Consider the following 230,686-nt stretch of genomic DNA (forward strand, 5'->3'; position numbering starts at 1 on the left):
CGTTGCCCGGCCAGTCGTGGCTCATCAGGTTCGAAACGGTCTGGTTGTCCAGTTCCGGCGCGATGCGATCGAAGCGCAGGGACGACTGCTGCAAAAAGTGTTCGAACAGTTGCAGGATGTCCTCGCGGCGCTCGCGCAGCGGCGGCAGTTCCAGAGTCACCACGTTGAGTCGGTAATACAGGTCGCTGCGGAATTCGCCGGCCTTGCTCGACTCGACGAGGTCGGATTTGGTCGCCGCGATGACGCGGCAATCCACCGCCACGCTCTGGTTCGAACCGAGGCGTTCGAGGGTGCGTTCCTGCAACACCCGCAGTAGCTTGATCTGCAAGGGCAGGGGCATGCTTTCCACTTCGTCGAGGAACAGCGTGCCGCCGTCGGCGTGTTCGATCTTGCCGATCCGCCGTTTACCCGCGCCGGTAAAGGCGTTGGCTTCGTGGCCGAAGATTTCGCTTTCGAAGAGGTTCTCCGGCAGGCCGCCGCAGTTCAAGGCGACGAACTGCCTGGTGTGCCGCCGACTGAAATCATGCAGGCAGCGCGCGACCAATTCCTTGCCGGTGCCGGTCTCGCCTTCGATCAGCACGTTGGCCGAGGTATCGGCGACGTTGGCGATCAGTTCCCGCAGGTTCTGCATGGCCGGCGAGCGTCCGATGATCCGCCCTTCCAGGGAGTCGCGCTCGGCCAGTTGCCGACGCAGCGACGACACCTCCCGCGCCAGGCTGCGTTGCTCCAGGGCGCGGCGGGCGACGTCCACCAGGCGCTCGGGGGAGAACGGCTTTTCCATGAAGTCGTAGGCGCCTTTCTGCATCGCGCCGACGGCCATGGATATGTCGCCGTGCCCGGTGATCAGCACCACCGGCAGGCTGCGGTCGCGGGCCTTGAGCCGGGTCAGCAGTTCCAGGCCATCGATGCCCGGCAGGCGAATGTCACTGACGACGATGCCGGCGAAGTTGTCGCCGACCCGTTCCAGGGCTTCTTCGGCGCTGCCCACGCCAATGCAGGGAATGTCTTCCAGGGTCAGCGCCTGTTGGCAGCCGAGCAGCACATGGGGGTCGTCTTCGACGATCAATACACTTAGGTCGTTGTTCATATTGGCTCGGCGGGAGTGGGGCTTACCAACGGTAAACTGAGGACGAATGCGGTGCCACCGCTGGACGGGTGCTCGACACCCAGGTGACCGCCGGTGGCGGCGGCCAGGCTGGCGGAAAGGGTCAGGCCAAGGCCCAGGCCCTGTTCGCCGGGTTTGGTGGTGAAGAAGGGTTCGAACAGGTGCTTGCGCGCTTCGGCGTCGATGCCATGGCCGTTGTCACGCACGCGCAACCGGTACTTGCCTTCGGACACATCGCCTTCGAGCCACAACTCCGGCAGCGGCTGCGCTTGCATCGCATCCAGGGCGTTGCCGATAAGGTTGACCAGAATCTGCTCCAGGCGGGTCTGGTCGATTTGCACCTGCGCATTGCTGAAGTCGCGATGCAATTGCAGCTGGATGTTTTCCACCCGGCCGCCGTGCAATTGCAAGGCCGCGTCCACCGCTTTGCCGAGGCAGGCCTGGCCCTTGTCGTCCCCACGCCGGGCAAACGAGCGCAGGCTGGCGGTGATCCGGCCCATGCGGTCGATCAGTTCGTTGATGGTCTTGAGGTTGGTGCTGGCCACGTCGAGCTGGCCGCGTTCGAGGAAACGCACGGTATTGCCGGACAGGGTGCGCAGCGCCGCCAGCGGCTGGTTCAGTTCGTGGGCGATGCTGGTGGACATCTGGCCGATGGCCGCGAGTTTTCCGGCCTGTACCAGTTCATCCTGGGCGCGGCGCAAAGTCTCTTCGGCGAGCCGGCGCTCTCTGATCTGCCCCTTGAGCCGTTCGTTGCTGGCGCGCAGGTCGGTGGTGCGTTCGGTAATCCGACGTTCCAGCTGATTATTGGCTTCCTGCAAGGCTTCCCGGGCCGCGAGGCGGGTGGCGATCACCTTGCGCCGCTCGTTCCAGGCGATCAGCAGGAATGCCAGAAGGGCAAATGCCACAGCCACCAGAATCCCCTGGTTGATCGCTTCGCGGCGCAAGTCCTGGAGCGGCGTGAGCAGGGTGAAGTTCCACGGGGTATCGCTCAAATTGCGGGTTTGCGCCAGATAGCTGATGTTTTCTTCGTCGGAAGCCAGTTCGCTGTTGGCCGGGAAGGTCAGTTTTTCCACGCCTTCGGACAGGGTTTCCCGGGCCAGCGGTTGCAGTTCGTTGAGCGGGAACCAGTAGTACTGAAGGCTGCGGGCGAGTTTTTCCTTGGTTTCTTCGCTCAGCGGCACCACCGATTTCAAGCGTCGAGCCGGATCGCTGGACAGAATGATGATGCCGTTCTCGTCGCTGACGAAGGCTTCCAGGCGCGCCCGCTGCCAGCGTTCTTCCATGGCTTCCAGCCGTACCTTGACTACCGCGACACCGATGATCTTGCCGTGTTCTTCCAGGCCATGGGCCAGGTAGTAACCGGGTTCGCCGTTGGTACTGCCGATGCCGTAGAAACGCCCTGGCTGACCGCGCACGGCGTTCTGGAAATAGGCGCGAAAGGACAGGTCTTCACCCAGGTAACTGTCGAAATCGCGCCAGTTGCTGGTGGCCATGACGCGGCCGGTGGTGTCCATCACGTAGATGGCCCGACTGCGGCTGCGCCGGTTCAGGCCTTCGAGGTAATCGTTGACCGTTTGCCGGTGTTCCGGGGTCGGGTCGGCCAGCAACTGCGAAACGCTGGTTTCGAGCTCCAGCAGGCTGGGCAGGTAGGTGTATTTGCTGATTTCGCTTTCAACGGCACGGGCGTGCAGTTCCAGCTGGCGCTGGCCGCTTTCGCCGAGGCTGCGGATGCCGTAGTGCTCACTGATCCAGAAGCCGATATAGCCCAGGCCGATCATCATTGCGATGATCAGTGGCGGCAGGAACAGATGACGAACCAGACGGGGTTTCACGGCGAGTGATGGCGACGCTGCGCGATAAAGATTGGGGTCGCATTTCATCACAGTTGCCTTGGGTCAACCAGCGCTGCCCGCCTCTCTGTAGGAGCGAGCTTGCTCGCGATGGTCGTCAACGATGACGCGTTCATTCTGAATGTACGCGGTGTCTTTGAGTTCATCGCGAGCAAGCTCGCTCCTACAGGGGAGGAGGCGTACAGCTTTTAGTGCTGCAGAATCTTGTTGAGGAAGTGCTGCGTACGCTCCGCACGGGCGTTGATGTCGCCGAAGAACTCCTCTTTCGGGCAGTCTTCGATGATTTTGCCGGCGTCCATGAAGATCACGCGGTCGGCCACTTTACGGGCGAAGCCCATTTCGTGGGTCACGCACATCATGGTCATGCCTTCGTGGGCCAGTTGCACCATCACGTCGAGCACTTCGTTGACCATTTCCGGGTCCAGCGCCGAGGTCGGTTCGTCGAACAGCATGACGATCGGGTCCATCGCCAGCGCACGGGCAATTGCCACACGCTGTTGCTGACCACCGGACAGTTGGCCAGGATGCTTGTGCGCATGGGCCGATAGGCCGACACGTTCGAGCAGTTGCAGGCCTTTCTTGGTGGCTTCTTCCTTGCTGCGGCCCAGCACCTTGATCTGCGCGATGGTCAGGTTTTCGGTGATGGTCAGGTGCGGGAACAGTTCGAAGTGCTGGAACACCATGCCCACGCGCGAACGCAGTTTCGGCAGGTTGGTCTTCGGGTCGGCGATGGAGGTGCCGTCGACCACGATGTCGCCTTTCTGGAACGGTTCCAGTGCGTTGACGCACTTGATCAGGGTCGATTTGCCGGAACCGGATGGCCCGCACACCACGATCACTTCGCCTTTTTTGACATCGGTGCTGCAATCAGTCAGTACCTGGAAGTCCCCATACCACTTGTTGATGCTTTTGATAGAGATCATACGGCGAACCTTTTTTGCAGACGCTTGACCAGCTGCGAGGCGGCAAAGCTGATGATGAAGTACACGAGACCGGCGAAAACCAGGAACTCATTGGAGCGGCCAATGATGTCGCCACTGGCGCGCGAAGCATTGAGGAAGTCCACCAGGCCGACGGCGTAGACCAGCGAGGTGTCCTGGAACAGGATGATGCTCTGTTGCAACAACAGCGGAGTCATCTTGCGAAACGCCTGGGGCAGGATGATCAGGCGCATCATCTGGCCGTAAGTCATGCCCAGTGCCTGGGCAGCGCCCATCTGGCCCTTGGGAATCGACTGCACGCCGGCGCGGACGATTTCGCAGAAGTACGCCGCTTCGAACATCATGAACGCCACGATGCACGAGGCGAACGCACCGATCGGGGTGTCTTCGCCGGTGATCCAGCGCAGCACGAAGGGCACCGCCAGGTAGAACCAGGTGATGACCAGCAGCAACGGGATCGAACGGAAGTAGTTGACGTAGGCGCCGGCGATGTTCGACAGCAGTTTGTTGTGGGACAGGCGCATCAGCGCCAGGATCGTGCCGAGGATGATGCCGCCGACCACGCCCATGGCCATCAGCTTGAGGGTCATGATCATGCCGTTCCAAAGGCCCGGCAGGGACGGGATGATGCCCGAGAAGTCGAATTCCATCATTTACCCCCTACGGAGATCAGGCCCGGTACGGCAACTTTCTTCTCGACCAGGCGCATCAGCAACATCAGGCTCATGTTCAGGGTGAAGTAGATCAGCGTTGCCAGGGTAAAGGCTTCGAACAGGTTCGCGGAGAACTCGGCGGTCTGCTTGGTCTGCGCGAGCAGTTCCATCAGGCCGATCAGCGAAGCCACGGAGGAGTTCTTGAAGACGTTCAGGAATTCCGAGGTGAGCGGCGGAATGATGATCCGGTAGGCCTGGGGCAGCAGCACGTTCCAGTAGATCTGCGGCAGCTTGAAGCCCATGGCGCGGGCCGCGGACTCCTGGCCTTTGGGCAGCGCCTGGATACCGGTGCGTACCTGTTCGCAAACCCGGGCGGTGGTGAACAGGCCCAGGCACACGACGACGCTGATGAAGGCCGAAGTCGTCGGGTTCAGGTCCTGCTTGAACCATTCCTGCAGGTTTTCAGGCAGCAGGTCGGGTACCAGGAAGTACCAGATGAACAGCTGAACCAGCAGCGGTACGTTACGGAAGAGTTCGACGTAGCAGGTGGCGATGCCCGATACGATGCGGTTCGGCACCGTGCGCATGACGCCCAGAATCGAGCCCAGTGTCAGGGCGATGATCCACGCCATGACGGCGATGGCGATGGTCCAGCCCAGGCCGGAAATGAACCAGTCGAGATAGGTCTCGCTGCCCACGCCGGTGGACTTGAAGAACACGCCCCAGTCCCAGTTGTAATTCATTAGGGTCTCCCCTCGGATTCGATCGATGTACAAATGCCCGTTTGGGGGAAGCTCCGTTCCCGCCCGATCTTGAAGATCGGGCACACGCGAACGGCTCGACAGCCACCGGTTCGAGTGCTTCCAGAAAATGCCAGCAGGGAATGCAATCTCCTGAAAGGGCTGGGCCCTGTCAGGAGATAAGGTTAGTCAGAAATCAGGATTTCTTGTCGTCAGCCGCTTTATCGGTGGGATTGGCGATCAGGGCCTTGAGTTCGTCGCTCATCGGGAAGTTCAGGTTCAGGCCTTTTGGCGGGATTGGCTGCATGAACCATTTTTCGTAGATCTTGTTGATCTCGCCCGACGCGTAGGTGGCCTTGATGGCGTCATCCACAGCCTTTTTGAATGGCTCATCGCCTTTGCGCACCATGCAGCCGTAGATTTCGAAGGACTGTGGAGTGCCGGTCACGGCCCAGTCATCGGCCTTCTTGGCCTTGGCGGCTTCACCCGCCAGCAGTGCGTCGTCCATCATGAACGCAACGGCACGACCCGATTCCAGCATCTGGAAGGACTCGCCGTGGTCTTTGGCGGAGATGACGTTCATGCCCATCTGCTTGTCGGCGTTCATCGACTTGAGGATGCGCTCGGACGTGGTACCGGCGGTGGTCACGACGTTCTTGCCCTTCAGGTCATCGAAATCCTTGTAGGCCGAGTCCTTCTTGGACAACAGGCGAGTACCGATTTCGAAGATGCCGACGGAGAAGTCAACTTGCTGCTGACGCTCGACGTTGTTGGTGGTGGAACCGCACTCAAGGTCCACGGTGCCGTTCTGCACCAGCGGGATGCGGGTTTGCGAGGTCACCAGGTTGTATTTGACCTGGAGATTCGGCATGTCGAGATCTTTTTTCAGCGCTTCAACGACTTTCAGCTGAATGTCGTGGGAGTAGCCGACCGGTTTGCCGGAAGCGTCCGCGATGTAGGAGAACGGAATGGAAGCGTCGCGATGGCCCAGGGTGATGACACCGGACTCTTTGATCTTCTTCAGGGTGCCGGTCAGTTCGGCGGCGAAAACTGGCGTGCTGATCAGAGCGGCAGCAATGGCTGCGCCCAGGATGTGGGGAACGATGCGCATCAAATTTTCCTCGACATTGTTTTTTTTATGGAGCCAGTTCATCGGCCCTTTTGTGCTGCAAAACACCTGAGCGCTACGATGAGTGGGCGCAAAGGACATTCGTCGAAGAAGTGTAGAGCATGACTCGTGCCAGACCAGTCTGAATTAGTCAAAGTATTGATTTATAAGGAAATTAAATATTTTATGCGCTGAAATTTCAGTGAGGTGATCCGGTTAACCGAACCGACCGTCAGGTCGCGTTCGGAAAACCGAATGCAGGTTGGGCGCAGCCCGGCGATCAGGGGTATTTGCGCTTGTCCGGGGCGGGCGGGAAGTACTGGTACAACCAGGTCTCACTCAGCGTGCGGTCGTTGGTGCGGATGAACAGGCGCAGCTCGACAGGCTCCACGCTGTCATTGGTCGGGTACCAGTCAAACAGGATGCGGTAGCCCTTGATGTCCTCCAGCTTGAGTACGCTGAAATCCTTGACCTCGCCGTTCGAGCAAGTAACCACCGGCTCGATGCCCGCGCCCTCTGGCAAGCGGTCCAGACCACCGCCGGTGAAGTCCACGGCGAAACGACGGGCCCAGACTGGCGGGTAATGCTCGCCCGGCGCCCAGCCTTCGGTGAAGCCGCCCATCCCGGAACGGGTGGCGTGGACCCGCGCCAGCGGCGTGCCGACCGGTGGCAGCGCGCTCCAGTAGAGCTTGTAGCCATAGTTCAGCGAATCGCCGGCGGCCACCGGTTTCTTCGGGGTCCAGAAGGCGACGATGTTGTCCATGGTTTCGCCGGTGGTGGGAATTTCCAGCAGGTCGACCGAGCCTTCGCCCCATGCGGTGGTCGGTTCGACCCACAGGCTCGGGCGGCGGCTGTACCAGTCGACGGTGTCCTGATAGCTGGCGAACTCGTGGTCGGTCTGTACCAGGCCGAAACCTTTCGGGTCCTTGTCGGCGAAAGCATTGAATTGCAGGGTCGCCGGGTTATTCAGCGGGCGGCAGATCCACTCGCCGTTGCCACGCCACATGGCCAGGCGATCGGAGTCGTGGATTTGCGGGTGAATGGTGTCGCACATCCGGCGTTCGTGGGTACCGCAGCTGAACATGCTGGTCATCGGCGCGATGCCCAATTGGTCGATGGCGGTGCGGGCGTTGATGTGGGCGTCGACCTCCATCACCACGCGCTCGGCCTGGCAGTCGATATCGAAGCGGTAGGCACCGGTGGCGCTCGGCGAGTCGAGCAGGGCATAGACCACGAAGCGGGTGCTGTCCTTGTCCGGCGTCTCGAACCAGAACTTGGTGAAATCGGGGAATTCTTCACGTTTTTTGGCGTAGGTATCGATGGCCAGGCCGCGGGCCGACAAGCCGTACTGGCCGGTGGCGTCCACTGCACGGAAGTAACTGGCGCCAAGGAAAGACACGACATCGTGCTTGTCCAGTTCCGGGGCCTTGAACAACTTGAAGCCGGAAAAACCCAGGTCGCCCTTGAGCTGTGCGGTGTCGACCGTGGTGTTTTCATAGTTGAACAGTGATGGGCGGAAATGCACTTCACGCGCCTGGCGAGTCCTGGGGTCGACGCTGTACATGCGCACCGGTTGCTTGAACCCCATGCCAACATGGAAAAACTGCACATCCAGCTGACCGTTCAGGTCATTCCACAAGGAGTGGTTGGCGTCGTAGCGGATCGCATTGAAGTTCTGCGGCGTCATGGTCGCCAGGGTCGGCGGCAACTGTTGCTTGGTGTCCTGGTAGCGATTGCTGGCGAGCTGTCTGGCCTGGACTTTCAGCGCTTCGAAGTCGAACGCGGTGGCCTCGCCATCAGCGGTGCCGGCGTTGGCGGCCCAAGCCTGGGCGGCCAGCAGGCCCGTGGCGGACAAGCCGGTATAGGCCGCAATGGCCATGGAGGCTTTGAGCAAGTTCCTGCGGTGCATAAATACAACCTGTCGTGAACAATCCCGCGCCGTTCCTGGCACGTGCTGGATCAGAAATATCGGTTCGGACATGCCTTCGGCCAAACGCAACGGACTTTGAAACAGATGCCGGATAGCTTAAACCGTTCGATTGCAGAGCAGAATTGATTGATGGCAATGCGCTGGCCCGGCAATGAAACAAGACATGTCGGGAAACAATTCCGACAGGGGTTTCTGATTCAGAGGGTATTTCTGCTTTTTTCGACTAATTGCTCTGAAAGCCGCTTTTCAGCGTCCGGATTATTTCTATTCTGTGTGCATGACCAGTCTATGCCCGAAAGGCCGATGCGCTTCAGTCGGCACGATGCAGCTGCTGAAAAGGGGGAGGGCGATGAGGTATCTGGTGGACGCAATGAGGTGTGTTTCGAGGTTTTGAACAATGGAGCACCCGCCATGACTGGATGTCCTCATCTACCAGTCCTGAGAACGCTCGGATCGCTGATGCAGTAAGCGCAGAATTTGTACCTGGCCTTGGGAAAATCGGTAAGGGGCGATAAAGGGATAACGGCCAAGCACCAACTCTCGGACATCGGGCATGCCTGAAGGTCTGCCCGAGCCGGGAAACTGTTCCAATCGTTCAAAGGATTGCAAGATCGTGGAAATGATTTCGAGAGCGGCTTGTGCGCCAACGACCTTTCGGTAGTGTTCGTGGATGGTATCGAGATCGCTATCGGCTTTTTCGGTCAGTACTACGCTCGGCACGTTTTGCCCACTTAGCCTTCACGGCATCCAGATCGGTGAGTTTCCCCGCGTCGGCATCGGCGATGCCTTCACTGATGGCTTGCAGATGCCAGGACTCGGCTTCCACATATCGAACCAATGCACGCTTGAGATGGTACTGACGATCTCTGTCGGTCGCCGCAGCCAGTAAATCCAGCTGCTGTGCCAATTGTTCTTCGACGCGAAAAGACAAAACGGGTGAGGCCATGATGGCTCTCCTAAAGTGTATACGCCGTATACGACGTAAACACCCTAGGCTTTCCCGTCAGATTCGTCAACCGATGCAGCGTGCATTCGTGACGAAACTCTAGCTGGAGATACTGGCGCGAGACGGGAGGAAAATGTTGCGAAATGATTGGATTGCCCTGATTGCCCCGGCACTCTTCAGTACCGGGGCAAACGCGGTCAGCGACTGACCTTCCACGCATCCCCCGCAGGCGCCGTGCCGTGGTCATACGGCTTGGCGATCCACATGTAGAGCAGCCCCAGACCAATCACAATGGCGGTACTGAGCACCATCGCGTAGTTGATGTACCACGCGGCATCCGGCGTACGTGGCCAGGCCATGTTGATGATGGCTCCGACACCGTAGACCAGCGCGCCGATGTTCACTGCCCAGCCCCAGGCACCGAGGCTGAATTTGCCGCTCGGTTTCCAGCCTTTCATGCGGGCGTACAGGGCCGCGAGCACGATCATCTGGAACGCCAGGTAGATGCCGATGGCCGCGAAACTGACGATGGTGGCCACCGCGTCTTGCAGGAAGAAGCCGAGGATGATGATCAGTGCCGGCAGGACGCCGGACACGAACAGCGCGGCAACTGGAACCTGAGTCGTAGGGGAAATCTTCTTCAGCAGTCGGCTGCCGATGACCATTTCATCACGGGCGTAGGAATACAGCAGACGGCTGGCCGCTGCTTGCAGGCTGATCACGCAGGAGATGAAGGAAATCATCACCACACCCATCACCACTTTCGAACCGACGGGGCCAAAAGCGTTGTTGAGGATGGTGGTGACCGGGTCCTTGTCGGTGCCGTTGATCACTGCTTGCATGTCCGGCACGGCCAGGATCAGCGCCAGGCAGGCGAACATTGCCGCGATACCACCGATGTAGATGGTCATGCGCATGGCCACCGGGATCTGCTTGCTCGGGTTCGGGGTTTCTTCGGCCACATCGCCGCAGGCCTCGAAGCCGTAGTACAGGAACATCCCCGCCAGCGAAGCGGTGAGGAACGCCGGCAGGTACGAGCCGTCGACGCTGATGTCGAAGGTGTTGAACAGCACGCTGATCGGTTGATGACGCTCGAAAATCAGCAGGTAAACGCCCACGATCACGGCACCGACCAGTTCACACAGGAAGCCGAACATGGCGATCCGCGCCAGCGCCTTGGTGCCGCTGAGGTTGACCAGGGTGGCGAACAGTGTCAGGAACAGGGCGATGATGATGTTGGTGTTGTTGCTCGGTTCAAAGCCCATCATGGCGGCGAGGTACGGACCGGCACCCACGGCAACCGCCGCGATGGTGACGCACAGGGCGATGGAGTAGATCCAGCCAACCATCCACGCCCAGCGCTTGCCCACCAGGCGGCGGGCCCATGGGTACACGCCGCCGGAAATCGGGAACTGCGAAACCACTTCGCCGAAGATCAGGCACACCAGCAACTGGCCGCAACCGACCAGCAAGTAAGCCCAGAACATCGGTGGCCCGCCCGCGGCCAGGCACAGGCCGAACAGGGTATAAACCCCGACGACCGGGGACAGGTAGGTGAAGCCCAGGGCGAAGTTTTCCCACAGGCTCATGCTGCGATTGAAGTTGGAGGTATAGCCCAGTTTGCGTAGCTGCTCGGCATCGCTGTCGGCAACGGCTGCTGAGAGATCGGGTGATGCACTCATGTGTATTTGCTCCGGAAAATCGGCAGATTTCGGATGTCCGAAACCGTGACGGGGCCTTGAGGGCACCGCCCGGATCGGTGGTTATTGTTTTGACTTCTTTGGGGTGGAGCCTGGTGGTGCGTATTGCCGGTTTCTGCCTTGAAACCGAGGTGAAGCAGGGCACGGTCCTGTAGGGGCGAGCCTGCTCGCGAGGGGCCTGAGAGCACCGCGGGGCGTCAGGTTTCCCGCGTCATCGTTGACCTCCATCGCGAGCAAGCTTGCTCCTGCTAGTGCTTGAACATCACATGGCGTACGACGCTGTAGTCCTCCAGTCCGTACATGGACATGTCCTTGCCATAACCGGACAGCTTCTGACCGCCGTGAGGCATTTCGCTGACCAGCATGAAGTGCGTGTTGACCCAGGTGCAGCCGTAATGCAAACGGGCCGACAGGCGATGGGCGCGGCCGACATCGGCGGTCCATATGGAAGAGGCCAGGCCGTAGTCCGAATCGTTGGCCCAGCCCAGCACCTGTGCTTCATCGGTGAATTTGGTGACCGACACCACTGGCCCGAACACTTCGCGACGGACGATTTCGTCATCCTGCTGCGCATCGGCCAGCACGGTGGGTTCGAAGAAGAAGCCATCGCCTTCCACCGCTTTACCTCCGGTAATCAGACGAATGTGCGGCTGGGCCACGGCGCGTTCGACGAAACTGGCGACACGGTCACGATGTTGCGCGGTGATCAACGGGCCGAGTTCGGTCGACGGATCATCCTGCAAGCCGTACTTGATGCTGCTGACGGCGGCGCCTAGTTTCTCGACGAACTTCTCGTAGATGCCTTCCTGGGCATAGATGCGGCAGGCAGCGGTGCAGTCCTGCCCTGCATTGTAGAAGCCGAAGGTGCGGATGCCCTCGACGGCGGCATCGATGTCGGCGTCGTCGAAGATGATCACCGGGGCTTTGCCGCCCAGCTCCATGTGCATGCGTTTGACGGTGTCGGCGGTGCTGGAAATGATGTTCGAACCGGTGGCAATCGAACCGGTCAGCGACACCATGCGCACTTTCGGGTGAGTGACTAATGGGTTGCCGACGGTAGGACCACGGCCGAACACCAGGTTGAGTACGCCGGCCGGGAAGATATCCGACGCCAGTTCGGCCAGGCGCAGGGCCGTCAGGGGAGTCTGTTCCGACGGTTTGAGCACCACGGTGTTACCGGCGGCCAGGGCCGGGGCGATTTTCCAGGCGACCATCATCAATGGGTAGTTCCACGGCGCGATGGAGGCGATCACGCCCACCGGATCGCGGCGGATCATCGAGGTGTGCCCCGGCAGGTACTCGCCACCGGCCGAACCGCTCATGCAGCGGCTGGCGCCGGCGAAGAAACGGAACACGTCGGCAATTGCCGGGATCTCGTCGTTCAGCGCAGCGCTGTAAGGCTTGCCGCAGTTGTCCGACTCCAGTTTGGCCAGCTCTTCGCCATGGGCTTCGATGGCATCGGCGAGCTTGAGCAACAGCAGCGAACGCTCTTTCGGCGTGGTCTGCGACCAGCTGTCGAACGCGGCGTCGGCGGCGCGTACGGCGGTATCGACCTGGGCTTCGCTGGCTTCGTTGATTTCCACCAGCACACGACCCAGCGCCGGGTTGAACACAGGTTGGGCGGGGCCTTCGCCGTCGAGCAGTTGGCCGTTGATCAAGAGCTTGGTTTGCATGGCATTTGTCCTCTTCAAAGCAGATCTTGTTTTGAAACCGGCCCCTGTGGGAGCGGGCTTGCCCGCGATAGCGGCCTTACAGTCGACACATGTGTTAAATGTCAGTCAGTCATCGCGGGCAAGCCCGCTCCCACAGGGGATGTGGTTGTCTGTTCCTGATTTATTTCCCGCCACTCCCCGCAACGCTCTCGCCGCCACGGGTCAGGTAATAGGCGCCGAGGATCGGCAGCATGGTCACCAGCATCACCAGCATCGCCACGACGTTGGTCACCGGCACGTCCCGTGGGCGGCTGAGCTGGTTGAGCAGCCACAGCGGCAGGGTGCGTTCATGTCCGGCGGTGAAGGTGGTGACGATGATTTCGTCGAACGACAGCGCAAACGCGAGCATGCCGCCGGCCAGCAACGCCGAGCCGAGGTTCGGCAGGATGATGTAGCGGAAGGTCTGCCAGCCGTCGGCGCCGAGGTCCATCGAGGCTTCGATCAGGCTGTGGGAGGTACGGCGCAAGCGGGCGATGACGTTGTTGTAGACGATCACCACACAGAAGGTCGCGTGACCGACGATGATGGTAAACATCCCCGGTTCGATTCCCAGCGTCTTGAACGTCGCCAGCAACGCGATCCCGGTGATGATCCCCGGCAAGGCGATCGGCAGGATCAGCATCAGCGAGATGCCCTGCTTGCCGAAGAAGTCCCGGCGGTACAGTGCGGCCGAGGCCAGCGTGCCGAGGATCATGGCGATCAGGGTGGCAATCGAGGCGATCTGCAACGACAGCTTGATGGCTTCGAGCACGTCCGGCCGCGAGAACGCCACGCTGAACCACTTCAGGGTGAAGCCCTTGGGTGGAAAGCTGAACGCCGCGTCTTCGGTGTTGAAGGCGTACAGAAAGATGATCAGGATCGGGAAGTGCAGGAACAGCAACCCGCCCCAGGCTGCGATGCGCAGGCCTATGGAAGCTTTCTCAGAGTGCATCGAAGGCCCCCAGTCGTTTGACGATGGACAGGTAGATGGCGATCAGCACGATCGGCACCAGGGTGAAGGCGGCGGCCATTGGCATGTTGCCGATGGCCCCTTGCTGGGCGTACACCATGCTGCCGACGAAGTAGCCGGGCGGGCCGACCAGTTGCGGCACGATGAAGTCACCCAGGGTCAGCGAGAAGGTGAAGATGGAGCCAGCGGCAATGCCCGGCACCGACAGCGGCAGAATCACTTGCATGAAGGTCTGGCCAGGCTTGGCACCGAGGTCGGCGGAGGCTTGCAGCAGCGAGGGCGGCAGACGCTCCAGCGAGGCCTGGATCGGCAGGATCATGAACGGCAGCCAGATGTAGACGAACACCATGAAGCGGCCCAGGTGCGAGGTCGACAAGGTGCTGCCGCCAAAGCCTGGAATGCCCATCACCAATTGCAGGAGCGGTTCCAGCCCCAGGTGCTGCACGAACCACTGCGCCACGCCGCCCTTGGCCAGCAGCAGCGTCCAGGCGTACGCCTTGACGATGTAACTGGCCCACATCGGCATCATCACCGCAATGTAGAAAAACGCCTTGGTCTTGCCCGTGGTGTAGCGCGCCATGTAGTAGGCAATCGGGAACGCGACGATGGCGCTGGCAATCGACACGACAATCGCCATGCCCAGGGTGCGCAGGATGATGTCGAAGTTCGACGGCTGGAACAGCGCGGTGAAGTTAGCCAGGGTCAGGTCAGGGGTGACCGCCATGGTGAAGTCGTCGAAGGTGTAGAAACCTTGCCACAGCAGAACCAGCAATGAACCCAGGTAGATCGCGCCGAACCACAGCAGCGGCGGTACCAGCAGTAACGACAGGTAAAAATTCGGCCGGCGATACAGCAGGTTGGAAAACCTGCGCAGCAGTGAGCCGCTGGCCGCAGATTGAGGGATGGCCACGGTGTTCATCTCACACCCCGCCTGCAACGGTATCGTGCAACGGAATCATTGCCTCGCGTGCCCAGCGTGCGCTGATGCGTTGTCCGGTCTGGTGCTGTGCACTGGTGTCCAGCCACTGGTTGTTGGCCTTGCTGATGTTCAGGGTCTGGCCGTTTTCCAGTTTCAGCTCATAGCGGGTTGCACTGCCTTGGTACTGGATGTCATGTAGCAAACCGCTGACTTCAATCTCGTGGCTGGCCAGCGGGCCGTCGGCGAATCGCACGTGTTCCGGGCGAATCGAGAACGGTTGCGGGTTGCCGCTCAACTGCCGGGCCAGGTCGCCGCGAATCACGTTGGAAGTGCCGACGAACTCCGCCACGAAGGTGGTGGCCGGTTTCATGTACAGGTTGCGCGGGCTATCGACCTGTTCGATGCGCCCCTTGTTGAACACCGCCACACGGTCGGACATCGACAGCGCTTCGGTCTGGTCGTGGGTGACGAAGATGAAAGTGATGCCGAGCTGGCGTTGCAGCTTTTTCAGTTCGCCCTGCATTTGCTCACGCAGTTTCAGGTCGAGTGCACCCAGGGGTTCGTCGAGCAGCAGCACCCGTGGGCGGTTGACCAGGGCGCGGGCCAGGGCCACACGCTGGCGCTGACCGCCGGACAGTTGCACAGGCTTGCGGTCGCCGTAGCCACCGAGGGCGACCATGTCGAGGGCTTCTTCGGCGCGCTTCTGGCGTTCGACTTTGCCGACGCCTTTGACTTTCAGTCCGTAGGCGACGTTGTCGCGAACGTTCATGTGCGGGAACAGCGCGTAATCCTGGAACACGGTGTTCACGTCACGCTGGTAGGGCGGCAGCCCGGCGGCTTCGACACCATGAATACGGATGGAACCTGCGCTCGGTTGTTCAAAACCGGCGATCAGGCGCAAACAGGTGGTTTTGCCCGAACCGGAAGGTCCCAGCATGGAGAAGAACTCGCCGTCCTGGATGTCGATGGAAACCCGGTCAACAGCTTTCACTTCGCCGAATTGACGGGAAACGTTGGTGAACTGGACTGCAAGTGTCATGGCGCGGTGCTCCAAAAAGGCGAAGGCCGTCGCAGCGGCCCTGCCTGGACTTCTGAAAAGTCTGAATCGAATACGCTGTGCTGGCTGTGGAGAGCCCCTGTGGGAGCGGGCTTGCCCGCGAAGAGGCCATCACAGTCAGCATTGATGCCGGCTGATACACCGCTTTCGCGAGCAAGCCCGCTCCCACAGGGACGGTGTCATCTCACAAACTATCTACCGCCCATGATTGCGATGTAGTCCTGGGTCCAGCGGCTGTACGGCACGAACTTGCCGCCTTCAGCCTGCGGGGTTTTCCAGAAGGCGATCTTGTCGAAATTGTCGAAACCGTTGGTCTTGCAGCCCTCGGCGCCGAGCAGTTCGCTACCGGTGCATGCTGCCGGAACTGCCGGCAACGAGCCGAACCACGCCGCAACATCACCCTGGACTTTCGGTTGCAGCGACCAGTCCATCCACTTGTAGGCGCAGTTCGGGTGCTTGGCCTCGGCGTGCATCATGGTGGTGTCAGCCCAACCGGTGGCGCCTTCTTTCGGAATGGTCGAAGCGATTGGCTGTTTCTCGTTCATCAGGCCGTTGACCTGATACGGCCACGCGCCGGAGGCGACCACGCCTTCATTCTTGAAGTCGCTCATCTGTACCGTGGTGTCGTGCCAGTAGCGGTGGATCAACGGCTGCTGGGCGCGCAGCAGATCGAGCACGGCCTTGTACTGGGCTTCGGTCAGTTCGTAGGGGTTCTTGATGCCCAGTTCCGGCTTGGCGGACTTCAGGTACAGCGCCGCGTCGGCGATGTAGATCGGGCCGTCATAGGCCTGCACGCGGCCCTTGTTCGGTTTGCCGTCCGGCAGGTTTTCCGCATTGAACAGCACGCCCCAGGTGGTGGGCGCAGTCTTGAATACGTTGGTGTTGTACATCAACACGTTCGGGCCCCACTGATACGGGGTGCCATAGGTTTGCTTGTTGACCACGTACCACGGTCCATCCTTGAGGCGCGGGTCGAGGTTTTTCCAGTTCGGGATCAACGCGGTGTTGATCGGCTGCACACGCTTGCCGACGATCAGGCGCAGGGAGGCGTCGCCCGACGCCGTCACCAGGTCGTAGCCGCCCTTGGCCATCAGACTGACCATTTCATCGGAAGTGGCTGCGGTCTTGACGTTGACCTTGCAGCCGGTTTCCTTCTCGAAACCGGTCACCCAGTCGTAGGCCTTGTCGCTCTCGCCACGTTCGATGTAGCCAGGCCAGGCCACAATATCCAGTTGGCCCTCGCCCGCCCCGACAGCTTTGAGCGGCTCGGCGGCCTGGACGCTGGCACTGGCCAGCAGCGCGGTGGTGATTGCACAGAGCAGTGCGGTCTTGTGCACGAACATGGGAATTCCCTCTTCTTTAATTATGGTCGGGGCAGTGTCTTGAACGTGGTGAAGCAGGCCGTTGGTGCCTTGTTATCAGCTTAGTCAGAGATGCTCGCCGTGGCGGGCCATGATGTGTCGCACCACGCTGTAGTCCTGAAGCGAATCGCTGGACAGGTCTTTGCCGTAGCCCGAACGCTTCAGGCCACCATGGGGCATTTCGCTGACCAGCATGAAATGGCTGTTGATCCAGGTGCAGCCGTACTGCAGGCGCGCCGCGACCTGCATGGCTTTGTCGAGGTTCTGGGTCCAGACCGACGAGGCCAGGCCGTATTCCGAATCGTTGGCCCAGTCCACCGCTTGTTCCAGTTCATCGAAACGGGTCACGGTGACCACCGGACCAAACACTTCGCGCTGGACGATCTCGTCACTTTGCTTGCAGCCGGCCAGCAGGGTTGGCTGGTAATAGAACCCGGCGCCGGAATGCACGGCTGCACCTGTAACCCGCTCGATGTGCGGCTGGCCGAGGGCGCGCTCGACAAAACTGGCCACGCGGTCACGCTGGCGGGTGCTGATCAGCGGGCCGATTTCGTTGTCGGCGTCGCGTTTACCGGCGAAGCGCAGGCTGGCGACGGCCGCGCCGAGCTCGGCCACCAAGCGGTCATGAATCCCGGCCTGGGCGTAAATGCGGCAAGCGGCGGTGCAGTCCTGGCCGGCGTTGTAATAGCCGTAAGTGCGCACGCCTTCGACCACGGCCTGAATGTCGGCATCGTTGCACACGATCACCGGGGCCTTGCCGCCGAGTTCGAGGTGGGTTCGTTTGAGCGTTTTCGAGGCGGCCTGGAGGATTTTTTGCCCGGTGACGATATCGCCGGTCAGCGACACCATGCGGACCTTTGGATGGCTGACCAAATGGCTGCCGACGCCTTCGCCACCACCGCAAATGATGTTGATCACTCCCCGTGGCAGGATCTCGGCCAGCGCTGGCGCCAGGGCCAGGATCGACAGCGGCGTGTGTTCCGACGGCTTGAACACCAGCGTGTTGCCAGCGGCAAGGGCCGGGGCGATTTTCCACGCGGCCATCATGACCGGGTAGTTCCACGGCGCAATCGACGCCACCACCCCAATCGGATCGCGGCGCACCATGCTGGTGTAGCCCGGCAGGTATTCGCCGCTGAGCTGGCCGGTCTGGCAGCGCACGGCACCGGCGAAGAAGCGGAACACGTCGATCGTGGCATTCACGTCATCCTGACGGGCCAGGTGCAACGGCTTGCCGCAGTTCATGGATTCGAGGCGGGCTAGCAGGTCGGCGTTTTTTTCGATGGCGTTGGCGATGTCCAGCAACAGGTTCGAACGTTGCTGCGGTGTGGTGCGTGACCAACCGGCAAAGGCACGATGGGCGGCGAGGATCGCGGCTTCGACCTGCTCGGTGCTGGCTTCGGCGATCCGGGTCAGGACTTCCCCGGTGGCGGGGTTGAGAATCGGCTCCACGCAGCCTTGACCGGCGACTAATTCACCATCGATCAACAATGCGGTGAACAACGGGGTCTGCGCACCAGCCATTTTTCGGGTTCTCTTTTCTTGTGTGGCTTCTTGTGTAGACATGGCAGCGCTCCCTGTGACCGGGGGCCGGCTGTCTTTATTAGATGTCACAAGACTAGTGCGCGGCCCCGAGGACAACAAATACTAAATACTGAAGGTGGCATTCGATTAAATAGATGGCTTGCGCCCGCCGTTGGGTTGTTCGCGGGCAACCGTGAGGAACGGGTCCACCAGCGCCGGCCGCGCCGTGCCGCGACGCCAGGCCAGGCCGACATCGAGGGTCTGGCTGAGGTCGGCAATCGGCCGGGCTTCAATGATGTCGCCCTCCAGTGACCACGGGCGATAAGTCATGTCGGGCTGGATCGACACCCCCAATCCGGCGGCCACCAGGCTTCGCACCGCTTCGGTCGAGGCCGTGCGCAGGGTGATGCGCGGTTGTAGCGAGGCGGCGGACCACATGCGCTGGGCGTTGCGGTCCATTTCATCGACGTTCAGTTGAATCAATGGCTCGCGGGCCACGTCGGCGAGGTTGATGCTGTCGTGTTCCAGCAACGGGTGTTGGGCCGGCAGCCAGAGCCGGTGCGGCGAGTGGGTCAGCACTTCAGTCTGCAGGGCGTGGCGGTCTTCTAGGTTGGAGAGGATCAGCACGCCGACATCGATCTCGCCGCTGACCAGCAAATGCTCGATGTACGGTCGCTCGTCTTCCATTACGCGGATTTCCACGTTGGGGTAGGCGCGCTGGAAGCGCGTGAGCAAATCCGCCAGGTAATAACCGGCCACCAGGCTGGTCACTCCGACGATCAATTGCCCGGCAACCTGGTCGGTACTTTGTTGCAGGCTGCGCTTGGCATTGTCCACGGTGGCCAGGATCAAATGCGCCTGACGCAGGAATTGATGCCCCTGGTGGGTCAGGGTCATGCCCTTGGCGTGGCGGCTGAACAGGCTGACGCCGATTTCTTCTTCCAGTTGCTGGATGGCCAGGGTCAGGGTCGACTGGGAAATGAACGCGGTTTGCGCGGCGGCCGAGATCGAGCCGGTCTCGGCCACGGCGATGAAATGACGGATCTGGCGCAAGGTCATCATGGGAAAGCACCCGGTGGGCTGTTTTTATCGATTTGCGAGAGTGTATATCGTTTTTTTTGAAAGGCCGCTGTATGCCGCAAGCATCGAGCGGCCAGCAGAAAAACTTGAGCAACATCTCGAAGCACTCTTGCGAGCAGCCATCGGGCGCTTTCGATCTAGGCTGGTGGGCTTGGTTTTCGGTTAAACGTCTTGTGGAGGCGGCGAATGAACACCCGTGGATTGCTCGATCAACTACTCAAGTCCGGCCAGGACCTGTTGCAGAACAAGGCCGGTGGCTCGCAGCAAAAGGGCGCGAACGCGGGCATAGGTGCCCTTGGCAGTCTGCTCTCCGGCGCGAGCGGCGGGGCATTGGCGGCAGGCGCCATGGGCTTGCTGCTCGGCAGCAAAAAGGCCCGTAAAGTCGGGGGCAAGGTCGCGGTCTACGGCGGTCTCGCCGCGTTGGGCGTGCTGGCCTATAAAGCCTACGGCAACTGGCAGTCGCAGCAGGGCGGTGCAGTCGCTACGGAGCCGCAAACCCTGGACCGGGTACCCGCCGCGCAAGTCGAGTTGCACAGTCAGGCGATACTCAAGGCGCTGGTGGCGGCGGCCAAGGCTGACGGTCATGTCGATGAGCGTGAGCGTGCCTTGATCGAAGGCGAATTCAGCCGGCTCGACAGCGATCAGGCATTGCAACACTGGCTGCACACCGAACTCAACAAGCCGCTGGACCCGAGCGATGTCGCCAGCGCCGCCCGCTCCCCGGAAATCGCCGCCGAGATGTACATCGCCAGCGTGATGATGGTGGACGAGGAAAACTTCATGGAGAAGGCCTACCTCGACGAGCTGGCGCGGCAGCTCAAGCTGGAGCCGGGGTTGAAAACCGAGCTTGAGAAGCAGGTTCGCCAGGCTTCCCTGTAAACCTTCAGGCTGTATTCGCGAGCAGGCTCGCTCCCACAGGGAATTGCTGCGAACACAGAATTTGTTCGCGACATAAGTCAAATGTGGGAGCAGCCGGTCGACGCTCGATTGCTCGCGATGACAATTTCAGTCACACCTCATTCCTTGATGACCATTGCACGGTCCCTTTCTGCCTAATCACCCCTGGCACCCATCCCCTCCAATAGCGGACAGTCCCAACCCAGAGCCGATCCCGCCTTTTTCAACGGGATGGGAAGTGGCGAGCATCCGTCTTATAAATGAAACACCGCCCTCGGCTATACTCCCCGCATTTCGAATCAGGCCTGAGGATTGACTGTGAAGAACTGGACGTTGCGCCAACGCATTTTGGCGAGCTTTGCGGTAATTATCACCATCATGTTGTTGATGGTGGTCCTCTCCTATTCGCGATTGCTGAAGATCGAAGACAGCGAAGCCAGCGTCCGGGACGACGCTTTGCCGGGGGTTTACTACAGCTCGATGATTCGCAGTGCCTGGGTCGACTCCTTCGTGCAGACACAGGAATTGCTCGGCTTGAAAGAAGGGCAGGGCATCAGCAGTGAAGACGCTGCGGAGTTCAAGGCTTTCGAAGCGCGTCTGCTGGAGCAGATGGGCAACTACCGCAACACCGTCACGACCGACGAAGACAAGGTCGAGTTTGCCGCTTTCGAACAACGGCACGAGGAGTTCAGCAAGATTCTGGCGGCTGTGCTCGATCTGCACAGCCGCAACCAGGGGCCCGAGGCCGTCAAGTTGTTCACCGAGCAACTGACCCCGGCCTGGACCGCAGGGCGCATGAAGCTCAACGACATCATCCGCGAAAACAAAGCGGTGGCCGATCACGAAATGGCCGCCATCGACGACGCCGTACTTGCGGCAAAAATCAGCATGGGCATTTCCCTGCTGGTGGCCGTCCTGGCTGCCGGCCTATGCGGTTTGTTATTGATGCGCGCCATCATGGCGCCGATGAGCCGCATCGTGAAAATCCTCGAGATCATGCGCACTGGCGACCTCAGCAGCCGCCTGAACCTGGAGCGCAAGGACGAATTCGGCGCGGTGGAGACCGGTTTCAACGACATGATGACCGAGCTCACTTCTCTGGTGTCTCAGGCCCAGCGTTCGTCGGTACAGGTGACCACGTCGGTGACCGAGATCGCAGCGACGTCCAAGCAGCAACAGGCCACCGCCACGGAAACCGCCGCCACCACCACGGAAATCGGCGCGACCTCCCGTGAGATCGCCGCCACTTCCCGGGACCTGGTGCGCACCATGACCGAAGTCTCCACCGCCGCCGATCAGGCTTCCGTGGCCGCCGGCTCCGGGCAACAGGGCCTGGCGCGCATGGAGGAAACCATGCACTCGGTGATGGGCGCGGCCGATCTGGTCAACGCTAAGCTGGCGATCCTCAACGAGAAGGCCGGCAACATCAATCAGGTGGTGGTCACCATCGTCAAGGTCGCTGACCAGACCAACCTGTTGTCGCTCAACGCTGCCATCGAGGCCGAGAAGGCCGGGGAATACGGACGCGGTTTTGCCGTGGTCGCCACCGAAGTGCGGCGCCTGGCGGACCAGACGGCGGTGGCCACCTACGACATCGAGCAAATGGTGCGCGAGATCCAGTCGGCGGTATCGGCCGGGGTCATGGGCATGGACAAGTTCTCCGAAGAAGTGCGTCGCGGGATGTCCGAGGTACAGCAGGTCGGAGAGCAGTTGTCGCAGATCATCCATCAGGTCCAGGCGCTGGCGCCGCGGGTGTTGATGGTCAACGAAGGCATGCAGGCCCAGGCGACCGGCGCCGAGCAGATCAACCATGCGCTGGTGCAGTTGGGTGATGCCAGCAGCCAGACGGTCGAGTCTCTGCGTCAGGCCAGTTTCGCCATCGATGAGCTGAGCCAGGTAGCCGTCGGGCTGCGCAGCGGCGTTTCGCGATTCAAAGTCTGATGAGCGAAATCACGGCCAAACGCTCTGCCGTGACGCAGGCGCCGCATGCATTGTTTCTGGTGTTTCGCATCGGCAACGAGCGCTATGCCTTGAAGGCTATCGAAGTGGCGGAGGTGCTGCCGCGCCTGCCCTTGAAGCCCATTCCCCATGCCCCCGCCTGGGTCGCCGGGGTGTTCGCCTATCGGGGGGCTGTGGTGCCGGTGATCGACTTGAGTGCACTGACGTTTGGTACGCCTGCACAGGCCCGTACCAGTACTCGATTGGTGCTGGTCAACTATCGCCCGGATGAAACCTGCGAGACACAGCTGCTCGGGCTGATCCTGGAGCAGGCGACCGACACCTTGCGCTGCGATCCGGCGGACTTTCAGCCCTACGGCTTGGACAATCGCCAGACGCCTTACCTCGGGCCGGTCCGCAAGGACGAGCAGGGCTTGCTGCAATGGGTACGGGTCAGCGATCTGCTGGAGGATCAAGTGCGCGCCTTGCTGTTTCCCTCGCCGCCAATGGATCCGGCGCTGCTGGAGGAGCAGCCATGAACAGCGATCAGCGTTTTTTCGACTTCCTCAAGGAATGTATCGGACTCGACGTGACCTCGGTGGGGCCGGCCATCATCGAGCGAGCGGTGCGCCAGCGCAGCATCGCTTCGCAAGCACTCTCGGCCGATGAGTATTGGCGAACCTTGCAGGGCTCGCGGGACGAGCAGCAGGCATTGATCGAAGCGGTGATCGTTCCGGAAACCTGGTTCTTCCGGTATCCGGAATCATTCGCCACGCTGGCGAAACTGGCGAGCAAGCGTCTGGCCGAGATCAACAACCTGCGCGCACTGCGGATTCTCAGTTTGCCGTGCTCCACTGGCGAAGAGCCGTACTCGATCGCCATGGCGTTGCTCGATGCCGGGCTCCAGCCACACCAGTTCAAGGTCGACGGCATGGACGTCAGCCCGTTGTCGGTGGAAAAAGCCAGGCGAGCCTTGTACGGCAAGAATTCCTTTCGGGGTGACGACATCGCGTTTCGCGACCGTCACTTCATGGCCGAGTGCGATGGCTATCGTCTGAACTCGCGTGTGCAGGAACAGGTGCGTTTGCAGGTCGGCAATCTGCTGGATCCGGCCTTGTTGGCCGGTGAGCCGCCATTCGACTTCGTGTTTTGTCGCAACCTGCTGATCTATTTCGACCAGCCGACCCAGAAGCGAGTCTTCGAAGTGCTCAAGTGCCTGACCCACGTTGACGGCGTGCTGTTTATCGGCCCGGCCGAAGGTGGTCTGCTGGGGCGTTTGGGGCTGCGCTCGATCGGTATCGCGCAGTCCTTCGCGTTCAGTCGACAAGGGTCTTCGGACCCTGAACCCTTGCCGGCATACGTTCCAGCACCCTTGCCTGTGCCGCAACCGCTGCGCACTCCACCGCCTGCACCAGTGCGCAGCCGTCCTTTCGCCAGTGTCGTGCCGCTGGCTGCTGCGCCGAAGACGTCTGGTACCGATACGGCCGTGCTGCTGGCGAACATCGCCGCGCTGGCCAACGAAGGCAAAAGCGCCGAGGCGAAGGCTGCTTGTGAAAGCTATTTGCGCAGTCATGAACCGGTAGCCCAGGTGTTCTATTGGCTGGGACTGCTCAGCGATGTCGCCGGAAACGTCCTGGAAGCCCAGGGCTTTTATCGCAAGGCGTTGTACCTCGAACCGCAACATCCCGACGCGTTGATGCACCTGGCCGCGTTGCTGCAGGCCCAGGGCGACGCGGCGGGAGCCAGACGATTGCAGGCGCGTGCCGTGCGCAGCGGGCGCGCCGCTGACAGTGAGCGTAAACGATGACCGCCTCCGATACCTTCAGCGTCACCCGGGATGCCCAGGCCATCGACGACTGCTGGAACCGTATCGGTATCCACGGCGACAAGTCCTGCCCGTTGCTGGCCGAACATGTTCATTGCCGCAATTGTGCGGTGTATTCGGCGGCTGCTACACGCTTGCTCGATCGCTATGCATTGCAGCAGGAGGATCGCGGGCCAGCGTCCGTCGCGGTCGAGAGCGAGGTGAAAACCCGCTCGTTGTTGATGTTCCGACTGGGTGAAGAGTGGCTGGGCCTGGCTACGCGCAGTTTGGTGGAAGTGTCGCCGCTGCAGGCGATTCACTCGTTGCCACACCAGCGTTCCCGCGCCTTGCTCGGCGTGGCGAATGTGCGCGGTGCGCTGGTTGCCTGTCTGTCACTGGTGGAGCTGCTTGGCCTCGACGGCACCAGCAACGTGGCACCCGGTACGCGGGTCATGCCGCGCATGCTGATCATCGCGGCCCATGGTGGGCCGGTGGTGGTGCCGGTGGACGAAGTCGACGGGATTCACGCCATCGACGAGCGCATCCTCGATACCGCATCGCGCTCAGGTGCACAGGCGAGCGCCAAATACACCCGTGGCGTGTTGCAATTCAAAGGTCGCAGCCTGCGCTGGCTGGATGAAGAACAGCTGCTGTCCGCCGTGACCCGGAGCCTCACATGACCCCCGAGCAAATGCGCGACACCTCTTTGCTGGAGCTGTTCAGCCTGGAAGCCGAAGCCCAGACCCAGGTCTTGAGTGCCGGCCTGCTGGCGCTTGAGCGTGACCCGACCCAGGCCGATCAGCTTGAATCGTGCATGCGCGCCGCGCACTCGCTCAAGGGCGCGGCGCGGATCGTCGGCGTCGATGCCGGGGTCAGCGTTGCCCACGTGATGGAAGATTGCCTGGTCAGTGCCCAGGAAGGGCGCCTGTTGCTGCGCCCCGAGCACATCGATGCGTTGCTGCAAGGCACCGATTTGCTGATGCGTATCGCCACGCCGGGCAGCAACCCGGAGGCTGTGGACATCGAGGCCTATGTGGCGTTGATGACGCTGTTGCCCGACCCTGCGGTTTCGCCGGGTGCACCTGCTGTACCGGTGATGGCCGAACTTCAGCTCGAAGCGCCCGCGCCCACGGTCGAGCCGGTGGCGCCTGCCGTCGAACCGCCACCGGCTCCAGCCCCGCGCAGCACACGCACCACCGAAAATGGCGAACGTGTGCTGCGTGTCACCGCCGAACGCCTGAACAGCCTGCTCGATCTGTCGAGCAAATCCCTGGTGGAAACCCAGCGGCTCAAACCGCACCTGGCGACCATGCAGCGACTCAAACGCATGCAGAGCAACAGCCTGCGAGCGTTGGAGAGTCTCAACGTTCACCTCAAGGATTACGCCTTGAGCCTGGAAGTGCAGGAAACCCTTGAGGATGCGCGCCGTTTACTTGCGCAATCCCAGCAGTTGCTCATGGAAAAGAACGCCGAACTCGATGAGTTCGCCTGGCATGCCAGCCAGCGGGCGCAGGTGTTGTACGACACGGCGCTGGCCTGCCGCATGCGGCCGTTTGCCGACGTGCTGACCGGGCAGGTGCGAATGGTCCGCGATCTGGGGCGCGACCTGGGCAAACAGGTGCGACTGGAGATTGAAGGCGAGAAGACTCAGGTTGATCGCGACGTACTGGAAAAGCTCGAAGCGCCGCTGACTCACCTGTTGCGCAATGCGGTAGACCACGGCATCGAAACCCCGGAACAACGCCTGCTGGCGGGCAAGCCGGCTGAAGGTCTGATTCGCCTGCGAGCTTCGCATCAGGCCGGTCTGCTGGTGCTGGAGTTGAGCGATGACGGCAACGGCGTGGACCTGGAAAAGGTCCGTCGCAGTATCGTTGAACGAAATTTGTCGCCCGCGCAAACCGCTGCGCAGTTGAGCGAAGAAGAGTTGCTGACGTTCCTGTTCCTGCCCGGTTTCAGTCTGCGCGACACGGTCACCGAGGTGTCCGGTCGCGGCGTCGGCCTGGACGCTGTGCAGCACATGGTCCGGCAGTTGCGTGGCGCAGTGGTGCTGGAGCAAAAGGCGGGCGAGGGCAGTCGTTTCCACCTTGAAGTGCCGCTGACCCTGTCGGTGGTGCGCAGCCTGGTCGTGGAAGTCGGCGACGAAGCCTATGCCTTCCCGCTGGCGCACATCGAGCGCATGTGCGATCTGGAGCCGGCGGATATCGTGCAGGTCGAAGGTCGTCAACACTTTTGGCACGAAGGCCGGCATGTCGGCCTGGTGGCGGCCAGCCAATTGCTGCAACGCCCGGCCAGCCAGAACAGTGGGCAAACCCTGAAAGTCGTGGTGATTCGCGAGCGCGATGCGATCTACGGCGTGGCGGTGGAACGGTTTATCGGTGAGCGGACATTGGTGGTGCTGCCGCTGGACGAGCGTCTGGGCAAGGTACAGGACATTTCCGCCGGGGCCTTGCTCGACGACGGTTCGGTGGTGCTGATCGTCGATGTCGAAGACATGCTGCGATCGGTGGAAAAACTGCTCAATACGGGGCGCCTGGAGCGCATTGCCCGTCACAGCGATCAGGTAGTCGAGGCGGCCCGCAAACGAATTCTGGTGGTGGATGATTCCCTGACCGTGCGAGAGTTGCAGCGCAAGCTGTTGCTCAATCGCGGATACGACGTAGCCGTTGCGGTAGACGGCATGGACGGCTGGAACGCGTTGCGTTCGGAGGATTTCGATCTGCTGATCACCGACATAGATATGCCGCGCATGGACGGCATCGAACTGGTCACGCTGCTGCGTCGGGACAATCGCCTGCAGTCGCTGCCGGTGATGGTGGTGTCCTACAAGGATCGTGAAGAGGACCGACGCCGTGGACTGGATGCCGGGGCCGACTATTATCTAGCCAAGGCCAGTTTTCATGACGACGCCTTGCTCGATGCAGTGGTCGAGCTCATCGGAGGAGCGCGTGCATGAGGATCGCAATCGTCAATGACATGCCCATGGCGGTGGAGGCCCTGCGCCGCGCCCTGGCATTCGAGCCGGCGCATCAGGTGACCTGGGTAGCCGCCAATGGCAAGGAAGCCGTGCAAAAGTGTGCCGAAAACACGCCGGACTTGATCCTGATGGACCTGATCATGCCAGTGATGGACGGCGTGGAGGCGACTCGGCGGATCATGGCCGAAACGCCCTGTGCCGTCGTTATCGTCACCGTGGATCGCAAGCAGAACGTGCACCGGGTGTTCGAAGCCATGGGCCATGGCGCCCTGGACGTGGTCGATACCCCGGCCCTCGGTGCCGGCAATGCCCGGGAGGCGGCAGAACCGTTGCTGCGCAAGATCGTGAACATCGGCTGGCTGATCGGCGACAAAAGTAATCAGCCGCGACCAATGCCAGGCCCGCCACGCGGTTCGGCTTCGCGCCAGCGCCTGATCGCCATCGGTTCGTCCGCAGGCGGACCGGCAGCGCTGGAAATCTTGCTCAAGGGGCTGCCGCGTGATTTCTCTGCGGCCATCGTGCTGGTGCAGCACGTTGACCAGGTGTTTGCCGCCGGCATGGCCGAATGGCTCGGCAGCGCCAGCGGCCTCGACGTGCGCCTGGCCGAGGAAGGCGAGCCGCCGCAAAGCGGCACGGTATTGCTGGCCGGCACCAATCACCATATTCGCTTGCTGAAAAACGGCACGCTGGCCTACACCGCCGAGCCGGTCAATGAAATCTACCGGCCCTCCATCGATGTGTTCTTCGAGAGCGTGGCCAGTCACTGGAACGGTGACGCCGTGGGGGTTTTGCTCACCGGCATGGGGCGTGATGGCGCCCAGGGGCTTAAACTCATGCGCCAACAGGGCTACCTGACCATCGCACAAGACCAAAACAGCAGTGCGGTGTACGGCATGCCGAAGGCGGCCGCGGCCATCGACGCCGCCGTGGAAATACGCCCGCTGGAAAAGATAGCGCCACGATTGCTGGAGATCTTTCCAAAATGACTACCATTAGCAGCAATCCTGGCACAGGCAGTTCTCAGGTGAACGCACATGAATGAATTACAGCTCGACGACTTCAAGACTGACGAAAATGCCGCCATGGTGTTGTTGGTGGACGATCAGGCGATGATCGGCGAGGCAGTACGGCGCGGGTTGTCGAACGAAGAAAACATCGACTTCCACTTCTGCTCCGATCCGCACCAGGCCATTGCCCATGCGGTCCGCATCAAACCGACAGTGATCCTGCAGGATCTGGTCATGCCCGGCCTTGACGGTCTGAGCCTGGTGCGCGAATACCGCAATCACCCGGCGACCAAGGACATTCCGATCATCGTCCTGTCGACCAAGGAAGACCCGCTGATCAAGAGCGCGGCTTTTGCGGCCGGGGCCAACGATTATCTGGTCAAGCTACCGGATACCATCGAACTGGTTGCGCGCATCCGCTATCACTCGCGGTCCTACCTGACCCTGCTGCAACGGGACGCGGCGTACAGGGCGTTGCGGGTCAGCCAGCAGCAGTTGCTCGACACCAACCTGGTGCTGCAACGCCTGATGAACTCCGATGGCCTGACCGGGTTGTCGAACCGTCGGCACTTCGATGAATACATGGAGCTGGAATGGCGCCGTTCGTTGCGTGAGCAGAGCCAGTTGTCGTTGCTGATGATCGATGTGGATTACTTCAAGACCTACAACGACACCTTTGGCCACCTGGAAGGCGACGAGGCCTTGCGCAAGGTCGCCACGGCGATCCGTGACGCCAGTGCCCGGCCGTCCGACCTGCCGGCTCGATACGGCGGTGAAGAATTCGCCCTGGTGCTGCCCAATACCTCCCAGGGCGGTGCGCGCCTGGTGGCGGAAAAACTGCGCATGACCGTGGAGGCCTTGAAGATCCCCCACAGCTCCCCGACCGAAGGTTCAAGCCTGACCATCAGCATTGGCCTGGCGACCATCACCCCGAAAACCGGCAGCAATTGCCGTGACCTGATCCTGGCGGCGGACAAGGGGCTGTATCTGGCGAAGAATAATGGGCGCAATCAGGTGGGCATCGGCTGACTCGAATCCCCCGAGCGGCGACGCAGGACCCTGTGGGAGCGGGCTTGCCCGCGATGAGGGCCTGACAGTCGACATTTTCGTCGCCTGACACACCGCCATCGCGGGCAAGCCCGCTCCCACAGGGTTTTGCGTCGTTGCAAGGATCGTTTGTGGAGCCGGGCTTTTCGGCCAGGCGGACTGCCGTTACCGGCCGTTTCCCGGTATACTCGCCGGCTTTCAAAAGTTCGCCAACGAGTGCTGCCCGTCATGGAAATCAACCCGATCCTGAACACCATCAAGGACCTGTCCGAGCGCTCCGAAACTATTCGGGGGTATCTTTGACTACGATCAAAAGCATGAGCGCCTGACTGAAGTCAATCGCGAGCTTGAAGATCCGAGTGTCTGGAACAAACCTGAATATGCCCAGGAGTTGGGCCGCGAGCGTGCTGCGCTGGCGCAAATCGTCGATACCCTGGACGAGCTGAACACCGGTCTGGCCGATTGCCGCGACCTGCTGGACATGGCCGTCGAAGAAAACGACGAAGGCGCAGTGGGCGATGTCGTCGCCGAGCTGGCCCGTCTCGAGGACAGTCTGGCCAAGCTGGAATTCCGCCGCATGTTCAGCCACGAAATGGACCCGAACAACGCCTATCTGGACATCCAGGCCGGTTCCGGCGGCACCGAAGCCCAGGACTGGGCCAACATTCTGCTGCGCATGTACCTGCGCTGGGCCGACAAACGCGGTTTCGACGCGACCATCATGGAACTGTCGGCCGGTGAAGTCGCCGGGATCAAGGGCGCTACCGTGCACATCAAGGGTGAATACGCGTTTGGCTGGTTGCGGACCGAGATCGGCGTTCACCGTCTGGTGCGCAAGAGCCCGTTCGACTCCGGCAACCGTCGCCACACCTCGTTCTCCGCGGTGTTCGTCTCGCCAGAGATCGATGACAAGGTGGAAATCGAAATCAACCCGGCAGACCTGCGGATCGACACCTATCGCTCCTCCGGTGCCGGTGGTCAGCACGTAAACACCACCGACTCGGCCGTACGTATCACCCACGTACCGACCAACACCGTGGTCAGCTGCCAGAACGAACGTTCCCAGCACGCCAACAAGGACACCGCCATGAAAATGCTGCGGGCCAAGTTGTACGAGCAGGAAATGCAGAAGCGCAACGCGGCGTCCCAGGCGCTGGAAGACACCAAGTCCGATATCGGCTGGGGTCATCAGATCCGTTCTTATGTACTCGATGCCTCGCGCATCAAGGATCTGCGCACTAACATCGAGCGCAGTGACTGCGACAAGGTACTCGACGGTGATATCGATGAATACCTGGAAGCGAGCCTGAAATCAGGCCTGTAAAGACTGTAGGAGCCGGCTCGCCGGCGATCCCCGGCCGCAGGCCGGGGACAACGAACCAGATGGAATATTTAAAGACATGAGCGACCTAGAACTCGACCCGCAAGTCCTGCAACAGGAAGAAAACTCCCTGATCGCCCTGCGCAAGGAAAAGCTTGCTGCCGAGCGCGCCAAGGGCAATGCCTTCCCGAACGACTTCCGCCGCGAAAACTACTGCGAGCAACTGCAGAAACAGTACGCGGACAAGACCAAGGAAGAGCTGGCAGAGGCTGCGATCCCGGTCAAGGTTGCCGGTCGTATCATGCTCAACCGTGGCTCGTTCATGGTGATCCAGGACATGACCGGGCGCATCCAGGTCTACGTCAACCGCAAGACCCTGTCCGAAGAAACCCTGGCCGCGGTGAAAACCTGGGACATGGGCGATATCATCGCCGCCGAGGGCACCCTGGCCCGTTCCGGCAAAGGCGACCTGTACGTTGAAATGACCAGCGTGCGCCTGCTGACCAAATCCCTGCGTCCGCTGCCGGACAAGCACCACGGCCTGACTGACACCGAACAGCGCTACCGTCAGCGCTACGTTGACCTGATCGTCAACGAAGACGTGCGCCAGACTTTCCGTGTGCGTTCGCAAGTCATCGCCCACATCCGCAGCTTCCTGATGAAGCGTGACTTCCTGGAAGTGGAAACGCCGATGCTGCAGACCATTCCTGGCGGCGCGGCAGCCAAGCCGTTTGAAACCCACCACAATGCGCTGGACATGGGCATGTTCCTGCGTATCGCGCCGGAGCTGTACCTCAAGCGGCTTGTTGTCGGCGGGTTTGAGAAAGTGTTCGAGATCAACCGCAACTTCCGTAACGAAGGTGTATCGACTCGTCACAACCCTGAATTCACCATGTTGGAGTTCTACCAGGCTTACGCCGACTACGAAGACAACATGGACCTGACCGAAGAACTGTTCCGCGAACTGGCTCAGCTGGTTTTGGGCAGCACCGACGTGCCGTATGGCGACAAGGTGTTCCACTTCGGCGAGCCGTTCGTGCGTCTGTCGGTGTTCGACTCGATTCTCAAGTACAACCCCGAGCTGACCGCTGACGACCTGAACGACATCGACAAGGCTCGCGCTATCGCGAAGAAGGCCGGCGCCAAGGTGCTGGGCTTCGAAGGCCTGGGCAAGTTGCAGGTGATGATTTTCGAAGAGCTGGTCGAGCACAAGCTGGAACAGCCGCACTTCATTACCCAGTACCCGTTCGAAGTGTCGCCGCTGGCCCGTCGTAACGACGAGAACCCGAACGTCACTGACCGTTTCGAGCTGTTCATCGGTGGTCGTGAAATCGCCAACGCCTACTCCGAGTTGAACGACGCGGAAGACCAGGCCGAGCGCTTCATGGCCCAGGTGGCTGACAAGGACGCCGGCGACGACGAAGCCATGCACTACGACGCCGACTTCGTTCGTGCGCTGGAGTACGGCATGCCGCCAACGGCGGGTGAAGGCATCGGTATCGACCGCCTGGTGATGCTGCTGACCAACTCCCCGTCGATCCGCGACGTGATCCTGTTCCCGCACATGCGGCCGCAAGCGTAAGTGTTTCAATTAAAAAACCGCCTTTTCAGGCGGTTTTTTATTGCCTGTCTGGTACAAACGTATCAACTTGTTACTTTCATCTGAGAGGAAATACCTGTCGTGATTCGTGCAATGGCTCAAGAAGGTGCAGCGGGTATCGCCACTGCGGTCGCTGAAAGCGTTCAGTACCAAGGTCGCAAGGCCAGCCGACAGGGCAGTGAACAGCGACGACAGGACATTCTCGACGCCGCGATGCGCATTGTCGTGCGCGATGGCGTGCGTGCCGTCCGGCACCGTGCCGTGGCCGCCGAGGCGCAAGTGCCGTTGTCCGCGACCACTTACTATTTCAAGGATATCGATGACTTGCTCACCGATACCTTCGCCCAATACGTGGAGCGCAGTGCGGCGTACATGGGCAAGCTGTGGGTGAACAACGAGGGGCTGTTGCGCGACATGATTGCCAGTGGCGATGGCAGCCCGCAGGCGCGCTCGAAACTGGCGGACGATATTGCACGGCTGATGACCGATTACGTTCACCGGCAACTGGTCAATCGCCGTGAGCATTTGATGGCCGAGCAGGCGTTCCGCCAGGAAGCGTTGCTGAACCCGCGCCTGGCCGAACTGGTGCGCTCGCATCAGCAAATCCTGTTGCAAGGCTCCTGCCAGCTGTTCCAGGTGCTGGGCTCGCGCGAGCCGCATCAGGATGCCAAGGTGTTGACGGCGATTATCGGCCGGATGGAATATCAGGGGCTGCTCAACGCAGGCGAGCCTGCCGCCGAAGAGGAAATGCTCGGCATCCTGACACGCTACATGCACCTGGTGCTGGCATCGGAGTAGTTCCGGCTGGTGCTTTACCCTGTGGGAGCGAGCTTTTGTGGCGAGGGGGCTTGCCCCCGTTGGGTGGCAAAGCCGCCCCAAAACCAGCGACCTCGGTGAGACTGTCAGTCCGGATACGCTGGTTTTACGACTGCTTCGCAGCCGAACGGGGGCAAGCCCCCTCGCCACACAGGCTCGCTCCCACAGAGGCCGGTGATCACTTTGGGCGGCGTATGTTCATAGGGAGTGTTGAATGAAAGCCTGGCGTGTCGTTGTGATCGCCTTGTCGTTCCTGCTGCTCGGTGGCTGTCTGGTGACCTTCAAGGAGCCGCTGCCTGCAAGTGAACCCGCGCCCAAGGGATTGCTCGGCAAATGGACCAGCACCAATGGCTGGGGCGAACCGCTCAACCTCGAACTGACCCGCATCGGCGACAACCGTTATCAGGCCGTCAGCTATTACCGGGCCAGGCCCAGGGAGCGGGAGGCTTACTCCTTCACGGTGTCGCGCCATGGCAGCCGCTGGTATCTGTCGGCGAAGGTGCCGGCGCAATTCGGCGGGCATTTCACCATTGGCGGTTTTGAGCTGACCGACAGGCATGAGTTGGTGGTCTACAACCTCGACCTCGACCAGATCAACCAGGCCATGCAGCAAAAGCCCTGAGCGGTGAGCGCTTCCAGACCAACGACGGCAATGGCGTATTGATCGACAGCAACATGGATCAAGTCGCCGCCTACCTCGACGACCCGGCCAATTCCGATGTGTTCGTCGAAGCGGTGCGCTACCAGCGTCAGGCCAAAGCCAAATAACCGGCAACAACGGGTTTCTACAGGAGTTTCGGGTGGACGATTACCAACAGTCGATACGCATTTTGTCCGATCGCATCGTGCTGGCGCAGACACCGATCCGTGTCCTCGATGCGGTCAAATGGGACGACAACATTCGCAAGGGCTTCCTCAAGGCCAAGGGCAAGGAAATGCCGGCAGTGGACCGCGACTACTACCTCAACCGGCCACTGGCGTTCGATTCCAGCAAAGTGAAGCTGGAGTTCCAGAATATCGAGCGCGACATCACCCGCCAGCTTGGCCAGTTCAACCCGGTTGGGCAGATCATGCGGCGCATGTGCAAGGAATACCGCATGGTGGTGCGCATGCTCGAAGCACGTGGCACCGAGGATTTCGGCCTGATTTCCCAGGAGTTGTACGGCGCCGCGTCCGACGCGTTCCATGCCGGCGACCCGACCCTGTCCGACCTTGGCATGATGCTGTCCGAATACCTGAACAACATCGATGGCCGTGGCGATCTGAAGGATGAGCCGAAAACGCTGACTGCCAAGGATGCGGTCGACATGTTGCAGCATCGCTTGAACAAGGTGTTTGGTGAAGCCGAGGAAACCATTCGGGTGTTCGAGTCCGACGGGATTGTCGCCGATGCGGCGGCCGGTGCCGACTACATCAAGATCCGCACCGACGCGATGTTCAATGAGCGCGATGTGCGGGCCCTGGAGGTCCACGAAGGGCTGGTGCATGTAGGCACGACACTCAATGGCCTGAATCAGCCGATCTGCACCTTTCTGTCCAAGGGGCCGCCCTCGTCGACGGTGACCCAGGAAGGCCTGGCGATCCTGATGGAAATCATCACCTTTGCCTCCTACCCGAGCCGCCTGCGCAAGCTGACCAACCGCACGCGGGCCATTCACATGGTGGAGGAGGGCGCGGATTTCCTGCAGGTGTTCGAGTTCTTCCGCGAACAAGGCTTCGAGATGCCCGAGAGCTACAGCAACGCCAGCCGCGTGTTCCGCGGCTCGGTGCCGACAGGTCTGCCATTTACCAAAGACTTGTCCTACCTCAAGGGCTTCATCATGATTTACAACTACATTCAACTGGCCGTGCGTAAAGGCAAGCTGGAGCAGATACCGCTGTTGTTCTGCGGCAAGACCACCCTGGAAGACATGCGCACCTTGCGCCAGTTGGTGGATGAAGGCCTGGTGGTACCGCCCAAGTACCTGCCGGAACAGTTCCGTGACATGAACGCGTTGTCGGCGTGGATGTGCTTCTCCAACTTCCTCAACCACCTGAGCCTGGACCGGATCGAGGCGGATTACTCCAATATCCTTTAAGGCGGGTGAGATCCAAATGTGGGAGCGGGCTTGCTCGCGAAGGCGGTGTTTCAGCCAACTGAAATGTTGAATGTTAAACCGCCTTCGCGAGCAAGCCCGCTCCCACAGGGGTATGTATTCCAATCGTCAAAGCGAGGTTTCAACGGATGAGAATCCTCGGCATCGTCTGCCTTCTCCTGGCCTTGAATGGCTGCAGTTCGCTGCTGTTCTACCCCGAACCCGGCCAGCTGTTCACCCCGGAAAAGGCCGGGGTCGAATACCGCACCGTCACCTTGAACACCGCCGATGGCCTCAAGCTGAATGCGTGGTGGCTGCCGGCGAAGCAGGGGGTCGAGGTCAAGGGCACGGTGCTGCACCTGCACGGCAACGGCGGAAACCTGCCCATGCACCTCGGCGGGAGCTTTTGGTTGCCGAAAAATGGTTACCAGGTGTTGCTTGTGGACTATCGCGGTTATGGCTTGTCCGAAGGCAAGCCCAGCCTGCCGGCGATCTATCAGGACATCGATGCGGCGTTCGCCTGGCTGGACAAGGCGCCCGAGGTTCAAGGCAAGCCGCTGATCCTGCTCGGCCAGAGTCTCGGTGGCTCGATGGCCGTGCATTACCTGGTCCAGCACCCGCAACGCCAGAAGCAACTCAAGGCCATCGTCCTCGATGGCGCACCCGCCAGTTACCGCAGCGTGGGCCGGTTTGCCCTGAGCACCTCATGGTTGACCTGGCCGTTCCAGGTGCCATTGTCATGGCTGGTGCCGGACGGCGACAGCGCGATCAATTCCATGGCGCAACTCAAGGATGTGCCGAAACTGCTCTACCACAGCATCGATGATCCGATCGTGCCTCTTTCCAACGGCATCCGACTGTATCAAGCTGCGCCGCCGCCGCGAGTGCTGCAACTGACCCGTGGCGGTCATGTGCAGACGTTCGCCAATCCGGTCTGGCGAAAAGTCATGCTGCGCTATCTCGATGACCCGCAGCATTTCAACGGCCTGCGCCGCCTGGGTGAGATCCCCAATTACCCGGCACCCCTGAATTCTGAAGATGAACCGCCAGAGAGTCCGCAATGAGTGAAGAACGTAACGCCATCCCGCTGATCATCACCGGTATCTGCAGCATCCTCGGCACCGTCGGTGCCCTGTGGTGGTACGGCTACCTGCACTTCGCCAAGCCTGAGGATGCGTTGCTGCTCAACGAGTTCACCATGCTCAAGACCATTCCGGGCGAAGACTACAAGGTCTCCCTGGAACCGGCCGCCCAGGTGGCGCAGTGCATCGATGGCGTGCTGGTGCTGTTCGACATGGAACAAAAAGGCCTGACCGGCGTGCTGGTCGACAGCAAGAAAAAAGCCGTGCGTTGCATGGGGCAGGAAACGCCGCAGAAGCTGGAACAGTAAAAACGCTTTTCAAAGTGAAGCCTGCCTGATCAAGGCAGGCTTTATCGTTGCATATCCCGGTACGATTAAAAAAAAAGAGCTTTTGAGCTATTACTCCTTTGGGCCTTTGAGCTAATCGTTATCGCTCTATAACGTGGAAACTACGGCCCTCACTCCATTTGGCGGGTTGTCCGTTCAGTGCTTGTCCTGCTTGAATCGATATTGTTCTCCATGTATCCAGTTCTTTATTGGCACGAACAGACCAGCGCCCCAGTTCGTCTGCCTTGGAGGTAGCAAGCACTTTGGCGGGATTCCCAAAGGAGATCACCGTAATCGTAGCGTTGGGTACCGAAGTGCTGCCGGAAAACATCGGAAGCGGCCCGGTAACCCAGTCTTGTTGGGGGGCGCTAATAAAGGGCGTGTCACAATCAGGCAATGATTCTCCCTCAACGGAAACTGCTATCGAGGCACCATTCGCATCGGTGGAGCAGACCTTGACTTTGATTTTGGCATCTTCATCCACCAATGTTCGGCCAGATTGCAAGGTCGGATCGGCCGTAGTCGCGGTTTCCGGTGTGCCATCAAGTTGGGTATTGATCATGTAACTGCTGTAGTAAACAAGTGTGCTGAATCTTGCCCATACGCCTGTGACTCTGTTGTCGTTGGGTGGGAAGTTATCGAACGCAGTTGGTTTGCGATATTCCAGAGCTAAAAAGTTTCTTGTTCTTGCACCGTTTCCCGGACGATCGATGAGATACAACTGAGGGTTGCTATCGCCGAGAACGCCGAGACGATAAAGACCTGTAGTTTTGATCGTTGTCGCCTGTGCCTCATCGAGCCAGCCGGAATACCAACGATTGAAGGCTGGATAGAGTGTTCCACTACCTGAAACCGGGTCCCCCGTGTCACCGTATCCGATTGTTGTGCATCCTGCCGGGGCCTTCACAGTTTCACCGTTTTTCGCGCATTTGGTGTACGTGCTGCCGTGGGCATATCCCAGATTGTGCCCAAACTCGTGCTTGTAAACGTGTGGGCTGAGGGATTGGCCATATACACCGATTGTCCGTCCCGGCCGATTCGCTGATGCATTTCCCCCGCAGTCAATCAGGTTAATCAGGAAATCGAAGTTGTCAGGGTCAAGTCCGTTTGCTCTTGCCGCCTTATCACCTTCCGAGGTCGCGAGAGCCATGGGCATTGGAGTACCACTTTTGCAAATATCCGGGCGAGGGCCTGAGGTGTAGGAGATCACTTGACCATTGAGTGTCAACTTTCCCTGCGAGGCGGCCAGGATGTAAGAGCGCAATGAATCGGGGTCGTCGGAAAGAGTATGTTTTTCGATCAAGGGATAGTTCAGGGTGTCGCCATCCTGCCAATGCACCACACTGACCAGAACCTTTTTAACGCCTAATACAGGTCGCTGATTGATACCCACATCGGGCAAGGGAAGGTCGTTTGGTATAGCATCGCTCTCGTCATACGCGAAGTCATTGAAAAATGGAGAGTCTGATAAAGTTTTTTCAGGTTGCACACAACCCGCCAGGATTACTGTTAAGTACAGCAGCATTGACCGACGCATAGTATTTGCTCCTTTGCACTGAGAATGGTGCGTGGAGCCAAACTAAGCTCTGTATTGAATCTTGCCTACTGTCATAAGTGACAGGTGAGATGGTCACCATCCACCCGATGGTTCATCACCCGTCCCGAGGTGCTGGAATTATCCGCCGCCGGATACTTCTTGCCACATCCCCGGGCCTTGATTGGCTCGGGAACAGGCATTTTTTTGTGCAGTGAAAAAGTGCTGTCGATCAGTGATTCTGTTTGTCATCAGGCATCGACAAATCGTGCAAGTGCCGACGGGACAGCGCCAGGAAACGCGGAGTCGGCCCGATGTCTTCGTACAGCGGATCGCCTTCTTCGTCGGTGGCGACCACGGTCGAGCCTTTGACGTACGGGAAGCTTCTTTCCAGTTCTTCCAGCGCGGCGCCGATCAGATCGCCGAGCAGTTCTTCGGGATGCCGCTTGGGGTACATCTCGATGATCGCGGCCAGCCGTGCGGCCGACTCGACGTCCAGATGAATCGAGTAGCCGGTGTCGGTCAGGCGACCCTTGGCGTTTTCTTCCCAGTGGTGGGCAAGTTCGCGGATTTTCATATTGACCTCATGGCGCTCCCGCTCGTGGCAGGCAGGGTGAGTGTCCGGCATTGGCCGGCGATAGCCGTTGTACGGTTAATCTTCAGACTAGCTTCAACAGGCAAGGTTTAAAGGCCCTTCGTCGTCTTGCTTGTAAGAACCGGTCTGGGGCGGCACTCTCTAGGGTACTAGCCGCCCGGATTTTTGCTGGAGACCTGCTGATGACCGATATTGATGCACGCTTGCGCGAGGACGTTCACCTGTTGGGTGAGCTGTTGGGCAATACCATTCGTGAACAATATGGCGACGATTTTCTCGACAAGATCGAGCAGATCCGCAAGGGCGCCAAGGCTGACCGGCGCGGTTCCATGGACGCCGAACTCAGTGCCAGCCTCAATCAATTGACCGAAGACGAATTGTTGCCGGTAGCGCGGGCGTTCAACCAGTTTCTCAACCTGGCCAACATCGCCGAACAGTACCAGTTGATTCACCGTCGCGAGGAATCCCAAGAGGCGCCGTTCGAAGCCCGGGTGCTGCCGGAATTGCTCGCCCGCCTGCGCGCCGAGGGGCATGGTGCTGAAGCACTGGCCCGGCAATTGGGGCGACTGGAAATCGAGCTTGTACTCACCGCGCATCCCACCGAAGTCGCGCGCCGCACGCTGATCCAGAAATACGATGCTATCGCCGCGCAACTGGCGGCTCAGGATCACCGTGACCTGACCAGTGCCGAGCGCGACCAGATCAAGACCACCTTGCAGCGTCTCATCGCCGAAGCCTGGCACACCGAAGAAATTCGCCGCACGCGTCCGACGCCAGTGGACGAAGCCAAGTGGGGTTTCGCGGTGATCGAGCATTCGCTGTGGCAGGCCATTCCCAATTATCTGCGCAAGGCCGATCAGGCCCTGCACGCCGCCACCGGCCTGCGCTTGCCACTGGAGGCGGCACCGATTCGCTTTGCCTCGTGGATGGGCGGTGACCGCGACGGCAACCCGAACGTGACGGCGGCGGTTACCCGAGAAGTCTTGTTGTTGGCGCGTTGGATGGCGGCTGATCTGTACCTGCGCGATGTCGATCACCTTGCCGCTGAACTGTCGATGCAGCAGGCCAGCGATGAATTGAAGGCCAGGGCGGGAGACAGCGCCGAACCTTACCGGGCAGTGCTCAAACAGCTGCGCGAACGTCTGCGGGCGACGCGCAACTGGGCGCACAGTGCGTTGACCCGCGCCACACCTGCCGGCGCCGATGTGCTGCAGGACAATCGTGAGCTGCTCGATCCACTGGAGCTCTGCTACCACTCTTTGCACGAGTGCGGCATGGGCGTGATCGCCGACGGGCCGTTGCTCGATTGCCTGCGCCGGGCAGTGACCTTCGGTCTGTTCCTTGTTCGTCTGGATGTGCGCCAGGACTCCTCGCGGCACGCTGCCGCCATGACCGAAATCACCGACTACCTTGGCCTGGGCCGCTACGAGGACTGGAGCGAAGAAGAGCGCATCGCGTTCCTGATGCGCGAATTGAGCAATCGTCGCCCCTTGCTGCCGACGTACTTCAAGCCCTCTGCCGACACCGCCGAAGTGCTGGCGACCTGCCGGGAAATCGCCGCTGCGCCGCAGGCATCCCTCGGTTCCTATGTGATTTCCATGGCCGGTGCGGCTTCCGATGTCCTGGCCGTGCAGTTATTGCTCAAAGAGTCCGGCGTGTTGCGGCCGATGCGCGTGGTGCCACTGTTCGAAACCCTGGCCGACCTCGACAACGCCGGTCCGGTGATCGAGAAGCTGCTGCTGTTGCCGGGCTATCGCGCGCGCCTGCAAGGGCCGCAGGAAGTGATGATCGGCTACTCCGACTCGGCCAAGGACGCCGGCACCACCGCGGCGGCCTGGGCGCAGTACCGGGCGCAGGAGCGACTGGTGGATATCTGCCGCTCGCACGCCGTTGAACTGCTGTTGTTCCACGGTCGCGGTGGCACCGTGGGGCGTGGCGGCGGCCCGGCCCACGCGGCGATCCTGTCGCAGCCACCGGGTTCGGTGGCGGGGCGTTTCCGCACCACCGAACAGGGCGAAATGATTCGATTCAAATTCGGCCTGCCGGACATCGCCGAACAGAACCTCAACCTGTACCTGGCCGCCGTGCTTGAGGCGACCTTGCTGCCTCCGCCGCCACCGACGCCCGAGTGGCGCCATTTGATGGACGAGCTGGCCGCAGACGGTGTCAGCGCTTACCGCGCGGTGGTGCGGGAAAATCCGCAGTTCGTGGAGTATTTCCGCCAGTCCACGCCGGAGCAGGAACTCGGTCGTTTGCCACTGGGCAGTCGTCCGGCCAAGCGTCGGGCCGGGGGGATCGAAAGCCTGCGAGCGATTCCGTGGATCTTCGGCTGGACCCAGACGCGCCTGATGCTACCGGCGTGGCTGGGTTGGGAAGCCGCCCTGAGCAAGGCACTGGCGCGTGGCGAAGGCGAACTGCTGGGGCAGATGCGTGAGCAGTGGCCGTTCTTCCGCACGCGCATCGACATGCTGGAAATGGTGCTGGCCAAGGCTGATGCGGATATCGCCGGGTCCTACGATGAGCGCCTGGTCGAGCCTGACTTGCTGCCATTGGGTGCGCACTTACGCGACCTATTGTCGCAGGCATGCTCCATCGTCCTCGGCCTGACCGGTCAGTCGCAGCTGCTGGCACATAGCCCAGCCACCCTGGAATTCATCCGTCTGCGCAACACCTACCTCGACCCGCTTCATCTATTGCAGGCCGAGTTGCTGGCCCGTTCGCGGCAACCGGATGTGGCGCAGGACAGCCCGCTGGAACAGGCGCTGCTGGTGTCTGTGGCGGGGATTGCCGCCGGTTTGCGAAATACCGGCTAAGGTTTTTGCCGTGGGGACAGGCATCCGGTGCAGGTGTCGGAGGCCATTCAATGGCGGGCAAAAAAGTGCTGCCAGGCGACAGTTAATGATGGGGTTGCGACTTGGGGAACCGTGCCAAAAGGTCACATCAGACCACGGTTTCTCCGACTTTTGGCGGCTTGTGTGGGCGCAGCCTGCTGTGTATCTTGAGCAGCCTTTGGCCGTTTGGGCGGCCACGACCCTATTTTTGAGATTGGCCCCACGAGGCGAATCTGACGTTATCCATATAAAAAATTGAGGAGCACATCGATGCGCGTCATTCTGCTGGGAGCTCCCGGGGCCGGTAAAGGTACTCAGGCTAAGTTCATCACCGAAAAATTCGGCATTCCGCAAATCTCCACCGGCGACATGCTGCGTGCCGCGGTCAAGGCCGGCACCGAGCTGGGCATCAAGGCCAAGAGCATCATGGATGCCGGCGGCCTGGTGTCCGATGACCTGATCATCGCGCTGGTCAAGGACCGCATCGCCCAGTCCGACTGCGCCAACGGTTTTCTGTTCGACGGCTTCCCGCGCACCATTCCCCAGGCCGAAGCCCTGGTGACGGCCGGCGTCGAGCTGGATGCAGTGGTTGAAATCGCCGTCGAAGACGAAGAAATCGTCCAGCGTATCGCCGGTCGTCGTGTTCACGAGGCCAGCGGCCGCGTGTACCACATCGTCTACAACCCGCCGAAAACCGCTGGCATTGACGACATCACCGGTGAAGAGCTGGTACAGCGCAAGGACGACACCGAAGAAACCGTGCGTCATCGCCTGTCGGTCTACCATTCGCAGACCAAGCCGCTGGTGGACTTCTACCAGAAGTTGTCGGCTGCCAATGGCAAGCCGCAGTACAGCCATATCGAAGGCGTCGGCTCGGTTGAAGCGATCACCGCCAAGGTACTTGAAGCGCTGAGCTGAAAAACCTGATCCGCTGCATCATCCACGGCCCGCTTGCGGGCCGTAGTTGTTTATACTGGCGCACTTTTTCTGACCTTTTTTACGGAAACATCGATGAGCACCTTGCTGGCCCTGGACACCGCGACTGAAGCTTGCTCCGTTGCCTTGCTGCATGACGGCAAGGTCACGAGCCATTACGAGGTGATCCCGCGCCTGCATGCGCAGAAGCTGTTGCCGATGATCCAGCAATTGCTGGCCGATGCTGGCACCACCCTGCAAGCGGTCGATGCCATCGCGTTCGGCCGTGGCCCGGGTGCCTTCACCGGTGTGCGCATCGCCATCGGCGTGGTGCAAGGGCTGGCGTTTGCCCTGGATCGCCCCGTGCTGCCGGTGTCGAACCTGGCCGTGCTGGCGCAACGTGCATTACGCGAACACGGCGCCACCCAGGTCGCCGCCGCCATCGATGCGCGCATGGATGAAGTGTATTGGGGTTGCTACCGCGAAACGGCCGGGGAGATGCGCCTGGCGGGGGCGGAAGCGGTACTGCCGCCGGAGTCTGCTGCATTGCCGGTCGATGCCAGCGGCGAGTGGTTTGGTGCAGGCACCGGGTGGGGTTATGGCGAGCGTATCGCCGTCAGCCTGAGCGGGCAGGACGCGGGCATGTTGCCCCATGCCGAAGACCTGCTGACCCTGGCGCGATTTGCCTGGGAACGTGGCGAGGCGATTGTGGCCGACGAGGCACAGCCGGTTTATCTGCGGGATAAAGTGGCGACGCCTAAGGCGCGTTGATTGACGCAGCACCTGTGGGAGCGGGCTTGCTCGCGAAGGCGGTGTGTCAGACAGCAGAAATGTTGAGTGTGATACCGCTTTCGCGAGCAAGCCCGCTCCCACAGGGTTAGTGTTCTGCCAATCGTCATTTTCTAACCCGGCTTTTAAACCTTTTGCCTTTTATGTGTTCTAGTTATCACTCGGCGGTTTGCGAAGCGGGTTTTGCGCCACTAAACTGCCATCACTGATTCCGAGTATGCACGTATGCGTATAGACGGCGTTTCCTCTCAGTCCTATCCCATCAAGCGCAAACCTCGCAAAGGCCGCGTGGTGGAAGACGACGCCATCGATATCGAAGGCGAGCTGGAATTCCCGACTGAAGAGCAACTGGCTGCCCGCGCCGCCAAAGCCTCTGCGCAAAAACTGAGCAATCTTCCCGCCCGTCAGCAAGACTTGATTTACCACCGTGCCATGAGCAAAAGCGTGGCGACTGCCCTGGCCAGCTACCTGAGCACTGCCGGTTTCGTCGATTGGGAGGCGGATGTGCTGAGGCTCGACCTGTACATCTGATGTTGCTGCCGTATTACCTCGGTTGTCCGTCTTGGAGCGAAAACGCCTGGCGCGATTACCTGTATCCGCCAGACGCCAAAACCGCTGATTTTCTTGATCTCTATTGCCAGGTATTCAATGCCGTAGAAGGCAACACGACCTTCTACGCGAGCCCGGCTGCCAGCACCGTGCAGCGTTGGGCCGACACCATGCCCGAACATTTTCGTTTCACCGCCAAGTTTCCCGGCGAGATCAGCCACGGTGGCGATCTGCGCGAGCAGTTGACCGCCGCCGACACCTTCCTGCAATTACTCAGCCCGCTTGGTAAACGGGTGTCGCCACTGTGGTTGCAGCTGTCGAAAAGCTTCACGCCCCAACGTTTGCCCGAACTGGCCGGATTTATCGATGCCCTGCAGCGGCCGCTGGCCGTTGAAGTGCGGCATGATGATTTTTTCGCCAGGGGTGACAGCGAGCGAATGCTCAATCGTCTGCTGCTGGATCGCGGTGTCGAACGCATCTGCCTCGATCCCCGCGCGCTGTTCAGTTGCACCTCTACCGAGGCTTCGGTGCTGCACGCCCAATCGAAGAAACCCCGTGTGCCACCGCGTCCGGCGGCATTCACGCAGTTCCCGCAGGTGCGTTTTATCGGCCATCCGACGCTTGAGGCCAACGATACGTTTCTGCAGCCATGGGTCGAGAAAATCACGCTATGGATCGAAGAAGGCCGCACGCCGTATATCTTCCTGCACACGGCCGACAACCTGCTGGCGGCGAAACTGGCGCAGCGTTTTCACGCCCGACTGATGCTGCGTTTGCCTGGCTTGCCGGCGCTGCCTGAGCTATACAGAGAACCCGTCGCCGAGCAACTTGGCTTGCTCTGAGGCGGATTCTTTCCCCTCTCCAGGAGCCTGCCCAATGGATGCGCAAACCCTTCGAGCCCAGGCGTTCAAAGCCCTTCACGAGCGTCCCGGTGTATTTGTGATTCCCAATCCGTGGGATGCCGGTTCGGCGAAAATGCTTGCCAGCCTCGGCTTCGAGGCGCTGGCCACCACCAGTGCCGGTTATGCCTTTTCCCAGGGCCGTGCCGATGGCGGATTGACCCTGGACGATACCCTGTTGAACGTTCGGGCGATTGTCGCCGCCAGCAACTTGCCGGTTGCAGTCGACCTGGAAAACGGCTTTGCCGACAACCCGGCTGATTGCGCCAAAAGTATCCTGCGCGCAGCCGAGGCCGGAGCCGTCGGTGGTTCGATTGAAGATGCCACCGGCCGCGAAGAAGGCCCGATCTATTGTTTCGAACACGCCGTGGCGCGAATCGAGGCCTCTGTCGCTGCCGCTCGCCGTTTGCCGTTCCCCTTCACATTGACCGCCCGGGCGGAAAACTTCCTGCACGGCAATCCCGATCTGGCCGACACCATCCGCCGCTTGCAGGCATTCGCCGAGGCCGGTGCCGACGTGCTTTACGCGCCCGGTCTGCGCAGCGCCGAGGAGGTGTTGGCAGTGGTGCGCGCCGTGGCGCCAAAACCGGTGAATGTGTTGATGTCGGGCGGCTTGAAGCTGACGGTCGCGCAGTTGGGTGAAATGGGCGTCAGACGTATCAGCGTCGGTTCGGCGCTGGCACTGGCGGCCTATGGCGAATTCTTCCGCGCCGCCGAAGAAATCGGACCTCAGGCACGTTCGGCTTCACGTCCCGGTCGATGCCGTACCAGAAGGCCAATCAATTTTTCAAAGGCTGAGGATCAGGCGGCGATGCGCAGGTTCTGCAGGACGATCGGGCGCGCCCAGCCATTGTCGAAATCGAGTTGTTTCTGCTGTTCCACCCGTTCCTCTGGCGAGAACGGCGGGAACGGCTTGTCGAGCAGATCAAGTTCGAATTCGGCAATCGGCAGGTGCAGTGGGCGTGGTTGCGGGGCAGGGCCGGCTTCTGGCTGCGGTTGACCGGCGTTCAGCACGATCGGGCGCACCCAGCCGCTTTCGAAGTCCTGTTGTTTTTGCTGGGCGACGATTTCATCTGCCGGGAACGGTGGGCGTGGTTTGTCCGCCAGGTCCATTTCGAATTCGGCAATCGGCAGGAACAGCGGCTCGGGCGGGCGGACCGGAGTGTCCTTCACGTCACATTCGCGCTGGGACACGATGTGCGCCAGCAGGTCGCTGCCAACGGTGGGTTCAACCGGGCTTTCGAGATCGACCGGTGGAAAGTTCAGCGATGGCGGCAGCACTTCCCCCGACTGTTCGGCCAGCGCCCGGGCAAAGAAATCCTGCCAGATGTGGCTGACGCCACTCAGTGCCTGGGTGTTTCGCAGGTTGTAGTCGCCGTAGGGCGAGATAAAACCTGTGATTGTGGGTTGAATGTCTGACATTTCTCTCGGTCGACGCTCAGCTCTGGCAAAATGCTCGATAGTTTTGTTATCGGCCGTTTTTGCCGATCATTAATTTTTTGAGCGTGTTTTCCGATGATTGATCAACCTGCGGCCTGCCGCATCCATGTCCAGGCCCTGGACGCGGCTTTCGAGCCACAAGCCGAGCAATGGGCCGAGCGCCTGGGCTTGCCGATGCAAGTGGCGGACGGCGAATTTGCCTTGCAGGTAGGCGACCAGGGATTGCAGTTGCAACAGCTGGGGCCGGATGCGCCGGGGCCGGTGCGGGTGGACTTCGTCGAGGGCGGTGCGGCCCATCGCCGGTTGTACGGCGGTGGCAGCGGGCAGATGATCGCCAAGGCCGTTGGCGTTGCCCAAGGCGTGCGTCCGCGGGTGCTGGATGCCACGGCGGGGCTGGGCAAGGACGCGTTCGTGCTTGCCAGCCTTGGTTGCGAGATGAGCCTGATCGAACGTCAGCCGCTGATCGGTGCCCTGCTGGAAGACGGCCTGGCCCGTGGCGCGGAAGATTTCGACGTGGCGCCGATCGTGGCGCGCATGCGCCTGCTCAAGGGTAATTCGATCGAGGTAATGCGCAACTGGGAGGGCGAACCGCCCCAGGTGATCTACCTCGACCCTATGTTCCCGCACCGCGAGAAAACCGCGCTGGTGAAGAAGGAAATGCGCCTGTTCCGGCCGCTGGTCGGCGATGACCCGGATGCGCCGGCATTGCTCGAAGCCGCGCTGGCCTTGGCCAGCCACCGGGTAGTGGTCAAGCGCCCGCGCAAGGCGCCGTGCATTGACGGGCCGAAGCCGAGCCATGCGCTGGATGGCAAGTCCAGTCGGTATGACATCTATCCGAAGAAGGCGCTCAAGCCTTAAGAGCGAGTCGCGCCCTTCGCGAGCAGGCTCGCTCCCACACCGGATCTATGTGTCGCCATAAATCCCCTGTGGGAGCGAGCCTGCTCGCGAAAGCTTCAGCCCGGACATCACCAATCCATCAGGCTCACTCAGGCCGATAAGCCCGCATAAACAACCCCACCACTTCCCGTACATGGCTCTCCGCCGCCTCGCCAACTGGCGGCTCGCCGCAGCCATACAGCAAACGGAAATTCCCGGCGCCCTTGAGCAGGCAGAAGAAGTGCTCGGCCGCGTTGTGCGGCTTGTCGATGCTCAGCACACCACTTTCATCGATCTTGCTCAGCAAGCGTTCCATGCCATGCAGCATGCGCTGTGGGCCGGCTTCAAAGAAAATTTGCGCGAGTTTCGGGTCCTGGCTGCCCAGGGTCATCATCAACCGGTGCAGGTTCACCGATTCATCACTGTTGATCAGTTGATGAAAGCCGCGCGCGATGTTCAGCAGCACCGCTTCCACTGCCACACCTTCCGGCAATTCGAAGAACAGCGGTGGCAACTGCTCCTCGCACTTGGCCATCACGGCGGCGGAGAACAGCGTCTCCTTGTCGTTGAAGTGGCTGTAGACCGTCAGCTTTGACACACCGGCCTCGGCTGCGACGGCATCCATGCTGGTATTGGCATACCCCTTACTCAGAAACAGCGTTTTCGCCGCATCGAGAATCGCCTGGCGCTTGACCAGATCCTTGGGTCTGCCTGGGCCATTGGGTGCTGAAAGATTGTTTGGCATATTCGTTTTTATTACTGGACTGGTGAGTTTGCTATTAATAACATACTGCTCAGTATAATTATTCAAAGCACCATTAGCGAAAGGTCCTTCACCATGTTCCGCTATGCCTTGCCCCTCGCGTTGCCAGTCACCCTGGCTTTTTTATTGTCTGCGTGTGGTCACGAAGAGGCACCGCAAGTCAGCGTGCGCCCGGCCATGGTGGTCCAGCCAGAGCCTTCGGCGCAGTCCATGGAAAGCTATCCCGGTGAAGTCCGCGCGCGTTATGAACCGGATCTGGCGTTCCGTATCGGTGGCAAAGTCAGCCGACGACTGGTCGAGGAAGGGCAGCGGGTCAAGGCCGATCAACCATTGGCAGAGCTCGATCCTCAGGACGTGCGCCTGCAACTGGAGGCCACTCGCGCCCAGGTCGCCGCCGCTGAAGCCAATCTGAACCTGGTGCGTTCCGAGCGTGATCGCTACAAGACCCTGATGGAGCGCCAACTGGTCAGTCGTTCGCAGTACGACAACGCCGAAAACCTGTACCGCTCCGGTGAGGCACGCCTCAAGCAAATCAAAGCCGAATTCAACGTTTCCAATAACCAGGCCAGCTACGCCGTGTTGCGTGCACCGCAGGACGGTGTCGTGGCCAAGCGTCTGGTGGAAGTCGGGCAAGTCGTGGCCGCCGGGCAAACGGTGTTCACCCTGGCCACCGATGGTGAGCGTGAAGTGTTGATCAGCCTGCCGGAGCAGAATTTCGGCCGTTTCAAGGTCGGTGAGTCGGTGTCGGTGGAGCTCTGGACTCAACCCGATCAGCGCTTCGAAGGGCGTATCCGTGAACTGTCGCCAGCGGCTGATCCCAAGTCGCGCACCTTTGCGGCGCGCATCGCGTTTAACGCCGGCAAGGTTCCTGTCGAACTGGGCCAAAGCGCCCGAGTGTTCGTGCAGGCTGCCGACGCGGTCCCTCTGTCCGTTCCGCTTTCAGCGCTGACGGCGGAAAACGGCGTGACCTATGTCTGGGTCGTCAGCGCCAACAACACCTTGAAGAAAACTCCGGTGCGCATTGGTGCCTTCGGCGAGAAAAGCGTACCGGTGCTCGAAGGGCTCAACGCCAGCGACTGGGTGGTGGCCGCTGGCGTTCATGTGCTTCTCGAAGGGCAGCAGGTACGCCCGGTGGATCGTTCGAACCGCGTGGTCAATCTGGCGGACAAGGAGTAAGCCCCGATGCGCTTCAACGTTTCCGAATGGGCGCTGCGTAATCGCCAGATCGTCCTGTTCCTGATGCTGTTGCTGGCCATTGTCGGCGCACTTTCCTACACAAAGCTCGGCCAGAGCGAAGACCCGCCGTTCACCTTCAAGGCCATGGTGATTCGCACCAACTGGCCGGGAGCGACCGCCCAGGAAGTCTCGCGCCAGGTCACCGAGCGCATTGAAAAGAAGCTTATGGAAACCGGCGAGTACGAGCGCATCGTGTCGTTCTCCCGTCCGGGCGAATCCCAGGTGACCTTCATTGCACGCGACTCCATGCACTCGGTGGAGATCCCGGAGCTCTGGTATCAGGTACGCAAGAAGATCAGCGATATTCGTCATACTCTGCCGCCGGGGATTCAGGGGCCGTTCTTCAACGATGAATTCGGCACCACGTTCGGCAATATCTACGCCCTGACCGGCGAGGGTTTCGACTACGCGGTGCTCAAGGATTACGCCGACCGCATCCAGATCCAGCTGCAACGGGTCAAGGATGTGGGCAAGGTCGAGCTGCTGGGATTGCAGGACGAGAAAATCTGGATCGAACTCTCCAACGTCAAGCTCGCCACGCTCGGTTTGCCGCTGGCTGTCGTCCAGCAAGCCCTTGAAGAACAGAACGCGGTGTCCACGGCAGGTTTCTTCGAAACCAGCAGCGAGCGATTGCAGCTACGGGTGACGGGGAATTTTCAGACGGTCGACGAGATCAAGAACTTCCCGATCCGCGTCGGTGATCGCACCTTCCGCATCTCCGATGTGGCCGACGTGCGGCGTGGTTTCAATGACCCACCGGCGCCGCGCATGCGCTTCATGGCGCAAGATGCCATCGGCCTGGCGGTAGCGATGAAGGATGGCGGTGACATCCTGGTGCTGGGCAAGGCTCTGGAAATCGAATTCGCCCGCATTCAGAAAAACCTCCCGGCCGGCATGCAGCTGCGCAAAGTCTCCGACCAACCGGCCGCGGTGAAAACCGGTGTCGGCGAGTTTGTGCAAGTGCTGGTCGAGGCGCTGGCCATTGTGTTGCTGGTGAGCTTCTTCTCCCTCGGCGTGCGTACCGGCATGGTGGTGGCCCTTGCGATTCCGCTGGTGTTGGCGATGACCTTCGCCTGCATGTATTACCTGGGCATCGGCCTGCACAAGATCTCTCTCGGTGCGTTGGTACTGGCGCTGGGTTTGCTGGTGGACGACGCGATCATCGCCGTGGAAATGATGGCGATCAAAATGGAGCAGGGCTTCGACCGGGTCAAAGCGGCGAGTTATGCCTGGACCAGTACCGCGTTCCCGATGCTCACCGGTACGCTGATCACGGCGGCCGGCTTCCTGCCGATTGCCACGGCGCAATCGGGCACTGGCGAATACACCCGTTCGATCTTCGAGGTGGTCACTATCGCGCTGTTGGCATCGTGGGTCGCCGCCGTGGTCTTCGTGCCGTACCTCGGGGAAAAACTCCTGCCGGACCTGGCGAAAATTCACGCCGCCAAGCACGGTGCCGGCCAGCCCGATCCGTATGGCACGCCGTTTTATCAGCGCGTCCGGCGGCTGGTGGAGTGGTGCGTGCGCTGGCGCAAAACCGTGATCGTGGCGACCGTGTTGTTGTTCATTGCCTCCATCGTGCTGTTCCGTTTTGTGCCGCAGCAGTTCTTCCCGGCATCGGGTCGCCTGGAGTTGATGGTCGATCTGAAACTGGCCGAAGGCGCTTCGCTGAGCAACACCGCGGACGAGGTCAAACGTCTCGAAGCGCTGCTCAAGGACAAGGCGGGGATCGACAATTACGTGGCCTATGTCGGCACCGGTTCGCCGCGTTTCTATCTGCCGCTGGATCAGCAACTGCCGGCGGCGAGCTTCGCCCAGTTTGTCGTCCTGGCGAAAACCATCGAGGAACGCGAAGCCCTGCGTACCTGGTTGATCGCAACCCTCAACGAGCAATTCCCTGCTCTGCGTTCGCGGGTCACGCGTCTGGAGAACGGTCCGCCGGTTGGCTACCCGGTGCAGTTCCGCGTGACCGGGGAGCACATCGAGGAGGTGCGGGCGCTGGCGCGCAAAGTCGCGGCCAAGGTTCGCGAGAACCCTCATGTGGTCAACGTCCACCTGGATTGGGAAGAACCGAGCAAGGTGGTGTACCTGAACATCGATCAGGACCGCGCGCGGGCGCTGGGCGTGAGCACGGCGAACCTGTCGAGGTTCCTGCAAAGCTCCCTGACCGGTTCCAGCGTCAGTCAGTATCGTGAAGACAACGAGTTGATCGAGATCCTGTTGCGCGGCACCTTGCATGAGCGCACCGAGTTGTCGTTGCTGCCGAGCCTGGCGGTGCCGACCGATAACGGTCGCAGCGTCGCGCTGTCGCAGATCGCGACCCTGGAGTACGGCTTCGAAGAGGGCATCATCTGGCACCGCAATCGCCTGCCCAACGTGACGGTTCGCGCCGACATCTATGGCAAGGAACAACCGGCGACGCTGGTGCAGCAGATCATGCCGACCCTCGACCCGATCCGCGCCGAACTGCCCGATGGCTACTTGCTGGATGTCGGCGGCACGGTGGAAGACTCCGCACGCGGACAGAACTCGGTGAAGGCCGGCGTGCCGTTGTTCATTGTGGTGGTACTGACGTTGCTGATGCTGCAACTGCGAAGTTTCTCGCGCACGGCGATGGTGTTTCTGACGGCGCCGCTGGGGCTGATCGGGGTGACGCTGTTCCTGTTGGTGTTCCGCCAACCATTCGGTTTCGTGGCCATGCTGGGGACTATCGCGTTGTCCGGGATGATCATGCGCAACTCGGTGATTCTGGTGGATCAGATCGAGCAGGATATCGCGGCGGGGCTCAAGCCTTGGCAGGCGATCATCGAGGCGACGGTGCGGCGGTTCCGGCCGATCGTGTTGACGGCGCTTGCGGCGGTGTTGGCGATGATTCCTCTGTCGCGCAGTGTGTTCTTTGGGCCGATGGCGGTGGCGATCATGGGGGGGTTGATTGTGGCCACTGCGTTGACGCTTTTGTTTTTGCCTGCGCTTTATGCCGCCTGGTTTCGGGTTCGCAAAGAGTCGGTTTGATGGTTTGAGCGTGGCGGCCTTCGGGCCGACCATGTTCTTGGTTGATTGAGTACATATCCGTTTCTTCGGTAACGGCGGCTGGCGGTTTCGCCCTTACGGCGACTCACTTTTTTAACAAGCGCCGGGGTGTACTGAATTCTGTGTAAACGGGGTTGCTGTTAATCCTGCAAAAGCCTGTCTTCGAACTGGATACTGAACCTGTTCAAGGCCCCCGCCCAGTCCCTGATTGGCATTGTCCACTTCTTGCTGATGTTGTTCAGCGCCAGATAAAAGAGCTTCATTACCGCATCGTCAGTCGGGAATTAGGCTCTGCTTTTGGTGACCTTGCGCAAGCTCATGTTGATCGACTCGATGGCGTTGGTGGTGTAAATCACCCTGCGGATCTCCGGTGGATAATCGAACAGGGGGATGACTCTCGCCCAGTTTTTGCGCCATGACTGGCTGATCAGAGGGTATCGATCATCCCACTTGGCCTCGAAGTCGGTCAGCTTTTGCTCGGCCATTTCAACGGTCGTCGAGCGGTAGATGAGTTTGAGGTCAGCGGCGGCCTCGCGCTGATACTTGTAGGACACGAACTTCAGACTGTTGCGCACCATGTGCACGATGCACAGTTGAACCGATGCTTGCGGATAGACCACTTCGATGGCTTCAGGGAAGCCCTTGAGCCCATCTACGCAGGCAATGAAAATGTCCTTTACCCCGCGGGTTTTAAGCTCTGTAACGACTTGCAGCCAGAACTTGGCGCCTTCCGTCTGGGCGATCCACAGCCCTAACACCTCTTTGCGACCGTCCATGTTGACGCCAATGGCCAGGTAAACCGCTTTGGTTCTGACTGCGCCACTGTCGCGCACTTTGACGTGAATGCAATCGAGGTAAAGGATCGGGTAGAGCTCGTCCAGAGGGCGCGACTGCCAGACCTTGACCTCTTCACTGACCGCGTCGGTGATCGCCGAGATGAGGCTGGGAGAGACCTCGGTTCCATACATTTCCTCCAGATGTCCCTGGATTTCCCGAACAGTCATTCCACGGGCGTAGAGTGAAATCACCTTGTCATCGAAGCCGGTCCAGCGTGTCTGGTGCTTGGAAATCAGCTGGGGCTCGAACATACCCTGACGGTCACGGGGAATCTCCAGCGGTAGCTCGCCAAAATCGCCCTTGAGCGTCTTGCCGCTATGGCCGTTGCGTGCATTTCCTTCTGCATTGGTCACCGCTGCGCTTTTGTCATGACCCAGGTGTTCGGTCATTTCAGCTTCCAGGGCGCGCTCGACAAGCATCTTGGTGAGCTGCTTAAGCAAGCCATTTTCGCCGATCAAATCCTCAGGCTTTCGGTAATTGGCCAACAGACTGTCGGCCAGCCTCACCAGCTCAGGGTCGGGTTTGACTCGTTTGGTGCGCTTTGGCTCGGTCATTGAAACTCCTTGGGAAAGGCAGTGTGCGCCTAATGACCGTTTACACAAACCTCAGTACACCCTCAAGCGCCTTAAAAAAGTAAGCAAAAAAAGCACTCGCCCCGAACGTCCGGCCCCTCGCCAGGGCTCGGGGTTCCTTCGCTCCGGTGTCCATCCGGGGGCATTGCCCTCCGGTCGGCTTCGCTCGACCTACATGCAATGAGTTCGACTGCGTCGAACGGCGCTGCGCGCCTATCCCCGGATAAACACCTCCACTCAGCCTGCCGAGGGGGCGGGTGGATCAAGATCAAAAGCGGCAGGCGAGCTAACGCTCGGCCTGTGGAGTGGTGAAAAGCGTTGGGGGTATGCCGATCTGCTTTTGCTCTGCTTTTGCTCTGCTTTTGCTCTGCTTTTGCTCTGTTGTTCTGTGGGAGCGAGCTTGCTCGCGATGGAGGTCAACGATAACGCGGGCTGTCTGAATCCCCGCGGTGTCCTGGCGTTTTTCGCGAGCAAGCTCGCTCCCACAGGGATCGTCAGTGACCACAAGTATCGAGTAAAAACCGGGGGCCCAACTGTGGGAGCAGGCTTGCCCGCGATGACGGTACATCAGCCGAATTTGATGTCGACTGACACGACCTCATCGCGAGCAGGCTTGCTCCCACAATGTTTTCGCGGGGCTCAGAGCGAACCAAACACCTTCTTCGCCAAACTGGTCGCCGCCGCCGCCGGGTTCTGGCGGATGGTTTCTTCCTGTTTGCCGATCATCTCGAACAAGCCATTCAATGCTTGCTCGGTGACGTAGTTTTCGACGTTGGCGTTTTTTGCATCCACTACACCCATGGTCGCCGCTTGCCCGGCGAACGAGTTGTACTGCTGGGCCAGGCCGACCTTGTCGGTCGCTTGCTTGACGATGGGCAGGAACTTGGCGCGGATTTGTTCGCGGCTGGTCTTGTTCAGGTATTGGGTGGCCGAGTCGTTGCCGCCGCTGAGGATGCCCTTGGCATCTTCCACGGTCATTTTCTTCACGGCATCGACGAGGATTGGCTGGGCCTGGGTGACGGCGGTTTCCGCCGCTTTGTTCATGCTGGCTTCCAGCTCATCGACCTGATCACCCATGCCGAACTGTTTCATTTTGCTCGCGACTTTGCCCAGTTTGCCCGGCAGTTCGATTTTTACGTCCGGGTTGTTGCTGAAGCCGCCCGGGGTGCCGAGTTGTTTCACGGCCAGTTGCGCACCTTGGGTCAGGGCGTCCTTGAGGCCGCCGGTGGCGTCTTTCTGCGACAGGTCGCTGAGGGACAGCGCGAGTGCACTCGCGGAGATCATCAGGCCTGCGCACAGGCCGGCAAAGCGAAGGGTAGGGCGGAGCATGGCAACTTCCTTTTTCAAAAAGACACTTAACGGGCCGCGTCGACGCGAACCTTCAATGGCTGTGGATCGGTGCCGTCCAGACGCACGGCGTGATTCTCTGTGGTGATGAACATCAGTTTGCCATCGACTTCAATGCGTGCGTTCACCGAGTAACGATGGTTGGGCTCGACCTGCAACGGGTCGTAGCTGAGGTGAAACGGAAGGGGCACCTGGCCTTTGACCGGGCCGCGTTGTTCGTCGATGACCTTGGCCGGGGCATCGGCGAGTGAGATGTCTTGCAGGCTGACACTGAGGATCGCGGTTGGTGGCAGTGCGATGCGTTGCAGGTAGAAGACTTCGCCATTGAGGGTAGCCTTGGGTGCCGGTGTCGGCTGCTGGCAGGCTGCCAGCAGCACGGCGGCTGCAATCAGGGACAGTTTTTTCATCGGACTATCTCCTTGTCTGGGGCACCAGAACCGACTGGTGCCCTGATCAATCTAGACGGTTTGAACGGGTTGGTCGGCTGCATCCTCACTGCGATGCAACGCCACTTGCCGGATCGACAGACGAATCTCCGCCGGCAACACCCGCTTGGCCGCGCCTTCGGCCAGTTCGCCGAGCAGTTCGTGATAGCCCAGTTTGCCGGCCTCGTCGCGCTTGAGTACCTCGAGGTCGAGCAGGGTCTGGATGAAGTGGCGGAACAGGCTCTTGTCGAAGAATTCCGGGGCGTTCAGGCCATGCAGGATCGACAGGCGCTGGGCCATGACCGTGCACAGGTCTTCCAGTTCTTCGGCGCTGATGCTGTTCTGGCCGCTGTTGAGCAGCAGGGACACGGTCATGTAGAAGCGCTGCAGGGTCTGGGCGATGCTTTTCGACAGTAGCGTCAACAGCACGAAATGCCGTGAGCTTGGGGCCGGGCGCAGGTACACATCGTTCTCGAAACGCAGCAGGCCTTGCTCGACGAACGCTTCCAGCCATTGATCGATCACGGCATCCAGTTCGTCCAGCGTCCAGCGGATGAACAGCTCCGATTGCAGGTATGGATACAGCGCGCGGGTGTAGCGCAGGATCTGTTCGCGGCTCATGCGCGAGGCGCTCTGGAAGAAGCTCGCCAGCAACGCCGGCAGTGCAAAGATGTGCAGCACGTTGTTGCGGTAGTAGGTCATCAGGACCGCATTCTGCTCGTCCAGATACAGGATCTTGCCAAGGGCGTCGCTCTGCTCGGACAACAGGTTCATGTCCTTCACATGTTCGATCAGTGCTCGACCGTCACCGTCCGGCAAGGTGGTGTGCGGCGAGTACGGCACCTTGCGCAACAGCGCCAGATACAAGTCGAGGACCCGCGCCATGGCTCGATCGTCCAGCGCCAGACGGCTGGTGGACAGCAACGCCAACGCCACCAGGTTGACCGGGTTGATCGCTGCTGCCTCGTTCAGATGCTGAGCGACTTTCTCACCGAGGCGGTTGGTGGTTTCGTTGAGCCAGGCGGGTCTGAACTGCGGGCCGAGTTCCTGTTTGCGCCAGTCTGGCTGTTCGCTGTCGAGGAACTCGGCGAGTTTGATCGGTTCGCCGAAGTTCACCGCCACCTGGCCGAAGCGCTGCTTGAGTGCGCCAATGACTTTGAAGATGTCGAAGATCGATTCTTTCTTCTTGCTCGCGCCGCGCAGTTCGCCGAGGTAGGTGCGGCCTTCCAGCACGCGCTCGTAGCCGATGTACACCGGCACGAAGACGATGGGCATGCGCGACGAACGCAGGAAGCTGCGCAGGGTGATCGCCAGCATCCCGGTCTTCGGTTGCAGCATGCGTCCGGTGCGCGAACGGCCGCCTTCGACGAAGTACTCCACCGGGAAACCCTTGGTGAACAGGGTGTGCAGGTATTCGTTGAACACCGAGGTGTACAACGGATTGCCCTTGAAGGTACGGCGCATGAAGAACGCACCGCCGCGACGCAGCAGGCCGCCGATCCCCGGCATGTTGAGGTTGATCCCGGCGGCGATATGCGGCGGGGTCAGGCCATTGCGAAACAGCAGATAGGACAGCAGCAGGTAGTCGATGTGGCTGCGGTGGCAGGGTACGTAGATCACTTCGTAACCCGGGGCGACCTTCTGCACGCCTTCGATGTTGTTGACCTTGATGCCGTCGTAGATCTTGTTCCAGAACCAGCTCAGCACTACTTCCATGAAGCGGATCGCGGTGTAGGTGTAGTCCGAGGCGATCTCGTTGCCGTAGCGCAAGGCCTGGGCCTTGGCTTTTTCCGGGGAGATGTTCTCGCGCTCGGCTTCGTCGAGGATCGCTTGCTTGACCAGCGGCTGGTTAAGCAAGCCCTTGACCAGGTTGCGCCGGTGGGAAATGTCCGGGCCGATCACCGCAGCCTTCAGGTTGCGGAAATGCACCCGCAGGATGCGTTGGGCCATGCGCACGGTGCGCTCGTGGCCCTTGTCGTGCTCGATCAGTTCGCGCAGGTGGATCGGCGCGGAGAACTGTACGCGGGTCTTGCGTCCCAGCACGATGATGCTCAGCAGGCGACGCAAGCGCCCGGTCACCGCCCAGCTATCGGCGAACAGGAGTTTCCATGGGCTGTTTTCGCTGTCCGGCGACTGGCCCCAGAACACGCTGACAGGAATGATCTGCGCATCTTCGGCGGCGTTCTGGCTCAGGGCGCTGACCAGGCGGGTCAACGTCGGCGGCGCGCCGCGCTTGTCCTGGCGGCCGAGCCAGTCCGGGTCCGGCGTCAGGTAGAAAAATGCGGCAGGTTCCAGCAGGTTGCCCACCGATACCGGCAGCACCGGGCGCGGCAGGCCGGCCTTGCTGCACTCGGTATCGACCACGGCGAGGTCGGTCAGCGAGGGGTTTTGCAGGACGTAGAACACCGGACGACTGCGGTCGAGGTTAAGGGTGAACGACGACTGGTTGATCGTCTCGGAGCGAACCCAGAGGTACAACAGTCGGCGCAGGGTGCCAAACACAAGACGGCGGAGCGGGGAACGGGTCATACGACTTCTGCGTGAGTGGATAAAACCAAGCGTTTGCTCGGGAGGCCGATAGTGTGCCGGATTCGTCGAAAATCGGCAAAAAAGCGCTGAAGTAAACTCCTGTTGAGAGTTTTAGCGTCTGTCATATACTCGGCGCTCTGTCGCCGTTGCCCTCATGGGACCGGTATGCGCAGGCTGACGTTCCCGAGGCTTTCCTGCGAAAAGCCCGATCAATAATAAAAAGGGAGTATGAACAAATGGCAACACGCGAAACCGGCAACGTGAAGTGGTTCAACGATGCCAAGGGCTACGGCTTCATTCAGCGCGAAGACGGGGTGGACGTGTTCGTGCACTACCGCGCGATTCGTGGCGAAGGCCACCGCTCGCTGACCGAAGGCCAGCAGGTCGAGTACGCGGTGGTGCAAGGGCAGAAGGGCTTGCAGGCTGAGGATGTGGTAGGCCTGTAACCCGCGATCCTGAGATCACACAAAATCCTGTGGGAGCGGGCTTGCCCGCGAAGACGGTGGCACATCCAGCATCGATGTGACTGACAATCCGCAATCGCGTGCAAGCCCGCTCCCACAGTGGATTTCATTTGGCATGCCATCGAGGGCAGGCACCGGATCTGCTCTTAGGCAGTCTTCCAGGTGATCTCTTCTTCACCATCGGCACTGATGCGAATCCAGCGGTCTGCCGTTTCCTCACCTTCTTCCTCGACCCAGCTACCCGGTGCACATCGCACTTCGACGTTGAGCGCGGCAAAGGCTGCGCGGGCGCAGGCGATGTCGTCGTCCCATGGGGTCTGGTCGCTTTCCAGGTACAGGCTGTTCCACTTGCCGACCGCTTTTGGCAGCCAGGTCACCGGCACGTTGCCGGCCTTGCACTTGTAGGTCTGGCCCTTCTGGACCCAATCCGTGCACGGACCCAATGCCGCACCGAGCCAGGTGGAAATGGCTTTGTGGTCGACGTCGGCGTCTTTCAGGTAAATCTCGATATCGGGCTGGCGCATGGATGTCCTCACTGCGGGTCTGAAAAATCCATTCGCGGATTTAGCCGGTCTTGAGCCGTTGCCCAAGACCAAAAATTGAAGTTGCTCTCTAATGACTACTGCAGAACGAAATAATCGTAGCGCATCGACACGGTGACCTCGAACGGCTCGGCCTGCTCGATCACGGCAGCACGGCGTTCGGCACTGGCGCGCCAGCCGTGAGGCGTCATGGCCAGCAGATTCGCCCGGTCCTGACCGCTTGCCAGCGTCAATTTGAATTCCAGGGTTTCACTGTGCGCAAGCGCCATGCCTTTGGGCACCAGGGCCAGATGCTTGTCGTCGGTGTATTCGCGCACTTCGTCGTACAGCTGTTCACGCAGTTCCATCAGGTGGCCACTGGTCGGCCCGACTTTCATCAGGCCGCCGCCGACGCTGAGCAGGCGCTTGGCCTCTTCCCAATCCAGCGGGCTGAAGACGCTCGCCAGGAACTGGCAACTGCCGGAAGCCAACGGCACCCGCGCCATGCTGGCGATCAACCAGGTGAGCTTCGGGTTGCGTTTGCAGGCGCGTTTGACCGCTTCGCGAGAGATATCCAGCGCGTAGCCGTCAGCATCCGGCAAGGCCTCGGCGATCTGCGCGGTGTAGTAACCCTCGCCACAACCGATATCGACCCAACGCTCCGGCGCATAACCTGCCGCCAACTCCGCCAGGCGCTTGGCCACCGGGGCATAGTGCCCGGCATTCAGGAAGTCGCGGCGGGCTTCGACCATCGCCTGGTTATCCCCAGGATCGCGGCTGTTCTTGTGTTGCACCGGCAACAGGTTCAAGTAACCCTGGCGCGCACGGTCGAAACGATGTCCGGCGGGGCAAACCACGCCGTTGTCGACCGCGTTCAGCGGTTCACTGCAGATCGGACACGCGAGCATCAGGCGAGCAACTTGATCAGGGTCTGGTAGTAGATCTCGGTCAGCACGTCGAGATCGGCCGCCAGCACACGCTCGTTGACCTGGTGGATGGTCGCGTTGACCGGGCCCAGCTCAACAACCTGGGTGCCCATGGTGGCGATGAAGCGGCCGTCGGAGGTGCCACCGCTGGTGGATGCCTTGGTTTCACGGCCGGTGATGTCCTTGATGCTCGACGACACCGCGTCCAGCAGTGCGCCCGGTTCGGTGAGGAACGGCAGGCCGGACAGCGCCCAGTCGACGTGCCAGTCCAGACCATGCTTGTCGAGGATGTCGGCGACGCGCTTTTGCAGGCCTTCGACGGTGGACTCGGTGGAGAAGCGGAAGTTGAACACCGCCACCAGGTCACCCGGAATCACGTTGGTCGCACCGGTGCCGGAGTTGACGTTGGAGATCTGGAAACTGGTCGGCGGGAAGAAATCGTTGCCGTGGTCCCAGTGCTCTGCAGCCAGTTCGGCCAGGGCCGGGGCCGCGAGGTGGATCGGGTTTTTGCCAGGTGCGGGTAGGCCACGTGGCCTTGCACCCCGCGCACGGTCAGCTTGGCGCCGAGGGAGCCACGACGGCCGTTCTTGACCACGTCACCTACCAGGGTGGTGCTCGACGGTTCGCCGACGATGCACCAGTCCAGACGCTCCTTGCGTGCGGCAAGGCGTTCGACCACCGCCTTGGTGCCGTGATGCGCCGGGCCTTCTTCGTCGCTGGTGATCAGGAACGCGACTTTGCCCTTGTGATTCGGGTAATCGGCGACAAAGCGTTCGGACGCGACGGTCATGGCGGCGAGGCTGCCTTTCATGTCGGCGGCGCCACGGCCACAGAGCATGCCGTGTTCGTCGATCAGTGCGTTGAACGGTTCGATCTGCCAGGCCGCCACCGGGCCGGTCGGGACCACGTCGGTGTGGCCGGCGAAGCACAGCACCGGACCGTCGTCCTGGCCGTGGGTGGCCCAGAAGTTATCCACATCTTCGATGCGCATCGGTTCCAGGGTGAAACCGGCATCGCCCAGGCGTTGCATCATCTGCTTCTGGCAATCGGCGTCGATTGGCGTCACGGACGGACGGCGGATCAGGTCGATGGCGAGTTGGAGGGTCGGCGAAAGGTCGGCGTGGGCCGTCATGGAAAACTCCGGGAACATGAAATTGGGCATGGGCTTTCTTTAATGTGGGAGCGGGCTTGCTCGCGAATGCGCTGTCTCAGTCAACATATACGTTGATTGTTACACCGCATTCGCGAGCAAGCCCGCTCCCACAGGAGATTGACCGTCAATAAGACCGTACATCACGCCAAGCCCCGCAAAATGGCGGTTATCTTAAAGCAAAACGGCGACCATTGGCCGCCGTTTAGTGCATCCGCAGAGATTTAGACGACAGGTGCCGTTTCAGGCTCGGCGGTCGGTTTCGGCAGCGATGACAGGAACGCCATGATCAGCGCCGCGACGTACGGCAGCGACTGCACCAGCAGCATGGTGATCCAGAAGCGCATGTCGTTGCTCGGCATACCGTTCACCAGGTAGATCCCCAGCGCCGCGCCCCACAACAGCAGCATGATGAACATCTCTTCCCGGGCTTCCGAAATCGCTACCCAGAAGCCGTGGTTATCGGCGTTTTTCGGGGTGCGGAAGAACGGAATGCTGCTGGTGAAGAAACCGTACAGCACCGCTTTGGCGATGGTATGGGACAACGCCAGACCGGCCAGTGCCGCGCAGAAGGCATCCTTCAGGTTGACCCCGACCGCACGACGGTAGAGGAAGATGATCTTGGCGACCTTGAACACAAACAGCGCCAATGGCGGGATCGCGAAAATCAGCAGCGGTGGATCGACCCGTTGCGGCACGATGATCATGGCCGCCGACCACAGCAGTGCGCCGACGGTGAAGAAGATGTTCATGCCGTCCGCCACCCAAGGCAACCAGCCCGCGAGGAAGTGGTAACGCTGGCCACGGGTCAGTTCGGTGTCCTTGCCGCGCAGCAGGCTGGCGGTATGACGCTTGATGATCTGGATCGCTCCGTAGGCCCAGCGGAAACGCTGTTTCTTGAAGTCGATGAAGGTATCGGGCATCAGGCCCTTGCCGTAGCTGTCGTGGTAGTACGCCGCCGACAGGCCTTTCTCGAACACCCGCAGGCCCAGTTCGGCGTCTTCACAGATGCACCAGTCGGCCCAGCCCAGCTCCTCGAGCACCGAACGGCGGGTCATGGTCATGGTGCCGTGCTGGATGATCGCGTCACGATCGTTTCGGGTAACCATGCCGATGTGGAAGAAGCCCTTGTACTCCGCATAGCAGAGCTTCTTGAAGGTACTTTCGTTCTGGTCGCGGTAGTCCTGCGGCGACTGCACCACGGCGATCTTCGGATCGGCGAAGTGCGGCACCATGTGCTTGAGCCAGTTGCGGTCGACGCAGTAGTCCGAGTCGATCACGGCAATGACTTCGGCATCCTTGGCGGTGTGCGGAATCAGGTAGTTCAGCGCGCCGCCCTTGAAGCCGGCCAACGGTGCCACGTGGAAGAACTTGAAGCGCGGGCCGAGGGTTGCGCAGTAGTCACGCACCGGTTCCCAGACCGCCGGGTCCTTGGTGTTGTTGTCGATGATCAGGACTTCGAAGTCCGGATAGTCGAGGTTGGCCAGGGCGTTGAGGGTCTGTTTGACCATCTCCGGCGGCTCGTTGTAGCAGGGCACGTGGATCGACACTTTCGGGCGGTAGCTGGAATCGCCCACCACCGGCAGGAACTCGCGACGACGCTTGTGCACCCACACCGCTTCAGCCAGTTCGTGGGCTTCGGTCAGCAGCACGATAAACACCCCGAGCGCACCGAGGGCGAGCAAAAAGCCCACTGTCAGGCTGAACCAGGTGCTGTACTGCTGGCTGTAGTCGTAACCGATCCACACCAGTACCGACCGCACAGGAACGCGATGAAGGTCAGGAAGGTACGGCCACGCTGGCGCAGGGCCGAGCCGTCGATCATCAGCAGGGTCAGCGACAACAGCGCCAATACCACCGAACCAATGGCCAATACGCGCCATTGCGGAATCGCCACTACCGGGCCTTCGAAGTTGAACTTCTGCTGGCGTGCGGCGTTGAACACACCCCAGTAGGCGCCGACGGAGCCTTCGTCACTGGCTTTCCACGGCTGGTCAAACGCTTCGATCACGAAGTAGTTGAAGCCCTGGCGGTTGAGTTTGTTGACCAGGGTTCGCAGGTAGATCGCCTGGTCCGCCGGTGAGGCATCGGCGCCACCGCGCATGCGGCCGTTGCTCGGCCAGCCCACTTCGGACAGCAGCAGCGGCTTTTTCGGGAACATTTTTTTCAGGTCGCGGGCGCGGTCGAGGACGAACTGCCCGGCCTTGTCCATCGGGATGAACTCCCAGTAAGGCAGGATGTGCGCGGCGATCAGGTCGACGTGTTTGGCCAGTTCCGGGTGTTCTTCCCAGACGTGCCACTGCTCGGACGTCGTCACTGGCACTTTCACGGCGGCGCGCACGCGGTCGAGCATGACGCTGAGTTCCTGGGCGGTAATTTCCTTGCGGAAGATCGCTTCGTTGCCGACCACCACACGAACCACGCTGCGTGAGGAGTTGGCGATTTCAATGGCGCGGGTAATTTCCCGTTCGTTGCGTTCCTGGTCCGGGCTGATCCAGATCCCCAGGGTCACCCGTAAACCAAACTCTTCCGCCAGTTTCGGAATGTCTTGCAGGGTGCCATCGACTGAGTAGATGCGGATGTTATCCGTCAGCTTGCTCATGATCTCCAGGTCACGGCGCATCTCATCATCGGACGGATACTGATCCTTCTGTGGGAACTGTCCCTGCTGGAACGGTGAGTAGGAGAAACCGGAGATTTGCTCCGGCCAGTTGGGGGCGGTGACCGGGCGATTGATCAGCGCCCAGAAGCCGGTAAACAAGGCTGCGATGGCGAGCACCACGACCAGGTTGAGTCCAAATTTACGCGATGACATAGCTATTTCGGGTTCCAAAGGCTGTGGAACGAGGGGACGGTCGGCGGCCGTAAAGGGGCGCGCATCCTACACCGGCAGTTCACTGAACGTATATCGGACAGGGAAATGCCTGACGTTGGGCAATTGGCTTTCACATAAGTTCTTACACTTGTCGCTTGAAACTTAAATCTTGTTGCTGCGTAGGTGTCCTGCCTCGCAGACACGTTCCTCTTTTGATGAGTGGCTGTTGTCGTCAGGCAAGGCGCAGCGACGAGTCATAGCCCGCTATGGCGAGGAGCGGCAACGCAGCATGACGGCAACAGAAACCGTCAAAAAAGGAACAGTGTTTGTGAGGCAGGACACCCTTTATAATGCGCGCCGGTTTTTGGGGTAATGGTCATGAGTACAGAAGATCCGCGGTTTGCAGGCATCGCCCGTTTGTATGGCATCGAAGGCCTTGAACGCCTGCGTGCGGCCCATGTGGCCATCGTTGGCGTCGGTGGTGTCGGTTCCTGGGCGGCGGAAGCCATGGCACGCTGTGGCGTGGGCGAGATTTCGCTATTCGACCTGGACGACGTCTGCGTCAGCAACGCCAACCGTCAGTTGCATGCGCTGGACAGCACGGTGGGCAAGCCCAAGGTCGAGGTGATGGCCGAGCGTCTGCGCGGGATCAATCCGGACTGCACGGTGCATGCGGTACCGGACTTCGTTACCCGCGACACCATGGCCGAGTACATCACGCCGAACATCGACTGCGTGATCGACTGCATCGACAGCGTCAACGCCAAGGCTGCGCTGATTGCCTGGTGCAAACGCCGCAAGATCCAGATCATCACCACCGGTGGCGCGGGCGGGCAGATTGACCCGACGTTGATCCAGGTCTGCGACCTGAATCGCACGTTCAACGACCCGCTGGCGTCGAAAGTGCGCTCCACGCTACGCCGCGACTACGGTTTCTCCCGCACCGTGACCCGCCACTACAGCGTGCCGTGCGTGTTTTCCACCGAGCAACTGCGCTACCCGAAACCGGATGGCAGCATTTGCCTGCAGAAGAGTTTTGTCGGCGATGGCGTGAAGCTCGACTGCGCGGGCGGGTTTGGCGCAGTGATGATGGTCACGGCAACCTTCGGCATGGTCGCGGCGACCAAGGCGGTGGACAAGATCGTGGCGGGCGTGCGGCGGCCGGCGGATCGGGTCAAGCCTGAGGCCTGAAACACAATCCCTGTAGGAGCTGGCTTGCCAGCGAGGGCGGCTCCTACAGAGTTAGCTCGCGCATGCGTTGTAATACGGCATTCAAGCCGTTACTGCGAGACTCGGACAACTGCCGTCCCAACCCCAGCTGATTGAACCAGTCCGCCAAATCCACCTGCAGCAACTCAGCCGCCGATAACCCGTTGACCCGCGCCAGCAGCAACGCCACCAGCCCGCGAATCAGGCGAGCATCGCTGTTGGCGCTGAACTGCCAATGACCGTCGCGCAGTTCGCCCACCAGCCACATCTGGCTTTCACAGCCGTGCACCCGGTTGGCATCGCACATCTGCGCATCACTCAACGCTGGCAGGCGCTCGCCCCATTGCATCAACAGGCGTGCGCGTTGTTCCCAGCCGGCGGCTTTCTGAAAGGTGTCCAGTGCCGTCACGGCATCGGCAGGCAGGTTCATCGCAACAGCTCCAGCGCCTGGTCCAGGGCTTCAAAGAACCGCTCAATGTCTTCGGAATCGTTGTACAGCGCCAACGACACCCGAATCGCCCCGGCCAGTTCGAAGCGTTTGAGCAGCGGCATGGCGCAGTGATGACCGGCGCGCACCGCGATCCCTTGTTCGGTCAGCAAATGCGCGAGATCGGAGTTATGCACACCCTCGACGGTAAAGCTGGCCAGTGCCACTTGCGGCCTGGCCAGTAGGCGAATGCCGTTGCGCGCCTCAAGGCCCTTGAGCAGGCAGGCATGCAGCGCCGCTTCATGGGTGGACACGGCGTCCTGATCGAGCCCGGCGAGGTAATCCAGGGTCGCTCCGAGGCCGATCACACTGGCAATCGGCGGCGTCCCGGCCTCGAAACCCAGCGGTGCCGGGCGAAAGCGTGCGTCGTGATAATTGGCATCCAGCACCATTTCGCCGCCGAACTGCCAGGGACGCAGCTGTTGCAGCGCTGTATTGCGCCCGAACAGCACGCCCAGGCCATCGGGGCCATAAAGCTTGTGGCTGGAGAACACATAAAAATCGCAGCCCAGCGCTTGCACGTCGTGGCGGCCATGGACCACGCCCTGGGCGCCATCGATCACGGTCAGTGCGTTGTGCGCCTTGGCCAGCGCCAGCAATTGCGGCAGCGGCTGCCACGCGCCAATCACGTTGGACAGTTGACTGACCGCCAACAGGCGGGTGCGCGAGCCGATCAAGCCGGCACCGGCTTCAAGATCGATCACACCGTCGGTATCCAGTGGCAGGATCACCAGTTTCAGGTCGCGGCGGTGCGCCAGTTGCTGCCAGGGCAACAGGTTGGCGTGATGCTCCAGGGCGCTGATGACAATTTCGTCGCCCGGATTGAAAAGATGCTCCAGGCCGTAGGCCAGGAGATTCAGCGCGGATGTCGCGCCATGGGTAAAGATGATCTGACCGCAATCACCCGTATTGAGCCATTGCGCGACTTTGCGGCGGCTGTCCTCGAACGCCTGGGTGGCGTGAGCGCCGGGCAAGTGTTGCGCCCGATGCACGTTGGCCGCGCCGTTGGCGTAGTAATGCGCCAGGGCATCCAGCAGGGCTTGAGGTTTTTGCGTGGTGGCGGCGTTGTCCAGATAGGTCTGGCCTTGCCGTTGCAGGGCGGCGATAGCCGGAAAATCGGCGCGCCAGGGAGAGAGAATCATCATGTGTTCGCCTGTACGCCTGACCCCTGTAGGAGCGAGCTTGCTCGCGATGATCGCCTGGACGACACGGGCTGTCTGATGCCGCGCGTTATCGTTGACTTCCATCGCGAGCAAGCTCGCTCCTACAGCGGTGCGGGTGGTCGTGTGGCTTAGTTGTGAGCGTGCAGCGCTTCGTTCAGTTCGATGGCCGATTTGTGGGTTTTGCATTCCACGGCACCGGTCTCCGAATTGCGACGGAACAGCAGGTCCGGCTGGCCGGCCAGTTCACGAGCCTTGACCACTTTGACCAGCTGATTGTTTTCGTCCAGCAGTGCCACTTTGGTGCCAGCGGTCACGTACAGGCCCGACTCGACAGTGTTTCGGTCGCCCAACGGGATACCGATACCGGCGTTGGCGCCGATCAGGCAGCCTTCGCCGACCTTGATCACGATATTGCCGCCGCCCGACAGGGTGCCCATGGTCGAGCAGCCGCCACCCAGGTCCGAGCCCTTGCCGACGAATACGCCAGCGGATACGCGGCCTTCGATCATGCCCGGGCCTTCGGTGCCGGCGTTGAAGTTGATGAAACCTTCGTGCATCACGGTGGTGCCTTCGCCCACGTAAGCGCCCAGGCGCAGGCGCGCAGCGTCAGCGATACGTACGCCGGCCGGAACCACGTAGTCGGTCATTTTCGGGAACTTGTCCACCGAGAACACTTCCAGCAGCTCGCCGCGCAGGCGGGCTTCGAGTTGCAGCTCGGCCAGTTCGCTCAGGTCGACCGCGCCCTGGCTGGTCCAGGCCACGTTTGGCAGCAACGGGAAGATCCCGGCCAGGTTCAGGCCGTGTGGCTTGACCAGGCGATGGCTCAGCAGGTGCAGCTTGAGGTAAGCCTCCGGGGTGGACGACAACTGGGCGTCTTCAGCCAGCAAGGTGGCAACCAGCGGCTTGTGGCTCTCGGCCAGGCGGGTCAGCAGCTTGCCTTGTACCGCGTCGATGCCTTTCACGGCTTCAGCCAGTTGCGCGGCCTGCGCGGTGGTGAAGGTGATGGCCTGGTTGCCTTCGCTGTAACCGAGGATCGGCGCAATGGCAGCGACCAGTTCGGCGGACGGGTTGAGCAGCGGCTGGGCGTAGAACACTTCCAGCCATGCGCCTTGACGGTTTTGAGTGCCGACACCAAAGGCCAGGCTGAACAGGGTAGTAGACATGTTGATACCTCTAGCAAATTGAAACGGGCTGCTTACTTGAGCGCGGCCGCGTAGATATCTGGCTTGAAGCCAATCAGGGTTCGGTCACCGAGATCAAGCACCGGGCGCTTGATCATCGAGGGTTGTGCGAGCATCAGTTCGATGGCTTTCGTCTGGTCGAGATCGGCTTTGCGTTCGTCGTCGAGCTTGCGAAAGGTCGTGCCTGCACGGTTCAACACCACTTCCCAGCCGTGCTCGTTGCACCATTGGGTCAGGTGTTCACGGTCGATACCGACCGCTTTGTAATCATGAAAGTCATAACTGACAGCGTGTTCATCGAGCCAGGTGCGCGCCTTTTTCATGGTGTCGCAGGCTTTGATGCCGAAAAGGTGCAACGTTTTGCTTGAAACGGTCAAGGAATTGCCCCCTTTGCAGGTGCTGGAATTAAAAGGTGAAGGATTATGCCATGACCGGACGGTTTCGCGGCGGCTGTGGTCGGGTTTGTATTTGTGTCATGCCATTAAACCTTTGTAGGAGCGAGCTCGCTCGCGATGAACCTGAGAGCGCCGCGGGTTGTCAGGCATACAGCGTTATCGTTAACGACCATCGTCGGAACGCCGCCCGGAGCTAGCTCGCTCCTACAGAAGGGTGGTATTCAGTCGTGCGACATTGGTGCAAGGGTCAGCAGACAGTCTAAGCGGCTAATATGGCACTTCAATGCTGTCGATTGTCCGGGAACCACGCTTTATGCAAACCGCTTACACCGTCCTGATCCTGTTGATGCTGGTCGGCGTTTCGCGCCTGATCGGACGGGTGATTCCGTTGCCGTTGCCGCTGGTGCAAATCGCCGCTGGGGCCTTGCTTGCATGGCCGACGCTGGGTTTGCATGTGGCACTCGATCCCGAACTGTTCCTGTTTCTGTTCCTGCCGCCGCTGTTGTTCTCCGACGGCTGGCGCATGCCCAAGCGCGAGCTCTGGCGTCTGCGCGGGCCGATCCTGACCCTGGCGGTGGGGCTGGTGCTGTTTACCGTGGTCGGCGCCGGGTATTTCATTCACTGGCTGCTGCCCGGTGTGCCATTGCCGGTGGCGTTTGCCCTGGCGGCCGTGCTGTCGCCGACGGATGCGGTGGCGGTGTCGGCCATCTCCCGCAATAGACTGCCCACACCCTTGATGCACATCTTGCAGGGTGAGGCGCTGATGAACGATGCCTCGGGCCTGGTGACGTTCAGGTTTGCGCTGGTGGCAGCGGTGACCGGCGTGTTCTCGCTGGCCAATGCCAGTCTGACATTCATGCTGGTCGCCGTCGGTGGTCTGGTTGTCGGGGTGGCCTTGAGCTGGCTGGTCGGCCGCCTGCGGGCGTGGATGATCGCACGCGGCTGGGATGATCCGGCGACGCACGTGGTGTTCATGTTGCTGCTGCCGTTTGCGGCCTACGTGCTGGCCGAGCGCATGGAAGTGTCGGGCAGGCGGTGGCGGCGGGGATGATGCAGAGCTGGCTCGATCTGCTGCCGCGCCAGACCAACACCCGCTTGCTCAATCGCAGCGTCTGGTCATTGCTGGAGTTCGCCTTCAATGGCCTGATTTTCCTGCTGTTGGGCCTGCAGTTGCCGGACATCATCAAGGCTGTCGCCAGTCACGAAACCTCGCTATGGCCGACGTTGCTGTTTCGCGGGCTGGACGTGCTGGCGATTTTCCTGGTGCTGCTGGCCTTGCGCTTCGTCTGGGTGCAGAGCATTTGGCGCCTGTCGGTGTTGCTGCGACGCCTGCGCGGCAAGGGTGAGGTTACCCGGGTGCCGACAGCGCGATCCTGTTGGTTGCTGACCGTTGGCGGTGTGCGCGGGGCCGTGACGCTGGCGGGTGTGATGTCGGTGCCGATGCTCATGGGGGGCAACGCATTTCCCGAGCGGGACTTGCTGATCTTTATTGCTGCCGGGGTGATTCTGCTGTCGTTGATTGTGGCCTGCATCGCACTGCCGCTGTTGTTGCGTGGCATCGAAGCCAGCCCGGACGACAAGCGGCGAAATGAAGTGCGCGACGCCTGGCGCAAGACCGCCGAAGCGGCCATTCATGTGCTTGAGGCAGAAGAGGTCAACCCGCAGGACGCTGCCCAATCCGCGCTGGCTGCAGAACTCAAGGCGCGGATCATGTCGGAGTACCGACATCAGTTGGAGGTGTTCAACGATTCCGCTGAAGCCCAGGCCCTGGCCTTTCAGATGGACTTGCTGGAGCGGCGTTTGCGCTTGAAGGCGCTGCGGGCGCAGCGCCTGGAGTTGTATAGCCTCAGTCGTCAGCATCAGATTGGTGATGATGTGCTCCGGGAGGTGTTAGGTGAGTTGGATTTGAGTGAGGCAAATCTGGGGGGAGTGAAGTAGCTCTATTCAGTGGTTGCTGCGGGCGTCAGGGATAAATCTTGCGCATGGCTGCGATATCACCTTCGCTGATTTGCGAATTTTGAGGTTGATGCCAGTCGCCTACAGTGAGTTCGTTGAGGACTTTGTAGTGCATCACCGACTGCCGGTCGTAGGGAGTGTAAGTTCGGCCGGGAACACGCTCAAGGGGAAAGACATTAGCGTCCACTACTGCCCGGGAGAAGCCGGCTGTTGCTGCGAAATGGGCATATGCTTTTTCTCGGTCCCAAGGTATTCCTGCGTCGGGATGTTGATGTTCATGGTTCAGGCCTAGTGCATGTCCAAATTCATGAATGACCGTGAACTCAAAATAAGTTGAGGAAAATTCGGTTCCCAGCAGCATCGAAGGAGTATGAGGGCTTCCTGTGATTGAGTCGGTGCCTAGTTTAGAGCCTCCGGTGCCGTTGTATTGTGGGGTGCATTCGACTCGGATGTCGCCCAAAAACTCTTCGGAGTTATAGATTTCATCTTCGTCTATCTCAACAAAGTCGAAGTTTAGATTGATGTAAGGTTTCCATTTGTTTGCGCCGTTTTTTACAGCTTCAAATGAATGTTCGTTATAGCGGTAGACCAAGATTTTTAAGGTTTTACCAAGGCTCCAGTATTTTGTATGTTCCCCGACGCTGCGTTTTTTGCGACCGCCGGTGCTGCTGATCGCATTACTTGCTCGCTCGTTTATGGCAGTGTTGTAAGAGGCGAGTGGGTCGGGGTTTGTAAGGATTCTGGAATATTTCGGTTGGTTCATGTTGTTGTGCTTGTTTGTTTGTGAGTGAGTCCTGAGAGTATGTTTGGTGTGGTGAGGCGTCTAGTTGATTAGTTGTTCGTATTGTTGCGATGAAAGTTTGAGTTGGTTGGAGGTTTTTAGTAGATATTGGTGCGGGATACATAGCCTGTACCGCATTGCACGGTACAGGCGTTATAACTATTACTTGGTTTGGGTTGTTATGAAGTTGCGAATTCGTTCTGCTGCTTCAACACATTCGGCCAGTGGCGCAACCAGCGCCAAGCGCACGCGGCCTGCACCCGGATTGAATCCATCAACTTCACGGGAAAGATAGGAGCCTGGCACCACCGTCACATGTTCTTCAACAAACAAGTCGCGGCAGAACGCTTCATCATCACCCTCGACGTTGGGCCACAAGTAGAAACCACCATCCGGACGCTGCACGTCCATCACCGGGCTGAGGATTTCCAGCACGGCGTCATACTTCTCGCGGTACAACGCACGGTTGGCGCACACGTGCACTTCGTCATTCCACGCGGCAACACTGGCCAATTGCGTCTGAACCGGCATCGCGCAGCCGTGGTAGGTGCGATAGAGCAGAAAGCCCTTGAGGATGTCGGCGTCACCGGCGACAAAACCTGAACGCAGGCCTGGCAGGTTCGAACGTTTGGACAGGCTGTGGAACACCACGCAGCGCTTGAAGTCTTTGCGGCCCAATTCCACGCAAGCGCTGAGCAGGCCTGGTGGCGGGGTTTGTTCGTCGAAGTAGAGTTCGCTGTAGCACTCATCGGCGGCAATCACGAAGTCGTACTCGTCGGCCAGTGCGATCAGCTTTTTCAGGGTTTCCACCGGAATCAATGCACCGGTCGGGTTACCTGGCGAGCACAGGAACAGGATCTGGCAGCGTTTCCAGATGTCCGGCGACACGGCGTCGAAATCCGGGTTGAATCCGTTTTCGTCCAGGCACGGCAGGTAATGCGGCTTGGCCCCGGCGAGGAACGCCGCGCCTTCGTAGATCTGGTAGAACGGGTTCGGGCTGACCACCAGTGCGTCATCGCCACGGTTGACCACGGTCTGCGTGAAGGCAAACAGCGCTTCGCGGGTGCCGTTGACCGGCAGCACGTTGCGCGCCGGGTCGATCCAGCCTTTGGGGACGTCGAAGCGACGCTCGCACCATGTCGCGATGGCTTCACGCAGGGCCGGAATGCCGAGGGTGGTCGGGTACACCGCCATCTGGTCCAGGTTGCTGGCCAGGGCTTCGGCGACGAAGCTTGGCGAGCGGTGCTTCGGCTCGCCGATGGACAAGGCGATCGGGCGTTTGTCCGGATTGGGCGTGACACTGCCGAGCAGGGCGCGGAGTTTCTCGAACGGGTAGGGCTGCAGCTGGGTCAGAGCGTTGTTCATCGATAAATCTCGTTCGGTGTTGGAGCGACGCGGGTCCCTGTAGGAGCGAGCAAGCTCGCTCCTACAAAAGGGCGGGCCGTTGTTGATTCAGATGCTGATGCGCGACAGTTTGATATCCGGTTCCTGGTTGACGCTCAGTTGTTCGGCGATCGCATCCTGCAGGCGGCTGCACAGCAGCGGGTCGGACAACGGCAGATTGTTGGCGTCGGTGATGAAGAACACGTCTTCTACGCGCTCGCCGAGGGTGGCGATCTTTGCGTTCTGCAATGACAGATCGAACTCCAGGAAAATCGTCCCGATCCGCGCCAGCAGGCCCGGGCGATCAGGCGCCGTGAGTTCCAGCACCGTCACCTGGCGCTGGGCATCGTTGTGGATCGTCACCTGTGGCGCAAAGGCGAAATGCTTGAGCTGACGGGGCACCCGGCGCTGGATGATGGTCGGGTAGTCGTCCGGGTTGCGCAGGGCTTCGGTCAGGCCGTCGCGGATTTGCTTGATCCGTGCCGGGTTATCGCCAATCGAGTCGCCGTCGGTGTCGAGCACGATATAGGTGTCGAGGGTGAACTGGCTGCTGGAGGTAATGACCCGGGCGTCGTGAATGTTCAGGTTGAGCTGGTCCATCGCAGCCACGGTCACGGCAAAGAAGTCGTGCTGGTCGGGGGCGTAGATGAAGATCTGTGTGCCGCCTTCGAACTCGCGCTGGGTGGTTTCCTTGATCAGTACCAGTGGCCCGCCGTCGGCCGGTTGCTGGAGGATTGCGTCGCTGTGCCAAGCCACATCGCCGGCGGTGTGACGCAGGAAATAGTCGTCACCCAACTGCGCCCACAGTTGCTCGACATCGTCCGGGTCGGTGCCGCCGCGCACCAGGATATCCAGGGCGGCGCTCTGGGTCTGGCGGATCTGCTCTTCGCGATCCACCGGGTTCTCCAGGCCGCGACGCAGGGCGCGCTTGGTCTCGGTGTAGAGCTGGCGCAGCAGGCTGGCGCGCCAGGAGTTCCACAGGGTCGGATTGGTGGCGTTGATGTCGGCGACGGTCAGCACATACAGGTAGTCGAGGCGGGTTTCGTCGCCAACGATCTGTGCGAAATCGTGGATCACCTGGGGGTCGGACAGGTCCTTGCGCTGGGCGGTTGTCGACATCACAAGATGGTTTTGCACCAGCCACACGATCAGGCGGCTGTCCCACGTAGGCAGTTGATGACGCTGGCAAAAGGCCTCGGCATCCACGGCACCGATGTCCGAGTGATCGCCATGCCGGCCTTTGCCGATATCGTGGTACAGGCCGGCCATGTAAATCAGCTCGGGCTTGGGCAGCTTGCCCATGAGCTTGCTGGCCAACGGGAATTTTTCCGACACCTTGGTGTACTGCAACTTACGCAGGTGCTTGATCAGGTTCAGGGTGTGGGCATCGACCGTATAGATGTGGAACAGGTCATGTTGCATCTGCCCGACGATAAAGCCGAATTCGGGCAGGTAACGCCCAAGGATGCCGTAACGGTTCATCCGCCGCAGGTTGCGGTGGATGCCGATCTTGCACTTGAACAGCTCGATGAACAGGCTGGTGTTGCGAATATCGTTGCGGAAGTCGTCGTCGATCAGGTAGCGGTTTTCCCGCAGCAGACGAATGGTGTCGGCGCGCACGCCCTTGATTTCCGGTTGCTGGGCCATCAGCACGAAGATTTCGAGCATGGCGAACGGCGTGCGACGGAAGACATTGTTGTTGCGTGCTTCGATGTAGCCGTCATGCAACTGGAAGCGCGAGTTGATCGGTTGTGGTGGCGCTTCGTCTTCCGGTGCGAGGATGACTTCCTCGAAGTGCTGGATGATCAGGTCGCTGAGTTGGGCGATGCTCATCACCACCCGGTAATACTGCTGCATGAAATTTTCGACGGCTTGCTTGGCGTCGTCGCCTTTGAAACCCAGCAACCCGGCAATGGTGCGCTGGTGATCGAACAGCAGGCGGTCTTCAGCACGACCGGCGAGCATGTGCAGGGCGTAGCGAACCTTCCAGAGGAACTCCTGGGAAGAGGCGAGCAGGGCGTTTTCACTCTCGACCAGGAATCCTTCGCCAGCCAGTGCCCGCAGGTTCAGGGTGCCGTACTCGCGACGGGCCACCCAGAGAATCGTCTGGATATCCCGCAAGCCGCCGGGTGAGCCTTTGACGTTGGGTTCCAGGTTGTATTCGGTGTCGTTGTACTTGTGGTGGCGGGCCTTTTGTTCGGCGCGCTTGGCCAGGAAGAAGTCCTTGCTCGGCCACATGTGCGCGGTGCTGGTGACCTCCAGCATGCGCTGGCGCAAATGCTCGGGGCCGGCGATGGTGCGGCTTTCCATCAGGTTGGTGACGACCGTCAGGTCGGCGCGGGCCTCGACGGCGCACTCGTCGATCGAGCGAACGCTCTGGCCGACCTCCAGGCCGATGTCCCACAACAGCGTCAGAAAACGCTCTATGGAATCGCGGAAAACTTCGTGGTCGGCGCTGTCCAGCAGGATCAGCAAGTCGATATCGGAATAAGGGTGCAATTCACCGCGGCCGTAGCCACCGACAGCGACCAGTGCAATGTCGGCGTCCTCGCTCCAGCTGAACTGGTTCCAGGCCTTTTGCAGGATGTTATCGATGAACCAGGCGCGATCCTCGATCAGCCGGCGAATATCCCGGCCACTGCGAAAACGCTCGTCGAGCACCTCGCGGGCCTGGCGGATAGCCTTCTTGAAGGCCGCGATCGGGCTTGCCTTCAGGGCCAGTTCAGCCTGGAACTGGCCACGGTCGAAGAGTTCGGGATCCACCTGCGGCATCGATTGGCTTTCCTTTCTATAGGCGATGTACGGTAACGGGATCAGGCCGAAACGCGAGGGATGGTGTCATCGCTGCGCAGGGTGAAGATCTCGTAACCGGTTTCGGTCACCAGCAGGGTGTGTTCCCACTGTGCCGAGAGCTTGCGGTCCTTGGTGATCGCAGTCCAGCCGTCGCCCAGCACCTTGGTGTCGGCCTTGCCCTGGTTGATCATCGGCTCGATGGTGAAGGTCATGCCGGCCTTGAGTTCCATGCCGGTGCCAGCGCGGCCGTAGTGCAGGATCTGCGGCTCTTCGTGGAACACCTTGCCGATGCCGTGACCGCAGAATTCGCGAACCACCGAGAAACCGTTCTTTTCAGCGTGCTTCTGGATGATTTCGCCGATGTCGCCCAGGCGGCAGCCAGGCTTGACGATTTCAATCGCCTTGTACATGCATTCCTGGGTCACCTGGGACAGGCGCTCGGCCCAGACCGGCACGGTGCCGACGTGGAACATGCGGCTGGTGTCGCCGTGGTAGCCGTCCTTGATGACGGTGACGTCGATGTTCAGGGTGTCGCCATCTTTCAGCGGCTTGTCGTTCGGGATGCCGTGGCAGACCACATGGTTGATCGACGTGCAGATCGACTTTGGATAGCCCTTGTAGTTGAGCGGGGCAGGGATGGCTTTCTGTTCATTGACGATATAGTCGTGGCAGATCTGGTTCAGTTGATCGGTGGTAACGCCCGGCTTGACATATTCGGCAATCATTTCCAGCACATCGGCGGCCAGTTTGCCGGCGATACGCATCTTGGCGATATCCTCGGGGGTTTTGAGGGTGACGGTCATACAGGCTCTCTCTGCGCTCGATGGCGCTTTCCAAACGAAAAGGGCATTGCGCGATCGATCTTCGCAGCCCTGAAAAATGCGATTCTACCAGACGATCAGCGCAAATCTGCGCCTGTGTGCATCGCTTCTCTTTATAGAATGGTGCATTCTTGGCGGATTCCAAGGGGTAGAGCAAAGTGCCCGCCAGGATTTCAGAATCCGGGTTCCGTTTTGCCCTGCCTTGTGGTATAAAATGCGCCGCTTTCCGGGGATGTCCCGAAAAGCCTAAATCCACACACGTGTCGACACGATGACCTGGGTGCCTTCAGCTGATGCTGCTGGTTGGTCATTGGGATACGTGGAGGCCAAACCCGACTTATTAAGGAACTATCATGTCCCAAGTCAACATGCGCGATATGCTGAAGGCCGGTGTGCACTTCGGTCACCAGACCCGTTACTGGAACCCGAAAATGGGCAAGTACATTTTCGGCGCGCGTAACAAGATCCACATCATCAACCTTGAAAAAACCCTGCCAATGTTCAACGAAGCTCTGACTTTCGTAGAGCGTCTGGCCCAGGGCAAAAACAAGATTCTGTTCGTCGGCACCAAGCGTTCCGCTGGCAAGATCGTTGCTGAAGAAGCAGCACGTTGCGGTTCGCCGTACGTCGATCACCGCTGGTTGGGCGGCATGCTGACCAACTTCAAAACCATCCGTGCTTCCATCAAGCGTCTGCGTGACCTTGAAGTTCAAGCCGAAGACGGTACTTTCGCCAAGCTGACCAAGAAAGAAGCGCTGATGCGCACTCGTGACCTGGAAAAGCTGGATCGTTCCCTGGGTGGTATCAAGGACATGGGCGGTCTGCCAGACGCTCTGTTCGTTATCGACGTTGATCACGAGCGCATCGCGATCACCGAAGCCAACAAGCTGGGCATCCCGGTTATCGGCGTAGTCGATACCAACAGCAGCCCGGAAGGCGTTGACTACATCATCCCAGGCAACGATGACGCAATCCGCGCTATCCAGCTGTACATGGGTTCGATGGCTGACGCTGTAATCCGCGGTCGCAACAACGTTGCCGGCGGCACCGAAGTGTTCGTTGAAGAAACTCCGGTAGCAGCAGCTGAGTAATTGACGCCTTGGCGTTGACTCAGTAAGCAAAAAGGGGGCTTGGCCCCCTTTTTGCCACCTCGAAAACCATTTGTCGGCGCCCACTGCTCTATCTGTAACGTGCGGCAGCTAACAAGGGTGGTTCGGGAAGAATTGATCGCCCGTTCGATCGGGTGGAATGGTTGAAAACCTATCCAAGAGGATTTTGAAATGGCAGAGATTACTGCAGCGTTGGTCAAAGAACTGCGCGAGCGTACCGGCGAAGGCATGATGGACTGCAAAAAGGCCTTGACCAAGGCTGGCGGCGACATCGAGAAAGCCATTGATGACATGCGTGCTTCGGGCGCCATCAAGGCTGCCAAGAAAGCTGGCAACGTTGCCGCTGAAGGCGCTATCGCCATCAAGGCTGACGACAAGGCAGCCGTGCTGCTGGAAGTCAACTCGCAGACCGACTTCCTGGCCCTGCAAGACGACTTCAAGAACTTCGTTGCTGCCAGCGTAGAAAAAGCCTTCGCCGAAAAACTGACCGACGCAGCTCCGCTGATCGCCGCTCAGGAATCGGCTCGTGAAGCCCTGGTGGCGAAAGTTGGCGAGAACGTCAACATTCGTCGTCTGGTACGCGTAGAGGGTGACGTTGTCGGCACCTACCTGCACGGTAACAAGATCGGTGTTGCTGTTGTTCTCAAGGGCGGTGACGTTCAGCTGGCCAAAGAGATCGCCATGCACGTGGCTGCAAGCAACCCTGAGTTCCTGCTGCCATCGCAGGTTTCTGCCGAAGCCATCGAGCGCGAGAAGGCTGTATTCCTGCAGCTGAACGAAGACAAGATGAAAGGCAAGCCTGCTGAAATCGTCGAGAAGATGATTGCTGGCCGTATCACCAAGTTCCTGGCTGAAGCCAGCCTGGTTGAGCAAGCTTTCGTGATGAACCCGGAACTCACCGTGGGTGCCCTGGCCAAGAAAGCCGGCGCTGAAATCGTTTCCTTCACCTACTTCAAAGTCGGCGAAGGCATCGAGAAGCCAGTGGACAACTTCGCAGAAGAAGTTGCTGCCCAGCTGGCTGCCGCCAAGCAATAAGACGGTTTTTTAACTGTCGCCCAGAAGAGGCTGCCCGCTCACGCGCGCAGCCTCTTTTCAGATGGGGCACCAATTTTTATTTGGTTTCCTTTTGGAACTGGCTTACAAAGCCATGTTCCGATGGCGCTGAAGCAGCGCCAAGCTAGATTGAACGCCAGCTGTAAACAGCTCGCAAAGAATTTTTAAAATACGCCGCAGGAGAGATTCGCAATGGCTCAGCAGGGCAGTGGTTATCAGGCTCGCTATAAACGCATTCTACTCAAGCTTAGCGGCGAGGCCCTGATGGGCTCGGAGGAGTTCGGGATCGACCCGAAAGTTCTGGATCGCATGGCATTGGAAGTTGGCCAACTGGTCGGCATCGGTGTTCAGGTCGGTCTGGTTATCGGTGGTGGCAACCTGTTCCGCGGTGAAGCGCTGAGCAAGGCTGGCATGGACCGGGTCACCGGCGACCACATGGGCATGCTGGCCACTGTGATGAACGCCCTGGCCATGCGCGACGCCCTCGAGCGTGCCAACATTTCGGCCATCGTGATGTCCGCTATTTCCATGGTTGGCGTGACCGATCACTATGATCGCCGCAAGGCCATGCGCCACTTGAACTCCAAGGACGTGGTGATTTTCGCGGCCGGTACCGGCAACCCGTTCTTTACGACGGATTCGGCTGCCTGCCTGCGCGCAATCGAAATCGATGCCGATGTCGTGCTTAAGGCGACCAAGGTCGATGGCGTCTACACCGCTGACCCGTTCAAAGACCCGCATGCCGAGAAGTTCGATCATCTGACCTACGATGAAGTGCTGGATCGCAAGCTGGGTGTGATGGATCTGACGGCCATTTGCCTGTGCCGCGACCACAAGATGCCACTACGCGTATTTAACATGAACAAGCCCGGCGCCCTGCTGAACATCGTGCATGGCGGCGCTGAAGGAACCCTGATCGAGGAAGGCGAACAATGATCAACGAAATCAAGAAAGACGCTAAAGAGCGCATGCAGAAGTCTGTGGAGTCCCTGTCGCACAACTTCGGCCGCATCCGTACCGGCCAGGCGCACCCGAGCATCCTTGAAGGCGTGATGGTGCCGTACTACGGCGCTGACACCCCGATCAAGCAAGTGGCCAACATCACCGTCAAGGACGCCCGTACCCTGCAAGTCGTTGCCTTCGAGCGCAACATGCTCGGCGCAGTCGACAAGGCTATCGGCAGTGCAGGTCTGAACCTGAACCCGACCAACCTCGGCGAGCTGCTGTTGATCAGCATGCCGGCCCTGACCGAAGAAACCCGTCGCGGTTTCACCAAGCAGGCCCGTGATGTGGCTGAAGACGCTCGTGTTGCCGTGCGCAACATCCGTCGCGATGCCAACAGCTCGTTGAAAGACCTGGTCAAGGAAAAAGAGATCAGTGAAGACGAAGAGCGTCGCGCCACTGGCGAGATCGACGACCTGACCAAGAAATTCGTGGCTGAAATCGACGCGAAGCTGGCAGAGAAAGAAAAAGACCTGATGGCCGTATAAGGGTCGCGTTTTCATGGATAAGACCAAGCAGACTGCACCGTCCGCGGTGCCGCGCCATGTCGCGATCATCATGGATGGTAACAATCGCTGGGCGAAAAAGCGCTTTATGCCGGGTGTCGCCGGGCATAAAGCGGGTGTGGATGCGGTACGTGCGGTCATTGAAGTCTGCGCCGAGGCCAAGGTCGAGGTGCTGACCCTGTTCGCCTTTTCCAGCGAGAACTGGCAGCGTCCGGCCGATGAGGTCAGCGCCTTGATGGATCTGTTCTTCAAGGCGCTGCGTCGTGAGGCCAAGCGCCTCAATGACAACAACATCAGCCTGCGCATCATTGGTGACCGCTCGCGCTTTCATCCCGAGCTGCAGGCCGCCATGCGCGAAGCTGAGGCCATGACGGTTGGCGCCAATCGTTTCATCCTGCAGATCGCCGCCAATTACGGCGGTCAGTGGGATATCGCGCAAGCTGCGCAACGACTGGCGCGAGAGGTTCAGGCCGGACACTTGCGTCCGGAAGACATCACACCTGATCTGCTGCAGACCTGCCTGGTCACAGGTGACCTGCCGCTGCCGGACCTGTGTATCCGTACCGGTGGCGAGCACCGCATCAGCAACTTCCTGCTCTGGCAGCTGGCCTATGCCGAGTTGTATTTCTCCGACCTGTTCTGGCCGGACTTCAAACACGATGCCATGCGCAATGCGCTGGCCGATTTCGCTTCCCGCCAGCGCCGCTTCGGTAAAACGAGCGAGCAGGTCGAGGCTGGAGCCCGGGTTTAATGCTTAAACAACGAATCATCACCGCGCTGATCCTGCTGCCGATTGCCCTGTGCGGGTTTTTCCTGCTTGAAGGTTCCGGTTTTGCACTGTTCATCGGGCTGGTCGTAACCCTGGGTGCCTGGGAATGGGCGCGTCTGGCTGGTTTCGCCGGTCAGGCGTTCCGCGTCGGCTATGCCGCTGTGGTCGCTTTGATGCTGTTCCTCATGTACATCCTGCCCGGCCTCGCGCCTTGGGTATTGGGCGCTTCGGTATTGTGGTGGGCGGTGGCGACGTATCTGGTGCTGACCTATCCGCGCTCGAGCGAACACTGGTCCAATGCGGCGACCAAGTTGGTGATCGGCCTGTTGATTCTCCTGCCGGCCTGGCAAGGTCTGGTGCAGATCAAGCAATACCCGCTGGGTAACTTGCTGATCCTGGCGGTGATGGTGTTGGTCTGGGGTGCCGATATCGGTGCCTACTTCTCCGGTCGTGCTTTCGGCAAGCGCAAGCTCGCACCGCAGGTCAGTCCGGGCAAAAGCTGGGAAGGTGTGTACGGTGGTCTGGTGCTGAGTCTGGTGATTACCACATTCGTTGGCCTGGTGCGCGACTGGACGGTGGCCGAGTTGTTCAAAGGCTTGATCGGTGCCGCGCTGATCGTGTTCATTTCGGTGGTGGGCGATCTCACTGAAAGCATGTTCAAGCGCCAGTCCGGGATCAAGGACAGCAGCAACCTGCTTCCGGGTCACGGTGGTGTGCTGGATCGTATCGACAGCCTGACGGCAGCGATTCCGGTATTCGCCGTATTGTTGTGGATGGCAGCCCCATGAGCCGCCCGCAACGGATTACCGTTCTGGGTGCGACCGGCTCGATTGGCCTGAGTACGCTCGACGTCATCGCTCGCCATCCTGATCGTTATCAGGTCTTTGCCTTGAGTGGCTTCACGCGCTTGAGCGAATTGCTGGCGCTCTGCGTGCGCCATGTCCCGCGGTTTGCTGTCGTGCCTGAGGTCGCTGCTGCCCGCACCTTGCAGGATGACTTGCGCGCGGCGGGTCTTTCGACCCGTGTTCTGGTGGGTGAGGAAGGTTTGTGTCAGGTCGCTTCCGATCCGGAAGTCGATACGGTCATGGCGGCCATTGTCGGTGCAGCGGGATTGCGCCCGACACTGGCGGCGGTCGAGGCTGGCAAAAAGATCCTCCTGGCCAACAAGGAAGCGCTGGTCATGTCCGGCGCGCTGTTTATGCAGGCGGTGCGCAAGAGTGGCTCGGTGTTGCTGCCGATCGATAGCGAGCACAATGCGATTTTCCAGTGCATGCCGCTCGATTATGCCCGTGGCCTTGAGGCGGTCGGCGTACGTCGGATTTTACTGACGGCTTCCGGCGGTCCGTTCCGGCAGACGCCAATGGCTGAGCTGGCGCATGTTTCACCTGACCAGGCGTGTGCGCACCCGAACTGGTCCATGGGGCGAAAAATCTCCGTTGACTCGGCCAGCATGATGAACAAGGGGCTTGAGTTGATCGAGGCCTGCTGGCTGTTCGATGCCCGGCCATCGCAGGTCGAGGTGGTGATTCACCCGCAAAGTGTGATCCATTCGCTGGTCGACTATGTCGATGGTTCTGTCTTGGCGCAGTTGGGTAATCCGGACATGCGCACGCCCATCGCCAATGCCCTGGCCTGGCCGGAGCGGATCGACTCGGGTGTGGTACCGCTGGATCTGTTTGCCATTGCTCGGCTGGACTTCGAGGCGCCCGATGAAGAGCGTTTCCCTTGCTTACGCCTGGCCCGTCAGGCGGCCGAGGCGGGTAACAGTGCGCCAGCGATGCTTAATGCAGCGAATGAAGTAGCAGTGGCGGCATTTCTCGACGAGCGGGTTCGTTATCCGGAAATCGCGAGTATCATCGAGGAAGTACTGAATCTTGAGCCCGTAGTGGCTGTGGATGATCTCGATGCAGTGTTCACGGCAGACGCGAAGGCGCGATTGCTGGCCGGACAATGGTTGAGCCGTCACGGGCGGTAAATGCTGCGGATAGTTGATCCAGATAGCAGCGGACAGGTTTGCGGAGAAAGTAGATGAGCGCGCTCTATATGATTGTCGGCACCCTGGTCGCTCTGGGTGTGCTGGTTACCTTCCACGAGTTCGGCCATTTTTGGGTTGCGCGTCGCTGTGGGGTCAAGGTGCTGCGCTTCTCCGTTGGCTTCGGCATGCCGTTGCTGCGCTGGCACGACAAGCAAGGCACCGAGTTTGTCGTTGCAGCCATCCCGTTGGGCGGCTACGTAAAAATGCTCGACGAGCGCGAAGGTGAAGTACCGCTCGATAAGTTTGATCAAGCCTTCAATCGCAAATCCGTTCGTCAGCGCATTGCCATCGTAGCGGCAGGGCCGATTGCCAACTTCCTGCTGGCATTGGTTTTCTTCTGGGGATTGGCAATGCTCGGCAGCGAGCAGGTGCGTCCGGTCATCGGGGCTGTCGAGTCCGGCAGTATTGCGGCCAAGGCGGGTTTGAACCCGGGCGAGGAGATCGTGGCCATTGATGGCGAAGCGACTTCCGGCTGGGCGGCGGTGAATCTGCAACTGGTTCGTCGTCTGGGCGAAAGCGGCTCGTTGCAGGTAATGGTTCGCGAGCAAGGCTCCACGACCGACTCTCCTCGTGAGCTTGTGCTGGACAAATGGCTTAAAGGGGCTAATGAACCTGACCCTATCCATTCGCTGGGGATTCGCCCGTGGCGTCCGGCATTGCCACCTGTGCTGGCCGAACTCGATCCAAAGGGGCCGGCCCAGGCTGCCGGCCTGAAGACCGGCGACCGGTTGCTGGCGCTCGATGGTCGTACGCTGGATGACTGGCAGCAGGTCGTCGATACCGTGCGTATGCATCCTGATACCAAAATCATGCTGCGGGTCGAGCGTGACGGTGCTCAAATCGACGTCCCGGTGACACTGGCTGCTCGCGGCGAGAGCAAGTCACCCAGCGGTTACCTGGGGGCAGGGGTGAAGGCTGTCGATTGGCCACCGGAGATGATTCGCGAGGTCAGTTACGGGCCATTGGCAGCGATTGGCGAGGGGGCTCGACGCACCTGGACCATGAGCGTGCTGACCCTCGATTCACTGAAGAAAATGTTGTTCGGTGAGCTCTCGGTAAAAAACTTGAGTGGACCGATAACCATTGCTAAAGTGGCGGGCGCTTCGGCCCAGTCGGGTGTTGCTGATTTCCTGAATTTCCTTGCTTATCTGAGTATTAGCCTGGGTGTTCTGAATTTGTTGCCCATTCCGGTGCTGGATGGGGGGCATTTGTTGTTTTATCTGATCGAGTGGGCGCGTGGTCGTCCCTTGTCGGATCGGGTGCAAGGTTGGGGGATACAGATCGGTATCAGTTTGGTGATCGGAGTGATGTTGCTTGCTCTGGTCAATGATCTGGGTCGTCTGTAACGTCGCTGAATTGCGAATCTGCCGCATTTTGCGGCAGTTTGTTTATTGCCAGTTGGAATAAGAAAGGACTTCATGAAACGTCTGCTGCTAACTGCGGTTCTCACCGTATTGATGATCGCCGAAGTTCACGCCGAGTCCTTCACTATCTCTGATATTCGCGTCAATGGCCTCCAGCGGGTCTCCGCGGGGAGCGTCTTTGGTGCTTTGCCGTTGAACGTCGGTGAACAGGCGGATGATCGTCGCCTGGTGGAATCCACTCGTGCGTTGTTCAAAACCGGTTTCTTTCAAGATATCCAGCTGGGCCGCGATGGCAACGTCCTGGTCATCACTGTAGTCGAGCGCCCGTCTGTCGCCAGTATCGAGATCGAAGGCAACAAGGCGATCTCTACCGAAGATCTGATGAAAGGCCTCAAGCAATCCGGTCTGGCCGAAGGCGAGATCTTCCAGCGTGCCACCCTTGAAGGCGTGCGTAACGAACTGCAGCGCCAGTACGTCGCCCAGGGTCGCTACTCGGCTACCGTCGATACCGAAGTGGTGCCGCAACCGCGTAACCGTGTTGGCCTGAAGGTCAATATCAACGAAGGTACCGTTGCAGCCATCCAGCACATCAACGTGGTGGGCAACACGGTTTTCCCCGATGAAGACCTGATCGACCTGTTCGAACTCAAGACCACCAACTGGTTGTCGTTCTTCAAGAACGACGACAAGTACGCCCGTGAAAAACTGTCCGGCGACCTGGAGCGCCTGCGTTCCTACTACCTGGACCGTGGCTATATCAACATGGATATCGCTTCGACCCAGGTATCCATTACGCCGGACAAGAAGCACGTCTACATCACCGTCAACGTCAACGAAGGCGAGAAATACACCGTTCGTGACGTCAAGCTCAGCGGCGATCTGAAAGTCCCTGAAGACCAGGTCAAGTCCCTGCTGCTGGTGCAAAAGGTCAGGTGTTCTCGCGCAAGCTGATGACCACCACCTCCGAACTGATCACTCGTCGTCTGGGTAACGAAGGTTATACCTTCGCCAACGTCAACGGCGTGCCTCAACCGCACGATGAAGATCACACCGTAGACATCCTGTTCGCGGTCGATCCGGGCAAGCGTGCTTACGTGAACCGCATCAACTTCCGTGGCAACACCAAGTCTGAAGACGAAGTGCTGCGTCGTGAAATGCGTCAGATGGAAGGCGGCTGGGCTTCGACCTACCTGATCGACCAATCCAAGACCCGTCTGGAACGTCTGGGCTTCTTCAAGGAAGTCAACGTCGAGACTCCGGCCGTGCCAGGTGTCGATGACCAGGTTGACGTCAACTACAGCGTTGAAGAGCAAGCCTCCGGTTCGATTACCGCCAGCGTCGGTTTCGCCCAAAGTGCCGGTCTGATCCTCGGTGGTTCGATCACCCAGAACAACTTCCTGGGTACCGGTAACAAGGTCAGCGTCGGCTTGACCAAAAGCCAATACCAGACCCGCTACAACTTCGGTTTTGTTGACCCCTACTGGACCGCTGATGGCGTGAGCCTGGGTTACAACGCGTTCTACCGCACCACCGACTACAACGACCTCGACGTCGATGTAGCGAGCTATGCCGTGGACAGCATGGGTGCTGGCGTGAGCGTCGGCTACCCGATCAGCGAGACTTCGCGTCTGACCTTCGGCCTGACTGCGCAACAGGACAAGATCAAGACCGGTCAATACACCGTCGACGAGATTTTCGACTTCGTTAACCGTGAAGGCGATCAGTACCTGAACTTCAAGGCTTCGGCCGGCTGGTCCGAGTCCACCCTGAACAAGGGCGTATTGGCGACCCGTGGTCATTCTCAAAGCTTGACGGCGGAAGCCACCATACCGGGTAGCGACCTGTCGTTCTTCAAACTCGATTACCGTGGCCAGTTGTTCCAGCCACTGAGCGAAAACTACACCATGCGCCTGCACACCGAATTGGGTTATGGCGATGGTTATGGTTCGACCGACGGCTTGCCATTCTATGAAAACTACTATGCTGGTGGTTTCAACTCCGTTCGTGGTTTCAAGGACAGTACATTGGGGCCGCGCAGTACTCCGAGCCGCGGCGTGGGCAGTACTGGCAACCCGGGCACTCTTGCTGACCCGGATCAGGATCCACTGCCGTTCGGCGGTAATGTCCTGATTCAAGGTGGTGCCGAGGTTCTGTTCCCGCTGCCGTTCGTCAAGGATCAACGTTCCCTGCGTACGTCGGTATTCTGGGATGTGGGTAACGTATTCGACTCCAAGTGCGATCAGACGACCAATACCAATCCTGCGTCGAAGTCCAATACGCAGTGTAACGATATCAGCCTCAGCAACATGGCCAGTTCCGTGGGTTTAGGTGTTACGTGGGTAACTGCGCTGGGTCCTCTGAGCTTCGCGTTGGCCATGCCAGTCAAGAAACCGGATAACGCTGAGACTCAAGTGTTCCAATTTTCCCTCGGCCAGACGTTCTAAGCGTCTGACCCAAGATAACGACAATGAATTTTGTAGGAGTGCATCGTGCGTAAGTTGACTCAATTGGTTCTCCTGGCCAGCGTACTGGTCGCTGGTCCGGCATTTGCCGACATGAAAATTGCCGTTCTGAACTATCAGATGGCTCTGCTGGAGTCTGACGCGGCCAAGAAGTACGCCGTGGATGCCGAGAAGAAGTTCGGTCCTCAACTGACCAAGCTCAAGACGCTGGAAAGCAGCGCCAAGGGCATTCAGGACCGCCTGATGGCCGGTGGCGACAAAATGCAGCAGGGCGAGCGCGAGCGTCTGGAGCTTGAATTCAAGCAAAAGGCTCGTGACTTCCAGTTCCAGTCCAAGGAACTGAACGAAGCCAAAGCCGTTGCCGACCGTGAAATGCTGAAGCAGCTCAAGCCGAAACTGGACAGCGCTGTGGAAGAAGTCATCAAGAAAGGTGCTTATGACCTGGTCTTCGAGCGTGGCGCAGTGATTGATGTCAAGCCTCAGTACGACATCACTCGCCAGGTTATCGAGCGCATGAATCAGCTGAAGTAATCCATGACCGTGACCATTAAGCTCGGCCAGTTGGCCGAGTTCCTCGGCGCCACGCTACGTGGCGACCCGGAGAAAGAAATTACTGGGCTAGCCACTTTGCAAGAGGCTGGCCCAGCTCAGTTGAGCTTTCTCGCAAACCCTCAATACCGTAAGTACCTGGCAGACAGCCAGGCCGCAGCACTGTTGCTGAAGGCCGCTGATGCCGAAGGTTTTGCCGGTAATGCGCTAGTGGTGCCTGATCCGTATCTGGCCTACGCGCGCGTTTCCCACCTGTTCGATCCAAAGCCGAAAGCGGCTGCCGGTATTCATCCGACAGCCGTTGTGGCCGAGGACGCGGTGGTTGACCCGGCTGCGAGTATTGGTGCCTTTGCGGTGATCGAAAGCGCGGCACGTATTGCTGCCGGCGTGACCATCGGTGCGCATTGCTTCATCGGTGCCCGTTGCGAAGTTGGCGAAGGTGGCTGGCTGGCTCCGCGGGTCACGCTGTACCACGACGTGCGCATCGGCAAGCGTGTGGTCATTCAGTCAGGTGCGGTGCTCGGCGGCGAAGGTTTCGGTTTTGCCAATGAGAAAGGTGTCTGGCAGAAAATTGCCCAGATCGGTGGGGTGTTGGTCGGTGACGATGTGGAGATTGGCGTGAATACCGCTATCGACCGCGGCGCATTGGCCGATACTGTTCTCGGTAATGGTGTGAAGCTCGACAACCAGATCCAGATCGCCCACAACGTTCAGGTCGGTGATCACACCGCCATGGCCGCCTGTGTCGGGATCTCCGGCAGCACCAAAATCGGCAAACACTGCATGCTCGCTGGCGGTGTAGGGCTGGTGGGGCATATCGAAATTTGCGACAACGTTTTCATCACCGGGATGACCATGGTGACCCACTCGATTACCGAAAAGGGTTCCTATTCTTCCGGTACGGCAATGCAGCCGGCAGCCGAGTGGCGCAAAAGCGCGGCTCGCATCCGTCAGCTCGATGATATCGCGCGGCGCCTGCGCCAGCTGGAAAAGCAAGTAGGGGAAGTGACCCCTGACGGTAATGCTTCATCAGATGGCTGATACCATTTCCATATCAAGTGTGCACAGCCGCTAGACTGCCTCCTTGATTTGCTAGAGGAGTGCGCGTCAGTCGCGCGCTCCCAATCTTTACATAGGCTTCCCCGAAATGATGGACATCAACGAGATTCGCGAATACCTGCCTCACCGTTACCCGTTCCTGCTGGTGGACCGGGTAGTGGAGCTGGATGTTGAAGGCAAGCGCATTCGCGCCTACAAGAATGTCAGCATCAACGAACCGTTCTTCAATGGTCACTTCCCTGCGCATCCAATCATGCCGGGCGTATTGATCATCGAGGCCATGGCTCAGGCTGCCGGGATCCTTGGTTTCAAAATGCTCGACGTGAAACCGGCCGACGGCACTCTTTATTACTTCGTCGGCTCCGACAAGCTGCGCTTCCGCCAGCCGGTTCTGCCAGGTGATCAACTGATCCTTGAAGCCAAGTTCATCAGCTGCAAGCGTCAGATCTGGAAGTTCGAATGCCAGGCTTCGGTCGATGGCAAGCCTGTCTGCTCCGCTGAAATCATCTGTGCGGAACGCAAGCTATGAGTTTGATTGACCCTCGTGCAATCATCGATCCTACAGCCGTTCTGGCTGAGGGCGTCGAGGTCGGCCCGTGGTCGATCGTCGGTGCAGGTGTGGAAATCGGCGAGGGGACAGTCATCGGGCCGCACGTGATCCTCAAGGGTCCGACCCGAATCGGTAAGCACAATCGCATCTACCAGTTTTCCTCGGTGGGTGAAGACACACCTGACCTGAAGTACAAGGGCGAGGAAACCCGCCTGGTGATTGGTGATCACAACGTCATCCGTGAAGGCGTGACGATTCACCGTGGCACCATCCAGGACCGTTCGGAAACGACCCTGGGCGATCACAACCTGATCATGGCGTATGCCCACATCGGCCACGACAGCGTAATCGGCAACCACTGCATCCTGGTGAACAACACCGCACTGGCGGGCCATGTGCATGTGGAAGACTGGGCGATCCTCTCCGGTTTCACCCTGGTTCATCAGTATTGCCACATTGGTGCCCATAGCTTCTCCGGCATGGGTACGGCGATCGGCAAGGATGTTCCTGCGTATGTCACGGTGTTCGGCAACCCGGCCGAAGCCCGTAGCATGAACTTCGAGGGCATGCGCCGTCGGGGCTTCAGCGAAGATGCAATCCACGCACTGCGTCGTGCCTACAAGGTGGTGTACCGCCAGGGCCTGACGGTGGAGCAGGCGCTCGCCGAACTGGCCGAGCCGTCGGCCCAGTATCCGGAAGTGGCGGTGTTCCGTGACTCCATCCAGTCTTCGACTCGCGGCATCACCCGCTAATCATGGCCAGTCTGCGTATTGCGCTGGTAGCGGGTGAGGCTTCCGGTGACATTCTGGGTGCGGGCCTCATGCGCGCGCTCAAGGCTCGTCACCCGGCCGTCGAATTCATCGGTGTTGGCGGTCCGCTGATGCAGGCCGAGGGCCTGACCTCGTACTTCCCGATGGAGCGCCTGTCGGTGATGGGGCTGGTGGAAGTCCTGGGTCGCCTGCGTGAGTTGCTGGCGCGGCGCAAAAAACTGGTCGCCGACCTGATCGCCGCGAAGCCGGACGTATTCATCGGTATCGATGCCCCCGACTTCAACCTCAATATCGAGCTCAAACTGCGCCAGGCCGGGATCAAGACCGTGCACTACGTCAGCCCGTCGGTCTGGGCCTGGCGGCAGAAACGCGTGCTGAAGATTCGCGAAGGCTGCGACCTGATGCTCACGCTGTTTCCGTTCGAAGCCAGGTTCTATGAAGAGAAAGGCGTGCCGGTGCGGTTCGTCGGTCATACCCTGGCCGATGCCATTCCACTCGAGGCCGATCGCGCTGCTGCGCGGGCCGAACTCGGATTGCCCGACGGGCCGCTGGTGGCGTTGATGCCCGGCAGCCGTGGTGGTGAAGTTGGCAGGCTCGGTGCGTTGTTTCTCGATACCGCGCAGCGCCTGCGGGCGTTGCGCCCGGGGGTGCGGTTTGTCATGCCATGCGCCAGTGCGCAGCGTCGCGCACAGCTTGAAGAACTGCTGGTCGGTCGTGATCTGCCGCTGACCCTGCTCGATGGACAGTCTCATCTCGCCCTGGCAGCGTGCGATGCGGTGTTGATTGCCTCCGGCACCGCAACGCTTGAGGCATTGCTCTACAAGCGGCCGATGGTGGTCGCCTATCGCCTGGCGCCGCTGACGTTCTGGATTCTCAAGCGCATGGTGAAAAGCCCCTACATTTCGTTGCCGAACTTGTTGGCCCAGCGTCTGTTGGTGCCCGAGTTTTTGCAGGACGATGCCACGGTCGAAGCGCTGGCCCAGACGTTGTCACCATTGATCGAGGGTGGGGAAGAGCAGACCCGTGGTTTTGACGAGATTCACCGGACCCTGCGTCTGGATGCCTCCAACCAGGCGGCGGACGCAGTGCTGAACCTGATCGGCCAAGTAAAATGAGTAAAACGAACATGCAGATGGGGCTGGATTTCACCTTGGTGGCGGAAGTCGACGAGTTGGTTGCCGGCGTCGATGAAGTCGGTCGCGGCCCGCTCTGTGGTGCGGTAGTGACGGCAGCGGTGATTCTTGATCCGAACCGCCCGATCCTCGGCCTGAACGACTCGAAGAAGCTCACCGAGGCCCGCCGCGAAAAGCTCTACGACGAAATCTGCGAAAAAGCCCTGAGCTGGTGCATCGCTCGCGCCGAAGTCGAAGAAATCGACGAACTCAATATCCTGCACGCCACCATGCTGGCCATGCAGCGTGCGGTGGCGGGGCTGCACATTCAACCGAAACTGGCGATGATCGACGGCAATCGCTGCCCTAAGCTGCCGATGCGTTCCGAGGCGGTGGTCAAGGGGGACAGTAAGGTGCCGGCCATCGCGGCGGCTTCGATTCTGGCCAAGGTCAGTCGCGACCGGGAAATGGCCGCTTTCGAATTGATCTACCCGGGTTACGGCATCGGCGGGCATAAAGGTTATCCGACGCCCGTTCATCTGGAAGCGCTCGCCCGTCTTGGCCCGACCCCGATTCACCGGCGTTCGTTTGCTCCGGTGCGACTGGCGTATGAGGCGCGGGAAGGACTCATCGAGAGTTGAGAACGCCCCTGATCGCGAGGCTGATTTTTTTTGCCAAGGCCCGGTACAATCCGGGCCTTGTTGTTTTCATGACTTAACGCAGGATCACTATGCCGGCTTCATTCGTTCACCTACGCCTGCACACTGAATACTCCCTGGTCGACGGTCTGGTGCGGATCAAGCCGCTGGTCAAGACCCTGGTCGGCATGAACATGCCTGCCGTAGCGGTCACCGACCAGAACAACATGTGTTCCCTGGTCAAATTCTATAAAAACGCCATGGGTGCCGGGATCAAGCCGATCTGCGGTGCCGACCTGTGGCTGTCGAACAAGGATCCGGACAACCCGCTGAGCCGGATCAGCCTGTTGGTGATGAACGCCGAAGGCTACCGCAACCTCACCGAGCTGATTTCCCGCGGCTTTATCGATGGTCAGCGCAATGGCGCGATCATCATCGAGCGCGAATGGGTCGCTGAAGCCAACGCCGGCCTGATCATGCTGTCGGCGGCCAAAGAAGGCGAAATCGGCCAGGCCATGCTCAGCGGCAACCCCGCCGAGGCCGAAACTCTGGCCCGCGAATGGATGGAGGTGTTTCCGGATCGTTTCTACCTGGAAATCCAGCGCACCAACCGCCCGAACGATGAAGAACAGCTGCACGGCGCCGTGGCCCTGGCCGAGAAGCTCGGTGCGCCGCTGGTGGCGACCAATGACGTGCGCTTCATCAAGCAGGAAGACTTCGCCGCCCACGAAACCCGCGTTTGCATCGGTGAGGGCCGTGCCCTTGATGATCCGCGACGTTCGAAGAATTACAGCGATCAGCAGTACCTCAAAAGCGCCGAGGAAATGGCCGAGCTGTTCAGCGATATTCCCGAGGCGCTGGAAAACACCGTCGAGATCGCCAAGCGCTGCAATATCGAAGTGAAGCTGGGTACGCACTTCCTGCCCAACTTCCCGATTCCCGATGGCATGACCATCGACGAATACTTCCGCAAGGTCTCGTTCGAAGGTCTGGAGGAGCGGTTGGCAGTACTGCTGCCCAAAGACACCACCGAAGACTACGAGGCCAAGCGTCAGGTCTATGTCGACCGGCTGAATTTCGAGCTGGATATCATCATCCAGATGGGCTTCCCCGGTTACTTCCTGATCGTGATGGACTTTATCCAGTGGGCCAAGAACAACGGCGTGCCGGTAGGTCCTGGCCGTGGATCGGGTGCCGGATCGCTGGTGGCCTATGTGCAGAAGATCACCGACCTCGACCCGCTGGAATACGACCTGCTGTTCGAACGTTTCCTCAACCCGGAACGGGTATCGATGCCCGACTTCGACGTCGACTTCTGCATGGACGGTCGTGACCGGGTGATCGACTACGTGGCCGAGAAGTACGGCCGCAATGCGGTAAGCCAGATCATCACCTTCGGTTCCATGGCTGCCAAGGCTGTGGTCCGTGACGTAGCACGGGTGCAGGGCAAGTCCTATGGCCTGGCGGACCGTCTGTCGAAGATGATTCCGTTCGAAGTCGGCATGACCCTGGAAAAGGCCTACGAGCAGGAAGAGATCCTGCGCGACTTCATCAAGGTCGATGAAGAAGCCGCGGAAATCTGGGAAATGGCCCGCAAGCTCGAAGGCATTGTGCGTAACGTCGGCAAGCACGCCGGTGGTGTGGTGATCGCGCCAACCAAGCTGACCGACTTCTCGCCGATTTATTGCGACGAGGCCGGTGACGGCCTGGTAACCCAGTTCGACAAGGACGACGTCGAGGCGGCCGGCCTGGTGAAGTTCGACTTCCTCGGTCTGCGAACCCTGACGATCATCGACTGGGCGTTGAAAACCATCAACCGCGACCGCGCCAAGGTCAACGAGCCGCCGCTGGATATCGCGTTCATCCCGCTGGACGACAAGCCGACCTACACCTTGCTGCAAAAAGCCGAAACCACGGCCGTGTTCCAGCTTGAATCCCGGGGCATGAAAGAGCTGATCAAAAAGCTCAAGCCCGACTGCCTGGAAGACTTGATCGCACTGGTGGCGCTGTTCCGTCCGGGCCCGCTGCAATCGGGCATGGTGGACGACTTCATCAACCGCAAGCACGGTCGCGCCGAGCTGGCGTACCCGCACTCGGACTACCAGTACGAAGGCCTCAAGCCAGTACTGGCACCGACTTACGGCATCATCCTGTATCAGGAACAGGTGATGCAGATTGCCCAGGTCATGGCCGGTTACACCCTCGGGGGGGCGGACATGCTGCGTCGAGCCATGGGTAAGAAAAAACCCGAGGAAATGGCCAAACAGCGCGGTGGTTTCATTGAAGGTTGCGCCACCAACAATATCGATGCGGACCTTGCCGGTAACATTTTCGACCTGGTAGAAAAATTCGCCGGTTACGGCTTCAACAAGTCCCACTCCGCTGCCTATGGCCTGGTGTCGTACCAGACCGCGTGGCTGAAGGCGCACTACCCGGCGCCGTTCATGGCCGCGGTACTGTCGGCGGATATGCACAACACCGACAAGGTCGTGACCTTGATCGAAGAAGTGCGGACCATGAAGCTGCGTCTCGACGCGCCGGACGTGAACACTTCCGAATTCAAGTTCACGGTGAACGACGAAGGCCGGATCATCTACGGCCTGGGTGCAATCAAGGGCGTGGGTGAGGGGCCGGTCGAGGCGATTACCGAAGCGCGTCTGGCCGGTCCGTTCAAGGACCTGTTCGATTTCTGCGCGCGGGTCGACCTCAAGCGTATCAACAAGCGCACCCTCGACGGTTTGATCCGCAGCGGTGCGCTGGATCGCCTCGGGCCATATTTCCACGATGAGCAGAAAGCCTACCAGGCCAACATCGACCGCAATCGCGCGGTGCTGCTGACGGCCATGGAAGAAGCGATCAAGGCGGCCGAACAGACCGCGCGCACCCAGGACAGTGGTCACTCCGACCTGTTCGGCGGCCTGTTTGTCGAAGAAGACGCCGACGTCTATGCCAATCACCGCAAAGCCAAGGAACTGACCCTCAAGGAGCGCCTGAAGGGGGAGAAAGATACCCTCGGCCTGTACCTGACCGGTCACCCGATCGACGAATACGAAGGTGAGATCCGTCGCTTCGCCCGTCAGCGCATCATCGATCTGAAACCTGCACGTGATACCCAGACGGTCGCCGGGATGATCATCGCCCTGCGGGTGATGAAGAACAAAAAGGGCGACAAGATGGGGTTCATCACCCTCGACGACCGCTCCGGGCGGATCGAGGCCTCGCTGTTTTCCGAGGCGTTCCATTCTGCGCAATCCCTGTTGCAGACCGACGCGATGGTGGTGGTCGAAGGTGAGGTCAGCAACGACGACTTCTCCGGTGGCCTGAAGTTGCGGGTCAAACGGGTGATGAGCATGGAAGATGCGCGCACCAATCTGGCCGAAAGCCTGCGCCTGAAGCTGCATGCCAGGGACCTCAAGGGCGATCAGCTACGCTGGTTGGGCGAACTGTTGAAGCGTCACCGCGGTGCATGCCCGATCACCATGGACTACACCAGCCCTGATGCGAAGGCGTTGTTGCAGTTCGGCGAAGGCTGGCGGATCGATCCGGCGGATGCGTTGATTCAAGCCCTGCGTGACCAGTTCGGGCGAGACAACGTCTTCCTCCAATACCGTTGACGGTCAGTGCTATCAGATTGCCCTGACCTTGACCTGAATTTTTAATCTCGACCTCAGCGCGCCTGTCCCTTAAGGTAGGGCGCGAATAGACAACCGGCCGGCCCAAGATCACTTGGGACTCGACCCAAGACGGACGCCTATGAACCCGAATTTTCTAGATTTCGAACAGCCGATCGCCGACCTGCAAGCCAAGATCGAAGAGTTGCGCTTGGTCGGTAATGACAATTCGCTGAATATCGGCGATGAGATCTCCCGCCTGCAGGACAAGAGCAAAACGCTGACCGAAGACATCTTCGGCAAGCTGACCAGCTGGCAGATCGCACGTCTGGCACGTCACCCGAAACGTCCGTACACCCTGGACTACATCGAACACATCTTCACCGAATTCGACGAACTGCACGGTGATCGTCACTTTTCCGACGACGCTGCGATCGTTGGCGGTATTGCCCGTCTGGAAGACAAGCCGGTGATGGTTATCGGTCACCAGAAAGGCCGTGAAGTGCGCGAGAAGGTTCGCCGCAACTTCGGCATGCCGCGTCCGGAAGGCTACCGCAAAGCTTGCCGCCTGATGGAAATGGCCGAACGTTTCAAAATGCCGATCCTGACCTTCATCGATACCCCGGGCGCCTACCCGGGCATCGACGCTGAAGAGCGCAACCAGAGCGAAGCGATTGCCTGGAACCTGCGGGTGATGGCACGCCTGAAAACCCCAATCATCGCCACCGTGATCGGCGAGGGTGGTTCCGGCGGTGCACTGGCGATCGGTGTCTGCGACCAGTTGAACATGCTGCAATACTCAACCTACGCGGTGATCTCGCCGGAAGGTTGCGCTTCGATTCTGTGGAAAACCGCCGAGAAAGCACCGGATGCCGCAGAAGCGATGGGCATCACCGCCGAGCGCCTCAAAGGTCTGGGTATCGTAGACAAGGTGATTGGCGAGCCGTTGGGTGGCGCGCACCGTGACCCGGCCGCTGCAGCCGCATCGATCCGCGCCGAGCTGAGCTCGCAACTGGCGATGCTGAAGAAGTTCGACAACGATGCGCTGCTCAAGCGCCGTTACGATCGTCTGATGAGCTACGGCCTCTGATCTGACCAAGACGCTGTACCCCATGTGGGAGCGAGCCTGCTCGCGAAAGCGGTGTAACAGCCAACGAATGTGTTGAATGTTGAACCGTCTTCGCGAGCAGGCTCGCTCCCACATTTGATTTGTGCAAAGGGAAAGATATGGATCGGCCCGCGATTGATTTGCCTTCCAGGCTTTTGCTGAATCTTGCCCCGTGGCGCAATGCTGCGACCTGGCGCATCGCCTTCTCAGGAGGCCTGGACTCCACCGTCCTGCTGCACCTCCTTGCACACCTCGCAAAAACCGAATCCCTGCCGGCGCTGAGCGCCATCCATGTTCATCACGGCCTTCAGGCTGTGGCCGATGCGTGGCCGGCACACTGTCAGTCGGTCTGTGATGCCCTGGGTGTGCCGCTGAAGGTTGTTCACGTCAAGGTTCAGCCCGGCGCGAGTCTTGAGCGTTCCGCCCGGGATGCGCGTTATGGCGCCTTTGTCGAAGCGACTCAAGCCAATGAAGTGCTGCTGGCAGCCCAGCACCGTGACGATCAGGCGGAAACCCTGTTGTTTCGCTTGCTGCGTGGAGCCGGAGTGAGAGGTTTGTCGGGCATGCCACGCCAGCGCCCACTGGGTAAAGGGCATCTGCTGCGGCCTTTGCTCGATGCGACACGCGCTGAACTGGAAGCCTATGCGGCGGAGCATCAACTGCGCTGGATTGAGGACCCTTCCAATCAGGACCGACAATTCTCGCGCAATTTCCTGCGTCATCAGGTGTTCCCGGTGTTGACCTCGCGCTGGCCACAGGCGATGGCAACCATGGCTCGCAGTGCTGCGCATTTGAGTGAAGCCCAGGGGCTGCTTGATGAGCTGGCACAGATTGACTTGAACCAGGCACGCACCGCCAGTGAATTCGATTGGCTGGGGCTGCCATCGCTGGAACTGGCTTCGCTGGAAAAACTCTCCGCCGCGCGTCAGCGCAATGCGCTCAGCCACTGGCTCGAACCTCTGACTCGCCTGCCGGACACCGACCATTGGTCGGGTTGGGAGGACTTGCGCGACGCCACCGGCGATGCCTGCCCGGTGTGGCGGCTGGCCGATGGCGAACTGCATCGGGCGGGCGGGCGGATCTGGTGGCTGTCCGGCTGCTGGTTGCGTCCGCTACCTGCCGTCGGCGCGTGGCAGGACCCGGCTTCACCGCTGGCAATTGCGGGCAACGGTGTGCTTTCGCTCACCGGGCAAATCCCCGATGGCCCGTTACAGATCCGCTATCGTGAAGGGGGAGAGATCATGGCTTTGCCTGGTCGCGGCCATCGGGACCTGAAACGTTTGCTCAATGAAAGCGGCGTACCGTCCTTCGTGCGCGGCAGATTGCCGCTGCTCTACAAAGAGGGGCAATTGCTCGCGGTAGCGAACCTCAAAGGGCTTGATGGTGGTGTGATCGGCAACTGGCATTTGCATTGGCAGCCACTGAACGAAGATCAAGGTTTGAGCTGAAAGGGGCTTTCCGGTAGACTACGCTCCCTTCTTGATACAACTTCTGTGGATTCGCCTGAATTGCAGGAGTTGCCGATTACCAAGCAGTCTTTGCTGGGCGATTCCAAAAAATGTGTAGCGAGCAACGAACCGGTGATTCATTTTCCGGTCTGTCCCAACGCGGCGGTTTTTTTGAAAGGTGCACTGTGATTAATGCAGGTGATCGGGGGCTTCGGCCTTCCTTCGCTTTCCCCGGCGGCTCGGACCGCTTTAACGCAGACTTCTAGGGTTTTTCATGACGCGCTACATATTCGTCACGGGCGGTGTTGTTTCTTCATTGGGGAAAGGCATTGCATCGGCATCATTGGCGGCCATCCTGGAGGCGCGGGGACTTAAGGTCACCATGCTGAAGCTGGACCCGTACATCAACGTCGACCCGGGCACCATGAGCCCGTTCCAGCACGGTGAAGTGTTCGTCACCCACGACGGCGCCGAGACCGACCTGGACCTGGGCCACTACGAGCGGTTCATCCGCACGACCATGACCCAGAACAACAACTTCACCACCGGTCGTGTCTACGAACACGTCCTGCGCAAAGAGCGCCGTGGTGACTACCTGGGTGCAACCATCCAGGTGATCCCGCACATCACCGACGAAATCAAGCGCCGCATCATCAAGGGTGCTGGCGATGCCGACGTGGCAATGGTCGAGATCGGTGGCACCGTGGGTGACATCGAATCGCAACCGTTCCTCGAGGCGATCCGCCAACTGCGTTTCGAAGTCGGTGCCAAGCGCGCGATGCTGATGCACCTGACACTGGTGCCGTACATCGCCACTGCCGGCGAAACCAAGACCAAGCCAACCCAGCACTCGGTGAAGGAACTGCGTTCCATCGGCCTGCAGCCAGACGTGCTGGTCTGCCGCTCCGACCACCCGATCGATGTATCGTCGCGTCGCAAGATCGCGCAGTTCACCAACGTTGAAGAGCGTGCGGTGATCGGCCTGGAAGACGCTGACACCATCTACAAGATCCCGGGCATCCTGCACTCCCAGGGCCTGGACGATTTCGTCGTCGAGCGTTTCGGCCTGCAATGCGGCGGTGCCGATCTGTCCGAGTGGGAAGCCGTGGTCGACGCCAAGCTCAACCCTGAGCACGAAGTCACCATTGCCATGGTCGGCAAGTACATGGAGCTGCTGGACGCCTACAAGTCGCTGATCGAAGCGATGAGTCACGCCGGCATCAGCAACCGTACCAAGGTCAACCTGCGCTACATCGATTCCGAAGACATCGAGAACCAGGGCACCGCGCTGCTGGACGGCGTCGACGCGATTCTGGTTCCAGGCGGCTTCGGTCTGCGTGGCGTTGAAGGCAAGATCACCGCCGTTCAATACGCTCGCGAAAACAAGGTGCCGTACCTGGGTATCTGCCTGGGCATGCAAGTGGCCGTTATCGAGTTCGCCCGTAACGTGATGGGCTGGAAAGACGCCAACTCCACCGAGTTCGATCGTGCAAGCGGTCACCCGGTCGTGGGTCTGATCACCGAGTGGGAAGATGCCACCGGCGCTGTCGAAACCCGTACCGAAACTTCCGACCTGGGCGGCACCATGCGCCTGGGCGCGCAGGATTGCCTGCTGGAGCCGGGTTCCCTGGTTCACGGTTGCTACGGCAAGGACGTGATTGTCGAGCGTCATCGTCATCGCTACGAAGTGAACAACAACCTGCTGCCGCAAATCATGGAAGCCGGTTTGAAAATCTCCGGTCGTTCCGGTGATGGCGCACTGGTTGAAGTGGTTGAAGCACCGGATCACCCATGGTTCGTCGCTTGCCAGTTCCACCCTGAGCTCACCTCGACGCCACGCGACGGTCACCCGCTGTTCAGCGGTTTCGTCAAGGCAGCGTTGGCTCAACACCAGAAGAAGGCGTAACCCCGATGGCACAGAAGATCATCCGCGTCGGCGACATCGAGATTGCCAACGACAAACCCATGGTGCTGTTCGGCGGCATGAACGTGCTGGAAAGCCGTGACATGGCCATGCAGGTTTGCGAAGAGTATGTGAAGGTCACCGAAAAGCTCGGTATCCCTTACGTGTTCAAGGCCAGTTTCGACAAGGCCAACCGGTCTTCTGTGACCTCCTATCGTGGTCCTGGCCTGGAAGAAGGCATGCGCATCTTCCAGGACATCAAGCAAGCCTTCGGCGTGCCGATCATCACCGACGTCCACGAGCCTGATCAGGCCGCGGTCGTCGCTGAAGTCTGCGACATTATCCAGTTGCCGGCCTTCCTGTCGCGCCAGACCGACCTCGTGGTCGCGATGGCCAGGACGGGCGTAGTGATCAACATCAAGAAAGCCCAGTTCCTCGCGCCCCAGGAAATGAAGCACATCCTGAACAAGTGCGTGGAAGCGGGTAACGATCAGTTGATCCTCTGCGAGCGTGGTTCGAGCTTCGGCTACAACAACCTGGTCGTCGACATGCTCGGCTTCGGCATCATGAAGCAGTTCGAATATCCGGTGTTCTTCGACGTGACCCACGCGCTGCAAATGCCCGGCGGTCGCTCCGATTCCGCCGGCGGTCGTCGCGCCCAGGTCACCGACCTGGCGAAGGCCGGCATGAGCCAGTCGCTGGCCGGCCTGTTCCTGGAAGCCCACCCGGATCCGGACAACGCCAAATGCGACGGTCCTTGCGCCCTGCGTCTGGACAAACTGGAGCCATTCCTGGCCCAGCTCAAAGCTCTGGACGAGCTGGTGAAGAGTTTTCCGACGGTAGAAACCGCGTAATCCTCAATTCTCCGGTAAAGTACCGCACGATTTAACGCTCAGGCCCTCGGGCCTGAGCCTTGTCGTCTGCAAGACTGCCCGCTGCACCTCGCTTGCCGACGATCAAAGATTTCCTACAGCTGCGTCGTTTTCGTCAACTTTGGAGTGTTTACAACAATGGCTAAAATCGTCGACATCAAAGGTCGTGAAGTTCTCGACTCCCGTGGCAATCCCACCGTGGAAGCGGACGTGCTTCTCGACAACGGCATCATCGGCAGTGCCTGTGCGCCGTCCGGTGCTTCCACTGGCTCGCGTGAAGCGCTCGAGCTGCGTGATGGCGACAAGAGCCGTTACCTGGGCAAGGGCGTCCTCAAGGCCGTGGCCAACATCAACGGTCCGATTCGCGACCTGTTGAAAGGCATGGACCCAAGCGACCAGAAAGCGCTCGATCTGGCAATGATCAAGCTCGACGGTACTGAAAACAAAGGTTCCCTGGGCGCCAACGCGATCCTCGCCGTTTCCCTGGCCGCGGCCAAGGCAGCAGCACAGGACCAGGATCTGCCGTTGTACGCTCACATCGCCAACCTGAACGGCACCCCGGGTGTCTACTCGATGCCGGTTCCGATGATGAACATCATCAACGGCGGCGAGCACGCCGATAACAACGTCGACATCCAGGAGTTCATGGTTCAGCCGGTTGGCGCCAAGTCCTTCTCGGAAGGTCTGCGCATGGGCACCGAGATTTTCCACCACCTCAAAGCCGTGCTGAAGGCCCGTGGCCTGAGCACTGCCGTCGGTGACGAAGGTGGTTTCGCTCCGAACCTGGCTTCCAACGAAGATGCTTTGAAAGTGATCTCCGAAGCCGTAGCCAACGCCGGTTACAAGCTGGGCACCGACGTGACCCTGGCCCTGGACTGCGCGGCCAGCGAATTCTACGAAGACGGCAAGTACAACCTGTCCGGCGAAGGCCAGGTGTTCACCGCTGAAGGTTTCGCTGATTACCTCAAAGGCCTGACCGAGCGTTACCCGATCATCTCCATCGAAGATGGCCTGGACGAGTCCGACTGGGCTGGCTGGAAAATCCTCACCGACAAGATCGGCGAGAAGACCCAACTGGTAGGCGACGACCTGTTCGTGACCAACACCAAGATCCTGAAAGAAGGCATCGACAAGAAGATCGCCAACTCGATCCTGATCAAGTTCAACCAGATCGGCACCCTGACCGAAACCCTGGAAGCCATCCAGATGGCCAAGGCTGCCGGTTACACTGCCGTGATCTCGCACCGCTCCGGCGAAACCGAAGATTCGACCATTGCCGACCTGGCTGTGGGCACCTCGGCTGGCCAGATCAAGACCGGCTCGCTGTGCCGTTCCGACCGCGTTTCCAAGTACAACCAACTGCTGCGTATCGAAGAGCAGTTGAACGGCAAAGCCAAGTACAACGGTCGCGGCGAATTCCGCGGTTGATAGAGTGCCGTGCCTCGCCAATACTGCTCATTTTTGACGGTGCCTGTTGTCGCCATACTGCGTTGCCGCTCCTCGCCATAGCCAGCTATGACTCGTCGCGGCGCCTTGTCTGACAACAACAGTCACTCGTCAAAAAGGAGCGTATTGGTGAGGCACGGCACTGCTTGGTAAAAAAGACACCGGATTGTGTCGGAAAAATCGCTACAGCGACGTTTTTGCCACTAATCTGATGCCTTATAAGCACAAGCCTGGTTCTTCCAGGCTTCGTGCTATCAGTAGCTCCATGTTTTGGTATGGCTGTCTTTTTTCACTGGATACCTGATATTCGATGCGCAGTCCCAATTGGTTGTTCCTCGTCTTGCTCCTGCTGCTGGCTGGCCTGCAATACCGCCTGTGGGTGGGTAATGGCAGCCTGGCGCAAGTGGCCGACCTGACTCAGCAGATCGCGGATCAGCAGGCCGAGAACCAGACATTGCTGGAGCGCAACCGGGTGATGGACGCCGAAGTCAGCGAGCTGAAAAAAGGCATGGAGACCGTTGAAGAGCGGGCTCGCCATGAGTTGGGCATGGTCAAGGACGGTGAAACCCTTTACCAGTTAGCCCAATGATCAAGTCGTTACCGGCCTTCTGGGCCGTGATTCCTGCCGCGGGCGTCGGTGCCCGTATGGCCGCGGACCGTCCCAAGCAATACTTGCAACTGGGCGGGCGCACTATTCTCGAACACAGCCTCGGCTGTTTCCTTGATCATCCAGGCCTGAAAGGCCTGGTGGTCAGTCTTGCTGTTGACGATCCTTATTGGCCGAACCTGGCGTGTGCCAGTGATCCGCGGATTACCCGGGTCGAGGGCGGTTCCGAACGTTCGGGGTCGGTGCTCAATGCGTTGCTGCATTTGCACGCACAGGGTGCTGACGATGAGGATTGGGTTTTGGTTCACGATGCCGCACGGCCGAACCTCAGTCGTGATGACCTGGACAGGCTGCTGGCTGAACTGGCTGACGATCCTGTCGGCGGACTGCTGGCGGTCCCGGCGCGGGATACGCTCAAGCGCGTCGACAAGCACGGTCGTGTGCTCGAAACCGTGGATCGCAGCGTGATCTGGCAGGCCTACACGCCGCAGATGTTCCGCCTTGGGGCGTTGCATCGGGCATTGGCGGACAGTCTGGTGGCTGATGCGGTGGTTACGGATGAAGCTTCGGCGATGGAGTGGGCGGGTTCTGCGCCGCGACTGATCGAAGGGCGGTCCGACAACCTCAAGGTTACGCGTCCTGAAGACCTTGAGTGGTTGAGACAGCGTTGGGCCAATCGTCACTGATTGACATTGGTTTTGTGCTGCCCCCAATCGCGAGCAAGCTCGCTCCCACAGGGTTCAATGGAGTTCACAAGATTTGTGTTCAGCACCGGACACTGTGGGAGCGAGCTTGCTCGCGATGGCGACAGTTCAGTCAGTAAATTTTTAGCGGTACTGGAGGGTGTACTGAGGTTTGTGTAAACGGTCATTAGGCGCACACTGCCTTTCCCAAGGAGTTTCAATGACCGAGCCAAAGCGCACCAAACGAGTCAAACCCGACCCTGAGCTGGTGAGGCTGGCCGACAGTCTGTTGGCCAATTACCGAAAGCCTGAGGATTTGATCGGCGAAAATGGCTTGCTTAAGCAGCTCACCAAGATGCTTGTCGAGCGCGCCCTGGAAGCTGAAATGACCGAACACCTGGGTCATGACAAAAGCGCAGCGGTGACCAATGCAGAAGGAAATGCACGCAACGGCCATAGCGGCAAGACGCTCAAGGGCGATTTTGGCGAGCTACCGCTGGAGATTCCCCGTGACCGTCAGGGTATGTTCGAGCCCCAGCTGATTTCAAGCACCAGACACGCTGGACCGGCTTCGATGACAAGGTGATTTCACTCTACGCCCGTGGAATGACTGTTCGGGAAATCCAGGGACATCTGGGAAATGTATGGAACCGAGGTCTCTCCCAGCCTCATCTCGGCGATCACCGACGCGGTCAGTGAAGAGGTCAAGGTCTGGCAGTCGCGCCCTCTGGACGAGCTCTACCCGATCCTTTACCTCGATTGCATTCACGTCAAAGTGCGCGACAGTGGCGCAGTCAGAACCAAAGCGGTTTACCTGGCCATTGGCGTCAACATGGACGGTCGCAAAGAGGTGTTAGGGCTGTGGATCGCCCAGACGGAAGGCGCCAAGTTCTGGCTGCAAGTCGTTACAGAGCTTAAAACCCGCGGGGTAAAGGACATTTTCATTGCCTGCGTAGATGGGCTCAAGGGCTTCCCTGAAGCCATCGAAGTGGTCTATCCGCAAGCATCGGTTCAACTGTGCATCGTGCACATGGTGCGCAACAGTCTGAAGTTCGTGTCCTACAAGTATCAGCGCGAGGCCGCCGCTGACCTCAAACTCATCTACCGCTCGACGACCGTTGAAATGGCCGAGCAAAAGCTGACCGACTTCGAGGCCAAGTGGGATGATCGATACCCTCTGATCAGCCAGTCATGGCGCAAAAACTGGGCGAGAGTCATCCCCTGTTCGATTATCCACCGGAGATCCGCAGGGTGATTTACACCACCAACGCCATCGAGTCGATCAACATGAGCTTGCGCAAGGTCACCAAAAGCAGAGCCTCATTCCCGACTGACGATGCGGTAATGAAGCTCTTTTATCTGGCGCTGAACAACATCAGCAAGAAGTGGACAATGCCAATCAGGGACTGGGCGGGGGCCTTGAACAGGTTCAGTATCCAGTTCGAAGACAGGCTTTTGCAGGATTAACAGCAACCCCGTTTACACAGAATTCAGTACACCCCCCGGTACTGCCACGGTCAATCTAACTCCGATACTCCGGCCTTTCAGCCAACCCTTCCTTCAAAAAATCCACCAGCTTGCGCACCTTCGGCGACAAATGCCGTTGCTGTGGGTACAGGGCCCAAACCGCAGTGTTCGGCGGTTGGTGCGCTTCCAGCAATGAAATCAACGCGCCACTATTCAAATGCTCCAGCACGTAATAGTCCGGCAACTGACACAACCCTACGCCCTGTAGCGCGGCATCCAGTACTGCTTGCCCACTGTTGCAGCGCCAGTTTCCCTGCACCCTTTGCGAAAATTCCCGCCCGTTCTGTTCCAGTTGCCAGAGGTCCGAGCTGCCGATGAGGCAGTTGTGCCGGCTCAGTTCCGACAAACTGTGTGGCCGACCGTAGCGTTCCAGGTAGGAAGGTGATGCACAGAGAAACATCCGTCGTGGCGCAAGGCGGGTGGCGACCAGTCGCGAATCCTGCAGGCGGCCCAGGCGGATGGCGAGGTCCAGGCCTTCATGTACCAGGTCGAGTTGCCGGTTGGTCAGTTCAATATCAATCCGCAGTTGCGGATAGAGTCCCATGAAGCGTGTCACCAGCGGCACGATGAAGCGTTCACCGTAAGCCACGGCGCAGGTCATGCGCAGCATGCCTTTGGGCTCGCTGGTCAAGTCGCCGACCGCGCGCAACGCCTCTTCACGTCCATCCTGCAGGCGTTGGCAGTGCTGCAGGAAGGTTTGCCCTGCCTCGGTCAGCGTGACCCGGCGGGTGCTGCGGTAGAGCAAACGGGTTTGCAGGCGTTCTTCGAGGCGTACAATTTGTCGACTGATGTGGGATGAAGAAACCCCGAGGCGTTCCGCGGCAGCGGTGAATTGGCTGCATTCGGCCACGGCGACAAATTCGTCGATTCCTTCCCAGCGGTTTTCGGACATGGATGATTATCCCTGTGCAGCAATAATGTTTTGCTTTTGTCCGGATTATTCACTGTAAGGAGCTGTATTACACTCCCTGTCTCGTTTTCTTCACTGGAGAGTCATCATGATCAAGTCGCGCGCCGCCGTTGCCTTCGAGGCCAAGAAGCCCCTCGAAATCGTTGAAGTCGATGTCGCCATGCCCAAGGCTGGTGAAGTGTTGCTGCGCGTGGTGGCCTCCGGTGTCTGCCATACCGATGCCTACACCCTGTCCGGGGCCGACCCGGAAGGCATCTTTCCGTCGATCCTCGGCCACGAAGGCGGTGCGATTGTCGAGGCGATCGGCGAGGGCGTGACGTCCGTTGCCGTCGGCGACCATGTGATCCCGCTGTACACCCCGGAATGCCGAAAGTGCAAATTCTGCCTGTCGGGCAAAACCAACCTCTGCCAGGCCATCCGCGCGACCCAAGGCAAAGGCTTGATGCCGGATGGCACCTCTCGTTTTTCCTACAAGGGCGAGACGATTTTCCACTACATGGGGACCTCGACCTTTTCCGAGTACACCGTGCTACCGGAAATCTCCGTGGCCAAGATCGCCAAAGAAGCGCCACTGGAAAAAGTCTGCCTGCTGGGTTGCGGTGTCACCACCGGTATCGGCGCGGTGCTGAACACCGCCAAGGTGAAACCGGGTGATACCGTGGCCATTTTCGGCCTCGGCGGCATCGGTCTGTCGGCCGTTATCGGCGCCGTAAAAGCCAAGGCCGCCCGGATCATCGCCATCGACATCAACCCGGCCAAATTCGAGATCGCCAAGCAGCTGGGTGCAACCGATTGCGTGAACCCGAAAGACTTCGATCGTCCGATCCAGGAAGTCATCGTCGACATGACCGATGGCGGCGTCGACTTCTCCTTCGAATGCATCGGCAACGTGCAGTTGATGCGTGCCGCGCTTGAGTGCTGCCACAAGGGTTGGGGCGAGTCGGTGATCATCGGGGTGGCCGGTGCCGGCCAGGAAATTTCAACCCGTCCGTTCCAGTTGGTCACCGGCCGCGTCTGGCGCGGTTCGGCGTTCGGTGGCGTGCGCGGCCGTACCGAGTTGCCGAGCTATGTGGAAATGGCCGAGACCGGTGAAATTCCGCTGGATACCTTCATCACCCACACCATGGGCCTGGAAGATATCAACAAGGCGTTTGACCTGATGCATGAAGGCAAAAGCATCCGTAGCGTCATCCATTTCTGAGGTCGGTCATGAGCCTGGAAAATATCTCCTGCCAGAAAAGCTTCGGCGGCTGGCACAAGCGCTACCGGCACCGCTCCGATGTGCTCGGCTGTGACATGGTGTTTGCTGTGTACCTGCCGCCGCAAGCGGAGCAGGGCGGCAAGCTGCCGGTGTTGTACTGGTTGTCCGGCCTGACCTGTACCGACGAGAACTTCATGCAAAAGGCTGGCGCCATGCGCATGGCCGCCGAGTTGGGACTGATCATCGTCGCACCGGACACCAGCCCTCGCGGTACTGATGTGCCGGGCGATCCGGATGGTGCCTGGGACTTCGGCCTCGGCGCCGGGTTTTATCTGAATGCCACCCAGGAGCCATGGTCGCGCCACTATCGGATGCATGACTATGTCGTGCAGGAATTGCCGGCATTGGTTGAAGCCCATTTCCCGGCGTCGGACAAGCGCGGCATCAGCGGCCACTCCATGGGCGGCCATGGTGCGCTGGTTTGCGCGTTGCGTAATCCGGGGCGTTATCTGTCGGTGTCGGCGTTCTCGCCGATCAACAATCCTGTGGATTGTCCGTGGGGGCAGAAGGCCTTTTCCCGTTACCTGGGAGAGGACCGTTCGAAGTGGCGCGAGTGGGATGCCTGTGCACTGATCGCTGAGGCCGACGAAAAGCTGCAGCTGCTGGTCGATCAGGGTGATCGTGATGATTTTCTGGCCACCCAGCTAAAGCCTGAAGCCCTGCAACAGGCAGCAAAATTGGCCGATCATCCGCTGACGTTGCGTCTGCAACCGGGCTACGACCACAGCTATTTCTTCGTTGCCAGTTTTATCGATGATCACTTGCGGCATCACGCGCATGCTTTAGTGCCCAGTCTCGCAAGTACTGTTCCTTTTTGACGGCGTCTGTTGCCATCATGCTGCGTTGCCGCTCCTCGCCATAGCGGGCTATGACTCGTCGCGACGCCTTGCCTGATGGCAACAGCCACTCGTCAAAAGAGGAACGTACTTGTGAGACAGGACACTAGCTGCCCAATAGCAGGTAGAATCACGCCCTGACAAAAATCGGGGCGTTTTTTATGCGTATTGGCCACGGCTATGATGTGCACCGTTTCGCTGAAGGCGATTTCATCACTCTGGGCGGTGTGCGCATTGCACACAGTTTCGGATTGCTCGCTCACTCTGACGGTGACGTCCTCTTGCACGCCTTGAGCGATGCCTTGCTCGGCGCTGCGGCGCTGGGAGACATCGGCAGGCATTTCCCGGATACCGACCCGCAATTCAAAGGCGCCGACAGCCGTGCGCTGTTGCGTCACGTCGTCGCACTGGTCCATGCCAAAGGCTGGAAAGTCGGCAACGTCGATAACACCATTGTCGCCCAGGCGCCGAAAATGGCCCCGCATATCGAATCGATGCGCGCGCTGATTGCCGCGGATCTTCAAGTAGAGTTGGATCAAGTGAACGTTAAAGCTACCACCACCGAAAAGCTCGGCTTCGTCGGTCGCGAAGAAGGCATTGCCGTGCACTCCGTTGCCTTGTTGCTGCGCGCATGAACGAACTGCAATTGCTCGGCCCGCGGGCTTATGGTGAGGTCCTCGGCACGGCGGTACTGAAAGCGATCGCGGAAGATTTTCAGGTCGACGAAGTCCTCGACATTCCCCTGAGCGGCGAAGGCGAACACCTGTGGATCTGGGTGGAAAAGCGCGGTCTGAACACAGAAGAAGCGGCGCGGCGGATTGCCAAGGCTGCGGGTGTGCCGCTGCGTACCGTCAGTTACGCAGGGCTCAAGGACCGTCAGGCGTTGACCCGTCAATGGTTCAGTGTGCAATTGCCGGGCAAGGCCGACCCTGATCTGTCGGCCGCGGAAAACGAGACGCTGAAGATTCTCAAGACCACCCGCCACAAGCGCAAACTGCAACGCGGTGCGCACTCGGCCAACGGCTTCACGTTGCGCCTGACGCAATTGGCTGGCGACAAGACAGCGATTGAGGAGCGTCTGCAACTGATCGCCAAACAGGGCATCCCCAATTATTTTGGTGCTCAGCGCTTCGGCCATGACGGCGGCAATGTTGTCGATGCCCGCGCCTGGGCCGCGCGCAAGGCCTTGCCGGAGCAGCGCAACGTGCGCTCGCGGCTGCTCTCCACGGCACGCAGTTTTCTGTTCAATCAGGTGCTGGCCGCTCGTGTCGCCGATGGCACCTGGCAGCGTGCCCAGGTGGGCGATCTGCTGGCGTTCACCGACAGCCGCAGCTTTTTCCCGGCAGGCGAAGCCGAGTGCAGCGACCCGCGCCTGGCGATTCTCGATCTGCACCCGACCGGTCCGCAGTGGGGCGAAGGTGACTCGCCGACCACGGGCGCTGTCCATGAACTGGAGCAGGCGATTGCTGCACGCGAAGCGGACCTTCGCGATTGGTTGATCAGCGCCGGAATGAGCCACGAACGTCGCATCCTGCGGCTGCCCATTGGCGGGTTGACGTGGCATTATCCCTCGCTGGACATTCTGCAACTGGAATTCGTCCTGCCGGCCGGATGCTTCGCCACCGTATTGGTGCGCGAGCTTGTTGATCTGGTGCCGGTGGGGCAGACGGACAGCCCATGCGTATTCTGATTTCTAACGACGATGGGGTAACCGCACCCGGTCTCGCCGCGCTACATGCTGCGCTGGCGGATTACACCGAATGCGTGGTTATCGCCCCGGACCAGGACAAAAGCGGCGCCAGCAGTTCGCTGACGCTCGACCGTCCGTTGCACCCGCAAACCCTGGCCAACGGCTTTATCAGCGTGAACGGCACGCCAACCGATTGCGTGCACCTGGGCCTCAACGGCCTGCTGGAGCGCGAAGCGGACATGGTGGTTTCCGGTATCAATCTGGGCGCGAACCTGGGGGACGATGTCCTGTATTCCGGTACGGTGGCGGCGGCCCTTGAGGGGCGTTTCCTGAAGCTCCCTTCGTTTGCCTTCTCACTGGTCTCACGCCAGGTAGAGAACCTTCCCACAGCTGCCTATTTCGCGCGCAAACTGGTCGAAGCCCACGCTGACCTGGATCTGCCACCGCGCACGGTACTGAACGTGAACATTCCCAATTTGCCGCTGGACCGTATCCGCGGTATCCAGTTGACTCGACTGGGCCATCGCGCCCGAGCCGCGGCACCAATGAAGGTGGTGGATCCACGGGGCAAGTCCGGTTACTGGATCGCGGCGGCCGGGGATGCCGAGGATGGTGGCCCGGGTACCGATTTCCATGCGGTGATGCAAGGTTATGTTTCGATCACGCCACTGCAACTGGATCGCACGTTCAATGATGCCTTCAGAAGTCTGGACGGCTGGCTGGAGGGGCTGCGCTGATGAGTCGCGAACAAGACGATATGCTGCGCCGCGGCATCGGCATGACTTCCCAGCGTACCCGGGAGCGACTCATCCAGCGCCTGTACGAGGAAGGCATTTCCAATGCCAGGGTGCTGGAGGTCATTCGCCGGACCCCGCGCCACCTGTTCGTCGACGAAGCGCTGGCGCACCGTGCCTATGAAGACACGGCGCTGCCGATTGGCAATAACCAGACCATCTCCCAGCCTTATATGGTGGCGCGCATGAGCGAGCTGCTGCTGGAAGCCGGTCCTCTCGACAAGGTGCTGGAGATCGGTACCGGGTCGGGTTATCAGACAGCGGTACTGTCGCAACTGGTCGAGCGTGTGTTCTCGGTCGAGCGCATCAAGGTTCTGCAGGATCGGGCAAAGGAACGCCTGGTCGAACTGAACCTGCGCAACGTGGTGTTCCGCTGGGGCGATGGCTGGGAGGGCTGGCCGGCACTGGCGCCATACAACGGGATTATCGTCACCGCAGTGGCGACCGATGTGCCCCAGGCACTGCTTGACCAGTTGGCACCGGGAGGGCGAATGGTGATCCCGGTCGGGTCCGGTGAAGTCCAGCAGTTGATGCTGATCATCCGCGAGGAACAGGGTTTTTCCAGGCATGTTCTGGGGGCTGTGCGCTTCGTGCCATTGCTCAATGGGCCACTGGCCTGAGCATTTGTTTCGACACGCTGAATTCTCTTCGATTGCCTTTGTCTTACAGCGGCATCGTTCGGTTGAACGGGATTCATCGTCAGGCAGCAAACGTGTGCGCGACACCGATTCGCCACATAAAAGGTAAAGCGTGCACGGCCCGTTATACTTGCGACACTTCATGCCGGACTCCGGTATTTAACATTTTCAGCCACCACAGAGGGAGCGGCGGGTGAGTCTCACAGTCATTGCGCAGCGTATGAGTAAAACGAGCTTTCAGCGCCTGGTGACTGGCCTTGTCTTGAGCACCTTGCTGGTCGGTTGTTCCAGCAACAAATCCAGCGATGTTCGTGTGGTGGACCGCAACAATGCCGCGGCCCAGCGTCCAGCCGTGACCACCGGACAATACGTCGTTCGGCCCAAGGACACCCTGTTCTCCATCGCCTTCCGTTACGGCTGGGACTACAAGGCTCTTGCGGCACGCAACAACATTGCAGCGCCTTACACCATCCATCCGGGTCAGACGATTCGCTTTGACGGTCGTAACGATTCAGCGTCGACGGCGGTGGTCAGTTCGTCCAGTTCAACACCTTCGTCGTCGAGTAAAACCACGATCATCCGTCGTCCGGTAAACGGTTCGACCACCAGCACAACGACGGTTGTACCGTCCGTCGCGAACAAGCCTGCACCTGCTCCATTGCCCCCTCCCGGGCCAGCCCCGACCGGCTGGGGATGGCCATCTAATGGCATTCTGATTGGAAAATTCTCTTCAAACGGTAGTTTGAATAAAGGAATTGATATCGCCGGGGATTTGGGACAGCCTGTTTTAGCTGCGTCTGATGGGACGGTGGTTTATGCCGGGAGTGGCTTAAGGGGCTACGGCGAACTGGTGATCATCAAACACAGTGAAACCTACGTCAGTGCCTACGGACATAACCGCAGGTTGTTGGTTCGGGAGGGGCAGCAGGTCAAGGTTGGGCAGACAATTGCCGAAATGGGGTCAACGGGTACAGACCGGGTGAAACTGCATTTTGAGATTCGCCGCCAAGGTAAACCTGTAGATCCGCTGCAATTCCTGCCACGTCGTTGATCGCTTACCAGCCTGTTCCGTCGCGTAGAGGGGACAGGCTCCAGCGTTGCCAGGGATAAAGGCGCCGCTTGAGCTTGAGGTCGAACTCACCAAAGGACTATAACAATGGCTCTCAGTAAAGAAGTGCCGGAGTTTGACATCGACGATGAGGTTCTCCTGATGGAGAGCAGCATCGATACGGATTCGATGTCGAATGATGAAGGGGCGGCTCCACCTTCCGTTCGTGCCAAATCCAAACACTCCGCATCGTTGAAACAACACAAGTACATTGACTACACGCGGGCACTTGATGCCACGCAGCTGTACCTCAATGAAATTGGTTTCTCTCCCCTGCTGTCACCCGAAGAAGAAGTTCATTTTGCGCGCCTGTCGCAAAGTGGCGATCCGGCCGGGCGCAAACGCATGATTGAAAGTAACTTGCGGCTGGTGGTGAAAATCGCCCGACGTTACGTCAATCGTGGGCTGTCGCTGCTGGACCTGATCGAAGAGGGCAACCTCGGCTTGATCCGGGCGGTGGAGAAGTTCGATCCGGAACGCGGTTTCCGCTTCTCGACCTACGCGACCTGGTGGATTCGCCAGACCATCGAACGCGCAATCATGAATCAGACCCGGACCATCCGGTTGCCGATCCATGTGGTCAAAGAGCTGAACGTGTACCTGCGGGCCGCGCGAGAGCTGACGCAAAAACTCGACCATGAACCCTCACCCGAAGAAATCGCCAACCTGCTGGAAAAACCGGTGGGAGAGGTCAAGCGTATGCTCGGCCTTAACGAGCGGGTTTCTTCGGTCGACGTCTCGCTGGGTCCGGATTCGGATAAAACCCTGCTGGACACTCTCACTGACGACCGCCCAACCGATCCATGCGAACTGTTGCAGGACGACGACCTGTCCCAGAGCATCGATCAATGGCTTTCGGAACTGACCGACAAGCAACGCGAGGTGGTTGTACGCCGCTTCGGTCTGCGGGGTCATGAAAGTAGCACCCTTGAAGACGTGGGCCTGGAAATTGGCCTGACCCGGGAGCGGGTCAGACAGATTCAGGTGGAAGGCTTGAAGCGGCTGCGCGAGATCCTGGAAAAAAATGGCCTGTCGAGCGAGTCGTTGTTCCAGTAAGGCACTCACTGCGATGGCATGAAAAACCCCGACTGGCTCGGGGTTTTTTTTTGCCTGTCCCCGGGGACAGAATCCGCTCTGGATTGTGGTTTCGTGCTGTAAGCCTTGGCTTACTCTTGCGTAAGTGTTCGTTATTTTTACACCCCGACCGTTGTCTATGCTGAGCACAGAACGCATCTAACATTATGATTTATAATATTATTTTTTATGGTTGATGATGTGTGGCAGTCAGATTTCACCCCAGGGGGCGATTGATCCCGGAGGGGAAAGCTCTAATATTCAGGCTGTGTCAACGGACAGACACACCCTTCAAGGATGGGGGGAAAGGACATCGCAGGAAGCGATTCATCAGGACGATGAAAAGGAACACAGGGAATAGGGAAAAAATGCGGGCGGGTCAAACCGCCCCTTTTTTTGCCCGCTGAAAAGCAAAAAGGCCCTTGTGGGGCCTTTTTCGCGAACGCGGGGGTAATCAGCGTTCGAGGTCTGCGATCTTGCCTGGCTTGCCATCCCATTCTGCGGAATCGGGCAGCGGATCTTTGCGTTCGGTGATGTTCGGCCAGATATCGGCCAACTCAGCGTTCAGCTCGATGAAGTTTTCCATGCCGGCCGGAACTTCATCTTCGGAGAAGATAGCCACGGCAGGGCATTCAGGTTCGCACAGCGCGCAATCGATGCACTCATCCGGGTGGATCACCAGGAAATTCGGGCCTTCGTAAAAGCAGTCCACCGGACAGACTTCTACGCAGTCGGTGTACTTGCACTTGATGCAGTTGTCGGTGACGACGAAGGTCATTTCTAATTTTCTCCTCAGGCGCGGCTTGCTGCGCCCCTTCTCGTAGGGGTCGCCAGGTTCGGGAGCGATAGTCTGCTGGCCAGGCTATTAGCCAGCAGCATCCCAAACCGCGCGAGATTCTAACAGCTTGCAAGCCGCTGCGTTAGATCCGTGTCTTTAGTGTATAGAGCATTTCGAGAGCACGACGTGGTGTCATGTCGTCCAGATCGAGCTTGGCCAGTTCCTCCAGCACCGGGTGCGGCAGGCTGGCAAACAGGTCGCTTTGCATTGGCGCAGCCGGCTTACCTTTGGCCGGTGCAGGCACCTCATGGGGCAGGGCGGTGTCTTCCAGGCGGCTCAAATGCTCGCGAGCACGGGTGATGACCTCAGTCGGTACGCCCGCCAGTTGCGCAACGGCCAGGCCATAACTCTGGCTGGCCGGCCCAGGCAGCACGTGGTGCAGGAACACGATGCGTTCATTGTGCTCGGTGGCATTGAGGTGCACGTTGGCCACCAGTGGCTGGGCTTCCGGCAGGACAGTCAGTTCAAAGTAGTGGGTGGCGAACAGCGTGTAGGCACGCAGGTGTGCCAGGCGTTCGGCTGCCGCCCATGCCAGGGACAAACCGTCGAAGGTGCTGGTGCCGCGCCCGACTTCGTCCATCAGTACCAGGCTGCGTTCAGTGGCGTTGTGCAGAATGTTCGCGGTTTCGCTCATTTCGACCATGAATGTCGAACGCCCGCCGGCCAGGTCATCGCTGGAGCCGATCCGGGTGAAGATGCGGTCGACCAGTGACAATTCGCAACTGGCCGCTGGCACGAAGCTGCCGATGTGCGCCAGGAGCACAATCAAGGCGGTCTGACGCATGTAGGTGGATTTACCACCCATGTTCGGGCCGGTGATCACCAACATGCGGGTGTTGTCGTCCAGGCTCAGGTCGTTGGCCACGAACGGCGTGGTCAGCACTTGCTCGACCACCGGGTGACGACCCTGGCTGATGCGCATGCACGGTTCGCTGACGAAGCGCGGGCAGTTCAGGTCGAGGTTCAGTGCACGCTCGGCCAGGTTGCTCAAGACGTCCAGTTCGGCCAGGGCGCCAGCGGTGTCCTGCAACGGTGGCAACTGGGCGATCAGGTCTTCGAGCAGCGCTTCGTAAAGCATCTTCTCGCGGGCCAGGGCGCGGCTCTTGGCTGACAGTGCCTTGTCTTCGAAGGCTTTGAGTTCCGGCGTAATGAAACGCTCGGCGCCTTTGAGCGTCTGGCGGCGAATATAGTCGGCAGGTGCCGATTCCGCCTGCTTGCTCGGCAGTTCGATGAAGTAACCGTGGATGCGGTTGTAACCGACCTTCAGGTGCGACAGACCGGTGCGGGCCTTTTCCCGTGCCTCGAGGTCGATCAGGAATTGTCCGGCGTTTTCGCTGAGCGACTGCAATTCGTCGAGTTCGCTGTCGTAGCCGGTTTTCAGCACGCCGCCGTCACGAATGACTGCAGGCGGGTTGTCGATGATGGCTTTTTCCAGCAGGGCCGCCAGTTCCGGGTAGGTGCTGGTGATGGTGGCGAGTTGCTGGAGGTGCGGCGCTTCGAGCTCGGTCATTGCCACTTGCAGGTCGGGCAGTGCGCCGAGGGCGTCACGCAAGCGGGCGAGGTCGCGCGGGCGGGCATTGCGCAGGCCGATCCGCGCAAGAATCCGCTCGATGTCACCGATTTCCTTGAGCTGCGGTTGCAGTCTTTCGAAGCGGTAACCGTCGAGCAGGCAAGTGATCGATGTCTGACGCGCCAGCAGCACCGTCAAATCGCGTAACGGGCGATTCAGCCAGCGGGTCAGCAGGCGGCTGCCCATGGCGGTCTGGCAACGGTCCACCACCGATTGCAGAGTATTGTCGCGGCCACCGGCCAGGTTGGTGTCGAGTTCCAGGTTGCGACGGCTGGCGCCATCGAGCACCACGGTATCGTCCAGGCGCTCATGGCGCAGGCTGCGCAAATGGGGCAGGGCGGTGCGCTGGGTTTCCTTGGCGTAGGCCAGCAGGCAACCGGCGGCACCGATAGCCAGGGTCAGGTTTTCGCAGCCAAAGCCCTTGAGATCCTGGGTCGAGAATTGCTGGCACAGGCTTTTGAGCGCCGAATCGCGCTCGAAATCCCACGGCGCACGGCGACGCACACCGCGGCGTTTTTCCGCCGGCAAGTCCTTGGGCCAGTCATCCGGGATCAGCAGTTCCACCGGGTTGACCCGCTCCAGTTCCGCCAGCAGGTTTTCCCAACCCTTGATTTCCAGCACGCTGAAGTTGCCACTGGTGATGTCCAGCACCGCCAGGCCGAACAGGCGCTCATCACCCAGAACGGCGGCGATCAGGTTGTCCCGACGCTCGTCGAGCAGCGCCTCGTCACTCACCGTCCCCGGCGTGATGATGCGCACAACCTGCCGCTCCACCGGCCCCTTACTGGTGGCCGGGTCGCCGACCTGCTCGCAGATCACCACCGATTCGCCAAGCTTCACCAGTTTTGCCAGGTAACCCTCGGCGGCATGGTAGGGAATCCCGCACATCGGAATCGCTTGCCCGGCCGACTGCCCGCGGGCGGTCAGGGTGATGTCCAGCAACTTGGCGGCCTTCTTCGCGTCCTCATAGAAGATCTCGTAGAAGTCGCCCATGCGGTAGAACATCAACTGGTCCGGGTGCTGGTTTTTCAGGCGCCAGTACTGCTGCATCATCGGGGTGTGGGAGGACAGGTCGGAGACGGCTTTATTCATCGGATTGTCAGGAAGCTCGTTGAAAGAGGTGGGGCAAAAGCGGGGCAATGGCCGGGCTTTTCCGCAATGGGCGCAAGGTTACCATGGGCGGTCTACCCGACGCAGGCACCACGGCCCGGTGACGTCTTTTACGATGCAAAAATCATGTTATGCATCGATTATGCAATTCGGCATTTGTCTTCTTCGAAAAGAACAAGCACTATGCGCATTATGCAAAAACGCAACGTATCTACTGTCTTAAGAGCATTGCTCGATCAGCACGGGATCTCCCCTACGGAGCTTCACCGTCGAACCGGCGTGCCTCAATCCACGCTCTCGCGCATTCTCAGCGGGAAGATCGTCGATCCTTCGGATAAGCATATTTCGAAGATCGCCGAGTATTTCTCGGTGAGCACCGACCAGTTGCGTGGCCGCGCGGACGTCGCGCCTGCCGCTAATGCCGGGCGCACTCCTGTGCATTCGGAACTCAAGGATATAAGTCTGTGGGACGACGATACCCCAGTCGATGACGACGAGGTGTCGGTCCCCTTTCTTCGCGAGGTTGAATTGGCCGCAGGATCAGGAAGATTCGTCATCGAAGAAAGCGAGCGCTCTAGCCTGCGCTTCGGCAAACGAAGCCTGCGCCATAACGGCGTGCAGTTCGACCAGGCCAAATGCGTGACGGTGCGGGGCAACAGCATGTTGCCGGTACTGCGCGACGGTGCCACGGTCGGGGTCAATGCCGGCAAGTGCGGCATTGGCGATATCGTTGACGGCGACCTTTATGCAATCAATCACAACGGCCAATTGCGGGTAAAGCAGCTGTATCGCCTGCCGACCGGGATTCGCCTGCGCAGCTTCAATCGTGACGAACATCCGGACGAAGATTACACCTTTCAGGAAATCCAGGGGGAGCCGATCGTTATCCTTGGACATGTCTTCTGGTGGGGTATGTACGCCCGCTAATACCTGTGCTTTCGGATAAAACCCGCTCCTCAGGCGGGTTTTTTTTCGTGTGCTGAACGCATTGGGGCGCTTTGTGTATGCGTAAATGCATTGATTTTATATGCTTAAATGCATAGTCTGGTTGCCTATCCATGCAAGAGCGCGGAGTGGCCGTTCACTCAAGGAGGCATGAAATGACCGCTGAGCAATATGCGTTGCTGGACATGCCTCTGTGGCTGCTCATCATCCTGCCAATACTCGGTGGCGTTGCCGGTGAGATGTGGCGTGCCGATAAAGAGGGCGTTCGTGGCTGGCTCCTGATTCGGCGCCTGAGCCTGCGGTCTGGCTCCAGCATGATTTGCGGCGCCTCGGTCATCATGCTGCTGCACGCCGCCAATGTTTCCATTTGGGCTGCCTGTGCGGGTGGCTGTTTAACGGCGATGGCCGGGACAGACGTAGTTTTAGGGCTGTATGAGCGTTGGGCAGCCAAGCGCATCGGTATCGCTCCTGTTCCGCCCGGTGACGTGGAAGATTGATTCCCCCGACAGGCCTTTTCCAGAGCCTCTGGTTCTTTACATATTGATCGGTCCTGTCGCTTGCAAGTGCAGTCTGCTCGTGTACGGTTAACCCATCCCGCCCCATCAGGAGAAGACCGTGAAAGTAATCACCCAGCTCGCCGCTGACCTTGGCAGGCAATTGCAGATTCTCAATGCCCATGTTTCCACGGCCGAGTCCTGTACCGGAGGCGGGATCGCCGAGGCGATCACCCGTATTCCGGGTAGTTCGGCGTGGTTCGAGGCCGGTTATGTCACTTACTCCAATCTGCAGAAGAACCTGCAACTGGATGTCCCGGTGGAGTTGTTCACCGAGGTGGGGGCGGTCAGTCGCGAGGTGGTCGAAGCGATGGCCAAGGGCGCGCAGGAGAAAAGTCGCGCGTATTTTTCCGTGGCGGTCAGTGGCGTGGCCGGGCCGGACGGTGGTTCGCGGAGCAAGCCAGTGGGCACGGTATGGCTGGCCTGGGGCGTTGGCGAGCGAGTGTTCAGTGAGTTGCAGCACTTCGCCGGTGACCGCGACGAGGTGCGCCGACAAACGGTGAAGGCCGCGCTAGAGGGGCTGCTGCGGTATGCCGCGGCAGAAATCTCAAATCAGGGGTAGGCGATCCGGAAACGCTGTGGAATAATACTGGCTACTTATACAGGTGTTGGCCGTCAGGCCTTATTGATTACGTGAGGACTTTAATGGACGACAACAAGAAGAAAGCCTTGGCTGCGGCCCTGGGTCAGATCGAACGTCAATTCGGCAAGGGTGCCGTGATGCGTATGGGCGATCAGGACCGTCAGGCGATCCCGGCCATCTCCACTGGCTCTCTGGGGCTGGACATCGCTCTCGGCATCGGCGGTCTGCCAAAAGGCCGTATTGTTGAAATCTACGGTCCTGAATCTTCCGGTAAAACCACGCTGACCTTGTCCGTGATCGCCCAGGCTCAAAAAGCCGGCGCGACCTGCGCATTCGTCGACGCTGAACATGCCCTCGACCCTGAGTACGCCGGCAAGCTGGGCGTCAACGTTGACGACCTGCTGGTTTCCCAGCCGGACACCGGCGAGCAGGCCCTGGAAATCACCGACATGCTGGTGCGTTCCAACGCGGTTGACGTGATCATCGTCGACTCCGTGGCCGCCCTGGTGCCAAAGGCTGAAATCGAAGGCGAAATGGGTGACATGCACGTGGGCCTGCAAGCCCGTCTCATGTCCCAGGCTCTGCGTAAAATCACCGGTAACATCAAGAACGCCAACTGCCTGGTGATCTTCATCAACCAGATCCGTATGAAAATCGGCGTGATGTTCGGTAGCCCGGAAACCACCACCGGTGGTAACGCACTGAAGTTCTATGCATCGGTTCGTCTGGACATCCGTCGTACTGGCGCGGTGAAGGAAGGTGATGAAGTCGTCGGTAGCGAAACCCGCGTCAAGGTTGTGAAGAACAAGGTGGCTTCGCCGTTCCGTCAGGCCGAGTTCCAGATTCTTTACGGCAAGGGCATCTACCTCAACGGTGAGATGATCGACCTGGGGGTTCTGCACGGTTTCGTTGAGAAGTCCGGCGCCTGGTATGCCTACAACGGCACCAAGATCGGTCAGGGTAAAGCCAACTCGGCCAAGTTCCTGGCGGATAACCCGGAAGTCGCTGCAGCGCTCGAGAAGCAACTGCGTGACAAGCTGCTGTCCCCGGCATCGGTAGCAGACGCCAAAGCTTCTGCGGTCAAAGAGACCGAAGACGACCTGGCTGACGCTGATATCTGATCGAAGCGATGACCGCCGTACTCGATACACTCGTCGCGGTGCGGCGAACCGCAATGGACCTGCTCGCACGACGCGAGCACGGTCGTGTCGAGCTGACGCGTAAACTGCGTCAGCGCGGCGCCCTCCCTGAAATGATCGAAACAGCACTCGACCGGTTGACGGAAGAGGGGTTGTTGTCCGAAACCCGTTACCTCGAAAGTTTCGTTTCCTACCGTGCCCGTTCCGGTTATGGCCCTTTACGCATTCGCGAAGAATTGAGCCAGCGTGGCCTGCAGCGTACCGATATTGAGCTCGCCCTGCGTGAGAGCGGTATCGACTGGCAGGAGCAACTGGCCGATACATGGCGACGCAAGTTCTCAGGGCAATTGCCGGCAGACGCTCGGGAGCGAGCGAAACAAGGCAGGTTCCTGGCGTATCGGGGATACTCCATGGAAATGATCAACCGCCTGTTCAGCGGTCGAGGGATGGATGATTGAACTGAAACGGCCCGCTATTTCGATAGCGGGCCTTTTTTTTATGCCTCACGTAACCTTTGACGGCTCCCGCGTGCGCTGCTGTACCTGGGGTTTTGATTGTGCCCAGTTTTCCGGCAGGTTGATGTAGTCCACAAGCTCGCGCAGGCGGCCATGATTGCGGGCGTTGAAGTTGAAGACCAGCCGCGCCAGATGGCTGAATTCGGCTTCGTCGTGTTCTTCACTGCTGTAAACGTGCTGATGGAAATGGTCGTTCAGACACAGGTCGGCGAAAGCCACCTGCATGTGTTCGAGTGCGCTGTCGCTGAGTGCGTGATTCATGCGAATCAGGAACTGGTGCTTGAGCCAGCGACTGGAGTGGAAGTTGCTGTAGAACTGGTTGATGTGCTCTACCGCTTCTTCGACGTTGTAGACCAGTTTCACCAGCTTCATGTCTGTGGGCAGGATGTATTGGTTTTCCTCCAGTTGCTGGTGAATGAAGTCCAGTGCGCCTTGCCAGAATTTGCCACCCGGCGTGTCGAGCAGCACCACTGGCACCAACGGGCTTTTGCCGGTCTGGATCAGCGTAAGCACTTCCAGCGCTTCATCCAGGGTGCCGAAGCCACCCGGGCATAGCACCAGGGCATCGGCTTCCTTGACGAAGAACAGCTTGCGGGTGAAGAAGAAGTGGAAGGGCAGCAGGTTGGTCGTGCCGTCGACAGTGGAGTTGGCATGCTGTTCGAAGGGCAGGGTGATGTTGAACCCCAGGCTGTTTGCCAGTCCGGCGCCCTCATGGGCGGCGGCCATGATGCCGCCACCGGCGCCAGTGATGACCATCATGTCCGAGCGTGCCAGCGCAGCACCGAGTTCCCGGGCCATGCTGTAGAGCGGATGTTCCATGGGGGTACGGGCCGAGCCGAAAACAGTGACCTTGCGCCGCCCCTTGAACTGTTCGAGCACGCGGAAAGCCTGTTCCAGTTCGCGCAGGGCTTGCAGGGTGATTTTGGCATTCCAGCGGTTGTGGTCTTCCTGGGCCATGCGTAGCACGGTCAGGATCATGTCGCGGTAGATCGGGGTGTTCGGGCTGTCGGGTGAAATCAGCTTGAGCTGTTCTTCGACCTTGCTGATGAGGTCGTGGCCGCTTTCTTCGAAATGACGGCTCAGGAGGTCATTCGGTTGGTAAGGCATTCAACTTCTCCTTCTGCACAGAACCCTCGGCCCGACAACGTACGTCGGTGCCACGACACTTCATGTGTCGCTGTCTGCCCCGGCCCATGCCTGGGCGATCTACTTGACCCGAAAAACATCAGGTCATCCAAACAGGCTCTGTTTTTCCCTTGGATGAAAGAAACATTCGCACAATATGACAAGCGACGGGCAGCCCCTTTCCAGCCCTGAAAAAGTGAACGTGGATAACCTGAAATCTAGACCTTCACAGTGATTTGCGCTGACTTGATCATTGCGCCACAAAGTCTTTCCTGGCAACCGCTTATTGACGATATGCAAGGTGGTTTCACCGCTCGTCTGAACGTGCGTCGCATGTACCGCACTCTGATTTACTAAGTTACAGGTGTCACACGACAACTTTGCGTCACCGGCAGGGCGCACGGTACAAGCGGTTCAAGGATTTATCGCTCAAACAAGAGTGGAGTGCAGGGAGGCGGGAAGCCATGGCCAGAGTCGTTCTGGAGATCGATACGCAACTGTATCGATTGCTGAAGTCATCAGCCGAGACCCATCATTTGAGTCTCGAAGAGGAGTGCTGCCGGCGTTTGCGTGGCGGCGAACGCCGTTCGCATTACTTGCAGGCGCTGCTGGCGGAATTGCGCGCCGAAGATGAACAACGGCGCGCCAATTCGCGGTGATTACTTTTTCTTCTTGGTCGGTTGCAGGCAATCCGATTCCTGGAAACTTGCGGAGCCGACCGGACGGTTGGTCTTCACCTCGGTGAAGTCGTAACGCATGATCGCGCCCTTGGCCATCAGCTTGCGAAACCCTTCGTTCCTGCAGACAGAAGCTCCCAACTGGAAGTACACCGCTTTCGGGTCTGCACGCATCTTGTCGGCGTGGCTGCTCTGCACGCTCAGATGGTTGATCAGCTGTTTGCCTTCAACGGTGTAGCCTTGATCGAGTATGTCTTCGTTGATCGCTCGTGGAGTGCCGACGCTGCTCTGGGTGGCGACGTTTTGCAGCATTTTGTTCAGTTCCGTGTCTTTCAGGGACGCAGCCTGGGCGCTAAGGGACGACGCCAGCAAAATGGCCGCGGTAGGAACGATAAGGCGCAGCATGAAACTCTCCTGGTTCAGTGATGGGGGTTTGACCCGTCACGTGACTGTGCGTTCAGTGGCGGCGAATTATAGGGGAGGCAGGCTGGACGGTACAGGCTTGCGCCGGGCGGTCTGGTAAACTGCGGGTACTTTTTACCCTGTCGAGTGTTTTTCGTGTCGATTTCCCTTCTCTGCGGGCGTTGCCCGCCATGAGTCATCCCACCGCGCGCTTTGCCTTGAATGCCGTAGCCCGCCTGCGCGATCAGCGTGAGGAGGAGGGCATCAAGCCGATTCAGGCTCGCGGCTGGCGCGCGCCGCGTTGCCGTGACTGCCGGGTGATCGAGAGTCACTGCCTGTGCGCATGGCGCCCGCAGGTCGCTACCCGCTCCGGCGTGTGCCTGATCATGACCAACAAGGAAGTGTTCAAGCCGAGCAACACCGGTTGGCTGATCGCCGACGTGGTCCCGGACAACCATGCCTTTATCTGGTCCCGCACCGAGGTCGATCCGAAGTTGCTGGCGCTGTTGTCCGACCCGCAATGGCAGCCTTACCTGGTGTTTCCGGGGGAGTACGTCGCGCCTGAGCGTGTGACAAACAGCGTGGATGTCGATGGCACGAAGCGCCCGTTGTTCATTCTGCTGGATGCGACCTGGACCGAAGCGCGGAAGATCTTTCGCAAGAGCCCCTATTTCGATCGATTGCCGATCCTCAGCCTGCTGCCCGAGAAACTCTCCGCTACCGGTTGCGCCGCTCGACTCGCAGTGAGCACCTGTGCACGGCGGAAGTGGCGGCGCTGTGCCTCGACCTTGCAGGCGATGTAGCCGCAGCCTCGGCGCTGGATGCCTACTTCGATGTGTTCAGCCAGCACTACCTCGACGCCAAACATCAGTTGGACATGAACGTTTCGACCCCGGCGCACGCCGAGTTGATGCCTTATGTTCAACCGGTCACGCCATTGATGGACTGATTGTCTCGGATACTGCAATAAAGTGTACCGGCCATGCTGCTTGACCACCCCGGCTTCGCTGGGCATGCTTGGCGCCGATTAGGGTGCGGCCAAAGTTTGCAACGCGGTTTTTTGCGTTGAGCGTGCCTTGTAAGTGCAGCTCCGTGGCTGTGCCTTGAGTTGCTTTGGCGAGGCCCGAATGCATCGGGCGTCCCATGAAAAACAGGATCATTTGAAAAATGGCCACATACGAAATCCTGATTGCCGATGACCACCCACTTTTTCGTAGTGCCTTGCATCAAGCGCTGACCCTGGGCCTTGGCCCGGATGTCCGCCTGGTGGAAGTGGCGAGCATCGCCGAACTGGAAGTCCGCCTGACGGAAAAATCCGACTGGGATCTGGTACTGCTGGACCTGAACATGCCGGGGGCCTACGGTTTTTCCGGACTGGTCCTGCTGCGCGGTCAGTACCCGCAGATTCCGGTGGTCATGGTCTCGGCCCAGGAAGAGGCGACCATTATGGTCAAGTCTCGTGAGTTCGGCGCCAGTGGCTTCATTCCCAAATCCAGCGACTTGAGTGTGATCCAGAAAGCCGTGCGGGCGGTTCTCGATGGTGACGTGTTCTGGCCACCGCAGGCATTTGAAGCGGTCAGCGTTTCCGATGAGGCCAAGGCGGCCAGCGAAGGTCTTGCCAGCCTGACACCGCAGCAGTTCCGGGTGCTGACCATGGTCTGCGAAGGCTTGCTGAACAAGCAGATCGCCTACGAGCTGCGTGTTTCCGAGGCGACGATCAAGGCGCACGTAACCGCGATTTTCCGTAAGCTGAATGTGCGGACCCGAACCCAGGCCGCGCTGCTCTTGCAACAACTTGAGTCAATTTCCAGCCATTAAAGGCAGGCGACTTCACGCTTTTTTGACTTTGGTTGAACTAGCTTTCCCACTTCTTTTTTGTCAGTTGCCCACTCTATGTCACCTTTCAAAGGCCAGACCGGCCTGAAACGAATCCTCAATGCCTCCGGTTATTCGCTGGACGGCCTGCGCGCAGCCTTCACCGGTGAAGCCGCCTTTCGGCAACTGGTATTGCTCAACGTCATCCTGATTCCCTTGTCGTTCTTCCTGAATGTCAGCCGGGTCGAACGGGCGTTGTTGATCGCGGTATGCCTGTTGGCGTTGATCGTCGAGTTGCTCAACTCGGCAGTGGAAGCAGCCATCGACCGCATTTCCCTTGAACGGCATCCGCTGTCCAAGAATGCCAAGGACATGGGCAGTGCTGCCCAGTTCGTGGCATTGAGCATGATTGCCCTGGTATGGGCGGTAATTCTGCTCTAAGCGATCGTTGGCAGCACGATCTCGTCGCTGCGCTGAACCCCGGCGGTGAAGGCGCGGCACAGGTCGAGGAATTCGCGCATCGCCGAAGTCTGATATTTCTGTTTATGCCAGATGAAATAAAACTGTCGCGCCAGATCCAGATCCGGCGTCTCGACAGGCACCAGGCTGCCGCGGCGAAATGCGTCGCGCAAAGCCAGCCTGGAAATGCAACCGATCCCCAGACCTGATTCCACCGCGCGCTTGATCGCTTCAGTGTGCTCAAGCTCCAGGCGGATATTCAAAGAAGTGCGGTGATGGCGCATGGCTTGATCGAAGGTCAACCGTGTGCCGGAGCCTTGTTCGCGCAAGATCCACGCTTCGTGACTCAACTCCTCCATGGTGGCCGTGCCTCGCTTGGCCAGCGGATGCTGAGGGGCGCAAAACACCACCAGTTCGTCCTCGACCCAGCTTTGTACTTCGATGTCCGGGTGACTGCAGTCACCTTCGATCAGACCCAGATCAATTTCATAGTGGGCCACTTGTTGCACAATGTTGGCAGTGTTCTGCACGTGCAGCTTCACCTGGCTTTCCGGATGGCGCTGCATGAAGCTGCCGATCAGCAAGGTGGCCAGGTAATTGCCGATGGTCAGGGTCGCGCCCACGGCCAGCGAGCCGAAGCCGGACTTGCCGTTGAGCAGGTCTTCGATTTCCTTGGCCTGGTCCAGCAGGGCCACCGCCTGGGGCAGCAGCTGTTTGCCGAGCGCGTTGAGGCTCAGGCGTTTGCCGGCGCGGTCGAACAGCTGGCAGCTGCACTGGCGCTCCAGTTCGGTGATCGAGGTACTCGCCGCCGATTGCGAGAGGTTGAGCAGGCCCGCAGCACGGGATACGCTTTCCTGCTGGGCGACGGCGACGAATACTTGAAGTTGACGGAGAGTAAATCGCATATCGATATAACCGATAACCCTTATCTTAATAATCCATTTAACAGATATTGTCTCTGCCTTTAGAATGCGATGCAATTGCGCAGAGCCAGCTTTCTTTGCAGGGCAGGCGCCGAACACGCGCAGACCAATCTCCAGGAGTCCCACGTACATGAGCAACATGAACCACGAGCGTGTCCTCAGTGTTCACCACTGGAACGACACTCTGTTCAGCTTCAAGTGCACCCGTGATCCGGGTCTGCGCTTCGAGAACGGTCAGTTCGTGATGATCGGCCTGCAACAGCCCAACGGCCGCCCGCTTATGCGCGCTTACTCGATTGCCAGCCCGAACTGGGAAGAGCATCTCGAGTTCTTCAGCATCAAGGTGCCTGATGGTCCGCTGACTTCGCAGTTGCAGCATCTGAAGGAAGGCGACGAGATCATCATCAGCAAGAAGCCTACCGGCACGCTGGTACTGGATGACTTGAAGCCTGGCAAACATTTGTACCTGCTCAGCACCGGTACCGGTCTGGCGCCGTTCATGAGCGTCATCCAGGACCCGGAAACCTACGAGCGCTTCGAAAAAGTGATCCTGTGCCACGGCGTACGTTACGTCAACGAAGTCGCCTACCGCGAATTCATCACCGAGCACCTGCCGCAGAACGAGTTCTTCGGCGAAGCGCTGCGTGACAAGTTGATCTACTACCCGACCGTGACCCGTGAGCCGTTCGAGAACGAAGGTCGCCTGACCGACCTGATGCGCAGCGGCAAGCTGTTCAGCGACATCGGTCTGCCACCGATCAACCCGCAGGACGACCGCGCCATGCTGTGCGGCAGCCCGAGCATGCTCGACGAGACCAGCGAAGTGCTGAACAGCTTCGGCCTGAAGGTTTCGCCGCGGATGCGCGAGCCGGGTGATTACCTGATCGAGCGTGCGTTCGTCGAGAAGTGACCGCAGGTCACCTGTAGGAGCAGCCGGTCGACGCTCGATCGCTCGCGATGGTCGTTAACGATAACGCGGGAAGCCCGATACCCCGCGGCGTCTTCAGGTTTTTCGCGAGCATGCTCGCTCCTACAGAAGAATTGCAGCGCATCTAAAAAGCCCGCATGACCTGAAAAGGTCATGCGGGCTTTTTCGTTTCCGGTGTTCAGGCTTTCGCGGGAATTACTTCCAGGACGCGGATCAGCTCTGGTGTCGGATAATGCCAACGCACATCCAGATCCCAGAACTGCGCACCGTATTCCCGCTCGGGTGCAGGCGTTTGGTAGGCCGGGCGCGGATCCTGCGCCAAACATTGTTCGATCAACTCCACCAAGGGTTCCTCAAGGCGTTGAGCGTGCCTGTGAGCCTGTTGCAACGCTGCATCCGCCCACTGCACGGGAATCAGCTGCGGCGCGGCGCTGGCGATGCTGTTGGCGGCTGTATCGATGATGTCGGCGTAGGGCACGTAGGGTTTGATATCGAGAACCGGCGTGCCATCGAGCAGATCGATGCCCGAGATCCACAAGCGGTTGGCTTCGACCTTGTCCAGTTTCACCACTGACTGCCCGATGCCATTGGGGCGATGGGTTGCGCGGGTGGCAAACACGCCCATGGATTTATTGCCGCCGAGGCGAGGAGGGCGGACCTTCAAGCGAGGCTTTTCCTCCAGGGCCTGGTGGAACAGGAACAGCAGCCACACGTGGCTGACCTGCTCCAGGCCCTGTACCGCGTCCCCTTGATCGAACGGTGCCACCAGTTCCAGCACCCCACGGGCGGCCGGGGCCAGTTGCGGCTGACGCGGAATGGCGAACTTCTCCTTGAAGCAGGAGCGCACGAAGCCGATGGGGGAAACGCTGTAGGTCATGGTTTGAGGTCGAGGCGGGATTAAGTCAGGCATGATAACCCACGCGGCCTCTAGCCCGTTGGTGCCTGTCAGTCTGTCATCGCGGGAAAGCCACGCTCCCACAGGTTTTGTGATGGACACAATTCTTGTGTGCGCTCGAGTACCCTGTGGGAGCGTGGCTTGCCCGCGATGGCCGCACCGCCGATCTACAGGCTGAACCCACCATCCAGCGGAATGATATTCCCGGTCATATAAGCCCCGGCAGTACTCGCCAGGCTGATCGCCAGCGCCGCCATTTCCTCTTCGCGGCCCCAACGCTTCATCGGAATCAGCGCCGTATCCTGCGCCAGCGCCTGTTCATCATTGCCAATGTGCTGGGTCATCTTGCTCGAAAGCGCCCCGGAGCGATCACATTGACGTTGATGTGCTGGCTCACCAGTTCGCGCGCCAGAATCCTCGACAGTTGATGCAGCGCAGCCTTGCTTGGCCCGTAGGCATACGCCTGTTCGCCGAAGGATGAAATCCCTGCCACTGAGCCAATGTTGATGATCCGCGCGGGATTCTGCGCCGAGCCGGCCTTGCGCAGCAGGGGCAGGAATTGCTGGATACAGTTGAATACCGACGTCACGTTGAGCTGCATGACTTTTTCCCAACCCTTGATCGGGTAGCTCTCCAGCGGTGCACCCCAGGTCGTGCCGGCATTGTTCACCAGAATGTCCAGATGGGTGATCTGCTCGCCCAGGCGTGCGGTCAGTTGCAGGACGCCCTCTTCGGTGGCGAGGTTGGCCGCCATGGCATGGCAGCGCCCAAGCGCTCCGAGTTCGTCGGCGGTTTGCTGGCAGGCTTCGGCGTCGCGGGCACAGATGTACACGGTGGCGCCCGCCTCGACGTAGGCCTTGGCAATCATTTTACCGATACCACGGGTGCCGCCGGTCACCAGGGCGGTGCGGCCTAGCAGGGAAAAGTAGGGATGCATGGCGAATCCTGAAAACTGAGGTCTTTACACCCTAGCCGTCAGACGCCAGAAGCGGAGCCACTATTTTTGCGCGGAATGAGGGGCCATATTGCGTTGTAGGAGCTGCGGTGCGGCGTCCCGACTTGCCAGCGAAGGATGAGAGAGCGCCGCGTTCATCCAGTCAGCACGCGTTATCGTTTGCGACCATCGCTGGCAAGCCAGCTCCTACAGAAAACAGATGTGTCTTGAGCTTACTGCGGGCGCACTCGCAGGGTCAGGCCCTTGAGGAAATTGCGCAGCAACTGGTCGCCGCACGGGCGATAGTTGGTGTGGCCGAACTTGCGGAACAGCGCGCTCAGCTCAGGCTTGGACACCGGGAACTCGGCGGCCTTGAGGATCGCGTGCATGTCGTCTTCTTTGAGCTCGAACGCCACCCGCAGCTTTTTCAGGATGATGTTGTTGGTCACCGGCACTTCGATCGGCTGCGGCGGACGGCTTTCGTCCTTGCCGCGCTTGAAGATCACCAGGCCGTCGAGGAAATGTGCCATGACTTCGTCCGGGCAGCGTACGAAACCTTCCTCGTCTTCCTCTTTCTTGTCGAGGTAGGTCACCAGGTCCGGCTGGGCCACGTCCAGACCGCCGAGCTTGATGATCTCGATGACCTTCTTGTCGCTGATGTCGAGCATGTAGCGCACGCTGCGCAGTACGTCGTTATGAATCATGTGTGCAGTCCTGATAATTCAGCTATGGGCGCCGCCGAAAACAGCAGCGCCGAAAGGTGTGGCGGCGTGGGAAGCCTTAGAACTTCTCTTTGCCGGACAAGTAGCGCCATTGCCCCACGGGCACTTTGCCGATGGACACGCCGCCGATGCGGATGCGGCGGATGGCGACGACCTTCAGGCCGACGGCCTGGCACAGCTGGGCGATGATGCCCGGTTGCGGGTTCTTCATGGCAAAGCGCAGGCGGTTTTCGTTCTGCCAGCTGGCCTTGACTGCCGGCAACTCCTTGCCCTTGTAGGTCAGGCCGTGATTCAGGCGATTGAGGCCGTGAGCCACCATCTCGCCTTCAACCTCGACCACATACTCTTGCTCGATCTTGCTGGAGTCGGCGGTGAGTTTGCGCAGGATTTTCCAGTCCTGAGTGAACACCAGCAGACCGCTGGCGTTGGCCTGCAGGTCGGTGCTGGCGGTCAGTCGCAGAAAGTGCCCGCGCAACGGGCGCTTGCCGTAGCGGTGTTCTTCGCTCAGGGTCTCGGCACTGAGGGTGGCCATGGCGGTGTCCGCGTCCATGCCGGCGGGCACATTGAGCAGCAGGGTCACCGGTTCCGGCGCAGTGGCCTTGGCTTCTGGATCAAGCACGACTTTCTGGGTGTCGACCTTGAATTGCGGCTCGTCGATGACCTCGCCGTCGACGGTGACCCAGCCGCCCTCGATGAACAGCTCAGCCTCCCGACGGGAACAGCCGACGAGTTCGATGAGGCGTTTGGAGAGACGAATCGGGTCAGTCATGTCAGGGCCGTAACAAAAAGGGGGTGGGCATTGTACCTGCCTGGCGCCGGTTAATCGCGGGTCCATTTCAGTGTGGCTGCTTTTTGTGGGAGCGAGCCTGCTCGCGAATGCAATTTGTCAGCTGGCATCAATGTTGACTGACACAGCGCTTTCGCGAGCAGGCTCGCTCCCACAAAGGTTTCATGGTGTATCAGCCATTGCGCGTGAGCTTTTCGGCTTGGCGCAAGCGCATGTGCAGCAACGGATACGGTTGCCCCATACCATCGACTTCCGAGCGGCCGATCACTTCGAACCCCTGCTTGAAATAAAACCCCAGGGCTTGCGGGTTCTGTTCGTTGACATCCAGTTCGTCGGCGTTCAGGTGTTCCAGGGCATAGCGCAACAGTTTTGTGCCCAGGCCCTGGCCACGGTGGTCAGGGTCGATGAAGAGCATTTCGATCTTGCCGGCCGCGACGCCGGCGAACCCGGTGATGCGTTGGCTCGAATCTTTGGTGCAGATCAGCATCACCGCGTCGAGGTAGCGGGTGAGCACCAGGTTTTTCAGCAGTTCGATGTAGCTGTCGGGCAGAAAGTCGTGGGTGGCACGCACCGAGGCCTCCCAGACCCGGGTCAATTCTTCGTAGTCGCCGAGTTTCGGCGTGTGGATGACCGAATGCTGACGCATGCCTGTCTGCCCCTGTTGTGTGAGTGGTATGAATCCGTTCAATCTCAAACGATAGCCGTAAAAAAGCCCCGCATCTCGTCAAGAGAGCGGGGCTTTGCGTATTTTTTGCGTTTAGATCTGTTCAGCCCACAGGTCGTATTCGTCGGCGTCGGTCACTTTGCACCAGACCTTGTCGCCCGGCTTGAGGTTGCTGCCGTTGTCGATGAATACGTTGCCGTCGATTTCCGGGGCATCGAAGAAGCAGCGGCCCACCGCACCTTGCTCGTCGACTTCATCGACCAGCACTTCGATTTCGCGGCCGATGCGCATTTGCAGGCGCGCCGAGCTGATGGCCTGCTGGTGCGCCATGAAACGCTCCCAACGATCCTGCTTGACGTCGTCCGGGACGACTTCCAGGTCCAGGTCATTGGCCGGTGCACCTTCTACCGGCGAGTACTGGAAGCAGCCGACACGGTCGAGCTGGGCTTCGGTCAGCCAGTTCAGCAGGTACTGGAAGTCTTCTTCGGTTTCGCCGGGGAAGCCGACGATGAAGGTCGAACGAATGATCAGGTCCGGGCAGGTTTCGCGCCAGTTCTTGATCCGCGCCAGGGTCTTGTCTTCGAACGCCGGGCGTTTCATCGACTTCAGCACTTTCGGGCTGGCGTGCTGGAACGGAATGTCCAGGTACGGCAGGATCTTGCCGGCGGCCATCAGCGGGATCAGCTCGTCAACGTGCGGGTACGGGTAAACGTAGTGCAAACGAACCCAGACGCCCAGGGTGCTCAGGGCTTCGCAGAGTTCGGTCATGCGGGTTTTTACCGGCGCGCCATTCCAGAAACCGGTGCGGTATTTCACGTCGACGCCGTAGGCGCTGGTGTCCTGGGAAATCACCAAAAGCTCTTTGACGCCGGACTTGACCAGGCGCTGGGCCTCGTCGAGCACGTCGCCCACCGGCCGGCTGACCAGTTTGCCGCGCATCGACGGGATGATGCAGAAGCTGCAGCTGTGGTTGCAGCCTTCGGAAATCTTCAGGTAGGCGTAGTGGCGCGGAGTCAGTTTGATGCCTTGTGGTGGCACCAGGTCGATCAGCGGGTTGTGATCCTGCTTCGGCGGCACGACTTCGTGCACGGCGTTGACCACCTGCTCGTACTGTTGCGGGCCGGTCACGGCCAGCACGCTCGGGTGCACGTCACGGATGTTGCCTTCTTCGACGCCCATGCAGCCGGTCACGATGACCTTGCCGTTTTCCTTGATGGCTTCGCCGATCACTTCCAGGGACTCGGCCTTGGCCGAATCGATGAAGCCGCAGGTGTTGACCACCACGACATCGGCGTCCTGGTAGGTGGACACGACGTCATAGCCTTCCATGCGCAGCTGGGTAAGGATGCGCTCGGAGTCGACCAGTGCTTTGGGGCAGCCCAGGGATACGAAGCCAACCTTTGGATTGGCCGACGCAGGAGTGGTGGACATGTCTAACCTCGGTATTTTGTGACGCCTCGTGCCGAGTGCGGCAAGACGACGGACGGGCGCTTGTTTGGCGCCTCTGATCAAAAAGTGCGCAATTCTAGCGATGGTAAGCGCACTTGACCAGCTTTATGCAGGGAAATACGACGAGTGCTGCGCTATGCTTCGCGCCGTTACGCTTTACTGTTTTTTTACAGTCAACAAAACGTCTGTAACGTGAAGTAAAACAGCGCATGCTGCACGACAAAGCATAGTGCTTCTTTCAAAGAAGCCCGAGTCTGGGTAGTAGGAGTGGTGGATGGGTCAGGCAAGTAGTCAGACTGCGGGCGCCGAGCATTCGGCGGTGAAGCCGATCAGCATGCTGGTCGCGGCAGTCGGGGTGGTTTATGGCGATATCGGCACCAGTCCGTTGTACACCCTCAAAGAAGTGTTTTCCGGAGGCTATGGCGTGCCGGTCAACCATGACGGGGTGCTGGGGATTCTGGCACTCATTTTCTGGTCGCTGATCTGGGTCGTGTCGATCAAGTACATGTTGTTTGTACTGCGGGCCGACAACCAGGGCGAAGGCGGGATCATGGCCTTGACCGCACTGGCCCGGCGGGCGGCGGCGGGGCATGCCAGATTGCGCACGTTGCTGGTGGTCTGCGGACTGATTGGCGCGGCGTTGTTCTATGGCGACAGCATGATCACCCCAGCGATCTCCGTGCTGTCGGCGATTGAAGGCCTGGGCCTGGCATTCGAAGGCATCGACCACTGGGTGGTGCCGATATCGCTAGTGGTGCTGGTCGCGCTGTTTTTGATTCAGAGTCACGGTACGGCGCGGATCGGCATTCTGTTCGGGCCGATCATGGTCACCTGGTTTGTGGTGTTGGGCGCGTTGGGCGTCTATGGCATCAGCCAGCATCCAGAAGTCCTGGGGGCGATGAACCCGGTATGGGGTGTACGTTTCTTCGTGGATCATCCGGGCATGGGCGTGTCGATTCTCGGCGCCGTGGTGCTGGCATTGACCGGTGCCGAGGCCCTGTACGCGGACATGGGCCACTTCGGCCGCAAACCGATTGCACGTGCCTGGTTCATTCTTGTGCTGCCGGCGCTGGTGCTGAACTACTTCGGCCAGGGCGCGCTATTGCTTGGCGACCCCGAAGCTGCCCGTAACCCGTTCTACCTGCTGGCACCGAGCTGGGCATTGATCCCGCTGGTCGGCCTGTCGACCCTGGCCACGGTGATTGCCTCGCAAGCGGTGATTTCCGGTGCGTTCTCCCTGACCCGTCAGGCGATCCAGCTCGGTTACATTCCGCGCATGCACATCCGGCATACCTCCAGCGCCGAACAGGGCCAGATCTACATCGGTGCGGTGAACTGGGCGCTAATGGTCGGCGTGGTGCTGTTGGTGTTGGGTTTCGAATCCTCCGGAGCCCTGGCCTCGGCCTATGGTGTGGCGGTGACCGGGACCATGCTGATGACCAGCATTCTGGTGTCCGCGGTGATCCTGCTGCTGTGGAAATGGCCACCGGTGCTTGTGGTGCCGATCCTGTTGGGTTTCCTGTTGGTAGACGGTGTGTACTTCGCCGCCAACGTGCCGAAAATCGTTCAGGGCGGTGCATTCCCGGTGATCGCCGGTTTCGCCCTGTTTGTGCTGATGACCACCTGGAAGCGCGGCAAGCAATTGCTGGTGGAGCGCATCGATGAAGGTGGGCTGCCGCTGCCGATCTTCATCAGCAGCATTGCCGTACAGCCACCCCATCGCGTGCAGGGCACCGCCGTGTTCCTGACGGCACGGCCGGATGCCGTGCCCCACGCGCTGTTGCACAACCTGCTGCATAACCAGGTGCTGCACGAGCAAGTGGTGCTGCTGACGGTGGTCTACGAAGACATCCCGCGGGTGCCGCCATCACGACGGTTCGAGGTCGATGCCTACGGCGAAGGTTTCTTCCGGGTGATCCTGCATTTCGGCTTCATCGATGAGCCGGACGTGCCGCAGGCGTTGAAGCTGTGTCATCTCGATGAACTGAACTTCAGCCCGATGCGCACCACGTACTTCCTCAGCCGCGAGACGGTCATCGCCTCCAAGCTCGAAGGCATGTCGCGCTGGCGTGAGGCGCTGTTTGCGTTCATGTTGCAGAACGCCAACGGCAACCTGCGTTTCTTCAATCTGCCGCTGAACCGGGTGATTGAACTGGGGACGCAGGTCGAAATGTAAACCTGATCCTGTAGGAGCGAGCCGGCTCCGGGCGGCGTTCCGACGAAAAACCTGAGTTCACCGCGGGCATTCAGGCAGCCAGCGTTATCGTTGACGACTATCGTCGGAGCGCCGCCCGGAGCCGGCTCGCTCCTACAGGATTTGTGGCGTTGAATGAAAAGCCCCCGCTACCGTGAGGTAACGAGGGCTTTTTTCGGCTGGCTCAGATCACTCTGTAGCAGCCGTTTCCTTAGCCTGACGCTTCTCGATCACATCCACCAAACGCTTGGCCAGCGCCGGGTAGTTCTCGTCGAAGTGGTGGCCGCCAGGCAGCTTGATGGCTTCGCCCACTGCCGTCTTGTCGGTGCAGCCGCTCTCGTCGGTCTCTTCTTCGCCGTAGATGCACACCACTTTGGCGGCTGGCAGCTTGGCCATTTCCGGGCCGGTGGCGGCTTCCTTACCGGCGTTGCCGAGCCAGCCTTCGACTTCGATCTCGAAGCTGCCGGTACGGGCGAAGGCCAGTAGGATGATCGCGTCGACGCGTTGCTGCTCGGACTCGGCCAGGCGGTTGTAGATCGCCGGCAGGACATCGGCGCCGAACGAGTAACCGGTCAGGATGAAGCGCTTGGTGCCCCATTTTTGCCGGTAGTGTTGCATCAGTTCAGCCAGGTCCAGCGCACTTTGCTCCGGGCTCTTGTGCTGCCAGTAGTAGCGCAGGGTATCGATGCCGACCACCGGGTAGCCGATCTTGGCCATCTCGCCCGCCACATCGCGGTCGAGGTCGCGCCAGCCGCCGTCACCGGACAGGAACAGGGTCACGGTGTCCCTGGCCTGGCCGGCGGGCACTTCGACCACCGGGATCTGCAGGCCGCCAGCGGCCTTGTCGCCACCGACGAGGATTTTACGCAGTTCGTTGTTCAGCACTTGCGGCAGGTTGATGTCGTAGTCGCTGATGCTGGTTTCGGCGTTCGGTTGATCACGCACGAAACCTGCACTGGTGTCGTCCGGGTTGTCGTTCCATGCGACCAGCCAGTGACCGTGGGCAGCGCTTTTGGGCAGCAGGTGAGTGCAGCCGCCCTTTTCCAGGGCCAGGTCGACCGAGACGGCCTGGGCCTTGTCATTCTTCTGCTCGGACAACCAGCGCCAGGCCAGCACGGCACCCGGGCCGATACCGCTGACCAGGGTCGCCGGGCCTTTGAGTTCTCTGAGGCCCGCTTGCAGGGCCCGGCTTTGCAGCAGGCAGTCCTTGGGCAGGATCACCTGGACGATTTGCGCCGAGCCACTGCGGCTCAGGGTCAGCAATTGCTTGTCGCTGAGCTTCTGGTCTTCGTTGACCGCCACCAGCACCTGGGCGCGAGGCGTAGTGCCGGGGATGACGCGGGTCATCGTCGCACCATCGGCCGGGGTCAGCAATTCGAGGGTCGGTTCCGGTGCCGGGCGTTTCAGGTACCAGTAACCGCCACCGAGAATCAGGGCCACTATTACCAGTGTGCCCAATACATACCGCAAGGAGCGTTGAATCATCAGCGTTTCACCAATCCGGTCAAGCCGCCCGCGATCAGGGCAGCAGTGTCGGCCAGCGCAACCAGCGGATCGAGTCCGGCGGGCACGGCCATATAACGGGGTTCCCAATCAGGCTGGAACTTGTCTTTGAAGCGGCGCAAGCCTGGAAGTTGTACAGCTGCTCACCACGGCGGAATACCATCGAGCCCAGGCGCTGGGTCAAAGGTGCGCCGCGACGGGGTTGTAACCCCGACAACGGCACCATGCCCAGGCTGAAACGCGCGTATCCATGATTTTTATAATGCTGGATCAGGCCGACCATCATGAACTCCATGGTCAGCTTAGGGGCGTCCGGATGCGCGCGCATCAGGTCGAGACTGGCCAGGTCGTGGCCGTAGGTCTCGAGCAAGTTGGCGAACGCTACCGGGCGTCCTTCGAAACGAATCACCGCGATGCGGAAATACTTGAGGTAGTCATCGCTGAAGCGACCCAGCGAAAAACCTTTCTCCCGGACGTTCTTGCCGGTCAGCCAGGCATCGGAAATCACCTTGAGCTCATCCATCGGCGCGTGGCCCGGCTCAAAGATTTCCAGCGACAGGCCGTCACGGGTGCCTCGGTTCCAGGTGTAGCGCAGGTCTTTCATCTCCTTGCCCTTGGCTTCGAGATCAAACCGCTTGAGATCGACCCGGGCTTCTTCGCCGAGCTTGATCGCGGTCAGGCCGATGTCCATGTAGTAGGGCAGGTTCTCTGCGCGCACCTGATAGAACACAGGACGGGCGTGGTGGATGTCGCACAGGTCGCGGAACTGCCAGATCATTTCCGCCCGTTGCTGGCCCGGGCCGATCGGGTCATACAACGCCACCAGGCTGCGGCCACGGCGGGCGTACATCAGGAACGCCTCGTCATTGGGGTGGAACAACAGCGCCTTGTCACCGGTCAGGGCCAAGCCACCATCCGGTTGGGCCGATGCCATGAGGATCTTGCTGGCGCGCTCCAGTTCGTCGGACGACGGCAGGTGAATGACCGGACGCGCGGTACGCAGCAGCCAGGTCAGCGACACCACCACCAGCAGTACGGCAGCTCCGAGCAGCGAGCGCAGGCCACGAGGGGCATCGGCGTCCAGAGTGAACTGCCACCAGAGTTGGTGGCTGTACGGAACGTCCTGGTAGGCGAACAGCAATAACCAGATCGACGCCCCGAGCACGCACAGGCTGGCCACCAGGTACAGCGGCGAGAACGGTACTTCGGTCAGGCGGCTGGGGCGATAGAACGAGCGGCGGAATACCCCGAGCAGGCTCGCCGTCAGCACCATCAGGCTGGCTTCTTCCCAGTCGAAGCCTTTGAGCAGTGAGAGCAGGGCGCCGACCAGCAACAGAATGGTGGTCAGCATCCACGCCGCCGACAGCCGGCGGCGCAGCCCCTGGGCCAGCAACAGACAAAGAACGCCGACCAGGCTGGCGCCAAAGTGCGAAGCATCGACCAGTCGATGGGGGATCAGAAAACCGATGTGTTCCAGGCGGGTATCGATTTCCGGGGTGGCCCCGGAGAACAGCAGGACAACACCTGAGAGGAATACCAGCACCGCCAGAATCGGAGCCGCCAGGCCTGAGGCTGCGCGCAATGTCTGGCGTGTCTGGAACAGGCGCTGACCTTCGTTGATCAGCAACAGCAGGCAGGCCACCAGCAAGGGCAGGACCACGTAGATCAAGCGATAAAGCAGCAGGGCGGCCGCCAGTGGTGCGGCACCCAGGGTGTCGGAAAACGCCGCCAGCAAAATCGCCTCGAACACCCCGACACCGCCCGGCACATGGCTGAGCACGCCGGCGGCCAGGGCCAGCAGGTAAACCAGAAGGAACGCACCGAAGGGTGGAGTTTCCGGCAGCAACAGATAGAGCACGGTCGCGGCGGCGGCTACGTCAGGGCGGTGATGATCAATTGCAGGAACGTCAGGCGGCTCCCGGGCAAGCGCAAGGTGCGGCGCCCGACCTTGACCAGCAGGTTGTCCGGGTACGGCTGTTCCGGCAGCCGACGACGGTAGATGCCGATGGCCAGCACTGAAAACAGCAGGAGCACGGCGGCTGCCACCACGCCCAGCAACGTCTCGGAGATCCCCAGGGCGGTGGACGCGGCCGGCAGGTCGCTGAGCGTCGCCAGGGCGGCCAGCGGCGGCAGGGCGCAACCCAGCGAAAGGCTGGCGAACAGTGTCATGCGGGCGACTTCACCCGCTCCCACACCATGACGGGCATAGAGGCGATAGCGAACCGAACCGCCCGACAACATAGAAAGACCAATGGCGTTGCCGATGGCAAAGGCCGTGAAACCGCCCAGTGCCAGTGTGCGCGGTGTCAGGCTCACGCCGGCATAGCGGCTGGCCGACCATTCGTAGCCGAGCAGAATGATGAAACCCACTACAGTGGCGGCCAGGGCGCCCATCAAGGCTGGTTGTGGAACTTCGAGGATCGAATCGTGCAGCGCGTAAAGGTCGAGCTCGCTCAGCAGGTGACGACAGGCAATCAGCGCGATCGCGAACAACAGCAGAGTGACCGCCAGGCCAATGGGTTGACGGTATTTGCTCAATCGATCAAGCAGGCGCAGACGCTCAGCCTTGATCGGTTGTGTCGCTGTGACAGTGTCTTGTGAATCAGACGAGTTGGCGCGCATCAATCACCTCTTGGATTGTGCGCGACAGGATGGGGGTATCCAGCCAAGTTACCAATCCCTGTAGAAAAAAATAATCACAAATATTAACGCCTATCACCGGGCAGCGGGGACGGCGCGACATCAGTCGTGAAGGCTTCAGCCTGCGATAGAGCATAGTCTGAACCCGGCGCCTGGGTGACCCAAGCGGCTTGCTACACAGTGACAGATCATTGTTGCGAAAGGACTTTTTCAACAGATACAAAAAAGGCCACTCTTTCGAGTAGCCTTTTTTGATGTTTGGTTGCGGGAGCCGGATTTGAACCGACGACCTTCGGGTTATGAGCCCGACGAGCTACCAGACTGCTCCATCCCGCGTCTGTGTGGCGGCATTCTATAGAGTAATGCCGGGGTGTCAACCGTTAATCCTGAAGCAGGTCAAATAAACGTTGAATCGCGGCAAACGGTCGCAGCCTTGGCCTAAGTTTCGGAATCAGAACGATTTCTGCTTTCTGCTCGATTGAGCGGGTCGGCTGGTTTCGGTGCTCGGTGCTGCAAAACAAGCACGCACAAAAAAGGCCACTCTTTCGAGCAGCCTTTTTTGATGTTTGGTTGCGGGAGCCGGATTTGAACCGACGACCTTCGGGTTATGAGCCCGACGAGCTACCAGACTGCTCCATCCCGCGTCTGTGTGCCGGCATTCTATAGAGATACGCCGGGGTGTCAACCTTCAATTCAGATAAAACCTGTTCCGCTTCAATCGGTTAGCTTGCTGAGGGGCAGGCTTGTCAGCCTGTGAGGCAGACGGGGCAAGGCCTGCGGCTCTATCGCGAATGTTTTTTCGATTGAAAAAATAAATTTACCAAGGACATTTCCCACGAGTCGAAAAGAACATTCAGACTACTGGTGCTATATACAGGTGTCGGTGAGATACTGCATATCCGTCATACCCAGACGCCTTTTCCTTGCCATGAACACTGCTTTGCCATGACTCAGCGAAAGATCATCCACGTCGATTGTGACTGTTTCTACGCCGCCATTGAGATGCGTGACGACCCGCGTCTGGCCGGCAAGCCATTGGCGGTGGGCGGGTCGGCGGATCGGCGCGGGGTGATCGCCACCTGCAATTATGAGGCGCGAGCGTACGGGGTGCGTTCGGCAATGTCCTCCGGGCATGCCTTGAAGCTGTGTCCGGACCTGATCATCGTCAAGCCACGCATGGATGCCTATAGAGAGGCGTCCAGGGAAATTCACACGATCTTTCGCGATTACACGGAGATCATCGAGCCGCTCTCGCTTGATGAGGCGTACCTCGATGTGTCGGACAGCGCGCATTTTGCGGGCAGTGCGACGCGAATCGCCCAGGACATCCGGCGCCGGGTTTCCAACCAACTGCATATCACCGTGTCGGCGGGTGTGGCGCCGAACAAGTTTCTGGCCAAGATCGCCAGTGACTGGAAGAAGCCCAACGGCCTGTTCGTCATTACTCCGGACCAGGTCGAGGACTTTGTCAGTGGCTTGCCGGTGAGCAAATTGCATGGGGTCGGCAAAGTTACCGCCGACAAGCTCGGCAAGCTGGGTATCTCCGATTGCCTGCAATTGCGCGAGTGGGACAAGTTGGCGCTGGTACGTGAGTTCGGCAGCTTTGGCGAGCGACTCTGGAGTCTGGCCCGTGGGATCGATGAGCGCGTGGTGCATAACGACAGTCGCCGTCAGTCGATCAGTGTCGAAAACACCTACGACGTTGACCTGCCGGACCTGAAGAGTTGCCTGGACAAGTTGCCCGAGCTGCTGGAGACCCTGGCCGGTCGTATGGCGCGAATCGACAGCAGTTATCGTCCGGGCAAGCCATTCGTCAAAGTGAAGTTCCACGACTTCACCCAGACGACACTGGAGCAGGCCGGGGCAGGGCGGGATCTGGGAAGTTATCAGTTGATGCTGACCCAGGCCTTCAATCGCGGCGGTAAACCGGTGCGGTTGTTGGGCGTCGGCGTGCGGCTGGAGGACTTGCGGGGTGGGTTCGAGCAGATGGAGTTGTTCGAGCGGTAGGTTTGTGGTGAATGTGAGGGCCCCTTCGCGAGCAAGCCCGCTCCCACAGGAGATTTGAGGCGTTCACAAATCCAGTGTGGGAGCGGCGGTGCGGCGATCCGACTTGCTCGCGAAGCTTTTAGCTTTTGGCTTTTAGTTCAGCCCCGGATTCGCCACCAGTCGTTCGCCATTGCGGGCCAGCGACTTGAGGAACTCGCTCTGCAATTCGGGATCATTGCGCGTCAGTTCGATCAGGCTCTGTTCCAGCTCACTGGCTTCTTCTTCAAGACCCAGTTCCGACAGGCGCTTGACCCGGTGTACCCACTGGCTCACCTCATCACCTTCGAGGTCGTCGTAAATCAGGCCGTGGGCCTCATAGAGCTTGCTGCGCAAGTTGCTGCTGATAGCCAGGGTGGAATCGCTGTGCACGTTGCCCTGGGCATCCTCGACACGGATCAGCAACCGGCTCAGATGGTTGATGTCATTTTCGGCGAACGGGCTGTCCAACAGATTCAGGCGTAGCACGCCGTTTTTGTCGGTGGTCAGCTCGAAGGTTTCCTTGCCGGCCTTGACCTCGACCGGACGCTCGCTCCAGGGCAGGCTTGAGTATTCCGTGCGCTTGTCGCGCTGGACTTCACCAATACCGGCCAGGTTTTGCTGCGCGCGGCCGTGGGATTGCACGTTCATGAACGGGTTGAGCCCGGCGAAACCGTAGCTCAGCCAGTCCTTGGTCACGCTGTCCGGCAGATTGCCGAGGGTGAACACATTGACCACGTTGGCACCGATACCCGCCACCACGGCCACCGCGCCCAGCGGGATTTCGTAAATTTCCCGCCAGGGTTGGTACGGCGTATAGCGGTCGTAGTGACGCGTGACTTCGTACTCGGTGACTTCGAAAGTCTTCTGCTCGTGAATTTTCACCCGCCGTTGCGGCAGCTCAAGCACCTTGGGCTCACCGACATCGATCTGCAGGCTGTGATCGAGCAATTTGCGCTCGACACGTTCCTCTTGCTCGCTGCGTTGTGACATGTGGTTGGCACAGCCGCTGACCAGCAGGGTGCCGCACAAGGCGGCACCACCGAGGCCTAAGGTGTTTCGCTTGAACATGACGCCTCTATATCTGGTATCAGCGACGGATGCGGGCCTGAAGGAAGGGCAGCACGTCCGCGACCGGCAGCGCTTGTGCGTCGGCCTCGGTACGGCTCTTGTATTCCAGGTTGCCTTCGGCCAGGCCGCGATCGCTGACCACGATCCGGTGTGGAATGCCGATCAGCTCCATGTCCGCGAACTTGATGCCCGGGCTGGTTTTCTTGTCACGGTCGTCCAGCAACACTTCGAAGCCGGCAGCGGTCAGTTCCGCGTACAGCTTGTCGGTGGCTTCGCGAACCTGCTCGGTTTCGTAGCGCAGCGGCACCAGGGCAATCTGGAACGGCGCGAGCGTGTCGCTCCAGATGATCCCGTTTTCGTCGTTGTTCTGCTCGATGGCAGCCGCGACCACGCGGGACACGCCGATGCCGTAGCAGCCCATTTCCAGGGTGACCGGCTTGCCGTTCTCGCCCAGCACTTCGCACTTCATCGCTTTGCTGTATTTGTTGCCCAGCTGGAAGATGTGCCCGACTTCGATGCCGCGCTTGATTTCCAGGATGCCTTTGCCGTCCGGGCTCGGGTCGCCGGCCACGACGTTACGCAGGTCGGCAACGGTCGGAACAGGCAGGTCGCGCTCCCAGTTCACGCCGAAGTAGTGTTTGTCGTCGATGTTGGCACCGATGCCGAAGTCGCTCATCAGTTCGACAGAGCGGTCGATGATGATCGGCAGCGGCAGGTTCAGCGGGCCGAGGGAACCGGCACCGGCGCCAATGGCGTCGCGCAGTTCGGCTTCGGAAGCCATGACCAGCGGGCTGGCAACGCCTGGCTGGTTGGCCGCCTTGATTTCGTTCAGCTCGTGGTCGCCACGTATGATCAGGGCAATCAGCTTGCCTTTTTCTTCAGCGTGCACCACGAGGGTCTTGATGGTTTTTTCGATCGGCAGGTTGAAGCCTTCGACCAGTTGCGCAATGGTCTTGGCGTTCGGGGTGTCGATCAGGCGCAGTTCTTCAGTCGGAGCGGCGCGCGAGGTTTCCCGTGGCACGGCTTCGGCTTTCTCGATGTTTGCGGCGTAGTCGGAGCCGTTGCTGAAACCGATGTCGTCTTCACTGGACTCGGCCAGCACGTGGAACTCGTGGGAGCCGGCACCGCCGATGGAGCCGTTGTCGGCTTCAACAGGGCGGAACTTCAGGCCCAGGCGGGTGAACACGTTGCAGTAGGCCTGGTGCATGCGGTCGTAGGTGACCTGCAGCGAAGCCTGGTCGGCGTGGAACGAATAGGCGTCCTTCATGATGAATTCGCGGCCGCGCATCAAGCCGAAGCGCGGGCGGATTTCGTCACGGAATTTGGTCTGGATCTGGTACAGGTTGATCGGCAGCTGCTTGTAGCTGCTCAACTCGTTGCGCATCAGATCGGTGATGACTTCTTCGTGGGTCGGGCCGGCGCAGAAATCGCGACCGTGGCGATCCTTGAAGCGCAGCAATTCAGGGCCGTACTCTTCCCAGCGCCCGGACTCCTGCCACAGCTCAGCCGGTTGCGTGCTCGGCATCAACACTTCGAGAGAGCCGGCAGCGTTCATTTCTTCACGAACGACGGCTTCGACCTTGCGCATTACCCGCAAGCCCATCGGCAGCCAGGTGTACAGGCCCGAGGCGAGTTTGCGGATCATGCCGGCGCGCAGCATCAGCTGGTGGCTGATCACGACCGCGTCGGAAGGCGTTTCTTTCTGTGTGGCGAGCAAAAATTGACTGGTGCGCATGGTTGGCCGTTATCGATTGCTGATGACGAGAAATGACGGAGCATTGTACGGGTGAGTTCCGCTGGCGTACAGGCGTGCGGTCGGTGGTGTGGCAGGAGGGCGCGATTCATTCGGCCCTCCGCGACTTTTCCTGAGTAAAGAACCTACGATTCTTCGGCGACCGGGGTCTGCACCGGTTCCGGTGTAGGTGTCGGGCCTGCGCGGCGGTTTTCCTGGAACCAGTGCAAGGCGATCAACAGCAGGGTCGGGACGCCCAGTAGGGCGGTAATCAGGAAGAAGTCGTGATAACCGAACTTTTCCACCATGACCCCGGAGTAGCCGCCGATCAGGCGTGGCAGTAACAGCATGATCGAGCTGAGCAGGGCGTACTGGGTGGCGGAGAACTTGAGGTTGGTCAGGCTCGACAGGTAGGCGACGAAGGCTGAGGTGGCCAGGCCTGAACTGAAGTTGTCCAGGGAGATGGTCAGGATCAGCATCTGCAGATTCGGGCCCATGTCGGCGAGCATCAGGAACAGGATGTTGGTCGCCGCGGAGGCGACGCCGCCAATGAACAGGATCGGCAGAATGCCGAAACGCACGATCAGCAGGCCGCCCATGCCGGCGCCGACCAGGGTCATGATCAGGCCGAAGATTTTGCTGACGCTGGCGATCTGGTCCTTGGTGAAGCCCTGGTCGATATAGAACACGTTGGCCATCACCCCCATGACCGTATCGGACATCCGGTAGGTGGCGATCAAGCCGAGCAGCAGCAGTGCTTGCCAGCGGTATCGCAGGATGAAGTCGTTGACTGGCGTCAGTACCGGCGCCAGGCCGCGTCGGCCCATGGCCGAGAGGCACAGGGCGGTGAGTGTGGTGTAGAGGATGGCCCGCAGGAACGCGCGGTCTTCGAGCAGCAGGTCGAGCAGGCTCACGCCTTCGAACAGTACGCTGGCAAAGTCGGTGTTGTAGAGCTGGGTGAACATGGCCGGCACGGACACCAGCAATATGATCAGCACGAATACCGAGGCCAGTTGATGCACGAAACTGTAGCGCCCGGCCTGCAGTTGCGTGCGTAACGGCACAGGTGGTTCGCGCATGAACAATGAAGTCAGCAGTGCCGGGACCATCAGCACCCCGAACAGGATGTAAGTGCCGGCCCAGGCCGCATGTTTGTAGTTGAAGCCGGTGGAGCCAAAGCCTTCGGCGAAGTACAGCGCGCCTGCAGTTGCCAGCAGCGCGGCGACCCGGTAACCGGACATGTAGCTGGCGGCCAGGGCGGCCTGACGATTGTCTTCGGCGATCTCCAGGCGATAGGCGTCTACCGCAATATCTTGCGTCGCCGAGGCGAAGGCGACGACCACTGCGATAGCGATGAGCCAGGAGAGATGCTTTTGCGGGTCGCAGAAACCCATCCCGATCAGGCCAAGGATGACCAGTGCCTGGGACAGCACGAGCCAGGATCGTCGTCGACCGAGTTTGCCGAGCAATGGCAGTCGCCATTGGTCGAGCAGCGGTGACCAGACCCATTTGAAGGCATACGCCAGGCCGATCAGGCTTGCATAGCCAATGGTTTCGCGAGCCACGCCGGCTTCACGCAGCCAGACCGAAAGCGTCGAAAACACCAGCATGTAAGGCAGGCCGGCGGCGAAACCAAGCAGCAACAGCACGAGTGTCGAGGGGCTGGCATAAGCGGCGAGCGCGGCGCGCCAGGTTTTACGGGGCATGGGCTGGAGTCTGCCTCAAGAAATACGGAAACAAAGCGCGCACTCTAACCGCTGTGCTCTACCGGGCGCCAGCCATGGCGCTGAATATCAACACGATTATTCAGGACACTGATGCCCTCCATGCGTAATCGTGCGCGCTGCTCATCCCCCGAAGGGCTGCCGACGGGCAGGCTGATACGCCCGTTTGCGCCCAGAACCCGATGCCAGGGCAACTTGCTGTCGCTCGGCAATTGGCTGAGGGTGCGCCCGACCCAGCGGGCGGCGCGACCCAGTCCTGCCAGCTCGGCCAATTGACCGTAGCTGACGACTTTGCCCTCGGGAACTTGCGCCAGTGTCAGATACAGCGCCGTGCGTCGGATTTGCGCCGCACTCTCGGGTTCATCGGTTGGATCGGTCACGTCCGTCATTCCTGAGAAAGTCTGCTTTACCGTCTGTAGAGTAATTCCTGTGCAGAAAGTTGAGAAATGAACTCAGCAGAAATAGTCGGGTCAGTCCTTGTCAGGGCCTTGTTCCTACGGATAATGCCGACTTTTCTTGCAAGCCTGAGCCGGTATTTTGCTTATGTTGTCCAGATCCCTGCTGTGTCTCGCTGTCCTCAGTGCTTCCTCTCCCTTGCTAGCCGATACCGTGTGGTTGAAGAACGGCGACAAGCTGAGCGGCAAGATCACGTTGTTCGATGGCGGCAAGCTGCTGATCCAGACCGAGTATGCCGGTGCGGTGACGATCGACTGGAAACAGGTCAAGACCCTGGACAGCGATCAGGAGTTGCTGGTCAAGCAGGATGCCTACAGTGGCGAGAAAGCCAAGTCGTTGAAAGCGGCGGACGCCGGCAAGGTCACGCTGGCCAATGGCGAAGCACCGAAGACGGTCGAACTGGCGAGCATTCAGCAGATTCTCAAGCCAAAACCGGTGGTCGAGGATCTGGTGTGGAAAGGCAATGTCGATATCGCACTGGATTATCAGCGGGCGGAAAACGATACCGATGACTACGGCATCGATTTCAAGACCAGTGCGCGTCACGGCCGCTGGCGGCATACCGCCGAAGGCGAATACAACCGCGAGTTCCAGGACAGCGTGGTGACCACCGACAACTGGCGGGCCGAGTATTCCATCGACCGGTTCCTGACCGAGCAGTGGTTCTGGCAGGGCCGCCTGGTGTACAAACGCGACAAGGTCGAAGACCTTTCCCGTCAGCGCACTGTCGGTACCGGTCCCGGCTATCAGTTCTGGGATGACGAACTCGGGGCGTTCTCCCTGGGCTCGCTGGTCAACCACACAGACTATGAGTTCTCTGACGGCAGCAAGGACAATTTCTACGCCCTGGCCATGAAGTGGGACTACAACCGCTATCTGGTCGGCAAACGTGTCGAGTTTTTCACCAATGGTGAGGTCGGCAAGCCGCTGTCGGGCGTGGCCGACTACGCACTCGATGCCGAGATGGGGTTGCGCTACAAGGTGACTGACTGGGCTTCGCTGAACCTGAAAGCGGAGCGGGACATCATCAGCGGCACCGAAGATGCGGATCTGGACAAGACACGCTACACCGCAGGGTTTGGCGTGACCTGGTAAGAAAATCAAAAGATCACCGCCTTCGACAGCTCCTGCAAGGTCAGCGCAGGGGCTGTCGAAGGCGGCGGTCTTTTTTGTGTGGACAAAACACCCGCCCACAAAAAAGCCCCGCTGTTGAGGGCGGGGCTTTTTACTAAAGCAAGTACAAGTTAGATAACTTGAACTTCTTCAGCTTGCATGCCTTTCTGACCGCGGGTAGCGATGAAAGAAACCTGTTGGCCTTCTTTCAGGCTTTTGAAGCCGTCGGACTGGATAGCTTTGAAGTGAACGAACAGGTCGTCACCGGATTGTGGAGTGATGAAGCCGAAGCCTTTTTCATCGTTGAACCACTTAACGGTACCGGTTTGGCGATTAGACATGGTGTAACTCCTTGAACAAAGATAACTGCGACTCAGGAAGAACCCTGGCCGAGACTGAGTGCAAAGAGCAGGAAAAATTCTTGTAGATGGTTGGATCGAAATTCAACATATCGTGTAGAGATTCTCAGTGACACAAGCAGCACAGTGACGCCACCTTAACCCTTTTTCCGGGACGTGCCAATGCTTCTTGCGCAGGTTTCTCTGTTTTAAGGATCGGCGGTGTGACGGTTCGTCGCCAGCGCAGGTAATTCCTGCCTGTTCGGCGAGAATTGCACCGCGGACTTTGAACCCGGCGGCGCGCCCGGTAAGATGCCGGACAGAATTTTTCGACCTCGCTATTCAGGACACCCGCCATGAGCATCAAATCGGACAAGTGGATTCGCCGCATGGCGCAAGAGCACGGCATGATCGAGCCTTTCGTCGAGCGCCAGATGCGCGGCAGCGACGATAGCCGTGTGATCTCCTATGGCGTGTCAAGCTACGGCTACGATGTGCGTTGCACTAATCATTTCAAGGTGTTCACCAACATCAATTCGGCGATCGTCGACCCGAAAAACTTCGATGCCGGCAGCTTCGTCGACATCCACAGCGACGTGTGCATCATTCCGCCGAACTCCTTCGCCCTGGCCAGCACCGTCGAATACTTCCGCATTCCGCGTAATGTATTGACCATTTGCCTGGGTAAAAGCACCTACGCGCGCTGCGGCATCATCGTCAACGTCACGCCGCTCGAGCCTGAGTGGGAAGGTCACGTGACCCTGGAGTTCTCCAACACCACCAATCTGCCGGCGAAAATCTACGCGAACGAAGGCGTGGCGCAGATGCTGTTCCTTGAGTCTGACGAAGAATGTGAAGTGTCTTACAAGGACCGTGGTGGCAAGTATCAGGGCCAGCGTGGCGTGACCCTGCCTCGCACCTGAGTCAACCGTCCGGCAAATATCGGGAGTTCCTGAGCGGGCGTACACTCTATGGGGTGTACTGCTCCGATCCGCGCAAGGCGGGTCGGCCATCGCTCAGGAGGGCCGAATGAAGATCGATCCACGAATCAGTGCCGAACTGGCAAGGCTTGAACCCAATCAGGTTGGCGTTCTGGCCTGGTCCTTGTTGGCACATCCACCCGTCAGCATGGCGGGGGGCATCCCCGGTCAGCCTGACCCTGATACCCCGAACGAAGAGCCGATGGAGCCTGGTGAACCTACTTTGCCGGATGAGCCACCGCCTGCGCCTGTTGTCTGATTGAATTGAATGTGGGAGCGAGCCTGCTCGCGAAGGCAATCGATCAGTCAACATCAATGCTGGCTGTACCGGCGCTATCGCGAGCAAGCTCGCTCCCACAGGTTTTGCTGTAGTCGTTACTTCAGGTTGCCACTCAGGAACTGCTTCAACCGCTCGCTTTTCGGATTGCCCAGCACGTCTTCCGGCGCGCCTTCTTCCTCAACCAGGCCCTTGTGCAGAAACAACACCTGGCTCGACACTTTGCGGGCGAAGCTCATTTCGTGGGTCACCATGATCATGGTCCGGCCTTCTTCGGCCAGACCCTGAATCACTTTCAGTACTTCACCCACCAGTTCCGGGTCCAGCGCCGAGGTCGGTTCGTCGAACAGCATGACTTCCGGCTCCATGGCCAGTGCGCGGGCAATCGCGACCCGTTGTTGCTGACCGCCGGACAGGAATGCCGGGTATTGGTCCGCCACACGGGAAGCCAGCCCCACCTTGTCGAGGTAGCGCCGGGCGCGGTCCTCGGCTTCTTTCCTGTCGCACCCCAGTACCCGGCGCGGAGCCATGGTGATGTTTTCCAGCACCGTCATGTGGCTCCACAGGTTGAAGTGCTGGAACACCATGGCCAGGCGGGTGCGAATCCGCTGCAGTTCATTGGCGTCGGCCACGTGCATGCCGTGACGATCCTTGATCATGCGGATGTTCTGCCCGTCGAGGCTCATGGCGCCGTCGTTGGGTTGTTCCAAAAAGTTGATGCAACGCAGAAAGGTACTTTTGCCCGAGCCGCTGGCGCCGATCAGGCTGATGACGTCGCCGGTCCTGGCCTTGAGTGAAACACCTTTGAGGACTTCATGGTCGCCATAACTTTTATGCAGGCCTTCGATGGTCAATTTGTACATGGGGCATGCATCCTCAAGGCGAAAGTAGATAGCCGCTGCGATAGGCTTCGGTGCCCGCGACGTGGGCGATCACCATGCCGGCAGTGGCCATGCGGCGCAGCGAGCGGGCGTACATCAATCCGGCGGCGGAGCAATGAACGGGGGTGACGCGATCGTTGACCGGATCAATGATCTCGGCGATCAATTGCCCGGCTTCCAGGTACTGGCCCGGCAGCGCGGTGAACACCAGCAGCCCGCCGACGGGCGTGGCCACCGGTTCTACACCGGCCAGCGGTGTCGCCGGGTAGGGTAGCTCGGGCAGGGGCGCATGTTCGCCGGCGATCGCGCCGAAATGGATCAGATAGTCGATCAACGCCTGACAGTCGAGGCTGGCCAGCGGGTGATTGACGTCGCCCTGGCCGCGCAATTCGACGGTCACGGAAAAACTGCCCGGCGGAATGTCGAAGTGTTCGCCGAAGCGTTCCTTCAACTGCCACCAGAGCAGGGTGAAGCATTCGTCGAACGACTGGCCACCGGAATCGGTTGCCAGCAGACTGGCTTCGGCGCCGATGTAGCGGGCCAGCGGCTCGACCTGCGGCCAGGCTTCAGGTGTGGTGTAGAGGTGCGCGACCGCTTCGAAATCGCAATGCAGGTCGAGCACCATGTCGGCATCGCAGGCCAGTCGTTGCAGGGTCAGGCGCTGGGATTGCAATTGGGTGCCAGCGCTCTGCCGAGCCAGCGCATCACGCAGGCTGCTGCGGATCAATTGTTGATTGTGCTGCGGATCGTCACCGAGCTTGCCTTCGATCGCGTTGCCGACTTCCTCGCTGAGGTCGACGAACCAGCGGTTGAAGTTCTGGCCGCTTTCCAGCTCGTAGCGGCCCAGCGGCACATCCATGAGCACCTGTTCCAGGCCCACCGGGTTGGCGATGGGCACCAGCACGATTTCGCTGCGCAGGCGACCGGCGGCTTCCAGCTCCGCCAGGCGTTGCTTGAGGTGCCAGGCCACCAGCATGCCGGGCATTTCGTCGGCGTGCAGGGAGGCCTGGATGTAGATCTTGCCGTTGGCCGGTTGTGGGCCGAAGTGAAAGCTGTGGATCTGTCTCGCGGTCCCCGGCAGCGGGGCCAGCAGGTCATGTTTCTGGTGGCGCATCTGTTGTTCCTGAAGCAGGTTGAGACCTAGTGGGTCGGCCCGAGGAAGGCCAGCCATCGGCGTTCGGCAAGGCGGAACAGGCCGACCAGCGCAAAAGTGACGGTCAGGTAGATCAGCGCGGCGATGCCGAACGACTGGAAGGTCAGGAAGGTCGCCGAGTTGGCGTCCCGCGCGACTTTCAGAATGTCCGGAATGGTTGCGGTGAAAGCCACGGTGGTCGAGTGCAGCATCAGAATCACTTCGTTGCTGTAGTAAGGCAACGAGCGACGCAAGGCCGACGGCATGATCACGTAGGCATACAGCTTCCAGCCAGTGAGGCCATAGGCCTTGGCCGCTTCGACTTCACCATGGGCCATGCTGCGAATGGCCCCGGCGAAGATCTCCGTGGTGTAGGCGCAGGTGTTCAGGGCGAAGGCCAGGATGGTGCAGTTCATCGCATCGCGGAAGAAGCTGTCGAGCAGCGGCTGCGCGCGTATGGCGGCCAGGCTGTAGATCCCTGTGTAGCAAATCAGCAACTGGATATACAGCGGTGTGCCACGGAACAGGTAGGTGTAGAACTGTACCGGCCAGCGAATGTAGAAGTGTGGAGAAACCCGGGCGATGGACAGCGGAATCGACACGATGAAGCCGAAGAAAATCGAAGCGCTGAGCAGCCACATGGTCATGGCCAGGCCGGTGATGTTCTGCCCGTCGGTGTAGAGGAAGGCTTTCCAGTATTCCTGCAGGAGTTCGATCATCGTACGGCCTCCCGTGTGCCTGCGGAGTAACGACGTTCGAGCCAGCGCAGAATGAAGTTGGATGCGCTGGTGATCACCAGGTAAATAAGCGCGGCAAGTACCAGGAAGTAAAACAGCTGATAGCTGCTTTTGCCGGCGTCCTGGGCAGCCTTGACCAGATCGGCGAGGCCGATGATCGACACCAGCGCGGTGGCCTTGAGCATCACCATCCAGTTGTTACCGATACCCGGCAGGGCATAACGCATCATCTGCGGGAACACCACGATCCAGAAGCGCTGGCCGCGTTTGAGGCCATAGGCTGTGGCCGCTTCGACCTGACCCCGTGGGACGGCGAGAATCGCGCCACGGAAGGTTTCGGTGAAATACGCACCATAGATGAAGCCCAGGGTAATGACCCCGGCACTGAACGGGTTGATCTCGATGTATTCCCATTCCATGAAATCGGTAAGCGAGGTCAGCCAGGTTTGCAGGCTGTAGAAAATCAGCAGCATCAGAACCAGGTCCGGAACGCCGCGAATGAGTGTGGTGTAAAGCTGGGCAGGCACGCGCATCAGTTTGACTTTTGACAACTTGGCACTGGCGCCGAGCAGTCCGAGCAACACGGCTACCAGCAGCGACAACGCTGACAACTTGATCGTCATCCAGGTGCCTTGCATCAGCAACGGACCGAAGCCCTTGAGGCTGAAGGCTGAGAGCCCCAGATTTTGTAAAAGGTTTTCGAACATAAATCAGCAACCTGATCGGAAGAAAAAAGCGCCCATCGCGAGATGGGCGCCGGGCATTATTTGCCGCTGTACAGATTCAGATCGCCAAAGTGTTTCTTTTGAATGGTGGCGTAGGTGCCATCATCGTGTAACGCTTTGATACCTTTATCCAAAAGCGCTTTCAGTTCGGTGTTACCTTTCTTGATACCGACCGCTGTTTTGGCCGGCAGCAGTTCATTGTCGACCGGTTTGCTGACTTCGTAGTCGGCACCCTGTGGCGACTTCAGGAAGCCCAGTTCGGCTTGCAGCATGTCCTGGATCCCTGCATCGAGACGACCGGAAGTCAAGTCAGCGTAGACCTGATCCTGGTTGGCGTAGGCCTGGGTTTTTACGCCGGCCTTGTCCAGAATGGCTTTGGCATAGGCTTCCTGAATGGTGCCTTGCTCGTAGCCGACGGTTTTGCCCTTGAGGGACGCGACGTCTGCGGTCACGCCAGAACCTTTCTTGGACACGTAAGCGGTTGGGCCGGAGAACAGCTCGCTGGAGAAGTCGATGACTTTTTCACGGGCCGGGGTAACGGTCATCGACGAGATCACACCGTCGAATTTATTGGCCTTCAGACCCGGGATCATGCCGTCGAAGTCACTTTCGACCCACTTGCACTTGACCTTCAGTTCGGCGCAGATCGCGTTCCCCAGATCGATGTCAAAGCCTACCAGGTTGCCATCGGCCGCTTTCGACTCGAACGGTGCGTAGGAAGGGTCAACGCCGAAACGCAGTTCTTTGTACTCCTTCGCCATGGCGGAGCCAGCAGCCACGCACAACGCCAGTGCAGAAAGGGTCAGCAATGCTTTTTCATTATTCAATCCCTAAATACCAATATGAGCGCTCGTGGCGCAGAATTGTTGTTACTGGAAAGCGTGTGACCTATTGAAAGTAGCAATTTCCGAACCAGAGTGCCGAACAAGCGTTTAAAAAGGTGCTTGGAAATGGCCGGAGACAGATTTATGCACGAAAACGGGCGCAGGGAAATGGCCGCACCCGTTCGGTTCAAAAAGAAAAAATATTGAGGATGAAAAGAGGGCTAGCTGAGCAGATTTTGCAGGGTCGTCAAAGTGTCGGCTTCGTCGACCGACTTGTCCTTGCGCCAGCGCAACCGCGAAGGCGACTCAACATTCAACCTCTATTTTGAATGTCAGGCCGCTTTCGCGAGCAGGCTCGCTCCCACAGGTAAAGGGCGGGGTTACTTGCCGGGAGTCAGCGTCAACCGCGCGTTCCCGTAGGCGTTGTCGAAGTTCTGTGGCTGCATCGGCAGGCTCATGTATTGACCCTTGAGCCACGGTTCGATGCTGTTGAGGTAATTCGGGCTGGCCGGGTTGCCGGACTGGCCGGTACCGTTCTGCGCCATCAGCGGTTCGGACTGGCCGAAGTCGACGATAAAGCGCATGGCTGGCGCCAGCGTGGTGTTGAAGTCCTGGCCCCAGGCGAAGGCGGCGGTGTTGAGCGTGGTGTGATCGCCACCGGCTGGCAGCGGTCCGCGTACGGTCTGGCCACTGGTGTTCTTCCAGTCATAGTGATGCAGTTTGCCCCACTGCCAGGCTTTGTGATCGCCGCCCAACTGGCTGTCGCCTGCGCTGATCGCTGCGGCGAGGCAGCGAGCGAGGATGGCCGGTTTGTCTTCTTTCTGCGCGGTGCGCACGTCATCCCAGAACGGGCTGTCCTCACGCCCGAGCAAATGATCGGCCTGGGCCGCGTAGGACAACTTGCCGTCGGCGACAAAGGCCTTCCATGCCGGGCTGCTTTCAGGGCCCAGTTCATCGAGGAAGATCTGCCGGGTGCTTTCCTGCAGGAACAACTCGTAGATTGCCGCATCGCTGGAGGTCGGGCCGAGCTTGCCGTCGAACGCCATCAAGCGGCTGTAGGCTTCGTGTGCCTTGGCACGATCGGCCGCCGGCAAGGCGTCGATGGCTTGTTTGAGCGGCTGAGCCATGCCCGGCGCTTCAAACATCTTCTTCAGCTTGGCAGCGAAGGTCGTGGTCTGGTCGTATTGCATGGCGATCAGGCTGCGGCTGTCATGTTTGCCTGCGCCGGCCAGTTCGGCCAGGCGCTCGCCGCGCTCCGGAGCGGCCCAGGAGTTGGACAACTGCATGCCGTAGCCATGGGGAATGACCCGCTGGTTGGCAGTGCCGAGCCAGCCTTGGGCCGGGTCCTGGTCGTACGGGTGCAGCATCGGGTCGGCATAACCGTCCCAATCGTAGCGGCCTTCCCAGCCCGGTGAGGGCAGCAGGCCTTCGCCTTCTCGGCGGTTCGGGTAACGACCGGTGACTTGCCAGCCGATGTGGCTGGCATCGGCAAATACAAGGTTCAGCGCGATGGCGCGGATTTCACGGCTGGCATCCGAGGCCTTCTCGACGCTCTGGGCGCGGGACAGGTCGAAGAACGCGTCCAGACTCTTGTCGTCGGTGAAGTTCGGCATCTGCAAGGCCAGGCCAAAACCGTTGGCCAGAGTGGTGCCCTGTGCGCTGTTGAGCAGCGGGCCGTGGCGGGTTTCGTACACGGCTTCGCGAATCGGCCGCTGGCCTTTGACGAAATAGGTTTCGTTGCGCACGATCGCCGGCTGCCATTTTCCGGCGTTTTCGTAGGTGAGCCCGTTACCCTGGCGCTTGATCTTCTCCAGGAAGAGGTCTTGGTTGTCGCCCATCACGGACGTCATGCTCCACGCCACTTTGCCGTTGAAACCGCCCAGCACCATCGGCAGGCCCGCGATGGTCACACCGGAGGCCTGATACTTCGGCGCGCGAATCTGCACGTAACTGAACAGCGAAGGCACGCCCAGCGGGCCGTGACTGTCACTGGCCAACAGGCTCTTGCCACTGCGGCTGCGCTGCGGGGCGATGGCCCAGTTGTTCGACGAGGTGGCGCCCGGCAGATTGAGGTCCGACAGTTGCCCAATGGCTTTACTGAGTTCGGCCAGCCCCGGGACTTGCCCGTTGAGCTTGAGTCCTTGCAGTTTTTCGCTTTCGGCGACCGGCAGTTTTTCGTCGGGAGCCGACGGCGTCAGCCACGGGAGTTTGTCGGTGGTGACGGTCTGGGCCAGTACCAGCGAGGAAATTTCTTCCGGCAGGTTGGTCGACTGGCTGAAGTTCAACAGGCAGAAAATCAGCGCCGAATCTTCCGGCTGCCAGTATTCAGGCTTGTAGCCGGTGGCCGCCAGGTCCGCCGGCAGTTTGTCGCGATAGCGGAACAGGTAGGCGTTGACACCCCGCGCATAGACTTCGAAGAAACGCTTGAGGCGCGGCGACGAGGCCTTGTACAACTCGCCGGCACTTTTCTTCAGGTTGACCGCCCGCATGTAACGGTCGGCATCCAGCAAGTCCGCACCCTGCATCTCGGCCAAACGGCCCTGGGCCAGCAGGCGCAGGGTGACCATCTGCGTGATGCGGTCGCTGGCATGCACGTAACCGAGGGTGAACAGCGCGTCGTGGAAGCTGTTGCTTTCGATCAGCGGCATGCCCATGGCATTGCGGCGCACCGAAACGTTCTGCGCCAGGCCCTTGAGCGGTTGTACGCCGGAGGTCGGCGGGAGGGTGTCCTGGGCGTTGAAGTTCTGACAACCGGTCAGGCTCAAGACACCGGCCACTGCTGCGGCAACGCCGAACCGGGGTAGAAAATGAGTAAGGGCTGGCGAGGCCATGGCAAAGCTCCTGCGGGGGTAGAGGCGGCGCGAAATAAAGGCGCTACGTTAGTGAGCGGGAGGTGGCCGCGCAAGCGGGGTGCCAGGTTATTTCAGGATTTGTCTGATAAACCTGAAAGATCGCAACCTTGCCAGTCGCAATGGGGGATGTTGAAGTGCGAAACGCTCAACAATCCTGGAGAACAGTCAGCATGGAGCTCAAGGCAAACGCGGCACTGATCATCATCGATCAACAGAAAGGCATCCTTCACCCCAGACTCGGCCGCAGGAACAACCCGCAGGCCGAAGCGCGCATGCTGGAAATGCTCGACCATTGGCGGCGTACCGCTCGGCCGGTGATCCATGTGCAGCACCTGTCCCGGTCAGAGGACTCAGTGTTCTGGCCGCAGCAGTCGGGGGTGGAATTTCAGGAGCGTTTTGCACCAAGGGCCGGCGAACGCCTGATCCAGAAACAGGTGCCGGATGCGTTTTGTTCGACGGGGTTGGAGACTGAGTTGCGTGAGGCGGGGATCGGGCAGTTGATCATCGTCGGTGTCGCGACCCACAACTCGGTGGAGTCCACGGCGCGCACCGCGGGCAACCTGGGGTTTGATACGTGGGTGGCCGAGGATGCGTGCTTTACCTTCGACAAGGTTGATGTTTTCGGCCATGTCCATAGCGCCGAGGAGGTGCATGCGATGTCATTGGGGAATTTGCAGGGGGAGTATGCGACGGTGGTCAGCAGTGCCTATCTGTTAAACGCTGACTGAAAAACCTGTAGGAGAGAGCTTGCTCGCGATGGTGTGTCAGCTACACAGATGTCGACTGACAGTCCATCGCGAGCAAGCTCGCTCTTACAAGGGATCTGCATTCACACCACAGGCCTGCTCACGAAGACGATTCAACAGGCGAAGCAACTCTTCGCCCGAAGCATCAAGCGCCGTGGCACTTCTTGAATTTCTTGCCGTTGCCGCACGGGCACGGATCGTTGCGGCCGACGTCTTTCAGGGCGTTGCGCACCGGTTCCTGGTGAGCGTGGCCGCAGTTCGGACCGTGGACATGGCCGTGGTCGTGATCATGCTGGTGAAGGTCATGGTCGTGGTTGCAGTCAGGGCCGTGGACGTGGGGTTGCTGGGTCATCGGTGTTGCTCCGGAATTAAATCGGCGGGGATTATCACGCCATTCCGCGCCAGGTGCACGTAGTGGGCGATGAATAAACCGGTTTCCAGTTCACCTTCCAGACGATAAGGAACGGGCTGATCGGGTTTTTTCAGCTGTTTGACCAGGTCACGCACCTTTGACCACAGGTTGGTGCGGATCGGCACCTTGAAGTAGGCGCTGTGTTTGGGGCCGACGGTGAACCAGTGTTCGTGCTCGCCTTCGGCCAGCAGAATGTCACCCAAGTGAATGCGGTACTCCAGACTGCGCACGGTCAGGTCGCTGTCGTTGGGGTTGTCGATGCGAAAATGCAGGAGGAGTTTCTGTTCCAGCAATTTGGCGCGGACCACCTCGATCTTCACCAGATGGACTTCGGGGTCCGGCAAGTCGTCGCCGAACCACGATACGCAGCCGCCAAGTCCCAGTGTCAGGAACAACGTGAGCAAATAGAGTGCGCCGCGGCGGATGATCATCGTGGTGTTTCTCCCTTGAGCCCCAGTCTAGACCCAAAAGATCACAGCCTTCGACAGCTCCTGCGAGATGGACAGGCATTCCCTGTCCTAACTGCTGAAATACCCCGCGCAACACTTCTTGAACTTCTGCCCGCTCGCGCACGGGCAGGCGTCATTGCGTCCAAGCTTGAGCGGCACGGTGGGGTCGATGAAATACCAGCGCCCGGTGTTTTGCACAAATGACGAACGCTCGCGGTGGCTGTGCTCGCCACCGCTGTCGTGCCACCGCGCGGTGAAGGTCACGAAGGCGTGTTCAGGCTGGCCACCCAGTACTTCGGAGCTTTCCACCTCAAGGCCCAGCCACGTGCTTTGCGCGCTCCAGTCGCTGATCGATTGACGGTCCAGGCCGGCCTGTTGGGCAGGCAGGGTGGTGGCCACCAAATAATCGACCAGCCCCAGCACATAGGCGCTGTAGCGCGAGCGCATCAAGGCTTCCGCGCACGGCGCTGGGTGCCCGGCATGGTAGTGACCGCAGCAGGCGTCGAGCGGAGTGCCGCTGCCGCAAGGGCAAATGGATGTACTCATTGCATTACCACCAGTATTTCCCGAAGTTTTCCGGATTGGCCCAGAAGCGCGAATTGAGCCAGTCGGGGACTTGTTTGTATTCAAGCAGATCGTAGGTAAACAGGGTCAGGACCTGTTCGTCCCGTTGAAAGCGTTCACTGGCTTGCAGGGCCAGGGAGAAAAAGTCGGTTTCCTGCCAGCCACAGGCCGGCAGATCCGCCAGCACGGCGATGCGGCTGGCGTTGAGGTTGCGGATGCCGCCCAGCAGGTTCAGGCCGTCGCGCTTGGGCAAATGCTCCAGGCAATCGACCACCAGGGCCAGGTCGAATCGGCGGGCTGCCAACTCGGCGGGCAACGGCCCGGGGACAGCGCAAGCGACGCTGCTGTCAGGGTGAGCAAGTTTGAACGCTTCCAGTGCCGGGAACTCGCTGGCGCCGATCAACAACAGGCGCGCGGGGGCATATCGGTCAAGTAAAGCGGCCAGTGCCTGTTGCGGCGTGCGTGAAGAAATATCTGCAGTCATCGAAGATCCTCAATCAGGTCTGCCAAGACTAGCCTGCCCGAAGGTTCGGGCCTAGAGCGGCTTGGCGACAAAAGCGCCAACCTGTCGCTAAAGCATGAATAAACAGCATGGCCTATTGCTGGCGGAGTTTAAAACTCGGGTCTTTACTACCTGAATCGGTTCTAAGCCGATCCTTCAGGAGAAAACTAGATGAGCATAGTTCGGACAGCATTACCCTTGGTTCTGCTAACCAGTGTCTTGACTGGTTGCGCAGGTTTGCAGAAAACCGATTGGCCGACCTGCGCGGCGGTTGGTGGTGTCGTGGGCGCGGGCCTCGGTGCGACCGAAAGCTCGGCATGGGCAGGGTATGGTGCTCTGCTCGTCGGCGGCACGGCAGCGGCTTATTGCTGGGTTCATGGGGATGGCGACGAAGACGGTGATGGTGTGCCGGACAGCCGTGACAAGTGCCCAGGCACGCCAAAAGGCGTTCAGGTCGATGCCAACGGTTGCCCACCACCAGCACCTGTGGTCGAAGAAGCGGTTGTGGTCAAGGAAGAAACCATCGTCATCCGCGATGTTCACTTCCAGTTTGATAAAGCTACGCTTACCTCGTCCGACAAAATGGTACTCGACAAGATTGCCACTCGCCTGAAAGCCGAAGCCCCGACTGCCAAACTGACCGTCACTGGTCATACCGACAGCGTGGGCAGCGACACCTACAACCAGAAACTGTCGGATAAACGCGCCCACTCGGTGGTTGAATACCTCATCTCGCAAGGCGTACCTCGCAGTAACTTCGTGTCGGTTGTCGGTGCCGGTGAAAGCCAGCCGGTTGCTGACAACAAAACCGCTGACGGTCGTGCACAGAACCGTCGTACGGAAATCAAAATCGAGCGTTAAGCCCCCCTCGCATCCGCGCCTTGTGCAGTCGCGGATGCGGGTCTTTACTCCTGTGTAACCGGTACTGGCCGGGGACACAGGAGCTTTCAACATGATCGTTCTCACAAGGACCGTCTTGTCGGTTCTGCTACTTGGCAGTCTCTTGACCGGCTGCGCGACCCACAGTGATGGCACTGCCCCCCTTAATCAACGAACCTGGCCAATTTGCAGCCTCATCGGTGGTCTGGTCGGTGGTGGTCTGGGCGCCATCGAGAGCGGTGGTTGGGCCGCGGGTGGGGCGGCGCTGGGTATCTTGTCCGGCGGTTTGATCTGCTATGCCCAGGATGGCGACGAAGACGGCGACGGCGTTTTCGACCGACGCGACCGTTGTCCCGACACTCCCGCCAATACCTCGGTCGATCATCGCGGTTGCCCGATGCCGCAGTATCCGGCCGCCAGCGTCAAACCCGAGGCCGCACAGTCCGAAGTCATCACCCTGAGCGATGACGTGCTGTTTGCCTTCAATCAATCCGACCTGACCCCGACGGCGAAGAGTCGTCTGGATGCATTGATGAGCAAGTTCGAGGATGCCGATGTGGTCAGCATCAAGGTGGTCGGCCATACCGACAGTGTCGGCTCGGATGCCTATAACCAGGCCTTGTCGGAGCGACGCGCCAGTAGCGTGGCGGAATACTTGCTGAGCCAGGGTGTGGTGCCGAACAAAGTCACCAGCGAAGGCAAGGGCGAGAGTCAGCCGATTGCCGACAACGAAACGGAAGAAGGTCGTGCGAAAAACCGTCGTGTGGATCTGCATATAAACCGCTGAGCCAAGAGATAGAGCCGTCGAGCGACAGTTGTGAGCACTGCGACGGCCGTTCGGCGGCCTCCATGAAGAATTTTCCATTGCCCTCTGGCTTAACCCGCGTGGAAGCCGTTACTGTGCGTGCAAACAATAATTCTCATCGGGGGAGCGTATGAAAGTCTTATGGGGGCTGGGGCGGTTATTGACCCTGCTGTTCTGGTCGGTGGTGCTGGTCAACCTGCTCACGCCGTTCGTCTTTCCGCTGCACCCGTTGGTCAATCTGGCCGGCGGCCTGTTGGGGTTCATCCATCTACTGGAAGCCTTGTTGTGTTATCGCAGCCTGCGGGGTCGCACCCATCCCTGGCTTGACCGCCTGAAGATCGTCATTTTCGGCGTATTCCACCTGCAAACCATTCCAGCCCCTACCGCTTCGAAGGCTTCCCATGCGTAAACTCTGCCTGCTCGCCGCACTCATCAGCCCATTGGCCTGCGCACAGGTGGTGAGTGTCGAACCCAACTCGTTGATGCGCTTGCCCAACACCGCCAGCACCCTGCAACTGGAACGCCTGGAAGTGGCCGATTACGGCACCTTGCTGATTCCCTCGAACGTCACCGAAGTCACCGTGGGTGAATTGCATCTGGGGCGTGAAGCGCGTATCGCCATCGTGCCGGGGGAGCAGGCGCTGGCGCTGAAGGTCCATCGCGCCGATTTGTCCGAAGGCAGCCAGATCACTGCCCGTGGTGCACCCGGGACCTATCAGAAGGCTGCTCGGTCCGGACGCAATCTTGATTTGCAGATCAAGGCACTGAACGCAGCGCAGTTGATCGTTGATGCCCGTGGTGGCGCGGGCGCACCGGGGTTTGTCGGTCTCGATGGGGCTAACGGCGAGGAACCGGGGTGCACCTGGGGACAGGCCGGTCGCGGCGCCGATGGCAGTGATGGCAGCAATGGTCAGCCGGGGGCGCCGGGGGCGCTGGTTAAACTGGCGCTGCCGCACGACTTCCCGGCAGACCGGATCAAGGTTCAGGTGGCTGGCGGTGCCGGTGGCCTGGCCGGCCCGGGCGGCAAACCGGGCGCGGGTGGCAAGGCCAAGGGCTGCCTGATTTACAAGGCCGATGGCGGCAAGAGCGGTAAACCTGGCGCCGACGGGCAGCCGGGGCCTGAAGGCGCGGCGGGTTCGGTGACCGTGCAGCGGTTGTAAATCTCACCAAGTAATAGGTGGCAATTGATTTCCTGTGGCGAGGGAGCAAGCTCCCTCGCCACAAAAGCCCTCTGCCACGCATAACTCAAAACGTCGGCCGAACCGACGCAATCGCTACCACCACCAACCCCACCAGCAAATTGATCCCCACCACCCTGCGAATTCTCCCCAGCACTGCAGCCCCCGCCGGCCAATCCTGCTCGGCCACGGCGGTGCGCAGTTCCGGCAGCATCAGCGCCTGAATCCGGATAAACAGTGCGGTCATCACCACATACAAGCCCATCATCACCTGCACATAGCGCGGCGCGTTTTCGAAACCGGTGAAGTGCAGATTCAGCATGCCCACACCGCTGACCGGCAACAGCACCACCGCCACCCAGACCCAGCGGAAAAAACCTTGAAACACTTCTACCCATAACTTCAGCCGGGCGGGGCCCTCCAGTGCCGTGATCGCCGCAGGGCGCAAGACCATCCAGGCGAAAAACATGCCCCCCACCCACACCAGTGCGGCGAGGACATGCAGGCTATAAACAAGGCTAAAAGCGGTCATTGGGGTACTCCGTTCTGCGCGGGATTAATTAGCGGGGTATGATAGCGGCGATCCGAACCACTGAAAATTTATCCAGCGTTTTTTGCGCCCGACAATCCATGATCAGCACTGAACTCAAAACCACGATCCAGGGCGCCTATTCGCGTTTTCTCGAAGCCAAGAGCCTCAAGCCGCGCTACGGCCAACGCCTGATGATCGCCGAAGTCGCCAAGGTCCTGGGCGACATCGATACCGACGACGAAGGCCGGCGCAGTGGCGACCCCGCGATAGTCGCGGTGGAAGCCGGCACCGGTACCGGCAAGACCGTGGCCTACAGCCTGGCGGCGATCCCCACGGCGAAAGCCGCCGGCAAGCGCCTGGTGATCGCCACGGCCACCGTGGCCTTGCAAGAGCAGATCGTCTACAAGGACTTGCCCGACCTGATGCGCAACAGCGGGCTGAACTTCAGCTTCGCCCTGGCCAAGGGGCGCGGGCGCTACATGTGCCTGTCCAAGCTCGACATGTTGCTCCAGGAAGGCCACGCGCAGACCGCCACGGCGCAGTTGTTCGAGGAAGAAGGCTTCAAGATCGAGGTCGACGAGGCCAGTCAGAAACTGTTTACCAGCATGATCGAAAAACTCGCCGGCAATAAGTGGGACGGCGACCGCGACAGTTGGTCAACCGCCCTGGAGGACGCCGACTGGGCACGCCTGACCACCGATCACAGCCAGTGCACCAACCGTCATTGCCCGAATTTCGGCCAGTGCGCTTTCTACAAGGCCCGCGAAGGCATGGGCAAGGTCGATGTGATCGTCACCAACCACGACATGGTCCTGGCCGACCTGGCCCTGGGCGGCGGCGCCGTGCTGCCGGACCCGCGCGACACCATCTACGTGTTCGACGAAGGCCATCACCTGCCGGACAAGGCCATCGGCCATTTCGCCCATTACACGCGTCTGCGCTCTACCGCTGATTGGCTGGAAACTACCGCCAAAAACCTCACCAAACTGCTGGCCCAGCATCCGTTGCCGGGGGACCTGGGCAAGTTGATCGAGCAGGTGCCGGAGCTGGCGCGGGAGATCAAGACCCAGCAGCAGTTCATGTTCACCGCCTGCGAGCAAATTGCCGATTTCAAACCCGGCGAAGACGTTGAAGGCCGCGAGCGACCGCGTCATCGATTCGTCGGCGGGGTGATTCCCGAGCACATGCGTGAAATGGGCATCGAACTGAAGAAAGGCTTCGCACGGCTGACCGATTTGTTCACCCGCCTGACCGACCTGCTCAAGGAAGGCATGGACGGCGAGGTCAACATTGGCATAGCCAGCAACCAGGCCGAAGAGTGGTATCCGCTGTTCGGCAGCCTGTTGTCGCGTTCTTCCGGCAACTGGGAGTTGTGGACCGCCTTCACCGTCGAAGACCCGGAAGACAACCCGCCCATGGCTCGCTGGCTGACCCTGGCCGAAAGTGGTTCGCTGTTCGACATCGAGGTCAACGCAAGTCCCATCCTGGCGGCGGAAATGCTCCGGCGCAATTTGTGGAACGTGGCGTATGGCTGTCTGGTGACTTCGGCGACCTTGACTGCGCTGGGCACCTTCGACCGCTTCCGCATGCGCGCCGGCCTGCCCAAAAAAGCCGTGACGGCGGTGGTGCCAAGCCCGTTCCATCATGCCGACGCCGGTGTGTTGCGGGTGCCGAACCTGAACGCCGACCCTCGTGACGCAGCGGCGCATACCGCCGCGATCATTCGTGATCTGCCTGAGTTGGTCGAAGGCTCGCGGGGCACGCTGGTGCTGTTTTCCTCGCGTAAACAGATGCAGGACGTGTTCGATGGCCTCGACCGCGACTGGCGCAAGCAGGTGTTCATTCAGGGCAACCTGTCGAAACAGGAAACCCTGAACAAGCACAAGGCGCGAGTCGATGGCGGGGATTCCAGCGTATTGTTCGGCCTGGCGAGCTTCGCCGAAGGGGTCGACTTGCCCGGTGCCTATTGCGAGCACGTGGTCATTGCCAAGATTCCTTTCTCGGTGCCCGATGATCCCGTTGAAGCCGCCCTGTCCGAATGGATCGAGGCCCGGGGCGGCAATCCGTTCATGGAAATCTCCGTACCGGACGCCTCGCTGAAGCTGGTTCAGGCCTGCGGTCGCTTGCTGCGTACCGAAGAAGACCGCGGCACCATCACCTTGCTCGACCGGCGCCTGGTGACCCAGCGCTATGGCAAAGCCATCCTCAACGCGTTGCCGCCGTTCCGTCGAGAAATTTCCTGACGCACCGGTGGGCAGTTTTGCCCGCCGCGTTGTCTATCTCTCTGCCATCGCTTTTCCACTGGCCCATTGAAGGTCGTTAGGGAGAATTTCGTTCTCATGATTTGCCGTTCGTTGCCTGCCGTTTTTGCCCTGCTGTTCGCAACACCTCTGCTGGCCGCTCCCGCCGGCCAGCAGACGCTGTTCAACTTTGTGCGCCCCGCCGACGTGGTCCAGGTGGCGACTCAGGATGCCAGCCTGCCGCAATCCAACGCCGAGCAAACCCCCGAGGGCGAAGTGCTGCGCCGGGTGACATTCAACCCGGTCGCCCGGCCGACGTTGCGCCTGACCCCGCAAACCGGCGCCTGGGACTGGTCGCAGTCGGGCGTCATGAGCCTGCGGATCCAGAGTGCGATGAACTGGGCCTTGACCCTGTACGTAACCATCCAGAGCAACGACGGCAAGACACTGGTCAGCCGCGTCGATCTGCCGGCGGGGCCTGCGCAAACCCTGTTGGTTCCACTGCAAGCGACATCCCCGCTGAGCCAGGGCATGAAGGCTGGCCCGCCGATGCCGATGACCGTCGATGGCCAGCGTGTGTTGCTGGCCAGTAGCGCCGGTGAACTGGATCGCAGAGAAGTGGTGTCGGTGAGTTTGTCGATGGACCAGCCGAAAGTCGCGCAGAGCATCCTGCTGGAGCGCTTTGGTGTGCAGGACGGTGAGTCGGTCACCCAAGCCGTGTATGGCGGATTGGTGGATGCTTACGGCCAGTCGACCCGGGGCAAATGGCCGGAAAAAATCAGCAGCGACGAACAACTCAAAGGCTCCGCCAGCAAGGAACAGCAACAACTGAAAACCTGGCTGGCCGAGCGCGAAAAGTCTTCCCTGGACAAATTCGGTGGTTTGACCAAAGGCCCATCCTTCAAGGCCAGCGGCTTTTTCCGCACAGAGAAGCGTGACGGTCGCTGGTATCTGGTGACACCTGAAGGCCATCCGTTCTATTCCCTCGGGGTCAATACCGTAGCCCCGGATGTCAACCAGACCTATGTTGCCGGCCGCGAGTGGATGTTCGAATCCCTGCCCAAGGCAGACGAGGCGCTGGCCAGTCACTATGGCGAAGGCGACAACCGTGGCGGCAACGGGGCCGATCAAGGGCGCGGCTACAATGCCGGGCGCTGGTACGACTTCTACGGTGCTAACCTGCAACGCCTGTATGGTGATCCTTGCGCGTTGGGCAGCGAAACCAAAGCTGGAGTCGCCGAGGCGGCCAAGTCAGAAGCGACGGTAGCGACAGCGACAGAACCAAAAGCGGTCGAACCGTGCAAAGCACTGTTCGATGAGCAGCGCTGGGCCAGCCACACCCTTGATCGCTTGCAGGCCTGGGGTTTCAACACCCTTGGCAACTGGAGTGCGCCGGTGCTGGGCAACGCGGATCGCGTGCCGTACACCTTGCCGCTGTCGATCGTCGGCGACTACGCCAGCATCAGCACCGGCACCGACTGGTGGGGCGGCATGCCCGACCCGTTCGACCCGCGTTTCGCCATGGCCACCGAACGCGCCGTGGCGATTGCCGCTCGCGACCATCGTGACGATCCATGGCTGATCGGTTACTACGCTGACAACGAACTGGCCTGGGCCGGTCCCGGCGATGACCCGAAAGCCCGTTATGCCCTGGCCTACGGCACCTTGAAGATGACCACCGACGTGCCGGCCAAGCGCGCGTTCCTCAAGCAACTGCGCGACAAGTACCGCAATCAGGCTGGCCTGTCGAAAGCCTGGGGCATTGATTTGCCGGCCTGGGAACTGATGGAAGATCCTGGATTCGTACCGCCGCTCCCGAGCGCCGAGCACCCGGAAATCGAAGCCGACTTCAAATACTTCCAGAAGGTCTTTGCTGACACTTACTTCAGGACCATCTCCGACTCACTCCAGTGGCACGCGCCTAACCAGTTGCTGCTCGGCGGACGTTTCGCCATCAGCACGCCGGAAGCCGTGGAGTCCTGCGCCCAGTATTGCGACGTGTTGAGCTTCAACATGTACACCCTGCAACCCCAGGACGGTTACGACTTCGCCAAACTACGCAGTCTCGACAAACCGGTGCTGGTCACCGAGTTCAATTTCGGTTCGGCTGATCGTGGCCCGTTCTGGGGCGGTGTCACGCCATTGGCGAAGGAGGAAGATCGCGGTGCGGCGTATGCCAACTTCCTCAAGCAGGCCTTGAGCGAGCCGTCGATTGTTGGTGTGCATTGGTTCCAGTACCTCGATCAACCGGTCACCGGGCGCCTGCTTGACGGTGAAAACGGTCACTTCGGGTTGGTGGGCATCACTGATCTGCCGTTCCAGGGCTTTGTCGACAGCGTGCGCAAGAGCAACCTGGCGACAATCGAGCAACTGGGCAAAGAGGCCGAGAAGGCTGCGACCGCCGCCGACAAAGCCAGCCACGACGCCGAGGGCGGCCGCAAGGCCGAGGCCGGCAAGGGGCCGGGGAAGGGCGCTGGCGGGCATTCGGGGAATGGTCATTAATCGCTGAAACCCTGTGGCGAGTGGGCTTGCCCCCGCTGGGTTGCGTAGCAACCCCAGAATTTCGGCAACTGCCGAACACTTTGGGAGCGCTGCGCACTCTAACGGGGCGGTGCGGTGATCCGACAACCCCCCCCCTCGCCACAAGGGATCGGCGGCGAAACAACCACCCGGCCCAACCCTGTTCCCAAAACCCTCAAGGGCTGGAACAATGCCCGCCACTTTGTAGAGCGTTAATCCGGGGAGTTGCGGGTGCAGATTCAGGGTCATTACGAGCTTAAGTTCGAAGCGGTGCGTGAGGCTTTCGCGGCGTTGTTCGACGATCCCCAGGAGCGTGGCGCAGCGTTGTGCATTCAGATTGGTGGCGAAACCGTCCTCGATCTGTGGGCCGGCACTGCCGACAAGGACGGGGCCGAGGCCTGGCACAGCGACACCATCGCCAACCTGTTCTCTTGCACAAAGACCTTTACCGCAGTCACCGCGCTGCAACTGGTGGCCGAAGGCAAGCTGCAACTGGATGCCCCGGTTGCGCGCTACTGGCCCGAATTTGCCGCTGCCGGCAAAGAGTCTGTCACCCTTCGTCAACTGCTCTGCCATCAGGCCGGCCTGCCGGCATTGCGCGAATTACTGGCCCCCGAAGCCCTTTACGACTGGCAAACCATGGTCGCCGCCCTGGCCGCCGAAGTGCCGTGGTGGACGCCGGGCGAAGGTCACGGTTACGCGGCGATCACCTATGGCTGGCTGGTCGGCGAGTTGCTGCGCCGTGCCGACGGCCGTGGGCCGGGTGAATCCATCGTTGCGCGGGTCGCGCAGCCGTTGAGCCTGGACTTCCATGTGGGGCTGGCCGACGAAGAATTCCATCGCGTGGCCCACATTGCGCGGGGCAAGGGCAATGTCGGCGATGCCGCCGCCCAGCGCCTGTTGCAAGTGACCATGCGTGAGCCAACGGCCATGACCACCCGGGCGTTCACCAACCCGCCGTCGATCATGACCAGCACGAACAAACCCGAGTGGCGACGCATGCAGCAGCCAGCCGCCAATGGCCATGGCAATGCCCGCAGCCTGGCCGGGTTCTACGCCGGCCTGCTCGACGGCAGCCTGCTGGAAAGCGAAATGCTCAATGAGTTGACTCGTGAGCACAGCCTCGGCGAGGACAAGACTTTACTGACCCGGACTCGTTTCGGTCTGGGTTGCATGCTCGATCAACCGGACGTTGCCAACGCCACCTTCGGCCTTGGCCCGCGCGCGTTTGGTCATCCAGGCGCTGGCGGCTCCATCGGTTTTGCTGACCCGGAGTACGATGTGGCCTTCGGATTTGTGACAAATACCCTGGGGCCGTACGTCTTGATGGACCCGCGTGCGCAAAAGCTGGTGCGGGTTCTGGCCACTTGTCTGTAAAAGCGGCTATCGGCTTCCAGGGCAGGAACCCGATAGCCTTTTCAGTTTCAAAGCGTCAGTTTGTACGGGCCGATGTGGCCAGATTTTTTTGACTTCATTCTTGTGGATATCCAATGTCATCCAATAAAACTCTCGCCTTGGCCCTGTGCTTCGCTATTACCGGTTGCGCACAGACTCCGCAGAAAGACGCGACGGCACCGGTCGCCAAGACTGAGAGCGGCAGCCACTGGTACTGGCCGTTCGGTTCCGACGACAGCGCCGGCAAGCCTGCGGCCAAGCCGGAGGTGAAACCTGAAGTCAAACCCGTTGCGGTGACCAAGGCCGAAACCGATTCCGGCAGCAAGTGGTGGTGGCCGTTCGGCGGTAGCAAGCAGAGCGCAGCCAAGGCTGTGCCGATGCCGGATCCGAAAGTCACCCAGGCCTGGCTTGACGACTACGAACCGCGCCTGCGCGAGGCGGTCAAGGGCAGTAACCTGCAGCTCGAACGCCGCGAAAACGTACTGGTGGTGACTGCGCCGGTCGACGGCTCGTTCAACCCTGATCGTCCGGCCATGTTGCTGCCGGTCACACTCGGTCCGTTTACCCGTGTTGCCAAGATCCTTGAAGCCGATCCAAAGACTGCTGTCCTGATCCTCGGCCACAGCGATACGTCCGGCTCTGCGCCTGCCAACGTCAAGCTGAGCCAGGAGCGTGCCCAGGCCGTCGCGGCAATTTTCCGTCTCAGTGGTTTGCAGCGTGATCGCCTGATGCTGCGTGGCTTGGGCGGCGACGCGCCACGTGCCGCCAATGACAGCGAGCAAGGGCGTGCGTTGAACCGCCGAGTGGAGCTGCTGGTGACCCCGCAAAACACCATGGCCGCACTGCTGAGCAAGTACAACATGCCGGCGCCGGCCCCTGTGAACAAGGTCGCTGCCACTGATGTCAAGCCGGTCGCCAAGCCTGTGACTCCGGCCCCGGCGGCTAAAAAGGCGGCTGTTCCAGCGGCGAAAAAAGCCCCCGTGAAAAAAGCTCCGGCCAAGAAAGCACCTGCGAAAACTGCAACGCCGTCGAAGAAAACCACGCCAGCCAAGGCCTCCACGGCTGACAAGAAAGGCGCCGCCACCGATACTGCAAAGCAGTGATTCGTTAACCAAAAGGAATGCGCCATGACCCAGGGCCTGGCTGATATGCGTCGTGACTACACCCGTGATGGCCTGACCGAGGCGCAAGCCCCGACCGAGCCGTTTACGCTGTTCCACCAGTGGTTTGCCGACGCGGTGAAAACCGAACAGGTGCCGGTGGAAGCCAACGCCATGACCCTGGCCACCGTTGACCAGGACGGTCGGCCGCACTGTCGCATTCTGTTGCTCAAGGGCCTGGACGAGCAGGGCTTCACCTTTTTCACCAACTACGAAAGCGCCAAGGGCCAGCACCTGGCCGCGAATCCGTTTGCGGCCATGACGTTTTTCTGGCCGGCGCTGGAGCGCCAGGTGCGCATCGAAGGGCGGGTGGTGAAGGTGACGCCTGAGGAATCCGACGCCTATTATCAGGTCCGTCCACTGGGCAGTCGGCTGGGGGCCTGGGCATCGCCGCAGAGCCGCGTGATCGCCGATCGTGGCGAGCTCGAATCGCTGCTCAAGGACACCGAGCAACGTTTCAGCGACACCCAGCCGCATTGCCCGGAACACTGGGGCGGTTATCGCCTGCTGCCGGAGCGCATCGAATTCTGGCAGGGCCGCCCAAGCCGCCTGCACGACCGCCTCAACTACCGTCAGCAGGGCGCCGCCTGGATTCTTGAACGTCTGGCACCCTGAGTAGCCTACTGATCGGGATAACCTGCCGCAGCGGCCTCCAGCCACTTCGGCAGCTCTCGACGCTTGATCTTCTGCGCCCGGGCACTCGCCAACCGTTCGAGCATGAAGGCTTTTTTCTGCTCGTCCTTGCCGGCCAGCGCCAGTGCCAGGTCGCGATCCATCCAGCGCTTGATCCGCACGTACAGCCACCAATGGAAGTACAAACCGGCAACAGTCGTGACGACAATGATAAAGTAGTCCATGAAAATCCTTGGCCAGCGGGGCGGTTTTCCGATTTTGCCGCTACTGTGTGAGTTCGTGGGGGCGCCTTAACGGGGCCTGAATCAAACCAATTTTACCCGGGCGGTGCCGTGACAGGCGTCAAGCTGCGGAGTTTAATGAACATCTGTTTTTTTGGAGTTGATGCTATGCGTAAGTCTGTTCTGCTGGTTGCTTCCTTTTCCACGATGGCGATGTTGCTCACTGGTTGCCAATCGAACCTGACCGGTGACTCCTACTCCCGTGACGAGGCGCGTCGCGTGCAGACCGTTCGCATGGGTACCATCGAAGCATTGCGTCCGGTGAAAATCGAAGGCACCAAAACCCCGATCGGCGGCGCTGCAGGCGCAGTGGTCGGCGGCGTTGGCGGCAGTTCCATTGGTGGCGGCAAGGGCAGCGTCGTTGCTGCGGTCATCGGTGCTGTGGCTGGCGGCCTGCTCGGTTCGGCCGCCGAAGAAGGCCTGACCCGCACCCAGGGCGTGGAAATCACCGTGCGTGAAGACGATGGCAGCATGCGCGCCTACGTTCAGGAAGTTCAGCCAAACGAAGTGTTCCGTGTTGGCGAGCGCGTGCGCATTGCCAGTGTGAATGGCACCAGCCGCGTTTCGCACTAAGCGCAAACACCGGAAAAACAAACAACCCGATCAGGTGACTGATCGGGTTTTTTGTTTTTCAGCTGGGGGGATTCCTGGTTGGCGTCAGGCGTTATTGCTGTTTATCAGGAGGCCAGCGCGGTGTTCTTGCGGCTCGCCATTGCTGTCACCCCGTAACCGATCAGCGCCGCCAGTATCGAACCGGTCAGGATCCCCATGCGGTCCATCCCGGCGAAATCGCTCACGCCCGGCTCAAAGGCCAGCGAGCCGACAAACAGACTCATTGTGAAACCAATGCCGCAGAGAATCGCCACGCCCAGTATCTGGCCCCAATTGGCGTCTTGGGGCAGGGCGGCGATACCGGTTTTCACGGCCAGCCAGGTCAGGCCGAAGACACCGACGGTCTTGCCCAGCAGCAGCCCGATGGCAATGCCCATGGGAACATGGTGAGTGAAGCTTTCGACGGTGACGCCGCTCAGGGACAGGCCGGCGTTGGCGAAGGCGAACAGCGGCAGGATGCCGTAGGCGACCCACGGGTGCAGGGCGTGTTCCAGAGTCAGTAGCGGCGAAGGCTCGGCATTTTTCGTGCGCAGCGGAATGCAGAAAGCCAGGGTCACGCCGGCCAGGGTGGCGTGGACGCCGCTCTTGAGCACGCAGACCCAGAGGATCAAGCCAATGATCATGTACGGCCCGAGCTTGACCACCCCAAGCCGGTTCATCCCGATCAGCGCCGCAATACAGGCCGCGGCCAGCGCCAGGGACAGGGTCGACAGTGCGCCGGAATAGAAGATCGCAATGATGATGATCGCGCCGAGGTCGTCAATGATCGCCAGGGTCATCAGGAACAGTTTCAGCGAGACCGGAACGCGTTTGCCCAGCAACGCCAGCACGCCAAGGGCGAAGGCGATGTCGGTGGCGGTCGGGATTGCCCAGCCGTTGAGGGCCGGTGGCGTATCGCGATTGAGGTACCAGTAGATCAGCGCCGGCACCACCATGCCACCAATCGCCGCCGCACCAGGCAGGACGATTTGCGACGGTCTGGACAACTGGCCGTCGAGGACTTCACGCTTCACTTCCAGGCCGATCAGCAGGAAGAACAGCGCCATCAGGCCGTCGTTGATCCACAGCAGCAAGGGTTTGGCGATTTTCAGCGCACCGATCTGGGCCACCACGGGGGTGTCCAGCAGGCCGTTGTACAGCCACGACAGCGGGGAGTTGTTGATAATCAGAGCCAGAACGGCAGCGGCGATCAGTAACAGACCGCTGGCAGCTTCCAACTGAAAGAAACGCGTGAAAGTGCTACGCAGAGGCAAGGTCGCTCTCCATCTGTGAATTCAAAAGGTGTTACACCCTAACAAGTACTGTTAGTTGTTAAAACAAAAGTTATATTCTTTTTTGTTATATGTCGTTACAGCGTAATCCGGCAGCAGGGACCTGAGCCTAGCAGTTGCCGGGCGTATTGGATCTCAGCTGTACCTGTGCTGTATGTAGGTTTTTTCCTAAGCTTGTTGGTTGAGCCCTGTGACAAGGCCAACTCCTGCCTGATTCAACGAGAAAACCATCATGAGCGACAACCGACAGTGGTCCCGCGAAGCGATCCGGATCATCGAAGCCGACTTCCAGCGCAGCGCCGACACACACCTGATTCCCTTGCCGCTACCGGGTTTTCCAGGCATCGAGTTGTACTTCAAGGATGAATCCAGCCACCCCACGGGCAGCCTCAAGCACCGCCTGGCCCGCTCGCTGTTTCTGTATGCGCTGTGTAACGGCTGGCTCAAACCCGGTGCGCCGGTCATTGAAGCGTCCAGCGGTTCGACGGCGATTTCCGAAGCGTACTTCGCGCGCATGCTGGGCTTGCCGTTCATTGCGGTGATGCCGGCGACCACGTCCAGGGAAAAGATCGCACAAATTGCCTTCTACGGTGGACAAAGCCATCTGGTGGACGACCCGACCCAGATCTACGCCGAGTCCGAGCGCCTGGCTCGCGAACACGACGGGCACTTCATCGACCAGTTCACCTACGCCGAGCGCGCCACCGACTGGCGGGCGAACAACAACATTGCCGAGTCGATCTTTCATCAGATGCGTTTCGAGCAGCATCCCGAGCCGAGCTGGCTGATTTCCAGCCCCGGTACCGGGGGCACCACGGCCACCCTGGGCCGATACGTACGTTATCGCCAGCATGGCACCCGCGTGCTGTGTGCCGATGCCGAGCGTTCGGTGTTCTTTGATTACTACCAGACTGGCGATGCCAGCCTGCGCCTGGACCACGGCTCGCGTATCGAAGGCATCGGCCGGCCGCGTGTGGAAGCGTCGTTTCTGCCCAAGGTGATCGACGCGATGGTCAAGGTGCCGGATGCCTTGTCACTGGCGGCCATGCACTACCTTGCTGAGCGTCTGGGACGCCATGTGGGCGGGTCGAGCGGGACCAATCTGATCGGCGCACTGATGGCCGCCCAGCACATGAAGGCGGCGGGGGAGACGGGGTCGATGGTGGCGATTCTGTGTGACGGCGGCGAGCGCTACGCCACGACCTACTACGATCAGGATTGGCTCAAGGCCCAGGGGTATGAATTGAGTGGCTTGATGGCGGCGGTAGCGGCGACGGTCGAGCGGGGTGAGCCACTGCCGGACTCGATTTTGCGCGCCAATATCTGACACACCGAAGATCAAATGTGGGAGCGGGCTTGCTCGCGAAAGCGGTGGATCAGCCAACATGTATGTTGAATGTGAAACCGTATTCGTCGGATCGCCGCCCGGAGCAAGCCCGCTCCCACATTAGAGTGGTATCAGGCCTCGAGACCGAGGATGTCCCGGGCTACCGCTTCTGCAATGCGAATCCCGTCGACACCCGCCGACAGAATCCCGCCCGCATACCCGGCACCTTCACCGGCGGGGAACAAGCCTTTCACGTTCAGGCTCTGCATCGACTCGTTGCGGGTAATGCGCAGTGGCGACGACGTACGTGTCTCGATGCCGGTCAACACAGCATCGTGCAGCGAGTAACCGCGAATCTGCTTCTCGAACGCCGGCAAGGCTTCGCGAATCGCTTCGATGGCGAACGCCGGCAGTGCCAGCGCCAGATCACCCAAGGCAACGCCCGGCTTGTAGGACGGCTCGACGCTGCCCAATTCGGTGGATGGTTTGCCTGCGATAAAATCGCCGACCAGCTGCGCCGGGGCTTCGTAGTTGCTGCCGCCCAGCACAAAGGCGTGGGACTCCAGGCGTTCCTGCAGCTCGATACCGGCCAGCGGGCCACCCGGGTAATCGACTTCCGGGGTGATGCCGACGACGATACCGGAGTTGGCATTGCGTTCGTTACGCGAGTACTGGCTCATGCCATTGGTCACGACGCGGTTCGGTTCGGACGTCGCCGCCACCACCGTACCGCCCGGGCACATGCAGAAGCTGTAGACCGAACGACCGTTCTTGGCGTGGTGCACCAGTTTGTAGTCGGCGGCGCCCAGTTTCGGGTGGCCGGCGTACTTGCCCAGGCGCGCACGGTCGATCAGCGACTGCGGGTGCTCGATGCGGAAACCCACCGAGAATGGCTTGGCTTCCATGTACACGCCACGACCGTGGAGCATGCGGAATGTATCGCGGGCGCTGTGGCCCAGGGCCAGGATTACGTGTCTGGAATGGATCTGCTCGCCGCCGTGGAGCTCGACGCCGACCAGCTGGCCATCTTCGATCAACACGTCGGTGACACGCTGCTGGAAGCGCACTTCGCCGCCAAGGGCGCGAATCTGCTCACGCATGTTTTCCACAACACCGGTCAAACGGAACGTACCGATGTGCGGTTTGCTGACGTAGAGGATTTCTTCCGGCGCGCCGGCCTTGACGAATTCGTGCAGGACCTTGCGACCAAGGAACTTCGGGTCCTTGATCTGGCTGTACAGCTTGCCGTCGGAGAATGTTCCCGCGCCGCCTTCACCAAATTGCACGTTGGATTCCGGGTTGAGCACGCTTTTGCGCCACAGGCCCCAGGTGTCCTTGGTGCGCTGGCGTACTTCGGTGCCGCGTTCGAGGATGATCGGCTTGAAGCCCATTTGCGCCAGCAGCAGCCCGGCGAAAATCCCGCACGGACCGAAGCCGACGACGATCGGACGCGCATTCAGGTCGGCCGGTGCCTGGCCTACCGCTTTGTAACTGACATCCGGCGCCACGTTGACGTTACGGTCGTCGGCGAACTTGTGCAGCACCGCCGCCTCGTCGCGAACTTCAAGGTCGATGGTGTAGATGAAACACAGTTCGGAGGACTTTTTACGCGCATCGTAGCTGCGCTTGAACAAGGTGAAATCGAGCAGGTCATCGCTGGCAAGCCCTAAGCGCTGCACGATGGCAGGGCGCAGGTCTTCATCGGGATGGTCGATCGGCAACTTGAGTTCGGTGATTCGTAACATGGCGGGATCCGGTTCGCGGGGCGCACAACTGCGCCAGGGCGTTTGAAGCCCGCGATTATAAGCCCCAAAGGCCGCGTCCAGTGAGGCAAAAACCGCCTCTCGTCGAATCAGTCGTCGCGCGATCCGCCGAAATAACCGCATCCGCGCTGAACCTGGCCGTCAATTCGCAGCTCGGCGCTCATGTGCTGGATGCTGCCGGTGCTGCTGTCGACGCAACGTTGCGGTGCAACCCACAGTTCGATGTGCTGGTTGTTGGCTTCGGTGCTGAGGTTGAAACGGCCATCGCCCAGTTGCTCCTCGACGTAAGGCACGGCCAGCGGCGGCCGGCCTGCGCGGTCGATGACCATGCCTTTGCCGCTGACTTTCACGCTCCACTCCGGGATGTGGCCGGCGGCGCGCAGAATCAGCAGTTTGAAGTTCGGATCATCACACGCGGTACCCGAACGCTCGACGCGGTACAACTGTTCCAGATCGAGCTGGCCGTCACCACCGCTACCGGCCACAACCCGTCCGCGCACGTCGGCAAACAGCTTGCCCTGTTTGTCCGCCAGGTTTGCGGCCTGCTGCAGGACGCTGGTACCGCCGGTGTCGTTGACCACGAACCGGTTTGCCTGGTTGCACGGCTGGAACACCAGTTTGCCGTCCGCTGCGGTCAACTGGCCTTGCATGCGTGTCTGGCCGACATGGGAGGCGCTCTGCCGTTCACCCTCGAACAACTGGCAAGCGGCAAACAGCGGAAGCAGGGTAACGAGGACTAAGGAACGGGCAACACGCATCTTGGGGTCTCCTGACAGGTGCCGCCACGTTACTCAGGCTGCCCGTTCATCACAAGGCTGGAGTTGGTCTCTGGCAAAGTGGAGGGCGATTTCCGGCAACATCTTGTGAATTATTTCGATGCCGAGTATCAGGATGCCAAAGCTAAGCTGCCGCGTTTTTGCAGGGGGCGGATATGAAGAACGCAATGGGCTGGAAGATCTGGTTGTTTTTGATTGTGATGACAGGAGCCTCGGGCAGTCAGGCTGCCGAGATCAATTTGTCTTCGGCAACCGACTTCACCCGAATGGAGTTGCTATTGAAGGACAACGACAGACTTCATTCGGCGTTTGAAATGAATGTCACGCTCAGTCCTGAAGCAACTGAGCGTATGCAGCGCATTACCCGTGAGTCGATAGGCCATAAATTGACGCTATCGATCAATGGCTGGAAGGTTTCTACGGCGACAGTGCATTCGGTCTTGGGCTCGCAGTTCAGGGTGTCCATCCCGAAAGCCGTCGCCAAAGACCTCTTGCCCACGTTGGTTGATTGAGCTTGAACCGGCTCAGCCTACGTGAAAGGTCTGACCTGTTTGCAGGCCTTCCACGCTCTTGGCGTAGGCCAGCGCCACGTCCGCCGCAGGAACTGGCTTGAAGCCGCGGAAGTATGGCGCGTATTTGCCCATGGCTTCGACGAGGACGTTCGGGCTGATCGAATTCACACGCAGGCCGCGCGGCAGTTCGATGGCGGCGGCCCGGACGAAGCTGTCCAGTGCACCGTTGACCAGCGCCGCCGAGGCACCGCTGTAAATCGGATCGTGGCTGAGCACACCAGTGGTGAAGGTGAACGAAGCGCCGTCGTTGGCGAACTCGCGGCCAATCAGCAACAGGTTGACCTGGCCCATGAGTTTGTCCTTCAGGCCCAGGGCAAAGCTCTCTTCGGTCATGTCATTGAGCGGGGCAAAGGTCACGTTGCCGGCGGCGCACACCAGTGCGTCGAATTTGCCGGTCTGCTCGAACAGTTTGCGAATCGAGGCGCTGTCGCTGATGTCCACCTGGAAGTCGCCGCTGGTGCGACCGATGCGGATGATTTCGTGGCGTGGCGACAGTTCTTTGTCGATGGCCGAACCGATGGTGCCGCCTGCGCCGATCAATAGAATTTTCATGAATGTTGATCCTCGTTGTGGGTTGAACGAGGTATCAGTTTAGGGTGGTTTTTTTCGTAGATAAGCGCACTAATAGGCAACCTTTGGTTTTCAAATGGAAACAATCCATGAGCGAGATGGATGACCTGGCCGCGTTCGCCGTATTGATCGAGGCGGGAAGTTTCACCCTGGCGGCGCAGCAGCTCGGTTGCAGCAAAGGCCAGTTGTCCAAACGCATCAGCCAGTTGGAAGCGCAGTTTTGCGTGGTGCTGTTGCAACGCACCACCCGCCGCCTGAGCCTGACCGCGGCCGGTGCCGCGTTGTTGCCTCAGGCACAGGCGCTGGTGGTGCAAGTCGAGCGGGCGCGGCAGGCCCTGGCGCGTCTGAAGGACGACATGGCCGGCCCGGTGCGGATGACGGTGCCGGTATCGCTCGGGGAAACTTTCTTCGATGGCCTGCTGCTGGAGTTTTCCGCCAAATACCCTCAAGTGCAGATCGAACTGGAGCTCAACAACAGCTACCGCGACCTGTCCCGTGACGGCTTCGACCTGGCGATTCGCTCCGACGTGGCCATTGACCAGCGACTGGTGGCGCGCCCGCTGCTGGCGTGGCAAGAGCTGACCTGTGCCAGCCCGGCTTATCTGGAACAATACGGTGAACCGCAAACGCCCCAGGCGCTGGCCGAGCATCGTTGCCTGCTCAACAGCCATTACAGCGGCCGCGAAGAATGGCTGTATCACCAGCAGCATGAGTTGTTGCGGGTGCGGGTGTCGGGGCCGTTCGCCAGCAACCACTACAACCTCTTGAAGAAAGCCGCACTGGTCGGCGCCGGTATTGCGCGCCTGCCATCCTACTGTTTGCCAACAGAACTGGCCGACGGGCGTTTGCGCTGGCTCCTGCGCGATTATCAGACCCGCAGCATGCCGATGTACCTGGTGCATCCGTATCAGGGTGGATTGCCCAAGCGCACGCAGGTGCTGGCGGATTATTTGATCGGGTGGTTCAAGCGCAGTGGGGAGGCGTTGGACAGGCTGTAAATCTTCACGCGCACATCCTGTGGGAACGAGCCGGCTCCGGGCGGCGTTCCGACGATGGACGTTAACGATGACGAGGGCTGTCTGAATGAACGCGGCGCTCTCCAGTTCTTCGCGAGCAAGCTCGCTCCTACAGAAAGGGGTCTGCGTAGTTAAGGAGGTTGGCAGGCATAAAAAAACGGCCCGCGAAGGCCGTTTCTTTTGTGTACCGCAAAGGCTTAGCCGCCGAGGTACGCGTCACGCACTTTCGGATCGGTCAGCAGTGCTTCACCGGTGCCTGTCATAACCACCCGGCCGTTCTCCAGAACGTAGGCACGGTCAGCGATTTTCAGCGCCTGGTTGGCATTCTGCTCGACCAGGAACACGGTCACACCGTCCTTGCGCAGTTGTTCGATGATGTCGAAGATCTGCTGGATGATGATCGGTGCCAGGCCCAACGACGGCTCGTCGAGCAGCAACAGCTTGGGCTTGCTCATCAGCGCACGGCCGATGGCGAGCATTTGCTGTTCGCCGCCGGACATGGTGCCACCACGCTGGGCGAAGCGTTCTTTCAGGCGCGGGAAAAGCCCGAGGACCTTGTCCATCTGCTCCTGATAGTCGCCCTTGGCGGTGAAGAAACCACCCATGGAGAGGTTTTCTTCCACGGTCAGGCGGGAAAACACCCGACGACCTTCCGGTACCACGGCAATGCTCTTGCGCATGATCTGCGAGGAGTCCTGGCCGACCAGTTCCTCACCCATGTAGCGGATGCTGCCGCTGTGGGCTTGCGGCGAACCGCAGAGCGTCATCAGCAGGGTGGACTTGCCGGCGCCGTTGGCACCGATCAGGGTCACGATCTCGCCCTGGCGGACTTCGACGTTGACGCTGTGCAGGGCCTGGATCTTGCCGTAGAAGGTGGAAACGTTTTCGAACTGCAGCATTTACGCTTCCCCCAGGTAGGCTTTGATCACTTCAGGATTGTCGCGGATCTGTTCCGGCGTACCGTTGGCAAGCGGTGTGCCCTGGTTGATCACGAAAATGTGGTCGGAAATGCTCATGACCAGTTTCATGTCGTGTTCGATCAGCAGCACGGTCACATCATGCTCTTCACGCAGGGTGCCGATCAGAGCCTTGAGGTCTTCGGTTTCCCGTGGGTTGAGGCCGGCGGCCGGTTCGTCGAGCATGAGGATCCGCGGGCGGGTCATCATGCAGCGGGCGATTTCCAGACGACGTTGCTGACCGTAGGCCAGAGTGCCGGCCGGACGGTTGGCGAACTCCTTGAGGTTGACCTTTTCCAGCCAGAACTCGGCGTATTCCATGGCCTCGCGTTCGCTTTTGCGGAACGACGGGGTCTTGAACAGGCCGGACAGGAAGTTGGTGTTCAGGTGACGGTGCTGGGCGATCAGGAGGTTTTCGACCGCCGTCATGTCCTTGAACAACCGCACGTTCTGGAAGGTCCGTACCACGCCCTTGCCGGCGATCTTGTGACCGGGCAGGCCTTCGATCGCTTCACCGTTGAGCTGGATGCTGCCGGCGGTGGGTTTGTAGAACCCGGTCAGGCAGTTGAACACGGTGGTCTTGCCGGCACCGTTGGGGCCGATCATCGACACCACTTGTTTCTCTTTGACGCTCAAGGCTACGCCATTGACCGCCAACAGGCCGCCAAAGCGCATGCTCAGGCCGCTTACATTCAGAATCTCACGGCTCATTTGCGCAGCTCCATGTGGGGGCGTTGCATCGGCAGCAGACCTTGAGGACGCCAGATCATCATCAGCACCATCAAGGCGCCGAACATCAACATGCGGTATTCGCTGAAGTCTCGCATCAGCTCGGGCAACAGGATCATCACGACAGCTGCGAGGACCACGCCCAACTGCGAACCCATGCCGCCCAGCACCACGATGGCGAGGATGGTGGCCGACTCGATGAAGGTGAACGACTCCGGCGTGACCAGCCCTTGACGCGCAGCGAAGAAGCTACCGGCGAAACCGGCGAAGCAGGCACCCAGGGTGAAGGCAGACAGCTTGATCACAGTCGGGTTCAGGCCCAGGGCACGGCAGGCGATTTCGTCTTCGCGCAAAGCTTCCCAGGCACGGCCGATCGGCATGCGCAACAGGCGGTTGATCACGAACAGCGCGAACAGCGCCAGCAACAACGCAACGAGGTAGAGGAAAACCACCTTGCTGACGGGGTTGTAGGTCAGGCCGAAGTACTCGTGGAAGGTCTGCATGCCTTCGGCGGCCGTTCTATCGAAGCTCAGGCCGAACAGCGACGGTTTGGGAATGTTGCTGATGCCGTTCGGTCCACCGGTGAGGTCGGTCAGGTTGCGCAGGAACAGACGGATGATTTCACCGAAGCCCAGGGTCACGATCGCCAGGTAGTCACCGCGCAAACGCAGTACCGGGAAACCCAGCAGGAAGCCGAAGGTGGCCGCCATCAGCCCGGCGATCGGCAGGCAGATCCAGAAGCTCAGGCCGTAGTAGTGCGACAGTAGTGCATAACTGTAGGCGCCCACGGCGTAGAAGCCGACGTAACCGAGGTCGAGCAGGCCGGCCAGGCCGACCACGATGTTCAGGCCCAGGCCGAGCAGCACGTAGATCAGGATCAGCGTGGCAATGTCCACCGCACCGCGTGAGCCGAAGAACGGCCAGACCAGTGCAACGACGATCAACGCCATGATGATCCAGCGCTGGGTTGTCGGCAGGGTCAGGAAGTGGCTCGCGCTGGCCGGGATCAGTTTACCCTTGGGCATGGAGCGCATGGCCGCCGAGTATTGGCGATCGAACAGCACACGCAGGAACATCAGCACCGAGCAGGTGGCGATGATGAACAGGGTCGAGGTGCTGGCACCTTGCACTTCGAGACTGATACCGGCGATGGACAGTTTCAGACCGAGTACCGGATAGGCCACGGCCCATACCAGCAAGGCACTAAACAGCGCCTGTTTAAGATTCCTAGTCATACTTTCTCAACCTCCGGACGGCCCAGCAGGCCGGTTGGCCGGAATAACAACACCAGAACAAGCAGCCCGAAAGCCACCACGTCCTTGTACTGATCACCGAAGATATCGGCGCCAAACGCTTCTGCCACCCCCAGCACCAGCCCGCCGAGCATGGCGCCAGGAATGCTGCCGATGCCACCCAGAACCGCTGCGGTAAAGGCTTTGAGACCTACCAGGAAACCGGCGTTGGGGTTGATCACACCGTACTGCATGCTCAGCAGTACAGCCGCCACGGCCGCCAGGGCGGCACCGATGACGAAGGTCAGGGCGATGATGTTGTTGGTGTTGATGCCCAGCAGGTTGGCCATCTTGATGTCTTCGGCACAGGCCCGGCAGGCGCGTCCCAGGCGTGAACGCGAGATGAACCCGGTGAGGCAGAGCATCACCACCAGGGTCACCACGAACACCAGGATCTGCATGTAGGAGATCAGCACTTCCTGTGCGCCGCCCGGACCGAAGCTGAAGCTGCCCGGAATCAGGTTGGGGATCGATTTGTCCTTGGAGTCCTGCGAGAGCAGTACGGAGTTCTGCAGGAAGATCGACATGCCGATGGCCGAGATCAGCGGGATCAGACGGTTACTGCCCCGCAGGGGGCGGTAGGCGATCCGTTCGATGCTGTAGCCGTAGGCACTGGTAACAACGATGGTCGCCAGGAAAGCGGCGGTCATCAACAGCGGCAGTGAATCAAAACCCAGCATGGCCAGTCCGGCAAGGACGATGAAGGCCACGTAGGAGCCGATCATGTAGACCTCGCCATGGGCGAAGTTGATCATTCCAATAATGCCGTAAACCATTGTGTAGCCAATGGCTATCAGGGCATAGGTGCTGCCAATGGTCATCCCATTAACCAGCTGTTGGAAGAAGTGATAGATCTCAGGCATTACAGCGCTCCTAAAAACCTGATACGCATTTCACTGGTGGAGTCATGTTCCAGCCCGGGCGATGTGGTCTGTGGCCACTTTTGCTCGAGCGTTTGCCAGCGAACCGCTGGTGACGGTTTTAAGATTTTCAGGTAAGCCAGCTCCCGGATCGCGGGCCTCTGACTCATTAATCTCGTAAAACAAAGCCCACTGCTTGCGCAGTGGGCTTCATGACTCATGGAGCCAGCTTACTGAGGCGAAACTTCGGTCTTTGGTTTACCGAAATGCCACTGATAGACCACGAACTTGAAGTCCTTCAGGTCGCCCTTGTCGTCGAACGACAGATCGCCGGTAGGGGTCTTGAAGGTGCCTTTGTGGATAGCTTCAGCCACCTTGGCGGTGTCTTCGCTCTTGGCGGCCTTGATACCTTCGGCGATCACTTCGACGGCCGAGTAGGCCGGGAACACGAACGGGCCGCTCGGGTCCAGCTTCTTGTCAGCGAAGGCTTGTACCAGCGCCTTGTTGGCAGGGTCCTGGTCGAAGGATTTCGGCAGGGTCACCAGCAGGCCTTCGGAAGCGTCCTGGGCAATTTGCGAGATGGAGTCGTTGCCGACGCCTTCAGGCCCCATGAACTTGGCGTTCAGGCCCTTTTCCTTGGACTGGCGCAGGATCAGGCCCAGCTCCGGGTGGTAGCCGCCGTAGTAAACGAAGTCGACGTTGTTTTGCTTGAGCTTCTGGATGATCGAGGAGAAGTCCTTGTCACCGGCGTTGAGGCCTTCGAACACGGCAACCTTGACGCCTTTGCCTTCGAGGGTTTTCTTCACGGCGGTGGCGATGCCTTCACCGTACTGCTGTTTGTCGTGCAGTACCGCTACGACCTTCGGCTTGACGTGGTCGGCGATGTAGTTGCCGGCGGCAGGGCCCTGGGCGCTGTCCAGACCGATAGTGCGGAACACCAGTTTGTAACCACGGGTGGTGATGTCCGGGTTGGTGGCGGCCGGGGTGATCATGATCACGCCTTCGTCTTCGTAGATATCCGAAGCCGGTTGAGTGGAGCTGGAGCAGAGGTGACCGACAACGAATTTCACACCATCGTTGACCACTTTGTTGGCGACGGCCACAGCTTGTTTAGGGTCGCACGCGTCGTCGTATTCCTTGGCTTCGAGCATCTTGCCGTCGACGCCGCCCTTGGCGTTGATCTGCTCGATGGCCATCTTGGCGCCGTTGAACTGCATGTCGCCATATTGAGTGACCGGGCCGGTTTTAGGGCCGGCGATGCCGATCTTGATGGTGTCAGCTGCGAACGAATGGCTGGCAACCCCGGCCAGAACCATAGCGGCAAACAGTTTGGAAATCTGCTTAGTAGCCTTAGTCATAGTGCTCCACTCTTACTGTTGTAATTTTTATAGTCCTGGCGCCGAAAGCAGCAGAACCGGGTCAGATATCTGCGACATTCCCCGGAAAAGTCCCTCGGCAACTGTACCGGTACAGTGTAGAGCGCCGATTGTCGGCCTGGGAAGGCGGCGCCGGGGGACAAAACCTGCAAGTGTCGCTTTATTGAAAGAAAAAGACAGAATTGCGGCGGGGGTGTTGAAAGGCTTATAGCCGGATTCAGTGCATTCCCTGGCTTTCCTGCGCTTTTCATTTCGGTCACTCAATTGCATCCGGGTTTTTCTGCCAGTCCACCGACGTTATCATTCGCGTCGATTTCTTTTCCGGACAGTCCCATGAATCAAGAACCTAGCACCCTCTATGCCAAGCTGCTTGGTGAAACCGCATCTATTTCCTGGAAAGAGCTGGAGCCGTTCTTCGCCAAGGGTGCCCTATTGTGGGTCGATCCCGGCCTGGATTTGATCGCCGCCGCCGAGGCCGTGGCCCAGGATGAAGGGAGAAAGTGGCTGCCTGGCTGGCTGCTGACAAGCTCGCCAAGCTGTCTGAAACGCGGGCGCTGGATCTTTTTGAGCGTGATCCACAGTTGTGGGCCGTGGTTGTTTCGCCGTGGATTCTGGTCCAGGAAAGGGCGCAGGCTTAAAGGGTTGCACCTGTTTGGTGCGTTCCTTTCAGAGGGAAAAGTGTGTAGCCGAGTAGCGTGATGGCACGTTGCCGTAGAGAAAGGCCACAGCCTCACGGTGACGTAAACGTAACGGGAACAGTTGAGAGGGCAGCTGAACGGCTGCTCAATTGTTTCTGAATGTTGAAATTGTGTTGAATCTGAGAACGCCATCGCGAGCAGGCTCGCTCCCACAGGGTTCAGTGATGACCTTGTGGGAGCGAGCCTGCTCGCGAATGTTGCGACGCGGTTTAGAAGGTTTTACCGGTATGGTTATTCAACGAAATAACCTTGGTCTTGCCGATGCGGTGACGGTAGATCTCGCGCAGGTACTTGATCGCTTTCTTCACACAGTCGCGTGACAGGCGGATGTCATTGATCGAGACGAATTTTTCCTTGTCGTTGATCAGTTCGCGGTACTTCTTCTCGTACATCGGCTTGATCGCGTACCAGTTGGTATCGAGGATTTTTGCCGGGTTCTCGAATTCGTTGAGCAAATCGTCGATGCGGCCTTCGTCGAATTCCTCCTGAACGATGAAGTCCAGGATCGAGTTGTCCAGGGTTTCGTCGAAACGGTAGGCGGACTTCGCAAAGCAGCGCTTGATGAAAGCCACGATCAGCGTCAGGAAGTCGTCCGACAGGCATGGGCTTTTGGCGATCAGGGTGGTCAGCGACAGGTTGGCCGAGGCACCGATCACCAGCGCGTAGCGCTTGAGAGTGGTGTTGGGGAACAGGCTGTTGAGGTGAGTCTTCAACCGGTTCAAATCCATGTAGGACAGCTTGTAGTCCTTCGGCAAGGAAACGATCGACACCACCGACGAGCAATTCTTGAAGAAGTGCAGGTCATGCAGGGCCGCCGCGTCGTACCCCGAGTTCTTGTACTGCTCCAGCGACGCGCGATAGCGCTTGGACTCGATCGGCAACAGGCTGATGCCTTCGATGGCCTGGGTGACCTTGTTGAAGTGCGGCAGGTCGATCGAACGGAAGAACAGGTCGTCGATGTTCAGGCGCTGCGGCTCTTTCTCGAACACCTTGAATTTATCGCTGCTCGGCGGTGGGGTTTCCGGCACCACGGACTCGGCGTAGGCAATGGCCACCGGGCCGGCCAGGCTCATGAACAGGTCGTTGGCGTCCAGGCGGATGGTTTCGCCGATGTCGATGCCGGCACGACGGAAATAGTTCTGGTCGTAGTCGGTGGTGACCGCCTGGGCCGTCAGAATATTGAAGATCTGCTGTGAAATGTACTGGTTGGCGTGCTTTTCCATCGCGTTGACGTCGATGTTCTGGATGTTGCCGTCATCGCTTTCTTCGGCGTAGCGCATGATGTCGTTAGAGATCAGCATCATCGCGTTCCATGGGCGGATACGGCCCATGACGCTGGCTTCGCTGCTGTCTTCGTTGGCGAAGTTGTAGGAAAAGTCCCACTCTTCCGACAGGTATTTGCACAGCAGGCGACCGGCGTTGATGTGCAGCGCCTCGGACATTTCACTGCGGTGATCGGAAATGTTCGGCAGTACGCAAATACCGCTGGTGAAGATCGGTTCGAAGACGAAGGAGTGGCCGCTCTTGCTGTCGTGCTCGTCCATCGGTTTGGTGTCGAACGTCTTGTTCATGTACGAGTGCTGCTGGGCCAGGCCGAATTCCGAGGCCATGCCCGAGCCGGTACCGCCGCCGGCACTGAAGATCGAGAAATACAGGCGCGACTGGTTGGCTTTGATGCCGCAGCTGTCGATCAGGTACGAGTGAATCATTTTCCAGTCAGGGCTGGAGAAACGCTGGGTGTCCTTGTTCAGGATGATCTTGGCCAGGTACTGGCCGAGGATCGGCGCGTTACCGGCACCGCCGGCGTGGACTTCCGACAAGTCCATGATTTTCATCTTGCTGTAGTCACGCAGGAAACCGCTTTTTTCGCCCTTGCGCGAGAAACGGATGCGTCCGGCGATGTCCTTGTCCAGGTCGCCGAGCATCACCAGCGGTTCGACCAGAAACACCGGCTTGGTGTTCTTGTTCTGGCCCAGGCGCAGGTTGTTGCGGATCCACTGGGCCGGGCTGTAGCCCTTTTCGGCAAAGCGCTTGTCTGGCGACAGGCGATCTTCGTTGTTGAATTCGTTGAGGTAGAACTTGCGGGCGTTGTACACCAGCTCCGCCACGTCCAGCGCAATGTTCGAGCCGCAGCGGCCCAGGCCAATCAGGCACACCGACGGGAATTCCTGGTCGTTGTGCTGTTCGCTGTCGCCTTCCAGATGCGGTGGGCGCGGGAACACCATGTCGCGCAGGCCGTCGAGGTTATCGAGGATGCGGTCGGTGTTGGTTTCGGTGAAGTACAGGTATTGCTGGGTCGCCAACGGACGGGATTGAATCAATGGCTTCGGTGATGACGGGCTGTTGGCCGCGGGGCTCAACGTCAGATCGGTTATCGCAGTGGCCGGGTTGTTTTTAGAAGTCATTGTTCGCCATCTACCTGGGCTGATTGGTTGGCCGACTCACTGTCGTCGAACCGTCACGGAATAGAATCGCGTCTTTTTTCAGCGCGTACTTGGACCATGCCTTGGTCTTTAGCCCGAGCATTACTCGGAGTGAATCCTTTCCTAAGTCATGATGGATCGGCCAATATCTGGCGATCTTTAATCAAAAGGAGGCTAAATGATGTCAATGCTCCCTTCGCTGGGGTTTGCCGGGATCGGCCTGATGGGGCTGCCGATGTGCCGGCGCCTGCTGGCCGCGGGGTATCCGTTGGCGGTATGGAATCGCAATCCGGACAAGTGCAAGCCGCTGGTGGAGGCAGGCGCACGCCAGGTCGCCAGCCCGGCCGAACTGTGCCAGCACGCCGACGTGGTGATGTTGTGCTTGGCGGATACGTCGGTCGTACGCGAGGTAGTGTTTGGTCCGACAGGCATTGTCGAGGGGGCAAAAAAAGGCCAGTTACTGGTGGATTTTTCCAGCCTGGAACCCAACGCCACGCGGGAAATGGCCGCAGAACTCGCCGGTAAAACCGGCATGGGCTGGCTCGATACGCCGGTGTCCGGTGGCGTGGTCGGTGCCGAGGCTGGAAGCCTGGCAATCATGGTGGGTGGTGAGTCACAGGATCTGGATCGGGTGCGCCCCGTTCTGCTGAGCCTGGGGCAGCGCGTGACGCACATGGGCGGCGTCGGGGCCGGGCAGGTGACCAAGGCGTGCAATCAGATGATCGTCGCCTGCAATGCATTGGTGATTGCCGAAGTGGTCGCGCTGGCCGAACGTTCCGGGGTGGATGCAAGCCTGATCGCCGAGGCACTGGCCGGTGGCTTTGCCGATTCGAAACCGTTGCAGATCCTGGCCCCGCAGATGGCTGGAAGCCGTTTCGAGCCGGTCAAGTGGCACGTGCGCACGTTGCTCAAGGATCTGGATACGGCGGTGAAGTTTTCCCGTGAACAAGGCTCGGCGACACCGATAAGCGGTCTGGCCGCGCAGTTGATGCGCCTGCATGGGAGTCAGGGTTTCCTTGAAAAGGACCCCTCTACATTAGTGCAGATGTACCGTGAGCCAGACTCAGCGTTGTGACGGTATAGGCGTGTTTGCGCTGGTTGATTTCGTTCAGCACCGGATGCAGCTCGGCCAGTGGCACCGGCCGACTGAGCAAATAGCCCTGAACGAAGTCACAGCCATGGTTTTCCAGAAACTGGTATTGCTCGAAGGTTTCGACCCCTTCGGTGACCACTTGCAGGTGCAGGGTATGGGCCATGACGATAATCGCCTGGACAATTTCCATGTCTTGGGTGGCCTTGGGGATGTCCTGGATGAACGAGCGGTCGATTTTCAGCGTGTTGAGGGGCAAGCGCTTGAGGTAGGCCAGGGATGAATAGCCGGTGCCGAAGTCATCGATCGACAGCGACACGCCGAGGGCGCGTATCTGCCGCAGCAACACCAGGGTGTTGGCGATATTGCCCATCAAGGCGTTTTCCGTGACTTCCAGTTCCAGCCGGTGAGGCTCCACACCGGCGGCCCGCAATGCGTACTCGATTTCATCGGCCAGTTCTTCGCGCGCCAGGTTCAGGGGCGAGCAATTCACCGCGATCTTGAGGTCTTCACAGCCCTGGCGGGACAACTTGCCCAGATCCTCGCAGGCCTTGCGCAGCACCCAGTTGTCCAGCTCGGCGATCAGGCCGTTGGCCTCGGCGATGGCGATAAAACGATCCGGTACGAGTAAACCGTGGACCGGGTGTTGCCAGCGGATCAAGGCTTCGAGCTTGCTGACCTGACCGGTCTTGAGGTCATAGATCGGTTGGTAATAGAGCATCAGGCCGGTGTCTTCACGCAGGGCATGGCGCAACTCTTCTTCCAGTTGCAGCTCCAGCGTGGCGCGGGTTTTCAGGTTGGCGCTGAAAAAGTTCAGGCTGTTGCGGCCGCTGCCCTTGGACTGATACAGCGCCAGGTCGGCGTTCTTCAGCAGTTCCTCACATGTCATGCCATCTTCCGGAAACATGCTGATGCCGATGCTGGTGGTCATGACCTTGCGCCGGCCGGCCAGCTCGATGGGTTCCTTCATTTTCAGCATGATGCGTTGGGCCAGCTGCCGCGCTTCGTCACGGTCACGCAGGTCAATGAGCAGGCAGAACTCGTCGCCACCGAAGCGTGCGACCACATCCTCGTGACTGCGAATCGAACTCTTGATGTGCCCGGCAAGCACTTTGAGCAGTTCGTCACCGGCATCGTGGCCAAGGCTGTCGTTGATCCGCTTGAAATGATCGATGTCCAGGAACAGGACCGCCAGCATCCCGGTCTCATTGGTTTTCTCGATGAGCTTTTCGGCGAAGACCTGGTTGAACCCGCGGCGATTGATCAAGTTGGTCAGCGGGTCGTAGTGCGCCACCTGTTGCAGCGACATGCGCGCCTGGTCCAGCTGGCTGAGCAGGGAGTTGACCCGCTGCAGGTCGTGGTCCTTGTGTTGCAGTTTCTTGTCTGCCAGTGCCGCGCTGATGCTGCTGCCGATGATCAGCAGGGTCATGACCGTCACGGTCAACGCCAGTTGCAGATGGCTTTGTTCGCCGGATTGCGCTGGCAGGCTGTCGTTGGGCAGTACCAGGTTGAAGGCGGCCATGGCCGTGAGGTGCATACTGAGGATGCCCGCCCCGAGCAACAGGCTGGCGCCGTATTTGAAGAGCTGATGCAGCATGCCGGCGCCATTGCGCAGATACCATGCCAGCAACAAGGCCGCCAGCGCGGCACCGATCGCGAGCGCCATGGAAAGGGCAAACAGACCCGGATGGTAATAGATCGAGGCACTGGAGTGCATGGCCGTCATGCCCACGTAATGCATGGTCGCGATACCCAGGCCAATCCCGATCGATGCCTTGAGGCACTGTTGCAAATTCAAATCAGGGAGACTGAGGGTATGCATTGCCAGCCATGCGGCGAGCAGCGCGATGGTTAGCGAGAACACCGTGACAGGCAGTTGGTAGTAAAGGCCGATAGGTGCCTGGAATGCCAGCATCCCGACAAAATGCATGGCCCAGATACCGCCGGCCAAGCATCCGCTGCCCACCCAGCGCCAGCGCGTTTTGGATGCGGGTTTTTCAGCGTGAGCAACCCGTTCGGCCATGTCCAGTGTCGCGAAACAGCCGACACAGGCAACCAGATACGCCAGCAGCACCAGAAAAGGGTCATGTTTGCAATTGAGTATGACCTGTCCACTCTCTGGTAGCTCGGTAATGAAATGCAAACCAAGCCACTCCATAGCATGCCCCATCGTTATCCCGCAGGCCGGCGCAAGGAGCGCCGGCGAATGTCCTGGAGTATAGAGGGCATGGATGGAGTGCAAGGGATAGTGGCACATTGGCACCAATGATTTTGATATTAACCTAATAGCGATTGGTGCTATTGCTCAGGCGATTTGCTTCTGAGGCGGCTCGAACGCGGGTTGCAGGGCCGGCAAGCCGAATGCGGCACGGGCCGCGTCGCAATCGGGATTGACCAGGCCATCGACCCATGAAGCGTCGAATTCCCGGCAGGTGCTGGAGCGTTGTTCGTAGATCGAGCACTGCACCGTACTGCCCACGTCTCCCACCAGGCTGGTGCAGCGCACGGGTTTGCAGCCGGTGCCGATCATCGCGACCCGACTGGGGCTGATCTGCTCGACAAGCTCATCGGGTACCGTCCCCCCGGCAGAAGCGCATTCACCCCAGAAAAATGACACGCGAAAATGAGAACAGCAGGCACCGCAATTCAGACACGGACTGGCTTCGGACATGGGCGATTATCGTAAGGAGGAGTGGAGACACAGGGGGGAGCAAGGCCGCTATTCTAGGCTTCGCAAACGGCTTGGGAAGGGGGGGAGAAAGGTATTTTTCATCGACCTGACGGGCTGTGAAATACCCGTCCTGCGAAAGCTCCTACAGGTTGCATCCCATGGGTTGGTATCAGCCTGGCGAATAATGAAAGACAGGTATGGCCGCCCTGTCTAGATTGCAAAGTCCGGGGGCAGTGACGCCCCAAAAACAATAAAAGAGACGGACCCATGCAGAACTCGACCCAAGCGGCCAATGCCTGGCGCATCCTGTTCCTGTTGTTCCTGGCCAACCTGTTCAATTTTTTCGACCGTACCATCCCGGCCATCATCATCGAGCCCATTCGCATGGAATGGCACCTCAGTGATTTCCAGTTGGGCATCATCGGTACGGCTTTCACCATCGTCTATGCCATTGCCGGCTTGCCATTGGGGCGCATGGCCGATACCGGCTCGCGCAGCAAACTGATGGGCTGGGGGCTGGCGGTGTGGAGCGGGTTGACCGCCGTCAACGGTATGGTGGGCAGCTTCTGGAGCTTCCTGATCGTGCGCATGGGGATCGGCATCGGCGAGGCCAGTTACGCGCCAGCCGCCAACTCGCTGATCGGCGACTTGTTTCCGGCGCACCGCCGGGCGCGGGCCATGGGCATCTTCATGCTCGGGCTGCCATTGGGGCTGTTGCTGGCGTTCTTCACCATCGGCGCGATGGTCAAAGCCTTCGATAGCTGGCGCGCGCCGTTCTTTATCGCGGCGGTGCCCGGGCTGATCCTCGCGATCTTCATGTTTTTCATCAAGGAACCGAAACGCGGCGCCGCCGAGAGTGTTCAGGTATCGCAGGAAAAGATCGATCGGCCGATCCGTCGGGTATTGGCTGTGCCGACCTTCCTGTGGCTGGTGATGGCCGGTCTGTGTTTCAACTTCGCCACCTATGCCTGCAACTCGTTTCTGGTGCCGATGCTGCAGCGGTATTTCCTCATGCCGTTGCAGGATGCCGCGGTCGCCACCGGAGTCATTGTCGGCGTGACCGGGTTGGTCGGCCTGACCCTCGGTGGCTGGATCGCTGACAAGATTCACCAGCGGATTGCCAACGGACGGCTGTTGTTTGCAGCGTTCAGCCTGATGATTTCGACGGTCTGCACCGCGTGGGCGCTGCATTCCGGGCGCATCGAGATTGGGGTGTTTGTCGCCGTATTCAGCGTCGGCTGGCTGTTCGCCTACAACTTCTACACCTGCGTGTACACGGCGATACAGGATGTGGTGGAGCCGCGGTTGCGGGCAACGGCCATGGCATTGTTCTTTGCCGGGTTGTACCTGTTGGGCGGTGGCCTGGGGCCAGTGGTGGTCGGGGCCTTGTCGGATCACTTTGCTCATTCGGCGATGCTGGCGGCCGGTGCCGGGCAGATGACCGAAGCGTTCAAGGCGGTTGGCCTGCATGACGCGATGTACCTGATTCCGGTGGCGCTGTTTTTCACTGTGGTGTTTCTGTACCTGGCTTCGCGGTGTTTTGTGCGCGACGCCAAGCGGATGAAGGAAGGGTTGGTGGCGGTGGTTGAGCCCGACAGTTCTGCGGTGACTGCTTAACCGCCTTCGCGAGCAAGCCCGCTCCCACGGGGATCTCATATACGCTGAAGATCCAATGTGGGAGCGGGCTTGCCCGCGAAGAGGCCATCAGTAGCACTGCTGAAATTGAAGTAAACAAAAAGGCCCACATCACTGCGGGCCTTCTTTTTAAGCAGGGTGGAGCAGGGGATTAACCCGCCACCAGCACCCGAATCGCTTCCAGTCGCAGCGCCGCCTTGTCGAGCATGGCCAGGCCTTGCTCGCGTTGATTGCGCAGGGCAACCAGTTCGCTGTCGCGCACGGTCGGGTTGACCGCTTGCAACGCGGTCAGGCGCGCCAGTTCTTCTTCGGTATCGGCGGCCAGGCGACGCTGCGCCTCGGCGACACGCTCAGTGTGGCGAGGCAGGATTTTCGCTTCGCCGGCATTGATCCGTGGCGTCAGCTGGTCGCGCTGGGCCTGGATGAACTTGTTGGCGCTGGCACGCGGCACGCTTTCGAGCTGATCGTTCAAGGTTTCGAACGACACGCGGGCCGCCAGGTCGTTGCCATTGGGATCGAGCAGGCAACGCAGGGCCGCTGGCGGCAGGTAGCGGCCCAGTTGCAGCGAGCGCGGGGCGACCACTTCGCTGACATACAACAGTTCCAGCAACACGGTGCCCGGCTTGAGTGCCTTGTTCTTGATCAGCGCCACGGCGGTGTTGCCCATGGAGCCGGACAGCACCAGATCCATGCCGCCCTGAACCATCGGGTGCTCCCAGGTGATGAACTGCATGTCTTCGCGAGACAACGCCTGGTTACGGTCGTAAGTGATGGTCACGCCTTCGTCGTCGCCCAGCGGGAAGCTGGCGTCGAGCATTTTTTCGCTCGGCTTGAGGATCAGCGCGTTTTCCGAGTGGTCTTCGCTGTCGATGCCAAAGGCGTCAAACAGGGTTTCCATGTAGATCGGCAGCGCGAACTGATCGTCCTGCTCAAGGATATCTTCCACCAGTGCATCGCCTTCGCCCGCGCCACCGGAGTTCAGCTCCAGCAAACGGTCACGGCCGGTGTGCAACTCGGCTTCCAGGCGCTCACGCTCGGTGCGGGCTTCGTCGATCAGCGCTTGCCATTCGACATCGTCGGCTTCTTCGAGCAGCGGCAGCAGGCGCGGGCCGAACTGGTGCTGCAAGGCGTTGCCGGTCGGGCAGGTGTTGAGGAAGGCGTTCAGTGCTTCGTGGTACCACTGGAACAGGCGCTCTTGCGGGCTGGTTTCCAGGTACGGCACATGCAGTTCGATGACGTGTTTCTGGCCGATCCGGTCCAGTCGGCCGATACGTTGTTCCAGCAGGTCCGGGTGGGACGGCAGGTCGAACAGCACCAGGTGATGGGAGAACTGGAAGTTGCGACCTTCACTGCCGATTTCCGAGCAGATCAGTACTTGTGCACCAAACTCTTCGTCGGCGAAGTAGGCGGCGGCACGGTCACGCTCGAGGATGTTCATGCCTTCGTGGAACACCGTGGCCGGAATGCCGGAACGCACGCGCAGGGCGTCTTCCAGGTCCATGGCGGTTTCGGCGTGGGCGCAGATCACCAGCACTTTGGTGCGCTTGAGCATCTTCAGCTGATCGATCAGCCATTCGACGCGCGGGTCGAACTTCCACCAGCGTTCTTCTTCGCTGGCATCTGGCTGAGCCTGGAAGCTGACTTCCGGGTACAGCTCGGCGTGATCGCCCAATGGCAGTTCGAGGTATTCGTCCGGGCATGGCAGCGGATACGGGTGCAGCTTGCGCTCCGGGAAACCCTGCACGGCGGCACGGGTATTACGGAACAGCACGCGGCCGGTGCCGTGACGGTCGAGCAATTCGCGCACGAGGCGGGCGCTGGCTTCGGTGTCGCCATCGTTGACGGCGGCCAGCAGGGCTTCGCCTTCGTTACCGAGGAAACCGTGAATGGTCTTGTGGGCTTGCGGCGAAAGGCGTCCCTTGTCCAGCAACTCCTGAACGGCTTCAGCCACCGGGCGATAGTTTTCGCTTTCGGCGCGGAAGGCCTGCAGGTCGTGGAAACGGTTCGGGTCGAGCAGGCGCAGACGAGCGAAGTGGCTGTCCTGGCCCAATTGTTCCGGAGTGGCGGTCAGCAGCAGCACGCCGGGAATGGTTTCGGCGAGTTGCTCGACCAGCGAGTATTCAGGGCTGACCTGATCTTCGTGCCACACCAGGTGGTGAGCTTCGTCGACCACCAGCAAGTCCCAGCCTGCCGCGAATAGCGCGTCCTGGGCTTTCTCGTCGTCCACCAGCCACTCAAGGGCGACCAGCGCGAGCTGGGTGTCTTCGAACGGGTTGCTGGCATCGCTTTCGATGAAGCGCTCTTCGTCGAACAGCGCCACCTGCAGGTTGAAGCGACGACGCATCTCTACCAGCCACTGGTGCTGCAGGTTCTCCGGAACCAGGATCAGCACACGGCTGGCGCGGCCCGAGAGCAATTGGCGATGGATCACCAGGCCGGCTTCGATGGTTTTGCCCAGGCCCACTTCGTCGGCCAGCAGAACCCGTGGCGCGATACGGTCGGCGACTTCACGGGCAATGTGCAACTGGTGCGCGATCGGTTGCGCACGCACGCCGCCCAGGCCCCAAAGGGAAGACTGCAACTGGCGGCTGGTATGTTCCAGGGTGTGATAACGCAGGGAGAACCAGGCCAGCGGGTCGATCTGACCGGCGAACAGACGGTCGCTGGCCAGGCGGAACTGGATGAAGTTCGACAGTTGGGTTTCCGGCAGGGTGACCACGTCGTTCTGCCCGTTGAGGCCGTGGTAAACCAGCAGGCCATCAATGTCGTCGACTTCGCGGACGATCAGTTTCCAGCCTTCGAAGTGCGTGATGGTGTCACCCGGCGAAAACCGCACGCGGGTAAGCGGCGCATTCCGTAGCGCGTACTGGCGAGTGTCGCCAGTGGCCGGGTAGAGCACGGTCAACAAGCGGCCGTCCTGTGCCAGAACGGTGCCTAAACCCAGCTCGGCTTCGCTGTCACTGATCCAGCGTTGCCCCGGTTGATACTGCTGCGCCATGCTGCCTGACTCCCACCTTGAAAAAGCGGGCTATCTTAACGGAATGAGGGCTTCAGGGCCAAAGGACTCTCAGAAAAACTCACAGTCTTACGTTAGCCCACGTATGCATGGCGCGCCGCTCAGTGCACTAATGAGTGCCAATTGGGTCACAGTTTGCGACCGATGGCTCAAGTCGCCATCCCCGCAGCCGACAGCCTGCTGACAGGAGACCGAAAACCATGCTGCCACCGATGCTCCCCCTGAGTGCCGTGCCGATCACTTCACAAACCGACCCGATCCGCCAGCGGCCGGATATTCCACCGGTGGTGCCGGTGCAGGAAAGCTCCAGTGAAAGCACCATTGACCTGCAAAAGCGCAATCCTGAAGAGGACGGGGCAGTGCTGCGCGAGGAGCAGCGCCGCAGGCAGGAGCAGGAACGGCGCCGTCGTGAAGCCGATAATGACCCCGAGGCTCACCTGGCGATTCCCGGCGATGAACTCAATGCCGACAACACTGTACCGGTGGCACCGCTGATGGAAGATCAGCCGCGGCAGGGGCTGTGGGTCGATATCGAGATTTGAACGCAGGCTGGTCAGCGCGGCCGTCAGGCCGCATTATTGGCGCAGGGTTGCCGAACGCTACGGCGGCTGAAACTCATTTCAAGCGATGCACTGACCGCCATGAGCCAAGACGACAAACTGATTGACCTCAATGCTGAACGCGCCAAGCGTGTTCATGACCTCAATGACAAGCGGCTCAATGAAGTTCGCCAGGCATTCGAGCAGGCCATGCCGTTGGGCAAGGCCAGGAAAAAGCCGAAAAACAAACCGAAAAAGCGCTGACCCCCACCCCGCATTCATTGATGCGGGTCAAACTTTTCCCTTCCTCTTGCCCGGTCTCGGGCAACATTGATCCCGGTCAATATTCTGTCCTGCCCGTTTGGTTAACTTAGCCCTATCGCAACAGGGCAAGTGCAGGAGAGGCGTCATGTTTTTCGACAACGTGGTGATCGCCGGGGTGCTGACTGTCAGCCTCATGTTTGTATTTTTTGCAGGGTTCGGACTTTTTATCTGGAAGGATTCGCACAAGCGGAAGTAACCGTAGGTCTTTCTGGATGTAATGAGCACGCAAGGCATTTTGGGCAACTTCGGTTGCCCTTTTTTTTTGCCTGCGATTTCTAGGCGGTGTACACAAAACCAGTGTGGGAGCGGGCTTGCTCGCGAATGCAGCGGGTCAGTCAACATCTTCGTTGAATGTGAAGCCGCCTTCGCGAGCAAGCCCGCTCCCACAGTTGATTGGTGGTGTTTGGAAGAGGCAATAAAAAAGGCGCGGTCCTTGCGGAGCGCGCCTTTTTTGGTTTGGCGGTGTATCAGCTACCCAGTGCCTTCGAAGCCAGCCAGAACAACCCGGCCGACAGGGCCACGGTGGCTGGCAGGGTCAACACCCAGGCCAGCAGGATGGTTTTGACGGTACCGCCTTGCAGGCCGCTTTTGTTGGCGACCATGGTGCCCGCCACGCCGGAGGACAGTACGTGGGTGGTGGAAACCGGCAGGCTGAAGATGTTCGCCATGCCGATCAGGCTGGCAGTGGTGATCTGCGCCGACATGCCTTGGGAGTAAGTCATGCCTTGCTTGCCGATCTTCTCGCCAATGGTCAGTACCACGCGTTTCCAGCCGACCATGGTACCCAGGCCCAAGGCCAGTGCAACCGCCAGAATCACCCAGAACGGGGCGTATTCAGTGGTCGTGGTCAGGTCTTTGCGCAACTTGTCCAGGTCAGCCTTTTCACGCGCCCCGAGTGTTGGCAGCTTGCTGACTTTCTTCGCGGTGTCGTCCAGGCAGAGCAGGTAACGACGTACTTCGATACGGCTTTCCGCCGACAGCGAATGGTAGTCGGCTACACCATTGAGGGTGCCGAGCAGGGCGGTAATGGTCGGTTCGGTCTGTTGCGGGTTGCAACGGAATTTCTCCGGCAAGTCGCCGTCCAGGCTCTTGCCCAGGGCCAGGAACTCGCCCAGGGTTTCGGAATTGCGCTGGTAGAACTGGTTCAGGTGCAGGGTCGCGTCGCGAGTCCGCTCGATCTGATAGGTTGTGCTGTTCAGGTCGAGGACGAACTGGGCCGGCACGATACCGATCAGCACCAGCATGATCAGGCCGATACCTTTCTGGCCATCGTTGGAGCCGTGTACGAAACTCACGGCCATGGCCGAGATCACCAGTACCAGGCGATTCCAGAACGGCGGGTGTTTCTTGTCGTCGATCTTGCGGCGCTGTTCCGGCGTCTTGTGCATCTTCGACAGCGGACGCCACCATTTAAGACCGATCAGGATCAGCGCGGCAATCAGGAAGCCTGCCATTGGTGAGAACACCAGCGACATGCCGATATCGATCGCCTTTTGCCAGTTCACCCCGTCGGCCAACGGAATTTCGTTGATCAGGGCGTTGGCCAGGCCCACGCCGAGGATCGAACCGATCAGCGTGTGGGAGCTGGAGGCGGGGATACCGAAGTACCAGGTGCCCAGGTTCCAGGTGATGGCTGCGGCGAGCAACGAGAACACCATGGCCAGTCCGTGGCCGGTGTTCACATTGATCAGCAGTTCTACCGGTAGCAGGTGGACGATGGCATACGCCACGCCGACCCCGCCCAGCAGCACGCCGAGGAAGTTGAACACACCGGAGAAGAACACTGCCAGGTGAGGCGGCATGGCTTTGGTGTAGATAACGGTGGCCACCGCGTTAGCGGTGTCATGAAAGCCGTTGATGAACTCGAAGGCGAGGACAAAGGCCAGGGCGAGCAAGAGGCTCACAAGCACCCAAGCATCCAGTCCGCTGAATAAATCGATCATGAAGGTTTTCTGACCCGGTCATAAGGGGGCGCGATTATGCCAGAAAAGACTGCTAATCAATGCACTAGCTGCTCATCGGTAACATTCTTCAACGAATTTTTTTGCCGCAGCACCTAAAACCCCAGGGTTTTGCTGTGTTTTTTAAGTGATTGATTTTGTTGAAAAAATACGCTGTAACAAAACCTTCACGACCCGGTAAGGGGGGCTTGAATGGTTGTACGAAAAATCTGAGAAATAGGTCAGATATCAGAAATCCGCCTGATTCTACGATGGTGATGGCCGCTGCCCGCTTGTAGCGGGCGCGAAAGGCAACATCAATACATCCTGCTTTTAACAGGTGCAGAGGCAGGCCCTTGTAAGGATCAGGCCAAAGCAGTCACGGCTCTTCGGCTTTGAGTTCCTTTTCCATTTTTTGAAGTTCTTGCTGGAAAACCTGATCCTGAACGGTGGCGCGTTTACGCCAGGGTTTGCGTTCCGGTTCGGGTTGAGCGGCGTAAGTGGTGACTTCTCCGCCGTAAACTTCCTTGTAACGTTGTTCCTGGCGCTCTAGTTCCGCGCGCAGTTCGTCTTTCGTCACAGTGCTACCTGATTGAGTTTGGATAAATTCTGGTGACAACGCGCTGTATCAAATCGACTGATCACGTTCGTCGAATGGGCAAAGCCCGTCAAGGCATCGCTTTGGCAACGGCGTGATCAATACTTCCATGTCACAGGCGGCTACGACACCAGAGATAAATAGCTGACGTAGCTTCAGTTTCCTGTTTCAGCAAGCGCACTGGCAAGGCTGTGCAATGCGGATCTGGCGCTTGCTACGGGCAACGGCGATGGAACATCGCATTGCCGGGCGGCGGGTTCGGCAAGTAAAAAACCGAAGCGCTACTGAATTGTATTATAGCGGCCGATTTGAAGAACACTATCTCCAAAGAGTTAAAAGTGAATCCTGGTGTGTGACCGTTTTGTTGCTCAAAACTTGCGATTAACTGGAACGTCGAGTGATACCACGTTGCCGAGATGCCTTTCTGATGCCGTTAATTCGAACAAGTTACGGTACTTGGATTGCCTCATTAAGTCCTGTGTCGAGTCGATGTAAACAGAGGTTCGTGAGTCCGCGAAAAACCAGACATCAGCGGATCGGGTGATTGGCACGGTGGATTGCGATTATCGGTCGAGCGTTCGATAATCGCCCGGAGATGGCGAGCCGGGCTTGAGTGCCAGGCGGCAGCCCTTTGTAATAGTCACTGATCCGAGTGGGTAAAAGGACCTTATATGAACGATCAAATGCGCAATTCCTTCGCTTCAGTGGCTCCACCCATCGTTGCCTCACCGGCCAAACGGATCCAGGCACTGACCGGCGACCCGGATTTCATGACCTCCCTGGCCCGTGGCCTGGCCGTGGTGCAAGCGTTTCAGGAGCGCAAGCGGCACCTGACCATCGCCCAGATCAGTCACCGCACGGAAATTCCCCGCGCCGCCGTGCGACGTTGCCTGCACACCCTGATCAAGCTCGGCTACGCCACCACCGACGGCCGCACCTATTCGCTGCTGCCCAAAGTGCTGACCCTCGGCCATGCCTATGTGTCGTCGACGCCGCTGGCGGTTTCCGCCCAGCCTTACCTGGACCGCATGAGCGAGCAACTGCACGAGGCCTGCAACATGGCCACGCTGGAAGGTGATGACATTCTGTACATTGCCCGCTCCGCGACCACCCAGCGCCTGATTTCGGTTGACCTGTCGGTGGGCGGGCGCCTGCCGGCCTATTGCACGTCGATGGGGCGGATACTGCTGGCCGCGCTGGATGACACTTCGCTGGGCGAATACCTCGAACACGCGGAACTGCAGGCCAAGACCAGCCGTACGATTCATACCCCCGAGGCACTGCTCGAATGCCTGCAAGAGGTGCGACAGCAAGGCTGGTGCATCGTCGACCAGGAGCTTGAGCAAGGGCTGCGTTCGATTGCCGTCCCGGTGTATGACGCGTCCGGCCAGGTGGTCGCGGCCCTCAATGTCAGCACTCACGCCGGGCGAGTCAGCCGCAATGAGCTGGAACAGCGTTTTCTGCCTGGCCTGCTGAGTGCCAGTCGCGACCTGAGTACCCAGTTGTTCTCCTAAGCTGTTCGATAAACGCACAGAGTCGCGTTTGGCGAATTGACGCTGTTTCCTGTGGATCATTACTGTCGCGGCTGCGTCAGCCCCGGCTGGCACCTTTTCGACTGTGATCCACGGAATAAAAATAATGAACCAGCCTCAGTCTGCTGTAGGTAATTGCCTCGACGTGCAGTCCTTCATCAACGCTCAACCCATTTCGCGCTACCAGTGGCGGGTGGTGATCCTGTGTTTTCTGATTGTCTTTCTCGACGGCCTCGATACCGCGGCCATGGGCTTCATCGCGCCGGCGCTGTCACAGGATTGGGGGATCGATCGCGCCAGTCTTGGCCCGGTAATGAGCGCAGCCTTGATCGGCATGGTCTTCGGTGCGCTGGGCTCCGGTCCTTTGGCTGACCGCTTCGGGCGAAAAGTCGTACTGGTCGGGGCGGTGCTTTTGTTCGGCGCCTTCAGCCTGGCCTCGGCCTACAGCAGCAATGTCGATCAGTTGCTGGTGTTGCGCTTCCTGACCGGCCTGGGTTTGGGCGCCGGCATGCCGAATGCCACGACCCTGCTGTCGGAATACACCCCGGAGCGCAAGAAGTCGCTGCTGGTGACCAGCATGTTCTGCGGTTTCAACCTCGGCATGGCCGGCGGCGGATTTATCTCGGCCAAGCTCATTCCGACCTTTGGCTGGCACAGCCTGCTGCTGATCGGCGGAGTTCTGCCGCTGATCCTCGCCGTCGTTTTGCTGCTCTGGCTGCCGGAGTCGGCGCGTTACCTGGTGGTGCGTAACCGCGATACAGACAAAGTGCGCAGGGCACTGGCGCCAATTGACCCGATGGTGGTGGCCCAGGCATCCAGTTTCAGCGTGCCGGAACAGAAAACCGTGAAGGCGCGCAATGTGTTCGCGGTGATCTTCTCCGGCACCTACAGCGTCGGCACCTTGCTGTTGTGGCTGACCTACTTCATGGGCCTGGTGATCGTTTACCTGCTGACCAGTTGGCTGCCGACGCTGATGCGTGACAGTGGTGCGAGCATGGAGCAGGCCGCCTTCATCGGCGCGCTGTTCCAGTTCGGTGGCGTGTTGAGTGCGGTGGGCGTGGGCTGGGCGATGGACCGCTTCAACCCGCACAAAGTCATCGGCACTTTCTACCTGCTGGCCGGGGTGTTTGCCTATGCGGTAGGGCAGAGCCTGGGCAATATCGCGCTGCTGGCGACGCTGGTGCTGGTGGCCGGAATGTGTGTCAACGGTGCGCAATCGGCAATGCCGTCGCTGGCTGCGCGGTTTTATCCGACTCAGGGGCGGGCCACCGGGGTGTCGTGGATGCTCGGGATCGGTCGCTTCGGCGCCATCCTCGGGGCGTGGATGGGGGCGACGCTGCTGGGGTTGGGCTGGAATTTCGAGCAAGTGCTGACGGCGCTGGTGATACCGGCGGCGCTGGCGACCACGGCGGTGGTGATCAAGGGCATGGTCAGTCATGCGGATGCGACCTGACAGCCTGATCCGGAATCTCGTGTGATGTAGATGGCCTCTTCGCGAGCAGGGCTCGCTCCCACAGGGTTCAGTGTGATCCTTGTGGGAGCGAGGCCTGCTCCGGGCGGCGTTCCGACGAAGCTTTTGGGGATAGGTAGCCAGACAACAATGTGTTCGATAATCGAACGCTTAGTCGATTATCGGATTGTTTGGCGTTTTTCAGAAGCTTAACCTTCAGTCATTCCGGCGCTGCGCATCGGCGCCTTCTTCCACTGTCGGTTAACAACAAACGGGAGCCTGCCCCAATGGCTGAAATCCTTTCGCTGCACGACGCGGTGAAGCAATTCGTAAACGACGGCGATACGGTCGCGCTCGAAGGCTTTACCCACCTGATCCCGACGGCGGCGGGTCACGAAATCATTCGCCAGGGCAAGAAAGACCTGACCCTGGTGCGGATGACCCCTGACTTGATCTACGACCAGTTGATCGGTGCCGGTTGTGCCCGCAAGCTGATTTTCTCCTGGGGCGGCAACCCGGGTGTCGGCTCCCTGCATCGCCTGCGTGACGCTGTGGAGAAACAGTGGCCGCATGCGCTGGAAATCGAAGAACACAGCCATGCCGACCTGGCCAATGCCTACGTCGCCGGCGCTTCCGGCCTGCCGTTCGCAGTCTTGCGTGCCTACGCCGGTTCCGATTTGCCGAAGGTCAACCCGCTGATCAAATCGGTGACCTGCCCGTTCACAGGCGAAGTGCTGGCCGCGGTGCCTTCGGTGCGCCCGGACATCACCGTGATTCACGCACAGAAAGCCGACCGCAAGGGCAACGTGCTGCTCTGGGGCATCCTCGGCGTGCAGAAAGAAGCCGCATTGGCCGCCAAGCGCTGCATTGTCACTGTTGAAGAGATCGTCGACGACCTCAATGCGCCAATGAACGCTTGCGTGCTGCCCACCTGGGCCTTGAGCGCGGTTTGCCACGTACCTGGTGGTGCACATCCGTCCTACGCCCACGGTTACACCGAGCGCGACAACCGTTTCTACCAGGCCTGGGATCCGATTGCCCGCGACCGTGAAACCTTCACCGCGTGGATCAACGAATACATCCACGGCAGCGCTGACTTCAGCGAGTTCCAGGCCAAACTGGCCGCCGCTTCGGAGGCGAAGTAATGAATTACACCACCAATGAAATGATGACCGTCGCCGCCGCTCGCCGTTTGAAGAACGGTTCGGTGTGCTTCGTCGGTATCGGCCTGCCGTCGAAAGCGGCCAACCTGGCGCGCCTGACGTCCTCTCCGGATGTGGTGCTGATCTACGAATCGGGTCCGATCGGTGCCAAGCCGAGCGTACTGCCATTGTCGATCGGTGACGGTGAGTTGGCGGAAACCGCCGACACCGTGGTTCCGACCGGCGAGATTTTTCGTTACTGGCTGCAGGGCGGACGCATCGATGTTGGCTTCCTCGGCGCGGCGCAGGTCGACCGTTTCGGCAACATCAACACCACCGTGGTCGGCGATTACCACGCGCCGAAAGTGCGTCTGCCAGGTGCCGGCGGCGCGCCGGAAATTGCCGGCTCCGCCAAGAGCGTGTTGATTATCCTCAAGCAGTCGGCGCGCTCTTTTGTCGACAAACTCGACTTCATTACCTCGGTCGGCCACGGCGAGGGTGGCGATTCGCGCAAGCGTCTCGGTCTGCCGGGCGCAGGGCCAGTCGGGATCATCACCGATCTGTGCATCATGGAGCCGGAAGAGGGTACCCACGAATTCGTGGTCACCGCACTGCACCCGGGCGTGACCCGCGAGCAAGTGGTCGCCGCCACCGGTTGGGCAATCCGTTTTGCCGACAATGTTGAGCAAACCGCCGAGCCGACCGAGGTCGAACTGACCGCGCTGCGTGATCTCGAAGCCCGTACCGCTGCCGCCCACGGCCAAGCCCCGGAGAAGCGTGATGCGTGACGTTTATATCTGCGACGCGATTCGTACTCCCATCGGCCGTTTCGGCGGTGGCCTGTCGACAGTGCGTGCCGACGACCTGGCCGCCGTGCCGATCAAAGCCTTGATGGAGCGCAACCCATCGGTGGACTGGAGCGCGGTGGACGAAGTGTTCCTCGGCTGCGCCAACCAGGCCGGTGAAGACAACCGCAACGTGGCGCGCATGGCGCTGTTGCTGGCAGGCCTGCCGGAAACCATTCCCGGCGTGACCCTCAATCGTCTCTGCGCTTCGGGCATGGATGCCATCGGCACCGCGTTTCGCGCTATTGCCAGTGGCGAGATGGAACTGGCGATTGCCGGCGGCGTCGAGTCGATGTCCCGTGCGCCGTTCGTGATGGGCAAGGCTGATGCCGCGTTCTCGCGCAACATGAAGCTGGAAGACACCACCATCGGCTGGCGCTTCATCAACCCATTGATGAAAGCCCAATACGGGGTGGACGCAATGCCGCAGACCGGTGACAACGTTGCCGACGACTACGAAGTGTCCCGCGAGGATCAGGATGCATTCGCCCTGCGCAGTCAGCAGCGCACCGCCGTCGCACAAGCCGCAGGCTTTTTCGCCGAAGAAATCGTCGAAGTGCGCATTACCCACAAGAAAGGTGAAACCGTGGTCAGTCAGGACGAGCATCCTCGCGCCGACACCACCCTGGAAGCCCTGACCAAACTCAAACCGGTCAATGGCCCCGACAAAACCGTCACCGCCGGCAACGCCTCCGGAGTGAACGATGGCGCGGCGGCGCTGATCCTGGCCTCGGCCGAAGCCGTGAAGAAACACGGCCTGACCACCCGCGCCAAAGTGCTGGGCATGGCTAGTGCCGGTGTCGCTCCTCGAGTGATGGGCATCGGCCCGATGCCGGCGGTGCGCAAGTTGACCGAACGCCTCGGTGTGGCGGTCAGCGATTTCGACGTGATCGAACTCAACGAAGCCTTCGCCAGCCAGGGCCTGGCGGTGCTGCGTGAACTGGGGATCGCGGATGACGCGGCCCAGGTCAACCCGAACGGTGGAGCGATTGCCTTGGGTCATCCATTGGGCATGACTGGCGCGCGACTGGTGTTGACCGCGTTGCATCAGCTGGAAAAAACCGGTGGCAAGAAAGGTCTGGCGACCATGTGCGTCGGCGTCGGCCAGGGTCTGGCCTTGGCGATCGAACGTGTCTGACACGCCCCGTCGGCTAACAAGAATTGAGGAAAGTGTAATGACTGACAAGCCTGGATACCGTCGCCCGCAGGCGGGCACTCAGCCGGAATACCTGCACCCGACCTATCAATCCACCAATCTGCGTTCGCCGTCCAAGCCGTTGGTGTTTCTTCCCCATTCGTTGTCGGAAATCACCGGGCCGACCATCGGCGCCGAGCGTGTTAACGAGAAGGATAACGACCTGACCGCCCAGCATGAGGGGCAGCCACAGGGTGAGCGCATCATCATTCACGGCCGTGTACTGGATGAAAACGGTCTGCCGATGCCGGGGATTCTGGTAGAGATCTGGCAGGCCAATGCCGCCGGTCGCTACGCCCATGCTCGCGACTTGCACGACGCGCCGCTGGACCCGAATTTCACCGGCACCGGCCGCACCGTGACCGACGCCGATGGCTGGTATCAGTTCCAGACCATCAAGCCCGGCGCTTATCCATGGGGTAACCACCACAACGCGTGGCGCCCGGCGCACATCCACTTCTCGCTGTTCGGGCCGAGCATCCTGACGCGCCTGGTGACGCAGATGTATTTCCCGGGTGACCCGCTGCTGGCGTATGACCCGATCTACAACTGCGTGCCCGACACCCGCGCCAAAGAGCGTTTGATCGCCACGTTCGATCTGGAAAAAACCATCCCTTCCTATGCCCTCGGTTATCGCTGGGACATCGTATTGCGCGGCCGTGACGCCACGCCGATGGAGAAATAAGATGACGCTGACTGCGACCACGTCCCACACCGTCGGGCCGTACTACCACATCGGCCTGACCTGGCTGAACCGCGAAAACCTGACCGTCGAACAAACCCTGGGCGAGCGCGTGGCGATCACCGGGCAAGTGGTCGACGGCAATGGCGACATCGTCAACGACGCGATGCTGGAAGTCTGGCAGGCCAACGCCGCCGGCAAGTATGACCACCCCGAAGACGACCAGGGCAAACCCCTGGACCCGAATTTCGAAGGCTTTGGTCGGGTGCCGGTGGATGCCGAAGGACGCTTTCGCTTCACCACCATCAAGCCGGGTACGGTCGAGGGGCTCAAAGGCACGACTCAGGCACCGCACCTGGTGGTGCTGGTGTTTGCCCGTGGCTTGGTGAAGCACCTGCTGACACGGATTTACTTTGAGGGCGAGGCGGCGAATGTGAACGATCCGCTGCTGGAGTGCGTGCCGGCCGAGCGTCGGGGTACTTTGTTGGCGAAGAAGGATGCGAGCGGTGTGTACCAGTGGAATGTAATTCTGCAGGGTACCGATGCCGAGACGGTGTTTTTCGATTATTGAGAACACCCAAACCCTTGTAGGAGCGAGCTTGCTCGCGAAAAAGGTCTGGGCAACGCGGGCATTCAGACAGCCCGCGTTATCGTTGGCGTCCATCGCGAGCAGGCTCGCTCCTACAAGGGATCTGCATGACCGATCCATCTGTGGAACGGGACTGTTGCAAAGTGTGTCTAGACTCTCACTGTCCCCATTGAGTGAAAAACAATGACAACGCCAACCGCTACACCCGCGCTGTATACCGGCGAAGAGCGCAGAAAACGGATCTTTGCCATTGTCGGCGCCTCGTCCGGCAACCTGGTCGAATGGTTCGACTTCTATGTCTACGCCTTTAGTGCGCTCTATTTCGCCTCGGCTTTTTTCCCGTCCGACAACCCCACGGTGCAGTTGGTCAATACCGCGGGCGTGTTTGCCGCCGGGTTCCTGATGCGGCCGATCGGCGGCTGGATTTTCGGTCGGTTGGCAGACAGGCACGGGCGCAAGAATTCGATGTTGATCTCGATTCTGATGATGTGCTTCGGCTCGTTGCTGATCGCGTGCCTGCCGACCTACAGCAGCATCGGAATCTGGGCGCCGATCCTGTTGCTGTTTGCGCGTTTGCTCCAGGGCCTGTCGGTCGGTGGCGAGTACGGCACCACTGCCACCTACATGAGTGAAGTCGCCCTCAAGGGGCAGCGCGGTTTCTTCGCTTCGTTCCAGTACGTGACGCTGATTGGCGGGCAACTGCTGGCGGTATTGGTCGTGGTGATCCTGCAACAGTTCCTCAGTGAAGACGAGTTGCGTGCCTACGGTTGGCGAATTCCATTCGTGGTGGGGGCCATGGCGGCGCTCGTGTCGCTTTATCTGCGTCGTTCGCTGAAAGAAACCACCAGCAAGGAAATGCGCGCGAACAAGGACGCCGGCAGTATCAGCGCACTGTTCCGCGACCATAAAGCCGCGTTCATCACCGTACTGGGTTACACCGCCGGTGGTTCGCTGATTTTCTACACCTCCACCACGTACATGCAGAAGTACCTGGTGCACACCGCCGGCATGCCGGCCAAGACCGCCAGCTACATCATGACCGGCGCGCTGTTCCTCTATATGTGCATGCAACCGGTTTTCGGCATGCTCGCCGACAAGATCGGCCGGCGTAACTCGATGCTCTGGTTCGGCGCCCTCGGCACACTGTTCACCGTACCGATCCTGTTGAGCCTGAAAAGTGTCGGCAGTCCGTTCCTGGCCTTTGTGTTGATTACCCTGGCGCTGGCGATCGTCAGTTTCTACACCTCCATCAGTGGCCTGGTGAAAGCCGAGATGTTCCCGCCAGAGGTGCGTGCACTGGGTGTCGGCCTGGCGTATGCGGTGGCGAATGCGATCTTCGGCGGTTCGGCTGAATACGTGGCCTTGAGCCTCAAGGCTGGGGGGATGGAAAACTCCTTTTACTGGTACGTCACGGTGATGATGGCGGTGGCGTTCCTGTTCAGCCTGCGTCTGCCGAAACAGGCCGCGTACCTGCATCACGACCTTTGATCTTTTTGCGCGGGCCTTAGTGGCCCGCGCCTCCAGGAATTGTTTATGAACCAGCGACCGGGCAATCAATTGTTCGATGCCTATTTCACTGCCCGCGATATGCGCGACGTGTTTTGCGATCAGGGCCGGGTCCAGGCCATGCTTGATTTCGAAGCGGCACTGGCCCGGGCCGAAGCGCGGGTCGGGTTGATTCCGTCGAGTGCTGTCACGCCGATTGAAGCGGCTTGCAGCGCCGGACTTTACGACTTTGCGGCGTTGGGCGAGGCGATTGCCACGGCGGGTAACTCGGCGATTCCCTTGGTCAAGGCGCTGGGCAAGCAGATCGCGGCCACCGATGTCGAGGCCGAACGTTACGTGCATCTGGGCGCGACCAGTCAGGATGTGATGGACAGCGGCCTGGTGCTGCAACTGCGCCGTGCACTGGCACTGATCGAAAGCGATCTGGCGCAACTGGGCCAGACCCTTGCGACGCAGGCCCAACGTTATGCGGCCACGCCGCTGGCCGGTCGCACCTGGTTGCAACACGCAACGCCCGTCACCCTCGGCATGAAAATCGCCGGCTGGCTGGGAGCGGTGACGCGCAGTCGCCAACGCCTGGCTGAACTCAAGCCACGGCTGCTGGTGCTGCAATTCGGCGGTGCTTCCGGGACCCTGGCGGCCTTAGGGGAACAGGCCATGCCGATTGCCCGGGCGCTGGCCGAAGAACTGCAACTGACCTTGCCCGATCAGCCATGGCATACCCAGCGTGACCGCGTGGTGGAGTTCGCTGCGGTACTCGGCCTGATCGCCGGCAGTCTCGGCAAGCTCGGTCGCGACATCAGCCTGCTGATGCAAACCGAGGCCGCCGAAGTGTTCGAACCCTCGGCGCCGGGCAAGGGCGGTTCCTCGACCATGCCGCACAAGCGCAATCCAGTGGGCGCGGCGGTGCTGATCGGCGCGGCGACCCGCGTGCCCGGTCTGCTTTCGACGCTGTTCAGCGCCATGCCCCAGGAACACGAGCGCAGCCTCGGCCTGTGGCATGCCGAGTGGGAAACCCTGCCGGAGATTTGCTGCCTGGTGTCGGGCAGCCTGCAGCAGGCGTTGTTGATCGCCCAAGGCCTGGAAGTGGATGCCGGGCGCATGGCTCGTAACCTCGATTTGACCCAGGGCCTGGTGCTCGCCGAAGCGGTGAGCATCGTCCTGGCGCAACGGGTTGGGCGCGACACCGCGCATCATCTGCTGGAGCAATGCTGCAAACGCGCCGTGGCCGAACAACGTCACCTGCGTGCGGTCCTCGGCGACGAACCGCAAGTAACGGCCGAACTGTCGGCTGAAGAACTCGATCATCTGCTGGACCCCGCCCATTACCTCGGCCAGGCCCATGCCTGGGTCGAGCGGGCGGTGGCTGAACATTCTGCATTGACTGCCTGAAGGAGACTGCTGTGGCTTTTGTACAACTCGCCGAGGGCGAACTGCATTACCAACTCGATGGACCGGTCGATGCGCCGGTGCTGGTGTTGTCCAACTCCCTGGGCACGGACCTGCACATGTGGGATGCGCAAGTCCCGGCGTTCTCCGAACATTTTCGCGTGTTGCGATTCGACACCCGCGGTCATGGCCAATCGCTGGTGACACCGGGGCCCTACAGCATCGAGCAACTGGGCCGCGACGTGCTGGCGCTGCTGGATGCCTTGCACATTGAGCGCGCGCATTTCTGCGGTCTGTCCATGGGCGGGCTGATCGGCCAGTGGCTGGGGATCAATGCTGGCGAGCGCCTGAACAAGCTGGTGGTGTGCAATACCGCGGCGAAAATCGGCGATCCATCGGTATGGGACCCGCGTATCGAAATGGTGCTGCGTGATGGTCAGGCGGCCATGGTTGCCCTGCGCGATGCATCGATTGCCCGCTGGTTCACCCCGGATTTCTCCGAGGCCAACCCGGCGGCGGCCAAGCAGATTACCGACATGCTGGCGGCGACTTCGCCTGAAGGTTATGCGGCCAACTGTGCAGCCGTGCGCGATGCGGATTTCCGCGATCGATTGTCTTCGATCAAGGTGCCGCTGCTGGTGGTTGCCGGTACAGAAGACGCGGTCACGCCGCCATCCGGCGGGCATTTCATTCAGGAGCATGTGCAGGGCGCCGAATACGCCGAGTTCTATGCTGCGCACCTGTCCAACGTGCAGGCCGGCGCTGATTTCAGCGAACGCGTACTGGCGTTCCTGCTGGCTCGTTGAGGGGAATTCCGTGGACGAGAAACAACGTTACGACGAAGGCATGAAAGTCCGTCGCGCGGTACTGGGCGACGCTCATGTCGACCGCAGCCTGACCACCCTGACCGAGTTCAACTCGGAGTTTCAGGAGATGATCACCCGCCACGCCTGGGGCGACATCTGGACCCGCGAGGGCCTGCCGCGCCATACCCGCAGCCTGATCACCATCGCCATGCTGATCGGCATGAATCGCGAGGGTGAACTCAAACTGCACCTGCGCGCAGCGGCCAACAACGGTGTCAGCCGTGGCGAGATCAAGGAAGTGATCATGCAGAGCGCGATCTATTGCGGGATTCCGGCAGCCAATGCGACGTTCCACCTGGCCGAGTCGGTGTGGGATGAGTTGGGGGTTGAGTCGCGGGAGTAGATCCGGCGATTTTTGTTGCTTGAGCCGACGCCATCTCGAGCCTGCTCGCGATGGTCGTTAACGATAACACGTGCTGTCTGGATTCACGCGGCGCCCTCAAGACCATCGTCGGATCGCCGCCCGGAGCAAGCTCGCTCCTACACGGCAAAAGAAAACCCCCGACCCGCCAGAGGCTGATCGGGGGTTTCGAGTAAGCGTCTTGCGACGCTTACTGGCTCAGCTTATTGGCAAGCTTCGCAATCCGGCTCGTCGATGGCGCAAGCCTTCGGCACTGGAGCAGGGCCGGCTGGCGCTGCCAGGACCGAATCTTCACCGTGGTTGCCGCCGCTGGAAACAGCGTTCAGCTTGCCGGTGTTGATGGTCGACTTCTCGGTGCTGGTCGCAGCCAGGGCACGGAGGTAGTAAGTGGTCTTCAGACCACGGTACCAGGCCATGCGGTAGGTCACGTCCAGCTTCTTGCCCGAAGCGCCGGCGATGTACAGGTTCAGCGACTGAGCCTGGTCGATCCACTTCTGACGACGGCTGGCGGCGTCGACGATCCACTTGGTGTCCACTTCGAATGCAGTCGCGTAGAGCTCTTTGAGTTCTTGCGGGATGCGCTCGATCTGCTGCACCGAACCGTCGTAGTACTTCAGGTCGTTGATCATGACCGAGTCCCACAGATCGCGAGCCTTCAGGTCGCGAACCAGGTACGGGTTGATCACGGTGAATTCGCCCGACAGGTTCGATTTCACATACAGGTTCTGGTAGGTCGGTTCGATCGACTGCGACACGCCGGTGATGTTGGCGATGGTCGCGGTCGGTGCGATGGCCATGATGTTCGAGTTACGAATGCCTTTCTGTACACGGGCGCGAACCGGTGCCCAGTCCAGGGATTCGTTCAGGTCGACATCGATGTACTTCTGGCCGCGAGCCTCGATCAGGATCTGTTGCGAATCCAGCGGCAGGATGCCTTTGGACCACAGCGAACCCTGGAACGTCTCGTACGAGCCGCGCTCGTCGGCCAGGTCGCAGGAAGCCTGGATCGCGTAGTAGCTGACCGCTTCCATCGACTTGTCGGCAAACTCGACGGCAGCGTCGGAGCCGTAAGGGATGTGCTGCAGGTACAGCGCGTCCTGGAAGCCCATGATGCCCAGGCCGACCGGACGGTGCTTGAAGTTGGAGTTCTTCGCTTGCGGCACCGAGTAGTAGTTGATGTCGATCACGTTGTCGAGCATGCGCACGGCAGTGTTCACGGTGCGTTGCAGCTTGGCGGTGTCCAGCTTGCCGTCGACGATGTGGTTCGGCAGGTTGATCGAGCCCAGGTTGCAAACGGCGATCTCGTCCTTGTTGGTGTTCAAGGTGATCTCGGTGCACAGGTTCGAGCTATGGACCACGCCAACGTGCTGCTGCGGGCTGCGCAGGTTGCACGGGTCTTTGAAAGTCAGCCATGGGTGGCCGGTTTCGAACAGCATGGACAGCATCTTGCGCCACAGGTCTTTGGCCTGGATGGTCTTGAACAGCTTGATCTTGCCCGGGTACTCGGTCAGCGCTTCGTAGTACTCGTAGCGCTCTTCGAAGGCCTTGCCGGTCAGGTCGTGCAGGTCCGGCACTTCGGACGGCGAGAACAGGGTCCACTTGCCGTCATCGAAGACGCGCTTCATGAACAGGTCAGGGATCCAGTTGGCGGTGTTCATGTCGTGGGTACGACGACGATCATCACCGGTGTTCTTGCGCAGCTCGATGAACTCTTCGATGTCCATGTGCCAGGTTTCCAGGTAGGCACAGACAGCGCCTTTGCGCTTGCCACCCTGGTTCACTGCAACGGCGGTGTCGTTGACCACTTTCAGGAACGGCACGACACCCTGGGATTTGCCGTTGGTGCCCTTGATGTACGAACCCAGCGCACGAACCGGGGTCCAGTCGTTGCCCAGGCCGCCTGCGAATTTCGACAGCATGGCGTTGTCGTGGATCGCGTGGTAGATGCCCGACAGGTCATCCGGAACGGTGGTCAGGTAGCAACTCGACAGCTGTGGACGCAGGGTGCCGGCGTTGAACAGGGTCGGGGTCGACGCCATGTAGTCGAAGGACGACAACAGGTTGTAGAACTCGATGGCACGGTCTTCACGGGCTTTCTCTTCGATCGCCAGGCCCATGGCCACACGCATGAAGAAGATCTGCGGCAGTTCGAAACGCACGCCATCCTTGTGGATGAAGTAGCGGTCGTACAGGGTCTGCAGGCCCAGGTAGGTGAACTGCTGGTCGCGCTCGTGGTTGATCGCCTTGCCCAGTTTTTCCAGGTCGAATTCGGCCAGCACAGGGTTCAGCAGTTCGAACTCGATACCTTTGGCGACGTAGGCCGGCAGTGCCTTGGCGTACAGGTCGGCCATTTCGTGGTGAGTGGCGCTCTCGGCCACACCGAGGAAGCCCAGGCCTTCGGCACGCAGGGTGTCCATCAGCAGGCGCGCGGTCACGAACGAGTAGTTCGGCTCGCGTTCAACCAGGGTACGGGCAGTCATCACCAGGGCGGTGTTGACGTCGTTCAGGGCCACGCCGTCGTACAGGTTCTTCAGGGTTTCGCGCTGGATCAGGTCGCCGTCGACTTCTTCCAGGCCTTCGCACGCTTCGGTGACGATGGTGTTCAGGCGGCCCATGTCCAGCGGCGCCAGGCTGCCGTCGGCACGGGTGATGCGGATCGACGGATGAGCGTTGACCGCTTCCTCGGCCGGCGCACGCACGGCACGTTCCTTGGAACGGGCATCACGGTAGATCACGTAGTCGCGAGCCACTTTCTGCTCGCCGGCACGCATCAGAGCCAGTTCGACCTGGTCCTGGATTTCTTCGATGTGGATGGTGCCGCCCGATGGCATGCGACGCTTGAAGGTCGCGGTGACCTGTTCGGTCAGGCGGGCAACGGTGTCGTGGATTCGCGACGAAGCGGCAGCGGTGCCGCCCTCAACTGCGAGAAACGCTTTGGTGATGGCGACGGTGATTTTGTCATCGGTGTAGGGAACGACAGTGCCGTTACGCTTGATCACGCGCAGTTGGCCAGGCGCGGTGGCGGACAGATCCGAATTCGAATCAGCGGCCTGCGGCAAGGTGCCCTGCGGGTTCTCGCGAGTTGTGTCGGTTTGCATGGGGGAGTGTCTCCACATTCTCTATGTTTGTTTGGGCACCATTACGGTGCCCACCGTTCCGTCCAGAAGCACTACAACCGGCGAGCGCCGGGCATAACAACTTCGGGACAGTAGGAAGGGGGCTTTATCGGGCGCCGCTTCCATGCCGAAGTCTTTGGTCTCACGCCTTGAGCCTGAAACCGGGGTCCATTGCAGGTGACAGTCGGGACTGCAACACCCGTACCGTTTTCACCACTCGGGGCCGAAATACAGTAGCCATCCGCACGCGCGGTTTGGTCTTTCGAAAATACGTTTGGTTCAACCGGACAGAGGCAATAATAGCGCTTGAAATTGGTGTCTGGTTTGTGTTTGGTTTTTTGCGCAAAACCCCATATCTAGGGTTTTTTTAGCGCCGGGCTACAAGATAATGCGTTTTAGGGGGGGATTGCAACGTACTACCTGTGGATAAACCTGTGCGTAAATTGTGTGTGAAAGAGGGAACCGGCGTGTAGGCCGCGACACTGCTGGACCGGACCTTTTTTCAGCGATTTTCTACGATCGAAATCGGTCGATCGGATTTTTAAGGGCGCGAACCCTATCACAAAAAACCCTGTTGTCCGAACGCATTTACCCGCTTGTGTTCTCGACGGGCGGCGTTTATACAATCGGCCCAGCGTGTATACATATTTATCCTCCCGAATCATTACAAAAAGACGGGTGGATCCTTCCTTATCAGTGTTTTTGGCAAGCAGAGGTCACCCGTGGAGCAAGAAGCCTGGCAGGTATTGATTGTGGAGGACGACCAGCGACTGGCCGAACTGACCCGCGATTACCTGGAAGCCAATGGCCTGCGTGTATCGATCGAAGGCGATGGTGCGCTCGCTGCGAACCGCATCATCAAGGAGCAACCGGACCTGGTGATCCTCGACCTGATGCTCCCCGGTGAAGATGGCCTGAGCATTTGCCGCAAGGTCCGCGCCCGATTTGACGGCCCGATCCTGATGCTCACCGCCCGCACCGATGACGCTGACCAGATTCTCGGCCTGGACCTGGGGGCTGACGACTACGTGTGCAAACCGGTACGCCCGCGTCTGCTGCTGGCGCGCATCCAGGCCTTGCTGCGTCGCAGTGAAACGCCCGAAGTCACCCCGGAAAAACAGCGGCGTCTACAGTTCGGCCCGTTGATCGTCGACAACGCCTTGCGCGAAGCCTGGTTGCAGGGCAACGGCATCGAGCTGACCAGCGCCGAATTCGACTTGCTCTGGCTATTGGTGGCCAATGCCGGGCGCATTCTCTCCCGGGAAGAGATCTTTACCGCACTGCGAGGCATCGGCTATGACGGTCAGGACCGCTCCATCGATGTGCGCATCTCGCGCATCCGCCCGAAGATCGGCGATGATCCTGAGCATCCACGGCTGATCAAGACCGTGCGCAGCAAAGGCTATTTGTTCGTTCCCGAGGCTTGCGTAGACCAGACCCTGTGAACTCGATCTTCCTGCGCATCTATGGCGGCATGTGCGCCGCGCTGATTCTGGTGGCGGTGCTCGGCGTGCTGGCGTTGCACCTGCTCAATCAGGTGCGTAGCGAGCAATACCGCGAACGCCTGGCCCACGGCACGTTTTCGCTGATGGCCGACAACCTGCAACCGATGAACCAGACCGAGCGCCACCGGGCCTTGCTGGTGTGGGAGCGGCTGCTGGGCATTCCGCTGGCGCTGAAAACCTTTACCGAGACTGACCTCGACCTTACCCAGCGTACTCGTGTGTTGCGCGGCCAGGCATTGGTGGAGCAGACCGGGCCGCACGCGGCGAAGGTGTACAAGCTGGTCAGCGACAAGGAGCAGTTGATGCTCACCGGGGAAGTGCAGCAGATCAGCGAGCAACTGGCCCGGGCGACCATCTACCTGTTGACCGATGAACTGGTGCGGACCCCGGTAGCCGACCAGCCCTTGCGTCTGGCGCAATTGAAGGAAAGCAAGGGCTTCGGCTTCGACCTGCGCCTGGTCACGGTTGACGAGGCGGACATGGACGAAGACCAGAGCCGTCGGGTGTCCGAGGGCGACACTGTGATGGCGCTGGGCAAGGGGGGCGATTCGATCCGGGTGTTTGCCGGCATGGTCGGCACGCCGTGGGTCCTGGAAATCGGTCCGTTGTACCAGATGAATCCTTATCCCCCGGAATGGCTGGTGCTGATCGCCGCGCTGGGCCTGACACTGATCGGCCTGATCGTTTATCTGCTGGTACGTCAGCTCGAGCGCCGCTTGCGTGGCCTGGAGGCCGCGGCCACGCGCATCGCCAAGGGCAGCCTGGAAACCCGCGTGCCGGCGCGCGGCGCGGATTCCGTGGGGCGCCTGGCCTCGGCCTTCAATGGCATGGCCGAACACTTGCAACAGTTGCTGGCGATCCAGCGCGAACTGGTGCGCGCGGTGTCCCACGAATTGCGCACGCCGGTGGCACGCCTGCGCTTTGGCCTGGAGATGATCGGCTCGGCCACTACGCCACAAGCCCTGGAAAAATACTGCCAGGGCATGGACCACGACATCGAGGACCTCGACCGGCTGGTCGACGAGATGCTGACCTACGCACGGCTCGAACAGGGTTCTCCGGCGCTGAACTTTCAGCGGATCGATCTGGATGCCTTGGTCAATCAAGTGATTGAAGAGCTGGCGCCGTTGCGCGCCGACGTCACGGTACAGCGCGGGTTGTGCCTGTCGGCGGCCGATAACGACGACGCCTGGGTCGAGGCCGAGCCACGTTATCTGCACCGGGCGATCCAGAATCTGGTGAGCAATGCCATGCGCCATGCGCAATCACGGGTGACCATCAGCTATCAGGTGGGGCAGCAGCGATGTCGGGTGGATATCGAGGATGACGGGCCGGGGGTGCCGGAATCGGCGTGGGAGAAGATCTTTACGCCGTTCCTGCGTCTCGACGACAGCCGCACCCGTGCTTCGGGAGGCCATGGGTTAGGCCTGTCCATTGTGCGACGCATCATCCATTGGCACGGCGGGCGCGCGTTGATCGGCAAGAGCAAGAGCCTGGGCGGGGCGTGCTTCAGTCTGAGCTGGCCGCGTAATCAGGAGAAGCGTTAAGCCTTGTGTTGTCTGTTGCGGCCTCATCGCGAGCAAGCTCGCTCCCACACTGGATCTATGTCACGCCACAAATCTCTGTGGGAGCGAGCTTGCTCGCGATGGGGCCCGAATAGGCGCCAATAAATCTCAGGCCCTGATGCTGACCAGACTCAACAACTGCCCATCCCTGACCCCGAACTGCGCATCCAGCTCGGTGCCGTTGCGCCATTCGCGAGACAGATCCGTGAGCAGTCGCAACCGCACCTCACCCGACTCACGCCACTCCAGCACTTCGGCGTGTTCGAAATAAAAACGTTGCTGAACGATCGGATAAAGCGCCTTGAACAGGCTTTCCTTGACCGAGAAAGTCAGGGTGACCAGCAACGCCCGTTGATCGTGCTGACCGGCCGCCATGCGCTGTAGCTCCAGCGGATTGAGGATTTCACCGGCCAGGCGTTCGGCCCGTTCGGCATTGAGCAGGTTTTCCAGATCCATGCCCAGGCCGCGCCAATGGCTTTTGTTCGCGACAATCGCCGCGGCCAGGCCAGTGCTATGGGTGATCGAACCGGTGATATGGGCAGGCCAGACCGGTGCCCGGTCTTCGCCGATGGCCGGAATGAAGTTCAACCCTTCGAGCCGCTGTAATGCGGCCCGGGCGCACACCCGCCCGGCAAGAAACTCCGCCTGCCGTTTGGCGACAGAGCGCTGAATGCTCGCCGGCGCCTCCACAGTGCTGCGCTGAAAGTCATCACTGGCCAGTCGGGTGCTATCGAAGTGAGTGCTCAACAGGACCGTATCGGGCAGCACAAACGGCAGCGGCCAATGGTCATCGAGGGGGGTGCAGCAGACGGGCAGGGCAGGCGTGGAGTTCATGCCGGGCATTTTGCCGGGTTGCCCTGGCGCTGGGTAGTGGCCGGTAGTTTTTGTGGCGAGGGGGCTTGCCCCCGTTCGGCTGCGAAGCAGTCGTAAATCCTGTAACCGCGCTTTGTCTGACACAGTGCGATTGCAGGTCTTGGGTGGCTTCGCCACCCAACGAGGGCAACCCCCTCGCCACAGATGACAGGGTTATCCAAAGATCTTCTTGAAAAACGCCTGCATGTCCGCCCAGGATTTTTCATCCGCAGCCTTGTTGTAGCCAATGTCCGGCCCGCCATGTTCGCCATGGCCAAGTCGATCGGCATCCGGGTTGGTGAAACCGTGCCTGGCACCGTCGAGGCTGACGAGTCTGTAGTCGGCGCCGGCCTTGTCCATCTCACTCTTGAATGCCGTGATGTTTTCCTGGGTGACGATGCTGTCCAGTGCCCCGTGTTCCACAAGGATCTTCGCCTTGACGCTGCCTGGCGTTGCCGGCGTATTGGTCGCCAGCGCGCCATGGAAACTCACCACGCCTGCCAATGGCAGGCCCTGTCTTGCGGCATTGAGCACCACGCCACCACCGAAGCAGTAGCCGATGGCGGCGATTTTATGCGGATCGGTTTGCGGTTGTTGCTTGAGCAGGTCGAGCCCGGCCTGAAACCTCGCACTCGACACGGCACTGTCTTTTGCCACGGCTTGCATGAAGGCCATGGCGTCTTTGGGGTGCTCGGTATTTTTGCCGTCACCGTACATGTCAATGGCCAGGGCGCTGTAGCCCAGGCCGGCGAGATCCCGGGCGCGACGCTTGGCGTAATCGTTCAGGCCCCAGAACTCATGCACCACTACGACTCCGGGGCGCGGCCCCTTGAGGGCGTCGTCGTAGGCGTAGTAGCCAATCATCTTCGTGCCATCGGCACTTTGGTAGGGGATTTCCCGGGTCTGGATGGCGGCCTGGCTGAGCCCGCTCAAGGCCAGTAGGAGGATGGCGAAGAACATGCGCATGGTCGGAGCTCCTGTTGAAATGTGTCGAAACATTCGGGAAGGGGCGGTTCAGCCCAGGTTCAGAGTGCGTTCAGGGGGAGTTCAGGGCTCGGTGCGTAACCTTGCCCCGTACCCAAAAAACAAACGGCACATGAGGACACTCCCAATGACTGGATTCAAAAAACTGCTTCTGGCATTCACTGTACTGGGCGCAAGTACCACAGCCTTCGCGTCCAACGACAACTTCGCCAGCCTTACTCTTGGACAGACCAGCGACAAGGTCAAAAAATCCCACGCCCTGAACGACAACCTGAATCACCCGAACGCCGATGGCGTGATCGGCAAGGACACCACCTGGGGTGTCCGTCTGGGCCAGCAAAACACCAAGGGCCGGTACTACGCCACTTACGACAATGTGTCGGGCTCGCACAACGGCATTAAACTGCGTCAGGAAAACCTCCTGGGCAGCTACGATCTGTTTTACCCGGTGGGCGGTAGCACCAAGCTGTTCGGTGGTGCCACGGCCGGCCTGACCAAAATGACTCAGGAGTCGCCAGGCTTCAGCCGCGACAGCGATATCGGCTATGCCATCGGTGGCCAGGCGGGTGTGCTGCAACAGGTTTCGCAGAACACCTCGGTTGAACTGGGTTACCGTTACCTGCGCAGCAACGCCAGCACCGAGATGAGTGAACGCGGTGGCAGCAAGCGGGGGTCGCTGGACCTGACCAGCAGCGCCCAGACTTACCTGTCCGCCAACTACGCTTTCTGACAAGCGTTTCGCGAGCGGCCTGCGCCGGATCAACCCGAGGGGCTGATCCGGCGTTGCCATGTTAGCTATCAAGGTGCGACGTTGCGCCTTTGGAGATGTTGATTTGCCCGGGAGAACGTTATGAAACTGCTGGTCGTCGAAGATGAAGCGCTGCTGCGTCATCACCTGAAAACCCGCTTGACGGAGAGCGGCCACGTGGTCGAGTCTGTGGCCAACGGGGAGGAGGCGCTGTACCAGACCGCGCAGTTCAACTTTGACCTGGCGGTGATTGACCTCGGTCTGCCGGGCATGAGCGGGCTCGACCTGATCCGGCAGTTGCGCTCAGGTGGCAAAACCTTCCCGATCCTGATCCTCACCGCGCGTGGCAACTGGCAGGACAAGGTCGAAGGCCTGGCCGCCGGTGCCGACGATTACGTGGTCAAGCCGTTTCAGTTCGAAGAACTGGAGGCTCGCCTGAATGCCTTGCTGCGCCGCTCCAGCGGCTTTACCCAGTCGACCATCGTTGCTGGTCCGTTGCTGCTGGACCTGAACCGCAAGCAGGCGTCCCTCGACGATCAGCCGTTGGCACTGACCGCGTATGAGTACCGCATTCTCGAGTATCTGATGCGTCACCATCAGCAAGTGGTGCCCAAGGACCGCTTGATGGAGCAGCTCTATCCGGACGATGACGAGCGTGATCCGAATGTGATCGAGGTGCTGGTTGGTCGTCTGCGCCGCAAACTGGAGGGACCGGGCGGGTTCAAACCGATCGACACCGTGCGCGGCCTGGGCTACCTGTTCAATGAGCGTTGCACTTGATCCGTTCGCTGCGCATCCGCTTGATGCTCGCCGCCACGCTGTTGGCGGTGTTGTTCATGCTGGCGTTGCTGCCGGCGATGCAGGGGGCCTTCAGCCTGGCGTTGCAAGACTCCATCGAGCAGCGTCTGGCATCGGACGTGACCACGTTGATCTCTGCCGCCCGGGTAGAGAACAACAGCCTGCAGATGCCGGCGCAACTGCCCGACGAACGCTTCAACCTCACTGACAGCCGACTGCTCGGCTACATCTATGACCGTGAGGGGCATCTGGTCTGGCGTTCGAAGGCGACCCGGGAAGAACACATCAATTACAAGCCGCGCTACGACGGACGCGGCAACGAGTTTGCGCGGATCCGCGAAGAAAATGGTCAGGAGTTCTTCGTCTACGACGTCGAGGTCAAGTTGCTCGGCGGCAAAAGTGCAGCCTTCAGCATCGTGGCGCTGCAGCCGGTTCGTGAGTACGAACTGACTCTCGAAGGCCTGCGGGAAAATCTTTATCTGGGTTTTGGCGCAGCATTGCTGGTGCTGTTGGCGTTGTTGTGGATCGGACTGACCTGGGGCTTGCAGGCATTGCGGCGCTTGAGCCAGGAACTGGATCAGATCGAAGGTGGCACCCGCGAAAGCCTCAGTGAGGAACATCCCCGGGAATTGCTGCGTCTGACCGGTTCTCTCAATCGGTTGCTGCACAGTGAGCGTGAACAGCGCAGTCGCTACCGTGATTCCCTCGATGACCTGGCTCATAGCCTGAAAACGCCACTGGCGGTGTTGCAAGGCGTCAGCGAAGACATGGCCCTGCGTCCGGAGGATCGTGATCAGGCCTGGGTACTGCAAACCCAGATCGAGCGCATGAGCCAGCAGATCAGCTACCAGTTGCAGCGCGCCAGCCTGCGCAAAAGCGGTCTGGTACGTCATCAGGTGCGCTTGCACCCGGTGCTGAAAAGCCTGTGCGACACGCTGGACAAGGTCTATCGCGACAAGCGCGTGCACGTCGCGTTCGACCTGCCCGACCCGTGCTACGTACCGATCGAGCAGGGCGCTCTATTGGAGATGATGGGCAACCTGCTGGAAAACGCCTATCGTCTGTGCCTGGGCGAAATACGCATCAGCGTGCGCGAACCCCCCGGCGGCATCGAGTTGTGTGTCGAAGACGACGGACCCGGCGTACCACAGGATCAGCGCGCACGGATTCTCGAGCGCGGCGAGCGCCTGGATCGTCAGCACCCGGGGCAGGGCATCGGCCTGGCGGTGGTCAAGGACATCATCGAAAGCTACAGCGCCAAGCTGACCCTGGGCGACTCACCGATGGGCGGGGCGGCGTTCCGGATTCACTTCCCGGCGGTTTAGATGTTGGCTTTACTGGCTTTATCGCGAGCAGGCCCGAGAGTTCACCGGGTAGCTGAGCCTTGAACCTCAGCTCTCCTGCGCCCGATAAGCCCCCGGCGTCAGCCCCGTCCACTTCTTGAACGCCCGGTGGAACGCCGATGGCTCGGAAAACCCCAGCTGCTCGGTGATCTGTTGCAACGACAGGTCGGCGCGGCTCAGGTGATAAATCGCGATGTCCCGGCGCAACTGGTCCTTCAATTCCTGAAAGCTCGAACCCTCTTCCCGCAAATGCCGGCGCAAGGTCTGCGGGCTGATGTGCAACTGCGCGGCCACGGTTTCCAGGTCGGGCCAGCGTGAACTGTCGCGACTGAGCAGGCGGCGCAAGCGGCTGCTCAAGCTGTCGCCATCGTCCGGGCGCGAGAGCAGGTCGGCGGGGGAGCGCTCGAGGAAATGCTTGAGGGTGCGCTCGTCCTGCAACAGCGGCATGGCCAGGTAGCGGCTGTGAAACAACAGGCTGCTCTGGGGGCTGGAAAACTCGAGCGGGCAGGAAAACAGCAGGTCGTACTCGGCACCGTGTTCCGGTCGGGGGTAGCTGAGCGTGGCCTGTTCCAGGCGAATGCGCTGGCCGATCAGCCAGCTGCCAAAGCGGTGCCAGATCACCAGCAGGCTTTCGCTGAGAAAATGATCCGGATCCCAAAGTTGCGAGTCGTCGAGGCTGAGGCGGACCCATTCATCTTCGCGGCTCAGGGTCAAACGCGGAGCCCCGGGGAATAGGCTATAAAACAATAAGCCACGATTGAGTGCCTTATCCAGGCTGCGGCAGTGAATCACGGCATGGCACATCATCGCGAAGCTGCCCGGCTTGCTTGGGGCTTGCCCGAATCCCAGGTACTCGTCATCCAGCGCCAGCCATAAGGCCTGAATCAGTTGGGTGAATTGCTCTGGAGCGATGCGCGCCCGGGGCTCGTCCAGCAACTCGGGGCTGATCCCCAGTTGTTGTAGCAGGCCCGAATAGTCGTAGCCGTGCCGACGCGCACCGCCCAGGACGGCGCGGGCGAAATGACTGGCAATGGTGCGTTCGCGCATGACAGCAATTCTGATCGTTGAACGACGGATGGTAGCTGTGCAGCGCGGGCGTGAACAGGGCGGATATCCGCCAAATTGCAGGACGACTTTTAATGGATGGGCGGAAATCCGCCACATGATTGTAACCGTCCGGTGACAGGGACATCGCTGCGACCCCTGATATCAAAAGGCTTGCCGGGATTTTGCGCAAGGTGGCACGGGCCTTGCGATACAACGTGCAGATGCCTGCCGTTGCGCAGCTCGAAAAAACAAATCCCTCCAGTGCAGGAGGGTTCGCAATTGCGGTGTTGCGGGCAACAGCTGGATGTTGTCACCGGGCACCCTTGAGGAACTTTGCAATGACGACTCGTCAGCCACTGTATAAATCCCTGTATTTCCAGGTGATCGTTGCAATTGTCATCGGTATCGCACTCGGTCACTACTATCCACAGCTCGGTGTGGCCGTTAAACCGTTGGGTGACGGGTTCATCAAGCTGATCAAAATGATCATCGCCCCGATCATCTTCTGTACTGTTGTGAGCGGTATCGCCGGCATGCAGAACATGAAGTCGGTCGGCAAGACCGGTGGCTATGCGCTGCTGTACTTCGAGATCGTTTCGACCATTGCCCTGCTGGTCGGCCTGGTCGTGGTCAACGTCGTGCAGCCAGGTAACGGCATGCACATCGATGTCGCCACCCTGGATGCCTCCAAGGTTGCCGCTTATGTTGCGGCCGGCGCTGACCAAAGCGTCGTCGGCTTCCTGCTGAACGTGATCCCGACCACCATCGTCGGTGCCTTCGCCACCGGCGACATCCTGCAAGTGCTGATGTTCTCGGTGATCTTCGGTTTCGCCCTGCATCGCCTGGGTGCCTACGGCAAGCCGCTGCTGGACTTCATCGATCGTTTCGCCCACGTGATGTTCAACATCATCAACATGATCATGAAGCTCGCGCCAATCGGTGCCTTCGGTGCCATGGCGTTCACCATCGGTGCCTACGGTGTCGGCTCGCTGGTGCAGCTGGGTCAACTGATGGCGTGCTTCTATATCACTTGCTTGCTGTTCATCCTGATCGTACTGGGAGGTATCGCTCGCGTTCACGGCTTCAGCGTTCTGAAAATGATCCGCTACATCCGTGAGGAACTGCTGATCGTGCTGGGCACTTCCTCTTCGGAGTCGGTGCTGCCACGCATGCTGATCAAGATGGAACGTCTGGGCGCGAAGAAATCCGTAGTAGGCCTGGTGATCCCGACCGGCTACTCGTTCAACCTCGACGGTACCGCCATCTACCTGACCATGGCCGCGGTGTTCATTGCCCAGGCCACCGACACCCACATGGACATCACGCACCAGATCACCCTGCTGGTGGTGTTGCTGCTGTCGTCCAAGGGCGCTGCGGGCGTGACCGGTAGCGGTTTCATCGTACTCGCTGCCACTCTGTCCGCCGTGGGCCACCTGCCGGTTGCCGGCCTGGCGCTGATCCTCGGCATCGACCGTTTCATGTCCGAAGCCCGTGCCCTGACCAACCTGATCGGCAACGCCGTTGCCACTGTCGTCGTGGCCAAGTGGGTCAAGGAACTGGACACCGACGTGCTGCAAGCGGAGCTGGCCTCGGGCGGTCGCGGCATTGCCGACGAGCCTAAAGACGATGTTTTGGGCCACGTCGAAGGGGCAACCCCGACGAACGCCAAGTAAGCCTTGTTGTAATGAAAAACCCGCTTCGGCGGGTTTTTTCATGTCCGGCGATTGAGCGTAACGGTCACTGCACGTGGCGTATAAGGTGATTGCTGCAAAGCGATCGGCTGCCTAGGCTGTGGGCATCGTTAAGGGAGAACGCTCATGTTCGGTCCACTGGCATCACTCAAGGTTCTGGATTTCTCGACACTGTTGCCGGGGCCGTTCGCCTCGTTGCTGCTGGCGGACATGGGCGCCGAAGTGCTGCGCATCGAATCACCGACCCGCATGGATCTGCTGCGGGTGTTGCCGCCTCACGATCAAGGCGTGTCAGCCAGCCATGCCTACCTCAACCGCAACAAGCGCAGTCTCGCCCTGGACCTCAAGCGACCTGAGACGCTGGAGGTGATCAAGTCGTTGCTGCAGGACTACGACATTGTGCTCGAGCAGTTTCGCCCGGGTGTCATGGAACGCCTGGGCCTGGGTTACGAAGCCCTGAAGGCGATCAATCCAAAATTGATTTATGTGTCGATCACCGGCTACGGCCAGACCGGCCCCTACAAGGATCGCGCAGGCCATGACATCAACTACCTGGCCTTGTCCGGGCTGGCGAGTTACACCGGCCGGGCCGACAGCGGGCCGCTGCCGTTGGGCGTGCAGGTGGCGGATGTCGCCGGTGGCTCGCTGCACGGGGTGATTGGCTTGCTGGCAGCGGTCATTGCCCGGCAGCAAACCGGTCAGGGTCAGCACCTGGATGTCAGCATGACCGACTGCGCGTTCAGCCTGAATGCGATGGCGGGTGCCGGGTATCTGGCCTGTGGCGTCGAGCCGGGACCGGAAAACCAGGTGCTCAATGGCGGCAGCTTCTACGATTACTACCGCTCCCGGGATGGGCGCTGGCTGTCGGTGGGCAGCCTGGAGCCGGCATTCATGAAACAGTTGTGCACGGCGTTGGGGCTGGAAGAACTGGCCGGCCTCGGCCTGTCACCGCAACTGGCGCATCAGAAACAGCTTAAGGACGCGCTGAAGGTTGAATTCGAAAAGCATGACTTTGTCGAGTTGCTTGCGTTGTTCGCGGAGCTGGATGCTTGTGTCGAGCCAGTGTTGAGCCTGGGAGAAGCGCTAAGTCATCCACAGTTGCAGGCGCGGGAGTTGGTGGTGCAAGTGCCGCGGGGCGACGGATCAAGCCAGGCGCAGATGGCGTGCCCGCTGAAGTTTTCGCAAGGTTTGCCTGAGCCGCGGCATGTTGGCGCGGCGCTGGGGCAGCATACGGACCAGGTGTTGGGGGAGTTGGGGTTTGGCGTCGAGCGAATAGAAGAGCTGCGGCGTGGCAAAGTGATTCTCTAGCGCTGCAGAGGCCGCCATCGCGAGCAGGCCGATACAAATCGCGAGAGTCCTGCTACTCGACCCGCATCTCCCCACTGAACACCAAGGTATGGCGACACCGCCGACACAAGTACCTGCGCCCCTGGCGCACCAGGCTGTGACGCTGGGCCGAGAACGGGAAGTCGCTGTCGGCGCACGGGCACTTGTAGATGTAGCGGGTCACGCTGCGGCGTTTGACGTCATAGGTGTGGCAGCGGTTGGGCGGCAGTTCGTACACGCCGCGCATGATCAATTGCCACTCTTCGCCATGGGGCTGGATGCGGTCGCCGAACAGCTGATGGGCGATCAGGTGTGCGACTTCATGGGCTACGGTCTGCTTGAGGAAGTCTTCGGCGTTTTCCCGATACAGCTGCGGGTTGAAGCGCAGCAGGTTCTCGTGCAAATGCGCGACACCGGCTTTTTGCCCGCGCAGCTTGAGGCTCACCACGGGGCGCTTGAAGGGTCGTTTGAAAAAGGATTCGGCTAGTTGGAAACAGTCTTCGACGCGGGAATTGAGTTGCTCGGGCATGCTTGATGGATCTCCAGAGCGGTCGAGTATGCCGCAACCCTGCGGCCTTGCGAATCGCCAAGGTGCCGAATGGTCGTGTGCCTCCTCATTCCTGAAGAATGAAAAGGCCGCCTTGCGGCGGCCTGTATCCTTGGTTTCTGATGATCAGTGATGAGCGGCTAATTGGTGTAGACCGGCCCCACGCCGAGTCCCCAGACAATCACAGTGAACGCCATGATGGCGACCAGCACCACCAAGCCTACGGCGAGCACCGAACTTGAAAACAGAAAGCCCTCGTCAGATGGAATGTTCATGAATGTCGGTAAGCCTACATACAGCAAGTACACCGTGTAGCAGATGGCTGCGGTGCCGACGATCATCCCCAGCCACAAGTGCGGGTACAGGGCGGCGAGGCCACCGATGAACAACGGTGTAGCGGTGTACGTCGCAAACGCAATGCAGCGGGCGAGGCTTGGGTTGGCGTCATAGGTGCGGGCCATCCAGTGAATGAATGCGCCCATTACCGCAACACCACCGAGCATCGCCACGTACGACATGATCGTCATCCATATCGCGCTTTCTACGGTCAGCATCACGGGAGCCCGATTGCCGATGACCCAGCCGACCTGTGTGGTGCCTATGAAGGCAGATACGGCGGGGATCGCCGCCAGGATCAGCGTATGGGTCAGGTACATGTGGCTGATGCTTTCCTCCTGGTCGCCACGGATCTCTTTCCATTCTTGGTCAGGGTGGGTGAAGAGCCCCACTACGTGATGGATCATGCCAGTCACTCCTCTTTTTTACCGTCGCCCCCCAGCGGAGCGCCTACGGGCCAATGCGGCCAAGCAAGTCACAGGTCTGAAATTTTCATGAGACCTTATGTCGCAGTATAGGGAGGAGTTTCCCCAGAAGGAGTAGGGGCTTTAGAGCAAATCGCGCTGTAAACACCATTGTTAATCGCCGCCGGGTCTGTGGCGAACAGCCCTTTTGGCGAGGCACTTCGCCCCTGAGGTGTTTTTGCGTAAAATGCCCGCCTTTCGTCACACCTCACGGATTTCGCGTCATGGGCACTCTCACGGTCAACCAGAACAAACTGCAAAAGCGCCTTCGCCGACTGGCCGGTGAGGCGGTTGCCGATTTCAACATGATTGAAGACGGCGACAAGGTCATGGTCTGCCTGTCCGGTGGCAAGGACAGCTACACCATGCTCGATGTGCTGATGCACTTGCAGAAGGTCGCGCCGATCAAGTTCGAGATCGTGGCCGTGAACATGGACCAGAAGCAGCCGGGTTTCCCGGAGCACGTGCTACCGGCCTACCTGAAAGAACTGGGTATCGAGTACCACATCGTCGAGAAAGACACTTACTCGGTGGTCAAGGAGCTGATTCCGGAAGGCAAGACCACTTGCTCGCTGTGCTCGCGCCTGCGTCGCGGCACGCTCTACACCTTTGCCGATGAAATCGGCGCGACCAAGATGGCCCTCGGTCACCACCGCGACGACATCGTCGAAACGTTCTTCCTGAACATGTTCTTCAACGGTTCGCTCAAGGCCATGCCACCGAAGCTGCGCGCCGATGATGGGCGTAATGTGGTGATCCGCCCGCTGGCCTACTGCAATGAAAAAGACATCCAGGCCTACTCGGACTTCAAGCAATTCCCGATCATCCCGTGCAACCTCTGCGGCTCTCAGGAAAACCTGCAGCGTCAGGTGGTCAAGGAAATGCTGCAGGACTGGGAGCGCAAGACCCCGGGCCGTACCGAGAGCATTTTCCGCAGCCTGCAGAACGTGATCCCGTCGCAACTGGCGGATCGCAACCTGTTCGACTTCACCAGCCTCAAGATCGACGAAAGCGCCGCATCGCGCTTCGTCAATGTGGTCAACCTCTGATTAAACCTGTGGGAGCAAGCCCGCTCCCACATCAGGTTTTTCATTTACCTCAGGAGAGGGCATGCGCGACTACAAGTGGCTGAATGAGTACTGTCTGAACCGCTTCGGTTCGGCGGCTGACCTGGAAGCCCATCTGCCCGCTCCCAAGACTCCCGAGCAACTGCGCAGGATCAGCGACGATCGCTACCTCTCTATGATGGCACTACGGGTATTCCGCGCCGGGCTCAAGCACAGCCTGGTGGATGCCAAGTGGCCGGCCTTCGAAGAAGTGTTCTTCAGGTTCGATCCGGAAAAAGTCGTGCTGATGAGTGCCGAGCACCTTGAGCGCCTGATGCAGGACACGCGGATCATCCGTCACCTGGGCAAGCTCAAGAGTGTGCCGCGCAATGCGCAGTTCGTGCTCGATGTGGCTCATGAAAAGGGCAGCTTCGGCGCGTTGATCGCCGACTGGCCGGTGACCGATATCGTCGGGCTCTGGACCTTCCTGAAAAAACGCGGACATCAGTTGGGCGGGCTGTCCGCCCCGCGCTTCCTGCGGATGATCGGCAAGGACACCTTTGTACCGAGCTATGACGTGGTGGCGGCATTGAATGCGCAGGACATCATCGACAAGGTGCCGAGCAGTCTGCGCGACCTGGCGTTGGTGCAGGACGTGTTCAACCAGTGGCACGAGGAAAGTGGCGGTCGGCCGATGAGCCAGATTTCGATGATGCTGGCTTACACCGTCAACCATTAAGACCGCGTCGTCACATTCGCGAGCAGGCTCGCTCCCACACTGGATCTGTGCCATTCACAAATCCCCTGTGGGAGCGAGCCTGCTCGCGAAAGCGATGTATCAGGCGACGGAAATTTCGCCTTCACCCGCCAACTTGCGGTTCAACTGATACCGCCACCGTACATACAGAAGCGCCGAGCAGAACACTGCCAGGCTCGCGCCCATCTCCAGTAAACCGAAGATTTGCCGGTTCGGGTCATAGGCAGCCAATGCGCCCTTGATGAAATACAGGTTCACCACAAAGCACATCCACGAATGCCCGCGAGGGCTGCCGAGGATCATCCCCGGCGCCAGGATCAGCAGCGGCACCAGCTCGATCAACAGAATCACCCAAGGCCGTGCACCATGCAGGTCGGCGATGGCAAGGTAGTAAACGCAAAGCAACCCGACCAGGCCGAAAAAACACAGCAGGCTGATGACGCGCATCGCCTTGACGCGTGGTTCGAGCCATTCGAGCGCGGGCAGAATCTTCGGCTTCCTGGCCACCCTCAGCCCTCCAGTTTCTGTGCAGTCTTGGCCAGGCGCATACCCAGCGCGCGGCACAGCGCCACTTCATGGGCATCCAGAGCGCTTTTGCCGTCGGCACCGGCGTGGTGGCTGGCGCCGTATGGCGTGCCGCCGCCCTGGGTTTCCAGTAGTGCCGATTCGCTGTACGGCAGGCCGGTGATCAGCATGCCGTGGTGCAACAACGGCAGCATCATCGACAGCAGCGTGGTTTCCTGGCCGCCGTGCAGGCTCGCCGTGGAGGTGAACACACCCGCCGGTTTGCCCACCAGGGCGCCGGTCAGCCACAGGTTGCTGGTGCCGTCGAGAAAATACTTGAGCGGCGCGGCCATGTTGCCGAAGCGGGTCGGGCTGCCGAGTGCCAGGCCGGCGCAGTTCTTCAGGTCGTCGAGGCTAGCATAAAGCGCACCTTCGTCGGGAATCTCCGGCGAAACGGCTTCGCACTCGGTGGAAATCGCCGGCACCGTGCGCAGGCGGGCCTCAAGCCCGGCCTGTTCGACGCCACGGGCAATCTGCCGGGCCATTTCGTTGGTCGAGCCGCTGCGGCTGTAGTACAGAACCAGAATGTAGGGTGCACTCATGGCAACAGTTCCAGGATCTGCTCCGGTGGGCGGCCGATGATGGCTTTGTCACCAACTTCGAGAATCGGTCGCTCCATCAGTTTCGGGTGGGCGGCGATGGCGGCAATCAATTGCGCTTCGCTCAGGCTGGTGTTGGCCAGGTCGAGGGTTTTGTACTCGTCCTCGCCGATACGCAGCAATTGCCGGGCGCTGATCCCGAGTTTGCCCAGCAGGCTCTGGATTTGCGCGGCGTCCAGGGGAGTGTCCAGGTAACGGACCACGGTCGGGGTCAGGCCACGGGCTTCAAGCAGTTCGAGCGCACCGCGGGATTTCGAGCAGCGCGGGTTGTGATAAAGCGTCAGATCGGTCATGAGCGGGTCGCATCTTGCGTAAGGTGGCGGCTATTCTAACTGTGCAGCGCGCAATCCAGAACCGTGAGAGGCGATGGGTCGCAGGCGCATTCAATTTTTGACAAGGAACACGACATGACAAGGCGACTGGCAGCAGCATTGGCGATCATCGGAGCGTTGATGCTGGGGGGCTGCGGTAATGACTATGGCATCGACCAGGACGGCCACAAGATCGCCGCCGACCGACTGGACGGCAAATGGCTGGTGCTCAACTACTGGGCAGAATGGTGCGGGCCTTGCCGTACCGAGATCCCGGAATTGAACACCCTGGCCGAACAGCTCAAGGACAGGAAAATCGGTGTGTTCGGGGTCAACTTCGACAACGTCCAGGGGCAGGAGTTGAAGAGCGCGAGCGAGAAACTGGGGATCAGGTTCACGGTGCTGGCCCAGGATCCTTCCGAACTGTTCGAACTGCCGCGCAGTGAGGCGCTGCCGGTGACGTACATCATCGATAACAAGGGCAAGGTGCGTGAGCAGTTGATGGGTGAACAGACGGCGGCGGGGGTGATGGCGAAGCTTGAGGCGTTGCAGGCGAAGAATTGATCAGGTGATCCTGCTCACCTTTGGCGAGGGAGCTTTTGTGGCGAGGGAGCTTGCTCCCGTTCGGCTGCGCAGCAGTCGCAAACCGTTCTGCACCGTTCAACTGACGCAACGAGGTGACCGGGTTCAGGGCTGCTTCGCAGCCCAGCGGGAGCAAGCTCCCTCGCCACAGTCATTCACCTGAATGCAGGAAAAGGTGTGATCAACCCTCCTCGAGCCACCAACGCAGTGGCTTGCCTTCGGCCGGCCAGAAGCGGATCTGCTCGATCGGGGAGACGTCCCAGCGCTGGACGTATTCCAGGGCCTGAAGGAAGCGTTTTTCCTGTTCCATCAGCGCCGGCGCGCACAGTTTGCGGGTGCTGCCGATTTTGCCGAAGGTCAGTTTTTCGCCATCAAGGGTGTACGGCGCGAACCAGTGGTTGCAGCCGCCATTGCCGTAAGCCCGGCCGTCTTCGCCGAGGGTGATGGTCAGATGGCTGTAGTCCATCAACGGCCGCTCGCCGATCCATTCCAGAATGTAGCTGCGGTTCTGTTGCAGTTGCACCGGCTCGGCGGCGCAGCCCAGCAGGCTGGCGCCGACCGTAGCGGTCAGAGCAAGGCGTTTCATCACGCAGGCTCCTGGCATTTCGGGCACAGGTGTTTCTCGCCAACGGTGGTCCAGCCCAGCTCGGCAATACGCGCGGTGGCGGCAGGCTTTTCAGCCTTGTTACCCAGTTTGGCATCGACGGCGAATTCGAAGCTCAGCTCTTTGGCGCAGCTGTCGCAGTTCACTTGCCAGGTGTGGATCGCCAGTTCGCCGAACACCGGGCCGCTGGCCACCGCGACCCATTGGCCGGGCGGATTGATCAGGTGGCGAACCGTTTCGACGGTCAGGCGCATGGACAAGTCCTTGGCGCCCTTGAGGGTCACGACCAGCACGTCGTTGTTGCGAATCGAGCCACCGTTGCCGGTGACCTGATAACGCCCCGGCACCAGGGCGCGGCATTCGGTGAGGGTGTGTTGCGGGTTCATCAGGCTGTAGCGGAAATCGTGTTCGACCATGGGTCCTCCAAATATGCGCGATATGCTAGCACGGGCTTGCACGCCGCATCGCACAGGCAAATGACCTTCGATCCGTTTCAGTCTCCCGTCACCTGATTTTCCGGTGTGCCCGCCGTCCAGGCTGCAATGTTGCGCAACGTGGTGGCGGCAATCGCGTCCAGCGCTTCGCGGGTCAGAAAGGCCTGGTGCGCGGTGACGATCACGTTGGGGAAGGTCAGCAGCCGTGCCAGCACATCGTCTTGCAGTGGCAGGTCGGAGCGGTCTTCGAAGAACAGTTGTGCCTCTTCCTCATACACGTCCAGTCCCAGGTAACCCAGGCGACCGTCTTTCAAGGCGTCGATCAGCGCGGGAGTGTCCACCAGGCCACCACGCCCGGTATTGATCAGCATCGCGCCCGGTTGCATGTGCGCCAGTGATTCGCGGTTGATCAAGTGCTTGCTCTGCTCGTTGAGTGGGCAGTGCAGGCTGATGATCTGCGATTCGGCCAACAGTTGCGGCAGGCTCAGGTAGCGCGCGCCGAGGGCTTCGACCTGCGGGTTGGGGTAGGGGTCACAGGCCAGTAACCGGCAACCAAACCCGTTCATGATCTTTGCGAATGTGGCGCCGATCTGCCCAGTGCCGACCACGCCGACAGTCTTGCCCACCAAGTCGAAACCGGTCAGGCCCTGCAGCCTGAAATCCCCTTCGCGGGTGCGGTTGTAGGCGCGGTGCAGACGCCGGTTGAGCGCGAGGATCAGCGCCACCGCGTGTTCGGCCACGGCGTGGGGCGAATAGGCCGGCACACGCACGATAGCCAGCCCCAGACGTTTTGCCGTCGGCAAGTCGACATGGTTGTAACCGGCCGAGCGCAAGGCGATCAGGCGTGTACCTCCAGCGGCCAGGCGTTCGAGCACCGCCGCGCCGAGGTCATCATTGATGAATGCACAGACCGCTTCATATTCCTGAGCGAGCGCCACCGTGTCGAGGCTCAGGCGCGCAGGCTGAAAGTGCAACTCGATGCCGGCCGGTTGCCCGGCCGCAAGAAAACTGTCGCGGTCGTAGTTCTGGCTGCTGAAAAGAATCGTACGCATGCGGTGCTCCTTGAAGGTGGCCTGCACGGTTGAGCAAGCCGGCATTCGGCAGTCGTCAGATTAGCTCGCCGGCAGACCCGCGCGATTGCGCTGCATCAAGCATTC

General features: G+C 60.0%; 199 protein-coding genes, 2 tRNA genes and 13 pseudogenes (2 of these 214 only partly in view). 115 read left to right on the forward strand and 99 right to left on the reverse strand.

Features of this window, described 5'->3' with window-relative positions; translation table 11 throughout:
- The 17 genes from RS887_RS15135 to RS887_RS15220 form a co-directional block, all read right to left on the reverse strand.
- Positions 1-1,087 carry the 5' portion of a sigma-54-dependent transcriptional regulator gene (locus tag RS887_RS15135; protein WP_008021039.1) on the reverse strand. 242 nt of this gene lie to the left of the window's left edge, so only the first 1,087 of its 1,329 coding nucleotides appear in the window; its start codon is at positions 1,085-1,087; the stop codon falls past the left edge of the window.
- Positions 1,084-2,985, reverse strand: a complete 1,902-nt coding sequence (locus tag RS887_RS15140; protein ID WP_322616000.1) for a sensor histidine kinase — start codon at positions 2,983-2,985, stop codon at positions 1,084-1,086. The genes RS887_RS15135 and RS887_RS15140 overlap by 4 nt, the downstream gene beginning before the upstream one ends.
- A 158-nt stretch (positions 2,986-3,143) precedes the next feature.
- A complete protein-coding gene (locus RS887_RS15145; protein WP_322616001.1) occupies positions 3,144-3,878 on the reverse strand; it encodes an amino acid ABC transporter ATP-binding protein in 735 nt (244 codons plus the stop codon).
- A complete protein-coding gene (locus RS887_RS15150; protein WP_322616344.1) occupies positions 3,875-4,546 on the reverse strand; it encodes an ABC transporter permease subunit in 672 nt (223 codons plus the stop codon). Before RS887_RS15150 ends, RS887_RS15145 begins: the two co-directional genes overlap by 4 nt.
- Complete coding sequence (locus RS887_RS15155; RefSeq protein WP_322616002.1) at positions 4,546-5,292, reverse strand: amino acid ABC transporter permease; 747 nt, start codon at positions 5,290-5,292, stop codon at positions 4,546-4,548. Before RS887_RS15155 ends, RS887_RS15150 begins: the two co-directional genes overlap by 1 nt.
- A 193-nt stretch (positions 5,293-5,485) precedes the next feature.
- Positions 5,486-6,400 carry a glutamate/aspartate ABC transporter substrate-binding protein gene (locus tag RS887_RS15160; protein WP_322616003.1) on the reverse strand — a complete coding sequence of 305 codons (915 nt, stop codon included), beginning with the start codon at positions 6,398-6,400 and terminating at the stop codon, positions 5,486-5,488.
- Between the two features lie 277 nt (positions 6,401-6,677).
- Complete coding sequence (locus RS887_RS15165) at positions 6,678-8,306, reverse strand: glucan biosynthesis protein D (RefSeq protein ID WP_322616004.1); 1,629 nt, start codon at positions 8,304-8,306, stop codon at positions 6,678-6,680.
- 450 nt (positions 8,307-8,756) lie between these two features.
- Complete coding sequence (locus tag RS887_RS15170; RefSeq protein WP_322616005.1) at positions 8,757-9,047, reverse strand: type II toxin-antitoxin system RelE/ParE family toxin; 291 nt, start codon at positions 9,045-9,047, stop codon at positions 8,757-8,759.
- A complete protein-coding gene (locus RS887_RS15175; protein WP_322616006.1) occupies positions 9,013-9,273 on the reverse strand; it encodes a CopG family ribbon-helix-helix protein in 261 nt (86 codons plus the stop codon). The genes RS887_RS15170 and RS887_RS15175 overlap by 35 nt, the downstream gene beginning before the upstream one ends.
- A 197-nt stretch (positions 9,274-9,470) precedes the next feature.
- Positions 9,471-10,955, reverse strand: a complete 1,485-nt coding sequence (locus RS887_RS15180; RefSeq protein WP_322616007.1) for an APC family permease — start codon at positions 10,953-10,955, stop codon at positions 9,471-9,473.
- Between the two features lie 266 nt (positions 10,956-11,221).
- Positions 11,222-12,646, reverse strand: a complete 1,425-nt coding sequence (locus RS887_RS15190; protein WP_322616008.1) for a gamma-aminobutyraldehyde dehydrogenase — start codon at positions 12,644-12,646, stop codon at positions 11,222-11,224.
- Positions 12,647-12,806: 160 nt separating this feature from the next.
- Positions 12,807-13,616, reverse strand: coding sequence for an ABC transporter permease (locus tag RS887_RS15195; RefSeq protein WP_322616009.1), 810 nt, complete (start codon positions 13,614-13,616; stop codon positions 12,807-12,809).
- Positions 13,606-14,553, reverse strand: coding sequence for an ABC transporter permease (locus RS887_RS15200; RefSeq protein WP_322616010.1), 948 nt, complete (start codon positions 14,551-14,553; stop codon positions 13,606-13,608). The genes RS887_RS15195 and RS887_RS15200 overlap by 11 nt, the downstream gene beginning before the upstream one ends.
- Before the next feature lies 1 nt (position 14,554).
- On the reverse strand, positions 14,555-15,592 hold the full coding sequence (locus tag RS887_RS15205) for an ABC transporter ATP-binding protein (protein WP_322616011.1): 1,038 nt from the start codon (positions 15,590-15,592) through the stop codon (positions 14,555-14,557).
- Between the two features lie 209 nt (positions 15,593-15,801).
- Positions 15,802-16,953, reverse strand: coding sequence for a putative ABC transporter substrate-binding protein YdcS (gene ydcS, locus RS887_RS15210; RefSeq protein ID WP_322616012.1), 1,152 nt, complete (start codon positions 16,951-16,953; stop codon positions 15,802-15,804).
- A gap of 84 nt (positions 16,954-17,037) precedes the next feature.
- Positions 17,038-18,495 (reverse strand): gamma-aminobutyraldehyde dehydrogenase, encoded by a 1,458-nt coding sequence (locus tag RS887_RS15215; RefSeq protein WP_322616013.1) that lies wholly within the window; start codon positions 18,493-18,495, stop codon positions 17,038-17,040.
- 147 nt (positions 18,496-18,642) lie between these two features.
- Positions 18,643-19,557, reverse strand: coding sequence for a LysR family transcriptional regulator (locus tag RS887_RS15220; RefSeq protein WP_111281277.1), 915 nt, complete (start codon positions 19,555-19,557; stop codon positions 18,643-18,645).
- Positions 19,558-19,761: 204 nt separating this feature from the next.
- On the opposite strand from RS887_RS15220, the gene RS887_RS15225 reads away from it, so the two are divergent.
- The 15 genes and pseudogenes from RS887_RS15225 to RS887_RS15295 all read left to right on the forward strand — a co-directional run bounded on the left by RS887_RS15225 (position 19,762) and on the right by RS887_RS15295 (position 36,444).
- The gene (locus RS887_RS15225) at positions 19,762-20,454 is read left to right on the forward strand and encodes a tellurite resistance TerB family protein (RefSeq protein WP_322616014.1); all 693 of its coding nucleotides are present in this window, start codon (positions 19,762-19,764) and stop codon (positions 20,452-20,454) included.
- A 336-nt stretch (positions 20,455-20,790) separates the two neighbouring features.
- Positions 20,791-22,413: a methyl-accepting chemotaxis protein gene (locus tag RS887_RS15230; RefSeq protein WP_322616015.1), complete on the forward strand. Its 1,623-nt coding sequence runs from the start codon at positions 20,791-20,793 to the stop codon at positions 22,411-22,413.
- Positions 22,413-22,949, forward strand: coding sequence for a chemotaxis protein CheW (locus tag RS887_RS15235; protein WP_322616016.1), 537 nt, complete (start codon positions 22,413-22,415; stop codon positions 22,947-22,949). Before RS887_RS15230 ends, RS887_RS15235 begins: the two co-directional genes overlap by 1 nt.
- Positions 22,946-24,217 carry a CheR family methyltransferase gene (locus RS887_RS15240; protein WP_322616017.1) on the forward strand — a complete coding sequence of 424 codons (1,272 nt, stop codon included), beginning with the start codon at positions 22,946-22,948 and terminating at the stop codon, positions 24,215-24,217. The genes RS887_RS15235 and RS887_RS15240 overlap by 4 nt, the downstream gene beginning before the upstream one ends.
- Positions 24,214-24,894, forward strand: a complete 681-nt coding sequence (locus tag RS887_RS15245; protein WP_322616018.1) for a chemotaxis protein CheW — start codon at positions 24,214-24,216, stop codon at positions 24,892-24,894. The genes RS887_RS15240 and RS887_RS15245 overlap by 4 nt, the downstream gene beginning before the upstream one ends.
- Entirely contained in the window at positions 24,891-27,167 is a 2,277-nt protein-coding gene (locus RS887_RS15250) for a hybrid sensor histidine kinase/response regulator (RefSeq protein WP_322616019.1), read from the forward strand. The genes RS887_RS15245 and RS887_RS15250 overlap by 4 nt, the downstream gene beginning before the upstream one ends.
- Positions 27,164-28,174, forward strand: coding sequence for a chemotaxis response regulator protein-glutamate methylesterase (locus tag RS887_RS15255; protein WP_322616020.1), 1,011 nt, complete (start codon positions 27,164-27,166; stop codon positions 28,172-28,174). Before RS887_RS15250 ends, RS887_RS15255 begins: the two co-directional genes overlap by 4 nt.
- 48 nt (positions 28,175-28,222) lie before the next feature.
- Entirely contained in the window at positions 28,223-29,224 is a 1,002-nt protein-coding gene (locus RS887_RS15260) for a PleD family two-component system response regulator (RefSeq protein ID WP_322616021.1), read from the forward strand.
- Between the two features lie 246 nt (positions 29,225-29,470).
- Positions 29,471-30,566 (forward strand): peptide chain release factor 2 gene (gene prfB / locus RS887_RS15265; RefSeq protein ID WP_322616022.1). Its coding sequence is split into 2 segments (ribosomal slippage): positions 29,471-29,542 and positions 29,544-30,566, totalling 1,095 coding nucleotides; the frame shifts between segments, so codons are not numbered across the junction.
- Positions 30,567-30,642: 76 nt separating this feature from the next.
- Positions 30,643-32,145, forward strand: coding sequence for a lysine--tRNA ligase (gene lysS, locus RS887_RS15270; protein ID WP_322616023.1), 1,503 nt, complete (start codon positions 30,643-30,645; stop codon positions 32,143-32,145).
- A 111-nt stretch (positions 32,146-32,256) separates the two neighbouring features.
- A complete protein-coding gene (locus tag RS887_RS15275; protein WP_413425779.1) occupies positions 32,257-32,961 on the forward strand; it encodes a TetR/AcrR family transcriptional regulator in 705 nt (234 codons plus the stop codon).
- 232 nt (positions 32,962-33,193) lie between these two features.
- Positions 33,194-33,747 (forward strand): annotated as a pseudogene (locus tag RS887_RS15280) (hypothetical protein).
- A 32-nt stretch (positions 33,748-33,779) separates the two neighbouring features.
- Positions 33,780-35,057 carry a flavohemoglobin expression-modulating QEGLA motif protein gene (locus RS887_RS15285; RefSeq protein ID WP_008019601.1) on the forward strand — a complete coding sequence of 426 codons (1,278 nt, stop codon included), beginning with the start codon at positions 33,780-33,782 and terminating at the stop codon, positions 35,055-35,057.
- A gap of 146 nt (positions 35,058-35,203) precedes the next feature.
- Positions 35,204-36,118 carry an alpha/beta hydrolase gene (locus RS887_RS15290; RefSeq protein WP_322616025.1) on the forward strand — a complete coding sequence of 305 codons (915 nt, stop codon included), beginning with the start codon at positions 35,204-35,206 and terminating at the stop codon, positions 36,116-36,118.
- Positions 36,115-36,444 carry a hypothetical protein gene (locus RS887_RS15295; protein ID WP_008051386.1) on the forward strand — a complete coding sequence of 110 codons (330 nt, stop codon included), beginning with the start codon at positions 36,115-36,117 and terminating at the stop codon, positions 36,442-36,444. The genes RS887_RS15290 and RS887_RS15295 overlap by 4 nt, the downstream gene beginning before the upstream one ends.
- Positions 36,445-36,562: 118 nt before the next feature.
- Here the strand turns inward: RS887_RS15295 and RS887_RS15300 are convergent, their stop codons facing one another.
- Positions 36,563-37,999 carry a transposase gene (locus tag RS887_RS15300; protein ID WP_322616026.1) on the reverse strand — a complete coding sequence of 479 codons (1,437 nt, stop codon included), beginning with the start codon at positions 37,997-37,999 and terminating at the stop codon, positions 36,563-36,565.
- Between the two features lie 229 nt (positions 38,000-38,228).
- Complete coding sequence (locus RS887_RS15305) at positions 38,229-38,573, reverse strand: pilin assembly protein (RefSeq protein ID WP_085715727.1); 345 nt, start codon at positions 38,571-38,573, stop codon at positions 38,229-38,231.
- A 200-nt stretch (positions 38,574-38,773) separates the two neighbouring features.
- Here RS887_RS15305 and ppc point away from each other — a divergent pair, with 200 nt between their 5' ends.
- From ppc to RS887_RS15335, 6 genes and pseudogenes are all read left to right on the forward strand, one after another.
- On the forward strand, positions 38,774-41,404 hold the full coding sequence (gene ppc / locus RS887_RS15310) for a phosphoenolpyruvate carboxylase (protein ID WP_322616027.1): 2,631 nt from the start codon (positions 38,774-38,776) through the stop codon (positions 41,402-41,404).
- Between the two features lie 288 nt (positions 41,405-41,692).
- The gene (adk, locus tag RS887_RS15315; protein ID WP_008019588.1) at positions 41,693-42,340 is read left to right on the forward strand and encodes an adenylate kinase; all 648 of its coding nucleotides are present in this window, start codon (positions 41,693-41,695) and stop codon (positions 42,338-42,340) included.
- A gap of 93 nt (positions 42,341-42,433) precedes the next feature.
- Positions 42,434-43,108: a tRNA (adenosine(37)-N6)-threonylcarbamoyltransferase complex dimerization subunit type 1 TsaB gene (gene tsaB, locus RS887_RS15320; protein ID WP_322616028.1), complete on the forward strand. Its 675-nt coding sequence runs from the start codon at positions 42,434-42,436 to the stop codon at positions 43,106-43,108.
- A gap of 243 nt (positions 43,109-43,351) precedes the next feature.
- Positions 43,352-43,657 carry a hypothetical protein gene (locus tag RS887_RS15325; RefSeq protein ID WP_322616029.1) on the forward strand — a complete coding sequence of 102 codons (306 nt, stop codon included), beginning with the start codon at positions 43,352-43,354 and terminating at the stop codon, positions 43,655-43,657.
- Entirely contained in the window at positions 43,657-44,517 is an 861-nt protein-coding gene (locus RS887_RS15330) for a DUF72 domain-containing protein (protein WP_322616030.1), read from the forward strand. The genes RS887_RS15325 and RS887_RS15330 overlap by 1 nt, the downstream gene beginning before the upstream one ends.
- A 34-nt stretch (positions 44,518-44,551) precedes the next feature.
- Positions 44,552-45,372: pseudogene (locus RS887_RS15335) on the forward strand (isocitrate lyase/PEP mutase family protein).
- A 3-nt stretch (positions 45,373-45,375) separates the two neighbouring features.
- Here RS887_RS15335 and RS887_RS15340 read toward each other — a convergent pair.
- Entirely contained in the window at positions 45,376-45,996 is a 621-nt protein-coding gene (locus RS887_RS15340; protein ID WP_322616031.1) for an energy transducer TonB, read from the reverse strand.
- A 93-nt stretch (positions 45,997-46,089) separates the two neighbouring features.
- Here RS887_RS15340 and RS887_RS15345 point away from each other — a divergent pair, with 93 nt between their 5' ends.
- Positions 46,090-46,872 (forward strand): class I SAM-dependent methyltransferase, encoded by a 783-nt coding sequence (locus RS887_RS15345; RefSeq protein WP_007995774.1) that lies wholly within the window; start codon positions 46,090-46,092, stop codon positions 46,870-46,872.
- Between the two features lie 124 nt (positions 46,873-46,996).
- Here RS887_RS15345 and RS887_RS15350 read toward each other — a convergent pair whose 3' ends face one another.
- Complete coding sequence (locus RS887_RS15350; protein ID WP_322616032.1) at positions 46,997-47,635, reverse strand: TetR/AcrR family transcriptional regulator; 639 nt, start codon at positions 47,633-47,635, stop codon at positions 46,997-46,999.
- A gap of 93 nt (positions 47,636-47,728) precedes the next feature.
- Here RS887_RS15350 and RS887_RS15355 point away from each other — a divergent pair, with 93 nt between their 5' ends.
- Both RS887_RS15355 and RS887_RS15360 read left to right on the forward strand, forming a co-directional pair.
- A complete protein-coding gene (locus RS887_RS15355; protein WP_322616033.1) occupies positions 47,729-48,829 on the forward strand; it encodes an efflux RND transporter periplasmic adaptor subunit in 1,101 nt (366 codons plus the stop codon).
- Positions 48,830-48,835: 6 nt separating this feature from the next.
- The gene (locus RS887_RS15360) at positions 48,836-51,901 is read left to right on the forward strand and encodes an efflux RND transporter permease subunit (RefSeq protein WP_322616034.1); all 3,066 of its coding nucleotides are present in this window, start codon (positions 48,836-48,838) and stop codon (positions 51,899-51,901) included.
- 158 nt (positions 51,902-52,059) lie between these two features.
- Here RS887_RS15360 and RS887_RS15365 read toward each other — a convergent pair.
- The 4 genes and pseudogenes from RS887_RS15365 to plsB form a co-directional block, all read right to left on the reverse strand.
- Positions 52,060-53,310, reverse strand: a pseudogene (locus RS887_RS15365) (IS256 family transposase).
- Between the two features lie 657 nt (positions 53,311-53,967).
- On the reverse strand, positions 53,968-54,657 hold the full coding sequence (locus tag RS887_RS15370; RefSeq protein ID WP_322616035.1) for a DUF4197 domain-containing protein: 690 nt from the start codon (positions 54,655-54,657) through the stop codon (positions 53,968-53,970).
- A gap of 26 nt (positions 54,658-54,683) precedes the next feature.
- Entirely contained in the window at positions 54,684-55,082 is a 399-nt protein-coding gene (locus RS887_RS15375) for a YbaY family lipoprotein (protein ID WP_322616036.1), read from the reverse strand.
- Positions 55,083-55,133: 51 nt separating this feature from the next.
- The gene (gene plsB / locus RS887_RS15380) at positions 55,134-57,629 is read right to left on the reverse strand and encodes a glycerol-3-phosphate 1-O-acyltransferase PlsB (RefSeq protein ID WP_322616037.1); all 2,496 of its coding nucleotides are present in this window, start codon (positions 57,627-57,629) and stop codon (positions 55,134-55,136) included.
- 236 nt (positions 57,630-57,865) lie between these two features.
- Between plsB and RS887_RS15385 the strand changes: the two genes are divergently transcribed.
- A complete protein-coding gene (locus tag RS887_RS15385) occupies positions 57,866-58,075 on the forward strand; it encodes a cold shock domain-containing protein (protein ID WP_008019570.1) in 210 nt (69 codons plus the stop codon).
- 164 nt (positions 58,076-58,239) lie between these two features.
- On the opposite strand, the gene RS887_RS15390 is transcribed toward RS887_RS15385, so the two are convergent.
- The 4 genes and pseudogenes from RS887_RS15390 to RS887_RS15405 form a co-directional block, all read right to left on the reverse strand.
- Positions 58,240-58,617, reverse strand: a complete 378-nt coding sequence (locus tag RS887_RS15390; RefSeq protein WP_008019569.1) for a hypothetical protein — start codon at positions 58,615-58,617, stop codon at positions 58,240-58,242.
- A gap of 95 nt (positions 58,618-58,712) precedes the next feature.
- Positions 58,713-59,522: a putative RNA methyltransferase gene (locus tag RS887_RS15395; RefSeq protein WP_322616038.1), complete on the reverse strand. Its 810-nt coding sequence runs from the start codon at positions 59,520-59,522 to the stop codon at positions 58,713-58,715.
- A pseudogene (gene dapE, locus RS887_RS15400) lies at positions 59,522-60,672 on the reverse strand (succinyl-diaminopimelate desuccinylase). Before dapE ends, RS887_RS15395 begins: the two are co-directional and overlap by 1 nt.
- Positions 60,673-60,914: 242 nt before the next feature.
- A pseudogene (locus RS887_RS15405) lies at positions 60,915-63,505 on the reverse strand (glycosyltransferase).
- Between the two features lie 372 nt (positions 63,506-63,877).
- On the opposite strand from RS887_RS15405, the gene tcdA reads away from it, so the two are divergent.
- Complete coding sequence (gene tcdA / locus RS887_RS15410) at positions 63,878-64,696, forward strand: tRNA cyclic N6-threonylcarbamoyladenosine(37) synthase TcdA (protein WP_008019563.1); 819 nt, start codon at positions 63,878-63,880, stop codon at positions 64,694-64,696.
- 43 nt (positions 64,697-64,739) lie between these two features.
- Here tcdA and RS887_RS15415 read toward each other — a convergent pair whose 3' ends face one another.
- The 4 genes from RS887_RS15415 to RS887_RS15430 all read right to left on the reverse strand — a co-directional run bounded on the left by RS887_RS15415 (position 64,740) and on the right by RS887_RS15430 (position 67,922).
- Positions 64,740-65,144 (reverse strand): SufE family protein, encoded by a 405-nt coding sequence (locus RS887_RS15415; protein ID WP_322616039.1) that lies wholly within the window; start codon positions 65,142-65,144, stop codon positions 64,740-64,742.
- Positions 65,141-66,346, reverse strand: a complete 1,206-nt coding sequence (locus RS887_RS15420; RefSeq protein ID WP_322616040.1) for a cysteine desulfurase — start codon at positions 66,344-66,346, stop codon at positions 65,141-65,143. Before RS887_RS15420 ends, RS887_RS15415 begins: the two co-directional genes overlap by 4 nt.
- A gap of 146 nt (positions 66,347-66,492) precedes the next feature.
- Positions 66,493-67,527: a 2,3,4,5-tetrahydropyridine-2,6-dicarboxylate N-succinyltransferase gene (dapD, locus tag RS887_RS15425; protein ID WP_008019559.1), complete on the reverse strand. Its 1,035-nt coding sequence runs from the start codon at positions 67,525-67,527 to the stop codon at positions 66,493-66,495.
- A 32-nt stretch (positions 67,528-67,559) separates the two neighbouring features.
- Entirely contained in the window at positions 67,560-67,922 is a 363-nt protein-coding gene (locus RS887_RS15430; RefSeq protein ID WP_008052792.1) for an ArsC family reductase, read from the reverse strand.
- A 331-nt stretch (positions 67,923-68,253) separates the two neighbouring features.
- On the opposite strand from RS887_RS15430, the pseudogene RS887_RS15435 reads away from it, so the two are divergent.
- Positions 68,254-69,878 (forward strand): annotated as a pseudogene (locus RS887_RS15435) (Na+/H+ antiporter).
- A 25-nt stretch (positions 69,879-69,903) separates the two neighbouring features.
- Here RS887_RS15435 and RS887_RS15440 read toward each other — a convergent pair.
- The 4 genes from RS887_RS15440 to map all read right to left on the reverse strand — a co-directional run bounded on the left by RS887_RS15440 (position 69,904) and on the right by map (position 75,656).
- The gene (locus tag RS887_RS15440; RefSeq protein ID WP_322616041.1) at positions 69,904-70,659 is read right to left on the reverse strand and encodes a peptidase M12; all 756 of its coding nucleotides are present in this window, start codon (positions 70,657-70,659) and stop codon (positions 69,904-69,906) included.
- A 180-nt stretch (positions 70,660-70,839) separates the two neighbouring features.
- Positions 70,840-72,042 carry a succinyldiaminopimelate transaminase gene (gene dapC, locus RS887_RS15445; protein WP_322616042.1) on the reverse strand — a complete coding sequence of 401 codons (1,203 nt, stop codon included), beginning with the start codon at positions 72,040-72,042 and terminating at the stop codon, positions 70,840-70,842.
- An 87-nt stretch (positions 72,043-72,129) separates the two neighbouring features.
- Positions 72,130-74,832 carry a [protein-PII] uridylyltransferase gene (locus tag RS887_RS15450; RefSeq protein ID WP_322616043.1) on the reverse strand — a complete coding sequence of 901 codons (2,703 nt, stop codon included), beginning with the start codon at positions 74,830-74,832 and terminating at the stop codon, positions 72,130-72,132.
- A gap of 41 nt (positions 74,833-74,873) precedes the next feature.
- Complete coding sequence (gene map / locus RS887_RS15455) at positions 74,874-75,656, reverse strand: type I methionyl aminopeptidase (RefSeq protein ID WP_007990276.1); 783 nt, start codon at positions 75,654-75,656, stop codon at positions 74,874-74,876.
- 371 nt (positions 75,657-76,027) lie between these two features.
- On the opposite strand from map, the gene rpsB reads away from it, so the two are divergent.
- The 24 genes and pseudogenes from rpsB to RS887_RS15575 all read left to right on the forward strand — a co-directional run bounded on the left by rpsB (position 76,028) and on the right by RS887_RS15575 (position 103,797).
- On the forward strand, positions 76,028-76,765 hold the full coding sequence (gene rpsB / locus RS887_RS15460; RefSeq protein WP_111281351.1) for a 30S ribosomal protein S2: 738 nt from the start codon (positions 76,028-76,030) through the stop codon (positions 76,763-76,765).
- A gap of 189 nt (positions 76,766-76,954) precedes the next feature.
- Positions 76,955-77,818 (forward strand): translation elongation factor Ts, encoded by an 864-nt coding sequence (gene tsf / locus RS887_RS15465; RefSeq protein ID WP_057400886.1) that lies wholly within the window; start codon positions 76,955-76,957, stop codon positions 77,816-77,818.
- A gap of 210 nt (positions 77,819-78,028) precedes the next feature.
- Positions 78,029-78,772 carry a UMP kinase gene (gene pyrH, locus RS887_RS15470; protein ID WP_008000043.1) on the forward strand — a complete coding sequence of 248 codons (744 nt, stop codon included), beginning with the start codon at positions 78,029-78,031 and terminating at the stop codon, positions 78,770-78,772.
- On the forward strand, positions 78,769-79,326 hold the full coding sequence (frr, locus tag RS887_RS15475) for a ribosome recycling factor (protein WP_008019552.1): 558 nt from the start codon (positions 78,769-78,771) through the stop codon (positions 79,324-79,326). The genes pyrH and frr overlap by 4 nt, the downstream gene beginning before the upstream one ends.
- Positions 79,327-79,339: 13 nt before the next feature.
- Positions 79,340-80,095 carry a polyprenyl diphosphate synthase gene (uppS, locus tag RS887_RS15480; protein ID WP_111281353.1) on the forward strand — a complete coding sequence of 252 codons (756 nt, stop codon included), beginning with the start codon at positions 79,340-79,342 and terminating at the stop codon, positions 80,093-80,095.
- On the forward strand, positions 80,095-80,901 hold the full coding sequence (locus tag RS887_RS15485; RefSeq protein WP_322616044.1) for a phosphatidate cytidylyltransferase: 807 nt from the start codon (positions 80,095-80,097) through the stop codon (positions 80,899-80,901). The genes uppS and RS887_RS15485 overlap by 1 nt, the downstream gene beginning before the upstream one ends.
- Positions 80,898-82,088 carry a 1-deoxy-D-xylulose-5-phosphate reductoisomerase gene (gene ispC / locus RS887_RS15490; protein WP_322616045.1) on the forward strand — a complete coding sequence of 397 codons (1,191 nt, stop codon included), beginning with the start codon at positions 80,898-80,900 and terminating at the stop codon, positions 82,086-82,088. The genes RS887_RS15485 and ispC overlap by 4 nt, the downstream gene beginning before the upstream one ends.
- A gap of 53 nt (positions 82,089-82,141) precedes the next feature.
- Positions 82,142-83,494 carry a sigma E protease regulator RseP gene (rseP, locus tag RS887_RS15495; RefSeq protein ID WP_322616046.1) on the forward strand — a complete coding sequence of 451 codons (1,353 nt, stop codon included), beginning with the start codon at positions 82,142-82,144 and terminating at the stop codon, positions 83,492-83,494.
- 72 nt (positions 83,495-83,566) lie between these two features.
- Positions 83,567-85,956 (forward strand): annotated as a pseudogene (bamA, locus tag RS887_RS15500) (outer membrane protein assembly factor BamA).
- 45 nt (positions 85,957-86,001) lie between these two features.
- Positions 86,002-86,505, forward strand: coding sequence for an OmpH family outer membrane protein (locus tag RS887_RS15505; protein ID WP_008000031.1), 504 nt, complete (start codon positions 86,002-86,004; stop codon positions 86,503-86,505).
- A gap of 3 nt (positions 86,506-86,508) precedes the next feature.
- Positions 86,509-87,564: a UDP-3-O-(3-hydroxymyristoyl)glucosamine N-acyltransferase gene (gene lpxD / locus RS887_RS15510; RefSeq protein WP_322616047.1), complete on the forward strand. Its 1,056-nt coding sequence runs from the start codon at positions 86,509-86,511 to the stop codon at positions 87,562-87,564.
- A gap of 106 nt (positions 87,565-87,670) precedes the next feature.
- Positions 87,671-88,111, forward strand: coding sequence for a 3-hydroxyacyl-ACP dehydratase FabZ (gene fabZ, locus RS887_RS15515; RefSeq protein WP_007978374.1), 441 nt, complete (start codon positions 87,671-87,673; stop codon positions 88,109-88,111).
- Positions 88,108-88,884: an acyl-ACP--UDP-N-acetylglucosamine O-acyltransferase gene (gene lpxA / locus RS887_RS15520; RefSeq protein ID WP_008019545.1), complete on the forward strand. Its 777-nt coding sequence runs from the start codon at positions 88,108-88,110 to the stop codon at positions 88,882-88,884. The genes fabZ and lpxA overlap by 4 nt, the downstream gene beginning before the upstream one ends.
- Positions 88,885-88,886: 2 nt before the next feature.
- On the forward strand, positions 88,887-90,017 hold the full coding sequence (gene lpxB / locus RS887_RS15525; RefSeq protein WP_416339974.1) for a lipid-A-disaccharide synthase: 1,131 nt from the start codon (positions 88,887-88,889) through the stop codon (positions 90,015-90,017).
- A gap of 11 nt (positions 90,018-90,028) precedes the next feature.
- Positions 90,029-90,655, forward strand: a complete 627-nt coding sequence (rnhB, locus tag RS887_RS15530; protein WP_322616346.1) for a ribonuclease HII — start codon at positions 90,029-90,031, stop codon at positions 90,653-90,655.
- A gap of 89 nt (positions 90,656-90,744) precedes the next feature.
- Positions 90,745-94,266, forward strand: coding sequence for a DNA polymerase III subunit alpha (gene dnaE, locus RS887_RS15535; protein ID WP_322616048.1), 3,522 nt, complete (start codon positions 90,745-90,747; stop codon positions 94,264-94,266).
- Positions 94,267-94,405: 139 nt separating this feature from the next.
- The gene (locus RS887_RS15540; protein ID WP_111281373.1) at positions 94,406-95,353 is read left to right on the forward strand and encodes an acetyl-CoA carboxylase carboxyltransferase subunit alpha; all 948 of its coding nucleotides are present in this window, start codon (positions 94,406-94,408) and stop codon (positions 95,351-95,353) included.
- Positions 95,354-95,490: 137 nt separating this feature from the next.
- Positions 95,491-96,819 carry a tRNA lysidine(34) synthetase TilS gene (gene tilS / locus RS887_RS15545; RefSeq protein WP_322616049.1) on the forward strand — a complete coding sequence of 443 codons (1,329 nt, stop codon included), beginning with the start codon at positions 95,491-95,493 and terminating at the stop codon, positions 96,817-96,819.
- A gap of 274 nt (positions 96,820-97,093) precedes the next feature.
- Positions 97,094-98,725 carry a CTP synthase gene (locus RS887_RS15550; RefSeq protein WP_322616050.1) on the forward strand — a complete coding sequence of 544 codons (1,632 nt, stop codon included), beginning with the start codon at positions 97,094-97,096 and terminating at the stop codon, positions 98,723-98,725.
- Positions 98,726-98,730: 5 nt separating this feature from the next.
- The gene (gene kdsA, locus RS887_RS15555; RefSeq protein WP_322616051.1) at positions 98,731-99,576 is read left to right on the forward strand and encodes a 3-deoxy-8-phosphooctulonate synthase; all 846 of its coding nucleotides are present in this window, start codon (positions 98,731-98,733) and stop codon (positions 99,574-99,576) included.
- 156 nt (positions 99,577-99,732) lie between these two features.
- Positions 99,733-101,022, forward strand: coding sequence for a phosphopyruvate hydratase (gene eno / locus RS887_RS15560; protein WP_008019783.1), 1,290 nt, complete (start codon positions 99,733-99,735; stop codon positions 101,020-101,022).
- A gap of 328 nt (positions 101,023-101,350) precedes the next feature.
- Positions 101,351-101,629, forward strand: a complete 279-nt coding sequence (gene ftsB, locus RS887_RS15565) for a cell division protein FtsB (RefSeq protein WP_008019784.1) — start codon at positions 101,351-101,353, stop codon at positions 101,627-101,629.
- Complete coding sequence (gene ispD / locus RS887_RS15570) at positions 101,626-102,333, forward strand: 2-C-methyl-D-erythritol 4-phosphate cytidylyltransferase (RefSeq protein WP_322616052.1); 708 nt, start codon at positions 101,626-101,628, stop codon at positions 102,331-102,333. Before ftsB ends, ispD begins: the two co-directional genes overlap by 4 nt.
- Positions 102,334-102,685: 352 nt before the next feature.
- Positions 102,686-103,797: pseudogene (locus RS887_RS15575) on the forward strand (IS256 family transposase).
- 55 nt (positions 103,798-103,852) lie between these two features.
- Here the strand turns inward: RS887_RS15575 and RS887_RS15580 are convergent.
- Positions 103,853-104,749, reverse strand: a complete 897-nt coding sequence (locus RS887_RS15580; RefSeq protein WP_111281389.1) for a LysR substrate-binding domain-containing protein — start codon at positions 104,747-104,749, stop codon at positions 103,853-103,855.
- A 106-nt stretch (positions 104,750-104,855) separates the two neighbouring features.
- On the opposite strand from RS887_RS15580, the gene RS887_RS15585 reads away from it, so the two are divergent.
- The 8 genes from RS887_RS15585 (at position 104,856) to rpoS (ending at position 112,150) form a co-directional block, all read left to right on the forward strand.
- Positions 104,856-105,968 carry an S-(hydroxymethyl)glutathione dehydrogenase/class III alcohol dehydrogenase gene (locus RS887_RS15585; protein ID WP_008019788.1) on the forward strand — a complete coding sequence of 371 codons (1,113 nt, stop codon included), beginning with the start codon at positions 104,856-104,858 and terminating at the stop codon, positions 105,966-105,968.
- A gap of 8 nt (positions 105,969-105,976) precedes the next feature.
- Entirely contained in the window at positions 105,977-106,846 is an 870-nt protein-coding gene (gene fghA / locus RS887_RS15590; RefSeq protein ID WP_322616053.1) for an S-formylglutathione hydrolase, read from the forward strand.
- A gap of 179 nt (positions 106,847-107,025) precedes the next feature.
- Positions 107,026-107,499, forward strand: coding sequence for a 2-C-methyl-D-erythritol 2,4-cyclodiphosphate synthase (gene ispF, locus RS887_RS15595; RefSeq protein ID WP_322616054.1), 474 nt, complete (start codon positions 107,026-107,028; stop codon positions 107,497-107,499).
- Positions 107,496-108,554 (forward strand): tRNA pseudouridine(13) synthase TruD, encoded by a 1,059-nt coding sequence (truD, locus tag RS887_RS15600; RefSeq protein WP_322616055.1) that lies wholly within the window; start codon positions 107,496-107,498, stop codon positions 108,552-108,554. Before ispF ends, truD begins: the two co-directional genes overlap by 4 nt.
- The gene (gene surE / locus RS887_RS15605; protein ID WP_322616056.1) at positions 108,542-109,291 is read left to right on the forward strand and encodes a 5'/3'-nucleotidase SurE; all 750 of its coding nucleotides are present in this window, start codon (positions 108,542-108,544) and stop codon (positions 109,289-109,291) included. The genes truD and surE overlap by 13 nt, the downstream gene beginning before the upstream one ends.
- A 41-nt stretch (positions 109,292-109,332) precedes the next feature.
- On the forward strand, positions 109,333-109,968 hold the full coding sequence (locus RS887_RS15610) for a protein-L-isoaspartate(D-aspartate) O-methyltransferase (protein WP_177323574.1): 636 nt from the start codon (positions 109,333-109,335) through the stop codon (positions 109,966-109,968).
- 211 nt (positions 109,969-110,179) lie between these two features.
- Entirely contained in the window at positions 110,180-111,037 is an 858-nt protein-coding gene (locus tag RS887_RS15615; RefSeq protein WP_111281398.1) for a peptidoglycan DD-metalloendopeptidase family protein, read from the forward strand.
- Between the two features lie 105 nt (positions 111,038-111,142).
- Positions 111,143-112,150 carry an RNA polymerase sigma factor RpoS gene (gene rpoS / locus RS887_RS15620; RefSeq protein WP_007990225.1) on the forward strand — a complete coding sequence of 336 codons (1,008 nt, stop codon included), beginning with the start codon at positions 111,143-111,145 and terminating at the stop codon, positions 112,148-112,150.
- A gap of 472 nt (positions 112,151-112,622) precedes the next feature.
- On the opposite strand, the gene fdxA is transcribed toward rpoS, so the two are convergent.
- Positions 112,623-112,946: a ferredoxin FdxA gene (fdxA, locus tag RS887_RS15625; protein WP_057400862.1), complete on the reverse strand. Its 324-nt coding sequence runs from the start codon at positions 112,944-112,946 to the stop codon at positions 112,623-112,625.
- 142 nt (positions 112,947-113,088) lie between these two features.
- Entirely contained in the window at positions 113,089-115,668 is a 2,580-nt protein-coding gene (mutS, locus tag RS887_RS15630) for a DNA mismatch repair protein MutS (protein ID WP_322616057.1), read from the reverse strand.
- 210 nt (positions 115,669-115,878) lie between these two features.
- Here mutS and RS887_RS15635 point away from each other — a divergent pair, with 210 nt between their 5' ends.
- The 5 genes from RS887_RS15635 (at position 115,879) to recX (ending at position 119,365) form a co-directional block, all read left to right on the forward strand.
- Positions 115,879-116,613, forward strand: a complete 735-nt coding sequence (locus tag RS887_RS15635) for a LexA family transcriptional regulator (RefSeq protein WP_322616347.1) — start codon at positions 115,879-115,881, stop codon at positions 116,611-116,613.
- A 173-nt stretch (positions 116,614-116,786) separates the two neighbouring features.
- Positions 116,787-117,128 (forward strand): phage holin family protein, encoded by a 342-nt coding sequence (locus RS887_RS15640; RefSeq protein WP_322616058.1) that lies wholly within the window; start codon positions 116,787-116,789, stop codon positions 117,126-117,128.
- Positions 117,129-117,246: 118 nt separating this feature from the next.
- Entirely contained in the window at positions 117,247-117,747 is a 501-nt protein-coding gene (locus RS887_RS15645) for a CinA family protein (protein WP_322616059.1), read from the forward strand.
- An 83-nt stretch (positions 117,748-117,830) separates the two neighbouring features.
- On the forward strand, positions 117,831-118,889 hold the full coding sequence (gene recA, locus RS887_RS15650; protein WP_057400859.1) for a recombinase RecA: 1,059 nt from the start codon (positions 117,831-117,833) through the stop codon (positions 118,887-118,889).
- Positions 118,890-118,897: 8 nt separating this feature from the next.
- Positions 118,898-119,365 carry a recombination regulator RecX gene (recX, locus tag RS887_RS15655; RefSeq protein WP_008054083.1) on the forward strand — a complete coding sequence of 156 codons (468 nt, stop codon included), beginning with the start codon at positions 118,898-118,900 and terminating at the stop codon, positions 119,363-119,365.
- Positions 119,366-119,410: 45 nt separating this feature from the next.
- On the opposite strand, the gene RS887_RS15660 is transcribed toward recX, so the two are convergent.
- Positions 119,411-120,529: a TIGR00730 family Rossman fold protein gene (locus RS887_RS15660; protein ID WP_322616060.1), complete on the reverse strand. Its 1,119-nt coding sequence runs from the start codon at positions 120,527-120,529 to the stop codon at positions 119,411-119,413.
- Between the two features lie 482 nt (positions 120,530-121,011).
- On the opposite strand from RS887_RS15660, the gene RS887_RS15665 reads away from it, so the two are divergent.
- Positions 121,012-121,206 carry a hypothetical protein gene (locus RS887_RS15665; RefSeq protein ID WP_057716151.1) on the forward strand — a complete coding sequence of 65 codons (195 nt, stop codon included), beginning with the start codon at positions 121,012-121,014 and terminating at the stop codon, positions 121,204-121,206.
- On the opposite strand, the gene RS887_RS15670 is transcribed toward RS887_RS15665, so the two are convergent.
- On the reverse strand, positions 121,207-121,629 hold the full coding sequence (locus RS887_RS15670) for a PA3611 family quorum-sensing-regulated virulence factor (protein ID WP_322616061.1): 423 nt from the start codon (positions 121,627-121,629) through the stop codon (positions 121,207-121,209).
- Positions 121,630-121,817: 188 nt separating this feature from the next.
- Here RS887_RS15670 and RS887_RS15675 point away from each other — a divergent pair.
- Positions 121,818-122,575, forward strand: a pseudogene (locus RS887_RS15675) (tRNA-uridine aminocarboxypropyltransferase).
- Here RS887_RS15675 and RS887_RS15680 read toward each other — a convergent pair.
- A complete protein-coding gene (locus tag RS887_RS15680; RefSeq protein WP_322616062.1) occupies positions 122,556-122,801 on the reverse strand; it encodes a hypothetical protein in 246 nt (81 codons plus the stop codon). The pseudogene RS887_RS15675 and the gene RS887_RS15680 overlap by 20 nt on opposite strands.
- Between RS887_RS15680 and erdR the strand changes: the two genes are divergently transcribed.
- Together erdR and RS887_RS15690 are read left to right on the forward strand one after the other, a co-directional pair.
- On the forward strand, positions 122,794-123,444 hold the full coding sequence (gene erdR, locus RS887_RS15685; RefSeq protein ID WP_322616063.1) for a response regulator transcription factor ErdR: 651 nt from the start codon (positions 122,794-122,796) through the stop codon (positions 123,442-123,444). The genes RS887_RS15680 and erdR overlap by 8 nt on opposite strands.
- A 75-nt stretch (positions 123,445-123,519) precedes the next feature.
- Positions 123,520-123,882 (forward strand): diacylglycerol kinase, encoded by a 363-nt coding sequence (locus RS887_RS15690; RefSeq protein WP_007996906.1) that lies wholly within the window; start codon positions 123,520-123,522, stop codon positions 123,880-123,882.
- On the opposite strand, the gene RS887_RS15695 is transcribed toward RS887_RS15690, so the two are convergent.
- Entirely contained in the window at positions 123,879-124,805 is a 927-nt protein-coding gene (locus RS887_RS15695; RefSeq protein WP_043302480.1) for a LysR family transcriptional regulator, read from the reverse strand. The two genes, RS887_RS15690 and RS887_RS15695, sit on opposite strands and share 4 nt — an antisense overlap.
- 148 nt (positions 124,806-124,953) lie before the next feature.
- Between RS887_RS15695 and fpr the strand changes: the two genes are divergently transcribed.
- Entirely contained in the window at positions 124,954-125,733 is a 780-nt protein-coding gene (gene fpr, locus RS887_RS15700; RefSeq protein ID WP_003443014.1) for a ferredoxin-NADP reductase, read from the forward strand.
- A 196-nt stretch (positions 125,734-125,929) separates the two neighbouring features.
- On the opposite strand, the gene tsaA is transcribed toward fpr, so the two are convergent.
- The 6 genes and pseudogenes from tsaA to rimO form a co-directional block, all read right to left on the reverse strand.
- Positions 125,930-126,628, reverse strand: coding sequence for a tRNA (N6-threonylcarbamoyladenosine(37)-N6)-methyltransferase TrmO (gene tsaA, locus RS887_RS15705; RefSeq protein WP_322616064.1), 699 nt, complete (start codon positions 126,626-126,628; stop codon positions 125,930-125,932).
- Positions 126,629-126,813: 185 nt separating this feature from the next.
- Positions 126,814-127,583 (reverse strand): annotated as a pseudogene (locus RS887_RS15710) (SDR family oxidoreductase).
- A gap of 230 nt (positions 127,584-127,813) precedes the next feature.
- Entirely contained in the window at positions 127,814-128,284 is a 471-nt protein-coding gene (locus RS887_RS15715; RefSeq protein WP_322616065.1) for a DUF1456 family protein, read from the reverse strand.
- Between the two features lie 76 nt (positions 128,285-128,360).
- The gene (locus tag RS887_RS15720) at positions 128,361-129,071 is read right to left on the reverse strand and encodes an rRNA pseudouridine synthase (protein ID WP_322616066.1); all 711 of its coding nucleotides are present in this window, start codon (positions 129,069-129,071) and stop codon (positions 128,361-128,363) included.
- A gap of 190 nt (positions 129,072-129,261) precedes the next feature.
- Positions 129,262-129,735 (reverse strand): GNAT family N-acetyltransferase, encoded by a 474-nt coding sequence (locus tag RS887_RS15725; RefSeq protein WP_111281418.1) that lies wholly within the window; start codon positions 129,733-129,735, stop codon positions 129,262-129,264.
- Positions 129,736-129,846: 111 nt separating this feature from the next.
- A complete protein-coding gene (gene rimO, locus RS887_RS15730) occupies positions 129,847-131,184 on the reverse strand; it encodes a 30S ribosomal protein S12 methylthiotransferase RimO (protein WP_322616067.1) in 1,338 nt (445 codons plus the stop codon).
- A gap of 352 nt (positions 131,185-131,536) precedes the next feature.
- Between rimO and RS887_RS15735 the strand changes: the two genes are divergently transcribed.
- Positions 131,537-133,378, forward strand: coding sequence for a potassium transporter Kup (locus RS887_RS15735; RefSeq protein WP_416339978.1), 1,842 nt, complete (start codon positions 131,537-131,539; stop codon positions 133,376-133,378).
- A gap of 207 nt (positions 133,379-133,585) precedes the next feature.
- Here RS887_RS15735 and RS887_RS15740 read toward each other — a convergent pair whose 3' ends face one another.
- The 4 genes and pseudogenes from RS887_RS15740 to RS887_RS15755 form a co-directional block, all read right to left on the reverse strand.
- A complete protein-coding gene (locus tag RS887_RS15740) occupies positions 133,586-134,881 on the reverse strand; it encodes a virulence factor family protein (protein WP_322616069.1) in 1,296 nt (431 codons plus the stop codon).
- A pseudogene (gene mprF / locus RS887_RS15745) lies at positions 134,881-137,521 on the reverse strand (bifunctional lysylphosphatidylglycerol flippase/synthetase MprF). Before mprF ends, RS887_RS15740 begins: the two are co-directional and overlap by 1 nt.
- Positions 137,522-137,798: 277 nt before the next feature.
- Positions 137,799-137,875 (reverse strand) — tRNA-Met (locus RS887_RS15750).
- A 231-nt stretch (positions 137,876-138,106) separates the two neighbouring features.
- A tRNA-Met gene (locus tag RS887_RS15755) sits at positions 138,107-138,183 on the reverse strand.
- A gap of 301 nt (positions 138,184-138,484) precedes the next feature.
- Here RS887_RS15755 and dinB point away from each other — a divergent pair.
- Complete coding sequence (gene dinB, locus RS887_RS15760) at positions 138,485-139,546, forward strand: DNA polymerase IV (RefSeq protein WP_322616070.1); 1,062 nt, start codon at positions 138,485-138,487, stop codon at positions 139,544-139,546.
- 132 nt (positions 139,547-139,678) lie between these two features.
- Here the strand turns inward: dinB and RS887_RS15765 are convergent, their stop codons facing one another.
- From RS887_RS15765 to RS887_RS15780, 4 genes are all read right to left on the reverse strand, one after another.
- A complete protein-coding gene (locus RS887_RS15765) occupies positions 139,679-140,632 on the reverse strand; it encodes a hypothetical protein (RefSeq protein WP_322616071.1) in 954 nt (317 codons plus the stop codon).
- A gap of 19 nt (positions 140,633-140,651) precedes the next feature.
- Entirely contained in the window at positions 140,652-142,367 is a 1,716-nt protein-coding gene (locus RS887_RS15770; protein ID WP_322616072.1) for a proline--tRNA ligase, read from the reverse strand.
- Between the two features lie 143 nt (positions 142,368-142,510).
- Positions 142,511-144,070, reverse strand: coding sequence for an AmpG family muropeptide MFS transporter (locus tag RS887_RS15775; RefSeq protein WP_111281434.1), 1,560 nt, complete (start codon positions 144,068-144,070; stop codon positions 142,511-142,513).
- Between the two features lie 44 nt (positions 144,071-144,114).
- Positions 144,115-144,477 (reverse strand): MGMT family protein, encoded by a 363-nt coding sequence (locus RS887_RS15780; RefSeq protein ID WP_256356894.1) that lies wholly within the window; start codon positions 144,475-144,477, stop codon positions 144,115-144,117.
- Between the two features lie 154 nt (positions 144,478-144,631).
- Between RS887_RS15780 and RS887_RS15785 the strand changes: the two genes are divergently transcribed.
- Positions 144,632-145,639, forward strand: coding sequence for a DUF481 domain-containing protein (locus RS887_RS15785; RefSeq protein ID WP_322616073.1), 1,008 nt, complete (start codon positions 144,632-144,634; stop codon positions 145,637-145,639).
- 149 nt (positions 145,640-145,788) lie between these two features.
- Here RS887_RS15785 and RS887_RS15790 read toward each other — a convergent pair whose 3' ends face one another.
- On the reverse strand, positions 145,789-145,998 hold the full coding sequence (locus RS887_RS15790) for a cold-shock protein (protein WP_002554837.1): 210 nt from the start codon (positions 145,996-145,998) through the stop codon (positions 145,789-145,791).
- A gap of 353 nt (positions 145,999-146,351) precedes the next feature.
- Here RS887_RS15790 and dcd point away from each other — a divergent pair, with 353 nt between their 5' ends.
- Entirely contained in the window at positions 146,352-146,918 is a 567-nt protein-coding gene (dcd, locus tag RS887_RS15795; protein ID WP_007940589.1) for a dCTP deaminase, read from the forward strand.
- A 106-nt stretch (positions 146,919-147,024) separates the two neighbouring features.
- Positions 147,025-147,234, forward strand: coding sequence for a hypothetical protein (locus tag RS887_RS15800; protein ID WP_322616074.1), 210 nt, complete (start codon positions 147,025-147,027; stop codon positions 147,232-147,234).
- 116 nt (positions 147,235-147,350) lie between these two features.
- Here the strand turns inward: RS887_RS15800 and RS887_RS15805 are convergent, their stop codons facing one another.
- From RS887_RS15805 to RS887_RS15830, 6 genes are all read right to left on the reverse strand, one after another.
- The gene (locus tag RS887_RS15805; RefSeq protein WP_111281440.1) at positions 147,351-148,115 is read right to left on the reverse strand and encodes an ABC transporter ATP-binding protein; all 765 of its coding nucleotides are present in this window, start codon (positions 148,113-148,115) and stop codon (positions 147,351-147,353) included.
- 13 nt (positions 148,116-148,128) lie between these two features.
- The gene (locus RS887_RS15810; protein ID WP_322616075.1) at positions 148,129-149,247 is read right to left on the reverse strand and encodes a succinylglutamate desuccinylase/aspartoacylase family protein; all 1,119 of its coding nucleotides are present in this window, start codon (positions 149,245-149,247) and stop codon (positions 148,129-148,131) included.
- Between the two features lie 26 nt (positions 149,248-149,273).
- The gene (locus tag RS887_RS15815) at positions 149,274-149,984 is read right to left on the reverse strand and encodes an ABC transporter permease (protein ID WP_085715607.1); all 711 of its coding nucleotides are present in this window, start codon (positions 149,982-149,984) and stop codon (positions 149,274-149,276) included.
- Positions 149,981-150,709 carry an ABC transporter permease gene (locus RS887_RS15820; protein WP_111281444.1) on the reverse strand — a complete coding sequence of 243 codons (729 nt, stop codon included), beginning with the start codon at positions 150,707-150,709 and terminating at the stop codon, positions 149,981-149,983. Before RS887_RS15820 ends, RS887_RS15815 begins: the two co-directional genes overlap by 4 nt.
- A gap of 56 nt (positions 150,710-150,765) precedes the next feature.
- Positions 150,766-151,488 (reverse strand): transporter substrate-binding domain-containing protein, encoded by a 723-nt coding sequence (locus RS887_RS15825; protein ID WP_322616348.1) that lies wholly within the window; start codon positions 151,486-151,488, stop codon positions 150,766-150,768.
- A gap of 443 nt (positions 151,489-151,931) precedes the next feature.
- Positions 151,932-154,382 carry a penicillin acylase family protein gene (locus RS887_RS15830; RefSeq protein WP_322616076.1) on the reverse strand — a complete coding sequence of 817 codons (2,451 nt, stop codon included), beginning with the start codon at positions 154,380-154,382 and terminating at the stop codon, positions 151,932-151,934.
- A 191-nt stretch (positions 154,383-154,573) separates the two neighbouring features.
- Between RS887_RS15830 and RS887_RS15835 the strand changes: the two genes are divergently transcribed.
- A complete protein-coding gene (locus RS887_RS15835; RefSeq protein WP_322616077.1) occupies positions 154,574-155,131 on the forward strand; it encodes a cysteine hydrolase family protein in 558 nt (185 codons plus the stop codon).
- A gap of 163 nt (positions 155,132-155,294) precedes the next feature.
- Here RS887_RS15835 and RS887_RS15840 read toward each other — a convergent pair whose 3' ends face one another.
- The 4 genes from RS887_RS15840 to RS887_RS15855 all read right to left on the reverse strand — a co-directional run bounded on the left by RS887_RS15840 (position 155,295) and on the right by RS887_RS15855 (position 157,058).
- A complete protein-coding gene (locus tag RS887_RS15840; protein ID WP_322616078.1) occupies positions 155,295-155,501 on the reverse strand; it encodes an SEC-C metal-binding domain-containing protein in 207 nt (68 codons plus the stop codon).
- Complete coding sequence (locus tag RS887_RS15845; RefSeq protein WP_322616079.1) at positions 155,498-155,992, reverse strand: LEA type 2 family protein; 495 nt, start codon at positions 155,990-155,992, stop codon at positions 155,498-155,500. Before RS887_RS15845 ends, RS887_RS15840 begins: the two co-directional genes overlap by 4 nt.
- Before the next feature lie 87 nt (positions 155,993-156,079).
- On the reverse strand, positions 156,080-156,556 hold the full coding sequence (locus RS887_RS15850; protein WP_322616080.1) for a YchJ family protein: 477 nt from the start codon (positions 156,554-156,556) through the stop codon (positions 156,080-156,082).
- A gap of 4 nt (positions 156,557-156,560) precedes the next feature.
- A complete protein-coding gene (locus tag RS887_RS15855) occupies positions 156,561-157,058 on the reverse strand; it encodes a DUF6231 family protein (protein WP_322616081.1) in 498 nt (165 codons plus the stop codon).
- A gap of 189 nt (positions 157,059-157,247) precedes the next feature.
- Here RS887_RS15855 and RS887_RS15860 point away from each other — a divergent pair, with 189 nt between their 5' ends.
- The 4 genes from RS887_RS15860 (at position 157,248) to RS887_RS15875 (ending at position 159,920) form a co-directional block, all read left to right on the forward strand.
- Positions 157,248-157,937, forward strand: coding sequence for an OmpA family protein (locus RS887_RS15860; RefSeq protein ID WP_322616082.1), 690 nt, complete (start codon positions 157,248-157,250; stop codon positions 157,935-157,937).
- A gap of 91 nt (positions 157,938-158,028) precedes the next feature.
- A complete protein-coding gene (locus RS887_RS15865; RefSeq protein ID WP_322616083.1) occupies positions 158,029-158,742 on the forward strand; it encodes an OmpA family protein in 714 nt (237 codons plus the stop codon).
- Positions 158,743-158,890: 148 nt separating this feature from the next.
- Positions 158,891-159,169, forward strand: a complete 279-nt coding sequence (locus RS887_RS15870) for a DUF1145 domain-containing protein (protein ID WP_322616084.1) — start codon at positions 158,891-158,893, stop codon at positions 159,167-159,169.
- On the forward strand, positions 159,162-159,920 hold the full coding sequence (locus tag RS887_RS15875; RefSeq protein ID WP_322616085.1) for a collagen-like protein: 759 nt from the start codon (positions 159,162-159,164) through the stop codon (positions 159,918-159,920). Before RS887_RS15870 ends, RS887_RS15875 begins: the two co-directional genes overlap by 8 nt.
- A gap of 85 nt (positions 159,921-160,005) precedes the next feature.
- Here RS887_RS15875 and RS887_RS15880 read toward each other — a convergent pair whose 3' ends face one another.
- The gene (locus RS887_RS15880; protein WP_111281464.1) at positions 160,006-160,470 is read right to left on the reverse strand and encodes a CopD family protein; all 465 of its coding nucleotides are present in this window, start codon (positions 160,468-160,470) and stop codon (positions 160,006-160,008) included.
- Between the two features lie 98 nt (positions 160,471-160,568).
- Between RS887_RS15880 and dinG the strand changes: the two genes are divergently transcribed.
- The 5 genes from dinG to pdxH all read left to right on the forward strand — a co-directional run bounded on the left by dinG (position 160,569) and on the right by pdxH (position 168,400).
- Complete coding sequence (gene dinG / locus RS887_RS15885; protein ID WP_008016067.1) at positions 160,569-162,713, forward strand: ATP-dependent DNA helicase DinG; 2,145 nt, start codon at positions 160,569-160,571, stop codon at positions 162,711-162,713.
- Positions 162,714-162,809: 96 nt separating this feature from the next.
- On the forward strand, positions 162,810-165,212 hold the full coding sequence (locus tag RS887_RS15890; protein ID WP_322616086.1) for a beta-agarase: 2,403 nt from the start codon (positions 162,810-162,812) through the stop codon (positions 165,210-165,212).
- Between the two features lie 249 nt (positions 165,213-165,461).
- A complete protein-coding gene (locus RS887_RS15895) occupies positions 165,462-166,607 on the forward strand; it encodes a serine hydrolase domain-containing protein (protein WP_322616087.1) in 1,146 nt (381 codons plus the stop codon).
- A 113-nt stretch (positions 166,608-166,720) separates the two neighbouring features.
- Positions 166,721-167,728, forward strand: a complete 1,008-nt coding sequence (locus RS887_RS15900) for an OmpA family protein (RefSeq protein WP_322616088.1) — start codon at positions 166,721-166,723, stop codon at positions 167,726-167,728.
- A 24-nt stretch (positions 167,729-167,752) separates the two neighbouring features.
- Positions 167,753-168,400: a pyridoxamine 5'-phosphate oxidase gene (gene pdxH / locus RS887_RS15905; protein WP_322616089.1), complete on the forward strand. Its 648-nt coding sequence runs from the start codon at positions 167,753-167,755 to the stop codon at positions 168,398-168,400.
- A gap of 5 nt (positions 168,401-168,405) precedes the next feature.
- Here the strand turns inward: pdxH and RS887_RS15910 are convergent, their stop codons facing one another.
- On the reverse strand, positions 168,406-168,642 hold the full coding sequence (locus RS887_RS15910; protein WP_322616090.1) for a hypothetical protein: 237 nt from the start codon (positions 168,640-168,642) through the stop codon (positions 168,406-168,408).
- 165 nt (positions 168,643-168,807) lie between these two features.
- On the opposite strand from RS887_RS15910, the gene RS887_RS15915 reads away from it, so the two are divergent.
- Positions 168,808-169,272 carry a glycine zipper 2TM domain-containing protein gene (locus tag RS887_RS15915; RefSeq protein WP_111281476.1) on the forward strand — a complete coding sequence of 155 codons (465 nt, stop codon included), beginning with the start codon at positions 168,808-168,810 and terminating at the stop codon, positions 169,270-169,272.
- Positions 169,273-169,376: 104 nt separating this feature from the next.
- Here RS887_RS15915 and nhaA read toward each other — a convergent pair whose 3' ends face one another.
- Positions 169,377-170,564, reverse strand: a complete 1,188-nt coding sequence (gene nhaA / locus RS887_RS15920; RefSeq protein ID WP_322616091.1) for a Na+/H+ antiporter NhaA — start codon at positions 170,562-170,564, stop codon at positions 169,377-169,379.
- Positions 170,565-170,811: 247 nt separating this feature from the next.
- On the opposite strand from nhaA, the gene RS887_RS15925 reads away from it, so the two are divergent.
- Positions 170,812-171,909 carry a PLP-dependent cysteine synthase family protein gene (locus RS887_RS15925; protein WP_322616349.1) on the forward strand — a complete coding sequence of 366 codons (1,098 nt, stop codon included), beginning with the start codon at positions 170,812-170,814 and terminating at the stop codon, positions 171,907-171,909.
- A 131-nt stretch (positions 171,910-172,040) separates the two neighbouring features.
- Here the strand turns inward: RS887_RS15925 and RS887_RS15930 are convergent, their stop codons facing one another.
- Complete coding sequence (locus RS887_RS15930) at positions 172,041-173,654, reverse strand: NAD(P)/FAD-dependent oxidoreductase (RefSeq protein WP_322616092.1); 1,614 nt, start codon at positions 173,652-173,654, stop codon at positions 172,041-172,043.
- Positions 173,655-173,761: 107 nt separating this feature from the next.
- Positions 173,762-174,430 carry a hypothetical protein gene (locus RS887_RS15935; protein ID WP_322616093.1) on the reverse strand — a complete coding sequence of 223 codons (669 nt, stop codon included), beginning with the start codon at positions 174,428-174,430 and terminating at the stop codon, positions 173,762-173,764.
- 173 nt (positions 174,431-174,603) lie between these two features.
- On the opposite strand from RS887_RS15935, the gene RS887_RS15940 reads away from it, so the two are divergent.
- Positions 174,604-174,960 (forward strand): hypothetical protein, encoded by a 357-nt coding sequence (locus RS887_RS15940; RefSeq protein WP_008016456.1) that lies wholly within the window; start codon positions 174,604-174,606, stop codon positions 174,958-174,960.
- 12 nt (positions 174,961-174,972) lie between these two features.
- On the opposite strand, the gene RS887_RS15945 is transcribed toward RS887_RS15940, so the two are convergent.
- Complete coding sequence (locus tag RS887_RS15945; protein ID WP_322616094.1) at positions 174,973-175,572, reverse strand: short chain dehydrogenase; 600 nt, start codon at positions 175,570-175,572, stop codon at positions 174,973-174,975.
- Between the two features lie 107 nt (positions 175,573-175,679).
- On the opposite strand from RS887_RS15945, the gene RS887_RS15950 reads away from it, so the two are divergent.
- Positions 175,680-176,588, forward strand: a complete 909-nt coding sequence (locus RS887_RS15950) for a LysR family transcriptional regulator (protein ID WP_322616095.1) — start codon at positions 175,680-175,682, stop codon at positions 176,586-176,588.
- 215 nt (positions 176,589-176,803) lie between these two features.
- Here the strand turns inward: RS887_RS15950 and RS887_RS15955 are convergent, their stop codons facing one another.
- The 5 genes from RS887_RS15955 to RS887_RS15975 all read right to left on the reverse strand — a co-directional run bounded on the left by RS887_RS15955 (position 176,804) and on the right by RS887_RS15975 (position 181,801).
- A complete protein-coding gene (locus RS887_RS15955) occupies positions 176,804-177,505 on the reverse strand; it encodes an ABC transporter ATP-binding protein (protein ID WP_008016460.1) in 702 nt (233 codons plus the stop codon).
- On the reverse strand, positions 177,506-178,273 hold the full coding sequence (gene livG, locus RS887_RS15960; RefSeq protein WP_085715580.1) for a high-affinity branched-chain amino acid ABC transporter ATP-binding protein LivG: 768 nt from the start codon (positions 178,271-178,273) through the stop codon (positions 177,506-177,508).
- Positions 178,270-179,526, reverse strand: a complete 1,257-nt coding sequence (locus RS887_RS15965; protein WP_322616096.1) for a high-affinity branched-chain amino acid ABC transporter permease LivM — start codon at positions 179,524-179,526, stop codon at positions 178,270-178,272. Before RS887_RS15965 ends, livG begins: the two co-directional genes overlap by 4 nt.
- The gene (livH, locus tag RS887_RS15970) at positions 179,523-180,446 is read right to left on the reverse strand and encodes a high-affinity branched-chain amino acid ABC transporter permease LivH (RefSeq protein ID WP_008016464.1); all 924 of its coding nucleotides are present in this window, start codon (positions 180,444-180,446) and stop codon (positions 179,523-179,525) included. The genes RS887_RS15965 and livH overlap by 4 nt, the downstream gene beginning before the upstream one ends.
- Positions 180,447-180,673: 227 nt before the next feature.
- Positions 180,674-181,801, reverse strand: coding sequence for a branched-chain amino acid ABC transporter substrate-binding protein (locus tag RS887_RS15975; protein ID WP_008016465.1), 1,128 nt, complete (start codon positions 181,799-181,801; stop codon positions 180,674-180,676).
- 351 nt (positions 181,802-182,152) lie between these two features.
- On the opposite strand from RS887_RS15975, the pseudogene RS887_RS15980 reads away from it, so the two are divergent.
- A pseudogene (locus RS887_RS15980) lies at positions 182,153-182,457 on the forward strand (DUF2288 domain-containing protein).
- A gap of 269 nt (positions 182,458-182,726) precedes the next feature.
- Here the strand turns inward: RS887_RS15980 and RS887_RS15985 are convergent.
- Entirely contained in the window at positions 182,727-184,922 is a 2,196-nt protein-coding gene (locus RS887_RS15985; protein ID WP_322616097.1) for a hypothetical protein, read from the reverse strand.
- 196 nt (positions 184,923-185,118) lie between these two features.
- Between RS887_RS15985 and RS887_RS15990 the strand changes: the two genes are divergently transcribed.
- The gene (locus tag RS887_RS15990) at positions 185,119-186,015 is read left to right on the forward strand and encodes an NAD(P)-dependent oxidoreductase (protein ID WP_322616098.1); all 897 of its coding nucleotides are present in this window, start codon (positions 185,119-185,121) and stop codon (positions 186,013-186,015) included.
- Here the strand turns inward: RS887_RS15990 and RS887_RS15995 are convergent.
- A complete protein-coding gene (locus RS887_RS15995) occupies positions 185,972-188,188 on the reverse strand; it encodes a bifunctional diguanylate cyclase/phosphodiesterase (protein ID WP_322616099.1) in 2,217 nt (738 codons plus the stop codon). The genes RS887_RS15990 and RS887_RS15995 overlap by 44 nt on opposite strands.
- A 147-nt stretch (positions 188,189-188,335) precedes the next feature.
- Complete coding sequence (locus RS887_RS16000) at positions 188,336-188,701, reverse strand: YkgJ family cysteine cluster protein (protein ID WP_322616100.1); 366 nt, start codon at positions 188,699-188,701, stop codon at positions 188,336-188,338.
- Positions 188,702-188,968: 267 nt separating this feature from the next.
- Between RS887_RS16000 and RS887_RS16005 the strand changes: the two genes are divergently transcribed.
- Complete coding sequence (locus tag RS887_RS16005; RefSeq protein WP_322616101.1) at positions 188,969-190,318, forward strand: MFS transporter; 1,350 nt, start codon at positions 188,969-188,971, stop codon at positions 190,316-190,318.
- A gap of 169 nt (positions 190,319-190,487) precedes the next feature.
- On the opposite strand, the gene rapA is transcribed toward RS887_RS16005, so the two are convergent.
- Positions 190,488-193,334, reverse strand: a complete 2,847-nt coding sequence (gene rapA, locus RS887_RS16010; RefSeq protein WP_008016474.1) for an RNA polymerase-associated protein RapA — start codon at positions 193,332-193,334, stop codon at positions 190,488-190,490.
- Positions 193,335-193,552: 218 nt separating this feature from the next.
- Between rapA and RS887_RS16015 the strand changes: the two genes are divergently transcribed.
- The 3 genes from RS887_RS16015 (at position 193,553) to ccoM (ending at position 194,411) form a co-directional block, all read left to right on the forward strand.
- On the forward strand, positions 193,553-193,894 hold the full coding sequence (locus tag RS887_RS16015; protein WP_057400799.1) for a hypothetical protein: 342 nt from the start codon (positions 193,553-193,555) through the stop codon (positions 193,892-193,894).
- A 99-nt stretch (positions 193,895-193,993) separates the two neighbouring features.
- Positions 193,994-194,155, forward strand: coding sequence for a hypothetical protein (locus RS887_RS16020; RefSeq protein WP_178076663.1), 162 nt, complete (start codon positions 193,994-193,996; stop codon positions 194,153-194,155).
- A gap of 145 nt (positions 194,156-194,300) precedes the next feature.
- Positions 194,301-194,411, forward strand: coding sequence for a cytochrome c oxidase subunit CcoM (gene ccoM / locus RS887_RS16025; protein ID WP_007976669.1), 111 nt, complete (start codon positions 194,301-194,303; stop codon positions 194,409-194,411).
- A gap of 271 nt (positions 194,412-194,682) precedes the next feature.
- Here ccoM and RS887_RS16030 read toward each other — a convergent pair whose 3' ends face one another.
- Positions 194,683-196,158, reverse strand: coding sequence for an inorganic phosphate transporter (locus RS887_RS16030; RefSeq protein WP_111281516.1), 1,476 nt, complete (start codon positions 196,156-196,158; stop codon positions 194,683-194,685).
- Between the two features lie 376 nt (positions 196,159-196,534).
- Positions 196,535-196,735, reverse strand: a complete 201-nt coding sequence (locus RS887_RS16035) for a hypothetical protein (RefSeq protein WP_007986337.1) — start codon at positions 196,733-196,735, stop codon at positions 196,535-196,537.
- Positions 196,736-197,424: 689 nt separating this feature from the next.
- On the opposite strand from RS887_RS16035, the gene pcaR reads away from it, so the two are divergent.
- From pcaR to pcaC, 11 genes are all read left to right on the forward strand, one after another.
- Positions 197,425-198,267: a pca regulon transcriptional regulator PcaR gene (pcaR, locus tag RS887_RS16040; protein ID WP_085715569.1), complete on the forward strand. Its 843-nt coding sequence runs from the start codon at positions 197,425-197,427 to the stop codon at positions 198,265-198,267.
- A gap of 124 nt (positions 198,268-198,391) precedes the next feature.
- Positions 198,392-199,738: an MFS transporter gene (locus RS887_RS16045; RefSeq protein WP_322616102.1), complete on the forward strand. Its 1,347-nt coding sequence runs from the start codon at positions 198,392-198,394 to the stop codon at positions 199,736-199,738.
- A 284-nt stretch (positions 199,739-200,022) separates the two neighbouring features.
- On the forward strand, positions 200,023-200,880 hold the full coding sequence (locus RS887_RS16050) for a CoA transferase subunit A (RefSeq protein WP_008016482.1): 858 nt from the start codon (positions 200,023-200,025) through the stop codon (positions 200,878-200,880).
- Positions 200,880-201,665 carry a CoA-transferase subunit beta gene (locus RS887_RS16055; RefSeq protein ID WP_322616103.1) on the forward strand — a complete coding sequence of 262 codons (786 nt, stop codon included), beginning with the start codon at positions 200,880-200,882 and terminating at the stop codon, positions 201,663-201,665. The genes RS887_RS16050 and RS887_RS16055 overlap by 1 nt, the downstream gene beginning before the upstream one ends.
- A complete protein-coding gene (pcaF, locus tag RS887_RS16060; protein WP_322616104.1) occupies positions 201,655-202,860 on the forward strand; it encodes a 3-oxoadipyl-CoA thiolase in 1,206 nt (401 codons plus the stop codon). Before RS887_RS16055 ends, pcaF begins: the two co-directional genes overlap by 11 nt.
- A 37-nt stretch (positions 202,861-202,897) precedes the next feature.
- Positions 202,898-203,602, forward strand: coding sequence for a protocatechuate 3,4-dioxygenase subunit beta (gene pcaH, locus RS887_RS16065; RefSeq protein ID WP_322616105.1), 705 nt, complete (start codon positions 202,898-202,900; stop codon positions 203,600-203,602).
- Position 203,603: 1 nt separating this feature from the next.
- Positions 203,604-204,170: a protocatechuate 3,4-dioxygenase subunit alpha gene (gene pcaG / locus RS887_RS16070; RefSeq protein WP_322616106.1), complete on the forward strand. Its 567-nt coding sequence runs from the start codon at positions 203,604-203,606 to the stop codon at positions 204,168-204,170.
- Positions 204,171-204,371: 201 nt separating this feature from the next.
- Positions 204,372-205,676, forward strand: a complete 1,305-nt coding sequence (locus RS887_RS16075; RefSeq protein WP_322616107.1) for an MFS family transporter — start codon at positions 204,372-204,374, stop codon at positions 205,674-205,676.
- A gap of 45 nt (positions 205,677-205,721) precedes the next feature.
- Positions 205,722-207,086: a 3-carboxy-cis,cis-muconate cycloisomerase gene (locus RS887_RS16080; protein WP_322616108.1), complete on the forward strand. Its 1,365-nt coding sequence runs from the start codon at positions 205,722-205,724 to the stop codon at positions 207,084-207,086.
- A gap of 11 nt (positions 207,087-207,097) precedes the next feature.
- Positions 207,098-207,889: a 3-oxoadipate enol-lactonase gene (gene pcaD / locus RS887_RS16085; RefSeq protein ID WP_322616109.1), complete on the forward strand. Its 792-nt coding sequence runs from the start codon at positions 207,098-207,100 to the stop codon at positions 207,887-207,889.
- Positions 207,890-207,899: 10 nt separating this feature from the next.
- Complete coding sequence (gene pcaC / locus RS887_RS16090) at positions 207,900-208,292, forward strand: 4-carboxymuconolactone decarboxylase (RefSeq protein WP_008016493.1); 393 nt, start codon at positions 207,900-207,902, stop codon at positions 208,290-208,292.
- 221 nt (positions 208,293-208,513) lie between these two features.
- Here the strand turns inward: pcaC and RS887_RS16095 are convergent, their stop codons facing one another.
- Positions 208,514-211,408 (reverse strand): ribonucleoside-diphosphate reductase subunit alpha, encoded by a 2,895-nt coding sequence (locus RS887_RS16095; RefSeq protein ID WP_322616110.1) that lies wholly within the window; start codon positions 211,406-211,408, stop codon positions 208,514-208,516.
- Positions 211,409-212,148: 740 nt separating this feature from the next.
- Between RS887_RS16095 and RS887_RS16100 the strand changes: the two genes are divergently transcribed.
- Together RS887_RS16100 and RS887_RS16105 are read left to right on the forward strand one after the other, a co-directional pair.
- Positions 212,149-212,871: a winged helix-turn-helix domain-containing protein gene (locus RS887_RS16100; protein ID WP_322616111.1), complete on the forward strand. Its 723-nt coding sequence runs from the start codon at positions 212,149-212,151 to the stop codon at positions 212,869-212,871.
- Entirely contained in the window at positions 212,868-214,478 is a 1,611-nt protein-coding gene (locus tag RS887_RS16105) for an ATP-binding protein (protein ID WP_322616112.1), read from the forward strand. Before RS887_RS16100 ends, RS887_RS16105 begins: the two co-directional genes overlap by 4 nt.
- A gap of 126 nt (positions 214,479-214,604) precedes the next feature.
- Here RS887_RS16105 and RS887_RS16110 read toward each other — a convergent pair whose 3' ends face one another.
- Positions 214,605-215,330, reverse strand: a complete 726-nt coding sequence (locus RS887_RS16110; protein ID WP_322616113.1) for a 4'-phosphopantetheinyl transferase family protein — start codon at positions 215,328-215,330, stop codon at positions 214,605-214,607.
- Positions 215,331-215,522: 192 nt separating this feature from the next.
- The gene (locus tag RS887_RS16115; protein WP_322616114.1) at positions 215,523-216,314 is read right to left on the reverse strand and encodes a dienelactone hydrolase family protein; all 792 of its coding nucleotides are present in this window, start codon (positions 216,312-216,314) and stop codon (positions 215,523-215,525) included.
- Positions 216,315-216,459: 145 nt separating this feature from the next.
- Here RS887_RS16115 and RS887_RS16120 point away from each other — a divergent pair, with 145 nt between their 5' ends.
- The 3 genes from RS887_RS16120 to RS887_RS16130 all read left to right on the forward strand — a co-directional run bounded on the left by RS887_RS16120 (position 216,460) and on the right by RS887_RS16130 (position 219,203).
- On the forward strand, positions 216,460-217,062 hold the full coding sequence (locus RS887_RS16120; RefSeq protein WP_322616115.1) for a hypothetical protein: 603 nt from the start codon (positions 216,460-216,462) through the stop codon (positions 217,060-217,062).
- A gap of 120 nt (positions 217,063-217,182) precedes the next feature.
- Positions 217,183-217,860 carry a response regulator transcription factor gene (locus RS887_RS16125; protein ID WP_111281548.1) on the forward strand — a complete coding sequence of 226 codons (678 nt, stop codon included), beginning with the start codon at positions 217,183-217,185 and terminating at the stop codon, positions 217,858-217,860.
- Positions 217,857-219,203, forward strand: a complete 1,347-nt coding sequence (locus tag RS887_RS16130; protein ID WP_322616116.1) for an ATP-binding protein — start codon at positions 217,857-217,859, stop codon at positions 219,201-219,203. The genes RS887_RS16125 and RS887_RS16130 overlap by 4 nt, the downstream gene beginning before the upstream one ends.
- Before the next feature lie 66 nt (positions 219,204-219,269).
- Here the strand turns inward: RS887_RS16130 and RS887_RS16135 are convergent, their stop codons facing one another.
- Positions 219,270-220,268 (reverse strand): AraC family transcriptional regulator, encoded by a 999-nt coding sequence (locus RS887_RS16135; protein ID WP_322616117.1) that lies wholly within the window; start codon positions 220,266-220,268, stop codon positions 219,270-219,272.
- A 338-nt stretch (positions 220,269-220,606) separates the two neighbouring features.
- On the opposite strand from RS887_RS16135, the gene RS887_RS16140 reads away from it, so the two are divergent.
- On the forward strand, positions 220,607-221,941 hold the full coding sequence (locus tag RS887_RS16140) for a dicarboxylate/amino acid:cation symporter (RefSeq protein WP_322616118.1): 1,335 nt from the start codon (positions 220,607-220,609) through the stop codon (positions 221,939-221,941).
- A 144-nt stretch (positions 221,942-222,085) separates the two neighbouring features.
- The gene (locus RS887_RS16145; protein WP_322616119.1) at positions 222,086-223,267 is read left to right on the forward strand and encodes a CaiB/BaiF CoA-transferase family protein; all 1,182 of its coding nucleotides are present in this window, start codon (positions 222,086-222,088) and stop codon (positions 223,265-223,267) included.
- Positions 223,268-223,319: 52 nt separating this feature from the next.
- Here RS887_RS16145 and RS887_RS16150 read toward each other — a convergent pair whose 3' ends face one another.
- Both RS887_RS16150 and RS887_RS16155 read right to left on the reverse strand, forming a co-directional pair.
- A complete protein-coding gene (locus RS887_RS16150) occupies positions 223,320-223,814 on the reverse strand; it encodes a SprT family zinc-dependent metalloprotease (RefSeq protein WP_008016507.1) in 495 nt (164 codons plus the stop codon).
- A gap of 158 nt (positions 223,815-223,972) precedes the next feature.
- Positions 223,973-224,575, reverse strand: a complete 603-nt coding sequence (locus RS887_RS16155) for a Yip1 family protein (RefSeq protein ID WP_008016508.1) — start codon at positions 224,573-224,575, stop codon at positions 223,973-223,975.
- Between the two features lie 281 nt (positions 224,576-224,856).
- On the opposite strand from RS887_RS16155, the gene ttcA reads away from it, so the two are divergent.
- Together ttcA and RS887_RS16165 are read left to right on the forward strand one after the other, a co-directional pair.
- Positions 224,857-225,681 carry a tRNA 2-thiocytidine(32) synthetase TtcA gene (ttcA, locus tag RS887_RS16160; protein WP_008016509.1) on the forward strand — a complete coding sequence of 275 codons (825 nt, stop codon included), beginning with the start codon at positions 224,857-224,859 and terminating at the stop codon, positions 225,679-225,681.
- Positions 225,682-225,742: 61 nt separating this feature from the next.
- The gene (locus RS887_RS16165) at positions 225,743-226,417 is read left to right on the forward strand and encodes a DNA-3-methyladenine glycosylase I (RefSeq protein ID WP_322616120.1); all 675 of its coding nucleotides are present in this window, start codon (positions 225,743-225,745) and stop codon (positions 226,415-226,417) included.
- Between the two features lie 99 nt (positions 226,418-226,516).
- Here RS887_RS16165 and RS887_RS16170 read toward each other — a convergent pair whose 3' ends face one another.
- From RS887_RS16170 to arsC, 3 genes are read right to left on the reverse strand one after another with little or no spacing between them, the layout of a single operon-like run.
- On the reverse strand, positions 226,517-226,942 hold the full coding sequence (locus RS887_RS16170; RefSeq protein WP_111281563.1) for a DUF2069 domain-containing protein: 426 nt from the start codon (positions 226,940-226,942) through the stop codon (positions 226,517-226,519).
- 2 nt (positions 226,943-226,944) lie between these two features.
- Positions 226,945-227,541 carry an NAD(P)H:quinone oxidoreductase gene (wrbA, locus tag RS887_RS16175; protein ID WP_322616121.1) on the reverse strand — a complete coding sequence of 199 codons (597 nt, stop codon included), beginning with the start codon at positions 227,539-227,541 and terminating at the stop codon, positions 226,945-226,947.
- Positions 227,538-227,891 carry an arsenate reductase (glutaredoxin) gene (gene arsC, locus RS887_RS16180; protein ID WP_322616122.1) on the reverse strand — a complete coding sequence of 118 codons (354 nt, stop codon included), beginning with the start codon at positions 227,889-227,891 and terminating at the stop codon, positions 227,538-227,540. Before arsC ends, wrbA begins: the two co-directional genes overlap by 4 nt.
- A gap of 114 nt (positions 227,892-228,005) precedes the next feature.
- Here arsC and RS887_RS16185 point away from each other — a divergent pair, with 114 nt between their 5' ends.
- Positions 228,006-228,473 carry a TlpA disulfide reductase family protein gene (locus RS887_RS16185; protein ID WP_322616123.1) on the forward strand — a complete coding sequence of 156 codons (468 nt, stop codon included), beginning with the start codon at positions 228,006-228,008 and terminating at the stop codon, positions 228,471-228,473.
- Between the two features lie 199 nt (positions 228,474-228,672).
- Here RS887_RS16185 and RS887_RS16190 read toward each other — a convergent pair whose 3' ends face one another.
- From RS887_RS16190 to RS887_RS16205, 4 genes and pseudogenes are all read right to left on the reverse strand, one after another.
- On the reverse strand, positions 228,673-229,077 hold the full coding sequence (locus RS887_RS16190) for an META domain-containing protein (RefSeq protein ID WP_322616124.1): 405 nt from the start codon (positions 229,075-229,077) through the stop codon (positions 228,673-228,675).
- Positions 229,077-229,511 carry a hypothetical protein gene (locus RS887_RS16195; protein ID WP_007988765.1) on the reverse strand — a complete coding sequence of 145 codons (435 nt, stop codon included), beginning with the start codon at positions 229,509-229,511 and terminating at the stop codon, positions 229,077-229,079. The genes RS887_RS16190 and RS887_RS16195 overlap by 1 nt, the downstream gene beginning before the upstream one ends.
- A gap of 77 nt (positions 229,512-229,588) precedes the next feature.
- Entirely contained in the window at positions 229,589-230,581 is a 993-nt protein-coding gene (locus RS887_RS16200) for a 2-hydroxyacid dehydrogenase (RefSeq protein WP_322616125.1), read from the reverse strand.
- A gap of 95 nt (positions 230,582-230,676) precedes the next feature.
- A pseudogene (locus tag RS887_RS16205) lies at positions 230,677-230,686 on the reverse strand (response regulator); it runs 2,743 nt beyond the window's last position.

This window comes from Pseudomonas sp. BIC9C (assembly GCF_034541995.1).
Taxonomy (GTDB): Bacteria; Pseudomonadota; Gammaproteobacteria; order Pseudomonadales; family Pseudomonadaceae; genus Aquipseudomonas; species Aquipseudomonas fluorescens_CC.

Coding starts and splice junctions, on each gene's coding strand:
- RS887_RS15540 (WP_111281373.1), top strand. CDS start 94,406: ATGAACCCGAATTTTCTAGATTTCGAACAGCCGATCGCCGACCTGCAA.
- wrbA (WP_322616121.1), bottom strand. CDS start 227,541: ATGAGTGCACCCTACATTCTGGTTCTGTACTACAGCCGCAGCGGCTCG.
- RS887_RS16005 (WP_322616101.1), top strand. CDS start 188,969: ATGCAGAACTCGACCCAAGCGGCCAATGCCTGGCGCATCCTGTTCCTG.
- dinG (WP_008016067.1), top strand. CDS start 160,569: ATGATCAGCACTGAACTCAAAACCACGATCCAGGGCGCCTATTCGCGT.
- RS887_RS15635 (WP_322616347.1), top strand. CDS start 115,879: ATGCAAAAACGCAACGTATCTACTGTCTTAAGAGCATTGCTCGATCAG.
- RS887_RS15205 (WP_322616011.1), bottom strand. CDS start 15,592: ATGACACTTGCAGTCCAGTTCACCAACGTTTCCCGTCAATTCGGCGAA.
- livH (WP_008016464.1), bottom strand. CDS start 180,446: ATGCCTGAGATCTATCACTTCTTCCAACAGCTGGTTAATGGGATGACC.
- RS887_RS16200 (WP_322616125.1), bottom strand. CDS start 230,581: ATGCGTACGATTCTTTTCAGCAGCCAGAACTACGACCGCGACAGTTTT.
- RS887_RS16165 (WP_322616120.1), top strand. CDS start 225,743: ATGCGCGACTACAAGTGGCTGAATGAGTACTGTCTGAACCGCTTCGGT.
- fghA (WP_322616053.1), top strand. CDS start 105,977: ATGAGCCTGGAAAATATCTCCTGCCAGAAAAGCTTCGGCGGCTGGCAC.
- pcaR (WP_085715569.1), top strand. CDS start 197,425: ATGAACGATCAAATGCGCAATTCCTTCGCTTCAGTGGCTCCACCCATC.
- recA (WP_057400859.1), top strand. CDS start 117,831: ATGGACGACAACAAGAAGAAAGCCTTGGCTGCGGCCCTGGGTCAGATC.
- RS887_RS15840 (WP_322616078.1), bottom strand. CDS start 155,501: ATGACCCAGCAACCCCACGTCCACGGCCCTGACTGCAACCACGACCAT.
- RS887_RS15715 (WP_322616065.1), bottom strand. CDS start 128,284: ATGATTCATAACGACGTACTGCGCAGCGTGCGCTACATGCTCGACATC.
- RS887_RS15815 (WP_085715607.1), bottom strand. CDS start 149,984: ATGATCGAACTCCTGCAGGAATACTGGAAAGCCTTCCTCTACACCGAC.
- RS887_RS15385 (WP_008019570.1), top strand. CDS start 57,866: ATGGCAACACGCGAAACCGGCAACGTGAAGTGGTTCAACGATGCCAAG.
- RS887_RS15975 (WP_008016465.1), bottom strand. CDS start 181,801: ATGACTAAGGCTACTAAGCAGATTTCCAAACTGTTTGCCGCTATGGTT.
- RS887_RS15260 (WP_322616021.1), top strand. CDS start 28,223: ATGAATGAATTACAGCTCGACGACTTCAAGACTGACGAAAATGCCGCC.
- RS887_RS15850 (WP_322616080.1), bottom strand. CDS start 156,556: ATGAGTACATCCATTTGCCCTTGCGGCAGCGGCACTCCGCTCGACGCC.
- RS887_RS16095 (WP_322616110.1), bottom strand. CDS start 211,408: ATGCAAACCGACACAACTCGCGAGAACCCGCAGGGCACCTTGCCGCAG.
- RS887_RS15350 (WP_322616032.1), bottom strand. CDS start 47,635: ATGCCAAACAATCTTTCAGCACCCAATGGCCCAGGCAGACCCAAGGAT.
- RS887_RS15215 (WP_322616013.1), bottom strand. CDS start 18,495: ATGGCTGGTGCGCAGACCCCGTTGTTCACCGCATTGTTGATCGATGGT.
- RS887_RS15945 (WP_322616094.1), bottom strand. CDS start 175,572: ATGAAAATTCTATTGATCGGCGCAGGCGGCACCATCGGTTCGGCCATC.
- rnhB (WP_322616346.1), top strand. CDS start 90,029: ATGCAGATGGGGCTGGATTTCACCTTGGTGGCGGAAGTCGACGAGTTG.
- RS887_RS15370 (WP_322616035.1), bottom strand. CDS start 54,657: ATGCTCCGCCCTACCCTTCGCTTTGCCGGCCTGTGCGCAGGCCTGATG.
- RS887_RS15145 (WP_322616001.1), bottom strand. CDS start 3,878: ATGATCTCTATCAAAAGCATCAACAAGTGGTATGGGGACTTCCAGGTA.
- RS887_RS16185 (WP_322616123.1), top strand. CDS start 228,006: ATGACAAGGCGACTGGCAGCAGCATTGGCGATCATCGGAGCGTTGATG.
- RS887_RS15450 (WP_322616043.1), bottom strand. CDS start 74,832: ATGCCGCAGGTGGATCCCGAACTCTTCGACCGTGGCCAGTTCCAGGCT.
- RS887_RS15415 (WP_322616039.1), bottom strand. CDS start 65,144: ATGAACCTGCCTGCCGATGCCGTGACGGCACTGGACACCTTTCAGAAA.
- fdxA (WP_057400862.1), bottom strand. CDS start 112,946: ATGACCTTCGTCGTCACCGACAACTGCATCAAGTGCAAGTACACCGAC.
- tsaB (WP_322616028.1), top strand. CDS start 42,434: ATGAGCACCTTGCTGGCCCTGGACACCGCGACTGAAGCTTGCTCCGTT.
- RS887_RS15290 (WP_322616025.1), top strand. CDS start 35,204: ATGAGAATCCTCGGCATCGTCTGCCTTCTCCTGGCCTTGAATGGCTGC.
- RS887_RS15375 (WP_322616036.1), bottom strand. CDS start 55,082: ATGAAAAAACTGTCCCTGATTGCAGCCGCCGTGCTGCTGGCAGCCTGC.
- RS887_RS15875 (WP_322616085.1), top strand. CDS start 159,162: ATGCGTAAACTCTGCCTGCTCGCCGCACTCATCAGCCCATTGGCCTGC.
- RS887_RS15580 (WP_111281389.1), bottom strand. CDS start 104,749: ATGTCCGAAAACCGCTGGGAAGGAATCGACGAATTTGTCGCCGTGGCC.
- RS887_RS15780 (WP_256356894.1), bottom strand. CDS start 144,477: ATGACGGACGTGACCGATCCAACCGATGAACCCGAGAGTGCGGCGCAA.
- RS887_RS15300 (WP_322616026.1), bottom strand. CDS start 37,999: ATGCGTCGGTCAATGCTGCTGTACTTAACAGTAATCCTGGCGGGTTGT.
- RS887_RS15305 (WP_085715727.1), bottom strand. CDS start 38,573: ATGAAAATCCGCGAACTTGCCCACCACTGGGAAGAAAACGCCAAGGGT.
- RS887_RS15295 (WP_008051386.1), top strand. CDS start 36,115: ATGAGTGAAGAACGTAACGCCATCCCGCTGATCATCACCGGTATCTGC.
- RS887_RS15190 (WP_322616008.1), bottom strand. CDS start 12,646: ATGCAAACCAAGCTCTTGATCAACGGCCAACTGCTCGACGGCGAAGGC.
- RS887_RS15240 (WP_322616017.1), top strand. CDS start 22,946: ATGAACAGCGATCAGCGTTTTTTCGACTTCCTCAAGGAATGTATCGGA.
- RS887_RS15195 (WP_322616009.1), bottom strand. CDS start 13,616: ATGCACTCTGAGAAAGCTTCCATAGGCCTGCGCATCGCAGCCTGGGGC.
- RS887_RS15915 (WP_111281476.1), top strand. CDS start 168,808: ATGCGTAAGTCTGTTCTGCTGGTTGCTTCCTTTTCCACGATGGCGATG.
- RS887_RS15165 (WP_322616004.1), bottom strand. CDS start 8,306: ATGCACCGCAGGAACTTGCTCAAAGCCTCCATGGCCATTGCGGCCTAT.
- dapD (WP_008019559.1), bottom strand. CDS start 67,527: ATGTCTACTACCCTGTTCAGCCTGGCCTTTGGTGTCGGCACTCAAAAC.
- RS887_RS15175 (WP_322616006.1), bottom strand. CDS start 9,273: ATGGCCTCACCCGTTTTGTCTTTTCGCGTCGAAGAACAATTGGCACAG.
- RS887_RS15275 (WP_413425779.1), top strand. CDS start 32,257: ATGGCTCAAGAAGGTGCAGCGGGTATCGCCACTGCGGTCGCTGAAAGC.
- RS887_RS15805 (WP_111281440.1), bottom strand. CDS start 148,115: ATGTACAAATTGACCATCGAAGGCCTGCATAAAAGTTATGGCGACCAT.
- RS887_RS15775 (WP_111281434.1), bottom strand. CDS start 144,070: ATGCCCCGTAAAACCTGGCGCGCCGCGCTCGCCGCTTATGCCAGCCCC.
- RS887_RS15155 (WP_322616002.1), bottom strand. CDS start 5,292: ATGAATTACAACTGGGACTGGGGCGTGTTCTTCAAGTCCACCGGCGTG.
- RS887_RS15770 (WP_322616072.1), bottom strand. CDS start 142,367: ATGCGCACCAGTCAATTTTTGCTCGCCACACAGAAAGAAACGCCTTCC.
- fpr (WP_003443014.1), top strand. CDS start 124,954: ATGAGCAACATGAACCACGAGCGTGTCCTCAGTGTTCACCACTGGAAC.
- RS887_RS15670 (WP_322616061.1), bottom strand. CDS start 121,629: ATGCTGCGCCTTATCGTTCCTACCGCGGCCATTTTGCTGGCGTCGTCC.
- RS887_RS16135 (WP_322616117.1), bottom strand. CDS start 220,268: ATGCGCGAACGCACCATTGCCAGTCATTTCGCCCGCGCCGTCCTGGGC.
- rimO (WP_322616067.1), bottom strand. CDS start 131,184: ATGTCCACCACTCCTGCGTCGGCCAATCCAAAGGTTGGCTTCGTATCC.
- RS887_RS16055 (WP_322616103.1), top strand. CDS start 200,880: ATGAATTACACCACCAATGAAATGATGACCGTCGCCGCCGCTCGCCGT.
- ispF (WP_322616054.1), top strand. CDS start 107,026: ATGCGTATTGGCCACGGCTATGATGTGCACCGTTTCGCTGAAGGCGAT.
- mutS (WP_322616057.1), bottom strand. CDS start 115,668: ATGAATAAAGCCGTCTCCGACCTGTCCTCCCACACCCCGATGATGCAG.
- fabZ (WP_007978374.1), top strand. CDS start 87,671: ATGATGGACATCAACGAGATTCGCGAATACCTGCCTCACCGTTACCCG.
- RS887_RS16045 (WP_322616102.1), top strand. CDS start 198,392: ATGAACCAGCCTCAGTCTGCTGTAGGTAATTGCCTCGACGTGCAGTCC.
- RS887_RS15725 (WP_111281418.1), bottom strand. CDS start 129,735: ATGCGTCAGCATTCGGTCATCCACACGCCGAAACTCGGCGACTACGAA.
- RS887_RS15390 (WP_008019569.1), bottom strand. CDS start 58,617: ATGCGCCAGCCCGATATCGAGATTTACCTGAAAGACGCCGACGTCGAC.
- RS887_RS15585 (WP_008019788.1), top strand. CDS start 104,856: ATGATCAAGTCGCGCGCCGCCGTTGCCTTCGAGGCCAAGAAGCCCCTC.
- RS887_RS15610 (WP_177323574.1), top strand. CDS start 109,333: ATGACTTCCCAGCGTACCCGGGAGCGACTCATCCAGCGCCTGTACGAG.
- RS887_RS15965 (WP_322616096.1), bottom strand. CDS start 179,526: ATGACTAGGAATCTTAAACAGGCGCTGTTTAGTGCCTTGCTGGTATGG.
- RS887_RS15160 (WP_322616003.1), bottom strand. CDS start 6,400: ATGCGCATCGTTCCCCACATCCTGGGCGCAGCCATTGCTGCCGCTCTG.
- pcaH (WP_322616105.1), top strand. CDS start 202,898: ATGACTGACAAGCCTGGATACCGTCGCCCGCAGGCGGGCACTCAGCCG.
- RS887_RS16120 (WP_322616115.1), top strand. CDS start 216,460: ATGACTGGATTCAAAAAACTGCTTCTGGCATTCACTGTACTGGGCGCA.
- RS887_RS15740 (WP_322616069.1), bottom strand. CDS start 134,881: ATGATTCAACGCTCCTTGCGGTATGTATTGGGCACACTGGTAATAGTG.
- ccoM (WP_007976669.1), top strand. CDS start 194,301: ATGTTTTTCGACAACGTGGTGATCGCCGGGGTGCTGACTGTCAGCCTC.
- RS887_RS15855 (WP_322616081.1), bottom strand. CDS start 157,058: ATGACTGCAGATATTTCTTCACGCACGCCGCAACAGGCACTGGCCGCT.
- RS887_RS15345 (WP_007995774.1), top strand. CDS start 46,090: ATGATTGATCAACCTGCGGCCTGCCGCATCCATGTCCAGGCCCTGGAC.
- RS887_RS15360 (WP_322616034.1), top strand. CDS start 48,836: ATGCGCTTCAACGTTTCCGAATGGGCGCTGCGTAATCGCCAGATCGTC.
- dapC (WP_322616042.1), bottom strand. CDS start 72,042: ATGAACAACGCTCTGACCCAGCTGCAGCCCTACCCGTTCGAGAAACTC.
- RS887_RS16000 (WP_322616100.1), bottom strand. CDS start 188,701: ATGTCCGAAGCCAGTCCGTGTCTGAATTGCGGTGCCTGCTGTTCTCAT.
- RS887_RS15765 (WP_322616071.1), bottom strand. CDS start 140,632: ATGTTCAAGCGAAACACCTTAGGCCTCGGTGGTGCCGCCTTGTGCGGC.
- RS887_RS15325 (WP_322616029.1), top strand. CDS start 43,352: ATGCGTATAGACGGCGTTTCCTCTCAGTCCTATCCCATCAAGCGCAAA.
- RS887_RS16080 (WP_322616108.1), top strand. CDS start 205,722: ATGAACCAGCGACCGGGCAATCAATTGTTCGATGCCTATTTCACTGCC.
- RS887_RS15150 (WP_322616344.1), bottom strand. CDS start 4,546: ATGGAATTCGACTTCTCGGGCATCATCCCGTCCCTGCCGGGCCTTTGG.
- ppc (WP_322616027.1), top strand. CDS start 38,774: ATGACCGATATTGATGCACGCTTGCGCGAGGACGTTCACCTGTTGGGT.
- RS887_RS15910 (WP_322616090.1), bottom strand. CDS start 168,642: ATGGACTACTTTATCATTGTCGTCACGACTGTTGCCGGTTTGTACTTC.
- RS887_RS16015 (WP_057400799.1), top strand. CDS start 193,553: ATGCTGCCACCGATGCTCCCCCTGAGTGCCGTGCCGATCACTTCACAA.
- RS887_RS16050 (WP_008016482.1), top strand. CDS start 200,023: ATGGCTGAAATCCTTTCGCTGCACGACGCGGTGAAGCAATTCGTAAAC.
- RS887_RS16115 (WP_322616114.1), bottom strand. CDS start 216,314: ATGCGCATGTTCTTCGCCATCCTCCTACTGGCCTTGAGCGGGCTCAGC.
- RS887_RS15950 (WP_322616095.1), top strand. CDS start 175,680: ATGAGCGAGATGGATGACCTGGCCGCGTTCGCCGTATTGATCGAGGCG.
- RS887_RS15355 (WP_322616033.1), top strand. CDS start 47,729: ATGTTCCGCTATGCCTTGCCCCTCGCGTTGCCAGTCACCCTGGCTTTT.
- tcdA (WP_008019563.1), top strand. CDS start 63,878: ATGGTCATGAGTACAGAAGATCCGCGGTTTGCAGGCATCGCCCGTTTG.
- RS887_RS16190 (WP_322616124.1), bottom strand. CDS start 229,077: ATGAAACGCCTTGCTCTGACCGCTACGGTCGGCGCCAGCCTGCTGGGC.
- ispD (WP_322616052.1), top strand. CDS start 101,626: ATGATCAAGTCGTTACCGGCCTTCTGGGCCGTGATTCCTGCCGCGGGC.
- RS887_RS15140 (WP_322616000.1), bottom strand. CDS start 2,985: ATGAAATGCGACCCCAATCTTTATCGCGCAGCGTCGCCATCACTCGCC.
- uppS (WP_111281353.1), top strand. CDS start 79,340: ATGGATAAGACCAAGCAGACTGCACCGTCCGCGGTGCCGCGCCATGTC.
- RS887_RS15640 (WP_322616058.1), top strand. CDS start 116,787: ATGACCGCTGAGCAATATGCGTTGCTGGACATGCCTCTGTGGCTGCTC.
- RS887_RS16110 (WP_322616113.1), bottom strand. CDS start 215,330: ATGAACTCCACGCCTGCCCTGCCCGTCTGCTGCACCCCCCTCGATGAC.
- RS887_RS15660 (WP_322616060.1), bottom strand. CDS start 120,529: ATGCCTTACCAACCGAATGACCTCCTGAGCCGTCATTTCGAAGAAAGC.
- RS887_RS15940 (WP_008016456.1), top strand. CDS start 174,604: ATGAAGAACGCAATGGGCTGGAAGATCTGGTTGTTTTTGATTGTGATG.
- RS887_RS15245 (WP_322616018.1), top strand. CDS start 24,214: ATGACCGCCTCCGATACCTTCAGCGTCACCCGGGATGCCCAGGCCATC.
- arsC (WP_322616122.1), bottom strand. CDS start 227,891: ATGACCGATCTGACGCTTTATCACAACCCGCGCTGCTCGAAATCCCGC.
- RS887_RS15180 (WP_322616007.1), bottom strand. CDS start 10,955: ATGAGTGCATCACCCGATCTCTCAGCAGCCGTTGCCGACAGCGATGCC.
- RS887_RS16140 (WP_322616118.1), top strand. CDS start 220,607: ATGACGACTCGTCAGCCACTGTATAAATCCCTGTATTTCCAGGTGATC.
- eno (WP_008019783.1), top strand. CDS start 99,733: ATGGCTAAAATCGTCGACATCAAAGGTCGTGAAGTTCTCGACTCCCGT.
- surE (WP_322616056.1), top strand. CDS start 108,542: ATGCGTATTCTGATTTCTAACGACGATGGGGTAACCGCACCCGGTCTC.
- RS887_RS16195 (WP_007988765.1), bottom strand. CDS start 229,511: ATGGTCGAACACGATTTCCGCTACAGCCTGATGAACCCGCAACACACC.
- tilS (WP_322616049.1), top strand. CDS start 95,491: ATGGATCGGCCCGCGATTGATTTGCCTTCCAGGCTTTTGCTGAATCTT.
- RS887_RS16150 (WP_008016507.1), bottom strand. CDS start 223,814: ATGCCCGAGCAACTCAATTCCCGCGTCGAAGACTGTTTCCAACTAGCC.
- RS887_RS15200 (WP_322616010.1), bottom strand. CDS start 14,553: ATGAACACCGTGGCCATCCCTCAATCTGCGGCCAGCGGCTCACTGCTG.
- RS887_RS15395 (WP_322616038.1), bottom strand. CDS start 59,522: ATGCTCGCGTGTCCGATCTGCAGTGAACCGCTGAACGCGGTCGACAAC.
- RS887_RS15870 (WP_322616084.1), top strand. CDS start 158,891: ATGAAAGTCTTATGGGGGCTGGGGCGGTTATTGACCCTGCTGTTCTGG.
- map (WP_007990276.1), bottom strand. CDS start 75,656: ATGACCGTCACCCTCAAAACCCCCGAGGATATCGCCAAGATGCGTATC.
- pyrH (WP_008000043.1), top strand. CDS start 78,029: ATGGCTCAGCAGGGCAGTGGTTATCAGGCTCGCTATAAACGCATTCTA.
- RS887_RS15820 (WP_111281444.1), bottom strand. CDS start 150,709: ATGTTCGAAAACCTTTTACAAAATCTGGGGCTCTCAGCCTTCAGCCTC.
- RS887_RS16145 (WP_322616119.1), top strand. CDS start 222,086: ATGTTCGGTCCACTGGCATCACTCAAGGTTCTGGATTTCTCGACACTG.
- livG (WP_085715580.1), bottom strand. CDS start 178,273: ATGAGCCGTGAGATTCTGAATGTAAGCGGCCTGAGCATGCGCTTTGGC.
- RS887_RS15440 (WP_322616041.1), bottom strand. CDS start 70,659: ATGAACCAACCGAAATATTCCAGAATCCTTACAAACCCCGACCCACTC.
- RS887_RS15690 (WP_007996906.1), top strand. CDS start 123,520: ATGTCACCTTTCAAAGGCCAGACCGGCCTGAAACGAATCCTCAATGCC.
- RS887_RS15785 (WP_322616073.1), top strand. CDS start 144,632: ATGTTGTCCAGATCCCTGCTGTGTCTCGCTGTCCTCAGTGCTTCCTCT.
- dinB (WP_322616070.1), top strand. CDS start 138,485: ATGACTCAGCGAAAGATCATCCACGTCGATTGTGACTGTTTCTACGCC.
- RS887_RS15890 (WP_322616086.1), top strand. CDS start 162,810: ATGATTTGCCGTTCGTTGCCTGCCGTTTTTGCCCTGCTGTTCGCAACA.
- RS887_RS15250 (WP_322616019.1), top strand. CDS start 24,891: ATGACCCCCGAGCAAATGCGCGACACCTCTTTGCTGGAGCTGTTCAGC.
- lpxA (WP_008019545.1), top strand. CDS start 88,108: ATGAGTTTGATTGACCCTCGTGCAATCATCGATCCTACAGCCGTTCTG.
- erdR (WP_322616063.1), top strand. CDS start 122,794: ATGGCCACATACGAAATCCTGATTGCCGATGACCACCCACTTTTTCGT.
- RS887_RS15935 (WP_322616093.1), bottom strand. CDS start 174,430: ATGCGTGTTGCCCGTTCCTTAGTCCTCGTTACCCTGCTTCCGCTGTTT.
- dnaE (WP_322616048.1), top strand. CDS start 90,745: ATGCCGGCTTCATTCGTTCACCTACGCCTGCACACTGAATACTCCCTG.
- ydcS (WP_322616012.1), bottom strand. CDS start 16,953: ATGTTCGTGCACAAGACCGCACTGCTCTGTGCAATCACCACCGCGCTG.
- plsB (WP_322616037.1), bottom strand. CDS start 57,629: ATGACCCGTTCCCCGCTCCGCCGTCTTGTGTTTGGCACCCTGCGCCGA.
- RS887_RS16125 (WP_111281548.1), top strand. CDS start 217,183: ATGAAACTGCTGGTCGTCGAAGATGAAGCGCTGCTGCGTCATCACCTG.
- pcaG (WP_322616106.1), top strand. CDS start 203,604: ATGACGCTGACTGCGACCACGTCCCACACCGTCGGGCCGTACTACCAC.
- RS887_RS15720 (WP_322616066.1), bottom strand. CDS start 129,071: ATGACTGACCCGATTCGTCTCTCCAAACGCCTCATCGAACTCGTCGGC.
- lysS (WP_322616023.1), top strand. CDS start 30,643: ATGAGCGACCTAGAACTCGACCCGCAAGTCCTGCAACAGGAAGAAAAC.
- adk (WP_008019588.1), top strand. CDS start 41,693: ATGCGCGTCATTCTGCTGGGAGCTCCCGGGGCCGGTAAAGGTACTCAG.
- RS887_RS15985 (WP_322616097.1), bottom strand. CDS start 184,922: ATGACTTCTAAAAACAACCCGGCCACTGCGATAACCGATCTGACGTTG.
- lpxB (WP_416339974.1), top strand. CDS start 88,887: ATGGCCAGTCTGCGTATTGCGCTGGTAGCGGGTGAGGCTTCCGGTGAC.
- kdsA (WP_322616051.1), top strand. CDS start 98,731: ATGGCACAGAAGATCATCCGCGTCGGCGACATCGAGATTGCCAACGAC.
- RS887_RS15990 (WP_322616098.1), top strand. CDS start 185,119: ATGATGTCAATGCTCCCTTCGCTGGGGTTTGCCGGGATCGGCCTGATG.
- dcd (WP_007940589.1), top strand. CDS start 146,352: ATGAGCATCAAATCGGACAAGTGGATTCGCCGCATGGCGCAAGAGCAC.
- RS887_RS15420 (WP_322616040.1), bottom strand. CDS start 66,346: ATGATGATTCTCTCTCCCTGGCGCGCCGATTTTCCGGCTATCGCCGCC.
- RS887_RS16155 (WP_008016508.1), bottom strand. CDS start 224,575: ATGATCCATCACGTAGTGGGGCTCTTCACCCACCCTGACCAAGAATGG.
- RS887_RS15800 (WP_322616074.1), top strand. CDS start 147,025: ATGAAGATCGATCCACGAATCAGTGCCGAACTGGCAAGGCTTGAACCC.
- RS887_RS15735 (WP_416339978.1), top strand. CDS start 131,537: ATGCTGGTCGCGGCAGTCGGGGTGGTTTATGGCGATATCGGCACCAGT.
- recX (WP_008054083.1), top strand. CDS start 118,898: ATGACCGCCGTACTCGATACACTCGTCGCGGTGCGGCGAACCGCAATG.
- RS887_RS15865 (WP_322616083.1), top strand. CDS start 158,029: ATGATCGTTCTCACAAGGACCGTCTTGTCGGTTCTGCTACTTGGCAGT.
- RS887_RS15220 (WP_111281277.1), bottom strand. CDS start 19,557: ATGATGACCTTGCGCCAGATCCGTCATTTCATCGCCGTGGCCGAGACC.
- pdxH (WP_322616089.1), top strand. CDS start 167,753: ATGACCCAGGGCCTGGCTGATATGCGTCGTGACTACACCCGTGATGGC.
- ispC (WP_322616045.1), top strand. CDS start 80,898: ATGAGCCGCCCGCAACGGATTACCGTTCTGGGTGCGACCGGCTCGATT.
- RS887_RS15860 (WP_322616082.1), top strand. CDS start 157,248: ATGAGCATAGTTCGGACAGCATTACCCTTGGTTCTGCTAACCAGTGTC.
- rpoS (WP_007990225.1), top strand. CDS start 111,143: ATGGCTCTCAGTAAAGAAGTGCCGGAGTTTGACATCGACGATGAGGTT.
- RS887_RS15665 (WP_057716151.1), top strand. CDS start 121,012: ATGGCCAGAGTCGTTCTGGAGATCGATACGCAACTGTATCGATTGCTG.
- RS887_RS15955 (WP_008016460.1), bottom strand. CDS start 177,505: ATGCTGCAGTTCGAAAACGTTTCCACCTTCTACGGCAAGATCCAGGCC.
- RS887_RS15845 (WP_322616079.1), bottom strand. CDS start 155,992: ATGATCATCCGCCGCGGCGCACTCTATTTGCTCACGTTGTTCCTGACA.
- RS887_RS15340 (WP_322616031.1), bottom strand. CDS start 45,996: ATGTCAGACATTCAACCCACAATCACAGGTTTTATCTCGCCCTACGGC.
- rapA (WP_008016474.1), bottom strand. CDS start 193,334: ATGGCGCAGCAGTATCAACCGGGGCAACGCTGGATCAGTGACAGCGAA.
- RS887_RS15790 (WP_002554837.1), bottom strand. CDS start 145,998: ATGTCTAATCGCCAAACCGGTACCGTTAAGTGGTTCAACGATGAAAAA.
- frr (WP_008019552.1), top strand. CDS start 78,769: ATGATCAACGAAATCAAGAAAGACGCTAAAGAGCGCATGCAGAAGTCT.
- RS887_RS15810 (WP_322616075.1), bottom strand. CDS start 149,247: ATGCGCCACCAGAAACATGACCTGCTGGCCCCGCTGCCGGGGACCGCG.
- RS887_RS15900 (WP_322616088.1), top strand. CDS start 166,721: ATGTCATCCAATAAAACTCTCGCCTTGGCCCTGTGCTTCGCTATTACC.
- RS887_RS15330 (WP_322616030.1), top strand. CDS start 43,657: ATGTTGCTGCCGTATTACCTCGGTTGTCCGTCTTGGAGCGAAAACGCC.
- ftsB (WP_008019784.1), top strand. CDS start 101,351: ATGCGCAGTCCCAATTGGTTGTTCCTCGTCTTGCTCCTGCTGCTGGCT.
- RS887_RS15550 (WP_322616050.1), top strand. CDS start 97,094: ATGACGCGCTACATATTCGTCACGGGCGGTGTTGTTTCTTCATTGGGG.
- RS887_RS15225 (WP_322616014.1), top strand. CDS start 19,762: ATGAACACCCGTGGATTGCTCGATCAACTACTCAAGTCCGGCCAGGAC.
- RS887_RS15830 (WP_322616076.1), bottom strand. CDS start 154,382: ATGGCCTCGCCAGCCCTTACTCATTTTCTACCCCGGTTCGGCGTTGCC.
- RS887_RS16030 (WP_111281516.1), bottom strand. CDS start 196,158: ATGATCGATTTATTCAGCGGACTGGATGCTTGGGTGCTTGTGAGCCTC.
- RS887_RS15235 (WP_322616016.1), top strand. CDS start 22,413: ATGAGCGAAATCACGGCCAAACGCTCTGCCGTGACGCAGGCGCCGCAT.
- truD (WP_322616055.1), top strand. CDS start 107,496: ATGAACGAACTGCAATTGCTCGGCCCGCGGGCTTATGGTGAGGTCCTC.
- RS887_RS15880 (WP_111281464.1), bottom strand. CDS start 160,470: ATGACCGCTTTTAGCCTTGTTTATAGCCTGCATGTCCTCGCCGCACTG.
- RS887_RS15255 (WP_322616020.1), top strand. CDS start 27,164: ATGAGGATCGCAATCGTCAATGACATGCCCATGGCGGTGGAGGCCCTG.
- ttcA (WP_008016509.1), top strand. CDS start 224,857: ATGGGCACTCTCACGGTCAACCAGAACAAACTGCAAAAGCGCCTTCGC.
- RS887_RS15835 (WP_322616077.1), top strand. CDS start 154,574: ATGGAGCTCAAGGCAAACGCGGCACTGATCATCATCGATCAACAGAAA.
- tsaA (WP_322616064.1), bottom strand. CDS start 126,628: ATGACCTACAGCGTTTCCCCCATCGGCTTCGTGCGCTCCTGCTTCAAG.
- RS887_RS15485 (WP_322616044.1), top strand. CDS start 80,095: ATGCTTAAACAACGAATCATCACCGCGCTGATCCTGCTGCCGATTGCC.
- RS887_RS15995 (WP_322616099.1), bottom strand. CDS start 188,188: ATGGAGTGGCTTGGTTTGCATTTCATTACCGAGCTACCAGAGAGTGGA.
- RS887_RS15930 (WP_322616092.1), bottom strand. CDS start 173,654: ATGTTACGAATCACCGAACTCAAGTTGCCGATCGACCATCCCGATGAA.
- rseP (WP_322616046.1), top strand. CDS start 82,142: ATGAGCGCGCTCTATATGATTGTCGGCACCCTGGTCGCTCTGGGTGTG.
- tsf (WP_057400886.1), top strand. CDS start 76,955: ATGGCAGAGATTACTGCAGCGTTGGTCAAAGAACTGCGCGAGCGTACC.
- RS887_RS15695 (WP_043302480.1), bottom strand. CDS start 124,805: ATGCGATTTACTCTCCGTCAACTTCAAGTATTCGTCGCCGTCGCCCAG.
- lpxD (WP_322616047.1), top strand. CDS start 86,509: ATGACCGTGACCATTAAGCTCGGCCAGTTGGCCGAGTTCCTCGGCGCC.
- rpsB (WP_111281351.1), top strand. CDS start 76,028: ATGTCCCAAGTCAACATGCGCGATATGCTGAAGGCCGGTGTGCACTTC.
- RS887_RS15825 (WP_322616348.1), bottom strand. CDS start 151,488: ATGGCGAAGGAGTACAAAGAACTGCGTTTCGGCGTTGACCCTTCCTAC.
- RS887_RS16075 (WP_322616107.1), top strand. CDS start 204,372: ATGACAACGCCAACCGCTACACCCGCGCTGTATACCGGCGAAGAGCGC.
- RS887_RS16020 (WP_178076663.1), top strand. CDS start 193,994: ATGAGCCAAGACGACAAACTGATTGACCTCAATGCTGAACGCGCCAAG.